At 73.0% G+C, this 226,703-nt stretch carries 206 protein-coding genes, 1 other RNA gene and 4 pseudogenes (1 of these 211 only partly in view); 104 read left to right on the top strand and 107 right to left on the bottom strand.

The genetic code is table 11. The features are described 5' to 3' along the window. Window positions 1-1,514, top strand: partial view of a preprotein translocase subunit SecA gene (gene secA / locus DRB89_RS27615; RefSeq protein WP_112450015.1) — the 3' portion only. 1,261 nt of this gene lie to the left of the window's left edge; only the last 1,514 of its 2,775 coding nucleotides appear in the window; its start codon lies off the left edge, out of view; the stop codon is at window positions 1,512-1,514. Window positions 1,515-1,618: 104 nt separating this feature from the next. Here secA and DRB89_RS27610 read toward each other — a convergent pair whose 3' ends face one another. Next, the gene (locus DRB89_RS27610) at window positions 1,619-2,056 is read right to left on the bottom strand and encodes an Rv3235 family protein (protein ID WP_112450014.1); all 438 of its coding nucleotides are present in this window, start codon (window positions 2,054-2,056) and stop codon (window positions 1,619-1,621) included. A 332-nt stretch (window positions 2,057-2,388) separates the two neighbouring features. On the opposite strand from DRB89_RS27610, the gene DRB89_RS27605 reads away from it, so the two are divergent. The 3 genes from DRB89_RS27605 to DRB89_RS27595 all read left to right on the top strand — a co-directional run bounded on the left by DRB89_RS27605 (window position 2,389) and on the right by DRB89_RS27595 (window position 8,971). After that, window positions 2,389-2,889 (top strand): hypothetical protein, encoded by a 501-nt coding sequence (locus tag DRB89_RS27605; RefSeq protein ID WP_112450013.1) that lies wholly within the window; start codon window positions 2,389-2,391, stop codon window positions 2,887-2,889. Then, window positions 2,886-3,611, top strand: a complete 726-nt coding sequence (locus DRB89_RS27600) for an HAD family hydrolase (RefSeq protein WP_112450012.1) — start codon at window positions 2,886-2,888, stop codon at window positions 3,609-3,611. The genes DRB89_RS27605 and DRB89_RS27600 overlap by 4 nt, the downstream gene beginning before the upstream one ends. Window positions 3,612-3,979: 368 nt before the next feature. Then, window positions 3,980-8,971: an NAD-glutamate dehydrogenase gene (locus DRB89_RS27595; RefSeq protein WP_112450011.1), complete on the top strand. Its 4,992-nt coding sequence runs from the start codon at window positions 3,980-3,982 to the stop codon at window positions 8,969-8,971. Between the two features lie 168 nt (window positions 8,972-9,139). On the opposite strand, the gene DRB89_RS43810 is transcribed toward DRB89_RS27595, so the two are convergent. Then, window positions 9,140-9,766 carry an ABC transporter ATP-binding protein gene (locus tag DRB89_RS43810; protein ID WP_239516871.1) on the bottom strand — a complete coding sequence of 209 codons (627 nt, stop codon included), beginning with the start codon at window positions 9,764-9,766 and terminating at the stop codon, window positions 9,140-9,142. Between the two features lie 165 nt (window positions 9,767-9,931). Further along, window positions 9,932-11,467, bottom strand: a pseudogene (locus DRB89_RS27590) (homocysteine S-methyltransferase family protein); the annotation flags it as partial. 264 nt (window positions 11,468-11,731) lie between these two features. Between DRB89_RS27590 and DRB89_RS27585 the strand changes: the two are divergent. From DRB89_RS27585 to DRB89_RS27565, 5 genes are all read left to right on the top strand, one after another. Further along, window positions 11,732-12,499 (top strand): IclR family transcriptional regulator, encoded by a 768-nt coding sequence (locus tag DRB89_RS27585; protein WP_112450925.1) that lies wholly within the window; start codon window positions 11,732-11,734, stop codon window positions 12,497-12,499. A 331-nt stretch (window positions 12,500-12,830) separates the two neighbouring features. Further along, the gene (locus tag DRB89_RS27580) at window positions 12,831-13,613 is read left to right on the top strand and encodes an MIP/aquaporin family protein (protein WP_112450924.1); all 783 of its coding nucleotides are present in this window, start codon (window positions 12,831-12,833) and stop codon (window positions 13,611-13,613) included. Window positions 13,614-13,690: 77 nt separating this feature from the next. Then, the gene (gene glpK, locus DRB89_RS27575) at window positions 13,691-15,217 is read left to right on the top strand and encodes a glycerol kinase GlpK (RefSeq protein ID WP_112450923.1); all 1,527 of its coding nucleotides are present in this window, start codon (window positions 13,691-13,693) and stop codon (window positions 15,215-15,217) included. 44 nt (window positions 15,218-15,261) lie between these two features. Beyond that, on the top strand, window positions 15,262-16,869 hold the full coding sequence (locus DRB89_RS27570) for a glycerol-3-phosphate dehydrogenase/oxidase (protein ID WP_112450922.1): 1,608 nt from the start codon (window positions 15,262-15,264) through the stop codon (window positions 16,867-16,869). A 127-nt stretch (window positions 16,870-16,996) separates the two neighbouring features. Continuing rightward, a complete protein-coding gene (locus tag DRB89_RS27565) occupies window positions 16,997-18,052 on the top strand; it encodes a PAC2 family protein (protein ID WP_112450921.1) in 1,056 nt (351 codons plus the stop codon). 194 nt (window positions 18,053-18,246) lie between these two features. Here DRB89_RS27565 and mshC read toward each other — a convergent pair whose 3' ends face one another. The 4 genes from mshC to DRB89_RS27545 form a co-directional block, all read right to left on the bottom strand. Further along, a complete protein-coding gene (mshC, locus tag DRB89_RS27560; RefSeq protein ID WP_112450920.1) occupies window positions 18,247-19,476 on the bottom strand; it encodes a cysteine--1-D-myo-inosityl 2-amino-2-deoxy-alpha-D-glucopyranoside ligase in 1,230 nt (409 codons plus the stop codon). A 110-nt stretch (window positions 19,477-19,586) separates the two neighbouring features. Beyond that, window positions 19,587-20,423: an SCO1664 family protein gene (locus DRB89_RS27555; RefSeq protein ID WP_112453749.1), complete on the bottom strand. Its 837-nt coding sequence runs from the start codon at window positions 20,421-20,423 to the stop codon at window positions 19,587-19,589. Beyond that, the gene (locus DRB89_RS27550; protein WP_112450919.1) at window positions 20,387-20,977 is read right to left on the bottom strand and encodes a DUF3090 domain-containing protein; all 591 of its coding nucleotides are present in this window, start codon (window positions 20,975-20,977) and stop codon (window positions 20,387-20,389) included. Before DRB89_RS27550 ends, DRB89_RS27555 begins: the two co-directional genes overlap by 37 nt. A gap of 77 nt (window positions 20,978-21,054) precedes the next feature. Beyond that, entirely contained in the window at window positions 21,055-21,762 is a 708-nt protein-coding gene (locus DRB89_RS27545; RefSeq protein ID WP_112450918.1) for a histidine phosphatase family protein, read from the bottom strand. 80 nt (window positions 21,763-21,842) lie between these two features. On the opposite strand from DRB89_RS27545, the gene corA reads away from it, so the two are divergent. Beyond that, complete coding sequence (gene corA, locus DRB89_RS27540) at window positions 21,843-22,808, top strand: magnesium/cobalt transporter CorA (protein WP_239516358.1); 966 nt, start codon at window positions 21,843-21,845, stop codon at window positions 22,806-22,808. Window positions 22,809-22,847: 39 nt separating this feature from the next. Here corA and DRB89_RS27535 read toward each other — a convergent pair whose 3' ends face one another. Further along, on the bottom strand, window positions 22,848-23,636 hold the full coding sequence (locus DRB89_RS27535) for a ferritin-like domain-containing protein (protein WP_112450916.1): 789 nt from the start codon (window positions 23,634-23,636) through the stop codon (window positions 22,848-22,850). 197 nt (window positions 23,637-23,833) lie between these two features. Then, a complete protein-coding gene (locus DRB89_RS27530) occupies window positions 23,834-24,883 on the bottom strand; it encodes an LLM class F420-dependent oxidoreductase (protein WP_112450915.1) in 1,050 nt (349 codons plus the stop codon). Window positions 24,884-24,983: 100 nt separating this feature from the next. Between DRB89_RS27530 and DRB89_RS27525 the strand changes: the two genes are divergently transcribed. Next, window positions 24,984-25,976 carry an aldo/keto reductase gene (locus tag DRB89_RS27525; protein ID WP_112450914.1) on the top strand — a complete coding sequence of 331 codons (993 nt, stop codon included), beginning with the start codon at window positions 24,984-24,986 and terminating at the stop codon, window positions 25,974-25,976. On the opposite strand, the gene DRB89_RS27520 is transcribed toward DRB89_RS27525, so the two are convergent. The 7 genes from DRB89_RS27520 to DRB89_RS27490 form a co-directional block, all read right to left on the bottom strand. Then, the gene (locus tag DRB89_RS27520; RefSeq protein ID WP_112463455.1) at window positions 25,888-27,612 is read right to left on the bottom strand and encodes a condensation domain-containing protein; all 1,725 of its coding nucleotides are present in this window, start codon (window positions 27,610-27,612) and stop codon (window positions 25,888-25,890) included. The two genes, DRB89_RS27525 and DRB89_RS27520, sit on opposite strands and share 89 nt — an antisense overlap. Continuing rightward, window positions 27,602-29,467, bottom strand: a complete 1,866-nt coding sequence (locus DRB89_RS27515; RefSeq protein ID WP_112448539.1) for a non-ribosomal peptide synthetase — start codon at window positions 29,465-29,467, stop codon at window positions 27,602-27,604. The genes DRB89_RS27520 and DRB89_RS27515 overlap by 11 nt, the downstream gene beginning before the upstream one ends. A gap of 1 nt (window position 29,468) precedes the next feature. Further along, a complete protein-coding gene (locus DRB89_RS27510) occupies window positions 29,469-31,421 on the bottom strand; it encodes a non-ribosomal peptide synthetase (protein ID WP_112448540.1) in 1,953 nt (650 codons plus the stop codon). Further along, entirely contained in the window at window positions 31,421-34,663 is a 3,243-nt protein-coding gene (locus tag DRB89_RS27505; protein ID WP_112463454.1) for a non-ribosomal peptide synthetase, read from the bottom strand. Before DRB89_RS27505 ends, DRB89_RS27510 begins: the two co-directional genes overlap by 1 nt. Before the next feature lie 245 nt (window positions 34,664-34,908). Further along, entirely contained in the window at window positions 34,909-36,243 is a 1,335-nt protein-coding gene (locus DRB89_RS27500) for a non-ribosomal peptide synthetase (protein WP_112453375.1), read from the bottom strand. Window positions 36,244-36,262: 19 nt separating this feature from the next. After that, the gene (locus DRB89_RS27495; RefSeq protein WP_239516357.1) at window positions 36,263-37,576 is read right to left on the bottom strand and encodes an MFS transporter; all 1,314 of its coding nucleotides are present in this window, start codon (window positions 37,574-37,576) and stop codon (window positions 36,263-36,265) included. Window positions 37,577-38,239: 663 nt separating this feature from the next. Further along, entirely contained in the window at window positions 38,240-38,515 is a 276-nt protein-coding gene (locus DRB89_RS27490; protein ID WP_162688744.1) for a hypothetical protein, read from the bottom strand. A 480-nt stretch (window positions 38,516-38,995) separates the two neighbouring features. On the opposite strand from DRB89_RS27490, the gene DRB89_RS27485 reads away from it, so the two are divergent. Further along, window positions 38,996-39,343 (top strand): VOC family protein, encoded by a 348-nt coding sequence (locus DRB89_RS27485; protein WP_112453376.1) that lies wholly within the window; start codon window positions 38,996-38,998, stop codon window positions 39,341-39,343. A 500-nt stretch (window positions 39,344-39,843) separates the two neighbouring features. Then, complete coding sequence (locus DRB89_RS27480; RefSeq protein WP_112448544.1) at window positions 39,844-40,209, top strand: hypothetical protein; 366 nt, start codon at window positions 39,844-39,846, stop codon at window positions 40,207-40,209. Between the two features lie 37 nt (window positions 40,210-40,246). Here DRB89_RS27480 and DRB89_RS27475 read toward each other — a convergent pair. Then, window positions 40,247-41,349: pseudogene (locus tag DRB89_RS27475) on the bottom strand (transposase). A gap of 106 nt (window positions 41,350-41,455) precedes the next feature. Further along, entirely contained in the window at window positions 41,456-42,157 is a 702-nt protein-coding gene (locus DRB89_RS27470; RefSeq protein ID WP_204357704.1) for a hypothetical protein, read from the bottom strand. Between the two features lie 101 nt (window positions 42,158-42,258). Here DRB89_RS27470 and DRB89_RS27465 point away from each other — a divergent pair, with 101 nt between their 5' ends. After that, window positions 42,259-43,278 carry a small ribosomal subunit Rsm22 family protein gene (locus tag DRB89_RS27465; protein WP_112450886.1) on the top strand — a complete coding sequence of 340 codons (1,020 nt, stop codon included), beginning with the start codon at window positions 42,259-42,261 and terminating at the stop codon, window positions 43,276-43,278. Between the two features lie 34 nt (window positions 43,279-43,312). On the opposite strand, the pseudogene ddaH reads toward DRB89_RS27465, so the two are convergent. Beyond that, window positions 43,313-44,134: pseudogene (gene ddaH, locus DRB89_RS27460) on the bottom strand (dimethylargininase); the annotation flags it as partial. Between the two features lie 112 nt (window positions 44,135-44,246). Between ddaH and DRB89_RS27455 the strand changes: the two are divergent. After that, a complete protein-coding gene (locus tag DRB89_RS27455; RefSeq protein ID WP_112450888.1) occupies window positions 44,247-44,879 on the top strand; it encodes a TetR/AcrR family transcriptional regulator in 633 nt (210 codons plus the stop codon). 204 nt (window positions 44,880-45,083) lie between these two features. Further along, window positions 45,084-45,833 (top strand): bifunctional DNA primase/polymerase, encoded by a 750-nt coding sequence (locus tag DRB89_RS27450; RefSeq protein WP_112450889.1) that lies wholly within the window; start codon window positions 45,084-45,086, stop codon window positions 45,831-45,833. Window positions 45,834-45,901: 68 nt separating this feature from the next. Here DRB89_RS27450 and DRB89_RS27445 read toward each other — a convergent pair whose 3' ends face one another. Then, window positions 45,902-46,849: a hypothetical protein gene (locus DRB89_RS27445; RefSeq protein WP_239516870.1), complete on the bottom strand. Its 948-nt coding sequence runs from the start codon at window positions 46,847-46,849 to the stop codon at window positions 45,902-45,904. A gap of 168 nt (window positions 46,850-47,017) precedes the next feature. Here DRB89_RS27445 and DRB89_RS27440 point away from each other — a divergent pair, with 168 nt between their 5' ends. Next, window positions 47,018-47,656 carry a MerR family transcriptional regulator gene (locus DRB89_RS27440; RefSeq protein WP_112450890.1) on the top strand — a complete coding sequence of 213 codons (639 nt, stop codon included), beginning with the start codon at window positions 47,018-47,020 and terminating at the stop codon, window positions 47,654-47,656. Window positions 47,657-47,772: 116 nt separating this feature from the next. Here DRB89_RS27440 and yaaA read toward each other — a convergent pair whose 3' ends face one another. Beyond that, window positions 47,773-48,573, bottom strand: coding sequence for a peroxide stress protein YaaA (yaaA, locus tag DRB89_RS27435; RefSeq protein ID WP_112450891.1), 801 nt, complete (start codon window positions 48,571-48,573; stop codon window positions 47,773-47,775). Between the two features lie 268 nt (window positions 48,574-48,841). On the opposite strand from yaaA, the gene DRB89_RS27430 reads away from it, so the two are divergent. Both DRB89_RS27430 and DRB89_RS27425 read left to right on the top strand, forming a co-directional pair. Next, window positions 48,842-50,287 (top strand): RNB domain-containing ribonuclease, encoded by a 1,446-nt coding sequence (locus DRB89_RS27430; RefSeq protein ID WP_112450892.1) that lies wholly within the window; start codon window positions 48,842-48,844, stop codon window positions 50,285-50,287. 127 nt (window positions 50,288-50,414) lie between these two features. Continuing rightward, complete coding sequence (locus DRB89_RS27425) at window positions 50,415-51,320, top strand: helix-turn-helix domain-containing protein (protein ID WP_112450893.1); 906 nt, start codon at window positions 50,415-50,417, stop codon at window positions 51,318-51,320. 99 nt (window positions 51,321-51,419) lie between these two features. Here DRB89_RS27425 and DRB89_RS27420 read toward each other — a convergent pair whose 3' ends face one another. Continuing rightward, window positions 51,420-52,268, bottom strand: a complete 849-nt coding sequence (locus tag DRB89_RS27420; protein ID WP_112450894.1) for a hypothetical protein — start codon at window positions 52,266-52,268, stop codon at window positions 51,420-51,422. Beyond that, window positions 52,265-53,064 (bottom strand): annotated as a pseudogene (locus DRB89_RS27415) (MerR family transcriptional regulator). Before DRB89_RS27415 ends, DRB89_RS27420 begins: the two are co-directional and overlap by 4 nt. Before the next feature lie 77 nt (window positions 53,065-53,141). Between DRB89_RS27415 and rnpB the strand changes: the two are divergent. From rnpB to DRB89_RS27400, 3 genes are all read left to right on the top strand, one after another. After that, an RNA gene (rnpB, locus tag DRB89_RS27410) (RNase P RNA component class A) lies at window positions 53,142-53,543 on the top strand. A 160-nt stretch (window positions 53,544-53,703) separates the two neighbouring features. After that, window positions 53,704-53,979, top strand: coding sequence for a type II toxin-antitoxin system prevent-host-death family antitoxin (locus tag DRB89_RS27405; protein ID WP_112450895.1), 276 nt, complete (start codon window positions 53,704-53,706; stop codon window positions 53,977-53,979). Further along, the gene (locus DRB89_RS27400) at window positions 53,976-54,230 is read left to right on the top strand and encodes a Txe/YoeB family addiction module toxin (RefSeq protein ID WP_112450896.1); all 255 of its coding nucleotides are present in this window, start codon (window positions 53,976-53,978) and stop codon (window positions 54,228-54,230) included. The genes DRB89_RS27405 and DRB89_RS27400 overlap by 4 nt, the downstream gene beginning before the upstream one ends. A 59-nt stretch (window positions 54,231-54,289) precedes the next feature. On the opposite strand, the gene DRB89_RS27395 is transcribed toward DRB89_RS27400, so the two are convergent. The 3 genes from DRB89_RS27395 to DRB89_RS27385 are packed head-to-tail and all read right to left on the bottom strand — an operon-like array spanning window position 54,290 to window position 57,224. Beyond that, window positions 54,290-55,627 (bottom strand): bifunctional RNase H/acid phosphatase, encoded by a 1,338-nt coding sequence (locus DRB89_RS27395; protein WP_112463453.1) that lies wholly within the window; start codon window positions 55,625-55,627, stop codon window positions 54,290-54,292. Beyond that, window positions 55,627-56,370 carry a C4-type zinc ribbon domain-containing protein gene (locus DRB89_RS27390; protein WP_204358075.1) on the bottom strand — a complete coding sequence of 248 codons (744 nt, stop codon included), beginning with the start codon at window positions 56,368-56,370 and terminating at the stop codon, window positions 55,627-55,629. The genes DRB89_RS27395 and DRB89_RS27390 overlap by 1 nt, the downstream gene beginning before the upstream one ends. Next, complete coding sequence (locus DRB89_RS27385) at window positions 56,367-57,224, bottom strand: Nif3-like dinuclear metal center hexameric protein (protein WP_112450898.1); 858 nt, start codon at window positions 57,222-57,224, stop codon at window positions 56,367-56,369. The genes DRB89_RS27390 and DRB89_RS27385 overlap by 4 nt, the downstream gene beginning before the upstream one ends. A gap of 266 nt (window positions 57,225-57,490) precedes the next feature. On the opposite strand from DRB89_RS27385, the gene DRB89_RS27380 reads away from it, so the two are divergent. After that, window positions 57,491-58,573, top strand: a complete 1,083-nt coding sequence (locus tag DRB89_RS27380; protein WP_112463452.1) for a hypothetical protein — start codon at window positions 57,491-57,493, stop codon at window positions 58,571-58,573. A gap of 63 nt (window positions 58,574-58,636) precedes the next feature. Here DRB89_RS27380 and DRB89_RS27375 read toward each other — a convergent pair whose 3' ends face one another. From DRB89_RS27375 to DRB89_RS27340, 8 genes are all read right to left on the bottom strand, one after another. Then, window positions 58,637-58,903, bottom strand: coding sequence for a hypothetical protein (locus DRB89_RS27375; RefSeq protein WP_112448144.1), 267 nt, complete (start codon window positions 58,901-58,903; stop codon window positions 58,637-58,639). Window positions 58,904-58,940: 37 nt separating this feature from the next. Further along, window positions 58,941-59,144: a hypothetical protein gene (locus tag DRB89_RS27370; protein ID WP_112448145.1), complete on the bottom strand. Its 204-nt coding sequence runs from the start codon at window positions 59,142-59,144 to the stop codon at window positions 58,941-58,943. A gap of 138 nt (window positions 59,145-59,282) precedes the next feature. After that, window positions 59,283-59,609, bottom strand: a complete 327-nt coding sequence (locus DRB89_RS27365; protein WP_112448146.1) for a hypothetical protein — start codon at window positions 59,607-59,609, stop codon at window positions 59,283-59,285. Continuing rightward, window positions 59,606-60,943: a hypothetical protein gene (locus DRB89_RS27360; RefSeq protein ID WP_112448147.1), complete on the bottom strand. Its 1,338-nt coding sequence runs from the start codon at window positions 60,941-60,943 to the stop codon at window positions 59,606-59,608. Before DRB89_RS27360 ends, DRB89_RS27365 begins: the two co-directional genes overlap by 4 nt. Then, complete coding sequence (locus DRB89_RS27355; RefSeq protein WP_112448148.1) at window positions 60,940-61,788, bottom strand: hypothetical protein; 849 nt, start codon at window positions 61,786-61,788, stop codon at window positions 60,940-60,942. The genes DRB89_RS27360 and DRB89_RS27355 overlap by 4 nt, the downstream gene beginning before the upstream one ends. Further along, window positions 61,785-61,967: a hypothetical protein gene (locus DRB89_RS27350; RefSeq protein WP_112448149.1), complete on the bottom strand. Its 183-nt coding sequence runs from the start codon at window positions 61,965-61,967 to the stop codon at window positions 61,785-61,787. The genes DRB89_RS27355 and DRB89_RS27350 overlap by 4 nt, the downstream gene beginning before the upstream one ends. Next, window positions 61,964-62,248 (bottom strand): hypothetical protein, encoded by a 285-nt coding sequence (locus DRB89_RS27345; RefSeq protein WP_162688743.1) that lies wholly within the window; start codon window positions 62,246-62,248, stop codon window positions 61,964-61,966. The genes DRB89_RS27350 and DRB89_RS27345 overlap by 4 nt, the downstream gene beginning before the upstream one ends. Further along, window positions 62,245-62,577 carry a hypothetical protein gene (locus tag DRB89_RS27340; RefSeq protein WP_112448151.1) on the bottom strand — a complete coding sequence of 111 codons (333 nt, stop codon included), beginning with the start codon at window positions 62,575-62,577 and terminating at the stop codon, window positions 62,245-62,247. Before DRB89_RS27340 ends, DRB89_RS27345 begins: the two co-directional genes overlap by 4 nt. Window positions 62,578-63,060: 483 nt before the next feature. On the opposite strand from DRB89_RS27340, the gene DRB89_RS27335 reads away from it, so the two are divergent. From DRB89_RS27335 to DRB89_RS27305, 7 genes are all read left to right on the top strand, one after another. After that, window positions 63,061-63,933 carry a sigma-70 family RNA polymerase sigma factor gene (locus tag DRB89_RS27335; RefSeq protein WP_239516356.1) on the top strand — a complete coding sequence of 291 codons (873 nt, stop codon included), beginning with the start codon at window positions 63,061-63,063 and terminating at the stop codon, window positions 63,931-63,933. A 1-nt stretch (window position 63,934) separates the two neighbouring features. After that, window positions 63,935-64,798 (top strand): protein phosphatase 2C domain-containing protein, encoded by an 864-nt coding sequence (locus tag DRB89_RS27330; RefSeq protein ID WP_112448153.1) that lies wholly within the window; start codon window positions 63,935-63,937, stop codon window positions 64,796-64,798. A gap of 706 nt (window positions 64,799-65,504) precedes the next feature. Further along, entirely contained in the window at window positions 65,505-65,645 is a 141-nt protein-coding gene (locus DRB89_RS43175; RefSeq protein ID WP_162688742.1) for a hypothetical protein, read from the top strand. An 11-nt stretch (window positions 65,646-65,656) separates the two neighbouring features. Beyond that, complete coding sequence (locus DRB89_RS27320) at window positions 65,657-66,760, top strand: hypothetical protein (protein ID WP_112448155.1); 1,104 nt, start codon at window positions 65,657-65,659, stop codon at window positions 66,758-66,760. 86 nt (window positions 66,761-66,846) lie between these two features. Next, window positions 66,847-68,241: a replicative DNA helicase gene (gene dnaB, locus DRB89_RS27315; protein WP_112448156.1), complete on the top strand. Its 1,395-nt coding sequence runs from the start codon at window positions 66,847-66,849 to the stop codon at window positions 68,239-68,241. A gap of 81 nt (window positions 68,242-68,322) precedes the next feature. Beyond that, window positions 68,323-69,201 carry a DnaB-like helicase C-terminal domain-containing protein gene (locus tag DRB89_RS27310; RefSeq protein ID WP_112448157.1) on the top strand — a complete coding sequence of 293 codons (879 nt, stop codon included), beginning with the start codon at window positions 68,323-68,325 and terminating at the stop codon, window positions 69,199-69,201. A 1,121-nt stretch (window positions 69,202-70,322) separates the two neighbouring features. Next, window positions 70,323-71,060: a hypothetical protein gene (locus DRB89_RS27305; RefSeq protein ID WP_112448158.1), complete on the top strand. Its 738-nt coding sequence runs from the start codon at window positions 70,323-70,325 to the stop codon at window positions 71,058-71,060. A gap of 11 nt (window positions 71,061-71,071) precedes the next feature. Here DRB89_RS27305 and DRB89_RS27300 read toward each other — a convergent pair whose 3' ends face one another. Beyond that, on the bottom strand, window positions 71,072-71,530 hold the full coding sequence (locus tag DRB89_RS27300) for a hypothetical protein (RefSeq protein WP_112448159.1): 459 nt from the start codon (window positions 71,528-71,530) through the stop codon (window positions 71,072-71,074). A 394-nt stretch (window positions 71,531-71,924) separates the two neighbouring features. On the opposite strand from DRB89_RS27300, the gene DRB89_RS27295 reads away from it, so the two are divergent. Both DRB89_RS27295 and DRB89_RS27290 read left to right on the top strand, forming a co-directional pair. Further along, the gene (locus tag DRB89_RS27295; RefSeq protein ID WP_112453322.1) at window positions 71,925-72,185 is read left to right on the top strand and encodes a type II toxin-antitoxin system Phd/YefM family antitoxin; all 261 of its coding nucleotides are present in this window, start codon (window positions 71,925-71,927) and stop codon (window positions 72,183-72,185) included. Beyond that, on the top strand, window positions 72,182-72,433 hold the full coding sequence (locus tag DRB89_RS27290) for a type II toxin-antitoxin system RelE/ParE family toxin (protein ID WP_112448160.1): 252 nt from the start codon (window positions 72,182-72,184) through the stop codon (window positions 72,431-72,433). Before DRB89_RS27295 ends, DRB89_RS27290 begins: the two co-directional genes overlap by 4 nt. Window positions 72,434-72,575: 142 nt before the next feature. Here DRB89_RS27290 and DRB89_RS27285 read toward each other — a convergent pair whose 3' ends face one another. Further along, a complete protein-coding gene (locus DRB89_RS27285) occupies window positions 72,576-74,927 on the bottom strand; it encodes an ATP/GTP-binding protein (protein WP_112463451.1) in 2,352 nt (783 codons plus the stop codon). A gap of 360 nt (window positions 74,928-75,287) precedes the next feature. Here DRB89_RS27285 and DRB89_RS27280 point away from each other — a divergent pair, with 360 nt between their 5' ends. Both DRB89_RS27280 and DRB89_RS27275 read left to right on the top strand, forming a co-directional pair. Then, window positions 75,288-76,319, top strand: coding sequence for a LacI family DNA-binding transcriptional regulator (locus DRB89_RS27280; RefSeq protein ID WP_112450841.1), 1,032 nt, complete (start codon window positions 75,288-75,290; stop codon window positions 76,317-76,319). A 106-nt stretch (window positions 76,320-76,425) separates the two neighbouring features. Continuing rightward, entirely contained in the window at window positions 76,426-77,355 is a 930-nt protein-coding gene (locus DRB89_RS27275) for an ROK family protein (protein WP_112453743.1), read from the top strand. 79 nt (window positions 77,356-77,434) lie between these two features. Here the strand turns inward: DRB89_RS27275 and DRB89_RS27270 are convergent, their stop codons facing one another. Then, window positions 77,435-78,430 (bottom strand): TAXI family TRAP transporter solute-binding subunit, encoded by a 996-nt coding sequence (locus DRB89_RS27270; RefSeq protein WP_112450842.1) that lies wholly within the window; start codon window positions 78,428-78,430, stop codon window positions 77,435-77,437. A 140-nt stretch (window positions 78,431-78,570) separates the two neighbouring features. Between DRB89_RS27270 and miaB the strand changes: the two genes are divergently transcribed. Both miaB and DRB89_RS27260 read left to right on the top strand, forming a co-directional pair. Further along, window positions 78,571-80,058, top strand: coding sequence for a tRNA (N6-isopentenyl adenosine(37)-C2)-methylthiotransferase MiaB (gene miaB / locus DRB89_RS27265; protein ID WP_112450843.1), 1,488 nt, complete (start codon window positions 78,571-78,573; stop codon window positions 80,056-80,058). Between the two features lie 115 nt (window positions 80,059-80,173). Further along, a complete protein-coding gene (locus DRB89_RS27260; RefSeq protein WP_112450844.1) occupies window positions 80,174-80,881 on the top strand; it encodes a class III extradiol dioxygenase subunit B-like domain-containing protein in 708 nt (235 codons plus the stop codon). Window positions 80,882-80,991: 110 nt separating this feature from the next. On the opposite strand, the gene DRB89_RS27255 is transcribed toward DRB89_RS27260, so the two are convergent. Beyond that, the gene (locus DRB89_RS27255; RefSeq protein WP_112450845.1) at window positions 80,992-81,237 is read right to left on the bottom strand and encodes an antitoxin; all 246 of its coding nucleotides are present in this window, start codon (window positions 81,235-81,237) and stop codon (window positions 80,992-80,994) included. 25 nt (window positions 81,238-81,262) lie between these two features. Beyond that, window positions 81,263-81,478 (bottom strand): hypothetical protein, encoded by a 216-nt coding sequence (locus tag DRB89_RS27250; RefSeq protein WP_112450846.1) that lies wholly within the window; start codon window positions 81,476-81,478, stop codon window positions 81,263-81,265. Between the two features lie 219 nt (window positions 81,479-81,697). Between DRB89_RS27250 and miaA the strand changes: the two genes are divergently transcribed. The 6 genes from miaA to hflX all read left to right on the top strand — a co-directional run bounded on the left by miaA (window position 81,698) and on the right by hflX (window position 89,744). Next, window positions 81,698-82,636, top strand: coding sequence for a tRNA (adenosine(37)-N6)-dimethylallyltransferase MiaA (miaA, locus tag DRB89_RS27245; RefSeq protein ID WP_112450847.1), 939 nt, complete (start codon window positions 81,698-81,700; stop codon window positions 82,634-82,636). Between the two features lie 130 nt (window positions 82,637-82,766). Then, on the top strand, window positions 82,767-83,345 hold the full coding sequence (locus tag DRB89_RS27240) for a hypothetical protein (RefSeq protein ID WP_112450848.1): 579 nt from the start codon (window positions 82,767-82,769) through the stop codon (window positions 83,343-83,345). Between the two features lie 61 nt (window positions 83,346-83,406). Beyond that, a complete protein-coding gene (dapF, locus tag DRB89_RS27235; protein WP_112450849.1) occupies window positions 83,407-84,282 on the top strand; it encodes a diaminopimelate epimerase in 876 nt (291 codons plus the stop codon). Window positions 84,283-84,422: 140 nt separating this feature from the next. Further along, window positions 84,423-86,504 carry an HD domain-containing protein gene (locus tag DRB89_RS27230; protein ID WP_112450850.1) on the top strand — a complete coding sequence of 694 codons (2,082 nt, stop codon included), beginning with the start codon at window positions 84,423-84,425 and terminating at the stop codon, window positions 86,502-86,504. Between the two features lie 75 nt (window positions 86,505-86,579). After that, entirely contained in the window at window positions 86,580-88,028 is a 1,449-nt protein-coding gene (locus DRB89_RS27225; protein ID WP_112450851.1) for a M1 family metallopeptidase, read from the top strand. Between the two features lie 207 nt (window positions 88,029-88,235). Further along, entirely contained in the window at window positions 88,236-89,744 is a 1,509-nt protein-coding gene (gene hflX / locus DRB89_RS27220; RefSeq protein WP_112450852.1) for a GTPase HflX, read from the top strand. A gap of 133 nt (window positions 89,745-89,877) precedes the next feature. On the opposite strand, the gene DRB89_RS27215 is transcribed toward hflX, so the two are convergent. Together DRB89_RS27215 and DRB89_RS27210 are read right to left on the bottom strand one after the other, a co-directional pair. Next, window positions 89,878-91,047 (bottom strand): hypothetical protein, encoded by a 1,170-nt coding sequence (locus tag DRB89_RS27215; RefSeq protein ID WP_112450853.1) that lies wholly within the window; start codon window positions 91,045-91,047, stop codon window positions 89,878-89,880. Window positions 91,048-91,493: 446 nt separating this feature from the next. Next, window positions 91,494-92,327 carry an MHYT domain-containing protein gene (locus DRB89_RS27210; protein WP_112452619.1) on the bottom strand — a complete coding sequence of 278 codons (834 nt, stop codon included), beginning with the start codon at window positions 92,325-92,327 and terminating at the stop codon, window positions 91,494-91,496. Window positions 92,328-92,495: 168 nt separating this feature from the next. Here DRB89_RS27210 and DRB89_RS27205 point away from each other — a divergent pair, with 168 nt between their 5' ends. The 3 genes from DRB89_RS27205 (at window position 92,496) to DRB89_RS27195 (ending at window position 94,564) form a co-directional block, all read left to right on the top strand. Next, window positions 92,496-93,107 (top strand): methyltransferase domain-containing protein, encoded by a 612-nt coding sequence (locus DRB89_RS27205; RefSeq protein WP_112452618.1) that lies wholly within the window; start codon window positions 92,496-92,498, stop codon window positions 93,105-93,107. 147 nt (window positions 93,108-93,254) lie between these two features. Then, window positions 93,255-94,043: a hypothetical protein gene (locus DRB89_RS27200; RefSeq protein WP_112452617.1), complete on the top strand. Its 789-nt coding sequence runs from the start codon at window positions 93,255-93,257 to the stop codon at window positions 94,041-94,043. A gap of 56 nt (window positions 94,044-94,099) precedes the next feature. Then, window positions 94,100-94,564 carry an SAM-dependent methyltransferase gene (locus tag DRB89_RS27195; protein WP_112452616.1) on the top strand — a complete coding sequence of 155 codons (465 nt, stop codon included), beginning with the start codon at window positions 94,100-94,102 and terminating at the stop codon, window positions 94,562-94,564. 176 nt (window positions 94,565-94,740) lie between these two features. Here DRB89_RS27195 and DRB89_RS27190 read toward each other — a convergent pair whose 3' ends face one another. Together DRB89_RS27190 and DRB89_RS27185 are read right to left on the bottom strand one after the other, a co-directional pair. After that, on the bottom strand, window positions 94,741-95,295 hold the full coding sequence (locus DRB89_RS27190; RefSeq protein WP_112452615.1) for an MOSC domain-containing protein: 555 nt from the start codon (window positions 95,293-95,295) through the stop codon (window positions 94,741-94,743). A 23-nt stretch (window positions 95,296-95,318) separates the two neighbouring features. Then, on the bottom strand, window positions 95,319-95,501 hold the full coding sequence (locus tag DRB89_RS27185; RefSeq protein WP_112452614.1) for a hypothetical protein: 183 nt from the start codon (window positions 95,499-95,501) through the stop codon (window positions 95,319-95,321). Between the two features lie 189 nt (window positions 95,502-95,690). Between DRB89_RS27185 and DRB89_RS27180 the strand changes: the two genes are divergently transcribed. The 5 genes from DRB89_RS27180 to DRB89_RS27160 all read left to right on the top strand — a co-directional run bounded on the left by DRB89_RS27180 (window position 95,691) and on the right by DRB89_RS27160 (window position 103,759). Next, entirely contained in the window at window positions 95,691-98,708 is a 3,018-nt protein-coding gene (locus tag DRB89_RS27180; RefSeq protein WP_112463450.1) for a DEAD/DEAH box helicase, read from the top strand. Continuing rightward, on the top strand, window positions 98,705-100,132 hold the full coding sequence (locus DRB89_RS27175; RefSeq protein WP_112451650.1) for an SWF or SNF family helicase: 1,428 nt from the start codon (window positions 98,705-98,707) through the stop codon (window positions 100,130-100,132). The genes DRB89_RS27180 and DRB89_RS27175 overlap by 4 nt, the downstream gene beginning before the upstream one ends. Before the next feature lie 140 nt (window positions 100,133-100,272). Beyond that, window positions 100,273-101,673, top strand: coding sequence for a GAF domain-containing protein (locus tag DRB89_RS27170; RefSeq protein ID WP_112451649.1), 1,401 nt, complete (start codon window positions 100,273-100,275; stop codon window positions 101,671-101,673). Between the two features lie 55 nt (window positions 101,674-101,728). Beyond that, complete coding sequence (locus DRB89_RS27165) at window positions 101,729-103,252, top strand: aldehyde dehydrogenase family protein (RefSeq protein WP_112451648.1); 1,524 nt, start codon at window positions 101,729-101,731, stop codon at window positions 103,250-103,252. A 129-nt stretch (window positions 103,253-103,381) separates the two neighbouring features. After that, complete coding sequence (locus DRB89_RS27160; RefSeq protein WP_112453964.1) at window positions 103,382-103,759, top strand: FKBP-type peptidyl-prolyl cis-trans isomerase; 378 nt, start codon at window positions 103,382-103,384, stop codon at window positions 103,757-103,759. A gap of 58 nt (window positions 103,760-103,817) precedes the next feature. Here the strand turns inward: DRB89_RS27160 and DRB89_RS27155 are convergent, their stop codons facing one another. Together DRB89_RS27155 and DRB89_RS27150 are read right to left on the bottom strand one after the other, a co-directional pair. After that, complete coding sequence (locus DRB89_RS27155) at window positions 103,818-104,057, bottom strand: hypothetical protein (RefSeq protein ID WP_112451647.1); 240 nt, start codon at window positions 104,055-104,057, stop codon at window positions 103,818-103,820. 116 nt (window positions 104,058-104,173) lie between these two features. Then, window positions 104,174-104,746 (bottom strand): dihydrofolate reductase family protein, encoded by a 573-nt coding sequence (locus DRB89_RS27150; protein WP_112451646.1) that lies wholly within the window; start codon window positions 104,744-104,746, stop codon window positions 104,174-104,176. 321 nt (window positions 104,747-105,067) lie between these two features. Here DRB89_RS27150 and DRB89_RS27145 point away from each other — a divergent pair, with 321 nt between their 5' ends. Together DRB89_RS27145 and lysA are read left to right on the top strand one after the other, a co-directional pair. After that, a complete protein-coding gene (locus DRB89_RS27145) occupies window positions 105,068-105,451 on the top strand; it encodes an SAV_915 family protein (RefSeq protein ID WP_239516354.1) in 384 nt (127 codons plus the stop codon). 13 nt (window positions 105,452-105,464) lie between these two features. Further along, window positions 105,465-106,805 (top strand): diaminopimelate decarboxylase, encoded by a 1,341-nt coding sequence (gene lysA, locus DRB89_RS27140; protein WP_112451645.1) that lies wholly within the window; start codon window positions 105,465-105,467, stop codon window positions 106,803-106,805. Between the two features lie 89 nt (window positions 106,806-106,894). Here the strand turns inward: lysA and DRB89_RS27135 are convergent, their stop codons facing one another. Then, window positions 106,895-107,929 carry a hypothetical protein gene (locus DRB89_RS27135; protein ID WP_112451644.1) on the bottom strand — a complete coding sequence of 345 codons (1,035 nt, stop codon included), beginning with the start codon at window positions 107,927-107,929 and terminating at the stop codon, window positions 106,895-106,897. Window positions 107,930-107,957: 28 nt separating this feature from the next. Here DRB89_RS27135 and DRB89_RS46060 point away from each other — a divergent pair, with 28 nt between their 5' ends. Further along, window positions 107,958-108,083: a hypothetical protein gene (locus DRB89_RS46060; RefSeq protein WP_275435586.1), complete on the top strand. Its 126-nt coding sequence runs from the start codon at window positions 107,958-107,960 to the stop codon at window positions 108,081-108,083. 51 nt (window positions 108,084-108,134) lie between these two features. Here the strand turns inward: DRB89_RS46060 and DRB89_RS27130 are convergent, their stop codons facing one another. The 3 genes from DRB89_RS27130 to DRB89_RS27120 form a co-directional block, all read right to left on the bottom strand. Then, window positions 108,135-110,213 carry an MDR family MFS transporter gene (locus tag DRB89_RS27130; RefSeq protein ID WP_162688740.1) on the bottom strand — a complete coding sequence of 693 codons (2,079 nt, stop codon included), beginning with the start codon at window positions 110,211-110,213 and terminating at the stop codon, window positions 108,135-108,137. Window positions 110,214-110,365: 152 nt separating this feature from the next. Then, the gene (locus DRB89_RS27125; protein WP_112450839.1) at window positions 110,366-111,715 is read right to left on the bottom strand and encodes a 6-phospho-beta-glucosidase; all 1,350 of its coding nucleotides are present in this window, start codon (window positions 111,713-111,715) and stop codon (window positions 110,366-110,368) included. A 55-nt stretch (window positions 111,716-111,770) separates the two neighbouring features. Continuing rightward, entirely contained in the window at window positions 111,771-112,760 is a 990-nt protein-coding gene (locus DRB89_RS27120; RefSeq protein ID WP_239516353.1) for a helix-turn-helix domain-containing protein, read from the bottom strand. A 223-nt stretch (window positions 112,761-112,983) separates the two neighbouring features. On the opposite strand from DRB89_RS27120, the gene DRB89_RS27115 reads away from it, so the two are divergent. The 3 genes from DRB89_RS27115 (at window position 112,984) to DRB89_RS27105 (ending at window position 115,449) form a co-directional block, all read left to right on the top strand. Next, window positions 112,984-113,652 (top strand): helix-turn-helix transcriptional regulator, encoded by a 669-nt coding sequence (locus tag DRB89_RS27115; protein ID WP_112450838.1) that lies wholly within the window; start codon window positions 112,984-112,986, stop codon window positions 113,650-113,652. A gap of 64 nt (window positions 113,653-113,716) precedes the next feature. After that, entirely contained in the window at window positions 113,717-114,274 is a 558-nt protein-coding gene (locus DRB89_RS27110) for a toxin-antitoxin system, toxin component (RefSeq protein WP_204357827.1), read from the top strand. Beyond that, entirely contained in the window at window positions 114,271-115,449 is a 1,179-nt protein-coding gene (locus DRB89_RS27105) for an MAB_1171c family putative transporter (protein ID WP_112450837.1), read from the top strand. The genes DRB89_RS27110 and DRB89_RS27105 overlap by 4 nt, the downstream gene beginning before the upstream one ends. 61 nt (window positions 115,450-115,510) lie before the next feature. Here DRB89_RS27105 and DRB89_RS27100 read toward each other — a convergent pair whose 3' ends face one another. From DRB89_RS27100 to DRB89_RS27090, 3 genes are all read right to left on the bottom strand, one after another. After that, a complete protein-coding gene (locus tag DRB89_RS27100) occupies window positions 115,511-116,287 on the bottom strand; it encodes a DUF4239 domain-containing protein (RefSeq protein WP_112450836.1) in 777 nt (258 codons plus the stop codon). 36 nt (window positions 116,288-116,323) lie between these two features. Further along, entirely contained in the window at window positions 116,324-116,890 is a 567-nt protein-coding gene (locus DRB89_RS43170) for a hypothetical protein (protein WP_162688739.1), read from the bottom strand. A gap of 129 nt (window positions 116,891-117,019) precedes the next feature. Further along, window positions 117,020-117,979 (bottom strand): helix-turn-helix transcriptional regulator, encoded by a 960-nt coding sequence (locus DRB89_RS27090; RefSeq protein WP_112450834.1) that lies wholly within the window; start codon window positions 117,977-117,979, stop codon window positions 117,020-117,022. Window positions 117,980-118,123: 144 nt separating this feature from the next. Here DRB89_RS27090 and DRB89_RS27085 point away from each other — a divergent pair, with 144 nt between their 5' ends. After that, window positions 118,124-119,527, top strand: a complete 1,404-nt coding sequence (locus DRB89_RS27085; protein WP_275432028.1) for a M20/M25/M40 family metallo-hydrolase — start codon at window positions 118,124-118,126, stop codon at window positions 119,525-119,527. Next, a complete protein-coding gene (locus tag DRB89_RS27080; protein ID WP_112450832.1) occupies window positions 119,524-121,062 on the top strand; it encodes a YfcC family protein in 1,539 nt (512 codons plus the stop codon). The genes DRB89_RS27085 and DRB89_RS27080 overlap by 4 nt, the downstream gene beginning before the upstream one ends. A 105-nt stretch (window positions 121,063-121,167) precedes the next feature. Here the strand turns inward: DRB89_RS27080 and metG are convergent, their stop codons facing one another. From metG to DRB89_RS27065, 3 genes are all read right to left on the bottom strand, one after another. Next, window positions 121,168-122,883, bottom strand: coding sequence for a methionine--tRNA ligase (gene metG, locus DRB89_RS27075; protein WP_112450831.1), 1,716 nt, complete (start codon window positions 122,881-122,883; stop codon window positions 121,168-121,170). Between the two features lie 342 nt (window positions 122,884-123,225). After that, window positions 123,226-124,713 (bottom strand): hypothetical protein, encoded by a 1,488-nt coding sequence (locus DRB89_RS27070; protein ID WP_112450830.1) that lies wholly within the window; start codon window positions 124,711-124,713, stop codon window positions 123,226-123,228. A 181-nt stretch (window positions 124,714-124,894) separates the two neighbouring features. Next, the gene (locus DRB89_RS27065) at window positions 124,895-125,614 is read right to left on the bottom strand and encodes a chaplin (protein ID WP_112450766.1); all 720 of its coding nucleotides are present in this window, start codon (window positions 125,612-125,614) and stop codon (window positions 124,895-124,897) included. A 127-nt stretch (window positions 125,615-125,741) separates the two neighbouring features. Between DRB89_RS27065 and DRB89_RS27060 the strand changes: the two genes are divergently transcribed. Then, a complete protein-coding gene (locus tag DRB89_RS27060) occupies window positions 125,742-126,287 on the top strand; it encodes a hypothetical protein (RefSeq protein ID WP_112450767.1) in 546 nt (181 codons plus the stop codon). Here DRB89_RS27060 and DRB89_RS27055 read toward each other — a convergent pair. From DRB89_RS27055 to DRB89_RS27045, 3 genes are all read right to left on the bottom strand, one after another. Beyond that, window positions 126,268-127,473, bottom strand: a complete 1,206-nt coding sequence (locus DRB89_RS27055) for an SWIM zinc finger family protein (protein WP_112450768.1) — start codon at window positions 127,471-127,473, stop codon at window positions 126,268-126,270. The genes DRB89_RS27060 and DRB89_RS27055 overlap by 20 nt on opposite strands. After that, window positions 127,470-130,340, bottom strand: coding sequence for a DEAD/DEAH box helicase (locus tag DRB89_RS27050; RefSeq protein WP_112450769.1), 2,871 nt, complete (start codon window positions 130,338-130,340; stop codon window positions 127,470-127,472). Before DRB89_RS27050 ends, DRB89_RS27055 begins: the two co-directional genes overlap by 4 nt. A 130-nt stretch (window positions 130,341-130,470) precedes the next feature. After that, window positions 130,471-131,694 carry a helix-turn-helix transcriptional regulator gene (locus DRB89_RS27045; RefSeq protein ID WP_162688738.1) on the bottom strand — a complete coding sequence of 408 codons (1,224 nt, stop codon included), beginning with the start codon at window positions 131,692-131,694 and terminating at the stop codon, window positions 130,471-130,473. A 174-nt stretch (window positions 131,695-131,868) separates the two neighbouring features. On the opposite strand from DRB89_RS27045, the gene DRB89_RS27040 reads away from it, so the two are divergent. Both DRB89_RS27040 and DRB89_RS27035 read left to right on the top strand, forming a co-directional pair. After that, a complete protein-coding gene (locus DRB89_RS27040) occupies window positions 131,869-132,486 on the top strand; it encodes a hypothetical protein (RefSeq protein WP_112450771.1) in 618 nt (205 codons plus the stop codon). A gap of 76 nt (window positions 132,487-132,562) precedes the next feature. Further along, window positions 132,563-132,826 (top strand): DUF6343 family protein, encoded by a 264-nt coding sequence (locus DRB89_RS27035; protein ID WP_112453730.1) that lies wholly within the window; start codon window positions 132,563-132,565, stop codon window positions 132,824-132,826. Window positions 132,827-132,849: 23 nt separating this feature from the next. Here DRB89_RS27035 and DRB89_RS27030 read toward each other — a convergent pair whose 3' ends face one another. From DRB89_RS27030 to rpsA, 4 genes are all read right to left on the bottom strand, one after another. Further along, window positions 132,850-133,257, bottom strand: coding sequence for a tetratricopeptide repeat protein (locus DRB89_RS27030; RefSeq protein ID WP_112450772.1), 408 nt, complete (start codon window positions 133,255-133,257; stop codon window positions 132,850-132,852). Window positions 133,258-133,307: 50 nt separating this feature from the next. Further along, window positions 133,308-133,904, bottom strand: a complete 597-nt coding sequence (gene coaE / locus DRB89_RS27025; RefSeq protein WP_112450773.1) for a dephospho-CoA kinase — start codon at window positions 133,902-133,904, stop codon at window positions 133,308-133,310. Window positions 133,905-133,964: 60 nt separating this feature from the next. Then, window positions 133,965-134,903 carry a PAC2 family protein gene (locus DRB89_RS27020; protein WP_112450774.1) on the bottom strand — a complete coding sequence of 313 codons (939 nt, stop codon included), beginning with the start codon at window positions 134,901-134,903 and terminating at the stop codon, window positions 133,965-133,967. 205 nt (window positions 134,904-135,108) lie between these two features. Next, the gene (rpsA, locus tag DRB89_RS27015) at window positions 135,109-136,632 is read right to left on the bottom strand and encodes a 30S ribosomal protein S1 (RefSeq protein ID WP_112450775.1); all 1,524 of its coding nucleotides are present in this window, start codon (window positions 136,630-136,632) and stop codon (window positions 135,109-135,111) included. 358 nt (window positions 136,633-136,990) lie between these two features. Here rpsA and DRB89_RS27010 point away from each other — a divergent pair, with 358 nt between their 5' ends. Next, window positions 136,991-137,851 carry a class I SAM-dependent methyltransferase gene (locus DRB89_RS27010; RefSeq protein ID WP_112463449.1) on the top strand — a complete coding sequence of 287 codons (861 nt, stop codon included), beginning with the start codon at window positions 136,991-136,993 and terminating at the stop codon, window positions 137,849-137,851. A gap of 4 nt (window positions 137,852-137,855) precedes the next feature. After that, window positions 137,856-140,435 carry an ATP-dependent helicase HrpB gene (gene hrpB, locus DRB89_RS27005; RefSeq protein WP_112463448.1) on the top strand — a complete coding sequence of 860 codons (2,580 nt, stop codon included), beginning with the start codon at window positions 137,856-137,858 and terminating at the stop codon, window positions 140,433-140,435. Here the strand turns inward: hrpB and DRB89_RS27000 are convergent. The 3 genes from DRB89_RS27000 to DRB89_RS26990 form a co-directional block, all read right to left on the bottom strand. Continuing rightward, a complete protein-coding gene (locus DRB89_RS27000) occupies window positions 140,425-141,405 on the bottom strand; it encodes a DUF3068 domain-containing protein (protein WP_112450778.1) in 981 nt (326 codons plus the stop codon). The two genes, hrpB and DRB89_RS27000, sit on opposite strands and share 11 nt — an antisense overlap. Before the next feature lie 14 nt (window positions 141,406-141,419). Further along, window positions 141,420-141,560, bottom strand: a complete 141-nt coding sequence (locus DRB89_RS26995) for an SPW_0924 family protein (RefSeq protein WP_112450779.1) — start codon at window positions 141,558-141,560, stop codon at window positions 141,420-141,422. A gap of 164 nt (window positions 141,561-141,724) precedes the next feature. Further along, on the bottom strand, window positions 141,725-141,991 hold the full coding sequence (locus tag DRB89_RS26990; RefSeq protein WP_204358158.1) for a hypothetical protein: 267 nt from the start codon (window positions 141,989-141,991) through the stop codon (window positions 141,725-141,727). A 71-nt stretch (window positions 141,992-142,062) separates the two neighbouring features. Between DRB89_RS26990 and DRB89_RS26985 the strand changes: the two genes are divergently transcribed. Next, window positions 142,063-142,404 carry a hypothetical protein gene (locus DRB89_RS26985; protein WP_112446516.1) on the top strand — a complete coding sequence of 114 codons (342 nt, stop codon included), beginning with the start codon at window positions 142,063-142,065 and terminating at the stop codon, window positions 142,402-142,404. Window position 142,405: 1 nt separating this feature from the next. Next, window positions 142,406-144,592: a DUF4132 domain-containing protein gene (locus DRB89_RS26980; protein ID WP_112446515.1), complete on the top strand. Its 2,187-nt coding sequence runs from the start codon at window positions 142,406-142,408 to the stop codon at window positions 144,590-144,592. A 156-nt stretch (window positions 144,593-144,748) separates the two neighbouring features. Here the strand turns inward: DRB89_RS26980 and DRB89_RS26975 are convergent, their stop codons facing one another. The 5 genes from DRB89_RS26975 to DRB89_RS26955 all read right to left on the bottom strand — a co-directional run bounded on the left by DRB89_RS26975 (window position 144,749) and on the right by DRB89_RS26955 (window position 148,890). Next, window positions 144,749-145,516 carry a succinate dehydrogenase iron-sulfur subunit gene (locus tag DRB89_RS26975; protein ID WP_112446514.1) on the bottom strand — a complete coding sequence of 256 codons (768 nt, stop codon included), beginning with the start codon at window positions 145,514-145,516 and terminating at the stop codon, window positions 144,749-144,751. Beyond that, window positions 145,516-147,270 (bottom strand): succinate dehydrogenase flavoprotein subunit, encoded by a 1,755-nt coding sequence (gene sdhA / locus DRB89_RS26970; protein WP_112446513.1) that lies wholly within the window; start codon window positions 147,268-147,270, stop codon window positions 145,516-145,518. The genes DRB89_RS26975 and sdhA overlap by 1 nt, the downstream gene beginning before the upstream one ends. Before the next feature lie 23 nt (window positions 147,271-147,293). Then, window positions 147,294-147,785 (bottom strand): succinate dehydrogenase hydrophobic membrane anchor subunit, encoded by a 492-nt coding sequence (locus DRB89_RS26965; protein WP_112446512.1) that lies wholly within the window; start codon window positions 147,783-147,785, stop codon window positions 147,294-147,296. Between the two features lie 5 nt (window positions 147,786-147,790). Further along, entirely contained in the window at window positions 147,791-148,171 is a 381-nt protein-coding gene (sdhC, locus tag DRB89_RS26960) for a succinate dehydrogenase, cytochrome b556 subunit (protein ID WP_112446511.1), read from the bottom strand. Window positions 148,172-148,323: 152 nt separating this feature from the next. Then, window positions 148,324-148,890, bottom strand: coding sequence for a 2-oxo-4-hydroxy-4-carboxy-5-ureidoimidazoline decarboxylase (locus tag DRB89_RS26955; RefSeq protein ID WP_239516867.1), 567 nt, complete (start codon window positions 148,888-148,890; stop codon window positions 148,324-148,326). Between the two features lie 476 nt (window positions 148,891-149,366). Here DRB89_RS26955 and DRB89_RS26950 point away from each other — a divergent pair, with 476 nt between their 5' ends. Continuing rightward, window positions 149,367-150,110 carry an RNA polymerase sigma factor gene (locus tag DRB89_RS26950; protein WP_112446510.1) on the top strand — a complete coding sequence of 248 codons (744 nt, stop codon included), beginning with the start codon at window positions 149,367-149,369 and terminating at the stop codon, window positions 150,108-150,110. After that, window positions 150,110-151,180, top strand: coding sequence for a hypothetical protein (locus DRB89_RS26945; protein WP_112446509.1), 1,071 nt, complete (start codon window positions 150,110-150,112; stop codon window positions 151,178-151,180). Before DRB89_RS26950 ends, DRB89_RS26945 begins: the two co-directional genes overlap by 1 nt. Before the next feature lie 274 nt (window positions 151,181-151,454). Here the strand turns inward: DRB89_RS26945 and DRB89_RS26940 are convergent, their stop codons facing one another. Next, window positions 151,455-152,333, bottom strand: a complete 879-nt coding sequence (locus tag DRB89_RS26940) for a L,D-transpeptidase family protein (RefSeq protein ID WP_112446508.1) — start codon at window positions 152,331-152,333, stop codon at window positions 151,455-151,457. Window positions 152,334-152,489: 156 nt separating this feature from the next. On the opposite strand from DRB89_RS26940, the gene DRB89_RS26935 reads away from it, so the two are divergent. Both DRB89_RS26935 and leuE read left to right on the top strand, forming a co-directional pair. Continuing rightward, window positions 152,490-154,085 carry a methylmalonyl-CoA mutase family protein gene (locus DRB89_RS26935; protein ID WP_112446507.1) on the top strand — a complete coding sequence of 532 codons (1,596 nt, stop codon included), beginning with the start codon at window positions 152,490-152,492 and terminating at the stop codon, window positions 154,083-154,085. 98 nt (window positions 154,086-154,183) lie between these two features. Beyond that, window positions 154,184-154,849, top strand: a complete 666-nt coding sequence (gene leuE / locus DRB89_RS26930) for a leucine efflux protein LeuE (protein WP_112446506.1) — start codon at window positions 154,184-154,186, stop codon at window positions 154,847-154,849. Here the strand turns inward: leuE and DRB89_RS26925 are convergent. Together DRB89_RS26925 and DRB89_RS26920 are read right to left on the bottom strand one after the other, a co-directional pair. After that, window positions 154,842-156,176 carry a polysialyltransferase family glycosyltransferase gene (locus DRB89_RS26925; RefSeq protein WP_112446505.1) on the bottom strand — a complete coding sequence of 445 codons (1,335 nt, stop codon included), beginning with the start codon at window positions 156,174-156,176 and terminating at the stop codon, window positions 154,842-154,844. The two genes, leuE and DRB89_RS26925, sit on opposite strands and share 8 nt — an antisense overlap. After that, window positions 156,173-157,198 carry a glycosyltransferase family 2 protein gene (locus DRB89_RS26920; RefSeq protein WP_112446504.1) on the bottom strand — a complete coding sequence of 342 codons (1,026 nt, stop codon included), beginning with the start codon at window positions 157,196-157,198 and terminating at the stop codon, window positions 156,173-156,175. Before DRB89_RS26920 ends, DRB89_RS26925 begins: the two co-directional genes overlap by 4 nt. A gap of 218 nt (window positions 157,199-157,416) precedes the next feature. Between DRB89_RS26920 and DRB89_RS26915 the strand changes: the two genes are divergently transcribed. Continuing rightward, complete coding sequence (locus tag DRB89_RS26915) at window positions 157,417-158,763, top strand: DUF6716 putative glycosyltransferase (protein ID WP_112446503.1); 1,347 nt, start codon at window positions 157,417-157,419, stop codon at window positions 158,761-158,763. A 783-nt stretch (window positions 158,764-159,546) separates the two neighbouring features. Here DRB89_RS26915 and DRB89_RS26910 read toward each other — a convergent pair. After that, a complete protein-coding gene (locus DRB89_RS26910) occupies window positions 159,547-159,999 on the bottom strand; it encodes a MarR family winged helix-turn-helix transcriptional regulator (protein ID WP_343234599.1) in 453 nt (150 codons plus the stop codon). A 79-nt stretch (window positions 160,000-160,078) separates the two neighbouring features. Here DRB89_RS26910 and DRB89_RS26905 point away from each other — a divergent pair, with 79 nt between their 5' ends. Then, on the top strand, window positions 160,079-160,978 hold the full coding sequence (locus DRB89_RS26905; RefSeq protein WP_112450873.1) for an alpha/beta hydrolase: 900 nt from the start codon (window positions 160,079-160,081) through the stop codon (window positions 160,976-160,978). A 76-nt stretch (window positions 160,979-161,054) separates the two neighbouring features. Next, window positions 161,055-161,708 carry a Type 1 glutamine amidotransferase-like domain-containing protein gene (locus DRB89_RS26900; RefSeq protein WP_112450874.1) on the top strand — a complete coding sequence of 218 codons (654 nt, stop codon included), beginning with the start codon at window positions 161,055-161,057 and terminating at the stop codon, window positions 161,706-161,708. Between the two features lie 124 nt (window positions 161,709-161,832). On the opposite strand, the gene DRB89_RS26895 is transcribed toward DRB89_RS26900, so the two are convergent. Beyond that, a complete protein-coding gene (locus tag DRB89_RS26895) occupies window positions 161,833-162,546 on the bottom strand; it encodes a L,D-transpeptidase (protein WP_239516352.1) in 714 nt (237 codons plus the stop codon). A gap of 142 nt (window positions 162,547-162,688) precedes the next feature. Here DRB89_RS26895 and DRB89_RS26890 point away from each other — a divergent pair, with 142 nt between their 5' ends. After that, window positions 162,689-163,432 (top strand): hypothetical protein, encoded by a 744-nt coding sequence (locus DRB89_RS26890; protein WP_162688737.1) that lies wholly within the window; start codon window positions 162,689-162,691, stop codon window positions 163,430-163,432. Here DRB89_RS26890 and DRB89_RS26885 read toward each other — a convergent pair. Further along, a complete protein-coding gene (locus DRB89_RS26885) occupies window positions 163,408-164,721 on the bottom strand; it encodes a right-handed parallel beta-helix repeat-containing protein (RefSeq protein WP_112450877.1) in 1,314 nt (437 codons plus the stop codon). The genes DRB89_RS26890 and DRB89_RS26885 overlap by 25 nt on opposite strands. Window positions 164,722-164,796: 75 nt before the next feature. Here DRB89_RS26885 and DRB89_RS26880 point away from each other — a divergent pair, with 75 nt between their 5' ends. Further along, a complete protein-coding gene (locus DRB89_RS26880; protein ID WP_162689098.1) occupies window positions 164,797-165,936 on the top strand; it encodes a Dyp-type peroxidase in 1,140 nt (379 codons plus the stop codon). Window positions 165,937-166,007: 71 nt separating this feature from the next. On the opposite strand, the gene DRB89_RS26875 is transcribed toward DRB89_RS26880, so the two are convergent. After that, window positions 166,008-168,893 carry a SpaA isopeptide-forming pilin-related protein gene (locus DRB89_RS26875; protein WP_162688735.1) on the bottom strand — a complete coding sequence of 962 codons (2,886 nt, stop codon included), beginning with the start codon at window positions 168,891-168,893 and terminating at the stop codon, window positions 166,008-166,010. A gap of 341 nt (window positions 168,894-169,234) precedes the next feature. Here DRB89_RS26875 and DRB89_RS26870 point away from each other — a divergent pair, with 341 nt between their 5' ends. The 4 genes from DRB89_RS26870 (at window position 169,235) to DRB89_RS43165 (ending at window position 171,180) form a co-directional block, all read left to right on the top strand. Next, a complete protein-coding gene (locus DRB89_RS26870; protein ID WP_112450880.1) occupies window positions 169,235-169,813 on the top strand; it encodes a dienelactone hydrolase family protein in 579 nt (192 codons plus the stop codon). Between the two features lie 95 nt (window positions 169,814-169,908). After that, window positions 169,909-170,403: an MFS transporter gene (locus tag DRB89_RS26865; RefSeq protein ID WP_204358156.1), complete on the top strand. Its 495-nt coding sequence runs from the start codon at window positions 169,909-169,911 to the stop codon at window positions 170,401-170,403. A gap of 110 nt (window positions 170,404-170,513) precedes the next feature. Beyond that, window positions 170,514-170,738: a hypothetical protein gene (locus DRB89_RS26860; protein WP_112450882.1), complete on the top strand. Its 225-nt coding sequence runs from the start codon at window positions 170,514-170,516 to the stop codon at window positions 170,736-170,738. Between the two features lie 265 nt (window positions 170,739-171,003). Then, window positions 171,004-171,180 carry a hypothetical protein gene (locus DRB89_RS43165; protein WP_162688733.1) on the top strand — a complete coding sequence of 59 codons (177 nt, stop codon included), beginning with the start codon at window positions 171,004-171,006 and terminating at the stop codon, window positions 171,178-171,180. 103 nt (window positions 171,181-171,283) lie between these two features. Here DRB89_RS43165 and DRB89_RS26855 read toward each other — a convergent pair whose 3' ends face one another. Continuing rightward, window positions 171,284-172,114: a 2OG-Fe dioxygenase family protein gene (locus DRB89_RS26855; RefSeq protein WP_162688732.1), complete on the bottom strand. Its 831-nt coding sequence runs from the start codon at window positions 172,112-172,114 to the stop codon at window positions 171,284-171,286. A 362-nt stretch (window positions 172,115-172,476) separates the two neighbouring features. Next, window positions 172,477-173,103 (bottom strand): helix-turn-helix transcriptional regulator, encoded by a 627-nt coding sequence (locus DRB89_RS26850; RefSeq protein ID WP_112450884.1) that lies wholly within the window; start codon window positions 173,101-173,103, stop codon window positions 172,477-172,479. A 140-nt stretch (window positions 173,104-173,243) separates the two neighbouring features. Between DRB89_RS26850 and DRB89_RS26845 the strand changes: the two genes are divergently transcribed. Continuing rightward, the gene (locus DRB89_RS26845) at window positions 173,244-174,230 is read left to right on the top strand and encodes an alpha/beta hydrolase (protein ID WP_112450885.1); all 987 of its coding nucleotides are present in this window, start codon (window positions 173,244-173,246) and stop codon (window positions 174,228-174,230) included. Between the two features lie 234 nt (window positions 174,231-174,464). On the opposite strand, the gene DRB89_RS26840 is transcribed toward DRB89_RS26845, so the two are convergent. Continuing rightward, on the bottom strand, window positions 174,465-175,796 hold the full coding sequence (locus tag DRB89_RS26840; protein ID WP_239516351.1) for an amidohydrolase family protein: 1,332 nt from the start codon (window positions 175,794-175,796) through the stop codon (window positions 174,465-174,467). A 103-nt stretch (window positions 175,797-175,899) separates the two neighbouring features. On the opposite strand from DRB89_RS26840, the gene DRB89_RS26835 reads away from it, so the two are divergent. Continuing rightward, window positions 175,900-176,223 carry a nuclear transport factor 2 family protein gene (locus DRB89_RS26835; protein ID WP_112452202.1) on the top strand — a complete coding sequence of 108 codons (324 nt, stop codon included), beginning with the start codon at window positions 175,900-175,902 and terminating at the stop codon, window positions 176,221-176,223. A gap of 4 nt (window positions 176,224-176,227) precedes the next feature. Here DRB89_RS26835 and DRB89_RS26830 read toward each other — a convergent pair whose 3' ends face one another. Further along, entirely contained in the window at window positions 176,228-176,599 is a 372-nt protein-coding gene (locus DRB89_RS26830) for a class I SAM-dependent methyltransferase (protein WP_112452201.1), read from the bottom strand. A gap of 103 nt (window positions 176,600-176,702) precedes the next feature. Continuing rightward, window positions 176,703-177,212 (bottom strand): DUF2199 domain-containing protein, encoded by a 510-nt coding sequence (locus DRB89_RS26825; RefSeq protein WP_112452200.1) that lies wholly within the window; start codon window positions 177,210-177,212, stop codon window positions 176,703-176,705. 261 nt (window positions 177,213-177,473) lie between these two features. Here DRB89_RS26825 and DRB89_RS26820 point away from each other — a divergent pair, with 261 nt between their 5' ends. Then, the gene (locus DRB89_RS26820) at window positions 177,474-178,094 is read left to right on the top strand and encodes a PadR family transcriptional regulator (RefSeq protein ID WP_112452199.1); all 621 of its coding nucleotides are present in this window, start codon (window positions 177,474-177,476) and stop codon (window positions 178,092-178,094) included. Window positions 178,095-178,208: 114 nt separating this feature from the next. Here the strand turns inward: DRB89_RS26820 and DRB89_RS26815 are convergent, their stop codons facing one another. Then, entirely contained in the window at window positions 178,209-178,637 is a 429-nt protein-coding gene (locus tag DRB89_RS26815; protein ID WP_112452198.1) for an SRPBCC family protein, read from the bottom strand. Window positions 178,638-178,817: 180 nt separating this feature from the next. Between DRB89_RS26815 and DRB89_RS26810 the strand changes: the two genes are divergently transcribed. Together DRB89_RS26810 and DRB89_RS26805 are read left to right on the top strand one after the other, a co-directional pair. Continuing rightward, window positions 178,818-179,777, top strand: a complete 960-nt coding sequence (locus DRB89_RS26810; RefSeq protein WP_112452197.1) for a DMT family transporter — start codon at window positions 178,818-178,820, stop codon at window positions 179,775-179,777. Window positions 179,778-179,940: 163 nt separating this feature from the next. Further along, complete coding sequence (locus tag DRB89_RS26805) at window positions 179,941-181,008, top strand: EamA family transporter (protein ID WP_162688731.1); 1,068 nt, start codon at window positions 179,941-179,943, stop codon at window positions 181,006-181,008. On the opposite strand, the gene DRB89_RS26800 is transcribed toward DRB89_RS26805, so the two are convergent. Next, window positions 180,990-181,700 (bottom strand): pyridoxamine 5'-phosphate oxidase family protein, encoded by a 711-nt coding sequence (locus DRB89_RS26800; RefSeq protein ID WP_112452196.1) that lies wholly within the window; start codon window positions 181,698-181,700, stop codon window positions 180,990-180,992. The two genes, DRB89_RS26805 and DRB89_RS26800, sit on opposite strands and share 19 nt — an antisense overlap. 37 nt (window positions 181,701-181,737) lie before the next feature. On the opposite strand from DRB89_RS26800, the gene DRB89_RS26795 reads away from it, so the two are divergent. Further along, window positions 181,738-183,069: an aminotransferase class I/II-fold pyridoxal phosphate-dependent enzyme gene (locus DRB89_RS26795; RefSeq protein ID WP_112463446.1), complete on the top strand. Its 1,332-nt coding sequence runs from the start codon at window positions 181,738-181,740 to the stop codon at window positions 183,067-183,069. Window positions 183,070-183,193: 124 nt separating this feature from the next. Here the strand turns inward: DRB89_RS26795 and DRB89_RS26790 are convergent, their stop codons facing one another. Next, window positions 183,194-184,138: a DMT family transporter gene (locus DRB89_RS26790; RefSeq protein ID WP_204358155.1), complete on the bottom strand. Its 945-nt coding sequence runs from the start codon at window positions 184,136-184,138 to the stop codon at window positions 183,194-183,196. Between the two features lie 74 nt (window positions 184,139-184,212). Between DRB89_RS26790 and DRB89_RS26785 the strand changes: the two genes are divergently transcribed. Continuing rightward, complete coding sequence (locus DRB89_RS26785; RefSeq protein ID WP_112452106.1) at window positions 184,213-185,136, top strand: LysR family transcriptional regulator; 924 nt, start codon at window positions 184,213-184,215, stop codon at window positions 185,134-185,136. 161 nt (window positions 185,137-185,297) lie between these two features. Here the strand turns inward: DRB89_RS26785 and DRB89_RS26780 are convergent, their stop codons facing one another. Beyond that, window positions 185,298-185,756 (bottom strand): pyridoxamine 5'-phosphate oxidase family protein, encoded by a 459-nt coding sequence (locus tag DRB89_RS26780; protein ID WP_112454140.1) that lies wholly within the window; start codon window positions 185,754-185,756, stop codon window positions 185,298-185,300. 91 nt (window positions 185,757-185,847) lie between these two features. On the opposite strand from DRB89_RS26780, the gene DRB89_RS26775 reads away from it, so the two are divergent. From DRB89_RS26775 to DRB89_RS26740, 8 genes are all read left to right on the top strand, one after another. Beyond that, on the top strand, window positions 185,848-186,462 hold the full coding sequence (locus DRB89_RS26775) for a cysteine hydrolase (protein ID WP_112452107.1): 615 nt from the start codon (window positions 185,848-185,850) through the stop codon (window positions 186,460-186,462). A gap of 18 nt (window positions 186,463-186,480) precedes the next feature. Beyond that, window positions 186,481-187,317 (top strand): HipA family kinase, encoded by an 837-nt coding sequence (locus tag DRB89_RS26770; protein WP_112452108.1) that lies wholly within the window; start codon window positions 186,481-186,483, stop codon window positions 187,315-187,317. Further along, entirely contained in the window at window positions 187,314-187,697 is a 384-nt protein-coding gene (locus tag DRB89_RS26765) for a DUF3037 domain-containing protein (protein WP_112452109.1), read from the top strand. The genes DRB89_RS26770 and DRB89_RS26765 overlap by 4 nt, the downstream gene beginning before the upstream one ends. Before the next feature lie 176 nt (window positions 187,698-187,873). Further along, window positions 187,874-188,635 (top strand): 3-oxoacyl-ACP reductase FabG, encoded by a 762-nt coding sequence (gene fabG / locus DRB89_RS26760; RefSeq protein ID WP_112452110.1) that lies wholly within the window; start codon window positions 187,874-187,876, stop codon window positions 188,633-188,635. A 20-nt stretch (window positions 188,636-188,655) separates the two neighbouring features. After that, complete coding sequence (locus tag DRB89_RS26755; RefSeq protein WP_112452111.1) at window positions 188,656-189,438, top strand: SDR family oxidoreductase; 783 nt, start codon at window positions 188,656-188,658, stop codon at window positions 189,436-189,438. A 152-nt stretch (window positions 189,439-189,590) separates the two neighbouring features. Beyond that, window positions 189,591-191,174: an ABC transporter substrate-binding protein gene (locus DRB89_RS26750; RefSeq protein WP_112452112.1), complete on the top strand. Its 1,584-nt coding sequence runs from the start codon at window positions 189,591-189,593 to the stop codon at window positions 191,172-191,174. Window positions 191,175-191,312: 138 nt separating this feature from the next. Next, window positions 191,313-191,981, top strand: a complete 669-nt coding sequence (locus DRB89_RS26745) for a uracil-DNA glycosylase (RefSeq protein ID WP_112454142.1) — start codon at window positions 191,313-191,315, stop codon at window positions 191,979-191,981. 95 nt (window positions 191,982-192,076) lie between these two features. Continuing rightward, entirely contained in the window at window positions 192,077-192,565 is a 489-nt protein-coding gene (locus tag DRB89_RS26740) for a hypothetical protein (RefSeq protein WP_112452113.1), read from the top strand. 123 nt (window positions 192,566-192,688) lie between these two features. Here the strand turns inward: DRB89_RS26740 and DRB89_RS26735 are convergent, their stop codons facing one another. The 7 genes from DRB89_RS26735 to DRB89_RS26705 all read right to left on the bottom strand — a co-directional run bounded on the left by DRB89_RS26735 (window position 192,689) and on the right by DRB89_RS26705 (window position 200,240). Continuing rightward, window positions 192,689-194,332 (bottom strand): cation acetate symporter, encoded by a 1,644-nt coding sequence (locus DRB89_RS26735; protein WP_112463444.1) that lies wholly within the window; start codon window positions 194,330-194,332, stop codon window positions 192,689-192,691. 109 nt (window positions 194,333-194,441) lie between these two features. Beyond that, window positions 194,442-194,717: a hypothetical protein gene (locus tag DRB89_RS26730; RefSeq protein ID WP_112450369.1), complete on the bottom strand. Its 276-nt coding sequence runs from the start codon at window positions 194,715-194,717 to the stop codon at window positions 194,442-194,444. 219 nt (window positions 194,718-194,936) lie between these two features. Next, entirely contained in the window at window positions 194,937-195,806 is an 870-nt protein-coding gene (locus tag DRB89_RS26725; protein WP_112450368.1) for a LytTR family DNA-binding domain-containing protein, read from the bottom strand. A gap of 182 nt (window positions 195,807-195,988) precedes the next feature. Further along, the gene (locus DRB89_RS26720; RefSeq protein WP_112453678.1) at window positions 195,989-196,945 is read right to left on the bottom strand and encodes an SCO0930 family lipoprotein; all 957 of its coding nucleotides are present in this window, start codon (window positions 196,943-196,945) and stop codon (window positions 195,989-195,991) included. 129 nt (window positions 196,946-197,074) lie between these two features. Continuing rightward, the gene (locus DRB89_RS26715) at window positions 197,075-198,058 is read right to left on the bottom strand and encodes a GDSL-type esterase/lipase family protein (RefSeq protein WP_204358064.1); all 984 of its coding nucleotides are present in this window, start codon (window positions 198,056-198,058) and stop codon (window positions 197,075-197,077) included. 116 nt (window positions 198,059-198,174) lie between these two features. Further along, window positions 198,175-199,119, bottom strand: a complete 945-nt coding sequence (locus DRB89_RS26710) for an SDR family oxidoreductase (RefSeq protein WP_275432023.1) — start codon at window positions 199,117-199,119, stop codon at window positions 198,175-198,177. Then, complete coding sequence (locus DRB89_RS26705; RefSeq protein ID WP_112450367.1) at window positions 199,116-200,240, bottom strand: LLM class flavin-dependent oxidoreductase; 1,125 nt, start codon at window positions 200,238-200,240, stop codon at window positions 199,116-199,118. The genes DRB89_RS26710 and DRB89_RS26705 overlap by 4 nt, the downstream gene beginning before the upstream one ends. Window positions 200,241-200,556: 316 nt before the next feature. Here DRB89_RS26705 and DRB89_RS26700 point away from each other — a divergent pair, with 316 nt between their 5' ends. Continuing rightward, complete coding sequence (locus DRB89_RS26700; RefSeq protein ID WP_239516350.1) at window positions 200,557-202,026, top strand: amino acid permease; 1,470 nt, start codon at window positions 200,557-200,559, stop codon at window positions 202,024-202,026. A gap of 10 nt (window positions 202,027-202,036) precedes the next feature. Next, window positions 202,037-202,492, top strand: coding sequence for an Lrp/AsnC family transcriptional regulator (locus DRB89_RS26695; RefSeq protein ID WP_007262967.1), 456 nt, complete (start codon window positions 202,037-202,039; stop codon window positions 202,490-202,492). Here DRB89_RS26695 and DRB89_RS26690 read toward each other — a convergent pair. From DRB89_RS26690 to DRB89_RS26670, 6 genes are all read right to left on the bottom strand, one after another. Further along, entirely contained in the window at window positions 202,470-202,892 is a 423-nt protein-coding gene (locus tag DRB89_RS26690) for a WhiB family transcriptional regulator (RefSeq protein ID WP_112450366.1), read from the bottom strand. The two genes, DRB89_RS26695 and DRB89_RS26690, sit on opposite strands and share 23 nt — an antisense overlap. A gap of 141 nt (window positions 202,893-203,033) precedes the next feature. Then, the gene (locus DRB89_RS26685; RefSeq protein WP_112450365.1) at window positions 203,034-204,167 is read right to left on the bottom strand and encodes an LLM class flavin-dependent oxidoreductase; all 1,134 of its coding nucleotides are present in this window, start codon (window positions 204,165-204,167) and stop codon (window positions 203,034-203,036) included. 106 nt (window positions 204,168-204,273) lie between these two features. Then, entirely contained in the window at window positions 204,274-205,641 is a 1,368-nt protein-coding gene (locus DRB89_RS26680; RefSeq protein WP_112463443.1) for an NtaA/DmoA family FMN-dependent monooxygenase, read from the bottom strand. Between the two features lie 21 nt (window positions 205,642-205,662). Beyond that, a complete protein-coding gene (locus DRB89_RS26675; RefSeq protein ID WP_112450363.1) occupies window positions 205,663-206,874 on the bottom strand; it encodes an LLM class flavin-dependent oxidoreductase in 1,212 nt (403 codons plus the stop codon). A gap of 61 nt (window positions 206,875-206,935) precedes the next feature. Next, on the bottom strand, window positions 206,936-207,106 hold the full coding sequence (locus tag DRB89_RS43160) for a hypothetical protein (protein WP_162688730.1): 171 nt from the start codon (window positions 207,104-207,106) through the stop codon (window positions 206,936-206,938). A gap of 89 nt (window positions 207,107-207,195) precedes the next feature. Continuing rightward, on the bottom strand, window positions 207,196-207,903 hold the full coding sequence (locus DRB89_RS26670) for a GNAT family N-acetyltransferase (RefSeq protein WP_112450362.1): 708 nt from the start codon (window positions 207,901-207,903) through the stop codon (window positions 207,196-207,198). A 266-nt stretch (window positions 207,904-208,169) separates the two neighbouring features. Between DRB89_RS26670 and DRB89_RS43155 the strand changes: the two genes are divergently transcribed. From DRB89_RS43155 to fxsA, 5 genes are all read left to right on the top strand, one after another. Then, window positions 208,170-208,760, top strand: a complete 591-nt coding sequence (locus DRB89_RS43155; protein WP_162688729.1) for a hypothetical protein — start codon at window positions 208,170-208,172, stop codon at window positions 208,758-208,760. Between the two features lie 208 nt (window positions 208,761-208,968). Then, window positions 208,969-209,769 carry a carbon-nitrogen hydrolase family protein gene (locus DRB89_RS26655; RefSeq protein WP_112453035.1) on the top strand — a complete coding sequence of 267 codons (801 nt, stop codon included), beginning with the start codon at window positions 208,969-208,971 and terminating at the stop codon, window positions 209,767-209,769. Window positions 209,770-209,885: 116 nt separating this feature from the next. After that, window positions 209,886-211,532, top strand: a complete 1,647-nt coding sequence (locus tag DRB89_RS26650) for an amidohydrolase (RefSeq protein WP_112450781.1) — start codon at window positions 209,886-209,888, stop codon at window positions 211,530-211,532. Window positions 211,533-211,841: 309 nt separating this feature from the next. Further along, window positions 211,842-212,639, top strand: a complete 798-nt coding sequence (locus DRB89_RS26645) for a polyprenol monophosphomannose synthase (RefSeq protein WP_112450782.1) — start codon at window positions 211,842-211,844, stop codon at window positions 212,637-212,639. Window positions 212,640-212,725: 86 nt separating this feature from the next. Next, window positions 212,726-213,310 (top strand): FxsA family membrane protein, encoded by a 585-nt coding sequence (fxsA, locus tag DRB89_RS26640; RefSeq protein WP_112450783.1) that lies wholly within the window; start codon window positions 212,726-212,728, stop codon window positions 213,308-213,310. 153 nt (window positions 213,311-213,463) lie between these two features. Here fxsA and DRB89_RS26635 read toward each other — a convergent pair whose 3' ends face one another. The 3 genes from DRB89_RS26635 to DRB89_RS26625 all read right to left on the bottom strand — a co-directional run bounded on the left by DRB89_RS26635 (window position 213,464) and on the right by DRB89_RS26625 (window position 216,409). Further along, window positions 213,464-213,838 carry an RNA polymerase-binding protein RbpA gene (locus DRB89_RS26635; protein WP_031146696.1) on the bottom strand — a complete coding sequence of 125 codons (375 nt, stop codon included), beginning with the start codon at window positions 213,836-213,838 and terminating at the stop codon, window positions 213,464-213,466. 342 nt (window positions 213,839-214,180) lie between these two features. Then, window positions 214,181-215,572: an MFS transporter gene (locus DRB89_RS26630; RefSeq protein WP_112450784.1), complete on the bottom strand. Its 1,392-nt coding sequence runs from the start codon at window positions 215,570-215,572 to the stop codon at window positions 214,181-214,183. A gap of 66 nt (window positions 215,573-215,638) precedes the next feature. After that, window positions 215,639-216,409 carry a glycerophosphodiester phosphodiesterase gene (locus DRB89_RS26625; protein WP_112450785.1) on the bottom strand — a complete coding sequence of 257 codons (771 nt, stop codon included), beginning with the start codon at window positions 216,407-216,409 and terminating at the stop codon, window positions 215,639-215,641. 213 nt (window positions 216,410-216,622) lie between these two features. Here DRB89_RS26625 and DRB89_RS26620 point away from each other — a divergent pair, with 213 nt between their 5' ends. Continuing rightward, window positions 216,623-218,125, top strand: coding sequence for a PLP-dependent aminotransferase family protein (locus DRB89_RS26620; RefSeq protein WP_112450786.1), 1,503 nt, complete (start codon window positions 216,623-216,625; stop codon window positions 218,123-218,125). A gap of 52 nt (window positions 218,126-218,177) precedes the next feature. Here the strand turns inward: DRB89_RS26620 and DRB89_RS26615 are convergent, their stop codons facing one another. Together DRB89_RS26615 and DRB89_RS26610 are read right to left on the bottom strand one after the other, a co-directional pair. After that, the gene (locus DRB89_RS26615) at window positions 218,178-219,824 is read right to left on the bottom strand and encodes a hypothetical protein (protein ID WP_112450787.1); all 1,647 of its coding nucleotides are present in this window, start codon (window positions 219,822-219,824) and stop codon (window positions 218,178-218,180) included. A gap of 51 nt (window positions 219,825-219,875) precedes the next feature. Further along, window positions 219,876-220,070 (bottom strand): hypothetical protein, encoded by a 195-nt coding sequence (locus tag DRB89_RS26610; RefSeq protein ID WP_007262923.1) that lies wholly within the window; start codon window positions 220,068-220,070, stop codon window positions 219,876-219,878. Window positions 220,071-220,353: 283 nt separating this feature from the next. Between DRB89_RS26610 and DRB89_RS26605 the strand changes: the two genes are divergently transcribed. Both DRB89_RS26605 and DRB89_RS26600 read left to right on the top strand, forming a co-directional pair. Further along, a complete protein-coding gene (locus tag DRB89_RS26605; protein WP_112450788.1) occupies window positions 220,354-220,776 on the top strand; it encodes an ankyrin repeat domain-containing protein in 423 nt (140 codons plus the stop codon). A gap of 343 nt (window positions 220,777-221,119) precedes the next feature. Then, window positions 221,120-222,526, top strand: a complete 1,407-nt coding sequence (locus DRB89_RS26600) for a HEAT repeat domain-containing protein (RefSeq protein ID WP_112450789.1) — start codon at window positions 221,120-221,122, stop codon at window positions 222,524-222,526. A 214-nt stretch (window positions 222,527-222,740) separates the two neighbouring features. Here DRB89_RS26600 and DRB89_RS26595 read toward each other — a convergent pair whose 3' ends face one another. From DRB89_RS26595 to DRB89_RS26585, 3 genes are read right to left on the bottom strand one after another with little or no spacing between them, the layout of a single operon-like run. After that, entirely contained in the window at window positions 222,741-223,610 is an 870-nt protein-coding gene (locus DRB89_RS26595) for a biotin-dependent carboxyltransferase family protein (protein ID WP_112450790.1), read from the bottom strand. Continuing rightward, window positions 223,607-224,230 carry an allophanate hydrolase subunit 1 gene (locus DRB89_RS26590; RefSeq protein ID WP_112453732.1) on the bottom strand — a complete coding sequence of 208 codons (624 nt, stop codon included), beginning with the start codon at window positions 224,228-224,230 and terminating at the stop codon, window positions 223,607-223,609. The genes DRB89_RS26595 and DRB89_RS26590 overlap by 4 nt, the downstream gene beginning before the upstream one ends. 8 nt (window positions 224,231-224,238) lie before the next feature. Then, window positions 224,239-225,066: a 5-oxoprolinase subunit PxpA gene (locus DRB89_RS26585; protein WP_204358073.1), complete on the bottom strand. Its 828-nt coding sequence runs from the start codon at window positions 225,064-225,066 to the stop codon at window positions 224,239-224,241. A 113-nt stretch (window positions 225,067-225,179) separates the two neighbouring features. Between DRB89_RS26585 and DRB89_RS26580 the strand changes: the two genes are divergently transcribed. Beyond that, the coding region (locus DRB89_RS26580) for a hypothetical protein (protein WP_239516349.1) at window positions 225,180-226,703 on the top strand (1,524 nt) is incomplete at its 3' end.

Here is a 226,703-nt window from a genome sequence, read left to right as displayed (position 1 = left end):
GGACCGAGGTCGCGAAGTTCTCCGCCGTCGTCGACGACATCGCGGAGAAGCACGAGAAGGGCCAGCCGATCCTCGTCGGTACGGTGTCGGTCGAGAAGTCCGAGTACCTCTCCCAGCAGCTCTCCAAGCGCGGCATCCCGCACGAGGTGCTCAACGCCAAGCAGCACGACCGTGAGGCGACGATCGTCGCCCAGGCCGGCCGCCGGGGCGCCGTCACCGTTGCCACGAACATGGCCGGCCGCGGTACCGACATCAAGCTCGGCGGCAACCCGGACGACCTCGCCGAGGCCGAGCTGCGCCAGCGCGGTCTGGACCCGGAGGAGCACATCGAGGAGTGGGCGCACGCCCTTCCCGAGGCGCTCACGCGGGCCGAGGCCGCCGTGAAGGCGGAGTTCGAGGAGGTCAAGGAGCTCGGCGGGCTGTACGTGCTGGGCACCGAGCGCCACGAGTCGCGCCGCATCGACAACCAGCTGCGCGGCCGCTCGGGCCGACAGGGCGACCCGGGCGAGTCCCGCTTCTACCTGTCGCTGGGCGACGACCTGATGCGCCTGTTCAAGGCGCAGATGGTCGAGCGCGTCATGTCGATGGCGAACGTGCCGGACGACGTGCCGATCGAGAACAAGATGGTCACGCGGGCCATCGCCTCGGCCCAGTCGCAGGTCGAGACGCAGAACTTCGAGACGCGCAAGAACGTCCTGAAGTACGACGAGGTCCTGAACAACCAGCGCACGGTCATCTACGCCGAGCGCCGCCGGGTCCTGGAGGGCGAAGACCTCCAGGAGCAGATCCGGCACATGATGGACGACACGATCGACGCGTACATCACGGCCGAGACGGTCGAGGGGTTCGCGGAGGAGTGGGACCTGGACCGGCTGTGGAACGCCTTCGGGCAGCTCTACCCGATCAAGGTCACGGTGGAGGAGCTCGAGGACGCGGCGGGCGACCGCGCGGGCATCACCGCCGAGTTCATCGCGGAGTCCGTCAAGGACGACATCCACGAGCAGTACGAGGCGCGCGAGGCGACGCTCGGCTCCGACATCATGCGCGAGCTGGAGCGGCGCGTGGTGCTGTCGGTGCTGGACCGCAAGTGGCGTGAGCACCTGTACGAGATGGACTACCTGCAGGAGGGCATCGGCCTGCGGGCGATGGCCCAGAAGGACCCGCTGGTCGAGTACCAGCGCGAGGGCTTCGACATGTTCAACGCCATGCAGGAAGGCATCAAGGAGGAGTCCGTCGGCTACCTGTTCAACCTGGAGGTCCAGGTCGAGCAGCAGGTCGAGGAGGTCCCGGTGCAGGACGCGGGTCCGTCGCTGAGCAAGCCGGAGATCCGCGCGAAGGGCCTGGACGCTCCGCAGCGTCCGGACCGGCTGCACTTCTCCGCGCCGACGGTCGACGGTGAGGGCGGCGTCGTCGAGGGCGACTTCGCATCGGAGTCCGGCGAGGACTCCGGGATGACCCGGGCGGAGCGCCGCAAGGCCGCCAAGGCTTCGGGCGGCCGCCGCCGCAAGAAGTAGCGGGCACGGCTCGTACCCTCCCCGCCGGGGCCGGACACCACGTCGTACGTGGGGTCCGGCCCCGGCGTCGTGGGGGGTGCGGGCGCTCCGGGCGCCGCGCGCGGTCACGGCCGCATGCCCTGGAGTTCGACGGCCGCGCAGCGCCAGCGCAGGTCGGTGCCCTGTTCCAGGCGGAAGGCCAGCGCCGTCAGTCGGTCGCCCGTGGCGATGCGGGCGAAGGCCTCGATGACCCCCGGGCCGGGGGTGAAGCGGCCGCACCGGTGGACCACGGGGGTGAGCCGGTCGCACAGGGGGTCCGCGGGGGCCAGGGCGATCAGCTGGTCGTAGGCGGGGCCGACGGTGTGGCCCATCAGGGAGTGGACCGGCCGGCGGCCGCTGAGCACCGCGAGGAGCCGGTCGGCGAACCAGTGGTGCGGGCCGCGGTGGACGGCGGCCCCCGGGCGGCGCTGGTCGTGGCGGCCGGGGGGCCGGGCGGTGTTCCCGGCCCTGGCGGTCCTGGCGGCCCTGGTGGTCTTGGCGGTTTTGGTGGTCCTTGTGGGCATGGTCGTCCTTGTGGTCATGGCGGTCGTCCCCTTGGAAGTCGGGGCCCGGATCGGGTACCGGGCGGTAACTTTTCAGGGCACTTCTACGGGTCCGCGAACACGCTCCGCAACGGCCCCGCGCGGCCGCCGCGGCCGGGGCGGCCTTCACCTATCCGGGTCGGGAGCCCGGGCCCCCGGGCCCCCGACCCGGTGCCGCGCGGACCGGGGTGGACGCCCGCCGGCCGCACCCCGGCACCCCGAAGGGGGACGGGACCCGTCACGGACGGAGTCCGGACCCCGGCGCGGAACGGTCGTATCCTGAGGGCGTTTCCGACTACCGAAAGCAGCCGGCCATGCGCGTGTACGTCCCCCTGACCCTCCCCGGGCTCGCCGCGGCGCACGAGGCGGGTGAGCTGGGTCCGGCTCCGCTGCGGGCCTACGCCGTGACGCCGGAGCTGCGCGAGTGGTTCGTGTCGGACGACATCGAGGAACTGGAGTACGCCGCCCTGGGCCGGGCCGCGGCCGCCTCGCTGCGCCTGATCGCCGAGGACTCCGGCGCGCCCCGCAAGCGGGTCGTCGTCGCCGTCGACGTGGACGACGAGGCCGCCACCGCCGTCCCCGGGGACGAGGAGGCCGCGCTCGGCCGGGTGGCCCTCGCCGGGGCCGTACGGCTCGCCGTGGCCGCCGCCGTGCACGTGGACGCGCAGGACGCCGTGGAGGACGTGACGGCCGCCGCGCTGGCCGTCCCGGCCGCGGACCTGGGGGACGAGGCCGCGGGGTCCGCCGTCGACGGAGCCGAGGACCACGAGCTGCTCTGGTTCGGGGTGCAGGAGATTCCGGGGCTGCTGAAATGAGCCGGGAGAGCCCTCGGAGCCCCGCGTCCGCCCCGCAGGCCCCCGTGTCCCCGGCCGGATCCGCCTCCTCGCACATCGTCTGGGACTGGAACGGCACGCTGCTCCACGACATCGACGCCGTCATCGACGCGACCAACGCCTCCTTCGCCGAGCTGGGCTTCGCGCCGATCACCCTGGAGCGGTACCGCGAGCTGTACGTCGTACCGGTGCCGAAGTTCTACGAACGCCTCATGGGCCGGCTCCCCACGGAGGCCGAGTGGCTGGTCATGGACGAGACCTTCCACCGCCACTACTGGGCCGCCGCCGGGACCGCCGGGCTCGCCGAAGGCGCCCGGGAGCTGCTCCGGGACTGGCAGGCGGACGGGCTCACCCAGTCCCTGCTGTCCCTCGCGCCCCACGACAAGCTCGTCCCGCTCGTCCGGGCGCACGGCATCGACCTGCACTTCCTGCGCGTCGACGGGCGCATCGGCCCCTCCCACACCAGCAAGGCGGGACACCTCGTACGCCACCTGGAGGCCCTGGAGGGGACGGGGGTGACGGCCGTGCGTACGGTACTCATCGGAGACGCCGTGGACGACGCGCTGGCCGCGGCGCACGTGGGAGCGCGGGCCGTCCTCTACACGGGCGGTTCGCACAGCCGCAGCAGTCTGGAATCGGCCGGTGTCCCCGTGGTCGACAGCCTGGCGGAGGCCGTACGCACTGCTCGCGAACTGGCCGGATAGCGACCGGATCGTGACCGGGCACGCCGTCCCGGGCGCGTCGCTGTCCAGAGTGTCAAACTTCCCCCCCTGGATTTGTACACATACAGCTCATGACGAGTCGGGGGTGGAGCGAGATAGCCTGGTACCCGTGATCAGCGCGATAGTCCTCGGAGGCACTGAAGCCTCCGGCAAGCGCCCGGCGCACGACCGTGCCCGGGCCATCGCTGATCCCCGTCGCCGGGACCTCTTGCCGATCATGGCCGATTCCCTCCCAGGCGATTCTCTCGACGGCATAGCGTCGATCCCGACCGGACATCCCGCCTCGCGGTGCTGTGCCATTCCTTCCTTCACCTACGTCACGCAATGGCGCGCGACAGGAGCCAGAGGACATGCAGACCAAGCTGGACGAAGCAAAGGCCGAGCTGCTTTCGCGGGCGGCCCGGGTAGCCGAGAACAGCCCGGCCGGGGGGCTACTTCCGACTGGGTCCGAGCCAGGGGAGCGTGCTGACCGTCCAGACCGGGACGCGATGCTCTCCTACCTCCAGCGCTACTACCTGCACACCGCCCCCGAGGACCTCTTGGACCGGGATCCGGTCGACGTGTTCGGGGCAGCGCTCTCCCACTACCGGATCGCGGAGAAGCGCCCGCAGGGCACCGCGAACGTCCGCGTGCACACCCCCACGGTGGAGGAGAACGGCTGGACCTCCAGCCACTCCGTCGTCGAGGTGGTCACGGACGACATGCCGTTCCTGGTCGACAGCGTCACCAACGAGCTGTCCCGCCAGGGCCGCGGCATCCACGTCGTGATCCACCCGCAGGTCGTCGTCCGCCGCGACGTCACCGGCAAGCTGATCGAGATCCTCGGCCCCGACTGCGACGCGCACGGCCCCCGCACCGCGCGCCCCCACGACTCCCTCGTCGAGTCCTGGATCCACGTCGAGATCGACCGCGAGACCGACAAGGCCGACCTCAAGCAGATCAACGCCGACCTGCTGCGCGTCCTGTCCGACGTCCGCGAGTCCGTCGAGGACTGGGAGAAGATGCGCGACGCCGCGCTGCGCATCGCCGAGGGCCTGCCCGCCGAGCCCACCGCGCCCGACCTGCGCGAGTACGAGCTCGAAGAGGCCCGCGAGCTGCTGCGCTGGCTCGCCGACGACCACTTCACCTTCCTCGGCTACCGCGAGTACAACCTCGTCGACGGCGACTCCCTGTCCGCCGTGCCCGGCACCGGCCTCGGCATCCTGCGCTCCGACCCGCACCACAGCGGCAAGGACGACGGCCACCCCGTCTCGCCGTCCTTCAACCGGCTGCCGGCCGACGCCCGCGCCAAGGCCCGCGAGCACCGCCTGCTGGTGCTGACCAAGGCCAACAGCCGCTCCACCGTGCACCGCCCCTCGTACCTCGACTACGTGGGCGTGAAGAAGTTCGACGCCGAGGGCAACGTCGTCGGCGAGCGCCGCTTCCTCGGACTGTTCTCCTCCGCCGCGTACACCGAGTCGGTGCGCCGCGTCCCCGTCATCCGCCGCAAGGTCGCCGAGGTCCTCGAAGGCGCCGGCTTCGCGGCGTCCAGCCACGACGGCCGCGACCTGCTGCAGATCCTGGAGACCTACCCGCGCGACGAGCTGTTCCAGACCCCGGTCGACCAGCTCCAGGCCATCGCCACTTCCGTGCTCTACCTCCAGGAGCGCCGCCGGCTGCGGCTGTACCTGCGCCAGGACGAGTACGGGCGCTACTACTCCGCGCTCGTCTACCTGCCGCGCGACCGCTACACCACCGGCGTGCGGCTGCGCCTGATCGCGATCCTGCAGGAGGAGCTCGACGGCATCAGCGTCGACTTCACCGCCTGGAACACCGAGTCGATCCTCTCCCGCATCCACTTCGTCGTCCGCGTCCCGCAGGGCACCGAGCTGCCCGTGCTGACCGACGCCGACGTGGAGCGGATCGAGGGCCGGCTGGTCGAGGCCGCCCGCTCCTGGGCCGACGGCTTCGGCGAGGCGCTCGTCGCCGAGCTGGGCGAGGAGCGCGCCGCCGAGCTGCTGCGCAAGTACGGGAACTCCTTCCCCGAGGGCTACAAGGCCGACCACTCGCCGCGCGCGGCCGTGGCCGACCTGTGCCACCTCGAGCGGCTGTCCGCGAGCGACCGCGCGTTCGCGCTGTCGCTGTACGAGCCGGTCGGCGCGGGCCCCGGCGAACGCCGGTTCAAGATCTACCGCACCGGCGAGCAGGTCTCGCTCTCCGCGGTGCTGCCGGTCCTGCAGCGCCTGGGCGTGGAGGTCACCGACGAGCGGCCCTACGAGCTGCGCTGCAGCGACCGCAGCAACGCGTGGATCTACGACTTCGGCCTGCGGATGCCGCTCCCGACGGGCAACGGGGACGGCGCCGCGGCGTCCAACTACCTCGGCGACGACGCCCGCGAGCGGTTCCAGGACGCCTTCTCGGCGGTCTGGCAGGGCGACGCCGAGAACGACAACTTCAACACCCTGGTGCTGGGCGCCGGGCTGACCTGGCGCCAGGCCGTGGTGCTGCGCGCGTACGCCAAGTACCTGCGCCAGGCCGGTGCCACCTTCAGCCAGGACTACATGGAGGACACCCTCCGCAACAACGTCCACACCACCCGGCTGCTGATCTCGCTCTTCGAGGCCCGCATGTCGCCCGGCCGCCAGTCCGCGGGCAGCGAGCTCGTCGACGCGATGCTGGAAGAGCTGGACGGGGCCCTGGACCAGGTCGCCTCGCTGGACGAGGACCGGATCCTGCGGTCCTTCCTCACCCTCATCAAGGCCACCCTGCGCACGAACTTCTTCCAGCTGAACAGCGCGGGCGAGCAGCACTCGTACGTGTCGATGAAGTTCGACCCGCAGGCCATCCCGGAGCTGCCGGCCCCGCGCCCGGCCTTCGAGATCTGGGTGTACTCCCCGCGCGTCGAGGGCGTCCACCTGCGCTTCGGCAAGGTCGCCCGAGGCGGCCTGCGCTGGTCCGACCGGCGCGAGGACTTCCGTACGGAGATCCTCGGCCTGGTCAAGGCGCAGATGGTCAAGAACACCGTCATCGTGCCGGTCGGCGCCAAGGGCGGCTTCGTCGCCAAGAACCTGCCGGACCCCTCGGTGGACCGCGACGCCTGGCTCACCGAGGGCATCGCCTCGTACAAGATCTTCATCTCGGCGCTCCTCGACATCACCGACAACATGGTCGGCGGCGAGGTCGTGCACCCCAAGGCCGTGGTCCGCCACGACGAGGACGACACCTACCTCGTCGTCGCCGCCGACAAGGGCACCGCGACCTTCTCCGACATCGCCAACGGGGTCGCGGAGTCCTACGGCTTCTGGCTGGGCGACGCCTTCGCCTCCGGCGGCAGCGCCGGCTACGACCACAAGGGCATGGGCATCACCGCCCGCGGCGCCTGGGAGTCCGTCAAGCGGCACTTCCGCGAGCTGGGACACGACACCCAGACGCAGGACTTCACGGTCGTCGGCGTCGGCGACATGTCCGGCGACGTCTTCGGCAACGGCATGCTGCTCTCCGAGCACATCCGCCTGGTCGCCGCCTTCGACCACCGGCACATCTTCATCGACCCGAACCCGGACGCGGCCACCTCCTACGCCGAGCGCCGGCGCCTGTTCGACCTGCCGCGCTCCTCGTGGGCGGACTACGACACCTCGCTGCTGTCGCAGGGCGGCGGGATCCACCCGCGCAGCGCGAAGGCCATCCCGGTCAACGCGCAGGTCCGCGCGGCCCTCGGCATCGAGGCGGGCGTCACGAAGATGACCCCGGCCGACCTGATGAAGGCGATCCTGCAGTCCCCGGTGGACCTGCTGTGGAACGGCGGCATCGGTACGTACGTCAAGGCGACGGCCGAGACGCACGCGGACGTCGGCGACAAGGCCAACGACGCCATCCGCGTCAACGGCTCCGACGCGCGGGCCAAGGTCATCGGCGAGGGCGGCAACCTGGGTCTGACCCAGCTCGGCCGCATCGAGTTCGCGCGCAGCGGCGCGGGCGGCGAGGGCGGCAAGATCAACACCGACGCCATCGACAACAGCGCCGGCGTGGACACCTCCGACCACGAGGTGAACATCAAGATCCTGCTGAACTCGGTGGTCGCCGACGGGGACCTGACCGTCAAGCAGCGCAACAAGTTCCTCGCCCAGATGACCGACGAGGTCGGCCGGCTGGTGCTGCGCAACAACTACGCGCAGAACGTGGCGCTGTCCAACGGCGCGGCCCAGGCGCCCAGCCTGCTCCACGCCCAGCAGCGCTTCATGCGCCGCCTGGGCCGGGACGGCCTGCTGGACCGGGCGCTGGAGTTCCTGCCCAACGACCGGCAGATCCGCGAACTGCTGAACAACGGCAAGGGCCTGACCCAGCCGGAGCTGGCCGTCCTGTTCGCCTACACCAAGATCACGGTGGCGGACGAGCTCATCCACACCGGGCTGCCGGACGACCCGTACATGGCCCGCCTGCTGCACGCCTACTTCCCGGGCGCGCTGCGCGCGAAGTTCCCGGAGCAGGTCGACGGGCACGCGCTGCGCCGCGAGATCATCACCACGGTGCTGGTCAACGACACGGTCAACAGCGGCGGCTCGACCTTCCTGCACCGGCTGCGGGAGGAGACCGGGGCCTCCCTGGAGGAGATCGTCCGGGCGCAGCTCGCCGCCCGCGAGATCTTCGGACTGGCCGACGTGTGGGACGCCGTCGAGGCGCTCGACAACGAGGTCGCCGCCAACGTCCAGACCCGGGTGCGGCTGCACTCGCGGCGCCTGGTCGAGCGCGGTACGCGCTGGCTGCTGAACAACCGGCCGCAGCCGCTCCAGATCACCGAGACCATCGAGCTCTTCGCCGAGCGGGTGGCGCGGGTCTGGTCGGACGTGCCGAAGCTCGTTCGCGGCGCGGACCTGGAGTGGTACGAGGCGGTCATGGCCGAGCTGATCGGCGAGGGCGTGCCGGAGGAGCTGGCGGCCAAGGTGGCCGGGTTCTCCTCGGCCTTCCCGACGCTGGACATCGTCGCGATCGCGGACCGCACGGGCGTCGAGCCGCTGGCGGTGGCCGAGGTGTACTACGACCTCGCGGACCGGCTGGAGATCACGAAGCTGATGGACCGGATCATCGAGCTGCCGCGGGCCGACCGCTGGCAGTCGATGGCCCGCGCGTCCATCCGCGAGGACCTGTTCTCGGCGCACGCGGCGCTGACCGCCGACGTGCTGACGGTCGGCAACGGCACGTCGACTCCCGAGGAGCGCTTCAAGGCGTGGGAGGAGAAGAACACGGCGATCATCGGGCGGGCGCGGACGACGCTGGACGAGATCCAGGGGTCGGACGACTTCGACCTGGCGAACCTGTCGGTCGCGATGCGGACGATGCGGTCGCTGCTGCGGGCGCACGTGTAGCCCTGCGGGCCGCTGTACGAGTACGGGCCGGGCCCGGGACCCCTGAGGGTTCCCGGGCCCGGCCCGTTCGGCGTCCCGTCGTGGGCGGGTGCGGCGCCGTTGCCGGGCGCGCTGCCCCCGGACCCCCGCGCCTCAAACGCCGGCGGGGCTGAAAGGTGGCCGGATGTGTCAGCGGCTGTTGGTGAATTCCTCGTACGCGTCGCAGACCTCGTCCGCGGGGCCGTCCATGCGCAGGACGCCCGATTCCAGCCAGATCGCGCGGTCGCAGGTCTCGCGGACGGTGCCGATGCCGTGGCTGACGAGGAAGACGGTGCCGGCCTGTTCGCGGAGCTCCTCGATGCGGGCCTGGCTGCGCCGCTGGAAGGCGGCGTCGCCCGTGGCCAGGGCCTCGTCGATCATCAGGACGTCGTGGTCCTTGGCGGCGGCGATGGAGAAGCGCAGCCGGGCGCCCATGCCGGAGGAGTAGGTCCGCATGGGAAGCGAGATGAAGTCGCCCTTCTCGTTGATCCCGGAGAAGTCGACGATGCCCTGGTAGCGCTCGCGGATCTGCTGCTTGGTCATGCCCATCGCGAGGCCGCCGAGGACGACGTTGCGCTCGCCGGTCAGGTCGTTCATCAGCGCGGCGTTCACGCCGAGCAGGGACGGCTGGCCGTGCGAGAAGATCCGGCCGCGCGCGACCGGCTGGAGGCCGGCGATGGCGGACAGCAGGGTGGACTTGCCGGAGCCGTTGGTGCCGATCAGGCCGATGGCCTCGCCCTTGTACGCGGTGAAGCTGACACCCTTGACGGCGTGCACCTCGCGGATGCCGGGGGCGGGCTTGCGGGAGAAGATCCGACTCAGGGCCGCGGTGGCGCCGCCCTTGCGGCCGCCGGTGCCGTGCACCTTGTAGATCACGTGCACGTCGTCCGCGATGACGGTCGGGACACGGGTGTCCGGGACCTGCGGGACAGGCGTGGGGGGGATGTCCGACTCGTGGATTCCCCAGTTGCCCGTCAGGTCCTCGATGAGGCGCTCGGCGATGGCGACCTTGTGCTCGACGGTGCGGGCCTGGCCCTCCTCGTCGATGGTCAGCGCGATCAGCGCGGCGCCGTGTTCCCGGGCGAGGCGGGTGACCTTGGCGAAGCGGGAGTCGGGCCCGTCGCCGTCCTCGTAGTTCACCGAGTTGAGGACGGCGCGGCCGCCGATCTTCTCCAGGCCGGCCTGGAGGACGGGGAGCTCGGTGGAGTCCAGGACGATCGGCAGGGTGGAGGCGGTCGCGAAGCGGCCGGCGAGCTCGCGCATGTCGGCGACGCCGTCGCGCCCGACGTAGTCCACGCACAGGTCGAGCATGTGCGCGCCCTCGCGGATCTGATCGCGGACCATTTCCACGCAGTCGTCCCAACGGGCCTCCAGCATGGCCTCGCGGAACTTCTTCGACCCGTTGGCGTTCGTGCGTTCGCCGATCGCCATGTACGAGATGTCCTGCCGGAACGGGACCGTCTGATACAGCGAGGAAGCACCCGGCTCGGGGCGGGGGTCGCGGACGGCCGGGGTCAGGTCGCGGACCCGCTCGACGACCTGGCGCAGGTGTTCGGGGGTGGTTCCGCAGCAGCCACCCACCAGGGACAGCCCGTACTCGCGGACGAAGGTCTCCTGGGCGTCGGCCAGCTCGGCTGCGGAGAGCGGGTAGTGCGCGCCGTTCTTGCCCAGGACGGGCAGGCCGGCGTTGGGCATGCAGGAGAGCGGGATGCGTGAGTTCCGGGCGAGGTAGCGAAGGTGCTCGCTCATCTCCGCCGGACCCGTCGCGCAGTTCAGACCGATCATGTCGATGCCGAGCGGCTCCAGCGCCGTGAGCGCCGCACCGATCTCCGAGCCCAGCAGCATCGTGCCGGTCGTCTCCACCGTCACCGAGCAGATCAGCGGAACGGAGACACCCAGCGCCTCCATCGCGCGGCGGGCGCCGACGATCGAGGACTTGGTCTGCAGGAGGTCCTGGGTGGTCTCCACGAGCAGTGCGTCGGCGCCGCCGATGATCAGGCCCTCGGCGTTGATCTGGTAGGCGTCGCGGATGGTCGCGTAGTCGATGTGACCCAGGGTGGGGAGCTTGGTGCCGGGGCCCATGGAGCCCAGGACCCAGCGCTGCTGCCCGGTCGTGGCGGTGAACTCGTCGGCGACCTCGCGGGCGATGCGGGCGCCGGCCACGGACAGCTCGTGGTTGCGCCCGGCGATGTCATATTCGGCGAGGGCCGCGTAGTTCGTGCCGAACGTGTTCGTCTCCACACAGTCGACACCCACCGCGAAGTACTCCCGGTGCACATTCGCCACGATGTCCGGACGCGTCACGTTCAAGATCTCGTTACAGCCCTCGAGCTGCTCGAAATCCTCCATCGTCGGATCCTGCGCCTGCAGCATCGTCCCCATCGCCCCGTCGGCCACCACCACGCGGGTCGCCAGTGCCTGGCGGAGGGCGTCGGCCCGGGTCTGGGTGTCTGCGGGCGGGTTCGGCAACGAGGCCATGGTTGTGCTCCCTGGGATGCGACGGCTGTCGGCTTTGCACCCCCTCTGTGTCAAGGGTGCACGCGGCCAGGGTAACCGCGCGGAACCGGCCCCGGTGAGGCTGTCCCACGTGGCGGACTGCATTCTGTGCGCGAGGGGGACGGCGGCTTTCGGACGGGGGCATCCTGGGCCGACGCGGTCACGGTGAACCTTCCGGCATGCATGAAGTCGGCATCGACCGATAGTGTTCAGCATTGTCGAACTACGTCAGCAGGAGGCTGCGCGATGGCACGGAACATCCAGTCGCTCGAACGAGCCGCTGCGATGCTGCGGCTCCTGGCGGGCGGCGAGCGCCGGCTGGGGCTTTCGGACGTGGCCTCTTCCCTGGGCCTGGCCAAGGGCACGGCGCACGGGATCCTGCGCACGCTGCAGGCCGAGGGCTTCGTCGAGCAGGACCCGGCCTCCGGGCGCTACCAGCTGGGCGCGGAGCTGCTGCGCCTGGGCAACAGCTACCTGGACGTCCACGAGCTGCGGGCGCGCGCCCTGGTCTGGACGGACGACCTGGCCCGCGCCAGCGGGGAGAGCGTGTACGTGGGGGTGCTCCACAAGAGCGGGGTGCTGATCATGCACCACGTGTTCCGGCCGGACGACAGCCGCCAGGTGCTGGAGGTGGGGGCCATGCAGCCGCTGCACTCCACGGCCCTGGGCAAGGTCCTGTCGGCGTACGACCCGGTGGCGCACACGCAGGTGCTGGAAGTGGAGCGGGAGGCGTTCACGCCCCGCACGGTCACCGAGGGGGCCGCCTTCGAGGCGGTCCTGGAGCTGACCCGGGCGCGCGGCTGGGCCGGCGACATCGAGGAGACCTGGGACGGGGTCGCCTCGGTGGCGGCGCCCATCCACGACCGGCGCAGGATGCCGGTCGGCGCGGTGGCCGTCGCGGGGGCCGTGGAGCGGGTGTGCGGGGACTCCGGAGAGCCCCGGGCCACCCTGGTGGCGTCCGTACGGGACTGCGCACGGTCGGTTTCGCGCGACCTCGGGGCGGGCCGGTTCTGAGCTTGCCCTGACCTGCATTGCCCCATCTTGACCACCCAGAGGCCGTTTCCATGCGGCGTTTGGGTGGTTTTTGGCGTTTAGTGATCACCTCATGGCCGGTTTTGGGCGATCACACCGGCTGGTAACGATCCGGCTCATTGGCCTGGCCAACTCTTGACGCCCCGTTCACCTGGGCGGAAAACTGCCGTTCATCGGTCGGCATTGCCGAACACCTACCGGCAATACGCGTTAGGGTGTGGCAAGGCCAAGGACCGGTGCAGCACTCACCGAGTGCGTGGGCCGCCGGAGGGACCCGGCGGTCGACCACCCCTGAACGACAAAGGAGTCGCGGGTGTCCAGCTCCGACATCTTCATCGGCGAGACCATCGGTACCGCCCTGCTCACCCTGCTCGGCGGCGGCGTGTGCGCCGCGCTGACGCTCAAGAGCTCCAAGGCCCGCGGCGCCGGCTGGCTCTCGATCACCTTCGGCTGGGGTTTCGCCGTACTGATCGCCGCCTACGTCTCCGCACCGCTCTCCGGGGCGCACCTCAACCCGGCGGTCACCGTCGGCATCGCCGTCAAGGACGGCGCCTGGGGCGACGTGCCGGTCTACTTCGCCGGCCAGCTGCTCGGCGCGATGATCGGCTCGGTCCTGATGTGGCTGGCCTACTACGGCCAGTTCCAGGCGCACCTGGCCGACCCGGAGCACATCCGCGACGCCAAGCTCGGCCCCGAGGACCCGCACCCGCACGACGTGGCCGGCCCGGTGCTCGGCATCTTCTCCACGGGCCCCGAGATCCGCAACGTCGTCCAGAACCTCACCACCGAGATCATCGGCACCGCCGTCCTGGTCCTGGCGATCCTGACCCAGGGACTGCAGGACGACGGCAAGGGCCTCGGCGTCATCGGCGTCCTGATCACCTCGTTCGTGGTCGTCGGCATCGGCCTCTCGCTGGGCGGCCCGACCGGCTACGCCATCAACCCGGTCCGCGACCTCGGCCCGCGCATCGTCCACTCCCTGCTGCCGCTGCCCAACAAGGGCGGCTCGGACTGGAGCTACTCCTGGATCCCGGTTCTCGGCCCCCTCGCGGGTGCCGCTCTCGCCGGCGGTCTGTACAACATCGCGTTCGCCTGATCAGCATCGGCACCACGGCACCACCCGCACCGCCATTCTGATTCCGCCTACTTCGACACCTGCCAGGAGCAGCCACCATGACCACCAGCACCGGCCCCTTCATCGCCGCGATCGACCAGGGCACCACCTCCTCCCGCTGCATCGTCTTCGACCGCGACGGCCGCATCGTCGCCGTCGACCAGAAGGAGCACGAGCAGATCTTCCCGAAGCCGGGCTGGGTCGAGCACGACGCCGCCGAGATCTGGACCAACGTCCAGGAGGTCGTCGCCGGGGCCATCGCCAAGGCGGAGATCACGGCCGCGGACGTCAAGGCCGTCGGCATCACCAACCAGCGCGAGACCACCCTGCTGTGGGACAAGAACACCGGCGAGCCGGTCCACAACGCGCTGGTCTGGCAGGACACCCGCACCGACGCCCTGTGCAAGGAGCTCGGCCGCAACGTCGGCCAGGACCGCTTCCGCCGCGAGACCGGCCTGCCGCTGGCGAGCTACTTCGCCGGCCCCAAGGTCCGCTGGCTGCTCGACAACGTCGAGGGCCTGCGCGAGCGCGCCGAGGCCGGGGACATCCTCTTCGGCACCATGGACTCCTGGGTCATCTGGAACCTGACCGGCGGCCCCCAGGGCGGTGTGCACGTCACCGACGTCACGAACGCCTCGCGCACCATGCTGATGAACCTGCACACCCTGGCCTGGGACGAGAAGATCGCCGAGTCCATGGGCGTGCCCCTCAACGTCCTCCCGGAGATCAAGTCCTCCGCCGAGGTCTACGGCCACGTCAAGGACGGCGTCCTGGCGGGCGTCCCGGTCGCCTCGGCGCTCGGCGACCAGCAGGCCGCGCTGTTCGGCCAGACCTGTTTCGCCGAGGGCGAGGCGAAGTCCACGTACGGCACCGGAACGTTCATGCTGATGAACACCGGCGACAAGATCATCAACTCCTACAGCGGCCTGCTGACCACGGTCGGCTACCAGATCGGCGACCAGCAGCCGGTCTACGCGCTGGAGGGCTCCATCGCCGTCACCGGCTCGCTCGTCCAGTGGATGCGCGACCAGATGGGCATGATCAAGACCGCGGCCGAGATCGAGACCCTGGCCTCCTCCGTCGAGGACAACGGCGGCGCGTACTTCGTGCCGGCCTTCTCCGGCCTGTTCGCCCCGTACTGGCGCTCCGACGCCCGCGGTGTGATCGCCGGCCTCACCCGGTACGTCACCAAGGCGCACATCGCCCGTGCCGTCCTGGAGGCCACCGCCTGGCAGACCCGCGAGATCACCGACGCCATGACCAAGGACTCGGGCGTCGAGCTCGCGGCCCTGAAGGTCGACGGCGGCATGACCTCCAACAACCTGCTGATGCAGACGCTCTCCGACTTCGTGGACGCCCCCGTGGTGCGCCCGATGGTCGCCGAGACCACCTGCCTCGGCGCCGCCTACGCCGCCGGCCTGGCCGTCGGCTTCTGGCCGGACACCGACGCCCTGCGCGCCAACTGGCGCCGTGCGGCGGAGTGGACCCCGCGGATGCCCGCCGAGCAGCGGGAGCGCGAGTACAAGAGCTGGCTCAAGGCCGTCGAGCGGTCCATGGGCTGGATCGACGACGAAGACGCCAGCTGACCGCACGGCCGGCGCAATCGACGAGTAAGTAGGAGTCAACGGACATGAGCACCCTGCAGAGCGTTCCCACCCTGGGTACGCACCCGACCGCCGGTTCGAACCCGAGCCGCGCCGAGACCCGTGAGCAGCTGGCGAAGGCCACGTACGACCTGCTGGTCATCGGCGGTGGAATCCTGGGCACCTCGGTGGCCTGGCACGCCGCGCAGTCTGGTCTGCGGGTCGCGATGGTGGACGCCGGCGACTTCGCCGGCGCCACTTCCTCCGCCTCTTCCAAGCTCGTCCACGGGGGTCTGCGCTACCTGCAGACCGGTTCGGTCAAGCTGGTCGCGGAGAACCACCACGAGCGCCGGGTGCTGGCCAAGGACGTGGCCCCGCACCTGGTCAACCCGCTCACCTTCTACCTGCCCGTGTACAAGGGCGGGCCGGTCGGCGCGGCGAAGCTGGGCGCGGGCGTGTTCGCGTACTCGGCGCTCTCCGGCTTCGGCGACGGCATGGGCAAGATCATCTCGCCGGCCCGTGCCGCCGCCGACAACCCGGGTCTGAAGACGGACGACCTCAAGGCCGTCGCCGTCTACTACGACCACCAGATGAACGACTCCCGCGTCGCCGTGATGACGGTCCGCGCGGCCGTCGAGTCCGGCGCCGTCGTCCTCAACCACGCCGAGGTCACCGGGCTGCGCATGACGCGCGGCCGGGTCTCCGGCGCCGAGCTCAAGGACCGCCTCGACGGCACCGAGTTCGGCGTGGACGCACGCGTGGTGCTCAACGCCACCGGTCCGTGGGTGGACCACCTGCGGCGCATGGAGGACAAGCACTCGATGCCGTCCATCCGGCTGTCCAAGGGCGCGCACATCGTGATGAAGCGCAAGTCGCCGTGGAAGGCCGCGATGGCCACCCCGATCGACAAGTACCGCATCACGTTCGCCCTGCCGTGGGAGGACCAGCTGCTGCTGGGCACCACGGACGAGGTGTACGAGGGCGATCCGGCGGACGTGCGGGCCACCGAGGCCGACATCCAGCAGATCCTGGACGAGGCGGCCTTCTCGGTGAAGGACGCCGATCTGGACCGCTCGCTGATGACGTACGCCTTCGCGGGCCTGCGGGTGCTGCCCGGCGGCCCCGGCGGCGTGGAGAAGGCCAAGCGCGAGACGGTCGTCTCCGAGGGCGCGGGCGGCATGCTGTCGGTGGCCGGCGGCAAGTGGACCACGTACCGGCACATCGGCCGCGTGGTCATGGACAAGCTGGCCAAGCTCCCCGGCAGCCCGCTGACCGAGGACATGGAGCCGGTGAAGTCCCTCGTACGACGGATCGCGCTGCCCGGTGTCGCCAACCCGAACGCGGTGGCGCACCGGCTGCTCGTGGACCGCGAGCCGGGCTCCCGGATGGACCCGCTGACCGCCCGCCACCTGGCTTCGCACTACGGCTCGCTGGCCTTCGACATCGCGCGGCTCGCGAACGAGGACCCGGCGCTGGCCGAGCGGATCCACCCGGACGGTCCGGAGATCTGGGCGCAGGTGGCCTACGCCCGGGACAACGAGTGGGCCGAGACGGCCGAGGACGTGCTGCGCCGCCGTACGACGGTCACGGTCCGCGGTCTGGACACCGCGGAAGTGCGCGGCCGGGTCGAGGAGATGCTGGCCGATAAGGCTTAACCGCGTCCGCGGGCGGGCAGAGGGGCGGTTCCGAGGGGAACCGCCCCTCTGTCGTGGGCTGTGGCTGGCGTCGCATCAAGGCTTAGGCTGACCCACGTACGCAAGGGAACTTCGGAAGGAGACCTGGGTGATCGAGCTTGAGGGCGTGCCCGAGCTGATCGACCCGGTCATGGTGGCCGCGTTCGAGGGCTGGAACGACGCGGGTGACGCGGCCTCCGGTGCGGTCGCACACTTGGACCGGGAGTGGAAGGGCGAGGTCTTCGCGGCTCTGGACGCCGAGGACTACTACGATTTCCAGGTCAACCGGCCGACGGTGTGGCTGGACAACGGGGTACGGAAGATCACGTGGCCGACGACCCGGCTGTCGGTCGTCAGGATCGGCGGCGCCAAGCCGCGCGACCTGGTGCTCGTGCGGGGGATCGAACCGTCCATGCGGTGGCGGTCGTTCTGCAACGAGATCCTCGGCTTCGCCCATGAGCTGGGCGTGGAGATGGTCGTGATCCTGGGGGCGCTGCTGGGCGACACCCCGCACACCCGGCCGGTGCCGGTCAGCGGGGTGACGTCGGACGCCGATCTGGCGCGGACGATGGACCTGGAGGAGACGAAGTACGAGGGCCCGACCGGGATCGTGGGGATCCTGCAGGAGGCCTGCACCCATGCCGGGGTGCCGGCGGTGTCCTTGTGGGCGGCGGTGCCGCACTACGTGTCCCAGCCGCCGAACCCGAAGGCGACCCTGGCGCTGCTCAACCGGCTGGAGGATCTGATCGACATCCGGATCCCGCTGGGCGAACTCCCCGAGGACGCGCGGGCGTGGCAGGTGGGCGTGGACCAACTGGCGGCCGAGGACAGCGAGGTGGCGGAGTACGTCCAGACGCTGGAGGAGGCCCGTGACACGGCCGATCTGCCGGAGGCCTCGGGCGACGCGATCGCCCGGGAGTTCGAGCGGTACCTGCGGCGCCGCGATCCGGCGGCGGGTCCGTCGCCGGAGCCCGGCGACGGTTCGTACCTCCGCGACACCTCCAGCGGCCTGACCCGCCCGCCGAAGCGCAAGCCCGGGCCGGAGCCCGAACCGCCTTCCGCGGACGGGCCGGCGGCCGCGGAAGGGCCTGCGAACGCGGACGGGCCGGCGACCGCTGACGGAACCTCGGCCGCGGACGGGGACGAAGCCCCGCCGGAGGCCTGAACCACCGCGACCCGGCTGCACCCGAGCCCGGGTTCGCCCACCGTGCACGACAGCTCGGTGGGCGGGCCCCTGCTGTGGCCGGCCGGTGAACCGTGGCCGACGTGCTGCCCACCTGCCCGCACCGAAGCGGTGATGCGCGAAGCGCGCCCCGGCGGGTGCCGGGGCGCGCTTCGGTGCTGTCCGGGCGGCGCGGGCTACAGGGCCACGCCGAGGAGGGCGTCGACCGTGCGGGAGACCAGGCCGGGGGCCGACTCGTCGTCGCCGTCCGTGGCGATCTGGAGCTCGACCCAGCGGTCCACGGCCGCCAGGGCCGCGGGGGCGTCCAGGTCGTTGGCGAGGGCCTCGCGGACCTCCTCGACCAGGGCGTCGGCCGCGATGCCGTCCGGGCGGGAGACGGCGGCGCGCCAGCGCTCCAGGCGGGCGACGGCCTCGGCGAGGACGGCGTCCGTCCACTCCCAGTCGGCGCGGTAGTGGTGGGAGAGCAGGGCCAGGCGGATGGCCGCCGGGTCCACCCCGGCCCGCCGCAGGGCGGACACGAAGACCAGGTTGCCCTTGGACTTCGACATCTTCGCTCCGTGCAGCGCGACCATGCCGGCGTGTACGTACGCCTTGGCCATCGGGAACTCGCCCGTCAGCACCTGGGCGTGCGAGGCGCCCATCTCGTGGTGCGGGAAGGCGAGGTCGGAGCCGCCGCCCTGGATGTCGAAGGTCATCCCGAGGTGGTCGAGGGCGATGGCGACGCACTCGATGTGCCAGCCGGGGCGGCCGCGGCCCAGCGAGCCGCCGTCCCAGCTGGGCTCGCCCGGACGCGCGGCCATCCACAGCATCGGGTCGAGGGGGTTCTTCTTGCCCACGCGCTCGGGGTCGCCGCCCCGCTCGGCGGAGAGCAGGCGCATGGCCTCGGCGTCCAGGTTGGAGACCTTGCCGAAGTTCGGGTCGGACTCGACGGAGAAGTAGACGTCGCCGTCGAGCTCGTAGGCGGCGCCCGCGTCCCGCAGCCGCTCGACCAGCGGCACGATGCCGGGTATGGCCTCGACGGCGCCGATGTAGTGCTGCGGGGGCAGCATCCGCAGGGCGGTCATGTCCTCGCGGAAGAGCGCGGTCTCGCGCTCGGCCAGCTCGGTCCAGTCCTGGTTGTCGCGCAGCGCCCGCTCCAGCAGTGGATCGTCGACGTCCGTGACGTTCTGGACGTAGATGACCTGCCGCTTGGTGTCGAGCCACACGCGCTGCACGAGGTCGAACGCGTTGTAGGTCGCCGCGTGCCCGATGTGGGTCGCGTCGTACGGGGTGATCCCGCACACGTAGATACGGGCGACGGGACCGGGGGCGAGGGTGATCGTCCCTTGGGTCGCGGTGTCGTGGATCTGGAGGTCGCGGCCCTTGCCAGGCAGGGCGGGGACCTCAGAAGCGGGCCAGGCATGCATGCGTCGAGCGTAACCGGACGGGTGTTCCGAAAACGAACCGGACCTGCACTGTTGTCCTGATCGGCACTCTTGCGCCATGGCCGGTTCTATGTGTACGGGGACGGTCGGGATCAGACCGGCGGCCACGGGATCGCGGGCCACTGCCCGGAGGGCTGCGGGTGCGTCCCGGTGCGCAGCAGGAGGTCCACCCGGCCCCGTACGGCGGCCAGCTCGGCCGTGGTGACCAGTTCGGCCAGCCGGGTGGCGAGGGGCTCTCCAGGGGTCAGCGCGGCCTCCAGGTCGCCCAGCACGGAGCGTGCCTCCCCGGTCAGCGGCTCGCCGGCCCAGCCCCACAGCAGGGTGCGCAGCTTGTCCTCGGTGTGGAAGGTCACTCCGTGGTCGATGCCGTAGAGCCGGCCGTCGGGCGCGGGGAGCAGGTGGCCGCCCTTGCGGTCGCCGTTGTTGATCACGGCGTCGAGGACGGAGAGGCGGCGCAGGCGTTCGTCGTCGGCGTGGACGAGGAGCGCGGTGCGGCCCTCCCCGACCTCGGCGAAGGCGACGGGTCGCCAGCCGTCCCCGGCTTCCTCGCCCTCCACGAGCGCGAGCAGGCCGGCCTCCGGGGACTCCCCGGTGTCGATCCACTGCTGGACCATGCCCTCGCCGTACGGTCCCTCGCGCAGCACGGTCGGGGGGACCAGCCCCCAGCCGGTGGCCTCGGAGATCAGGTAGGCGGCGACCTCGCGCCGGGCGAGGTTGCCGTCGGGGAAGTCCCACAGCGGGCGCTCGCCCTTGACCGGTTTGTACACGCAGTCGGCGCTCACGCCCTCGTGGGTGACGGTGCACCGCAGGACGGCGTTGGACGCCTCGCGGATCCGGCCGACGACCGTGAGCTCCCCGTGGGCCAGCAGCGCTTCGAGCTCCCCCGTGGCGTTCACGCCTGGCGCCGGTAGCCGTTCTGGCGGGGGCAGACGTGCCCCTCCGGGTCGAGCGGCAGGCTGCACAGCGGGCACGGCGGCCGGCCGGCGTTGACCACGTCCAGGGCGCGCTTGGTGAACGCCCGGGCCTGGGCGCCGGTGAGCCGCACGCGCAGCATCGGCGGGCCGTTCTCCTCGTCCTGGAGCAGCCGTTCCTCGGCCTCGGCGAGGTCCTCCTCGGAGTCCGCGTCGAGCTCCACGAGGGCCTGCGCTTCGACGATCATGCGCTGGTCCTCGCCGTCCCAGGCCAGGGCCATGGTGCCGACGCGGAACTCCTCGTCGACGGGGACGTCCAGGGGTGCCGTGTCGGTGGCCTCGGCGGGGGCGACGGCCGGGACGGGGGCATTGCCCCCGGTGCGCCGTACGACCTCGTCCAGCAGTTCGTCCATCCGCTCGGCGAGCGCCGCGACCTGGGTCTTCTCCAGGGAGACGCTGGTGACGCGGGGGCCGGTGGAGGCCTGGAGGAAGAAGGTACGGCGGCCAGGCAGACCGACCGTGCCGGCCACGAAGCGGTCCGGCGGGTCGTAGAGGAACACCTGACGGGGCACGTCCAGTCTCCAAGTCTCGGCAGCAGGGGCAGGGCTGCGCCCATGTGTTGGCCCGTCCACCCTACTGCTCCGTTCGATCACACCGCGCCCGCGCCGCCCCCCACGACCGCGTCGCCGCCGTCTTCGGCCCCTTTGTCCGGCGCCGCCGTTTCGCGGGGCGCGAACGAGGCGAAGTCCCCGGTGTCGCCGAGCCGGAGCAGGAACGGCCGGGTGGGCGTGTAGCGGATCGCGGTGACCGAGCAGGGGTCCACGTGGATCCGCTGGAAGAGGTCCAGGTGCATGCCGAGGGCGTCGGCGACGATCGACTTGATGATGTCGCCGTGCGAGCACATCAGGAAGACGGCGTCGCTGCCGTGCTCCTCGTCGATCCGCGCGTTCCACTCGCGCACGCAGTCCACGGCGCGGGTCTGCATGGCCCGCATGGACTCGCCGCCGGGGAAGGCGGCGGCCGAGGGGTGCTGCTGGACGATGCGCATCAGCGGTTCTTCGGACAGCTCGGAGAGTTTGCGGCCCGACCAGTCTCCGTAGTGGCACTCGCCGATCCGCTCGTCGGTGTGGAGCGCGAGTCCGGGCCGGTCGGCGAGGAGCGGGGCCAGGGTTTCGGCGCACCGCTGCAGCGGGCTGGTGACGGCGGCGGCGAGCGGGACGCCGGCGAGGCGGCCGGGCAGCGCCGCGGCCTGCCCGGCGCCGTGTTCGTCCAGGCCCACTCCCGGGGTCCAGCCGGCGAGGAGCCCTGCGGTGTTGGCGGTGGACCGCCCGTGTCGTACGAGGATCAGCGTGGCCATGCGGTCACCCTATGCGGCCCGGCCGGTGTGCGGGCGGGCTCCGGGCAGGGAACAATGCCCGGGTGATAGTGGACTGCGCGATGTACCGGAACGGCCGCCGCTCCGAGGCGCCCGAGGACTTCTCGGATGCCCTGGACCAGGCGCGGGCCACCGGCGACGCCTTCCTCTGGGTCGGCATGCACGAGCCGACGGAGAAGGAATTCGAGCACGTCAGCCAGGAGTTCGGGCTGCACCCGCTGGCGGTGGAGGACGCGCTGACCGCCCACCAGCGGCCGAAGCTGGAGGTCTACGACGATTCGCTCTTCGTGGTCCTCAAGCCGGTGCTGTACGACGACGACGCGGACCGGGTGACCACGGGCGAGCTGATGGTCTTCATCGGCGACTCCTTCGTGGTCACGGTCCGGCACGGCGAGGGGGCCGCGCTGGCCGCGGTGCGCCACCGGCTGGAGCAGGATCCCGAGGTGCTGAGGCACGGTCCGACGGCGGTGCTGTACGCGGTCTCGGACGCGGTGGTGGACCACTACATCGAGGTGGCCGCCGAGCTCCAGGCGGACCTGGAGGAGCTGGAGGCGGAGGTGTTCTCGCCGAACTCCGCGGACACCAAGAACACCGCGGCGCGGATCTACTCCTTCAAGCGGCAGGTCCTGGAGTTCCGCCGGGCCACCAGCCCGCTGCTGCAGCCGATGGACCGGCTCGCCTTCGGGGACGTGCCGTTCGTGCACGAGCACGCCCAGCCGTTCTTCCGTGACGTCGCCGACCACCTGACCAAGGCGAACGAGTACATCGAGGGCCTGGACCGGCTGCTCTCGGACGCGCTGGCCGCGCACCTGGCGCAAATGGGCGTCCGGCAGAACGACGACATGCGCAAGATCTCGGCCTGGGCGGCCATGGCGGCGGTCCCGACCATGGTGGCGGGGATCTACGGGATGAACTTCGACCACATGCCGGAGCTCAGGCACCGGTGGGGCTATCCGGCGGTCGTCGCGGTGATGCTGGGCCTGTGCCTGGGCCTGCACCGGATGTTCAAGCGGCGCGGCTGGCTCTGAGGGGGCCGCCGCGGCGGGGCGGCGGGCCCGTTGCGGGCACTACGCGAACTCGGGCGCGGTCGTGGCGGGACCGCCCAGCGGGTCGCCGCGCTCCGGCCGGCGCAGGTCCACCATCCGGTGCCAGCCGCTGAACCGCTCGTACGCGTACATCCCGCGGATCCCGGCGGCGAGCGCGGCCGCCTTCGGCGCGGGCCAGCCCAGCAGGCGCCCCATGCGGCCCATGACGGCGAGGCTCACGTCCCGGTACACGCCGATCTCGGCGAGCGCGCACTCGCGCAGCACCCGGTGGATGGTGCGGCCGTGGCCGGCGCGGGCGAGGCGGAGCAGTTCCTCGTGGCAGTACGCCAGGTGGTTGTCCTCGTCCGCACCGATCATGCGGATGGCCTTGCCGAGCTCGGGGTGGTCCCCGAAGTACCGGACCAGCATGATCATCTGGTCGGCGGCGCGCTGTTCGGTGACCCGGCTGTGGGAGAGGTAGACGACGATGTCCTCCTCGCTCAGGGCCCGCTCGCCGCGCAGCTTCTCGTGGCTCAGCCCGATGCCGCGGCGCTCCAGCAGCATCGTGTAGTCGGTCTCGGGCGGGACGGGGACGGGGGCCAGGCCGCGCTTGCGGAGCAGCGCGTTGAAGATCCGGCCGTGCTTGTCCTCGTCGGCCCCGTGCCGGGTGATCTTGGGCGCGAGGTCGCGCATGGAGTCGGGGACCAGGGCCGCGATCCGGGCGTTCTCCCAGCCGCCCTGGGACTCGCCGCCGGCGGCGATGGAGCAGAACAGCTGGAAGGACCCGTCGTCCTCGACGATCTCCTGGAACAGGCTGCGCGCAGAGAGCATACGTCGAGTCAAAAGCCGATTCGCGGGCCGGGCAACCGGGTGCGCCCCCGACTCGCCCGAATGAACGACCCCGACCGGTGGGCCCGGGGGCGTAACCCCGCGGGCCCGCCGCGCGTTGTTGGCTGTGTCGGCCGTGGCGGGGAAGACCCCCCGAGCCCCCACCACGGCCGCAGAACCCGTCACCGGAAGGGGACCGGTCAGGCGAGGCCCGCACGCTCCATGGCCTCGGTGCCGGCCCGCAGGGCGGCGATCCGCTCCTCCAGGGTGAATCCGGCGGGGGCGAGCGTCAGGGTGGTGACCCCGGCCTCCGCGTAGGCCCGCATCCCGTCCGCGATGCGCTCGACCGGCCCCAGCAGGGTGGTGGAGTCGATCAGCGAGTGCGGGATCGCGGCGGCCGCGCCCTGCTTGTCGCCCGACAGGTACTTGTCCTGGACCTCGGCGGCTTCCTTCTCGTAGCCCATGCGCCGGGCGAGCTGGTTGTAGAAGTTCTGCTTCCGGCTGCCCATGCCGCCCACGTACAGGGCGGTGTACGGGCGGAACATGTCGGCGAGCGCGTTCACGTCGTCGCCGAGGGCCAGCGGCACGGTCGGGCAGACGTCGAAGCCGTCCATCGTCAGCCCGGCCTTCTCGCGGCCCGCCCGGATGTGCGTGAGCGCGGTGGCCTCCAGGTGCTCGGCGGCCGGGAAGATCAGCAGCGCGCCGTCGGCGATCTCGCCGGTCTGCTCCAGGTTCTTGGGCCCGATGGCGGCGATGTAGAGCGGGATGTGCTCGCGCTCGGGGTGCACGGTCAGCTTCAGCGGCTTGCCCGGGCCGTCGGGCAGCGGCAGGGTCCAGTGCTCGCCCTCGTAGGACAGCCGCTCGCGGCTCATCGCCTTGCGGACGATCTCCACGTACTCGCGGGTCCGGGCGAGCGGCTTGTCGAACTTGACGCCGTACCAGCCCTCGGACACCTGCGGTCCGGAGACGCCGAGGCCGAGCCGGAAGCGGCCCTTGGTGAGGGAGTCGAGGGTGGCGGCCGTCATGGCCGTCATCGCCGGCTGGCGGGCCGGGATCTGGAGGATCGCCGAGCCGACGTCGATCCGCTCGGTCTGGGCGGCGACCCAGGCCAGGACGGTCGGCGCGTCCGAGCCGTAGGCCTCCGCGGCCCAGCAGACGTCGTAGCCGAGCCGGTCGGCCTCCTGCGCGACGGCGAGGTTGTCGGCGTCCATGCCAGCGCCCCAGTAGCCGAGATTGATGCCGAGCCGCATGTGTCGTCCCCTTACCGGTTTACCCATCAGTAACGTAGGTCTGCGGGGACTGTAGCGCGCCCGGGTGCCCCGCGTCAGCGCCCCAGTAGTCTCAGCGCCCATGGAGCAGAGGCATCTCGGCCGCACCGGACTGCGCGTCTCCCGGATCGGTCTCGGCACACTGACCTGGGGCCGGTCGGCGGACGGACCGGACGAGGCGGAAGCGGCCGCGCAGTTGAAGACGTTCTGGAACGCGGGCGGCACGCTCGTCGACACCGCCGACGTGTACGGGGGCGGGGAGGCGGAGTACCTCCTCGGACAATTGATCGGTTCCGTCGTGTCGCGGCGGGACCTGGTGATCGCGACGAAGGCCGGCGGGGTCGCGGACCCGGACCGCCGATTCGACGGCTCGCGCGGCCACCTGCTGGCCGCGCTGGACGACTCCCTGGCCCGCCTGGACACGGACTACGTCGATCTCTGGCAGGTCCACGCCTTCGATCCCTGGACCCCCATGGAGGAGACCCTCCAGGCGCTGGACATCGCGGTGAGCAGCGGGCGGGCGCGGTACGCGGGCGTGTCGAACTTCAGCGGCTGGCAGCTGGCGAAGGCGGCGACCTGGCAGCTCGCGGCGCCGGGAGTACGGACCCGGCTGGCGTCGACGCAAATGGAGTACTCCCTGCTCCAGCGGGGCGTGGAGCGGGAGGTCCTGCCGGCGGCGCTGGACCTCGGCGTCTCCCTCCTCCCCTCCTCCCCCCTCGGCCGGGGCGTCCTGACGGGCAAGTACCGGTCCGGCATCCCGGCGGACTCCCGGGGCGCCTCGGAGACCCTGTCCGCCTTCGTGGAGCCTTACCTGGACGAGGCGGCGCGCCGGATCGTGGACGCGGTGGCGACGGCCGCCCACGGCCTGGCGGTGACCCCGCTCCAGGTGGCCCTGGCGTGGGTGCGCGACCGCCCGGGGGTGGCCGCCCCGGTCATCGGCGCGCGCACGTCGGCGCAGCTCGGGGCGGCCCTGTCGGTGGAGGCCCTTAGTCTTCCGGAGGAGATCCGCCGAGCACTGGACGACGTCTCGGCGCCCGTCCACCGCTACCCCGATCAGGACTGGAGCACCTTGTGAGCGACACCGCCGCCGACGCCGCTGCCGCGGAGGACCCGGCGACCGCCGCTGCCCCCGCCCCGGAGACAGATGTGTATAAGCGCCAGGGCCGGGTGGGCTGCGTGGTGGCCTTGTCGGTGCGGTCCGGGGACCCGGTGCGCGCACCGGGCACGCCCGGGGCGGCGAAGGGCAGCTCGCTCAGGGCGAGTTCCGGGTCGGTTGCCAGCGTATGGAGCAGGGCCGCGTAGTCCCGTACGGCGGCCTCCGCCACGGTGTCGTCCAGCGTGTTGCCGTCGTACTGGACCAATGCGGCGGGCTGTGCGGCGTCGCTGAGCCCCAGGCCGTAGGACAGGGTGAACTTCGCGCCGTCCGTGGGTACGTCCACGTACTCGGCCGACGTACCCGGCACGCGGAGGACCGTCGGTTCGCCGAGGACGTCGGAGGTGACCTGGACCAGCGCGGTGCCGTCAGCGCCGCGTGCTCCCGCGCCGAGGCGTTCGAGGACCAGGTCGAAGGGGAGGTGCCTGCGGCCCTGGGCTTCGACGAGTGCGTCGCGTACCCGTCGCAGAAGGTCGGCGAGGGTCGGGTCGTCCGAGACGTCGACCCGTACGGGCAGGGTGTTGACGCACAGGCCGACCAGCCCGCGCATGGCCGTTCCGCCGCGGTGGGTGGCCGCCACGCCGATGACGAGGTCGTCGTCGCCGGTGAGGCGGTGCAGGGCGGCGAAGGCCGCGGTCAGCGACACCGCGAAGAGCGTGGCGTGCCGCTCTGCACCCAGCGCCCGCAGGGCGCCGGGCACGGTGGGCGCGAGGGGCACGGTGCACACGGCCGCGGGCCGGGCGCCGGTGTGCGGCGCGGCCGCCGCCGGCAGGGGCAGGCGCGGTGGGGCGGCGTCGGCCAACAGGGCGGTCCAGCGGTCCAGTTCAGCCGTGAATCCGGAGAGGCCCTCGTGCTCGTGGCGCGCGTGGTCGGCGTACTGCGGCGGTGCGGCGAGCTCGTGCCGGCCCGCCGCGTCGGTGGCCGCCGCGTAGAAGACGGCGAGTTCGGCGGCCACGGTCTCCAGCGAGGCGCCGTCCACCGCGATGTGATGGAACGTCAGGAGCAGCGTGTGGTCCTGCGGGCCGTGGCGCAGGACGAGCGCCCGTACGGCGTCGCCGGCCGCGAGGTCGAACGGCCGGGCCGACTCCCGCCGCAGCAGCCCCGGGGCGTGCGTCACGTCGGTGTCGATGACGGGTACGGGGACCTCATCCGGTGCCGGGAGCACCTCCTGCAGGGGCTCGCCCTCGCACTCCGTGTAGCGGGTGCGGAGGATGCCGTGCCGGGCCACCAGTGAGGTGACGGCGGTGGCGAACGCGGCCACGTCGAACGGACCGCGCACGCGCGTGGCGAACGGTACGTGGTACGAGTCGCCCGCGCCGCCGAGCCGCTCCATCAGCCACATGCGGCGCTGGGCGCGGGAGAGGGGGGCGCTCGCGGCCCGCGGGTCGGTACCGGATCGGGCGGTGCCGCGTGCTGCGTGATCGTCCTCACGGGAGGCCGCGCCGGTGCCGGTACGGGGCTTCGCGCGCCCGGCGGCTCTGGTGCGGGCCAGGCGCAGCAGTTCCACCTGCCGTTCCTGTTGGCGGTCGCGTGCCGCGGAGTCGGCGTCAGTGGGCATCGCTGTGCTCCGGAAGGTCGAGGTGGAGGTCGCCGTGGGCGGCCAGGAGGGCACGTTCGACCAGCGCGGCCTGCGCGGCGACGGTCGGGGCGGCGAAGAACTCGGCGAGGGAGATTTCCACGCCGAGTTCCTCGCGGAGGTTCTCGGTGGCGGCGAGGGCGAGCAGGGAATGGCCGCCGAGGGCGAAGAACTCGATGTCGGCGCTGGTGACTTCGAGTTCCAGGGCCTGGCTCCACACATCGGCGACGGCCTGCTCCAGCGGTGTCATCTCCGCTGCCGGCACGTCGGTGGGCCGGTTGTCGGCCGCGTGCGGGCGACCGGTGAGCGCCCGCCGGTCGACCTTGCCGGCCGGGGTGAGGGGAAGCCGCCCCAGCAGGGTGATCGCGTCGGGCACCAGGTGGGCGGGCAGGGCAGCGGTGAGACGCTCGCGCAGCGCTCCGCCGGAGGGCACCGGGCCGGGCGCGGCGACGACGAACGCGACGAGGCGCGCCTGGGGGGTGCCGGCGCCGTCGACGGTCACGGCGGCGTCGTCGACGTCCGGCTGCTCGCGCAGGACGTGTTCGACTTCGGCGGGCTCGATGCGGAAGCCGCGGACCTTCACCTGGTCGTCGTTGCGGCCGTGGAACCGGAGGATGCCGTCGGGCCTGAGGGAGACGACGTCGCCCGTACGGTAGAGCCGGCCGGCGGCGGGATGCTCGACGAAGCGCTCGGCGGTGAGTTCGGGCCGGCCCGTGTACCCGAGGGCGAGCCTGCTGCCGCCGATCCACAGTTCGCCCCGGTCGCCGTCGGCCACCGGGCGGCCCTCGGAGTCCAGGACGTGCGCCGTGGCCCCGGAGATGGGCCTGCCGATCGGTATCGGCCCCTCCAGGTCCTGCTCGGTGACCCGGTGGGCGGTGGCGAAGGTGGTCGTCTCGGTCGGTCCGTAGCCGTTGACGAGCTCCAGCCAGGGGAAGGCGGTGAGCACCTCGCGGGCAGGTGCGGTGGCCATCGCCTCGCCGCCGACGAGGACCGAGCGGAGCTGGGTGAAGACGCGGGAGCGGCGCGCGGCGAGCTGGTGGAAGAGGGCGGTGGTGAAGAACGCCACCGTCACGCCGTACCGCTCGACGTGCCGGGCCAGGTCCTCCAGGGAGGGCCGCTGCTCGGTGCAGACGACGACCGCCGCGCCGTTGGCGAGCGCGACCCAGACTTCGAAGGTCGAGGCGTCGAAGGTCATGGGCGAGTGGAACAGGACGCGGTCGCGGCCGGTGAGGGTGACGTAGTCGGGTGCGGTGACCAGCTCGGCAATGGCACGGTGCGGCACGGCGACGCCCTTGGGGCGGCCGGTGGAGCCGGAGGTGAACATGATGAACGCCGGGCTGTCCGGGTCGGAGTCGTCGACCGGCGAGCCGCTCATGAGCGGCTCCTCGGGCAGGGCGAGTACGGGCCCGGGGAGCGTGACCGCGTCCAGCAGCTTGCCGTCGCCGACGGTGAGCGTCACGTCCGCGTCGGCGATCATCGCCTCGGTGCGCGGCCGGGGCTGGGCGGGGTCGAGCGGCACGCACACGGCTCCGGCCAGCCACAGCCCGAGCTGCGCCACGACCGTGCGGGCCGACCGTGTCGTCATCAGCGCGACCCGGTCGCCGCGGGACACCCCGTGGTCGCGCAGGTACGCCGCGAGGGCGTGGCCGGCCTCGAGGAGACCGGCGTAGGTGAGGGTGGTGTCGCCGTCCACGACGGCGAGTGCGTTCGGGGTGAGTGCGGCGTTCCGGGCAAGGAGCGCCGACAGGGTGGTCGCCCGCACCGGCGGCGGTACGGGTGCACCGGTCACCGGGTCGATGGGCTGCGGGGTGGTGGGCTGCGGGGTGGTGGGTGTCATGTCAGGCTCCTTCCGGTCGCGGGGTGCGGCGCTGGTGGACGACGGCGGCGAAGGCGCGCAGGTCGGCGCTGCGCAGCAGCTCGTGGGCGCGCGGGCGTACTCCGGTCTCGCGTTCGACGGCCGCCATCAGCCGTGCGGCGACGACGGAGGTGCCGCCGGCGTCGGTGAAGTTGTCGCCGGGGCCGGTGTCGGGCCGGCCGAGGAGGTCGCGCACGGTCGTCAGCACGAACCGCTCGGTGCCGGTGGCGTCGGCGAGGTCGTTCGGGGCGGCGGTCCGGGGCGTCACGGGGTCCGGGGTCCGGGCCGTCAGGGCGGCCCGGTCCACCTTGCCGTTGGCGTCGAGCGGGTAGCCGTCGACGATCCGTACGGCGCTGGGGACGGCCTGCTCGGGCAGCCAGGCACGGACCGCGGCGAGGAGGTCCCCGGCCGCGGGTTCGGCGCCGTCGACGGGCCGTACGTGCGCGACGAGGCGGCCGTGGCCGGAGCTGTCGCGCAGCACGGTGACGACGGCACTGCGTACCCGGTGGTCCTGCTCGAAGGCGGCTTCCACCTCGGCCGGTTCGATCCGCACCCCGCTGATCTTCACCTGGTCGTCCAGGCGGCCGAGGAAGTCCAGGCCGCCGTCGGCGTTCATCCGTACCCGGTCGCCCGTGCGGTAGAGGCGGTCGACCGCGGGCAGCTCCGGCTCTTGTGGAGGCGCGGCGAACCGGCGTGCGGTCAGTTCGGGGTCAAGGTATCCGAGCGCCAGGCAGTGGCCGCCGATGCGCAGTTCGCCGTCCTGCCCGCGGGCGACGGGCCGGCCCTCGTCGTCCGTGACGACGAGGGTGACGCCCGGCAGCGCGGTGCCGATGGGTGGCGGGGTCGGGTCACCGGCCTCCGGGTCCGTGCCGCGCATGGTGTGGGTGGTGGTGACGACGGTGGCTTCCGCGGGGCCGTAGGCGTTGTGGACGGTGGCGGTGACGTCGGGGCCGGGCCGTCGGCGCATGCGGTCGCCGCCGACGACGAGGTGGCGCAGGTTGAGGTCCTGCGGCCACGGCCGGTCCAGGAGCGGTTCGACGGTGGGAGTGGCCGCCACCACGTGGGTGAGGGCGGTGTCACGCCACCAGTCGGTGAGCACGTCCGAGTCCCAGCGGGTGTCGTCCGGGGCCGGGACGAGGGCGGCACCGGAGGTCAGTGCGGCCCAGAGCTCCAGCAGATGCGGGTCGAACGCGACGCCGATGAGCAGGGACTGGCGGTCACCCGGCGCCAGGCCGGTCTCGGCCCGGTACCAGTCGAGGGCGACGGAGAGCGAGGACTCGGCCACGGCGACCGCCTTGGGGCGGCCGGTGGAGCCGGAGGTGAGGACGGCGTACAGGGCGCCCTCGGGCGCGCGCCGGGTTCCGCGGACGGAGTCGGCGAAGGCCGCCACCGCGGCGGCGGGGGCGTTGACGCCATCGGTGGGCAGCAGCAGCGGCAGCGGGGCGTGCTTCCCGCCGCGGTGTTCCTCGGGCAGGACAGCGGGGTCGCCGATGAGGCAGGCGACGTCGAGGTCCTCGGTGACGGCCTGGATGCGGCGTTCGCCGGGGCGGGGGCCGAGCGGCAGGTAGACGGCGCCGATCCGGGCGAGGGCGACGGCGGTCACCACCAGGGCCGTGGACCGGTCGAGGCAGACGCCGACCAGGTCGCCGGGCCGTACGCGGTCGCCCAGATCGGCGGCGACCAGCTCGGCCGCCGCGTCGAGGTCCTGGTACGTCCAGATCTCGGTGCGGTCGATCACTGCCGGGGCCCGCGGGGTGCGCCGGGCCCAGTCCTCGAAGCGGGCGAGCACACTGGTCGGTTCGGCGGCCGGGCCATGGGCGACGCTCAGCGCGGTGCCGAGGCCGGTGCCGGTGCCGAGGCCGGTGTTGCGGCCCGTGCCGAGGCCGGTGTGGAGAGGCTTGGCGGGGACGACGGGCGCGGTCGGGGACTGGGTCATCACGACTCCGTGGAAGGGGCGGTGGTGGCGAGGGCTTCGGCCTGGTCGGCGAGCACGGGGTTGCGGAAGAGCACCCTCAGCGGCGGGCGCGTGCCCAGCCGGGGCTCCAGCCAGGCGGCCAGCTCGGCGGCCAGCAGGGAATGGCCCCCGCTGTGGAAGAAGTGGGAGCGGGCGTCGAAGCGGCTGTGGCCGAGGACCTGACGCCAGCCTTCGGTGAGCAGAGCCGTCATCGGATCGTCGGACACGGCGGACGCGTCGGACCCGGCGGACCCGGCGGACACGTCGGACCCGGCGGTGGCCTCGGGCCCGGCCTCGCGATCGCCTCCGGGCTCGTACGTCGCCGTGTCGTCGGGGTCGAGCGCCGCCGCTCGGCGGGCCAGGGCCGTACGGTCGGGCTTGCCACCGGCGAGGGTCGGCATGGTGTCCAGCCGTGCCCACCGGGCGGGCACGAGGGGGCCGGGCAGGCGGCGGCTCAACTCGGCGTGCAGCGTCTTGTCGTCGAAGTCCGCGCCGCTCGCGCCGTTCGCGCCGTTCGCGCCCTCGGCGCCCTCGGCGCCGACTTCGAGGAAGCCGACGAGCCTGGGCCCGCCGGGACCCTCCCGGTCCAGTACGACGGCGCATGACCGGCCGCCGAGCACCGCGGACGCCGCCGCCTCGATCTCCTCCAGCTCGATGCGGTGACCCCGGAGCTTGATCTGGTTGTCGCGCCGCCCGAGGAAGTACAGCAGGCCGTCCAGACCGCGGTAGCCGAGGTCGCCGGTGAGGTAGACGCGCTGCCCGTCGAGTGCGTCGACGGTGACGAACCGGGCGGCCGTAGCCTCCGCGTTGCCCGCGTAGCCGTCGGCGAGGCCGGGACCGGCGACGGCGAGTTCCCCGACGGCGCCGGTGGGCAGCGGGCGGTGGTGGGCGTCCAGGACGTGGATCCGCTCGCCCGGAAGCTCGGTGCCCAGGGGGATCTCGGCGCCCTCGGCGAGGGCCTCCCGGGAGACCTCGTGGACGGTCGAGCTGATGGCCGCCTCCGTGACGCCGTACACGTTGAGCACGGTCGCGTCGGTGTCGGTGAGGACTCCGCTCAGTGCCTGGGCGGGAAGGCGCTCGCCGCCGAGGACCAGGAGCCTCGGTGCCCAGCTCTCGTCGCGCAGCGCGGGACGCAGGTCCTCGCGGGTGGCGAGGAAGTAGCTGGTGGGCAGGTTGGCGACGGTCACCCGGGCTGACGCCAGCAGTTCGGCGAGCTCCGCGCCCGTGGGCACCTCGTACTCGGGCAGGACCAGGCACGCACCGGCGTACAGGGTCGGCAGCACCTCCTCGAGCGCCACGTCGAAGGACGGCTGGGCGAACATCAGGACCCGGTCCGAGGTGGTGAGGCCGAACCGGTCGGCGGCCGCCGTCAGATGGTGCGCCAGCGCCTCGTGGCCGACGGCGACCGGCTTCGGCAGCCCGGTGGAGCCGGAGGTGTGGATGACGTACGCGGTGCCGGGAAGCTCCGCGGCCCCGTGCGCGGCGGGCAGTACCGGGGCGTCGATCCGGGCGGTCGGCAGTCCTTCCGGCAGGGCCGGGGTGCCGTCACCGGTGAGGACCAGTGCGGGGGCGAGCCGCTCCAGGAGCACTCCGAGCCGGGCCGGCGGATCGGACGGGGACAGCGGGCAGTAGACGGCGCCGGTCCGCAGGCATGCGAGCAGGGCGACGACGGAGTCGGTCCCCCTGGGCAGGACCACGGCCACCGGCCGGCCGGGCTTCACACCGGCATCGCGCAGTCGCTCGGCGAGGGAGCCGACGCGGTCGTCGAGTTCGCCGTAGGTGAGCCGGCGCGCGCCGCACAGCAGGGCGGGCAGCGACGGGTGGTGCGCGGGTACGGGGTCCAGCGGATCGCGGTCGGCCGGGACGGGCACGGGCTCGGCGGCCGGCTCCACGGCGGTCGGTGCCAGGTCGGCCAGCGCGGTCTCGGGGCTGTCGAGGTAGGCGCGCAGCAGGTCCAGGAAGCGGCCGGAGAGCAGCCGGGCGACGTCTTCGCCGAAGAGGTCCGCGTCGTAGTCCCAGACCAGGGTCATGCCGGGCGAGCCGTGGCGCGGGGTGACGCCGCGCCGGTCGTCCGGGAGCAGCACCACGTCGAGGTCGAAGCGGGTGGTGCCGGTGTTGAAGCCCTCGAAGAGGGTGATGTCGAGACCGGGTACGTCGATCTCGGGCAGCGGTGCGTCGTGGGCGCTGAACATGACGGAGAAGAGCGGGTTGTCGGCGCCGGAGGTGTGCATGCCGAGCGCCCGGGTCAGCTCCTGGACCGGCACGTCCTGGTGCGGCAGGGCCCGGATGAGGGTGTCGGTGACCTCGTCCATGGTGTCCTGGGCGGGGGCGGCGGCGTCCAGGGCGAGCGGCAGCGGGATGGTGTTGACGAACATGCCCACGGCGTCCTCGTAGCCGAGGGGGCGGTTGCCGACGGCGGTGCCGATGACCATCCGGGACCGGCCGCTGTGCCGGCGCAGGAGTTCGGCGAACAGGCCGAGAAGCGTGGCGAACGGGGTGAGACCGCGGGAACGGGTGTGCGTGCGCAGGCGCTCGGCTAGGTCGGCGCCGATCGTCTGGCGCAGCTGTCCGCCGTGGTGCCGGCGGCGGGCACCGGGGCGGGCGAGGCCGGGCAGCGGCAGGTCGTGGGGCTGGTCGCGCAGTTCGGCTCGCCAGAAGTCGAGCGATTCGGGCGTGTACGCGGCCTCGGCCTGGGCCCGGACGTGGTCCGCGTACGAGGACGCGGGCGGGAGCTCCAGGGTCTCGCCGAGGACGTGGGCGCGGTAGACGCGGAAGACGTCGTCGAGCAGGATCGCGAAGGAGTGCCCGTCGTGGATCAGGTGGTGCTCGACGTGGACGAGCCGGTGATGGTTCTCGGCCAGCCGCACGAGCGTCCAGCGGATCAGCGGTGCCTCGAAGGTGTCGAGCGGTGTCTCGGCCTCGGTGCGCAGGAGATCGCCGAAAGCCGCCTCGGGGTCCCCTCCGGTGCTGAGGTCGATCGTGCGCAGCCTCGGCGGACACTGCGCCGCGACCCGCTGCCCGGGTACGGACGGCCCGGTGGGGGCGACGAGTTCGAGCCGCAGACCGGGGTGGCGGGCCAGGGTGGCGGCGAGGCCCCGGCGCAGTGCGTCGGTGTCGAGCGTGCCCCACAGGTCCAGTGAGGCGGTGAAGTTGTAGGCGCGACTGCCGGGCTGCATCTGCTCGTGCAGCCAGACGATCTCCTGCGAGGAGGAGAGGGGAAGCATGGGCGATCCCTGAGGTTGTCGGGTCGGTCTCCGGTGCCGGTCACGGTTGTGCCCGGTGGTCGTGCGGGCGGATTTCGCGGGTCGCGCGGGGCCGCTTTCGGCATGGGTCGATGCCGTGGGGGGAGCTTGGAGTGCGCGCCGCGGCGTGGGAGGTGGTGCCGGGCGGTGTGGGGTGTGCGTGGGTGCTGGTGCCGGTACCGGGTGTGGGTGGGTGCCGGTACGCGGGCTTCCGGGCGGCGGGGCCGTCAGTCCGAGGGGCGCGCCGAGGGACGCGCCGAGGCGCGCAGCGCGTGGGTGAGCGCGTCGAAGGCCCGGTGCGCGGTGTCGTCGTCGATCACCTCGCGGTTCCACCCCATCCGCAGGCGGATCTCCGCTCCCTGGGTGACCGAGACGGCGAAGGGGCCGCGGACGGGTCTGCCGTCGACGTGGACCTCTCGTCCCTCGACACCGGCCAGTTCGAGGGGCGGGCGGCGGCTGTCGTCGTCCACGGTGAGCAGTCCGTCGAGGCCTCCGCTCCAGGGCGAGCCGGCGGCCCGTACGGCGGTCGCGACCGCGTCGAACGGGACGTCGGCCCGATCGAGGTCGTCCCACCACGCGTCGGCAGTCGCCTCCGCGTCAGGTCCGTGGCCGGTGTCGGCCGGGAAGACGAGGGTGTTGAGGAAGCACCCGACGACCGGCTCCGCTCCCGTGGGACGGCCGCCCCACGGGTAGCCGAGCGGGACCACGTTGTCCGGGCCGTACAACTCGCGGGCCGCGGACCGGCAGGCGTCGAGCAGCCCGGGGAAGGGCAGGCCGCCGCCGTGCGCGGGAAGCCGGGCCTGTGCGAAACCGCCGGGTAAGGCGCCGTCGGGCACGCGTGCCGGACGCGGTGGCGGGGCGTGAACGCGCAGCGCGCGCAGCCGGTCCGCCCAGTACTCGGCCGCTTCGGGTGTCTCCGCCCGTTCCTCGGCGGCGAGTTGGCGCAGAACCGTGTCCCGGTAGGCGTCGAGTTCGGCTTCCGTCTCCGCGGGCGCGGGCGCGGGGCTGAGGTCGGTGGCCTCCTCGGTGTACGCGGCGCCGAGTTCCTCGACGATCCGCGTCAGCGAGCGGCCGTCGCAGACGGCGTGGTCCAGGACGATGGCGAGGATGTCCTCGTCGAGGTCTTCGTCGCGGTCCGCCTCGCGGTCTTCGTCGCGTACGAGGAAGAGCCGCAGGGCGGGACCCCCCGCATCCCAGGAGGCCAGCGCGCGACGGAGGGTGTCGGCGGGCCGCTCCCCCGGCACGGGGGCCGGCCGGGTCACGCTGACGTCCGGTTCGGCGACGCGCAGGACGGGAGTGCCGCGGACGACGACGGGCCGCGAGCGCAGGGCGGTGTGCCGTGCGGCGAGCCTGCCGGCTGCTGCGCGCAGGCGTTCGGGGTCGACGGTTCCGCGCGGGAAGGCGAAGAACATCGGCACCAGGTCGGGGCGTCCCGACGGGTCCAGCGAGCGCACCAGGACGAAGCGGCGCTGTGCTCCGGTGACCGGCAGCAGGGTGTCGGACCGGTCGTCGGCGGTGAGACGCCGGTAGCGGGCCAGGTACTGACTCGTGATGCTGAGCACGTGGTCCTCTCTGTCGTAGTCAGCCGATGGGTGCGGGGGCCGGGCGTTCGCCGTCATCGGCGGAGGTCTTCTCCCGCGGTGTCTCCTCGGCGGCGCCGGCGAGGACGTCGTCCTCGGGACCGGGCAGGTCCCGCATCCGGCGCAGCGGGGAGAGCAGCAGCGGCAGCGGTACGGCGAGGATGCCGACGGCGCACCAGGCGAGTGCCGTACGCGACCCGTAGGACTGGGCGAGGGCGCCGCCGAGGAGCGCGCCGAGCGGCAAGGTTCCCCACATCAGGAAGCGCAGGGTGGCGTTCATCCGCCCGAGCAGGCGCGGGGGGCAAAGCCCTTGGCGGAAGCTGACCTGGGCGATGTTGTAGACGACGGCGCCGAAGGAGACGACCGCCGATCCGGCGGCGAAGAGGGCCGCCCCGGGGAGGCCGGGCCCGGACAGGGGCCACAGCAGGGCGAACGGGCCGGTCACCAGGACGGACAGGAAGATCACCCGGGCCTGCCCCAGCCGGGCGGCGAGGCGCCCGGCGCACAGGGCGCCCAGGAGCCCGCCCACGGCCGATGCGGACAGCACCAGCCCGAGCCCGCCGGGCTTCAGTCCGACGACACGGACGAGATGCACGGTCTGGGTCGCCATGAGGACGGCGGTACAGAAATTGGCCAGGCCGGTGGTGAGGGCGATGACGCGGAGCAGCGGATGGCCGAAGACGAAGCGGACACCTTCGCCGATCTCCTTGCGCAGGGAGCGCCCGGGGGCGGGGTCGGACTCCGGTCCTTCCTCGGGCTGTTTGATGCGGAGCAGGAACAGGGCGGAAAGTACGTAGCCGAGTGCGTCGGCGATGACGGCGAAGTGCGCTCCGACGAGCTGGACCAGTCCGCCGCCGACACCGGGGCCGGTCACCTGGGCGGTGGAACGGACCGTCTCCAGGGCGCCGTTGCCGGCCACGAGTTGGTCGCGGGGCAGGATCTGCGGAAGGTAGCTCTGGTGGGCGACGTCGAAGAACACGGTCGCCACGCCGGTCACGAGCGCGACGGCGTAGAGCTGGGCCATGGTCAGGACGTGGGCGAGCGCGGCAACGGGGATGCTCGCCATGGCGACCGCGCGCACCAGGTCCGCGCGGATCATCAGGGTCCGCTTGCGCATGCGGTCGGTGAGTGCCCCGGCGGGCAGCCCGACGACCAAGAAGGCGGCAGTCTCCGCGGCGGTCAGGAGACCCACCTGGAAGGCAGGGGCCTCAAGTTCGAGGACGGCCACGAGGGGCAGCGCCACCAGCGTCACCTGGGCACCGAGCTGTCCGGTGGCGGCTCCCGCGAGCAGCATCCGGAAGTCACGCAAACGCATAGGGCCACGGGTGGCGGCTCGGGATGTTTCGGACATGTGAACGACAGTCGCGGACCCGTCGATCCGAAGTCAAAGCAACCCCGTCAGTTTCGGACTTCTTTTTCGGCACGATGGAGGCACCTCCGCAAATCTTTCGGGCTACCCAGGGTTCGACCACGTGAATTCCTGTTGATCATGCAGTCAGCCAGGGGCGGGTGGGGCAAGGGAGAGCAAGGGAGGACAGGGGCGCACGGACGGGCTGAGCAGCGCCTCGCCATGCTGAGGTTTCGATTCGATCCTGACCGAAAAAGCCCATCCGTGATCATGCCCCTACGGAATCACCCATTCCGTCCGCTACGAACGCCGCGCGGTGCCGGGCCAGTTGACACACGCCAGACCTGACGAGTCGCCCGCCACCAGGGAAACCTCCGGCCGGCGGGTGGGGATAGGACCGGGTGGCTTTGACGGCGCCTTCCGACTCCACCCGGAAGGCGAGTTCTGACTCCGCCCCTGCCCGCGGGAGCAGGCTGACTGATGGGTTCTTCTCGGCAAGCCGGTTCAGCCACGCGTGGCGGGAGGGGATCGATCCGCGCTGCCGGAGCTACGCGGGCCGTCCACGTGCATCCGGCGGATTGCTCTGACCAGCCGACAGCCCTGCCCGTGCAGAGCGGCAGGCGGTGGTTTTCAGCGGTCCCCTGGGGCGATCGCCTTGGCAGCGGGGTTCTGCCAGGTGACGCTACCGCTGATATTCACGCTGCCTTCGAGGTCAGCCGGAAGGTCGGCCTCGATGACACCCTCCTGGGCGGCGCCGGCATCCAGGGCGGGAAAGGTGCACCGGATGGTCTTGGCATCCTGCGCCGGGACCTCGCACCCCGGGGACACACGGGTGACGACCACCGTCGGGGTGATCTTGCTCGTGAACACCACCCGGGAGACGCTGCGGCCGGTGTTGTTCATCACCGTCCAACTCCAAGTGACGTGGTCGCCTTCGTCGCTGATGTCGGGGGCCGAGTACTCAAAGAGCCCTCACCAGCGACGCCGCGCCGCCCAGGAAACCCGCCATCCGGGGCGCCACTGACGGCCCGGCCCTCGCCCCGCGCGGCTGACGGGACAGCGCATGCGCTGCGAATGCCGGGCGGGGCCCCCGCCGCGACCCTGGCGGCCAGGACCGCGCCCCAGGATGGAGTCAGAACCCGCCTTCCGGGTGGAGTCACAAGTGACCGCCAAAGCCAGACCGGGCGGTTCGCGAAGTCCCGCCGTGACGCTTCTCAAAGAGCAGTGGTTGGACGTAGCAGACGAGGTGGAACGTGGAGAAGCGTGGGTCACAGAGGGTGCGGTGGAACGCCCTGACGTCCGTGGCGAACTCCTGTGCCGCGGCGGACGTGCCGCGATACTTCTGGAGAGACGTACAGGCACGCTTTCTCTCACTTGGAGTCGCCGATGGCCGTTCGACGTGTCGTGCCCAATATCCAGTCGGAGGCCGTGGAGGAGAGCCGGGAGTTCTACGGCCTGCTGGGCTTCGAGGAGGTCATGAACCACGGCTGGATCATGACGCTCGCCTCCCCGACCAGCCCGGCAGCGCAAATCAGCGTGGTGACCAGCGACAAGACCGCGCCCGTCACCCCCGACATGAGCATCGAGGTGGACGACGTGGATGCGGCCTACGCGGTCATGCGGGACAGCGGTGCGGAGATCATTCACCCCTTGCAGGACGAGGAATGGGGCGTGCGGCGGTTCTTCGTCCGCGACCCCAGCGGACGGGTGGTCAACGTGCTGGGCCACCGCTGAAGTCCAGCGGGCTCGGGCACTGTCGGCGCAGTGAGTGCTGTGCTCGCTGTACGGCGCCGGTACTGGAAGGACGAAGGAGCCTTCGAAGGCGACCGGTATCAGCGGATCCCAACCGAGCAGCGCCTCATAGCCCTCCTGTCCGCCGGGCTGGAGACGGCACAGATCCTCGAAGGCGCCCGTCCAGCAACCGCAGGGCCGGATGACTCAGCAGTCGTAGCGATGCATGTACGGCATGTCCGGGCAGGTGAGGCAGACGAAAAGGTACATGCCGCCGAGATCCCCCATGTCCATGCCGTGACCGACTGCGTCAGGTTCCTGTCCTTCATGTGCGAACCATCGGCCGTCGACCGGTTCCGTGGCGGTGATGCTCAGCTTGTTCTTTGTCTACGGGCGTCACGCAGAGCTACCAGAGTGTCGAAATGCCTGCCCTGTGTGCCAGCCGTGGCGCGGTAGCTGCAATCCAGTCGACGTGGCACGGACTTGCTGCGGAGAATCAGCGCATGAGCCTCAATGTGGACACCTTCATATACGAAGCCAACGGCAAGTGGACCCTTCTGGAAGATCCCGACGACGACTACAACAAGACCAGGGCCGGATTCGAGAGCGCGCGCCAGAAGCTATGGGGCTCTGCGGCGGTTCAGGCGCTTGGGGCTCACTTCTTTCCCCGGCTCGATGGCGACAACCTCCAGGTCGAGCCGGGGGAGATCGATGACTTCCTGGCCGAGTGCGGAGCGATACGCCCGCACTTGGATCAGCTTGGTGAAGTCAGCGGCTACGGCACGGAGTACGTCACCAAATGCTTCAACAACATCGTTGCCGCCTCCGTACGCGCCAAAGCCGAAGGCGGCGGTGTCATCGTCTGGTGAGCTTGATCTTTACCCTCGGGCGTCGTGGGGTCAGCATCTACCAGGATCTACCGGGTCTGCCGATGGCCTTGAGGGTCTCGGGGCGTTTGACGGTCTTGCCGACGTCGTAGCGGGGTGCGGGGCGACGGTTCTTGCTTCCAGGCGGCCGTCCGGGACCGGCACCACGAGGTTGAGGAACACGGGTGGGGCAGAGAAGGTAGGCTCGGATGTTCCGAAACCCCGGCGGACCCGGGCCGGGGTGAGGCGTTCGGGCTTGGCCGGCTTCTCCCAGGGGCGGCGGAGGTCGGCGGCAAGCGGTCGGGCGAGACGGAGCTGGTCTTCGAGGACCACAGACACACTGGCGGTGCTTCCCGGTCCTTGGAGAGATGCTCGACTTTGAGGCGGACCAGGGTGCCTTCGACGGTGGGAAGTTCACCGTCGTGCTCCAGCCAGGCCGAGCGGTGGGTCAGCCGTGGGTGGACCCGGTCGCCGCGGATCCGCCCGACCAGCTCGACGGGCAGATCCCGCAGGACCCAGGCCAGGCGGGTGACGTCGTAGCCGGCGTCCATGACGATCGTGATGTCCGGGTTGCCAGGCGTCCTGACCAGCCGCGACGAGCCGCTCGACCACGGCCCTCAGCTGGGCGGCGGTGACGGCAGTCGCGTCATCTTCGGGTCCCAGCCGGACCACGTCCAGGACCCCGGTCCACGAGGTGGCCCCGGGCTCCAGCACGGCGACGAAGGAGTACGGCCAGCCCGGGATGAACTGCGACGCGGACTTCGCCCGCCCGTAGACATGACAGAACAGCCGCTGGTCCGAGCACGGCGCGTCCGAGCGCAACCACGGCGACACGTCGACCGCCAGCATCAGGCGCCCGCCCTCAAACCGGGGCAGCGGCAGCCCGGCGAGCATCGTCCGCAGCCGGTCGACGTCGATCCGGCCGCGGTTGCGGGCTCCGTACAACGCTCCGTGGACGCGAGGGTGTTCGGGTACCAGCGTCAACTCCACCGGCGGGGTAACCGGCCCGTCGGCACACAACACCGCATCGGTCAGCTCGAACAACTCATCCCGCCGAGCAGGCAGGCACTCGTAGAAATCTGCCCGGAAGCGTGACGCTTCCGCGAACGCTTCCTGCCGGGCATCGTGATGCAGAAAACTCACCCCTGGCGGCCTTGGGATCTTGCGACGTAGTGAAACTCGCACTCTGGTCAGCACGAAGGATCACGCCAAGGCCGCCCCTGAGTCCGCCGAACTCCCTCCTGAGCAATCAAGTTCGGGACGCATTTCGAAGCCGGAAGAAAAAGAACAAGCTCAGAAGGTGTTCCATGCGTCTGCCGCAGCGGCAGTCCGGCCACTGGGGGCCCTGGGCCCAAGACGGGTAGCCTCCGACCTTGCTCTGGAGGGTGGTGGCTGTTTCGTAGTACGAGAAGCCCGTTTCCACCTCGATCTCCTCGAACCGTCGGCTCAGCTTCCGCGTCAGACTTCCCGGCAGGTCGGCATTCGGGTACTCCACCGCCCGCGTCGGAGCCACCGTGCAGGGCCGGGGCGTGAATTCCTCTTCGTACTCGTACGGTTCCGGCCGCTCCGAGAGCACCGCGCCCGCCGCCAGCTTCTGCTCACTGCGCCAGTACACCTTCGGCAGCGCGGTATCCCCGTGGTCATCGTGGATCAAGGGGCACCACACGACCTGCAGCACGTCCGTGCCCGCCGGGAACGGCAGCTCGGGCACGTCCCGTGCGTAGAGCTGCACGATCGGCACCATCGCCACCGGCTCGGGGCCGACCACCTCGGTGGGAGTCCGCAGGGGCTTCCAGTGGCCCGGCTCGGCACACAGCGGCCACGGTTCACCGGCCGGCCACAGCAGGGGGCCGCCAATGGAGCTGTCGCGCACTCCTGGTTCGCCGCTGCGTGGATACGGCAGGGTCGTTTCCCGCGCCAGACCGGCGAGCTCCGGTATCAGCGATTCCACGTCGAGGGCGGGGGAGGTGCCAGGCGGGGCATGGTGGGTTCCTTCATGGGGGTCCGGGGGTCCGGGGGTCCGGCAACGGCGCCGCGCCGTAAACTCCACGGGTGAACCACGACTCCGCCCCCACCACCACCCCCGAGACCCTGCGCGCGGCGCTCGGCCGGCTGCTCGACGGACTCCCGCAGAAGCAGGCCACGGCCGCGGTGGAACGGCTGATCGCCAACTACCGCGGGCTGACCCCGACCAACACGCCCGTCCTGCGGAACCGCTCGGACGTCGCGGCCTACGCGGCCTACCGGATGCCCGCCACCTTCGAGGCCGTACGGTCCGCCCTCGACGGCCTCGCCGAGGCGGCGCCCCGGTGGTCCCCGGGCTCGCACGTGGACATCGGCGGCGGCACCGGATCCGCGGCCTGGGCGGTGGACGCCACCTGGGGCGGCCCGCGCACGACCACGGTGCTGGACTGGGCGGACCCGGCGCTGGTCCTCGGCAAGGAGCTGGCGGCGGCCTCCGCCTCGCCGGCGCTGCGGGCCGCAGAGTGGCACCGGGCGGTCATCGGCGCCGGGATGAAGGTCCCCGAGGCGGACCTCGTGACGGTGTCGTACGTCCTGGGCGAGCTGACCCCGGAGGCCCGCCGGGCGGTCGTCGCCGAGGCGGCGCGGGCCGGGCAGGCCGTGGTGCTGATCGAGCCGGGCACGCCGGAGGGCTACCTGCGCGTCCGCGAGGCACGCGAGCAGCTGATCGAGGCGGGGATGCGGGTCGCCGCGCCGTGCCCGCACGACGGGACCTGCCCGATCGAGGTCGGGCAGGACTGGTGCCACTTCTCGACGCGGGTCAGCCGCTCCTCCCTGCACCGGCAGGTCAAGGGCGGCTCGCTCCCGTACGAGGACGAGAAGTTCAGCTACGTGGCCGCGACCCGCTTCCCGGTGGAGCCGGCCGCCTCGCGGATCACGCGGAGGCCGCAGATCCGCAAGGGGCTGGTCCTGCTGGAGCTGTGCGGTCCCCTGGAAGGCGAGGGGGCCGGCCTGACCCGGGTCAACGTGACCAAGCGCCACGGCGACCTCTACAAGGCGGCGCGGGACGTCGACTGGGGCCAGGCCTGGCCGCCTCCGCAGGAGGCCTGAAGCAGGACCGGGACCGGGGCCGGGGCCGGGGCCGCTAGGGCCGCAGCTCCTGGGTGCAGCACTTCACGCTGCCTCCGCCCTTGAGCAGCTCCCCCAGGTCCATCGGGACCGGCTCGAACCCCCGCGCCCGCAGGGGGTCGAGCAGTCCCGTGGCCGCCTGCGGGAGCAGGACGTGCCGGCCGTCCGACACGGCGTTGAGCCCCAGGGCCTCCGCGTCGCGGGACTCCGCGATCAGCGCGTCCGGGAAGAGCCTGCGCAGTACCGCCCGGCTGCCCTCGGAGAAGGCGGGCGGGTAGTACATGACCTCGTCGCCGTCGAGCACGCACAGCGCCGTGTCCAGGTGGTAGAAGCGCGGGTCGACCAGGTCCAGGCCGATGACCGGCCGGCCGAAGAACTCCTGGGCCTCGTCGTGCGAGAGCGGGCTGGAGCGGAAGCCCCGGCCGGCCAGGATGTAGGTCGCGGTGACGGCGAAGTCGCCCTCGCCCTCGTTGACGTGGGACGGGTCGTGGACGTCCTGGAAGCCGTTGCTCCGGAACCAGTCCAGATGGATCTCGGCCTCCGCGGCCCGTTCGGGATGGGCGAACCGCGCGCCCAGCACGCGGCCGTCCACGACGAGGGCGCCGTTGGCCGCGAAGACCATGTCGGGCAGCGCGCGGTCGGGGACGAGGGTCTCGACGGTGTGGCCGAGTGCCAGGTAGCGGTCCCGCAGGTCCTCCCACTGGGCCTGGGCCAGCGGCAGGTCCACCGGTTTCGCGGGGTCCATCCACGGGTTGATGGAGTACGTGACCTTGAAGTGCGTGGGCGGGCACATCAGGTAGCGCCGGGGTGTGGCGTCTCTACGCAACGAGGGCTCCTCACGGTGATGAGGAGAGAATCGTCTCTCCTCCGGGGAGACCGCGCAGTGAACTGATCGGGTGGTTTTCGGAACGGCTGAAAGACGTGCGGTTCGGGGTTGATAAATTGCCGAAATGAGCGCCAGCCAGCAGCCCAGCACCTCTCCCAGGCCTCCCGACGCCGCGCGCCGCAGCGACCGCTCCCGGCGGGCCATCCTCGACGCCGCGCTCGCCCTGGTCGGGGAGGTCGGCTACAACAAGCTGACCATCGAGGCCATCGCCGCCCGTGCGGGCGTCGGCAAGCAGACCATCTACCGCTGGTGGCCCTCGAAGGCGGCGGTGCTGCTGGACGCCTCGCTGGCCCTGGCCGGCGAGGCCGGGACCGACTCCGAGTGGACCGGCTTCCCCGACACCGGGGACCTGGCCGCCGACCTGAAGTCCGTACTGCGGGCGACGGTGGACGAGTTCAACGACGAGAAGTACGAGGCCCCCGCCCGCGCCCTGACCGCGGCCGGAGCCACCGATCCGGAGCTCGGCGCGCGATTCACCGAGCAGCTGCTGGGGCCGCAGCTCGCGCTGTACGAGGAGCGGTTGCGGGCGGCCCGCGCGGCCGGGCAGCTCGCACCGGACACGGACCTGCGGCTGGTCGTCGAGATGCTGCTGGGGCCGCTGACGTACCGGTGGCTGCTGCGCACGGCGCCGCTCACGCACGCGTTTGCGGACGCGCTGGTGGACTCGGTCCTGGGCGGGGTCGGCGCGGGGGCGTGAACGGGTCCCGGACCAGGGCGGGAGCCGGTCCGGAAGCGGGTCCGGGACCGGGGTGGGAAAAGTCATGAGCGCCTGGTGGCCGAGAACATACGGCCGAATTCTGTGGTTATGTGGGGGCCCCGGCCGGGGGGCGCGGTCACCCGGTGCCCAGGATGGTGGGACCATGTGAGGGTCTGCCGGGGAAACGGTGAGGTGAGGGGATAGATGGGGTCTGAAGCGGGCCGCGTCAAACGCGGCGAGCAGAGCAGGATTTCCCAGTGGCTGCGCCGCAAGCCGAAACCCGACGCCGAGGACCCCGGACGAGAACGCGAGGCCCTGCTGCTGGCCGTCGCCGCGGCGGGTCTGCCGCTCTCCCCCGCCGCGCATCCCGCGGGCTACCGGTGTTCGTGCGACCGGATCGGCTGTCCGACGCCCGCACGCCACCCCGTCTCCTTCGCCTGGCAGACCCAGTCGACCACCGACCGCGCGCAGATCGAGCGCTGGGCGCGCAACCAGCCCGCGGCCAACTTCATCACCGCGACGGGCATGGTCCACGACGTGCTGGACGTCCCGCTCGAAGCCGGACGCAGCGCGCTGGAGCGCCTGCTGGCCGCCGGCATCGAGGTCGGTCCGGTCGCCGAGTCGGCCGGCACGGGCGACCAGGCCCGGATGCTCTTCTTCACGGCGACCCGCGGGACGCCCGAGGACGAGGACGAGTGGTGGCCCTGCGAACTGGACTGCCACCCCGAGACGATGGACGAGCACCCGGGCCTGCGCTGGCACTGCCGCGGCAGCTACGTGCTGGTTCCGCCGGCCGCGCTGCCGGGTGATCTGGCGGTCAGCTGGCTGCGGGGGATGGAGCACCCGCTCCCGGACCCGCTCACCCTGCTGGAGACCCTGACGGACGCGTGCGCGACGTACGCGGGCGCCTCGGAACACGCCCCGGCAACGGTGGCCTGGCCCCTGGGCCGGTAGGCCGTCAGCTCCGGCGCCCCAGTACCGTGCCGGGCGCCGCGACCCGGTGGACCTTTCCGGTCACAGCACTAGGTCCGCGACCGTTCGCGCGGCGCGGATCCGGGGCCCACCGGAGCGGCGTCCGCGCGCGCTCCGGTCCCCCGGGCCCGGAGCAGGGACAGCAGGATCCCGGCCGCGCCGGCCGCCAGGATCAGCGCGGCCGCGCCCAGCGTCTGCCCGTCCGGGGCGGTCAGCGGCTGGCCGCGCAGGGCCTGCCAGGTCAGCAGGGCGAGTACCGCCCCGTACGAGGCGCCGGCCACGAGCACCAGGCGCAGCCGCACCCGCTCCTCGCGCAGTCCGGCGTACCGCGCGGCGAGTACGGCCAGGACCAGCACGAACAGCGGCAGCAGTTGGAGCGCGTGCATCCCCACGAAGTGCGGGACGCGCAGGTCGCCCCCGGTGGTGGACCAGCCCGTGAGCGGCATGGCGGGGCCGCCGTCGGGCACCCCCACGGCATGCCCGCCCACGATCGGGGCGTCGTCGTCACCGGCCGCGAGCTGGAGGTCCGTGGGGCGGGTCATCAGGAAGCCGATCCCGGCGCCGGCCAGCGCCAGGACCGCCGCGATCCGTATCGCCCAGGTGGTCGCCCGGTCGGCGATCCGGGCCCGGAACAGCAGCACGGCGATCACCAGCGTGGCCGCCCACAGGACCACCACGGTCACGGCCATGGCCTGGTAGACCTGCGCGTCGAAGGGGGTCGCCTGGTTGAAGTGGCTCTGCCGGCCCCGAAAGGCCTGCCCCGTGATGAGCACCATCTCCACGGCGCTCGCCGCCACCACCACCGTGCCCGCCCACCACGCGGGCCGCGCCAGCCGGGGGCGGGCCCTTCCCAGCAGGGAGAGCATCCAGGCCAGGCTCAGCGCGTAGCCGGTGAACGAGACGGCGAACTTGAAGGGTTTGGCCCAGATCGGGGCGCCCAGCAGGGTGCGGCCGTCGACGAGGAGTCCGACGGCGGAGCCGACCGCCCATAAGACCATCGCACCGGCGAACACCGTCAGCGGACGGTGCCAGCCGCGCGGGAACACGAACTGCATCTCTCTGCCCCCCAGAAAGGAATGGATAGCAGCACTTGCCGCTATCCGGTAGTGCCACTATCTATGATGGGGAGGGCACACGCAAGGGACCAGGGACGGACGGACGCGGGCATGCGCATCGGAGAGCTGAGCTCACGGACCGGGGTACCGGTACCGACGATCAAGTACTACGTACGGGAAGGGCTGCTCCCGGCCGGTCTGCTCAGCAGCCCGAACCAGGCGCGCTACGAAGAGGCCCACGAGCGCCGGCTGCGGCTGATCCGCGGCCTCCTGGAGGTGGGCAAGCTCCCCCTGTCGGCGATCGGGGAGGTGCTGCGCGCCATCGACGACCAGGAGCGGTCGGTCCACAAGCTGCTCGGCTCCGTGGCGGACCTCCTGGTGCCCGGGCACGGTGGGGAGGCGGACGCCGAGACGGACCTCGCGCGGGCGAAGGTGGCCCGGATCATCGAGCGGCGCGGCTGGCAGGCGGATGCGGGCTCCGCGGCGGGAGAGGCGCTGGCCGCCGCGCTGGCCGCGCTGGAGCGGGCCGGCCACGGCGGGTTCGCGGAGGTGCTCGACGCCTACGCGGAGGCCGCCGAACTGGTGGCCCGCGCGGACCTGGCGTACGTGGCCCGCGAGGTGGCCCGGGAGGACCTCGTCGAATCGGTGGCGGTCGGCACGGTCCTGGGCGACACGATGTTCGCGGCGCTGCGCAGGCTGGCCCAGACGGACACCTCCTCCCGCGTCTACGGGACCGCGCCGCCGGACTGACCGCGCCCGCGGGTACCGGCCGCACCCGCGGAGCCCGGTCACGCCCGCGGCGCCCGGCCGCGTGGCGCGGCCGGTCGCCGACGGGCGGCGGGCGGCGGGCGGCGGGCGGCGGCGGATCAGTGGATCTGGGTCACGATCACGTCGAGGGACCAAGGCTTGCCCGGCTTCGCGGGCTCCTCGGCCTCCACCGTGAAGCCCAGTTCGCGCAGGGTGGTGACCAGTTCCGCCGGGGTGGCGGGCACCGCGCCCGCCACCAGCAGGTCGCGGACCAGGCGGCCCTTGGTTGCCTTGTTGAAGTGGCTCACCACCGACCGCTTCTCCACGCCGTCGACGAGCTGCGAGTGCAGCACCCGCACCGTGGCCGTGCGCCCCGCGACCTCGCCCTTCGGCTTCCACGCGGAGGCGTACGCCGAGGAGCGCAGGTCCAGGACCAGGCCCTCCCCCGCGGCCCGCGGCATGACCTCGGCCATCGGCGCGCGCCAGAACGCGCCCAGCGCCCCGAGCCCCGGCAGCTTCACGCCCATCGAGCACCGGTAGGAGGGGATGCGGTCCGTGACCCGGACCGCTCCCCACAGGCCGGAGAAGACCAGCAGGGACTCCTCGGCGGCGGACACCGCCGCCGGGGGCAGGGTCGACAGGCCCAGGGCGTCGTACAGGACGCCCGTGTAGATCTCCCCCGCGGGCCGGGCGACCGCCGTCAGCAGCTCCGTGTTCTTGGCGACCTCGCCCCGCAGGCCCTCGCTCAGGCCCAGGACCTCCCGCGCCTTGAGCTCGTCGCCCACGCACAGTTCGACCAGCTCCTCCAGCACCGCCGCCCGTGCCGCGCCCAGCCCCGGCAGCGACAGCGATTCCGGCTTCAGCGGTGCGCCGGAGCCGCCGGCGGCCTTTCCTTCGGACGGCGGCAGCAGGACGAGCACGGTGGTTCTCCTTCGGACGGGCACGGCACAGCGGCGGGGGTGCGGCCCCCGCCCAGGGTAGACGGCTCGCCGCGCCGCCCGGGCCCGGCGGCCATAGGGGGTGTCTTGCCGATCAGGCCGGGCTCGCGGTGTCTGGCACCGCGCCTCGCCGCGTTCTCGTCGGTCGGCGACGCTCCGCGTCGCCTCCCTCCTCGGCCTTGCGATCCACGGCACCAGACACCGCTCCCTGATCCGGCCTGATCGGCAAGACACCCCCTAGGCTCGACCCATGCCACGCCGTCACATGATCATGACCGGCGCAGACGGGGCTGCTCTGCGGGCCGCGCTGCGCGAACTGCGGACGAGGCTCGAGGTGCCCCGGGAGTTCCCGGCGCCCGTGCTCGCCGAGGCCGAGCGGGCGGTCGCACACCCGCTCCTGCCCGACCTCGACTCCACCGACATCCCCCTCTTCACCATCGATCCGCCGACCTCGCGCGACCTCGACCAGGCCATGCACCTGGCGAAGCGCCCCTCCGGCGGCTACCGCGTGCACTACGCCATCGCCGACGTCGCCGCCTACGTCACCCCCGGCGGCGCGCTGGACGCCGAGGCCCACCGCCGGGTCACGACCCTCTACTTCCCCGACGAGAAGGTCCCGCTGCACCCGGCCGTGCTCTCGGAGGGCGCGGCCAGCCTGCTGCCCGACCAGACCTGCCCGGCCCTGCTGTGGCGGCTCGACCTGGACGCGGAGGGACGGGTCGAGCACACCGACGTCCGCCGCGCGCTCGTCCGCAGCCGGGCCAAGCTCGACTACGCGGGCGCTCAGAAGGCCATCGACACCGGCACCGCCGAGGAGCCGCTGGCCCTGCTCGGGGAGATCGGCCGGCTGCGCGAGGCGCTGGAGACGGAGCGCGGCGGGATCTCGCTGAACGTGCCCGAGCAGGAGATCGTCGCGCACGAGGGCTCGTACCGCCTGGCCTACCGGGCCCCGCTGCCGGCCGACGGCTGGAACGCACAGATCTCCCTGATGACCGGCATGGCCGCCGCCGAGCTGATGCTCGCCGCGGGGACCGGCATCCTGCGGACCCTGCCCACCGCTCCCGACGGGGCGGTCGGGCGGCTGCGCCGGGCGGCGAAGGGCCTGCGCATCGAGTGGCCGCACCACGTGCCGTACGCGGAGCTGGTGCGCTCCCTCGATCCGCACCGGCCCGCCGACGCGGCCTTCCTCCAGGAGTGCACCACCCTGCTGCGGGGCGCCGGCTACACGGTCTTCACCGGCGGCGCGACCCCCGATCCGCTCCTGCACGCGGCGGTCGCGGCCCCGTACGCGCACTGCACGGCCCCGCTGCGCCGGCTCGTCGACCGGTACACGGGCGAGCTGTGCGTGGCGGCTTCCGCGGGGGCCGAACCCCCGCGGTGGGCCCTGGACGCGCTGGACGCGCTGCCCAAGGAGATGGCGGGCGGCACCCGGCTGGCCAACGCGGCGGAGCGGGAGGCCGTGGACCTGGTGGAGGCGGCACTGCTCAAGGACCATGTCGGCGAGACCTTCGACGCGACGGTCATCGACGTCAAGGAGCGGGAGCCGCTGGTGGGCACGGTCCAGCTGGAGGACCCGGCGGTGGTCGGCCGCGTCGAGGCCCCGGCCGGGGGGAGCCTGCCGCTCGGCGACCGGATCAGGGTCCGGCTGACGGCGGCGGACCCCGGGACGTCGAAGGTGCTCTTCGCCCCGGTCTAGGAGGCGGGTCGCTCCGGGCGGGTCCGGTCCACGGCCCCGTTTGCTCTGGTCACCTGACCACGCGGCTGCCATCATCGGCCGGAGCCCGGGTCCACCGGCCGCGCGACAGCAGGGGGAGGGCCCGCGGATGGGGTCCGTCGACGTCATCGAGGTACCGGGCGGGGACGCTCCCGCGCCGCACGCCCGCTCGGCACGACGCCGGCGGCCGGCCCCGGCCCTGCGGCCGCTCATCGTCAACTACACGGGGTTCCACACCGAGTTCACCGAGCCGAGGCACCGGCTGGAGCTGCCCACCGGATACGTGACGCTGGTCTTCAACTTCTGCGACGGCCTGTGGGTGACGCGTACGGAGGAACTCGGCGAGGCCCTGCTGCGGCCCGCCTCCCGCGCCATGGTCAGCGGCCCGCGCACGGTGCCGGCCATCGGGGTGCACGCGGGCGTCGTGCACGGGCTGGAGGTGAACATGAGCCCGCTGGGCTGCTACCGGCTGTTCGGCGTCCCCATGTGGCACTTCGAGGACGCGCACGTGGACCTGGCGGACGTGCTCGGCCCGGGCGGCCGGTTCCTGACCGAGCGGCTCCGGTCGCTCGGCTCGTGGACGGAGCGCTTCGCCCTGCTCGACGAGGTGCTCTGTGCCCGCCTGGAGCGCGGCCCGCTGCCCGCGCCCGAAGTCCGCGGCGCGCTCTCCGGGTTGTGGGCGGACAGCCGCTCGCTGACCCGGGTGAGCTCCGAGACCGGGTGGAGCGCGCGCACCCTGCGGGCCCGGTTCCGCGAGCAGGTGGGCCTGTCCCCCAAGGCCGTGGCCCGGGTGTTCCGGCTCCAGCACGCGCTGGGGCTGCTGGCGGCGGGGACGGCGGCCGCGCACGTCGCGGCCGTCTGCGGCTACCACGACCAGGCGCACCTGAGCCGCGAGGTGAAGGCGATGACGGGGCTGCCCCCGTCCCGGTTCGTCCGGCTCCGCGGCGGGCTGGCCCCGGGCTCGGCGCTGGACCGGATGCCGGGCCGGGTCAGCAGCGTGATGCTGTCGGGCTGAACCGCGAACCGGTCCCTCTCCGCGCGGTGTGCCGTTTTTGACAAGACAGGCGCGCGGCGGCTTGTCACGCTCGGCGCACGGCAGCCCTGCGGCAGCCCGTCACGGGGGTGTGGGCTGCCGCAGTGCGGCAAGCAGCGCGTCGACCAGCGCGCGGGGATCGTCCGCGTGGAACCGGACGGCGCGCGCCTCGGCGCGGGCGCCGAGCGGGCGGTGGAAGGCGAGCGGCCGGGTCAGTTCCACGGTCACGGTGGTCTGGCTGCCCACGATCAGGTCGAGCACCCCGTCCTCGGAGAGGGTGACGAGCCGGCCCTCGGGGTAGCGGCGGTCCACCCGCACCGAGGCCACCGCGTCCGGCGGGACGGCCAGGTCGAAGAGGGCGCCGTAGCGGATGAGCAGGGTGCCGTCGGGGCGGACCACGTGCGGTCGGGTGACGCAGGCGGCGTGCAGCGCGAGCACCGCCAGCACCCCGTACACGTCGAGGACGAGCACCACCCGGTGGACGGCCGGCCAGGGGATCAGGAAGGCCAGTGCGACCGTCTCGATCAGCGACACGAAGAGCAGGCCGTACATCATGGCCGTCTGCGGACCGGTGTACGGGGCCGCGTGGTCCGCGGGGCGCACCCCGTGCGGCGGCCGGCGCAGCGCCCACCGGCAGAGCGCGGCGCCCGCGCGCAGCTCGTGCAGGAGGAGGCGGCGTACGGGCGCGGGCACGACGGCCCGGACGGCCTCACGGCGGGCGGCGCCCGGGGCGGTGCCGCGGGTGCGCGCGGCGGCGTACAGGGAGTACAGGACGCCGGCCTCCAGGAGCAGGACCCCGAGCACCAGCACCTCGGCGGCGGCCAGGGCCCAGCCGGGCGGGCGCGGGCCGGCCGCCAGGCACACCACCAGGACCAGTTCCATCGGGATCACGGCCCCCGCCGCGATCCGTGCCGCGCGTAGCGCGCTCATGCCCGTCCCCCCTCGTCCGTGTCCGTGTCCGTGGCGGTGCCCATGTCCGTGAAGGCTTCCATCACCCGGCGGACGACTTCCGCCTGCGCCGGGGCGTACTCGGCGAGCAGGGCCTCCGTGAAGCCCGGCGCCGCCGTCGGCCGCGCGTCGGCCCGGATCGCCGCGAACGCCTCGGCGGGCATCGCGGCCACCAGTTCCGCGGCGAGCGGCCCGATCCGCGGGTCGTCGGCGGGCGCGTCGGCGAGTGCGTCGAGCCGCTCGTACAGCGCGAGCACCGCCGGATCGGCGGCGACCGTTCCGAGCACGGCGTAGAGCTCCTCCCCCACGGCCCCCGACGCGTCCAGCAGGCCCAGGTGCTCGCGGTCGAGCGCGGCGGCCGGCGAGGTCGTCGCGGGCGCCTTGGCGAGCAGCGCGGCGAGCGCGGGCGAGACGGGCTCGACCTCCCCGGGCGGGGCGGCGAGCAGCACGGCCAGGCGGCGCCTGCGCTCGGCCAGTTCGGCCTCCTGGCGGGCGAGGTCGGCGTCGAGCTCCTCGAGTACGTCGGCCAGGTCGCGCCCGGCGTCGTCCGCGAGCACGTCGCGCACCTCGTCGAGGCTCAGCCCGAGCTCGGTCAGCCGGCGCACCCGGGCCAGCCGGACGGCGTCGCGGACGCTGTAGGCGCGGTAACCTCCCCCAGCTACCGCTGGGAGGTGCCCCCTGGGCGCCGGTCCGGCTCCGGGAGCAGGCCGATGTGGTGGTAGTGCCGGATCGCCCGGGTGGTGACCCCGACGAGCGCGGCGATTTCTCCGATGCGCATACGGGCCAGTAGAAACCCTGCCGCTGCGTCAAGGTCAAGCGCCTGTACGGGGCGGGTACCATGGTCGACACGACAGACGAGTCGGCCGGGCGGCCGCGTCGGGGTCCCCGGATCCCGCCGAGGAACGTCCGGGCTCCACAGGGCAGGGTGGTGGCTAACGGCCACCCGGGGTGACCCGCGGGACAGTGCCACAGAAAACAGACCGCCTGGGGCTTCGGCCCCCGGTAAGGGTGAAACGGTGGTGTAAGAGACCACCAGCGCCTGAGGTGACTCAGGCGGCTAGGTAAACCCCACCCGGAGCAAGGTCAAGAGGGGTCGTTTTCGGACGACTCTGCGCGAACGTTCGAGGGCTGCCCGCCCGAGTTCGCGGGTAGACCGCACGAGACCGGCGGCAACGCCGGTCCTAGATGGATGGCCGTCTCCCCGGCGACCGCGAGGTCTCCGGGCGACAGAACCCGGCGTACAGGCCGACTCGTCTGTTGCACCTCTCCGGAGCCACACCTCTCCGACCCGCGGATACGCGGGTCCGGGGAGGTTTTTCTTTGCCCCTGTCGTTCCCTTCACGACGACCCCGCGCCACACGCAGCCGAGACTGGTACGGTAATGCCGTACGACTTGACGTGACAGGGAGGTCAGTCCATGCCGATCTCGGCGAACGAAGCCCGCACACGCTTCTACCCACTGATCCGGCAGGTCAACGAGGACCACGAACCGATAGAGGTCACCTCCCGGGAGCACGGCGACGTGGTCATCATGGCCGCCGAGGACTTCCGGTCCTGGCAGGAGACGGTCTACCTCCTGCGCTCACCCCGTAACGCGCAGATCCTCATGGAGTCCATCGCCGAGCTCGACGCCGGCCACGGGCAGGCGCGCGAGCTCATCGACGACACGGACGACGTCGGGTCCGCCGCGTGAAGGTGATGTTCTCCAGCCGCGCCTGGGATCAGTACACGTACTGGTCGACGGCTGATCCGAAGATCCTCAAGCGGATCAATCGCCTGATCCAGGAGATCCAGCGCACGCCCTTCGAAGGCGCCGGAAAGCCGGAACCGCTCAAGGGCAACCTCTCCGGCTGGTGGTCCAGAAGGATCACCGATGAGCACCGTCTCGTCTACCGCACCAGGGACGGGGCCGTGGAGATCGCCCAGGCCCGCTACCACTACTGAGCGGCGGCGGCCCCGGCCGCGCCACGGGAAGCCCCCGCCGGGCGGGGGCTTCCCGTGGGCTACCGCAGGTGGGACGTGTCGTTCAGGAGGCGGAGCGAGGCGTTGCCGTCCGCGTAGTAGGCCACCGCGGACAGCGAGGCCGCCGACAGCTCCATGCGGAACAGCGCCTCCGGCGGGGCTCCCAGCGCGAGCCGGACCAGGATCTTGACCGGTGTCACGTGCGAGACCAGCAGCACCGTGCGGCCCGCGTGCGCGGCCAGCAGCCGGTCCCGGGTCGCCGAGATGCGGCGGGTGGCGGACGCGAAGCTCTCGCCGCCGCCCGTCGGCGCGGCCTTCGGGGAGTCCAGCCACGCCTGTAGGTCGTCCGGGAAGCGCTCGCGCACCTCGCCGAAGGTCATCCCCTCCCAGGCGCCGAAGTCCACCTCGCGCAGGCCCTCCTCGACGGTGACCTCCAGCCCGAGCCGGTCCGCGACGGCCTGCGCCGTCTCGCGGCAGCGCCGCAGCGGGGAGCTGACCACCGTCTGGATGGTGCCGCGCGCCGCCAGCGACTCCGCGACGGCGGCGGCCTGCCTGCGGCCGGCCGCGGACAGCTCCGGGTCACTGCCGCCGCTGCCGGAGAAGCGCTTCTGCGGAGTGAGCGCGGTCTCGCCGTGGCGCAGCAGCACGAAGGTCGCCGGGGTGCCCATGTCGGGGCCCCAGCCCTGCCCGGCGGCGGGGGCCGCGAGCTCCGGGGCCTCCTGGAGGTCGTCGAGGTCCTCCAGGTCCGCGAAGAGGGTGTCCGCCCCGGCCGGTGCGGATCCGGCGCTCGCGCCCGCAGCCGCGCCCGCACGGGTCCGCGTACCACCGCCGGAGGCCAGGGCGGCCCTGACGGCCGCGGCACCCTTCGCCGCGTCACCCGGAGGGCCCTGCGGGGACGCCGCCGCGCGGGCCGCCGAGGCGTCCAGGGCGGCCGAGGAGTGCGGTGAGTTGACGGGCTCCCACTGCTCGCCGCGCTTGCCCGCGTCCATCGCCTCGTTCGCGAGCCGGTCCGCGTGCTTGTTCCGCTCGCGCGGGATCCACTCGTACGTCACCTGCGCGCGCGGCAGGATCTTCGCGGCCTGCGCCGCGAGCGGCTTCATGTCGGGGTGCTTGATCTTCCAGCGGCCCGACATCTGCTCGACGACGAGCTTGGAGTCCATCCGTACGAGGACCTCCGCGTCCGGGTCCAGCTCACGGGCGGCCTGCAGCCCGGCGACGAGGCCCTTGTACTCGGCCACGTTGTTCGTCGCGACGCCGATGTACTCCGCGCGCTCGGCCAGCGTCTCGCCCGTGGCCGGGTCGAGGACGACGGAGCCGTAGCCGGCGGGCCCCGGGTTGCCCCGGGAGCCGCCGTCGGCTTCCACAACGAACTTCGGCATCAGATGCCCGCGTCGGCCATGCGGACCAGGATGCGGCCGCAGCTCTCGTGGCGGACGATCTGGTCGCGGGCGGCGGCCTTGATCTCGTTGACCTCGGCGAGGTCGAGCTCCAGGCGGCAGCCCTCGCAGCGGCGCTGCGACAGGCGGGCGGCGCCGACGCCGCCCTGCTTGACGCGGATCTTCTCGTACAGGGCGATCAGCGCGGCCGGCATGGCGGTGACGATGATCTCGCGGTCCTTGGCGATGCCCGCGACCTCGGCGTCGATCGCACCGGTGGCGGCGTCGCGGCGCACGGTGGCGTCGGCGAGCTTGGTCTCCAGGGAGGCGACCCGCTCGGTCAGCCCGACGACGGTCTCCTGCGCGGTCTCCAGGCGCTCCATGACCTCGAGGACGACGTCCTCCAGGTCGCCCTGGCGCTTGGCGAGGGAGACGACCTCGCTCTGCAGGTTGGCCAGGTCGCGGGCGGAGATCCCGGCGCCCGAGTCGAGGCGCGCCTGGTCGCGGGCGGCGCGCTGGCGCACCTGGTCCACGTCCTGCTCGGCCTTGGTCTGCTCGCGGGCGGCGTCCGTGGCCTTGGTCTGGGCGGCGACGAGGAAGTCGCGCTGCTGGGCGAGGTCCTTGGTCAGCGAGTCGACCTCGACGTGCTCGGGCAGCATCTTGTGCTTGTGGGTGAGCTGAGACAGCCGGACGTCCAGGGCCTGGACGTCGAGAAGTCGGATCTGGTCGGCGGGCTCGGCGTTCAGTTGGGGGCTCCAGAGATAGAAGGGGGTGTCACGGACGGCGCGTGCGCCGTCCACGGGTCGGTGACCGTGCGCGAGACGTGGGTGCGAAGACCCCAGCCGTTGCGCTCGGAGATGGCGTCGAGCTGGGCCGCCGCCTGCTCGCACCAGGGCCACTCGGTGGCCCAGTGGGCGGCGTCGACGAGGGCGAGCGGGGACTGCTCGCGGGCCTCGGACACCGGGTGGTGGCGCAGGTCGGCGGTGACGTAGGCGTCGACGCCGGCGGCGCGGACCTGCGCGAAGAGGCTGTCGCCGGAGCCGCCGCTGACCGCGACGGTGCGGATCAGCGCGTCGGGGTCGCCGGCCACCCGGATGCCCTGCGCGGTGGGCTGGAGCCAGGCGGCAACGCGCGCCGCGAACTCGCGCAGCGTCTCGGGGCGGTCGAGCTCGCAGAGCCGGCCCAGGCCCCGGCGCCCGTTGGGGTCGCTCGGGTCCGGGACGAGCGGGCCGGTGACGCGCAGGTCGAGGGCGCCGGCGAGGGCGTCGGAGACGCCCGGGTCGGCGGTGTCGGCGTTGGTGTGGGCGACGTGCAGCGCGATGTCGTTCTTGATCAGCGTGTGCACGACGCGGCCCTTGAAGGTGCCCGCCTCGACGGTGGTGGTGCCGCGCAGGTAGAGGGGGTGGTGGGTGACGACCAGGTCGGCGCCCATTTTCACCGCCTCGTCGACGATCTCCTGGACGGGGTCGACGGCGAACAGGACCCGGGAGACCTCGGCGTCGGGGTCGCCGCAGACGGTGCCGACGGCGTCCCACTGCTCGGCCCGCGAGGGGGGCCAGAGAGCGTCCAGCGCGGCGATGACTTCAGAGAGGCGGGGCACAGGCCAAGGCTACCGTCCGCACCGACCGGCCCAGCGCTCCGAGCCCGCCGGATCCGGGCTCCCGGGGCCGGGGCGGGCGGAGCCCGAAAGGGGGTGAGGCGGACCCAACCACCGGCCTCACCCCAAACGCCCCGATATCGCACAGCACAATCTCCACCTCCGCCACAGCCGAACCACCAGCCCGCCACCCGTATGTGTGAAGCGGGGGTTGTCGCGTTGTCCGGCGGGAACCGCGATCACTACGTTCCTCGGCGGAGGTGCCGCAGATGACCATCTGTGCGATCGAGAACACGACGACGGCCCCGTTCACCATCGCCGCGGACGGGTCCTACGCCGCCCGGCTCGCCGGGGTCGGCGAGGCCCGGTACCCGGAGCGCTGGACGCTGACCGGGCCGGAGCCGTACGCGGTGCCGCTGCCGCTCGCGCAGCCCGAGGAGGCCGACAGCGAGCTGCTGCCGCTGGCCGACGGGCGGGTGCTGATCCACCGCCGGGTGGCGGAGCGGCACGCCTTCGCGCTGCTGTACCCGACGGGCGGCGGCGAGCCGGGCGCGGGCCCGCGGACCGGGGAGCTGGCGCTCGGCGCGATCGCCCCGCAGGACGAGCCGGGGGCGGGGGAAGGCGTACGGGTCACCCTGCTGCCGCCGTCCCCGGACGGGCACGGGGCCTTCGCCCTGGCCGTGGGGGCCGCCGCGACCACGGTGTGGCAGGTGGCCGGGACCCCGTTCGGGCCGGAGCGCGTGGCCCGGATCCCGGGGCGCTGCTCGGGCGGGGTCTGGCTGGACCGGACGGGCCGGCTGCTGGCGCTGGACCGGGAGCTGGACGGCCCGCGCGGGCCGGTGGTCAAGGCCGTGGCCGTGGACCTGGGGCGGGCCGGCGAGGTCTCCCCGCTGCTCCAGATCGCCGAGGACAGCGACGACCGGCTGCTGCTGGCCGACCCCGACAGCGGGCTGCTGCTGATCCGCTCGGACGCGCCGGGCGAGCCCCGGCTCGGCTGGGGGGTCCTGGGCAGCGCCCGCCCGGTGCGCTTCCCGGAGTGCCTGCGGGCCGTCGGGGCCACGGCGACGCCGTTCGCGGTGCAGCCGGGGCAGGTGCTGATGCCGGAGAGCTGCGGGGTCGCGCTGCGGGTGGACGAGGCCGGCGACGGCTACGGCGGGAGCGTGGCCGGGCTCGCCCTGTGGCGCCCCGCGGACCGGCACGTCTTCCGGCTCGGCGCCCCGGCGGGCTGGCTCGGCGGGACGGGCCGGTGGAGCGCGGAGGGCCGCCTGCACCTTCCGTACGCGACCCCGGAGGTACCGTGCGGGGTCCTCGGCATGACCCTCCCGGTCGCCCCGCCCCCGCCGAAGGCCTAGCCCCGCCGACTCCACCCCGTCCGGGAGGTGGGGGCCGTCCAGGCCGGGGTGGAGTCGGGGGAGCTAGGGCTTCTTGGCCTTCTCCTCGGCCTTGGCCTTCGCCTGGGCGTGCTTGCGGTTGGCGGCCGCGGCCTTGTTCGCGGCGGCCGCGCCCCGCAGGAGCTGGGGCAAAAACAGGAGGATCACGAACAGCAGGCCGGCGGCCGTGGCGGTGGTCGTGGCGCTCCAGGCGCGCAGGGTCGGTCCGGTGATCGCCACGTAGGCGGCAACGGGGGCTGCGATCACCAGCGTGCGGGGGAGCTTCATGCCGGTCTTGTCGGTGTCGCTCAACGAGCTGTCCTTCCGGATGCGGTGGCGGGCGGGGCGATCAGGCGGGGCTGTTCTCGGCGCGCTTCCAGGCGACGCGGGCGGCGGTGAGGCGGAGCTCGGCGGCGGCGAGCTCCGCGGTCGTGCGGTGGTGGCTGTCGATGACGGCGAGGGCCTGGGCGAAGAGGCGGTCCCCGAGCTGGTTCCAGCCGTGGCGGGAGTGCGGTGCGCTCTCGGCGGTGATGCGGTCGACGGCGATGGTCATGGGCAGGGCGCTCCTGGTCTGAGTCAGTGGTGCGGGGCGGCGGTGAAGACTGTCCGCCCCGCACCTGGTGAGAGGCTGTTAGACCCGTTAGGGCCAATAGGTCTGACGTTGGTAGTGGGTGGAAGGGCTGGGGGCGGGTCAGAGGGTGAAGAGGCTGTTCAGCTCGGAGAACATCGCCGTCGTGTTCGCGCTCTCGCGGGCGCGGCGGACGGCGCCGGTGCGGGCGGTGGCACAGGGCCGGCACATCACGATCAGCTGCCGGTCGCCGAGGCCGACCGCCTGGTGCTCGGCCAGCTCCGGGTCGAGCGGCATGACGACCAGCGGGTTGCCCTGGCGGTCGGGGTTCTGGCAGCGGTGCCCGGTGGACTTGTGCGGCTTCTCGCCGCAGCGGGAGGGCTTGCGGGTATCGCACTCGCAGTGTCGGCCGGAGCGGTCCAGCAGTCGCCGGTACCGGTCCGGGCTCACCTTGCGGACGCCTTCGCCGCGTCGGCCATCACGGACTTCGCGGCGTCCGCGTACGGGACGGTGTCGCCCGGCGTGCGCAGCGGGGGAACGCCCCCGTTGAAGCGGCGCCCGTCGGGTGCGTTCGGGTCCCGCTGCGGGCGCGGGGGCATTTGGGATTCGACCTGCGACAACAGGGCTTCGGCGGCCTCGTCGTAGGCGCCTGCGATGGCCGCCTTCATGTGGGCCTGCGCGGCCCGGGATCCGGCCTCGATCTCCGCCGTGATGCCGACGACCTTGCTGCCGGTGACCCGGAACCAGGCGTCGCCCCAGATCTGGTCGGTGACGAAGGCCGCGCCGCGCGCCGAGCGCATGGCCTCGGCAACCTCCCACACCTCGGTGTGGTGCTGCTGCCGGTCGGCGTCCTTGCGCTTCTGCTCGTCGGCCGCCTTCGCCTCGGCGACGGCCCGCTCGGCGGCCCGGGCCTCGGCCTCAGCCTTCTTCGCGGCGGCCTTCGACTCCGCCTCCTGTTCCAGGGCCTTCGCCTCGGACTCGGCCTGACGCCGCTCCCTTCGTGAGGGGATCCCGTCGCGGCGCTGGGCGACTCCGTGCTCGTAGCACATGAGGACGGCCGGGCCGCCGAGCGAGGCCAGGGCGCCGATGATCCCGGCGTCCAGCCCGATCGTGGGGTCCTTGACCCCGTGCCACAGGTTCACGGCCGCCGCGATCAGCGCGCCGGCCCCGATCCCGATCCGGTACGGGAGAACGTCCCGGCGGTGGGCGACGGCCCAGGCGGCGCCGAAGGCCAGGACCAGCGCGAGGCCTTCGAGGAGTGCGGGCGCGGCGACCATGAACGGCCGGCTCTCGTCCCAGAACGCCATGAACTGCAGGGGCGCCGCGATGATCAGCCCGACCGCGTAGATGCCGCGCGCGGCCCACTTCCACGTGGACTCGCTGCGCCGCTCCTCGACCGCACGGTCGGCGTCGGCCTGCGCCGTGGCGTCCGCTTCCTTCTTCGCCTGGACGGCGGCGGCCTCGGCGGCGATCCGGGCGGCCTCCAGCTTGGCGAGCTTCTCGGCGTGGACCGCCCGGTCGGCTTCGAGCTTCATCGCCGCCCGTTCGTTGGCCAGGCGCTGCTTCTCCGCGTCGGCCTCGGCCTGGACCCGGATCGCGTCGGCTTCGGCGGCCGCCTTGAGTTCGGCGGCCTTGGCCTCGCCGAGGGCTTTCACCTCGGCGGCCTTGGCCTGCGCCTGGGCGGTGACGTAGGCGGCCAGGCCGGGGTCGGTTCCGCTCTCCGGGGCCGGCGGCGTGAGCGGGGTCTCGTCGGGCAGGTCCTTCTCCATCGAGACGGCGGTCATGCGCCGAGCTCCCTTCGGTTGGTGCGGGCGGCCTCGGCGAGGAGGGCCGCGTTTTCGGGGCTGACCAGGGGGCTGATCAGGTTGGCGTTGTCGATCAGGAACTGGCGGGCGACCGCCGGGCTGGACTCCTCGGCGAGCGGGAGCTCCGGGGGGAAGGGGTTCTTGCCGGACCGCTTCTCGCCGATCAGCTCGCCCTTGATGACCGGGCCGGTCGGCTCGGGGACCGGCTGCGGGGCCGGGGCGGCGCGGACGACCGCGTCGAGGAGCATCCCGACCACGACGCCCATGGCGGCGGCCGCCCGCAGGTCGGCCAGCTCGTCCCGCACGATCCGCAGGTCGCCCACGGGTTCGGGGTACAGGGGACGCGGCGTCGACCGGAAGGTCTCGACGGGCTGGCACACGAGCGGTGCGAAGGCCGGCCGGGAGGGGGGAGGGGGAGGGACCGGGATGTAGTTCTCCGGCTCCTGGAACATGCCGATCAGCCAGTTCGGGTGACGGCGGCCGAGCCGGAACAGGCGCTTGCTCATGCGGTCGGTCGCGTCGCACAGCGCGTCGGCGACGTCGGCGGCGATGTCCGCGATCCAGCTGAGGGGCGCGCGGTAGCCCTGCTTCTCGTCCGCCCACATCAGGACGGCGGCGACGGAGCTGGCGGCCAGGGCGAAGATGCCGACGGTGACCTCGGCGGTGATCCAGGCGGCCCGCACCGCGCGGCGGGAGACGCGCCGCGCGGCGGCGGCCTGGTCGGCGAGGGTGGCGTCGAGGTAGAGCTCGTACATCTCGGGGTTCCAGTCGGCCGGGTCGCCCGGGTGGGAGGACCGGAACTCGGCGCAGGCGCTGCTGGTCATCGGTGGTCCTCCGGGGCGGGATCGGCGTGGTTGTCGAGGGCGGCGCGGGCGGAGCGGCGGAGCGTCTGGGCGGCGAGGAGGCGGGCGCAGGCACCCTGTTCGTGGGCCTGGTCGCGGGTGGTGCGGTGGAGGGTGAGGGTCTCCGGGTCGAGCTCGCGGATGATCCGGCAGGCCCTCACGGTGCGGTCACCGGCCTGCGCCCGGAGGAGGCGGACCGGTAGGCCAGGCGCAGGACCAGGACGGCGGCGCCGACGACGGCACCGGCCTGGACGAGGATGACGAGCGCGTGGACCAGGGCGACCAGGGCGGCGCCGACGACCGTCGCCGCGCCCCAGCCGAGCACGATGACCAGGGCGATGAGGGCCAGCAGCGCGACCGGGTGGAGCCGGTCCGCGCGGGTGGTGACTTCCCGGACCGTGTCGCGGGCCGTGTGGAGCAAGGTCTTGGTGGTGGTGATCATGCCGCCCACCCCGTCATGAAGAGGTCGTCGGCGGTGGCCGCGTACTCGTCGTCCTCGAAGCCGCGGCGGTCGTCGTCCTCGGTCATGTCGTCGATCAGGCCGCCGATCAGGTCCAGGTCGGCGTCGCCGACGAACCCGGCGTCCGCCATGTCGACCAGGGCGCAGAGGCGGGTGTACTCGTCGAGCTCGCTCTCGGCGCCAGCGGGGCCGCGGACCAGGTCGACGTCGATGCCGAGGACCGCCGACAACCCGATCCGGTCGATCGCGAAGAGGCGGGACTCGTCCGCCGGCTGCTGCTCGGCGGCGTGGATGTAGGAGATGCTGTCCATCGGTTCAACTCCTGTGTACGAGGGGTTGTCCGTGCAGCGGCCCCGCCCCAGGTGTTCGAGCACCAGGGGATTCACGGGGCCGCTCCCCGTTGGCGGGGAAGGGGTCGTGCGGGCGGCCTGATGGCCACGGCCACGGCACCCCCGTCAGGGCGGGTGCCGGACTGAAGACATAGGGCCTGAGCTTGTGTTTCTTCGCCTTGTCTCACTGTGGAGTTCTTCGCGGTACACCAGCTCGGTACATCTCCGAGGCGGTCCGGTGTCGCCGTTTTCGGCATGGAGGTGCCATCCACAACCGCGTGGTTCTGAGCGGCTGTGCCAGTACAAGAAGTGCTTTGACGTGCAGGTACAGGGCGCTCAACCGATTCGGTTAAGGCCGCTTAACCTGGCGACATCGAAACCATAGGACGACCCCGCCGACGCGTCAAGCACCTTGAACAGTTACGGTTAAGTGCGCTAAACAGGACCCTACGAAGGGAGGCACGAATGGATCAGGAACAGCTTGATGCGGCTCTCGATGCCGCGTTGTCCCAGCTCAAGGAACTGACCGACCCTCTTGAGCGGGCCAAGTCCGCCCACAGCCTTACCGGCCGGGTCCAGGACTACGGCAACGAGCTCCAGGTCGTCCGCAACGAAGCCATGAACGCCGCCCTGCGTACGGGCAACCTGAACAGCACTCAGTTGGCGACGGAGCTCGGCATCAGCAAGGCGCGCGTAAGCCAGCTGGCCAAGGGCTCTCCTCCTGAACGCCTCTTCCTCGGCTCCGGCACGGTCATCGTGGCGTTGGCCGAGAAGCTGGAGGATGGGAAGGAGAAGGCTGTCCAGGGCCCGGTAATCGCAACACCGGACGTCCAGACCTACGGGAAGCTGAGCGAGCTGGCCGAAGAAGTCGGCCTCGCCTGCACCCTGGAGCCGATTCCGGTAGGTGGCAACGTCCGCCTCAACCGGAACAATCTCGTCGTCATCTGCGGCCCCCGGCTGTCTCCGCTCCTGGAACAGATCCTCGAAGGCGACCCGCATCTGCGGTTCGCGAAGGACTCCGAGGGCTGGCACCTGACGGACAGGACCAGTGGGAAGACGTACCGCTCGCCGATGGACAGCGGAGAGAACCGCGACGTCGCGTACTTCAGCCGGCTGCCGCGCCCCGATGGTCAGGGCACTTTCCTGTACGTGGCGGGCATCCACGCCATCGGTTCCGGCGGGGTCATCCACTGGCTGACCAAGGAGCTGGCCAACGTGCACAGCGAGCTCCGAGCCAAGCGGTTCTCCACCCTGATCTCCAGCCGCTTCGATCCGACAACAGGGGAGATCCTCGAGAGCGAGCGCATCACGCCCTTCTACCGCCCAGAAGGGGCCTGACATGCAGATCACCACGGCGTCAGCGAAGGGCGTGGGGGACGAGAACGAGGACGGCGTCTTCACGGGCCCCAGCGGCGTCGTGGTGCTCGATGGGCTGTCCGCACCGAAGGACCTGCCGATGGCTTGTTGCCATGGCACACCGTGGCTCGTCCGGCAGCTCGGCGCACGCCTGGTCGCTCTGATGGGCGACGACGAACAGCCACTCGCAGAGGTTCTCCGGACCGCGATCCAGGACGTCAACTCGATGCACTCCGACACGTGCGCGCTCGACCAGAAGGCAGTCCCTGCTGCAACCGTGGTCATGCTGCGCCAGCGTCAGGACATCATCGACTACCTCGTCCTGTCCGACTCCGTGCTCGTGCTGGACACGGACGGGGTCATCCAGGCCGTGGCAGACACCAGCGTTGAGGACGTCGCGGGGCAAGAAATGGCCGCAGCGCTGGCCGGCCCCGCGGGCACCCCCGAGCGAGCTGCCCGAGTATCCGAACTCGTCGCCGTACAGCGCAGCCTGCGGAACAGCCCCGGCGGCTACTGGGTCGCTTCGACCGACCCTGCCGCTGCGGACCACGCCATCACCGGTAGCGTCCCGGCCACCGCAGTCCGCCGGGCAGCACTGCTGTCGGACGGCGCCAGCCGTCTCGCCGACACCTTCCACCAGTTGTCCTGGGAGGAGCTGCTCGACGTACTGGAGGGTTCCGGGCCAGCCGCGCTCATCTCCAGGACCCGATCCGCCGAGGCCTCCGACAGGGATGGCACCCGCTGGGCCAGGTTCAAGGTGAGCGACGACGCGACCGCGGCGTTCATCGCGTTCGATGACGCCCGACACACCCAGAGTTCGCCCACTGACCACGATCGAGTCGGCTGAGGAGGATGATGGGCCCGCAAAACGCGAACAGGCCCCCGTGGGGGCCTGTCGGTCGCAACGCCGGTGTGTGGAAGCCCGACGTGCGCGGTCAAGCACCTGAATCGGAGGTGCCTGCGGTGGCAGGCTACGCGTACCCGTACGCGAACACGCCCACATTGGGCCCGGCGACACGCCGCGGTCCCGCCCTGCGGGATGCCCTGGCAAGTTCGCGCCCGGCAGACGGGACAGCGGCACCAAAGCCCGGCTCGGCAAGTTACAACAGGTTGACGGCGGTGCATGATCGCGGTCGGACCTGCTTCTACCACGGACTTCCCGGTCAGCCCAACCGGCGAATGGACTCGACGATGGACCCGTAAAACAGACGATGACCGCCGCCCTGTGTCCAGCAGGGTGACGGCCATCGACCTTCCATGCACAAACGACTCGCAACCCGGCCCTAGACAAGCCACAGATCCTCGAGTCGTACGTCGGCGGTAACGCCGGGTACCAAGTCCAAGGGACCCGGCTACCACCAACCAGGATAGCGAGCAATCTCAGGATTGCGCAGCACCACCTCTGGTGTGACCTCTCTGTCCGGGTGATCCCCACCGACGTACGGCTCCTACCCCGAACGGGAGCCGAACACCGCATGCACCGCCCCCTCCGGCCCGCCTCCGCGGAGCCCGCGACACTAACCGTCGCGGCCGCGTACGAAGGCGCCGTGACTATGAAATACACCCTGAATCGAGCGCTGACCTGCTCCGGCGGGCCTGTCCGCTTTGGCGCATACAACGGCCTGGTGACTACGAACCTGCTCGACAGCAACGCCTTCACCTCCGCGCCGGCCGCCGGGGCGGTGGCCCGATGAACGCTCCTGTCATGGACGAGAACGCCGAGAACCTCGAGTTCGAAGGCGACATCACCGACTACTGGTCCTACACCCAGGTCCGTGACTGGGTGCTCCTGGTGCCCGGCATCACCCGGACCGCCCTCCACCTGTACCTGCTGCTGCGGGCGATGGTCTCCGAGACGGCCCGGCGGACCGGTGGCGGCCTGCGCCGGATGTCGGTGGACCAGCTGTGCTACCTGCTGCCCGGCATCAACGACAAGCCGTGCAGTCCCACCATGGTCAAGGACGCCCTGCGCCTGCTCGCGGAGCACGGCCTGGTCGTGAACCCCGACGGCGATGAACGGCTGATCACCTCGACGGGTAAGGGCGGCATCCAGAACTCCTTCCGGAAGTACCAGGTCAACGACCTGCCGCCGGACGTGTACACGGGCTGGCGGAACGTGTGGGACAAGCTCGACGCCTACACGACCGACTGGCGCGAGAACCCGGCCCAGCCTCCGGTCCACACCCGGACCGATGACGGCAAGGTGCGGCGGACCTCCAGTCGGCCGCAGGCCCCTGCCGCGCCGGCGCCTGCGGCCGGGACGGGGAAATCCGCGCCCCCGGCCGGGTCCGGTACCCCCGCTCCCAAGAACAGTCGGTCCGCGCCCGCCGCTAAGGCCACGCCGAAGAAGCCGGTGAAGAAGGCCGTCGCCCCCGGCGCCGGTGCCGACCCCGCGGGTGACGTCTCGGCCGCTGCCCCCGTGGTGGAGGCCTGGGCCAGTGGCATGGCGGCCAGCGGTCACCCGTACCTGCCCAAGCGCGCGGCCACCATCGGCGCCGAGGCCACTGAGCTCCTGGCCGCCGGCGCAAACCTGGACCACCTGTGCCGTCTGGCCGAGTGGATGGGCCGGGTGAAGCCGAGCTGGAAGAGCATCGAGGACGCGATGACCTGGCCCGAGGCCCCACAGGCTTCGCTGCCGAAGCAGCGCTCCGGACCGCCGATGTGCGAGCGGCACCCCGCGTTCGAGGAGGGCGACTGCTCGCCCTGCCGCTTGGCCGAGCGTGAGCGTCGGCAACGCCAGGCGTCCGGACCCGAGTCCGTCAACGGTGCCGACCTGCTGGCCCGGCTCCGCGCCGGTCAGCCCGCGTGACCCGCACCCGCACTTCCGCACATGCCTGTGGCGGCCGCTCCCGCGAAGAACCGGCCGCCACAGAAGACCTCGCCAAGGAGATCCGTATGACCATCGTCGCACCCAACGCCGCTCGTGACGACGAGCAGCAGCGTTCCGGCCGGAACGGCTTCGAACTCGTTCCGCCGCACAACCTCGAAGCCGAGACGGCCACCCTCGGCGGCCAGATGCTGAGCAAGGACGCGATCGGCGAGGTCCTCGACACCCCGATGCAGCAGCGGGACTACTACCGCCCGGCCCACGAGACCATCCAGGCCGCGATCCTGTACCTGTACGGCAAGGGCGAGCCGGTCGACCCGATCACGGTCGGCGCCGAGCTCACGCGGCGCGGTGACATCGCCAAGGTCGGCGGCGTCTCCTACCTGCACACCCTCGTCCAGGCCGTGCCCACCGCCGCGAACGCCGCCTACTACGCGGAGATCGTCCACGAGCACGCCGTCCTGCGCCGGCTGGTCCAGGCCGGAACGAAGATCACGCAGCTCGGCTACTCCAAGGTCGGCGAGCTCGACGAGGTGCGCAGCTCCGTCGAGGCCGAGATCCTCGACGCCCTGGCAACCCGGGAGCAGACTGCCGGCTACGCCTACGTCCGCGAGGACGTGGCCGGTTTCTGGGACGACCTCGACGCCCGGATGAAGGGAACCGCCGAGATCAGCGGGATCCCCACCGGCCTCACCGACCTCGACAGCCTCACCAACGGCTTCCAGCCCGGCCAGTTCATCGTCATCGGCGCCCGCCCGGCGATCGGCAAGTCCACCCTCGCCCTGGACATCGCCCGCTCCGCAGCGGTTCGCTACGGCCACACCGTCGCGTTCTTCTCCCTGGAGATGGGCCGCGCCGAGATCCTGCAGCGGCTCTACAGCGCCGAGGCCCGCGTCGCCCTGCACCACATCCGCGCCGGCACCACCACCGAGGACGACCTGACCCGGCTGGTCCGCCGTACGCCCGACATTGACGCGGCCCCGCTGATCGTGGACGACTCCCCGAACCTGTCGATGACCGAGATCCGCTCGCGGGCCCGGCGGATGAAGCAGAGCAAGGGCGGCCTGGACCTTCTGATCGTGGACTACCTGCAGCTGATGAAGTCCGGCGGCATGGGGCGCCCGGAGAACCGCCAGCAGGAGGTCTCCGACATCTCCCGCAACCTCAAGCTGCTGGCCAAGGAGCTGGAGATCCCGGTCATCGCGCTGTCCCAGCTCAACCGCGGGCCCGAGCAGCGCACCGACAAGAGGCCGCAGATCGGCGAGCTCCGCGAGTCCGGCTCCATCGAGCAGGACGCGGACATGGTGATCCTGCTGCACCGTGAGGACGCGTACGAGAAGGAGTCGCCCCGCGCGGGTGAGGCAGACCTGATCGTGGCCAAGCACCGCAACGGGCCGACGGCGACGATCAGCGTGGCCTTCCAGGGCCACTACAGCCGGTTCGTCGACATGGCGAGCACCTGATCGGCCTGTGACCTGCCTGTTTTCCCACCTTGGGGTGGCCGCATCGGTGCGGCCACCCCTTCGTTGAAAGGACGTCCTCCGATGGAGTCGACCGAGCAGTCGCCCGTGCTCACGCTGGCGGAGCTCCTCGCGAGAAGCGAGGAGGCGCCGGCGCACAGCCTCGGACATCGGCCGGGGCTGCGCACCGGACTCGAGGGGCTGGATACCGCGATGGGCGGGTTGGAGCCGGGCACACTGACGGTCCTTGCGTCTCGGCCTGGCCTGGGCAGGAGCACCCTCCTGCAGAACATCTGCCAGTGGAACGTCGGCGGCAGGTTCCTGGGCGGGCTCCCACAGGCGCAGGAGCGGGAGGCGGTCTCCGCCCTGTTCGCCTCCACGGAGCAGAGCACGGAGCAGATCATGGTCCGCCTGCTGTCCGCGGCTGCTCGGGTGGAGCGTGACCACATCCGGACGGGCGAGCTCACCGACGAGGACCTCCGCCGGCTGGAGCGTGCGCAGTCGGTCCTGGAGGTCGCCCCGCTGTTCGTGATGGCGTCGGCCTCGTTCACGGACGGCCAGCTGACGGAGCACGCCCGGCGCCTGGTGCACGAGCACCAGGTCCAGCTCGTCGGGGTCGACGGCCTGGAGGCGATGGGCCCCGGTCTCTCCCTCGGCCAGGCGGCACGGGCGTTGAAGGCCCTCGCGCGCGAGCTGGCCGTTCCCATCGTTGCCACCGCCCCGTTGTGGGCCGCGTCGAGGCGGCCCCACAGGATGCCGGCCCTGGAGGACCTGCAGGACGAGATTGTCTTCGCCGCGGACACGGTGGTCCTGGTCCACCGCGAGGACGCGTACGACCCGACGTCCCGCCCGTGGGAGGCCGACCTCGTCGTCGCGAAGGCACGGAGCGCGCGCCCCGGCATTGCCGCCAACATCGCCTTCCAGTCCCACTACGCGCGCTTCACGGACTTCGTACCGTCGTGAGCCCGCGACGGTGTCCGCTCTGTCTGCGAGGGTGCGTTCCGTAGTCACACACCGGCCCCGCCCCCGGCGCGCTCCTGCGCCGGGGGCGTCGTCGTTCGCGGGCCCCGGCCGGGCAGCTCCCCAACTGTGCTGGTCGGAAATCCGACCAGACCCGACGGATTTCCGACCAGCCTGGTCGGAAAAAAATCGGCAGCACCTCGCTGACCTGGGGAAACGCTCCCCCCTAATAAGCCCCCCCAAGAAGCTCTTCTCTCTCCTGCACCGCAGGCCGCAGCGGCAGCGCGGCCTCGACCGGGTCAGGCACCGCAAAGCGAGAGAGAGCTCGGCTTCGCCTCCAACAGCAACCCCGCCCCTGCTGCCAGCCGTCTTGGCCCTAGCCGTGAACCTGCCAGGAAGCTGCCGACGGCCGGCCTTGTTCCGAAGCGGAACAGGCACTCCTATTAACAGGCCGTTGCTCCTCCACGCTCCGGGGTGGTGGGTACGGCCCGCGCCGTACCCACCACCCCCGCTCCGGAGACCTCAGCCCGCCATCCGGGCAGAAACGATCTTGACCCCCTCGTGCTGCTGGCAAGGTCTTGACCCGAGCTGAGGACTGCCGACGGCCGGAGAACCTGCCGGTCATGTACCCGATGGAACCGGCGATCTGAGGGCGCAAGGGCCTGTTAATAGTCAGAGGAGGGGGCGCGGCCCGCGTCACCCATTCGGGTGACGCGGGCCGCGCGTGGGGCGCCCCTGGGGAAGTCCGTGCAGGTCAGAACATAGAAAGGAGCCCTACGGGCACGACCTACAAGACCCATCGGCTTCGCCGATGAAGACAGACGCGCTTCGCGCGGCGACCTGGAAGAGCAGGGCGGCGCGTCTCTGAGTGGGCCTGTGCGGCTCTCCGGTGGTAATCGGCACTCCCGGGTGTGCCGTTGGAGATCGGCGCTCCTGACCCCCTCTGCGGGCCGTCTCGGGCCTGCTTCGGGTGATCCACCGGCTCGCTGAAAGCAGGCATCTGCCCAGGTCAGAGACTCCATGGGGTAGATCATCCTGATATGTGATGTTCCCTGAAGGAACACGGCCCGCCGCGCCCGTCCGCGACTCGCGGACACCGCCGGAATAGTGGCAGGCTCCCAGCCATGGCGAAGACGATCGATCCCGAGGCCCGGGAGCAGCTGCTGCAGGACGCCAAGGCCCTGCTGCTGGCGAAGTACAGCGGCGGCCAGACCTGGCTCGACCCCGTCCGCACGATGCACGCGGTGCGCGCGGCCACCGACCGGCACGGCCCCGACGGCCAGGAGCAGCCGGAGGTGCCGGCCGACGACGTCCTGGCCGCGCTCACCCAGCTCGACGAGGCCCGGGCGGCGCTGGACACCCTGGAGCGTGACCTCACGCGGGCCGCCCGAGAGCGCGGGGCCTCCTGGCAGCAGGTGGCCGACTCCCTCGGCCTGGCTTCCCGTACGAGCGCGGAGAGCCGGTCCGTACGCCTGGAGCGCGATGCAGCGTCCTTCCGCGGCGACCGCTACCCCGAGCGGCAGCGTGCCGAGCGGGCCCGTGACCGGGCCGGTGACACCTGGTGCCAAACCAATGCGCCCCGGCTGCGCGCCGCGGTGTGGTCGCTGGCCTGCCTCAACGACGGATGGCCGCAGCTGGCCCGGCGCGCCTCTGCCAAGGAGCTCGACTCCTGGCACCGCGAGCTCGACGGGCCCGCCCTGGGTGCCCGGCTGAGGAAGCTGCGGCCACTGGTCAGGGCCCACGGCGACGAACTGCCCGTCGGCACCAAGGCCGCCGAAGCCCGCGACGAGGTCCTGGGGCTCATGGAGGAACTGATCGCCGCCCGCCACGGCATCGAAACGGGCAAGGAATGGACCCATTGACCCCAACGGGTCTACCCACTGTTGAGCTCGTTGTCCTCTGGGTGGCACACGAGCTCCCAGCGGCCCCAGCGTTTACGCGCGGCGTCCGCGCTGATGCCGAACGGCTCGCCGATCTTCTCCCACGAGGTTCCGGCGGCACGCTCCTCCAGAACGCACACGCGCACCAGGGTCGCCGCGCGGGATTCGACGCCCGCGGCCGCGAGGGCGAACACCCCGGGCCACGCGTCCTCCTGCAGCACGGCCTGGAGCAGGACCTCGCGGACGTTCTGCAGGTGGACGTCGAGGCTGTGCCCTGCGCGGGCGAGGGCGCTGCGGGCAGGCTGGGCCTGCTTCGCGCGTCGCCGCTCGCGATATGCCTGGTCGCGGCACAGCCGCGGCCGCGCGCAGTACCGTCGAAGGGCAGGGCCCTCGTCGAATGGTCGACCGCACCACAGACACCTCGGGCCGGGCTCCGGGCGGCTGTCGTCCATAACCGGACGGTACGGCCACCCTCGTACGACAGCCAGTCCGCCGTCGTACCTCGTTCCCTAAGGGAACACCGCGCCTGTTCCCTGGAGGAACACCGGGCGTGTTCCCTGAAGGAACATGTGGAGCCGCTCCCTGCCGGCCGGAGCCGAGTCCGCCCTCGACGGCTCCCCGCTGGAGCCCGTGATCCTTTGGGAGAACGTGAGGGGGCCCATCGTCACCACGGGCCTCGAGAGGACCCCCGTCCGCGATTCGCGGACGGGGGTCTTCTCGTCTCGGGTCGCCGCCGTGCTTGGTCCTGTTAGACCTAACGGGACCAACCACGGTGGGCAGGGCCTCCCGGTACGGCACCGCCGGGGGCCACTAGCCACGACCGGCGTGAAGTGTACAGTTGTGCACATGAGTGACACTCTGCCGATCACCGAAGCGCGATCGAAGTTCGGGTCGCTGGTCCGCCGCGCGAGCAGCGCCCGGGAACGTATCACCATCACGGATCACGGCCACCCAGCCGCCGTGATCATCAACGCCCAGGAGCTCGCCGACCTGGAGGACTCCCTGGCTCTGGCCCTGTACCGCGTGCGCCAGAGCTCCGGCACGGCCACCGCGCCTGTCCCGCATGACGAGGTCCGTGCGCGGCTCGGGCTGGTGAAGCCGGCTTGACGTACGCGATCACCTGGGACGAAGCCGCGATCGACGCGGCCGCCCGGTTCCTGAAGGACGACCCGGACGGGCTGCGGCAGCTGATGGACGCTGTCGACCTGCTCGCCGACCAGCCCCGCCCCGAGGGCAGTACCCCCTACGGATCCCCAGACCTGCGCCGGATCCACATCGGGCGCTACCGGGTCATGTACGAGATCACCGAGGCCACCATCACCATCGTGGTCATCCACGTCGGCCGCGTCGGCTGACACCCCAGAGCAGACGACGAAGGGCCGGACCAACTCGTGGTCCGGCCCTTCGTCATATCCGTCAGACCTGTTAGCCCCAACAGGTCTGATGGTGCCGGACCTGCTCGCCTCTGAGTAGGGGGGGAGGACAGCTCCAGTGCCCCTACGCCTGTGCGATGAGCTGGTCGCGGCGGGCTTGGACCAGGTTCCGCCAGCGGGCGCGAACAGCGTCGGACCCGTCGAGCCAGGACACGGTCGAGGGTTCGGACATCCGCAGGTCGGCCATGTGGCGGGCGACGTCGACGCAGTACTTGTAGTCGCCGGTCCGGGTGAGTTCGGTGAGGCGGGCGATGGCGGCCTGGGCCTTGTCCTGTTCGCCGGTGACGGCGTGGTGGAAGACGAGCGCGAGTTCGAGGGTGGCCTGGGCGGCGGTGATGCCGGCGGCGTGGATCTCGGTGCGCAGGGCGCGGGCCCCGTCGAGGGTGGTGAGGGTTCCGGCCTGGCGGGCGAGGGCGGCGACCTGGACGGTGAGGGCGGTGGCGCGCTGGTCGAGGCCGGCCAGGAGGTGTTCGGCGAGGGAGATCTCGTCGTCGGCCCGGCTGGGGTCGGTGAAGGAGTAGGTGAGGGCGAGGTTGGCCTGGGCGATGGCCTGCTCGCCTCGGTTGCTGTGCCGCTCGGCGTCGGTGCGGGCGGTGGTGAAGGCTGCGGTGGCCTGGGCCATGTCGCCGTGAGCGAAGTGGATGTCTCCGAGGACGCGGTTGCCCCGGCCGTCCCAGCCGAGGGTGCGGGCGGTGGCGAGCGCGGCGGGGAAGTCGCCGGCCACGCGGGAGAGGTGGGCCAGGCCGCGGGCGGCGTCGGGAGCGAGGCGGCCTCCGCCGTCGGCGACGCGGCGCATTCCGTCACGGGACTCTTCGGCCTGGCCGAGGTCGCGGTACGCCTTGGAGCGGTAGTACAGGGCCAGGTCGGCGAGCTCGGCGGGCAGCAGGTCGCTGTCGAGGACTTCGGTGAGCCGGGAGACGGTGGTGGAGCGGTGTTCGTGCTGGCGTCGGGCGAGCGCGGACAGGAGCTCCGCCAGCGCGTCGGCGGCGGTGGCGATCCCCTCCTCGCCTCCGTCCCTGGCCGGGAGGGTCACCGGCTCCCACACGTAGTCGTCCACGTAGGCCCAGGCCGCCGGGGTGAGCCAGTCGAGGTCGAGGCGGTGGTCACGGGCCAGGGCCAGTCCCTGGCGCAGGCAGCCGACCAGCAGGCGCCGGTCGAGGCCCGGGGCCGCCTGCCACTGTGCGCCGAGCGCGGCCAGGGCGCGGGATGCGGCCTGCTGCCAGTCGGTGTCGGTCCAGCGGTCGTCCGTGGCGTCGTCGGCCGTACGCAGCGTCGAGCGGATCAGCGCGTGCAGGTGGTACGGCCACAGCGCGAAGGCATCCTGGCGGACGAAGGGCCGCTCCACCATCCGTGCGGCTGCCGACAGGTGCGGCAGACCCGCGGCTGCGGTGGCCAGTGGCAGGTCGAAGGCGTCCAGCAGCGAGACGGCGCGCAGTACGTGGCGCTCGTCTGGGGTCAGATCGGCGAGGGTACGGGTGACCAGCGCTGGAAAGTCGGTCCCGAAGTCGCCGGCGGAGGGGGTCCGCCCGGTGCGGTGCAGTTCCAGGAACCGGTGGGCGGCGAGGTCGAGGTAGAGGGGCAGCCCGTGGGACTGCTGGGCGATGGCCTCGCGGAGCTCGGCGGAGATCAGGGGCCGGCCCTCGAAGGTCAGGCGGCGGGCGAGGTAGTCGGTGCAGTCCTCCGGGGCGAAGTCACCGATGAGGACCTGCCGTCCCGACCCTGCCGGGGTACCGGCGGAGCGCGGGCCGGGGACCGCCTGCCCCGCCAGGCCCGGCCATGCGACGGGGCCGGTGTAGTCGAGCTGGCCCTCCAGGCCGGTGTCTCCCCACTGCAGGCGGCCGCGGCCGGTGACGATGAACAGGGCGTTCGGCATCAGCCACACCAGGCGCTGGACCAGGCGTTCGAGGTCGCGGTGGGTGCGGGTGCCCGTGTCCTCGAACGTGTCCAGCATGACCACCGGCACGACGGCCTGGGCGGCGGGGAGCCGGTCGAGCTCGAAGGCCAACAGGTGCGGGTAGTAGGAGAGGCTGTTGGTGTCGGGCTCGGCGTCCAGGAGGTCGGCCAGCCGGTCGCACGCGGCCAGCGCCCGCACGGTCTGCCTGCGCTCGCGCAGTGCGGTGGTCAGGGCGCCGGTGAGGGCGCCGACCGCGGTGCCGACGGTGCCGGGCAGCAGCAGGGCCTGGGCGACGTCCGCGAGGACGGACTGCACCTGCTGAGGCAGTGCCTTGCCGAACCGGTCGGCCAGCCCGCCACGGTTCAGGTACTCCTCCAGGCTCTCGTTCGGGTGCTGGTGGTCCCAGTAGCGCCGCAGGGCGATGTCGAAGGCGGGCAGCGGGCGACCCACGTGTGAGGCAAGGGCCAGGCGCAGGGTCAAGAGGATGCGCTCGTAGTCATTGCCGGCCGACCGGTTCGGCAAGGCACTGCCTCAGCAGGCCGTCTCTTATCCACACCCTTCTCTCCCCCCCATCCGTGCATGAAGGGTCCTGGAGTTCAGGGGGAATTCGCCGGACGCCCCATAACCTGCCGTCCCGAGCCGGGATAAGTCAACAGGTCCGCCGCACCGCTGCTTAAGCGCTTCAGTCCTGTTGACAGAAGGGTTTCAGCCGTCTGAAGCTACGTGCACTAATGCGGTTTAGCTCTGGTTTTGTTGTCGTCGAACGGTGTTGTCGCACAAGGAAGTCCGCGGAAATGGACCGTGGAATTGGTGTCACCGCCGGGACGGGATCGCGTACGGTCCGGCCATTGCCGTCCACGTCAGCGAGGGATGAGACAGGCCATGGCCCGCAGACCCACCATCAAGGACATCGCCCGCCAGGCGGGGGTGTCGGAGAGCGCGGTCTCCTTCGCGCTCAACGACCGGCCGGGAGTCTCCGAGGGCACCCGCGCCCGTGTCCGCAAGGTCGCCGAAGAGCTCGGCTGGCAGCCCAACAGTGCGGCCCGCGCCCTCTCCGGCGAACGGTCCGGCGCCGTCGGGCTGGTCCTCGCCCGGCCGGCGCACACCCTCGGCGTCGAGTCCTTCTTCCTCCAGCTGGTCTCCGGCATCCAGGAGGTGCTGGCCGCCGGCCGGATCGCCCTGCTCTTCCAGGTCGCCCCGGACATCGAGGCCGAATGCGCCGTCTACCGCCGCTGGTGGGCCGAGCGGCGCGTCGACGGGGTCATCGTCGTGGACCCGAGGACCGACGACCCGCGCCCGGCCCTCCTCCAGCAGCTGGCCCTGCCCGCCGTCACCGTGGGGGAGACCGATCCGCCCTCCACGCTGTCCGCGGTCCGGGCGGACGACGCCGGCGCCATGGCCCAGGTCCTCGACCACCTGTGCGGGCTCGGCCACCGCCGGATCGCGCACGTGGCCGGACTGCCCGGGCTCGCCCACACCGAGCGCCGGATCCGCTCGCTGCGCGCCGAGGCGGACCGGCTCGGGCTCGGCCCGGGCGACGTGCGCTCGGTCCCCACCGACTACTCCGACGCCGAGGGCGCGGCGGCCACCCGGCGGATCCTCGCCGGGCCCCGGCCGCCGACCGCGATCGTCTACGACAACGACGTGATGGCGGTGGCGGGCGCCGCCGTCGCCGCCGAACTGGGCATCCCCGTGCCGGACCGGCTCTCCCTCGTGGCCTGGGACGACTCCGCGCTCTGCCGGGTCACCCGCCCGCGGCTCACCGCGCTCGTCCGCGATACGGGGGCCTTCGGTCGGATCGCCGCCGAGGAGCTCCTCGCCGTCCTCGCCGGCAGCCCGCCGAGATCCAGGGAGAGCGAGCGGCCCCGGCTCGAGCCCCGTGAGAGTACGGCTCCGCCACCGGCCGCATACTGAATTCCGAGACCCTTTCTGGAGCGTCACCGTGATCACTCCCGCCCCCACGCCCGCACCCACCTCCGCGTTTCCCGGCCCCCGGGCCGGCGCGGGGGCCGAATCCGGCCTGACGGTCGCGATCGACATCGGCGGTACGAAGATCGCCGGCGCGCTGGTGGACGGCGACGGCACGATGACGGCCACCACCCGGCGCCCGACCCCCGGCGCGGCGGACGGCGACACCGTCTTCGCCGCCGTCGCCGAGGTCGTCGCCGAGCTCGCGAAGTCCCCGCTGTGGCCCTCGGCGGTGCGCTGCGGCATCGGCAGCGCGGGCCCGGTGGACACCGCGCGCGGCACGGTGAGCCCGGTCAACATCGGCGCCTGGCGGGGCTACCCCGTCCAGGCCCGGGTGGAGGCGGAGCTCGCCTCGCACGGGGGGCGGATCCCGACGCTGCTGGCCGGCGACGGGGTGGCGATGACCGCCGCCGAACACTGGCTGGGCGCCGCCCGGGGGCACGCCAACGCGCTGTGCATGGTGGTGTCCACCGGCGTCGGCGGCGGACTGGTCCTGAACAACCGGCTCCACCCCGGACCCACCGGGAACGCGGGCCACATCGGCCACATCAGCGTCGCCTTCGAGGGGGAGCCGTGCGCCTGCGGCGGCCGGGGCTGCGTGGAGTCCCTCGCCTCCGGCACCGCCATCGCACGCTGGGCCCTGGCCCAGGGCTGGACCCCGGCCGGGGACGCCACGGCCGCCGGAGCCGCCGCGGCCGCGGCCGCGGGCGACCCGGTCGCGCTGGCTGCCTTCGACCGGGCCGGCCGGGCGCTGGCCGCGGCCATCGCCGCCACCGCCAGCCTCGTCGAGACCGACATCGCCGTCGTCGGAGGGGGCGTCGCCGCCGCCGGGGACACCCTCTTCGGGCCGATCCGCGCGCACCTCGCCTCGTACGCGACCCTGTCCTTCGTCAAGGACCTCCAGGTCGTCCCGGCGACGCTGGGCACCCACGCGGGCCTGATCGGCGCGGCCGCGGCGGCGATGATGCTGCTGCCGTCCTGAGCACGGCTCCGGCGGAGACCGCGCCGGGGCCCGCGCCGCGGCCCGTGACAGGGCCCGTGACAGGGCCCGCCACAGCGGCCTACGGCTTGACGGAGCGGTAGTACCGGGCCGCGCCCTCGTGCAGTTTCAGCGGATCGGTGTAGATCGCCGTCCGCAGGTCCACCAGCTGCGCCGCGTGCACCTCGTGCCCGATCGTGTCCCGGCTGAGGATCACGGTGCGGGTGAACTGCTCCGTCAGCTCGGCGCCCGTGTCCTCCCGGGTCACCAGCAGGTTCGGCACCGCCACGGTGGACACCGCCGAGGTGTTGCGGGCCCGCGCGTAGGCGTCCTGGGGCATCACCGCCGCCCGGTAGTAGCGGGCCGGGCTGCCGCTCTCCTGCAGCGCCTCCACCAGATCGCCGAGCTGCACGAGCCGGATCTCGAACCGCTCCGACAGCCCGCGCACGGCGTTGGTCGGCAGCCCGCCCGACCAGAAGAAGGCGTCGATCCGGCCCGCCTCCAGCTCCGCCGGCATGGTGTCGATGCCGATCGACACCGGGGTGATGTCGCGGGCCGGGTCCAGCCTCGCCGCCGTGAGCAGCCGCTCCGAGATCAGCCGCACGCCCGAGCCGTCCTGGCCGACCGCGACCCGTTTGCCGCGCAGGTCCCGGGCCGACTGGACCGGGGAACCGGCGGGCACCACGAGCTGTACGTAGTCGTCGTAGAGCCGTACGCAGCCGCGCAGCCGGTCCGCGCCGGGCTTCCGGTCGAGCTGGTACTTGAACACCGCGTCCGCCGTGGCGACTGTGAAGTCCGCCTCGCCGGCGGCCACCCGCTGCAGGTTCTGCTGCGAGCCCTCGCTGGTCTGCAGCCGGACGTTCACGCCGGGCATGTTCTCGGCGAGCGACTGCTCCAGCAGCTGGCCGTAGAGGTGGTAGACACCGGTCTGGACGCCGGTGCTGAAGGTGAGGTCCCCCTTCAGCTCGGGCTCCCCGAAGGGCCTCAGCCACCAGACGAGCGCGCACAGGACGGCCAGTACGGCCACCAGGGCCCGCAGGGCACGGCGCCTGCTGATCCGGGGCGGTACGAGAGGCATGGCCGCGATCCTGCCACCGACCCGCCCTCCTGTCACGGCCCGCCCGGCCCGTCCGGCCGCCCCGCGCCCACCGTCGGGCCCCGGGTGCCCGACCCGACCCTTACCCTTGCTGGGTGAGCACCGAGGGCGAGGCGACTGTTGTGAAAACGTACGAGGTCCGGACGTACGGCTGTCAGATGAATGTGCACGACTCCGAGCGGCTGTCCGGCCTGCTCGAGGACGCCGGGTACGTCCGCGCCCCCGAGGGGTCCGACGGCGACGCCGACGTCGTCGTGTTCAACACGTGCGCCGTCCGCGAGAACGCCGACAACAAGCTCTACGGCAACCTCGGACGCCTCGCCCCCATGAAGACCAAGCGCCCCGGCATGCAGATCGCCGTCGGCGGCTGCCTCGCGCAGAAGGACCGCGACACCATCGTGGACCGCGCCCCCTGGGTCGACGTGGTCTTCGGCACCCACAACATCGGCAAGCTGCCCGTCCTGCTGGAGCGCGCGCGCATCCAGGAGGAGGCGCAGATCGAGATCGCCGAGTCGCTGGAGGCGTTCCCCTCCACGCTGCCGACCCGGCGCGAGTCCGCGTACGCGGCGTGGGTGTCGATTTCCGTCGGCTGCAACAACACCTGCACCTTCTGCATCGTCCCGGCGCTGCGCGGCAAGGAGGAGGACCGCCGTCCCGGCGACATCCTCGCCGAGGTCGAGGCGCTGGTCGCCGAGGGCGTCTCGGAGATCACCCTGCTCGGCCAGAACGTGAACGCCTACGGCTCCGACCTGGGCGACCGCGAGGCCTTCTCCAAGCTGCTGCGGGCCTGCGGCGCCATCGAGGGCCTGGAGCGGGTCCGCTTCACCTCCCCGCACCCGCGCGACTTCACCGACGACGTGATCGCGGCGATGGCCGAGACCCCGAACGTCATGCCGCAGCTGCACATGCCGATGCAGTCCGGATCGGACACGATCCTCAAGGCGATGCGCCGCTCGTACCGCCAGGAGCGCTTCCTCGGCATCATCGAGAAGGTCCGCGCCGCCATCCCGCACGCGGCGATCTCCACCGACATCATCGTGGGCTTCCCCGGTGAGACGGAGGAGGACTTCCAGCAGACGATGCACGCGGTGCGCGAGGCCCGCTTCGCGAACGCGTTCACCTTCCAGTACTCCAAGCGCCCCGGGACCCCCGCCGCCGACATGGACGGGCAGATCCCCAAGGAGGTCGTGCAGGAGCGGTACATGCGCCTGGTCGGCCTCCAGGAGGAGATCTCCTGGGACGAGAACAAGAAGCAGGTCGGCCGCACGCTGGAGGTCATGGTCGCCGAGGGCGAGGGCCGCAAGGACGGCGCCACGCACCGGCTGTCCGGGCGCGCCCCCGACAACCGCCTCGTGCACTTCACGAAGCCGCTCCAGGAGGTCCGCCCGGGCGACGTGGTGACCGTGGAGATCACCTACGCGGCCCCGCACCACCTGCTGGCGGAGGGCCCGACGCAGTCGGTACGCCGTACGCGTGCGGGCGACGCCTGGGAGAAGCGCAACGCGGCTCCGGCGCAGCCGAAGGGCGTCCTGCTGGGGATCCCCACCCTGGGCGTCCCGGCCCCGCTGCCGGTGGCCGCCTCGGGCTGCGCGGTTCCCGCGTCCTCCTGACGGGCGGGGTACGGGGCCCCGGCGAGCGAGGTCCGCGGCGCGGCCCCGGATTCGCGGATCCGGCTTCGCCGGAGAGCCACGCGCGTCCCGGCCGGGTGCGGCTACGCTGCAGATCATGCTCGTAGCCGCTGCCGTCTGCCCCGCCCCGCCGATGCTCGTGCCCGAGATCGCCGCGGGAGCCGCCGCCGAACTCGGTGACGCCCGTACCGCGTGCTCCGACGCGCTGTCCGTGCTCGCCGCCTCCCGGCCCGATCTGCTCGTGGTCGTCGGAGCCTGCGACGAGGAGCACGGGGGTTCCTACCCCCAGGGCGCCCGCGGCACCTTCCGCGGCTTCGGAGCCGCCACCGAGGTACGGCTGGGCGAGGGCGAGGAGGGGCCGCGCCTGCTGCCCGCCCCGCTCGCCGTCGGAGCCTGGCTGCTGGGCCGGGCCGGCTGGGGTGCGGCGCCCCTGGAGGGGCTCGGGGTCGCCGAGGCCCTGGACACCGCCCGCTGCCTGGAAGCCGGCCGGGAGCTCGCCCGGCGCGACGCCCGGGTCGCACTGCTCGTGATGGGTGACGGCAGCGCCTGCCGGTCCCTCAAGGCCCCCGGCTACCTCGACGACCGCGCGGACGCCTTCGACGCCGAGGCCGCCCGCGCGCTGGGCGCCGCCGACACGGCCGCGCTGGCCGCCCTCGACGCGGGGCTCGCCCGCGAACTCCAGGCGGCGGGACGGGCCCCCTGGCAGGTGCTCGCGGGCGCCGCCGAGGGCGCGGGCCTCGAAGCGCGGCTGCTGTACGAGGACGCGCCGTACGGGGTCGGATACTTCGTCGCCGCCTGGTCGTAGCCCGGCAGAGGCGCACGGAAGAGGCCCACGGCAGAGGCCGCCCGGCAGAGGCGCACGGCAGAGGGGCGCGGCACCACGCTCGGTGGTGCCGCGCCCCTCCCGTAACCGCGTCAGGAAGCCGCCGGCGGCGTCGGCCCGCCGGGAGTGTCCTTGTGCGCGATCTTGCCCAGGGCGTCCTTCGCCTTGTCCGCACCGCTAGAGATCTGACCGCTGTACTTGCCCTTGGTCTTGGAGTCGACGGCCTTGGCCACCTTGTCCAGATTCTGGGCGATCTTGCCCTCGTGCTGCTGCGCGAGGTCGCCGACCTTGTCCTTGGCGGGCGCGAGCTTGGCCTTCAGATTGTCCAGCAGGCCCATGGGTCACCTTCCATTGGCGGGATAACTACGTACGGGCGCCCTCGCCGGCCTCGCTGTCCGCGGCGACCTCCGCCGACTGCTGCTTCGGGATCTCGACGGCTTCCGCCGCGCTCTCCTCGGCCACAGCCGGCCCGGTCCCGGCCTCGTCGGCCGTCACGGACTCCGCCGTCAGATCCGCGCCGGCGACCTCTTCGGTCGTGGTCTGGCTCTTGCGGCCGAGAAGCCGGTCCAAAATGCCCATGTCTACTCCTATAACGTTACTCGTGTGAGTGAAGTTCCGCCGTGGACGGACCCGTGTACGGACCATGTACGGACCGGCCCGCGCCGGTCCGGAGCCGGGCGTACGACAGGCGCGCGCCGGGCCGGAACCCCGCCAAGGCAACGACCCCGATCCGCGCCCGTCACGTAGCTCGATCGGGTACATGGCGGTGTCTTGACGGAGGGCTGCGAGACTGGGGCGGTGAGGAAAGCAGCCCCCGCCCCGCGGGTCATCGCCGTCGTCGGACCCACCGCGGCCGGAAAGTCCGATCTGGGCGTAGCCCTGGCCCGCCATTTCGACGGCGAGGTCGTCAACGCCGACTCGATGCAGCTGTATCGGGGGATGGACATCGGCACCGCCAAACTGACGACGGCGGAGCGCGGCGGGGTCCCGCACCGCCTCCTCGACATCTGGGACGTCACCGAGACCGCGAGCGTCGCCGAGTACCAGCGCCTGGCCCGCGCCGAGATCGACGCGCTGCTCGCCCAGGGCCGTACGCCGGTCCTCGTCGGCGGGTCCGGCCTGTACGTGCGCGGCGCGCTCGACGCGATGGACTTCCCCGGGACCGACCCCGAGGTCCGGGCCCGGCTGGAGGCCGAGGCCACCCTGCGCGGCCCCGGCGCCCTGCACGCCCGGCTCGCCGCCGCCGACCCGGCCGCCGCGCAGGCGATCCTGCCCAGCAACGGCCGCCGCATCGTGCGCGCGCTGGAGGTCATCGAGATCACCGGCCGGCCGTTCACCGCCAACCTCCCCGGCCACGAGTCCGTCTACGACACGGTCCAGATCGGCGTGGACGTGGCCCGGCCCGAGCTCGACGAACGGATCGCGCTGCGCGTGGACCGGATGTGGGAGGCCGGGCTGGTGGAGGAGGTCCGCGAGCTGGAGGCCGCGGGACTGCGCGACGGAGTCACCGCCTCCAGGGCCCTCGGCTACCAGCAGGTGCTGACCGCACTCGCCGGGGAGTGCACGATGGAGGAGGCCCGCGCCGAGACGGTGCGCGCCACCAAGCGGTTCGCCCGCAGGCAGGACTCGTGGTTCCGCCGCGACCCGAGGGTGCACTGGCTCAGCGGGGCCGCCGATGACCGGGGGGAACTCGCCGGACTCGCGCAGTCGTTGGTCGAACGAGCGGTCACAGCCTGATCACGTGATGGCATCGGGACGCCCCGGGCGCCCGTTCGGGGCCTGACGGCGTGCCATCATCAAACTTCCGCCGGTGCCTCACCGGCGGTGAACGGCGGCGTACCGAGTCCGAGTGGGAGGGCGCGTGGCGATGGAGGCCGGCCCTCGCGACACCGGTCGGGACGACACCCGACGGGAAACGGACCCGACGCTTCACGGTGCTCTCTCCGGGGCGGCGGACGGGTTCGACGACGACGGCCTCGACGCCGGCGGACTCGACAACCTCGACGGCCCCGGTCCGGACGGCCTCGGACTGCCCGCGGAGCCCGCGCGGCTGACCCCCGACGGCCCGGACGCGCCCGACTCCGCCGAGGCGGAGGCCGCCTCCGCCCCCGCCTTCGAGGTGGAACTGCGGCCGCAGCGCCGGCTGCGTCTGTGGCAGATCGCCCCCATCGTCGTACTGGCCGCCTCCGGATCCCTGATGTTCGCCTTCCCGCTCGCCTTCGAGTTCGGCGACGGCGGAGCGGTCGTCGCCATGCTCGGGTTCCTGATCAGCTGCTGCGCGGGCGGCTGGGGCATGATGGCCGCGCGCCGCGTGGGCTACGCCCTGCCCGGGCTCCCGGCCCGCGGCTCCGGCCGGCGCCCCGACTGGCGGGTGGCCGGGCTGTACGCGCTGGTCGCGCTGGCCGTCGTTGCGCTCGCGGTGTACCGGGTGGCCCGGCTCCGCTAGCCCTCCTCCGCCGGCCTCCTGCGCCCGACCTGCTCCGCGGCCGGCTCGGTACCATGGGCGGGTGACGCAGACGAGCCTCTCCTTCCTCAAGGGCCACGGCACCGAGAACGACTTCGTGATCGTTCCGGACCCGGACAACGCCATCGAGCTGCCGGCGTCCGCCGTCGCCCGGTTGTGCGACCGGCGGGCCGGGATCGGCGCCGACGGCGTGCTGCACGTCGTGCGCTCCGCCGCGCACCCCGAGGCGGCGCACATGGCCGGCGAGGCCGAGTGGTTCATGGACTACCGCAACAGCGACGGCTCCGTCGCCGAGATGTGCGGCAACGGCGTCCGCGTCTTCGCCCGCTACCTGCACCACGCGGGGCACGCCGAGCCCGGCGACCTGGCCGTCGCCACCCGCGGCGGCGTCAAGCGCGTGCACCTCGACAAGGCCGGTGACGTGACCGTCTCCATGGGCCGCGCCGAGCTGCCCGAGGGCGAGGTCACCGTCTCGGTGGGAGAGCGGTCCTGGCCCGCGCGCAACGTCAACATGGGGAACCCGCACGCGGTGGCCTTCGTTGACAGCCTGGACGATGCCGGGAACCTGCTGGACCCGCCCCCGTACAGCCCGGCGTCCGCCTACCCGACGGGTGTCAATGTCGAATTCGTCGTCGACCGCGGCCCCCGGCACGTCGCCATGCGCGTCCACGAGCGCGGCTCCGGCGAGACCCGCTCCTGCGGCACCGGCGCCTGCGCGGTCGCCGTGGCCGCCATCCGCCGCGACGGCGCGGATCCGGCCGTCACCGGCGCGCCCGCCACGTACACGGTCGATCTGCCCGGCGGCACGCTGGTCATCACCGAACACCCCGACGGCCGGATCGAGATGACCGGACCCGCCGTCATCGTGGCCGAGGGGGAGTTCGATCCCGCCTGGCTCACCGAAACGGCTTTCGTCTAAAGCTTCCCTCTAATGGGTGATCCGTTTCACGCTGAGCGAGAGGTGGACTGCGCCACGTGGTGGGGTCGGTAGCATCAGGCACCGGCCCTGAGGGCTCACCCCATGCCCACCACCGCCGGTCGAAGCCGCCGGAGGTGCCCATGAGTGCAGAGGCCACGAACCCCGAAGCACGCCCCGAAGAGCGCCCAGAACTTCGCAGACGGGGCCGGACCAGACTTGACCTGCGACGACTTGGGCGCGCAGCACTGCTCGGCCCCACGTCCCGGGACCGCCTGCCGGACGCGATCGGCCATGTCGCCGAAGCGCACCGCGCCCACCACCCGGACGCGGACCTCTCCGTCCTGCGCCGCGCGTACCTGCTCGCCGAGACCTCGCACCGCGGCCAGATGCGCAAGAGCGGTGAGCCGTACATCACACATCCGCTCGCCGTCACCCTCATCCTGGCCGAACTCGGCGCCGAGACCACCACCTTGACGGCGTCCCTCCTCCACGACACGGTCGAGGACACCGACGTGACCCTCGATCAGGTCCGCGAGGAGTTCGGCCAGGAAGTCTGCTTCATCGTCGACGGCGTCACCAAGGTCGAGAAGATCGACTACGGTGCCGCCGCCGAGCCCGAGACCTTCCGCAAGATGCTCGTCGCCACCGGCAACGACGTCCGCGTGATGTCCATCAAACTCGCCGACCGGCTGCACAACATGCGCACCCTCGGGGTGATGCGCCCCGACAAACAGGCCCGCATCGCCAAGGTCACCCGGGACGTGCTGATCCCGCTCGCCGAACGGCTCGGCGTACAGGCCCTGAAGACCGAGCTCGAAGACCTCGTCTTCGCGATCCTGCACCCCGAGGAGTACGAGCACACCCGCGCCCTCATCGCGGCCCACGCGGGGGACCGCGACCCGCTGCCCGCCATCGCCGACTCCGTACGGGCCGTCCTGCGCGAGGCGGGCATCGCCGCCGAGGTGGTGGTGCGGCCCCGGCACTTCGTCTCCGTGCACCGGATCGCCCTCAAGCGCGGGGAGCTGCGCGGCTCCGACTTCGGCCGCCTGCTGGTCCTCGTGGCCGAGAACGCCGACTGCTACGGGGTGCTCGGGGAGCTGCACACCTGCTTCACCCCGGTCGTCTCGGAGTTCAAGGACTTCATCGCCTCCCCGAAGTTCAACCTCTACCAGTCCCTGCACACCGCCTTCGCCACGCCCGAGGGGTACGTCGCCGAGGTGATCGTGCGGACCCGGCAGATGCACCGGGTCGCGGAGGCGGGCGTGGTCGCGCTCGGGAATCCGTACACGACCCCGCAGGCGGCCGAATCGGCCGACTGCGACGAGGAGCGGGTGGACCCGACGCGGCCGGGCTGGCTGTCGCGGCTGCTCGACTGGCAGCAGTCCGCCCCCGATCCCGACACCTTCTGGAACGTCCTGCGCTCGGAGCTGGCCCAGGACCGCGAGATCACCGTGTTCCGGGCCGACGGGGGCACGCTGGGCCTGCCGGCCGGCGGCAGCTGTATCGACGCCGCCTACGCGCAGTACGGCGAGGCGGCCCACGGCTGTATCGGCGCCCGGGTCAACGGGCGCCTGACCTCCCTGTCCTCCCGGCTCTCGGACGGGGACACCGTCCAGCTGCTGCTCTCGCACGACGCCACCTCGGGACCGTCCGCCGACTGGCTGGAGCACGCGAGGACCCCGGCCGCCCGCATCGCCATCAGCAGCTGGCTGGAGTCCCATCCCGACGGGGCCGGACCCGCCGCGGCCGCGCCGCGGGCGCCGCTGTCCGTGGTGGGGGCCCGGGGCGGCGGCGGCAACGCCGTCGCCGACCTGCCGGACGCCACCGTACGGCTCGCCGGGTGCTGCACCCCGGTCCCGCCGGACGCGGTGGAGGGGTTCGTCGTCCGGGGCGGGGTCGTCACCGTGCACCGAGTCCACTGCGCGACGGTGGCCCAGATGCGGGCGGTGGGGCGCACGCCCGTCGCCGTGCACTGGCGGGCGACCGCCGACTGCCGGGTCACGCTGCTCGCCGAATCGTTCGGCCGCCCGCACCTGCTGGCCGATCTGACCGAGGCCATCGCCCGCGAGGGGGTCGAAGTGGTCTCCGCGACGGTGGAGCCGCCGGTCGAGCAGCGGGTCCGGCACAGCTACACCCTGCAACTGCCCGACGCGGCCGGACTCCCGGGCCTCATGCGGGCGATGCGGGACGTGCCGGGCGTCTACGACGTCAGCCGGGCGTAGCCCGCCCGACCCGTTCGGGTGGAGCCGTCGCGCGCCGGTCGCGGGCGCGCGCCGGTCGCTGATATGCGGTGGGGGATGCAGCTCACCTCCCCGCGCCTGCGCGCCGCCCTGCTGGCCGCGGCCTCCCTCACCCTCGTCGCCGCGGTCGCGCCCCCGCCCACGGCGCTGGGCATCGGCGACCCGTTGTTCCCGGAGCTCGGGAACCCCGGCTACGACGTGCTCTCGTACGACCTGTCCTTCGCGTACAAGGACAACAAGACCCCGCTCGACGCGGTCACCGTCATCGACGCGCGCACCCTGACCCGGCTCGAATCCGTCAACCTGGACTTCACCCACGGGAAGGTGGCGTCCGCCGAGGTCAACGGGGAGCCGGCGCAGTTCGCGAGCATCGGGGAGGACCTCGTGCTGACCCCCGCCCGGCCGCTCCCCGCCGACGCCCCCCTGCACATCGCCATCCGGCACACGAGCGATCCGCGCGGCCGCGGCGACGGCGGCTGGGTGGTCACCGAGGACGGGCTGGCGATGGCCAACCAGGCCGACGCCGCCCACCGGGTCTTCCCGTGCAACGACCACCCCGCCGACAAGGCGTACTTCACCTTCCGCGTCACCGCGCCGGCCGGGCTGACGGCCGTCGCCAACGGGGTGCCGGGCCTGCTCCCGGCCCACCGGGCGGGCACCGCGACCACGTGGACGTACCGGACCCTGCACCCGATGGCCACCGAGCTCGCCCAGGTCTCGGTCGGCGACTCGGCCGTCGTGCACCGCACCGGGCCGCACGGACTGCCGCTGCGCGACGTGGTGCCCGCGGCGGACCGGGAGCGGCTGGAGCCCTGGCTGAAGAAGACCGCCGGGCACGTCGAGTGGATGGAGGCGCGCGTCGGCCGCTACCCCTTCGAGAACTACGGGGTGCTGATCGCGAAGGCCAGGACCGGCTTCGAGCTGGAGACGCAGACGCTGTCGCTCTTCGAGAGCGCGCTCTTCGCCGGCGGCGCCGGGTACCCCGAGTGGTACGTGGAATCCGTGATGGTCCACGAGCTGGCCCACCAGTGGTTCGGCAACAGCGTGTCCCCGCGCGCGTGGTCGGACCTGTGGCTCAACGAGGGCCACGCCACCTGGTACGAGGCCCTGTACGCGGACGGCCTCGGCAAGTACTCCCTGGAGCGGCGGATGCGCGAGGCGTACCAGCGCTCCGACCAGTGGCGTGCGGCGGGCGGGCCCCCCGCCGCACCGAGGCCGGCCCCTCCGGGCGAGAAGATCGGGCTGTTCCGGCCGGCGGTCTACGACGGGGCCGCGCTGATCCTGTACGCCCTGCGCCAGGAGATCGGGGCCGAGGCCTTCGACCGGGTGGAGCGGCGCTGGGTGGGCGAGCACCGGGACGCGGTCGCGGGCACGGCGGACTTCGTACGCCTCGCCTCGCGGGAGGCCGGGCGGGACCTGGGGGCCTTCCTGGAGCCGTGGCTGTACGGGAAGAAGACCCCGGCCATGCCGGGGCACCCCGAGTGGGGCGGCCCGAAAAGCGTGTGACGCGTGCGGAACGGGCATGCCACCATCGACGAGGCCGTTCCACGGGGCCCCCGGTACGGGGGCGCCGCGTCGCGGGGGCACTCCGGGGGAATCTCCGGGGAGTGTCACGCGTTGGACGTGACAGTGTTGTGTCACGCGCGGGAGTAGCTTTGGCCTTGGCTCCGCTTCGCCTGACGCGGACGCATTCGAAAACGACGTAAGGATCCAATGACCTCCTCTTCTTCCCCTTCCCAGGACGCGCGGGACGACGCAGAGACTGCGGCGGACTCGCAGAGCTTCACCGAGAGCCTTCGGGCCGACGCCCTGATGGAAGAGGACGTCGCCTGGAGCCACGAGATCGACGGAGAACGGGACGGCGCCCAGTACGAGCGCTCCGAGCGCGCGGCCCTGCGCCGCGTGGCCGGCCTCTCCACCGAGCTCGAGGACGTCACCGAGGTCGAGTACCGCCAGCTCCGCCTGGAGCGGGTCGTACTCGTGGGCGTGTGGACCTCCGGCACGGCGCAGGACGCGGACAACTCCCTCGCGGAGCTCGCCGCCCTCGCCGAGACGGCGGGCGCGCTCGTGCTCGACGGCGTGATCCAGCGCCGCGACAAGCCCGACCCGGCCACCTTCATCGGGTCCGGCAAGGCGCGAGAGCTGCGCGACATCGTCATGGAGAGCGGCGCCGACACCGTCGTCTGCGACGGCGAGCTCAGCCCCGGCCAGCTCATCGCCCTCGAAGACGTCGTCAAGGTGAAGGTGGTCGACCGGACCGCGCTCATCCTCGACATCTTCGCCCAGCACGCCAAGTCCCGAGAGGGCAAGGCGCAGGTCGCGCTCGCGCAGATGCAGTACATGCTGCCGCGACTGCGCGGCTGGGGTGCCTCGCTGTCCCGGCAGATGGGTGGCGGCGGCGGTGGCGGCATGGCCACCCGCGGCCCCGGTGAGACCAAGATCGAGACCGACCGGCGCCGGATCCGCGAGAAGATGGCGAAGATGCGCCGGGAGATCGCGGAGATGAAGACCGGCCGCGACATCAAGCGGCAGGAACGGCGCCGAAACAAGGTGCCCTCGGTCGCCATCGCCGGATACACCAATGCCGGCAAGTCCTCGCTGCTCAACCGCCTCACGGGCGCGGGCGTACTGGTGGAGAACTCGCTGTTCGCCACCCTCGACCCGACCGTGCGCCGGGCCGAGACGCCGTCCGGCCGGGTCTACACCCTGGCCGACACGGTCGGCTTCGTCCGGCACCTGCCCCACCACCTCGTCGAGGCGTTCCGCTCCACGATGGAGGAGGTCGGCGACTCCGACCTCATCCTGCACATCGTGGACGGCTCGCACCCGGCTCCGGAGGAGCAGCTGGCGGCGGTCCGCGAGGTCATCCGCGAGGTCGGCGCCGTCAAGGTGCCCGAGATCGTGGTGATCAACAAGGCGGACGCGGCCGACCCGCTGGTGCTCCAGCGGCTGCTGCGGATCGAGCGGCGCTCCATCGCCGTCTCGGCGCGCACCGGCCAGGGCATCGAGGAACTCCTCGCGCTCATCGACGCCGAGCTGCCGCGGCCGGCGATCGAGATCGAGGCCGTGGTGCCGTACACGCGCGGCTCGCTGGTCGCCCGTGCGCACGCCGAGGGCGAGGTGATCTCCGAGGAGCACACGGCGGAGGGCACCCTGCTCAAGGCGCGGGTGCACGCGGTACTGGCGGCGGAGTTCGCTCCGTACGTGCTCGCGAAGCACTGACGCGGCCGGCCTGCGGGCCGCACCGCACATGACGAGGGCCCCCGCGGATGCGGGGGCCCTCGGTCATGCGGTGGGTGCGCGGAACCGTGCGCTACCTGCTACCTGCTACCTGCTACCTGCTACTCGCTGCGTGCTACTTGAACTTGCCGCTCACGGCGTCGAAGACGCCCTTGGCCTCAGGGCCCAGCCGGGGTCCGGCCAGCCAGCCCGCCTTCGCGGGGCCGATCGAGGTGTTCGACACCAGCGCCGGCTTGCCGTCGGCGCCCGCCGCGACCCAGCCGCCGCCCGAGGAACCGCCGGTCATCGTGCAGCCGATGCGGTACATCACGGGGTCGGACGCGTTCAGCGACAGCCGGCCGGGCTTGTCGGCGCACTGGAAGGCCTTCTGACCGTCGAACGGGGCAGCCGCCGGGTAGCCGGTGGCCGTCATGCTCGCGATCTTGGGCGCGGCCGCGGTGTTGAACTCCACCGGAAGCGCCGTACCGACCGTCTCCTCCAGGGACTTGGCACCGCCCTTCTCGGGGGTCACGTGCAGCACCGCGAAGTCGTACGGGGCACCCGCGCCGCCGGTCGGACCGCCGGTCGCGATCCACTGGTCGGAGGTCTGCGCCCAATCGCTCCACCACACGCCGTACGGGGCCACCTCCTGGCGCGGCGCGCCCTTGAGCGCGGCCGCCGGCTTGCCCGCGTCGTTGTACGACGGGACGAAGGCGATGTTGCGGTACCAGCCGCCGGACTTGCCCGCGTGCACGCAGTGGCCGGCCGTCCAGACCATGTTGGACTTGCCGGGGTGCGCCGGGTCCTTGACCACGGTCGCCGAGCAGACCATCGAGCCCTCGGGGCCGTCGAAGAAGACCTTGCCGGAGGCGGGGACGCTGGTGTGGTACGGCGCCTTCACGGGCTTGGCGGCCACCGGAGCCGGGACCGGGTCGGTGACCCCCTGGTCCTTGCCCGCGTCGGGGTCGACGGCGGGAGGCTGCGGAGTCTTGTCGGCGTCACGCATCCGGTCCGGGTCCCAGAGGTCCTCGATGATCGGGTTGATGTAGTCGCCGGCCTCGCGGAGCCAGTCCTCCTTCTTCCAGTCCTTCCACGCACCTCCCTTCCACTTCTCCAGGTCGATGCCGTGCTCCTTGAGCTTGTCCTTGAGCGCGTCCGGGATCTTCACCCCGTCCAGGCTGGTGGGCAGGCTCGCCGCCACGGTCGGCTTCGCGTCGGTCTCACCGTCGCCGGGCCCGCACGCCGCGGCGGTCAGCGCGAGCGCGGCCGCGCACAGGATCGCGGTGACCGGTCGGATCGGTCGCATGTCGTGAATCCCCCTGGTGGTTCGGGATGGTGCCTGGGTTGCAGCACCCCACTATGCCGCTGCCGTGGGGGACGGCACAGCCCGGGGCGACGGTTCCCCCGGCGGGGGCCCGATCTCCGGGCGGGGCAAGGATCTTGGGGCCACCCGTGATCCGTCGTCGTCACCGTCGTTGGTACGTACGGGGGATGGGGGAGCAGCGTTGGTGTTCGAGGCGCACTCCGGAAGAGCAACCGTGCGGGAGGAGCGACACTCGTGGCTTTGACGAGCGGGCAGGCCGCGGCCGAGGCGCACGTCCCGCCGCAGGCGAACCGCGGGCCGCAGGTGAACGGCGGGCCGCAGGTGAACGGCGGGCCGCAGGTGAACGGCGGGCCGCAGGAAGGTCCGGCCGCCGGGCCGGGGGCGGGCCGGGAAGGCCGGGCGGCGCTCCGCGGGCCGCCGCCCCGGTCTCAGCGGCCCGGCGGCGACGGGGCGGAAGCGGACACGGTGGGCGGGGCGGCCGCCGCACCGCGCTCCCCCAGGCGGCGGTCGGCCGAAGCGGCGGCGGAGGCCGCGCGTTCGTCGGCGGTCGGGGAGAGCGCGACGAACGCGGAGGTGATGAAGAGGTAGGAGCCGAGGCCGACGGCGAGCGGGAAGATGAACTGCATGGCGGTCGCGCCCGGCAGCGGTGCGTCCGAGGGGACGACGTGGACGGCGACGGCGAGCATGCCGGTGTAATGCATGCTGGTGACGGCGGCGCCCATGATCAGCGAGGCGACCGCGACGGCCACCGGGGACTTGATGTTGAGCGCCGCCCACAGGGCGGCGGTGGCGGCGACCACGGCGATGGCAATGGAGAGCCCGACCATCAGCGGGTCGTAGGAGACCGATCCGTGCAGGCGCAGGGCCGCCATGCCCAGGTAGTGCATGCTCGCGACGCCCAGGCCGGTGGTGAGGCCGCCGAGGACGAGGGCGCGGCCGCGGTCCTTGCCGTAGCCGACGGCGAACACTCCGGCGCCGACCACGACGACGGCGACGAGCAGCCCGAGGATGGTCAGCGGCACGTTGTAGCGGATCTCGGTCCCGGTGACGTGGAAGCCGAGCACCGCGACGAAGTGCATCGTCCAGATGCCCGTCCCGATGGCCGAGGCCGCCGTGAGGAGCCAGTTGCGGCGGGAGGCTCCGGTCGCGGCCTCGAGTGCGCGGACGGTGCAGCGCAGCCCGAGGGCAGCGCCGATGCAGGCCATCACGTATGACAGCGCGGGGGTAAGCCAGCCATAGGCGGCGTGGTCCAGGTGTCCCATGGCCACGGGACGCTAGTCCGGGTGAGGGCGCGAACAAGGGGCGCATTTCGAAAGCCACTGGAACTGCTGGAATATGACAGAGATACGTTCATCTGCGATCACACCGCGTACCACCTTGCACACGTTCCGCAGGCATGTGCCCGGACCGAGGTGGGGGATCATGGGCACATGAGCGAAGACCGCACACAGGATCACACCCGCGTCCAGGAGTTCTTCGGAGCGCGCGCGGCCGACTGGGACCGCAAGTTCCCCGGCGACGGCCCCGCCTTCGAGACGGCGGTGGCCGAGTTCGGTCTGCGGCCCGGGAACCGGGTGCTCGACGCGGGCTGCGGCACCGGCCGGGCGATGACCGCGCTGCGCGCGGCCGTGGGCCCGTCGGGCACCGTGCTCGGCGCCGACCTCACCCCTCAGATGCTGGCCGCCGCGCGGGACGCCGGCCGGGGCGCGCAGGGCGCGCTGCTGCTCGCGGACGTGGCGCAGCTGCCGCTGCGCGACGGGGCGCTCGACGCGGTCTTCGCCGCCGGGCTCATCGCCCACCTGCCCGACCCGGGGGCCAACCTGCGCGAACTCGCCCGCGTGGTTCGCCCCGACGGGCGGCTCGCGCTGTTCCACCCGATCGGGCGCGCGGCCCTGGCGGCGCGCCACGGCCGCGAGCTGACCCCGGACGACATGCGGGCGGAGCACAACCTCGGCCCGCTGCTGGCCGGTTCGGGCTGGCGGATGACCTCGTACGCGGACGAGGACGCCCGGTTCATGGCACTGGCCGTGCGCACCGCCTGAGGGCGGACGTCGCACGTCGCCCTCCCCGCCGCGGGCGCCAAACCCTCCGCGCAGGTGGCGGGCCTGGAAATCTCCTCCCGCCGCCTCTCGACGCGGTGGTTACTCGCTGGTTAGGGTGCGCCGACGAGAGAACGACCGGGAGGCCACGTGTCCGACGAGGAGGACGGCGGTTCGCTGTACGTGCTGACCGCCGTGCTGCTGACCCCCGCGCAGTTCCCGAGCATCCTGGGTGACGACTTCCCCGAGGCCTGCTCGCTGCTGGGCGTGCCGCCGGCGGCATCCGGGTACGGGCTGGTGCTCGGCCAGGACGAGGAGGGCGCGCGCTGGACGGTCGTGGTCGACGACGTCTCGCTCGTGGCCATGGCCATCGCTTCCTGGGACTGCGGGATGGAATACGACCTGTCCCCCGACGAACGGTCCATCGTGGTCTCGCTGGCGGGCTGGCCGCTGGAGCTCGCGGTGTCGACGGCGGGCATACCCGAGCCGCACGATCCGGAGCAGGGCGCCGACGGTACGGGCCGGGTGCCGCTGGCACCGCCTTCGGCCGAGGCCTGGGGGCCGGTGCAGCGGCGGATGGGCGCCGACCAGATCGCCCGCGAGTGGGCGACCTGGAGCGAGCGCGTGGCCTCGGACGGTGGGGCGGCGGCCGCCTCGCACCCGGGGCTGGCGCGGGCGCTGAAGGAGGCGCTGGGCTACACCCGGACCGTGCCGCCGCCGGGCCGGGTCCGGTCGTCCTTCGCCGGCGAGGAGGCGCGCACGCTGCGCGTGGACGGCCCCGGCTGGTCGCTGGTGGCCCGTACCGGCGGGGCGGCCTTCGTCCTGCTGGACGAGGAGCCGAGCGAGGTCCTGGCGGTCCCGCCCGAGGCGGACGGGGAACTCCCGGAGCTGGCGGAGCTGCTGACCGCGCTGGACCGCGTCGCGGTGCGGCCGGTCTGAACACGAAGGGGGAGGCCGTGACGGCAGGTTCGGTGGGTCCGGTGGGTTCGGTGGAGATGGTCCCGGTGGGCGTGGTGGTCGGCGGCCGCGCGGAGGTCGTCGACGACGACTGGGGGCGGGAGGCGGCGGTGATCCGCCTGGACCGGGAGCGGTTCGGCCCCGAGGCGCTGTACGGGCTGGAGGACTTCTCGCACGTCGAGGTGGTCTACCACTTCGACCGGGTGCCGCAGGACAGGATCGAGACGGGCGCGCGTCACCCGCGGGGCAATCCGGACTGGCCGCTCGTCGGTATCTTCGCGCAGCGCGGCAAGAACCGGCCGAACCGGCTGGGCGTCTCGCGCTGCCGCGTCGTGAAGGTGGACGCCGGGGCGGCCGACGGTCCGGAGGTGCACGTGGAGGGCCTGGACGCGGTGTCGGGCACCCCGGTGCTCGATCTCAAGCCGTACATGGCGGAGTTCGGCCCGCGCGGCGACCACCGCCAGCCCGAGTGGGCGACCGTGCTGATGCGGGACTACTACTGACCGGCGCGGCGCCGTACGCCGCCGCCTCCCGGCCTTTCACGATGTGGGACACCCCGAACCCGCCCTCACCGCCCCGGATCTGCACCTGGTGATGTGCTGTGCGACGTGCACCGTCACCTGTACGCGATGCTGAGCCGCACTGTCATCGAGGTCCGGTCCGGGCCGTCGCTTTCGCGTCAGACCCGGTCGAGCGGGACGTGCGGGACCGGCGGGAGCGTGATCTCGATGGTGTCGCCGGGACGGATGGTGCCGCCCCGGTGGACCACGCCCATGATTCCGGCCTTGCGGAGCAGGTTGCCCTCCTCGTCCCGGCTCACCACCTGCTTGAGCAGCCCGTGCTGGAAGGCGTCGATCTGCAGGCACGGGTTGCGCAGGCCGGTCACCTCCACCACGGCGTCCTCGCCCAGGCGCAGCAGGGTGCCGGTCGGCAGGCCGAGCAGGTCGATGCCCTCGGTCGTGACGTTCTCGCCGAGCTGGCCCGGCTCGACCTGGTGACCCGCCTCCGCGACCTCCTCGAAGAGCTCCCGGTGGATGAGGTGGACCTGCCGCAGATTCGGCTGCGTCGGGTCCTGGGCCACGCGCGAACGGTGCTTCACCGTGACGCCCGCGTGAACGTCGCCCTCGACCCCCAGTCCCTCGATGAGCCTGATGCTCTCGCGCGTGGGCTTGGTGAACGAGTAGACGCCGTTGCTGCTGACCGCCGCGACCTGCGCCGCTCTCGCCGTGCTCATGGATCACTGCCCCCGTGGCGGCCTCAGCGGCCGATCTGCTTCCTGGATATTCCCCGCAGCCTACGACGCTGGGAGGAGTCCAACAGCAGGTAGGCGGCCGTCGGCACACCGATCAGGACCAGCAGTCCCGCCCAGAACCCGACCGCCCAGAACAGCACGATGGCTGCCACTACTCCGGCAACCGCGACCTTTCCGCTCGTGGACATCTGCGGACACCTCTTTCTCCGTCGGCCACTACCCCACTCAACGCGTGCTCCCGCTCCCGCGTTCCCACTCGCGCGACCGATCGACGCGGGGAACCCGCAGTGACCTGGGTCACGGCGGCGCCTCGGCCTGCGGGCCTCGCGGGTGGGTTAATCTCGGCCGCCCCGTTTCCGGTCAAGTTTGAGGATTGCGTGCTCTCGACGATCTCCGGCCTCATCAGCTCCCACGCCGTCTTCCTGCCCGCGGAACCTCCCCGTGCCGGCCGGATCGCCTTCTGGCAGCCGGATCCGGACGCGGATGCGGATGCGGATGCGGATGCGGATCTCCAGGGGCTGCGGCACGAGCTGCAGGGGCTCACCGGCCCCGGCACCCTCCAAGAGCTCACCGTCGTCGCCGCGGACCTGCGGACCGTCACCGTCAGCGCACTCGTCCTGCCGGTGGCCGACGCCGTGGCGCTGCTGACCCGGGTCCGGGCCGCCGCGTCGGCCGGGGCAGCGCCCTTCTGGGGCGCCGCCGCCCTGCTGGCCCTGCGCCTCGCCGCGCGCGGGCTGCTGCTGCCCGGGGTGAGCCCCGCCGGGTACGACGCCTGGCGGCTCGGCCCTCTGGAGGCCGCCGACCTGGCGGAGGTCCGGGAGCTGGCGGCCGCCATGCCTCCCGCCGCGCACTGCGTGCCGCTCGGCCCCGGCCTCGACCCCGACGGAGACGGCCCGGCACGGCTGCCCGCGCCGGAGCCGCTGCTGCGCGCCTTCCTCGACGCCGTCGCCGACACCCTGCCCCGCTCCCCCGCGGCGCCCGCCGCCGCCGGCGGGCCCGCCTACGCCGCCGTCGAGCCCGGACTCCACCCCGAGCTGCGCGAATGGGCCGCCGAGGTCGCGGCCGAGCACGAGGCGGGCGTGCGCGTCTCGCTCCGGATCGACCTCGACACCTCCTGCGAGCCCCCCGCCTTCCGGGCCGTGCTGCAGATGCACGGCCTCGCCGACGCCGCGCTCGTCGCGGACGCCGCCGACGTCTGGGCCGGAGCGGGCGCCGCCGCTGCCGGCTTCCCGCCGCGTGCCCGTCTGGACGCGCTCCGGGCCCTGCGCCGCGCCGCCCGCCTCTGGCGTCCGCTCGCGCCGCTGCTCGGCGCGGCCGTCCCCGACTCCGTGGACCTGGCCGACGAGGAGGTCGCGGAGCTGCTCGGGGAGGCCGGTCGCGCCCTGGCCGCCGACGGGGTGCAGGTGCACTGGCCGCGCGGGCTCGCCCGTACGCTCACCGCCCGCGCCGTCGTGGGACGCCCCGCGCCGGCGTCCGCCGCCGCCTCCGGCGACCTCCCCGGCCTGCTCTCCCCCACCGCAGCCCACCCCCTCACCTGGCGCCACGCACTCGGCGGCCAGGGCGATCTGACCGCCGGGGAGCTGGACCTGCTCGCCGAGGCGAGGCGCCCCCTGGTCCGGCTGCGCGACCAGTGGGTCCTGATCGATCCGGCCGAGGCCCGCCGGGCCCGGTCCCGCCTGCGCCAGGGCCGCGAGGTGACGACCGCCGACGCGCTGGCCGCCGTACTCACCGGCTCGGCGGAGCTGGACGGCGTGCGGTACGAAGTGGAGACCGCCGGTCCGCTGGAGGGCCTCCGCGCGCTGCTCGCCGCCGACCCGGAACGCGCCGACGCCCGCGCGGACGCCCGCGCCGACGCTCCGGCCCCCACCGGCGCCGGGCTGCCCGTCGGCGAGCCGGCCGCGCTCCACGCCACCCTGCGCGACTACCAGCTGCGCGGCCTGCGCTGGCTGGCCCGGATGACCGGGCTCGGCCTCGGCGCCTGCCTCGCCGACGACATGGGCCTCGGCAAGACCGTCACCCTCATCGCCCTGCACCTCCACCGGCGGGAGCTGGGGCACAAGGGCCCGACGCTGGTGGTCTGCCCGGCCTCACTGCTGGGCAACTGGCAGCGGGAGATCGAGAGGTTCGCCCCCGGCACCCCGGTGCGCCGCTTCCACGGCCCCGGCCGCAGCCTTGAGGGACTCGCGGGACTCAAGGGACTCGAGGAGCCCGACGCCGGATTCGTCCTCACCACCTACGGCACGATGCGCCTGGACGCGCCGCGACTCGCCTCCGTGCACTGGGACATGGTCGTCGCCGACGAGGCGCAGCACGTCAAGAACCCGCGCTCCGGGACGGCCAGGGCCCTGCGCACCGTCCCGTCCGCCGCCCGCGTGGCCCTCACCGGCACGCCGGTCGAGAACGACCTGTCCGAGCTGTGGGCCGTCCTCGACTGGACCACGCCCGGCCTCCTCGGCCGCCTCGGCACCTTCCGCACCCGCTACGCCGAGCCGATCGAGAGCGGCCGGGACCCGCAGGCGGCGGCCCGACTGGGCATGCTCGTACGGCCGTTCCTGCTGCGGCGCAGGAAATCCGACCCCGGGATCGCGCCCGAGCTGCCGCCCAAGACCGAGACCGACCACGCCGTCCAGCTGACCCGGGAGCAGGCCGGACTGTACGAGGCCGTCGTGCGCGAGACCCTCGCCGCGATCGCCGAGTCGGACGGGATGGAACGGCGCGGCCTCGTCGTCAAACTGCTGACCTCGCTCAAGCAGATCTGCAACCATCCCGCGCAGTATGTGAAAGAGCACAGTTCGCAAGAGCTCAGCCCGAACGGGCCCAGCCCGAAAGAGCGCAGCCCGAAAGAGCGCGGCTCCGGGAAGCTGGAACTGCTCGACGAACTCCTCGACACGATCGTCGCCGAGGGCGGTTCGGTGCTGGTGTTCACGCAGTACGTGGCGATGGCCCGGATCCTGGAGAGACACCTCGCCGCGCGCGGGATCGGCACCCAACTGCTGCACGGGGGGACGCCGGTGGCCCGCCGGCAGGAGCTCGTGGACCGGTTCCAGGCCGGGGAGTCCCCGGTCTTCCTGCTCTCTTTGAAGGCCGCCGGCACCGGGCTCAACCTGACCCGTGCCGGCCACGTCATCCACTACGACCGCTGGTGGAACCCGGCCGTCGAGGAGCAGGCGACCGACCGCGCCTACCGCATCGGCCAGACCCAGCCCGTCCAGGTCCACCGCATCATCGCCGAAGGCACCGTCGAGGACCGGATCGCACAACTCCTGGCGCGCAAGAGGGCCCTGGCCGATTCCGTCCTCGCGGGCGGCGAGGCCGCGCTGACCGAACTTACCGACGCGGAGCTGGCCGAGCTCGTGGCCCTCCGCCCGACGACCGCCGGGGAGCGCCGCGGATGAACGCGCAGCATCGGTACGACCCGTCCACCCCGCACGAGAAGACCTTCCCGGCGCTGCCGCCGCCGACCGGCCGGGGCTTCGCCCGCACCTGGTGGGGTCACGCCTGGCTGCGCGCCCTGGAGGACAGTGCGCTCGACGGGCAGCAGGTCAAGCAGGGGCGGCGGTACGCGCGTTCGGGCGCGGTGGGCGCCGTGTCCGTGCGGCCGGGCGGGCTGACGGCCGTGGTGCGGGACCCGGACGGGACGGCGCACCGGACGGACGTGCTGGTCCAGGAGTTCACGGAAGCGGAATGGGACCGGCTGCTCGGCCTGGCGGCCGCGGAGTCCGGGCACATCGCGGCGCTGCTGGACCGGGAGGTGCCTCCGGAGCTGGCGCAGGACGCGGCGGCGGCCGGGGTGGAGCTGCTGCCCGGTATCGGGGACCTCGACCCGCGCTGCGACTGCGACGAGTGGGACCACTGCCCGCACACGGCGGCGCTCTGCTACCAGGTGGCGCGGCTGCTGGACGAGGATCCCTTCGTCCTGTTGCTGCTGCGCGGGCGCGCGGAGGCCGATCTCGTGGCCGAACTGGAGGGCCGCAGCACGGCGAAGGCGGAGGCGGAGGCGGAAGCGGGACCGGGAGCCCCCGGCAACCCGGCGGACGAGGGGGTCCCCGCCGCCGAGGCCTACGCGGAGGCGGGCGCCCTGCCCCCGCTGCCGCCGCCCGCGCGGCTGCCGGACGCGCCGGGCCAGGCGCCGACGCTGGACACGGAAGCGCAGTCGCAGCCGCCGGGCCTGGACGTGGACGCGGTGGAGTTCCTCGCGCAGGCGGCGGTGACCAGGGCGTACCGGTTGCTCGCGGAAGCCCTCGCTCCGGCCCACGCGGAGCGGGCCCCGCAGCCCGGGCCGACGGCGGCCGAAGACGCCGTACGCCTCACGGCGGAGGCCGATGACCTTCGGGTCCGGTCCCGTCTGGCGGCGGCTACCGACAGGAACCGGGCCGAGATGGACCGGGCCGTTCTCGCCTGGGGCTTCGGCGGGGCCCAGGCCGTCGCGGTACTGGAGCAGGACTGGACCCCGGACCGGGCGTCCCTCGCCCGGGCCCGGGCCGCGCTCGCGTCGGCCTGGTCCGAAGCGGCGGACTCCGGCGAGGACGCGGACTCCGGCCCGGACCCGGACTCCGGCCCGACCCCGACCCCGGACCCGACCCCGGACGCCGACGCCGACTCCGGCACCGACCCGGAATCCACCGACGGCGCCCCCGCCCCCGTGCTGCGCCGGGTCCGCGCCCGCTGGACGGAGCCGGGCGGCGACCGGCAGCTCCGGCTGGGCCGGGAGGGCCGCTGGTGGCCGTACCGCCGCAGCACGGCGGGCCACTGGCTGCCGGCGGGCCCGGGATCCCCCGACCCGGCGTCGGCGCTGGCGGCGCTCGACCCGGAGGAGTAGCGGGGCTCCGGCGGGGACCGGCCGGCCGACGGGCCGGCCCGCGTACTGGCCGACACACTGGCCGACGCACCGCTTGCCGGGGCGCCGGGGCGGTACGACGATGGGGCGCTCCGGGTACCACGCCGCCGCGGGAGGGTGACATGGACGATCCTTCGGTGGCCCTGCCGGGCGGGGCCGATCCCGCCGAGCGCACCCGGGAACTGCGCCGGGCCCACGCCGCGTTCACCCGCGACGGCCGGGTCGAGGCCCCCGTGCGGGCGGTCATCGCGCGGTCCTGGCGCCGCTGCGCCCGGGCCCGGGTCAGCCCCGAGTGCGCGCCCCGGATGGAGCTGTCCGGCGCGGAACTGCGGTCGTACCGCGAGCAGCACCCGCTGGCCCGCGTGCTGCCGCTGTTCCGGGACCTCGTGGGTGCCTTCGCCGCGCGCGGGGCGCACCTGCTGGCGGTGTGCGACGCGCGGGGCAGCCTGCTCTGGGTGGAGGGCGAGCCCGCCACGATGCGGCGCGCCGAGGGCCTCGGCTTCGTACCGGGCGCCCGCTGGGCGGAGACGGCGATGGGCACCAACGCGCCGGGCACGGCGGTGGCGGTCGGCGAGCCGGTCCAGGTCTTCGGCGCGGAGCACTTCAGCCGCCGGGTCCACCCGTGGACCTGCGCGGCGGCTCCGGTCCGCGATCCGCGCACCGGGCGGCTGCTCGGCGCCGTGGACGTCACCGGCGGCGACTGGCTGGCCCATCCGCACTCCCTGGCCTTCGTCCGCGCGGTGGCGCGCGCGGCGGAGGCCCAGCTGGCGCTGCTGGATCCGGGCCCGCGGGCTCACGGCGACTCCCTCACCGCGCTCGGCCGGGACGAGGCCCTGCTGGCGGCGCGGGACGGCCACGGGGACGGCCCCGGGGGCGACGGGCCGCGTGAGATCCGGCTGGGGAGGCGGCACAGCGAGATCATGGCCCTGCTGGCGCACCACCCCGAGGGGTTGTCGGGGGACGAGCTGGCGATCGCGCTGTACGAGGACGAGTCGGTGTCACCCGTGACGCTGCGGGCCGAAATGTCCCGGCTGCGCAGGGTGTTGGGCTCCCGGGCGCCGCTCTCGCGCCCCTACCGCGCGGCCGGGCCGCTGGAGGCCGATTTCACCGCCGTCACCCGGCACCTCGCCTCCGGCGCGGTCTCGGCGGCGCTGGCCCGCTATCCGGGGCCCCTGCTCCCCGCGTCCACCGCGCCCGGGATCGTCCGGCTGCGGCGCCGCATCGAGGAGCAGGCTCGGGCCGCGGTGATCGCGCGGGCCGACGCGGGGCTGCTGGCCGACTGGGTGTGCAGTCCGTGGGGCGCGGACGACCCGGAGGCCTGGCGGGCGCTGGCGGCGGCGCTGCCCGCCGGTGACCGGCCGGCCGCGCTGGCCCGCGTACGGGCCATCGACGCCGAACTCGGATCGGCGCCGGGACCATCTTCACCGGGAGCACCCTCGCCGGGGGTGCCTGCAACGGGGGCGCCCTCGCCGGGCGGTGTGTCGCGCGGCCGTGCAACGTACCGGCAACCTGCCCGCCCCTAGCCTCGCCGCGAGCGCTGTCCGACGGCGGCCGGCGCCCGGCAAGGGGAGGACCACGATGGCCCGTTACGCTGCGCCCGGTACCGAGGGCGCGCTCATGTCGTACGCGTCGCGCTACGGCCACTTCATCGGCGGCGAGTACGTCGAGCCCGTCCTCGGCAGGTACTTCTCCAACCCCTCCCCCGTGACCGGCGAGGCCTTCACCGAGGTCGCGCGCGGCACGGCCGAGGACATCGAGCGCGCACTGGACGCGGCGCACGCCGCCGCCCCGGCGTGGGGACGCACCTCGATCACCGAGCGCTCCACGGTCCTGCTGCGCGTCGCGGACCGGATGGAGCAGCACCTGGAGGCCCTCGCGGTCGCGGAGACCTGGGAGAACGGCAAGCCGATCCGCGAGACCCTGGCCGCCGACATCCCGCTCGCCATCGACCAGTTCCGCTACTTCGCGGGCGCGCTGCGGGCCCAGGAGGGCGCGCTCAGCCAGATCGACGACGATACGGTGGCCTACCACTTCCACGAGCCGCTGGGCGTCGTCGCGCAGATCATCCCGTGGAACTTCCCGATCCTGATGGCGGTGTGGAAGCTGGCTCCGGCCCTGGCCGCGGGCAACACGGTGGTGCTGAAGCCGGCCGAGCAGACCCCGGTGTCGGTGCACTACTGGATGAGCCTGGTCGCGGACCTGCTGCCGCCGGGCGTGGTGAACATCGTCAACGGCTTCGGCGAGGAGGCGGGCAAACCGCTCGCGTCCAGCCCGCGCGTGGCGAAGGTGGCCTTCACCGGGGAGACCTCCACGGGGCGGCTGATCATGCAGTACGCGGCGGAACACCTCAAGCCCGTCACGCTGGAGTTGGGCGGCAAGAGCCCGAACCTCTTCTTCGACGACATCTGGGCCACGGACGACGACCTGCGGGACAAGGCGCTGGAGGGCTTCACCATGTTCGCCCTCAACCAGGGCGAGGTGTGCACGAGCCCGTCGCGCGCGCTGATCGAGCGCGGACGCTACGGGGACTTCCTCGACGCGGCCGTGGCCCGGACGGAACTGATCGTGCCCGGACACCCGTTGGACACGGACACGATGATCGGCGCGCAGGCCTCGGAGGAGCAGTTGAGGAAGGTCCTGTCGTACGTGGAGATCGGGCAGCAGGAGGGCGCGAAGATTCTGACGGGCGGTCAGCGGATTGAACACGGAGGGGAGCTGGCGGGCGGCTTCTACGTCCAGCCGACCATCTTCGAGGGCGACAACCGCATGCGGATCTTCCAGGAGGAGATCTTCGGCCCGGTCGTCTCGGTGACCTCGTTCCAGGACTTCGACGACGCACTGCGCATCGCCAACGACACGGCGTACGGCCTGGGCGCGGGCGTCTGGACCCGCGACATCAACACGGCGTACCGCGCGGGCCGCGCGATCCAGGCGGGCCGGGTCTGGACGAACTGCTACCACGCCTACCCCGCGCACGCGGCCTTCGGCGGCTACAAGCAGTCGGGCATCGGCCGCGAGACCCACAAGATGATGCTGGAGCACTACCAGCAGACCAAGAACCTGCTGGTGAGCTACTCCCCGAAGAAGCTCGGCTTCTTCTGAGCGTCTTCGGAAGCCACATCGACGCGCCCCGTCACGCCGCGCCGTGCCCCGTGGGGTCGTGTACGTCAGTCGAGCGGCGTTCTCGGTAACGTGATCGTCTACGGCACGGCGGAGAGCGATGAGGCTGCGATGAGTGAACTGACGAAGCCCGAGATCGAACTTCCGGGGGGCGATGCTCCCGAGGAGCTGACGATCCGGGACCTCGTCGTCGGGGACGGGGCCGAGGCGAAGCCGGGCAGGGTCGTCCGGGTTCACTACGTCGGGGTCACCTTCGCGTCCGGAATGGAGTTCGACGCTTCCTGGGACCGGGGCGAGCCGTTCAAGTTCGCCGTGGGTGGCGGCAGGGTCATCAAGGGCTGGGACCGGGGAATCAGGGGGATGAAGGTCGGCGGTCGGCGCGAGATCATCGTTCCCCCGCGCCTCGGCTACGGCAACCAGTCCCCCTCGCGGTTGATCCCGGCAGGATCCACGCTCGTCTTCGTGGTGGACCTGCTCTCCGTGGTCTGAGGAAGGCCGGCTCCTCCCCGGCCGCCGGCGCGCAAGCGGTGGCGGCCTTCCCCCCAGGTCACAGGGAGAGTCTCACCTCACCGTTGGGCATGACGGCCGGGTACAGGGCGTCGAGGACCGTGCCGATGGGCGGGAAACGGTCGGGGGTGACGTGTTCGCGTTCATCGGTCAGATTGATGAAGTCGACGAACGCGGGTCTCCCCGACTGCGGGGAGAGCAGTTCCACCTCCACCCCGAACCGGTCCCCATGCCCCGTGACCACGCAGCGCACGGGATGGAGGAACTCCAGCTTTCGCACCTGGGGCAGGACCCCGTGGGCCGCGTCGGCGCACCTGTGGACGCCTCGGATGGTGGCACGCTCGAACTACGCCGCATCTACGCCCAGTTGGAGGAACCAGGGGGTGTCGGTCCGTGTCAGCGGACGACGTCGAAGACGTTCTTCTGCAGGCCGTTGGCGTAGGCCTCGTGCTCGACGAGCTTCAGCTTCTGGGTGTCCTTGTCGGTGGCGCTGAAGAGCCGCTTGCCCGCGCCGAGCAGGAGCGGGAAGACGAGCAGGTGGTAGCGGTCGATCAGGCCCGCGTCGGACAGGGCCTGGTTCAGCGAGGCGCTGCCGTGGACGATGATCGGGCCGCCCTCGGTCTCCTTCAGCGCGGCGACCTCGTCGAGCGAGCGCAGGATCGCCGTCTCGCCCCAGTTCGAGACCAGGTCGTCCTCGGTGAGGGTGGTGGAGACGACGTACTTCGGCATCACCTTGTAGTCCGCGAAGTCCTCCATGTCCGGCCACACCTGGCTGAACGCCTCGTAGCTGGCCCGGCCCAGCAGCATCGCGGAGGCTTCCTTCTGCTCCCGGCCCTTGATTTCGAATGCCTCGGGGAGGAACTCGACGTCCTTGAAGGTCCACCCGGAGTTCCGGTAGCCGGGCTCGCCTCCCGGGCCCTCCACGACGCCGTCGAGCGATACGAAGGCGGTGCTGATCAGAGTGCGCATCTTGGTTCCTCGGTGTCTCGAGTCCGGTTCCCGGCAGATTTGTCGAGTCGTGCGCGGACCGCGCTCGCGGCTGCCGCACACCTCTCATGATCTATGACCGTGGATCATGGGGAAACTCATCGGTCGTCGCGGATCTCGCTCCGGCGCGCGCACCGGGCCGCGTCCGTCAGCGATCCGTATGGACCCGGCCGGTCGCCGTCAAGGTCGTGTCAGGGGTGGTCCCCGGGGCCGGCGGGCGGGGGAAGCTTCGGTGACACGCCCCGGACAGCCTCCCCGCATCCGGGGCCCACCTGCCACTCGTGGTTCCTCTGGGAGGGCCCCATGTGTTTGTTCCTGTACGCCGACGACCCCGAGCCCGAGGAACAGGTCCCGGCCGGACCCTTGTACGTGCCGGCCCGGCCGGGGACCGCCCCCGTGGTGGTGCGCCTGTTCCGCACCCCGCTGGGAGCCCGTACCGCCGTCGGCTTCACCAGTGCGGAGCGGCTGGCCGCCACGCTCGGCGCGGAGCAGCCCTGGATCCGGCTCTCGGAGTCCGCGCTCCGCGCGCTGGCCGGCCCCCTCGGGGTGTCGCTGCTGACCGTCGACCCGGCCCTCACCGCTCCCCCGGTGACCGGGGTCGGCGCGGCGACGGCCGACGGTCCGGTCGCGGCTCCGCCTGCGGCCCCCGTCCCGCGGGCCTCCGGGACAGCGGCCCGGACCGCGTGAAGGGGATCGGGCGATGACCGTCACCGACCTCCCGGAGACTCCGGCGGCCGCCAGTGCCGATGACCTGTCGATCTGGCCGGCGTCCGCGACGCGGCTCCCGCACGGCGGCCTGGCCGTCGGCGGGGTGTCGCTGGCGGAGATCGCGGACCGGTTCGAGACCCCCGTCTACGTCCTGGACGAGGGCGAGGTGCGCGGACGCTGCCGGACCTACCGGGACGCCTTTCCCGAAGCCGAAGTGCTCTACGCCGCCAAGGCGTTCCTCTCCCGCGCGATGGTGCGCTGGGTACGGGAGGAGGGGCTGGGCCTGGACGTGTGCTCGGCCGGGGAGCTGGAGCTCGCCGTGACCGCCGGCTTCCCGCCCGACCGGATCGTGCTGCACGGCAACGCCAAGTCACCCCGCGACCTGGAGGCCGCCCTGCGGCTGGGTGTGGGCCGCATCGTCATCGACGGCCCGTCCGAGATCGCCCGGATCGCGGCCTCGGTCGGCCCCGGGGGACACCAGAAGGTCATGGTGCGGGTGGTGCCGGGCGTCTCGGCGGGCGGCCACGACAAGATCCGCACCGGTACGGACGACCAGAAGTTCGGCCTGTCCCTCACCGACGGGGGCGCGCAGCACGCCATCGCGCGGATCCTGTCCCAGCCGCAGCTCGAACTGACCGGTCTGCACTGCCACATCGGTTCGCAGATCACCGAGGTGAAGCCCTATCTGGTGGCCCTGCGCCGGATGGTGGGGCTGATGGCCCGGATCCGGGACGCGCACGGAACCGTCCTGCCCGAACTGGACATGGGCGGCGGCCACGGCATCGGCTACCGGCCCGGTGAACCCGCCCTTGACCTCACCGCGCTGGCCCGGCGGCTGCGCGCGGAGCTCGTATCGGGCTGCGCCGCCGCCCGGCTGACCGTACCCCGGCTCCTGATCGAGCCCGGCCGGGCCGTCGTCGGACCCGCGGGTGTCGCCGTGTACCGGGTCCTCGCCGTCAAGCACACCGGCGGGAAGGCCTTCGTCGCCGTCGACGGCGGGATGAGCGACAACCCGCGGCCCGCGCTGTACGGGGTGCGCTACGCGCCCCGCCTCATCGGCCGCCGCTCCGCGGCCGGATGCCGGACCACGACGGTCGTCGGACGCCACTGCGAGGCGGGCGACGTCCTCGCGGCCGACGTGGAACTGCCCGGCGACGTCCACCCCGGCGACCTGCTCGCCGTACCGGTGGCCGGCGCCTACCAGCTGTCCATGGCCTCCGGCTACAACCTCGTCGGCCGCCCCGCGGTCGTCGCGGTCCACGGGGGCTCCTCCCGGCTCCTCGTCCGGCGCGAGACGATGGACGATCTCCGCAGCCGCGACATCGGAGGCTAGTGCCGTGGCGCCCCCCTCGGATCGTGCTTGCCGGGACCGCGCGCGCGGTCCCGGCAAGATCCGGAAGAGGCGGCCTACCGCCAGACGGCCTACCGCCAGATGACGGCGCGCCAGCGCACCGGCCGGGGCCTCGAACTGCCCGCGTCGCCCGCGACGCTCCCGGTCGCGTTGATCGCGATCGGCCGGGTCGTGTCGACGCCGGCGGGAAGGGGCAGGGCGGTGACCCGCCCCCGCGCGTCCCAGGTCACGGCGCGCTCGTCCGAGGTGCCGACGGCCGTTCCCGCGTCGTTGACGCCGCTGACGAAGACCCTGCCCGTGCCGGGCAGCACCCCCAGCTCCGTGGTGGTGGCCCCGTCCCACCTGACGGCGTGGTCCTTGACGTTCCCGACCACGACGTCGGCGTTGTTGACGCTCACGGAACGCGCGCCGATCCCCTGCGACGGGAGGGCTTCGAACTTCTTCCCGCGTACGGAGCGGACGGCCTTCCACTCCCCGGCCCGGTCGGTCGCCTGGCCGATCACCGTACCGCGGTCGTTGATCGCGGTCGGCTCGCTGAACGCGCCCCCGAGCGAGCCGAGTTCGTGGACCCGCCCCGCGGTGTCCCAGCGGACGGCCCGGGTCTTCTCGCCCGGCACGAACACATGGCCGGCGATCTCCCCCCGCGCGTTGATCGCGGTGGCCACGCCGCCCACCGCCTTCGCGGGCAGGCGCAGTTCGGTCGCCCGGCCGTCGGCGCCCCAGCGCACGGGGCGCGTACGGTCGGCCGTCGAGAGCCGTCCCACGGCGACGTGGGAGTCGTTGATGTCCTGGGCCTCGCCGTCGACGTAGCCCGACGGTTCCTCGAGCCGGGTGAGGACGCCTGACGCGTCCCATCGCGCGGCATGGCGTACGCCGTCCGGCGTGTCGGTGAAACCGGCCACGGTGCCGTCCTCGGCGATCTTGACCGCCTGGCCGCCCGAACCTCCGCCGACGGCCTGCAGACGGGTGAGGGAGCCGTCGTCGCCCCACCGCACGAGGTAGCCGTCCCCGCTCTCGTCCAGCGAGAGCCCCACGACATCCCCGGCGTCGTTCATCGCCTGGGCCGAACTGCTGGTGTGGCCTGCCAGGAGCGGCAGTTCGTACATCGAGACGCCGGCGTCAAAGGACGCGGACGTGGATGAGGACGTGGATGGGGACGCGGATGCGGACGGCGTCACCATCACGGATAACAACACGGAAAGGACCACGGGTATCAAGAAGATCCCCCCCGTCCTCTCGCGGTCCCTTATCCACATCTGACGCTGCCGCCGATCTGCCCCGTGTAGACCTCGGCTGTCGCGTCACCTGCCCCTACCCCCGGCCCGCCATCGCGCGCGGGGCGAAGTTGCCGTCGCCCAGGTCCTCCGCGAGCAGCCGCTTCGCGATGGCGTCCGCCGCGGCCCGCAGCTCCGCGCTGCGCGGGCGGCCGCGGTCCTTCTCCAACTGGTCGCCCAGCCACTGCGCCCACGCGCCCGAGATCACGCCCGCCTCCCGCTCCCCCGCCGGGGTGTGCGCGTAGAAGCCGTTCTGGCGCGTCAGGTAACCCTCGTCCACCATCCGCTCGAAGACCGGCACCAGCACCTCCGGGGGCAGGTGCCTGCGCGTCGCGATGAATCCGAGGCTCGCGTGGCCGACCGTGCGGGTCATCAGGTCCACCTGCATGACCGCCCACGCGCCCGCCATGTCCAGCCGGGTGTCCGAGGCCTCGACGATCCCGCGCGCGGTGTCCGTTCCCATGCTCCGCACGAGCTTGCCGACAGCCAGCTCCAGCAGCTTCGCCGAGTCCCCGGAGGCCGTGGCGGGCGAGCCGAAGCCGTCGCCCATGTCCGTGGATCCGGCCCTGGCGCTGTCGCGCAGCTTGACCTGCTTGAGGAACAGCGCGACGACGAATCCGACCACCGCCACCGGCACGGTCCACAGGAACACCGTGTGCAGGGTGTCCGCGTACGCGTTGATGATCGGCCCCGCCGCGGCCGGATCGAGCCCGTGCACGCCCTGTGGGCTCTGCGCCGCCGCGGCCAGTTGCTGCGGGTCCTGCCCGGTCGCGCGCGCCGCCTCCGCCACCCCCTTCGCCAGCGCGGGCCCCAGGGTGTTGGCGTAGATCGTGCCGAAGACGGCGGTCCCGAAGGCGCTGCCGAGCGTACGGAAGAAGGTGACGCCCGAGGTCGCGGTGCCGAGGTCGGCGTAGTCCACGGTGTTCTGCACGGCGATGGTCAGCACCTGCATGCTCAGGCCGATGCCGGCACCGAGGACGAACATGTACAGCGATTCCAGCCAGGCGTTGGACTGGGGCCCCATGCGCGACAGCAGGTAGAGCCCGACGCCCATCACGGCGCAGCCCACGATCGGGAAGATCCGGTAGTGCCCGGTCTTGCTCGTGACGTTGCCGCTGAAGACCGACGCGATCAGCAGGCCGATGACCAGCGGCAGCGTCCGTACGCCCGAGACCGTGGCGGAGTCCCCGTCCACGTACTGCAGGTACGTCGGCAGGAAGGTCATCGCGCCGAGCATCGCGAAGCCGACGACGAAGCTGAGGACGGAGCAGACCGAGAAGACGGGGTTGGAAAACAGCCGCATCGGCAGCATCGGCTGCGCGGCCCGGGTCTCCACCAGGCAGAACAGCGCCAGTGCCAGGGCGCCGCCCACGAAGAGCGCGACGATGAGCGCCGAGCTCCAGGCGTACGCGTTCCCGCCCAGGCTCGTGGCCAGGATCAGCGCGCTCGCGCCGATCGCGACCATCGCGATGCCCAGGTAGTCGATGACCGGCTTGCCGGCGGCGCGCACGGAGGGGATCGTCTTCGCGGCCGCCACCACGACCAGGATCGCGATCGGCACGTTCACGTAGAACGCCCAGCGCCAGGTCAGGTGGTCGGTGAAGAGGCCGCCGAGCAACGGACCGATCACCGTCGCGACGCCGAAGACGGCGCCGATGGCGCCCTGGTACTTGCCGCGTTCGCGCAGCGGGACCACGTCGGCGATCAGCGCCATCGCGGTGACCATCAGCCCGCCGGCGCCGATGCCCTGGATGCCCCGCCACACGATGAGCAGGGTCATGTTGCTCGCCAGGCCGCACAGGAACGAGCCGGTGATGAAGACGATGGCGGAGACCTGGAAGACCAGTTTCCGGCCGAAGAGGTCGCCGAACTTGCCCACGAGCACGGTCGCGACCGTCTCCGTGAGGAGGTAGGAGGTCACGACCCACGACATGTGGTCGCCGCCGCCCAGGTCCGCCACGATCGTGGGCAGCGCCGTGCCCACGATCGTCTGGTCCAGGGCAGCCAGCAGCACGCCCAGCATGATCGTGCCGAATACGACGTTGCGCGTGCGCCGGTCGAGCACGGGGGGTCCCGCGGCGGCCATGACGGGGGCTGCACCTTCGGCTGTGGTCACATCTCGCACTCTCACAGTGCCCCCGCCCGGCCGCATGCGGCGTTAGCCCGTCCGGGGCAAGTCCATCGGACGGTCGCGCAGGCCGTCAGCGCGGGCGCACCGGGCCGTCAGAGCGGGCGCACCAGGCCGTCGGCGCAGAGGTGCGGGAGCCGTCAGCGCAGGTAGCCGAGGCCCGGGTGCTCCGCCGCGTACGCCTCCACCAGCCGCCGGGCCACCCCGACCGAGTCCACCAGCGGGTGCAGCGCGAAGGCCTTGACGGCGTCCGCCCGCGATCCGCTCGCCGCGGCCGCCAGGACCTCCCGCTCGGCGGCCTTGACCGAGGTCACCAGGCCGGCCGCGTGCAGCGGCAACGGGTCGACGGCGACCGGGTGGGCCCCGTTGGCGTCGACCAGGCACGGCACCTCGATGACCGCCCGGTCGTCGAGCACGGCGAGGGTGCCGCGGTTGCGGACGTTCAGGATCAGCGTGGCGCGCTCGTCCCGGGCGATGGCCCGCATCAGGGCGAGGGCCACCTTCTCGTACCCGCCCGACTCCAGGTCGCTCTCGTCCCGCGCGCCGACGCCCGCGACCTCGCGGTTCTCGGACATGTACGTGGCCTCGCGCTCGGCCCGCGTCCGGTCCCAGGCGGCCAGCGCCGCCCCGGCCGGCTGCCCCGGCCGCCCGGCCTCGGCGTAGAAGCCGCGCTGCTGGTCGCGCAGGAACGCCCCGCGCGTCTGCTCGGCCCCCTGGTAGGCCCGGACGGTGTCGCGGTTGAAGTAGTAGTAGTGCAGGTACTCGTTGGGGATGGCCCCGAGCGAGCGCAGCCAGTCCGCGCCGAACAGCCGGCCCTCCTCGAAGGACTCCAGCGCCTCGGCGTCGGCCAGCAGCCGGGGCAGCTCGTCCCGGCCGCCGATCCGCAGCCCGCGCACCCAGCCCAGGTGGTTGAGGCCCACGTAGTCGATCCAGGCGTCCTCGGGCCGCGCGCCGAGCAGCCGGGCGATCCGCCGTCCGAGCCCGACGGGCGAGTCGCAGATCCCGATGACCCGGTCGCCGAGCTCCTCGGCCATGGCTTCGGTGACCACCCCGGCCGGGTTGGTGAAGTTGATGACCCACGCCTCGGGGGCGAGGCGCGCCACCCTGCGCGCGATCTCCCGGGCCACCGGAACGGTCCGCAGGCCGTACGCGATCCCGCCCGCGCCCACCGTCTCCTGGCCCAGCACCCCCTCGGCCAGGGCGATCCGCTCGTCCGCGGCGCGCCCCTCCAGGCCGCCGACACGAATGGCCGAAAACACGAAGTCCGCGCCGCGCAGGGCCTCGTCGAGATCGGTGGTGGCCGTGACGGCCGGGGCGTCCGCGATCCCGTCGGCCTGATCCGCGAGCACGCGCGCCATGGTGGTGAGCCGGCCCGCGTCCTCGTCGTAGAGGGTCACGTGCGACACCCTGCCCTCGGCGTGGTCGCCGAGCAGGGCTCCGTAGACGAGCGGTACCCGGAAGCCGCCCCCGCCGAGGATCGTCAGCCGCACGCCCTTACCGCCTTTCGCAGTGCCACGTTTCGTGGCACCAGTCTCCCCCGCCCGGTCAGTCCACCGGCGACGGCACGGCCCGCAGCCGCGGCACCTGGTGCGGCTGCGCACCCGCGCCGCCGCGGACCGGACCGGTCGGCAGACCCTGCGGCGCCGAGAGGACCATGGTCATCCGGGTCAGTCCCATCCCGTCGAGCATCCGGCTGGATTCCGCCACCATCCGGCAGCGCACCAGGCCCCAGCCCGGGTCGGGGTGGCGCACCGTGCGCACCGCCCCGTCCTGTTCCGCCGCCTCGGCCCCGTGCGTGGTCAGCCAGTGCGGCACCCCGTACCGGTAGGCGGCCTCCATGAACGGGTCGCGGGCCACCTCCTGGCGGATGCTGCGCAGCCCCTCGTCCTCCGGGGCCGCGGCCAGCGCGGTCGCGAACCGGGCCAGCAGCGGTACGCACCAGGCCGGTTCGTGGTCCTCCAGCACGGCTGCGGCGTCCGGGTGGAACAGCACGAAGCGCAGGAAGTTGTCGTCCGGCAGGGCGGTCGGGTGCGGGCGGACCGACTGGAAGAGCCGGTCGAACGCCGAGTTGGTCAGGGCCACGTCCCAGCGGTGGTCCACGAGGAAACTCGGGTAGGGCACGGCCTCCATGAGGGCCGCGTAGTCACACAGGTAGTCGCGCTGGGCCGGGTCGGCGGGCAGCCGGTTCTCCTCGGCCGCGCGCCAGGTGGGCGGCGGGTCGCGGTCGACCATGACCCGGAAGAGCCAGAAGCACTGGCGCTCGCTCATCTCCAGGGCCTCGGCCAGGGCGAGCAGCTTGCGGTCCGTCCACTCCTTGACCAGGCCGCGCTCCCAATTCCCGTACGCCCGCACGCTGATGCGCAGCCGCGCCGCCAGGTCTTCCTGGCTCAGCCCCAGTTCCTCCCGGCGCTGGCGCAAAATCTCCTTGCGTCGCTCCGACCGCACGGCGCCGCGTGCGGACTCCTCGCCCGCGAGGCGCTCCCCACCGATGTGGGCGAGGCCGTCGGACGGGCCCACCGCTGCGAGATGTGGCACCGAGAGCTCCCCCTCTTTATTACGGTCTGGATCTTCGTTTCCGTGTGGCGATCCTGCTACCGACTTCATTCGAGTGTCAACTATTGTGGCAATTCCAGCCTCTTGACAGCTCATTCCCGCCACAGCTGTGGCAAGTTCTAGCCCTACAGACAGAGACCGGATAGATTCCAGGAGCCGACCACGTGCCCGCCCCCCGACCTCGCGCGATCTAGGAGAACCACTGGTGACAGACGGCTTCCCGGCTCCCGTCGCGGTGGCCAACGCGCACCTGGCAGCCACCATCACGCGCGTCGCCGAACTCACGGGCAAGATGGGCCGCGACCTGAACCAGGTCTTCGACCTGCGCCGCCTCTCCGAGGCCTCCGGGGTCCCCGCCGACGTGGTGCGGACCCTGCTGGACGGCCGGCCGGCCGGCGAACCCGATCTCCAGACCCGCTTCCTGCAGCGGCTCGACCTCCTGCGGCGCACGCGCGTCAAGCCCAACGGCCGCCGCTACACCCAGCAGGAGATCGCCGACGGCGCCGCCATGTCCCGCCAGCAGGCCGGGGCCCTGATCAACGGCGACCGCCGGCCCACGATGGAGCACTGCGACGCGATCCAGCGCTTCTTCGGAGTGCACGCCGGCTTCCTCACCGCACACGACTCGGACGCCCTCACGGACGCGCTCCAGAGAACCGAGCAGCAACTGCTCCAGGACTTCGCGGGCCGCGCGCGGGAAACCGTACCGGCCCAGGCCGCTTCGACGGGCGATCCACTGGCAAGACTCCTGCAGAACCACGGAGTACGCGGCATCGCCTGGCGGGCCGCCCAACTGCCCAGCGACAAGCACCGGGACAAGGTGACCGAATGGCTGGACATGCTTCTCGAAAGCGTAAAACCGAACGAATCCTGACCCAGTCGAAATTCTGGGTCTGATCCTTGAGTCCTGATCCGGATCCGCGCCGACGGGGAGAACGGTGAGCATAGGCAGAGAGCAGCGGCGGTTGTGCGGGGAGCTGGTGGCCGGCATCACGCTGACCGCGCCCGTGGAGCCCGTAGACCTCTACGCCGCCCTCTGCGAGGGCATGAGCAAGCACCGCGGCCGCCGGGTGGAGTTCCGGATGGCCTCGTTCCCGCCGGGAACGGCAAGCGGCCTGTGGCTCGACATGGCGGACCGCGATCTGGTGGTCATCGAGGAACGCACCGCACCCGACCACCAGCTGGTGATCCTCGGTCACGAGCTGTGGCACATGAAGGCCGGCCACTGCAGCCACCACGTCGACGGCGCCGCCGTCGCCGCCCGGCTGCTCTCGGACGAGGCCGACATCGGCGAGACCGTTCGCCGGGTCGCGGCGCGCACGCGCGCCGACGTCCAGGAGGAGACCGAAGCGGAAACCTTCGGTTTACTGCTGGGCAGCAGGTGCCGGACCTGGCTCGCCGGATCGGCGAGCCACCGGGCGCCCGCGCAGCGTGACCAGTTGGCCGGCCGCATCGAGGCCGCGCTCGGATACCGGGGGCACAGGAACGACCGTTGAAAGGCCAGGACTACTACACACCGGCAGCCGCGATGGCGATCGCTCTCGCCTTCAAGCTGCCGGCCCTGCGCAACAACTGGCGTGACCCGCTTCTGCGATCGGTCTGCGCCCTGCTCACCCTGGCCGGCGCGGTCTTCACCTTCGCCGCCCCGCCCACCATCGAGGCGGTCAACCGCTGGACGGGCATACCCAACTTCTCCGCCCCGCTCGTCTACTGCCTGATCACCGCCTTCAGCGCCGCCTGCCTCGTGCTGATCGTCAACTGGCGGGGCGGGCCGCCGGAGGAGACCCGGCGGGTCTCGCGCCGCTGGATCACCGGCTACTCCGTCGTGATCGTGGCGCTGACCCTGCTGTTCGTGCTGGGCGAGGCCCCGGTCGAACGGCTGCGGGACTTCGACACCTACTACGCCAACACCCCCTTCATCCGGGAGCTGATCGCCCTCTACCTGGTGGCCCACAACGTGGCCGCCTTCGTGATGGTCGCGATGTGCTGGCGCTGGTCCCTCCAGGTGCGCGGCTGGCTCCGGGTCGGCCTGATGATCATCGTCCTGGGATACGTCTTCAACCTCAGCTACGACGCCACCAAGATGACGGCCGTCGTGGCCCGCTGGAGCGGGCACGACCTGGACTGGCTGAGCACGTCCGTGGCCCCGCCCGTGGCCTCCCTCGGAGCCAACATCAGCGCGATCGGCTTCGTGCTCCCGCTGGTCTTCCAGCGGCTTTCGGACAGCTGGCAGAACTGGTCGGCGTACCGGCGCCTGGGCACCCTCTGGCACGAGGTGCGCGTGTCCATCCCGGACGGCACCCCCTGCGTCCGGATGGCCTGGTGGACCGCCGCCGAACTGCGGATGATCCAGCGCGAGTCGGACATCCACGACGGCTTCCTGCACCTCGGCCCGTACTTCGACCACGACCACCGGGACGAGGCCCTCGCGCGGGCCCAGGACGCCGGGGCCGACGAGGAGACCGCCCGGGCCGTCGCCGACGCCGCCATGGTCGCGGCGGCCGTACGGGCCCGGTCGGCCGATCCCGAGGGCAGGGTCATCGGGGCCAGCGAGGAGGGGGCCCCGGCGGCCGCCGACGGTCCGCGCGACCTGCTGCGCATCTCGCACGCCCTGCGGAACTCGCCGGTGGTGGCCGAGTTCCGGCGCCAGGCGTCGCTCTCGGGGGTCTGACCACTGCGGTCAGCTCCCGGCGGCCGGCCCCCGCGGTCAGCCCCCGCGGCCGGCCCCCGCGTCAGCTCCCGGCGGCCAGGGACAGCGCCGGGAACAGGTCCTGGAACGGCGCCGCCGAGTCGATCCCGTCCCGGCCGAAGGGCGCGTCGAAGCTCCACACCATGAACAGCAGGAACACGATCAGCGTGCTGAACAGCCCGGCCAGCAGCAACTCCCGCCCCGACCGCCGGATCTGCAGCGCGAAGATCAGCCCGACCGTGACCAGGCCGCCCACCACCAGCCCCAGCCACACCACGCTGGGCAGCGTCGACGCGTCGCTCTGCGTCCGCTCGTGCCGGGCGTCGTCGGCGGCCGCGATGTGGTCCAGCAGCGGCTGGTAGGCCTGCGCCTGGAGCTCGTTGCCCGGGTTCTGGTGGGTGAGATCACCGCGCAGCTTGCCGAGCAGTTCGCCGCCCTCCGTAGACGCGGCCTCCCCGGAAACCAGCCGCGGCCAGTCCACGCTGACGGTGTGGGAGACGTACGCGTTCACCTCGCCCCGGATCCGGTCGCGGACGGGCGCCGGGTAGACGTCGGCCCGCTGGGTGACCTCGTACAGGGACTGGGCCTCGCGGCGCACGCTGTCCTCGGCGGCGCCGCGCGCCTCCCAGACGCCCGCGATGGCCAGGCCGAGCACGATCGCGTAGACCACGCCGACCATCATCACCATGTACTCGATGACGTCGGGGGTCTCGCTGGTGTCCTCGTCGACGGCGACCCGGCGGTGCCGGAGCGCGGTGAAGGTGAAGACCAGGGCGCAGACGAGCGCCATGGCGATGGCCAGGACCAGCCATTCGGACACGAGGGTTCTCCGTAGGTTGAATGAACGGACGAATCGTCAGCCGCGGCTCTTGGAACGGGGCCGCAGCGCGACGGCCGCGAGCACCGCCGGGGTCGTGACGACGACCATGAGCATCAGGGTGGACATGCCGTCGGGGCCGCGCCTGGCCAGCGCCGAGGAGTGGTACGGGCGCACGTGGAACCGGCTCGCGGGCCCTGCCCCGGCTGCGCGCGCGGCCGGGGCCACCGCTGCGCCCGGCGCCGCCCGCACCGCCCCGGGCCCGGCCGGTGGATCCGCCGGCGGCTGCGCCACCCCGGCCACGGCCTCCGCCGCCGGCCACGGGCCGGGCTCCGGCGCCGCCGGCGGCCAAGGCACCGGGACCGGAGCCGGCCCCCGCCCCGGGTGGCGCACCGTGGGCCGGGCGGCGCCGGGCAGCGTCATGCGCGGCGAAGGCCGTGCGGCGGGCGGAGCGGGCGCGGGCGTCCTCGGCTTCGGCCCGGCCGGAACGCACACGTCGACCCGGGCGCCGCGCCCGTGGCCGTCTCCGGCGACCTCCACGTGACCGTGCAGCGGGCAGAGCGCCGCCACCAGGCCGGCCCCGGCGAAGTACTGCCAAGCGGTCACCGCGCGTTCTCCCGATTCCGCAGCAGGGATGAGGGCTACGTCTGAAGAAACGATCACGGCGGCGCTTCGATACGCGGCAGACAGGTCAAGATCCCCACCCGGGACCCGATTCGGGCCGCCCCGCGCGGTCTAGGCCCTCGGGGCCGCCGGAGCCGCCGGGGCGTCGGCGCTCGCGCCGGTCGAAGTGTGCGCGGCGCTCGCGCCGGTCGCGGCGGCCGACGTGTTCGCGGCGGCGCCCGCCAGGATCCGCAGGGCCGCGTCCGAAGGCGATCCCGCCTCCGCCGTGTAGGTGATCAGCGTCTGGTCCGGATCGTCCGGGAGCACGAGGCTCTCGTAGGCGAGGGCGAGCTCGCCGACCAGCGGGTGGCGCAGGTGGTAGCCGCCGTGGGTCTTCTCCCCCACCTCGCGTTCCTCCCACAGTCGGGTGAACTCCGCGCTGTGCTCCGCCAGTTCGGCGATGAGCTCGGCGAACCGCGGGTCGCCGGGGTGGCGTCCGAGGTCGAAGCGCAGGTAGGCGACCAGATCCCGCGCCTTGGTCTCCCAGTTGACGAACCGTCCGCGCACCTCCGGGTGGAGGAAGACCAGCCACGCCTTGTTGCGCCGCTCCGGCGCCAGCGCCGCGAAGTCGGTGATCAGCGTCGCGAAGAGCGGGTTCCAGGCGAGGATGTCGGTGCGCCGGCCCAGGACGAACGCGGGCGTCCCGGGCATCGACTCCAGCAGCCTGCGCAGCCCCGGCCGCACCTCCTGCGCCTCATCGGCCTCCCGGCCCCGCGCCCGCGCGGCGGCGGCCCCGCCCGGCCCGGCGTTGCGCACCAGCCGGGTCAGGTGCGCCGCCTCGGCCGCGTCCAGGCGCAGGGCGGCGACGACCGCGCCGAGGATCCCGTCGGAGACGTTCTCGGCCCGGCCCTGCTCGAAGCGCGTGTAGTAGTCGGCGCTGACCCCGGCGAGCTGGGCCAGCTCCTCGCGGCGCAGCCCCGGCACCCGGCGGCGGCCCCCGAAGGAGCGCAGGCCCGCGTCCTCCGGCCGGATCCGGGCCCGCCGGGACCGCAGGAAGTCGCCGAGTTCGGCCTTGGGCCCGTGCTGGTTCATGCCGCCGATCCTAGATCGTGCCCCCGGGCCGCTCACCCGTCCGGCCCATTCCCTCACGGCGCGGGCCGTCCCCCGAGCCGATGATCGGAGAACCCGATCCCGCAGCTCAGCGGGGTCACCCGGGGAGCAGAGGGACGGTGGCAGGTGGAAGCGGACGGCTCGCAGACCCTCGGAGAACAGGTCGACGTCCTGATGGACGGCCTGCGGGCCGATCTGGAACGGCTGGCGGCGATCCCCTCGGTCGCCTTCCCCGGCTATCCGACGGAGCCCGTGGAGGAGGCGCACGACCTGGTCGTCTCCCTCCTGCGCGCGGCGGGCGTCCCCACCATCGAGCGGATCGACCTCCCCGACACCGCCCCGGTGATCTACGGGGAGATCCCGCCGCCGCACCCGGACGCCCCGACCGTCCTGCTCTACGCGCACTACGACGTCCAGCCCGCCGGGAACCCCACCCTGTGGCTCTCCCCGCCCTTCGAGCCGACGCCCGTCCCCGGTGTCCCCGGCGCGCTGCGGGCCCGCGGCATCGCCGACGACAAGTCGAACGTGATCGCGCACCTCGGCATGCTGCGGCTCTACGGCGGCCGTCCGCCGGTCGGGATCAAGCTGGTGATCGAGGGGCAGGAGGAGTACGGCAGCCCCTTCGACGACTACCCGCCGAGCGATCCGGACCGGTTCGCGTGCGACGCGATGGTGATCGCCGACCTCGGGAACCTGCGGCCCGGCACCCCGACCCTGACCACCGGCCTGCGCGGGGCCTGCGAGGTCACGGTGGAGGTGCGCACGCTCGCGGAGGCACGCCACAGCGGGGAGTTCGGCGGAGCCGCCCCGGACGCCCTGCTGGCCCTGCTCCGGGCGCTGTCCACCCTGCACGACGAGCACGGCGACGTGGCGGTGCCCGGACTGCGCCGCGATCCCTGGGAGGGAACGACCTACACCGAGGAGGAGTTCCGCGACCTCGCCTCCGTCCAGGACGGCCTGCCGCTGATCGGCACCGGCTCGCTGGGCGAACGGCTGTGGAGCGGGCCCGCCGTCACCGTCATCGGGCTCGACGCCCCCGACGTGGCCGGGGCCGCCTCCGCGGTGGTCCCCTACGCGCGGGCCAAGCTGAACCTCCGCTTCCATCCGCACCAGGATCCGAAGGAGGCCCGTGCCGCCCTGGTGGAACACCTGCGCGCGCAGCGCCCCTTCGGCATCCCGCTCACCGTCACCCCGGGCGACACCGGCCCCGGCTTCGAGGCGCGGACGGGCGGGCCGGCGTACCGGGCGGCGCTGACCGCGCTCAAGGAGGCCTGGGGCACGCAGGCCTCGTACGTCGCCACGGGCGGCTCCATCCCGCTGGTGAACGGCCTCGCGCAGGCCGCTCCGGGCGCGGAGGTGCTCCTCTTCGGCGCGCAGGACAGCATGTGCAACCTGCACGCGCCGAACGAGCGGGTGCTGCTGTCCGAGCTGCGCAACACGGTGGTGGCGATGGCCGCCTTCGTCCGGGAGTACGCGGCCGACTTCCGTGCCGCGCCCCGGGACCCGGTGGACGCCGGAGGCGCACCGTGACCGCGCCGACCCCGGCTCCCGCGGCTCCCGCCCCAGAGGAGGAGCCGCCGCCGGCGCGGAAGTTCTCCTTCCCCAGCGCCCTGACCATCCTGGCCATCGTCACGGTCGCGATCTGGCTGCTGGCCTTCCTCGTCCCGGCCGGCCAGTACGACCGCGACGACAGCGGCGCCCCGGTCGCCGGCACCTACCACCGGGTCGAGGGCACCCAGAGCTTCACCGACCGGCTGAACGACCTGTTCCTGTCCCCGGTGAACGGGCTCTACGGCCTCCAGGACCCCAAGACCGGCCAGGTCGGGCCCACCTTCAGCGGAGACCTCTACGGCAGCGCGGGCGTCTTCCTCTTCGTCCTCGCCATCGGCGCGTTCATCACCGTCGTCTTCGCCACCGGCGCCCTCGACCGCGGCATCGCCCGTCTCGCCCACCGGCTGCGCGACCGCGGGGCGCTGCTGATCGCCGCCGTGATGGTGGTCTTCTCCGTGCTCGGCACCGTGGAGGGCTTCGCCGAGGAGACCCTCGGGTTCTACGGCCTGCTGGTGCCGATGATGCTGGCCCTCGGCTACGACCGGCTCGTCGCCGTCGGCGCCGCCATCCTCGGCGCGGGCATCGGCGTGCTCTGCTCCACCGTGAACCCGTTCGCGACCGGCGTGGCCTCCTCGGCGGCCGGCATCTCGCTCGGCGACGGGATCGGGCTGCGCTTCCTGATGTGGATCGTGCTGACCACGGTGACCGTCCTCTACGTGATCCGCTACGCGCGGCGGGTCCAGAAGGATCCGGCCAAGTCCATCTGCGGGTTCCTGCCCGGCGACCGGGAGCAGAAGGCCACCGGCGACGAGGAGGCGGAGCCGGAGCTGACGGGCCTGCACAAGACGGTGCTGGTGCTGCTGGTCCTCGTCTTCGCCTTCATGATCTTCTCGGTGGTGCCCTGGGCCGGGGCGCTCACCGGCGACGCGGACGCGGCCCCCTACGCCTGGGAGCTGGACTGGTCCTTCGCCCAGCTCGCCGCGCTGTTCATCTGCGCGGCCGTGCTCATCGGGCTGGTGGCCCGGATGGGCGAGGCCAAGCTCAGCTCCACGATCATCCAGGGCGCCGCGGACTTCATCTCCCCGGCCCTGGTCATCATGCTGGCGCGCGGAGTCACGGTCATCATGAACAACTCGAAGATCACCGACACCGTGCTCCACTCCATCGAGGGCGTGGTGAAGGGGACTTCGTCCGGAGTCTTCGCGATCATCGTGTTCCTGGTGAACCTGCCGCTCGCCTTCCTGATCCCCTCCACGTCCGGGCACGCCACCCTCACCATGCCGATCCTGGCCCCGCTCGCCGACTTCGCGGGCGTCTCGCGGGCGCTGATGGTGACGGCCTGGCAGTCGGCGAGCGGCTGGATGAACCTCTGGGTCCCGACCACCGCCGTGACCATCGGCGGTGTCGCGCTGGCCAAGGTCGGCTACGACAAGTACTTGCGCTTCGTCTGGCCGCTGCTCGCCATCCTCTTCGTGCTGATCTGCGGGTTCCTGGCCCTGGGCGCGGCGATGTGAGCGACCCGGGCGCGCGGGCCCCCGGTACGCCGCGGCGCCCGGGTACGCCGCAGGGGCGCGGCCCCGGAGGGTCGCGCCCCTGCTTCGGTTCGCTGTCGGGAGGGCTCAGGCGTCCGGGTTGCCGCCGAACCGCTCCTTGTACGAGTCCAGGTCCTCTTCGGTGATCTTCGCGAAGAGCACCGGCGGCACCGTGAACGGCGTGCCCGCCGGCACCGCGTCGAGGGACGCGGCCTGCTCCGGGGTGATCCACGCCGCCGTGTCGTCGGCGAGCGTGAACGCCGAGCGCATGGCGCGCGCCGAGGCCGGGATGAACGGCTCGGAGACCACCGAGTAGAGGTGGATGAGGTTCATCGCGGTGCGCAGCGTGAGCGCCGCGCCCTCGGGGTCGGTCTTGATCTCCAGCCAGGGGGCCTTCTCCTCCAGGTAGGAGTTGCCGGCCGACCACAGGGCGCGCAGCGCGGCGGCCGCCTTGCGGTACTGGAGGGTGTCCATGTGGCCCTCGTACTCGGCCAGCAGTTCGGCGATCTGCGTGCCGAGCTTGGCCTCGGCCTCGCCGGCGGCGTTGCCCGCCGGGACGTCGTCGCCGAAGCGCTTGCGCGAGAAGGAGAGCACGCGGTTGACGAAGTTGCCGAGGGTGTCGGCGAGGTCCTTGTTCACCGTGGAGGTGAAGTGCTCCCACGTGAAGGACGAGTCGTCGGACTCGGGCGCGTTGGCGATGAGGAAGTAGCGCCAGTAGTCGGCCGGCAGGATCTCCAGGGCCTGGTCGGTGAAGACGCCGCGCTTCTGCGAGGTGGAGAACTTGCCGCCGTAGTACGTGAGCCAGTTGAAGGCCTTGACGTAGTCGACCATCTTCCACGGCTCGCGGATCCCGAGCTCGGTGGCGGGGAACATCACCGTGTGGAACGGGACGTTGTCCTTGGCCATGAACTGGGTGTAGCGGACGTCCTCGGCCTCGTACCACCAGGACTTGTAGTCGCGGTTCGCCGGGTCGGCGTCCGACCACTCCTTGGTGGCCGCGATGTACTCGATCGGGGCGTCGAACCAGACGTAGAAGACCTTGCCGTCGGCGGCCAGCTCGGGCCACGTGTCGGCCGGGACCGGGACGCCCCAGTCGAGGTCGCGCGTGATGGCGCGGTCGTGCAGGCCCTCGGTCAGCCACTTGCGGGCGATGGAGGACGCCAGCTGCGGCCACTCCTCCTCGTGCTCGGCGACCCAGGCCTCGACCTCGTGCTGGAGCGCGGACTGGAGGAGGAAGAGGTGCTTGGTCTCGCGGACCTCGAGCTCGGTGGAGCCGGAGATGGCCGAGCGGGGCTCGATCAGGTCCGTGGGGTCCAGGACGCGGGTGCAGTTCTCGCACTGGTCGCCGCGGGCCTTGTCGTAGCCGCAGTGCGGGCAGGTGCCCTCGACGTAGCGGTCCGGCAGGAAGCGGCCGTCGACCGGCGAGTAGACCTGCCGGATCGCGCGCTCCTCGATGAAGCCGTTCTCCTGGAGGCGGCGCGCGAAGTGCTGGGTGATCTCGGCGTTCTGCGCGGACGAGCTGCGGCCGAAGTAGTCGAAGGACAGCTCGAAGCCGTCGTAGACCGCCTTCTGGGCGTCGTGGGCCTGCGCGCAGAACTCGGAGACCGAGATGCCGGCCGCCTTGGCGGCGAGCTCGGCGGGGGTGCCGTGCTCGTCGGTGGCGCAGATGTAGAGGACGTCGTGGCCGCGCTGGCGGAGGTACCGGGAGTACACATCCGCCGGAAGCATCGACCCGACCATGTTGCCCAGGTGCTTGATCCCGTTGATGTAGGGAAGCGCGCTGGTGATCAGGTGTCGAGCCATCCTCGGATGCTCCATTTCATATATGCCGGTACGACGTGACGTGCGGTTCATCGTATCGAACCGCCCAAACGCCACGCGCCGCATTTCTTCGGGGTGGACGGGCGTGCGTGCAACGCAAAAGCGAGGGCTGTGACCTCTCCGTCACGGCCCTCGCGCTGCGGCCATGGTACAGCGGGGCGAAGAGGCGCCCGACCGCCGTCCACGGCGGGCGGCCGGGGCCGGCGGGTGCGGCGGGGCCGCGGCGCGGCCGCCGGGCCGACCGTTCGTGACCGCCTGGCCGACCGTTCGTGGCGGCCTGGCCGACCGTTCGTGACCGCCGGGCCGGCCGTTCGTGACCGCCGGTCAGTCCCGGCCGCCCGCACCGCCGTCGATGGCGGTGATCTTGACGCCGCTCGCCAGCCTGCCCGTCAGGACGACCGCGCCGCCCTGCGGACCGGCGACGGGCAGGGCCAGGGCGCGGCCGGCCGCCTCGCCCCGGGCGGCCCCGTCCGCGGTGATCGCGGCGACCTCGCGGCTGCCGGCCGCCAGTACGTACCAGCGGCCGGCCGGCGAACGCCACCGGGTGCCCGCGAGCAGGTGCTGCCCGAAGCGTCCGCACGCCGCGGTCCCGCGGGAGCGCGCCACGTCCTGCGGGGGTCCGGCGGGCGGCCGCAGCTGGACCAGGACGTCGCCCGGGCCGGCCCAGCCGGAGGCCCTGGTGCAGGACCAGACCGCCCGGCCCGCGCCGTCGGGGAGTTCGGTGCCGGCGAACTCCCAGATGTTGACGGCCCGCACCCCGCCGCCGCGCAGCTCCCGCAACCGGCAGGCCACCGGCGCCCACGCCGCCCGCGCGGCGGGGCCGGTGGCCTCGCGCGGCTGGCGCGCGGGCACCGCCCCCGGGCCGTCGGGCAGCGGCGTGTACGTCAGGTGCACGGGGGTCAGCGCGCCCAGGTCGGCGAGGACGAAGGCGTGCTCCTCGACGATCCGGGGCGAGGAGGTGAGCTCCAGCGCGGGCCAGGCCCCGCACGCCGCGCCGGAGGCCTCGACGCCGTCGGGGCCGTCGGGGGCGCCGGGCCCGTCGGTGCGCGGTACGGCGGCCTCCTCGGTGACCCCGTCGGCGGCGACGGCCAGCGGCCGGGCCTCCTCACCGGCCCGCAGGAGGTCGCGGGTGGCCGCCTGCGCGATCCAGGGCGCGAGCAGGTAGCGGACCGTGCCCCCGGCTCCGCCGTCGGCGGACCGGCTCAGCGCCAGAGCGGCGGCGGTGGTCACGTTGGCCTCGTCGGTACGGGCGAACGCGAGCTCCCGGCCGCGCGGCCCGTCCGCGGATTCGCCGTAGCGGACCACCCGGTCCCCGTCGAGGAGCACCACCACCGCCCGCCCGGCCACGTTCCCCGCGTACAGGAGCTGCGGCGCGTGCCCCGGCGGACCGGTCGCCGTGCCCGGCGCGGCCGTCACCGCCACCTCGCGGGGCCGGGCGGCCCAGGCCGCCAGGGCGCGGGCGAGCAGGCCCCGGTCGGCGGTGCGCCCGCCGCGCGCGGGCCAGGCGCTGAAGTCGACGCGGGCGGTGTCGGCCCACGCCTCGGCGGGGACGCGGACCAGCCGGGCCGGGTCCAGCGCCCCCGCGGCGGCGGGTCCGGCCGCCGGGGTCGCCTCGGGGCGCGGCGCCGACCCGTCGGCCGCGAGCACCCCGGCCGCCAGGACCAGCGCGGCCGCGGCGGTCCAGCCGGCCCGGGTCCGGCGGCGCCGGCGCAGCAGGTCGGTGGGGCGGGCGCTGACCACGCCGGCGTCGAACCCGGAGCCGCGCAAGGCCCGCAGGAGCGTTTCACCGGCGGAGTCCCCGGCGGTGTCCACGGCAGCGCCCCCGTCGGGGAGGCCCCCGGTGAACCCGCCGGTAAGCGCACCCCCACCGCCCGCTCCGAGCTCCGTCCCCCCGGCCGTATGGCCGTCTCTTATACACATGTGACCCTGGGACCGGCGGCGGGGAACACCGGGGGCTGCCGGCCCTCCCGGCCGGCCCGGGCTTCGCGCGCGGCTAGTTGAGCCGGAAGCGGCGGTAGAGCAGCACGCCGCCGAGCAGCAGGGCTCCGCCGCCGGGCAGCAGGTAGCCGACGCCGTCGGCCCCGGTGTGGGCGAGCGCCGCGGGACCCCGCGGCGGAGCCAGCGGCGCCGGCGGGGTGACGGGCCGCACGGTGACGGGCGGCAGGACGGGCTCCTCGCCGGGGGTTCCGCCGTTGACGGAGGTGTTGCCCGTGGAGGGGTTGCCCACGCCGACGACGCTCACCGCGTTTCCGCTGATGTTCACCGGAACCTCTACCGGGAGCTGGAGCCCGTTGCCGGACAGCAGCCCCGGAGAATCCTTTCCGCGCCCCTGCGCCACCGCTCCCCCGCCGCTCCCCGCACCGTTTCCGGCGCCGGGTTTCGAGGGGTGCGAGGACCGGGACCCCTGATCGGGGGACGGATGCGAGGGCCGCGATCCGGGATGTCCGGAACGGCTGCCGCCCGGCGTCCCGTTGGCGCACCGGTTCCCGGCGGCCGAGTTGAGCAGGCCGACGACGCTCACGGTGTTCCCGCACACGTTGACCGGGGTGTGCACCGGCAGTTGCACCAGGTTCCCCGACAGCACCCCCGGCGAGCGCTCGGCCCGTCCGCCCGCTTCCGCGTCGGCGTGAGCGAGGCCGCCCACTCCCGCGACCGCCAGTCCACCCCCCGCAACCACCGCCGCGATCAAGCCATTCCGACGACTGTGACGCATCAGTTTTCCTGCCTTCCGGAGGAGTCCACGGGTGTTGAACCCGTACCGGAAACAACGCCGTAACCCCATTCGGGTTATAGAGCCGGTAGGCATTTCACTCCATCGTGTACTGGGTAATCCCTACTTCATGACTCGTCCCCTGCTCCTCCTCGACGTCGACGGCCCCCTGAATCCCTTCCGGTCCCCCTTCGCGGGCCTGCGCGGATACACCGGCCACCGGATGTGGCCGGCCGTATGGATGTCCTACCGCGTGCCGGATTCCGTGAAGGCCCGGCGCGGACTGCGGGTGCGCCTGCACCCCGCGCACGGGGCCCGCCTGCTGGCCCTGCCGTACGAACTCGCCTGGGCCACCACCTGGATGCACGAGGCCAACACGATGATCGCCCCGCACATCGGACTTCCCGCTGATCTTCCGGTCATCGAATGGCCGGAACTCTTTGCCCGCGATCCCGACGGGATCTCCTGGAAGACCCGCCACCTCGTCGACTGGGCGGCCGGCCGCCCCTTCGCCTGGGTCGACGACATGATCACGCCCCTCGACCGCGACTGGGTCGCCGCCCACCACCCCGCACCGGCCCTGCTCCTGCGCATCCACCCCGGAAGGGGCCTGCGCGAGCCCGACTTCGCCGCGCTGCGCCGGTGGGCGGCCGAACTCACCCCAGCAGGGCCGTGATCGGGTCCGGTGAGGGCCGGCCCTTGGGCCACCAGTCGGCGGTGTCCGGGCCGGACTCGTAGGCGTACCAGAGGCCGTCACGGCCGAGGCGGAGCTGGTGGATCCGGGACGTGAGGCGGTTGCGCTCGGGGCGGAAGGGGCCCCGGGCGGCGGCGAGGAGAGCGGGCCGGGCCCGGTCGAACGGGCCGGCCGGCGGGTCCCACGGCTCCTCGAGGACGAGCAGGGCGGGCAGGCCTCCCTGCCGCCAGGCGGCCGCGCCCCGGGCGAGGTCGGTCGTGCTGCGGCCCGTGGCGCGGGCCAGGTCCCGGTAGAGGGCGCGGGCCGCCCCGGTGAGCCCGGCCGTGTGGTGCGCCGAGGCCAGCCGGACGGCGTCCTGCCAGCGGGTCAGCCCGGCCATCGGATCCTCGCCGGTGGTCAGCAGGGCCAGGGCCCGGGCGGCCGCGTCCCCGGCGAGCTGGTCCAGGGCGAGCGGGTCCGGGGCGGCCGGATCGGTCGGATAGGCGGGCGGCACGCCGGCGACACCGGGCGCCGCGACCGGGGCGGGCAGCGGCGGCAGGACGGTACGGGCGAGCGCTTCGCGGGCCGGCACACCGGGGAAGTCCGGCGTGGTGTCGGGCTGTTCGCGCGCGGCATGGGCGGCGTTGCGGCGGGTGAGCTCCTCCAGCAGCTCGCGCTCCCCGCGCCCCCGCAGGAGCAGCAGGACGAAGGGGTCGCCGTCCAGGAGGCGGGCCGCGCGGTAGCAGAGGGCGGCGGCGTGCTTGCACGGCGGGCGGGCGACGTCCGGGCAGGAGCACTGCGCCACGAGCTCGCCCGCGCCGGGCAGGACCGTCTCCGCGAGCGACTCCGGCACCTCGCGCTCCAGCAGCGCCGCCAGCGCCGTCGGATCGGCGGCCACGGCCTCCAGGAGCTCGCGCCACTCGGCGTCCCCGAAGGCGGGCAGGGACAGCTCGGTGCGGTACGGGCGCGGCCGGCTGCCCCGTACGTAGGCCACGATCCGGCCCGGTGTGATCGTGACGGCGTCGACGTGGCCCTCGGCCGCATACGTCCGCCCGCGGGCCAGCCGGGCTCCGTCGCGGGCGACCGTTTCGAGCGCCGACACCCAGGCCCGGCCCCACCAGCTGACGGCCTCCGAGCCGGGCGGCACGGTTTCGAAGGTACGGCGGCGGTCGTCCCGCGCGGTGATCACGCGGGCCTGCGCAGGGAGACGAGGTCGGCCAGCTCGCGGTCGGTCAGCTCGGTCAGCGCCGCCTCGCCGGAGCCGAGCACGGCATCGGCCAGGGCCCGCTTCGCCTCCAGCATCTCGGCGATCCGGTCCTCGACGGTGCCTTCGGCGATGATGCGGTGGACCTGGACGGGCTGGGTCTGGCCGATGCGGTAGGCGCGGTCGGTGGCCTGCTCCTCGACGGCCGGGTTCCACCAGCGGTCGTAGTGGATGACGTGGCCGGCGCGGGTCAGGTTGAGCCCGGTGCCGGCGGCCTTCAAGGAGAGCAGGAAGACCGGGGACTCCCCGGCCTGGAACCGGTCCACGAGCTCCTCGCGGCGGGCCACCGGCGTCCCCCCGTGCAGCAGTTGGTGGGAGATCCCGCGCGCCGTCAGATGGCGCTCGATGATGCGGGCCATCGTCACGTACTGCGTGAAGACCAGCACCGAGCCGCCCTCGGCCAAGATCGTGTCGAGCAGCTCGTCCAGCAGGGCCAGCTTCCCGGAGCGGTGCGCGATCCGGGGCTCTTCCTCCTTCAGGTACTGCGCCGGGTGGTTGCAGATCTGCTTGAGCGAGGCCAGCAGCTTCATGATCATGCCGCGCCGCTCGATGCCCTCGCTCGCGCCGATCACGGCCATCGCCTCATCGACCGCGGCCTGGTACAGCGAGACCTGCTCGCGGGTGAGGGACACGGGGTGGTCGGTCTCCGTCTTCGGCGGCAGCTCGGGCGCGATCCCGGGATCCGACTTCTTGCGCCGCAGCAGGAACGGCCGCACCAGCGCGGCGAGCCGGGCGACCGCCGCGTCGTTGCCGCCGTCCTCCTCCGTCTGGTGCTCCACGGGCCGGGCGTGCCGGGCCCGGAACGCGGTCAGCGGACCGAGCAGGCCCGGCGTGGTCCAGTCGAGGAGTGCCCACAGCTCGGAGAGGTTGTTCTCCACCGGGGTGCCGGTCAGCGCCACCCGCGCGGGCGACGGGATCGTGCGCAGCGCCTTCGCCGTCGCCGAGTGCGGGTTCTTGACGTGCTGGGCCTCATCGGCGACGACCATGCCCCAGGACTGTTCGGCCAGCCGGGCCGCTCCCGCGCGCATCGTCCCGTAGGTGGTGAGGACGAATCCGCCCTCGAGTCCCTCCAGGCTGCGGCCCGCGCCGTGGAAGCGGCGCACCGGGGTGCCGGGGGCGAACCTCTCGATCTCCCGCTGCCAGTTGCCCAGCAGTGAGGCCGGGCAGACCACCAGCGTCGGCTCGGGGCGGTCGCGGTGCAGGTGCAGGGCGATCAGGGTGACCGTCTTGCCCAGCCCCATGTCGTCGGCGAGGCAGCCGCCGAGGCCGAGCGAGGTCATCAGGTCCAGCCAGGCCAGACCGCGGGCCTGGTAGTCGCGCAGGGTGGCCTTGAGCCCGGCCGGCTGGGGCAGCGGGGCCAGCTCCGCGGTCAGCCGGTCGCGCAGGGCGGCGAGCGCCCCGACCGGGACCGCCGCCACCGGCTCCCCCTCGATCTCGGTCGTCCCCGACAGGACGGCGGCCAGCGCGTCCACCGGGTCCAGCAGGCCCAGCTCGCGCTTGCGCGCCTTGCGCACCAGCTCCGGATCGACGCGCACCCACTGGTCGCGCAGCCGCACCACGGGGCGGTGGGCCTGCGCGAGCGCGTCCATCTCCCCCGGGGTGAGCCGGTCGCCGCCCAGCGCCAGCTCCCAGGAGAAGGCGAAGAGGTGATCGGCGTCGAAGAAGGCGGTGCCGTCGGTGGCGGAGCCGGGGGCGGTGGACCGCACGGCCGCGGTCGCGGTGAGCGTACGGGCCAGGTCGCGCGGCCAGTGGACCGGGACTCCCGCCTCCGCCAGCCGGGTCGCGGCGCGGCCGAGCAGGTCCTCCAGCTCGGGATCCGAGAGGGCCAGCACATCGGGGACCGGCTGGTCCAGCAGACGCAGCAGCGGCGGCCAGACGCGGGCCGCCCGGCGCAGCGCGAGCACGGCATCGATCCGGGCGCGGGGTCCGAAGCCGGCCGCGGCGGCTCCCGCCCAGAGCATCGAGGCGTCCGTGACCAGGGTCGGGTCGGCGAGGCTGTGCACCTGGACGACGGCGGCCCCGGCGCGGCGCATCTCCTCCCCCTGCCCCGCCCCGTCCTCCTCCTCCGCGTCGAAGAGGCGGAAGGAGGACAGGTCGAGCCGCAGCGAGATCCCGACTCCGGTGTCCGCGCCGGACGCGACCTGCGCCACCCAGTCCCGCATGCCCGGGACGTGCTGCGGCTCCCGGGCGGCGAACGGCCGGCCCGCGGCGAAGGGCGCCGCCGGGGTGCGGGGCAGGCTGTCGGCGACGGCGTCGAGGAACGCCCGGACCAGGGCCGCCGGTTCGGGCAGCTGGAGCGGGCGGCGGCCGGCCAGCGGTGTGGCGTACCCCTCGTGGGGCAGTGCGGCCGCGACCGCGCGCAGGTGCTCGACGTCCCCGGCGTCGAGCGGTCCGGCCCGCCAGGCGTCGATCCCCTCGGGGGTCAGGCCCGGCAGCAGGCGGCCCCGCGCCACGAGGCCGAGCGCCTGGACGGCCGCGGTCCCCCAGGCGCGGGCAGCGGGATGCGCGGCGGGGCTGCGGACCGCGCGGACGAGCAGGGGCAGGGCGGCGGTCACGGTGAGGGTGAGCGCGGGCACGGTCCGGCTGCGGACCCCCTCGCCGTGCGGGCGCACGACGGTGAGCGGGCCCGGGGCGGCGACGTGGCCGCCTTCGCCCTCCCCCGCCGCGGGCAGGGGGTCGCCATCGGGGGCCCAGAAGGCGATGCGGCTCTCGCGGGGAACGGCGGCGGGCAGGAACACGGCGGCATGGCGCAGCAGCGCGGACGGCGCCGCCGGTGCGTGCCCCTGCGTCATGCCGTCCCCCCTTCGCCGTCGTCCGGTCAGACGGATCCCGTCTGCCGCCGAGTCTAGGCGGGGGCACTGACAATCCGGCTGACCTGCACGTTCACCCTGAGTCCGGGACGGTCCGGGACGGTCCGGGGGGTCAGCGGGCCCAGCGCCCCTGTTCGTAGGCGAAGCCGTACACCGGCCGGTCCGGGGCCGCCGCCGAGATGCGCCAGGGGCGGCCGCCGGCGTCGACGCGGAGCGTGCCGGAACCGGTATAGGAGGTCCAGCGCAGGTCGAGGTACCAGTCGCAGTCGCAGCCGGTGGTGGTCGTCTGCACGCGCAGGACGGCCGGTTCGGCGGCCGAGACCCGCAGCGGGAGGGCGGGGGCGGCGACGGCCTCCCCGGCGTCGTTGCCGGCCACCGGGCGGGCGAGCGGGCGCGGGGCGTCCAGGTTGACCTCGAAGCCGGCCGGGGTGAGCGCCCCGCCGCAGCCCTGCGACATCCGGTAGACGTTCCACGGCGGCGGGGTCCGCCGCGCCTCCACCCGTACCTGGAGGTCCTGTAGGACCACGGAGTCCCGGCCCGTGCCGTGCAGGGTCACCTCCACGATCTGCGTGCCCGCGTGCACGGCCCCGCGGGCCGTCGCCCACGCGGGCGCGTCCGCCTCCACCGGCGGCGGGGGCACCGCCGAGGGGCCCGGCTCGGCGAGGTAGGCGTGGTCGCAGCCGGACGCCCACACGTGCGACCGCACGGCCGCGCGCAGCGGCGCAGCGGCCTCCGCCGGCGCCTCCGTACCGGGTGCGGTCGCCGTACCGGGCGCGGTACCGGGTGCGGTCGCCGTCGGCCCCGCCTGGGGCGTGCCGGGGTCCGGACCCGTCCGGCCCGCAGAGCCCGGCGGCTCCGGCGGCCCCGTCAGCAACCAGGCCGCGAAGCCCGCCGCCAGCGCCGCCGCCCCCACGGCCACCGCCGCGCCGGCCGGCAGCCGCCGGCGCCCGCGCCCCGGCTCGCGTACGGCCGAGGCAGCCGGCACCTCCCGTAACTCGGGCGCCTCGGGCACGACCGGCACCACCGGCACCACCGGCACCTCCGAGGAAGCCTCCGGCACCGCCCGCGCCCCCGCCCGGCGCCTGGCATCCGCGAGCAGCCACGCCCGGTGCAGGTCCACCGCCTCCCCCTGAGTGGCCCCGCAGGCCCGCGCGAACCGGTCCACCACCGCGAACTCCGCGGGCACCGCCTCGCCGCTGCAGTACCGGTGCAGGGTCGACGTACTCGTGTGCAGCCGCCGCGCGAGCACCCCGTAGCTCAGCCCGGCACGGTCCTTCAGCTCCCGCATCGCCCGCGCGAACGACTCCGCCTCGGCCGACCTCTCCGCCTCACCCACGCTGTCCCCCGTCCCGCGACCCCGTTCCATGCATGGGGTGTTCCCCCAGGTGACAGCACGTACGGCCGTTCCAGTGTCCCGGTCCATCCACAAACCGTCGCCCGACGCCCCGGGCCGGGTAGAGGCTCTTCGCGGACAGCACCGCACCGATGACCGACACGGGGAGAACCGACCATGTTCCGACGCACGACCCAGACCACCGCAGTCCTCGCGGCAGCCGCGGCGGCCGTCGCCGCCCTCGTCCTCACCGCCTCGACCACGGCCGCGGCCGCCACCGCGCCCGGGTTCATCGGCGGCGCCGACCTGCCCCCGCAGCCGGGCACGCCCTGGTACACCGGAGAGGTCACCAAGGGGCTGCCCGAGACCGCGCCGTTCTGCCTGGACGGCGTGCTCCCGGCGGCCGGGAGCTGGCACCGCACCTTCGGCACCGAGTTCGACACGGGCGCGGTCCAGGTCTCCGTACGCGCCTCCTCCGCCGGCGCGGCCGCCAAGCTGGCCGCCGCCCTCGAACGCAAGGTGGCCGGCTGCGCCGCCGACTGGCTGCGGACCACCCCCGGCGGGACGGCCTCCTGGCAGGACTACGGGAAGCTCTCCGTCGAGGAGGGCGCGCACGTCTACGGGGTGCACACCTCGATCCCGGAATCCGAGCCGGGCGTGCACCTCTACGGGATCGGGCGCGACGGCTCCACCGTGACGGTCGTGAACTGGGGGCAGATGGGCAACCTCTCCCACGCGCCCGTACCGGCCTTCAAGAAGACCACGACCGCGGCCGTGAACAAGCTCAACCCCTGACGCGGGGCGCCGCCGGTGGGACCATGGGGGGGGAGACGGACCGGGCCGATCGGACGAGCGTGTCGAGGCGATGGCCATGCGAACGGGAAACGAGCCGGTGAATGCCCGCAGCCCGCTGCGGCTGCGGTTCTGGCTGAGCCTGTGGGGGCTGCTCTGGGCCGGCGCCGGGGCGGTGGCCTTCGCGTTCGCCGCCCGGCCCGGCTGGGCGGGGGCGTGCGCCGCCGTCGCCGCGCTCGCGGCCGTGGACCTCGTCGTCGTGATCCGCCACATCCGCCAGGGCCCGCACTACCAGCCCGGCCGGGACGTTCCCCCGTACGAGCCGCCCGGACGGGAGCGGTGATCACCGGGGATCCGCGGAGGCGCCTACTCCTCGAAGCGGGCCGCCGCCAGGTAGTCGGGCCGGGGGTCGAGCGCGGCCGCCAGCCGGAAGTGCTTGCGGGCCTGGTCGGGCCGCCCGGCCCGCTCGTGGGTGCGGGCCAGCGCGAAGTGGGCGAAGGCGTTGTCCGGCTCCCGCTCCAGCACGAGCTCGAACTCCAGCTCCGCCGGGCGCAGTTGGGCGGCCGCGAAGAAGGCGCGGGCGCGCAGCAGCCGGGCCGCGGTGTTCTCCGGGTGCGCGGCTATGACCGAGTCGAGGAGTTTCACGGCACCGCGCGGGTCGCGCGCGGCGAGCAGCTGCTCGGCGGCCCGGTAGTCGATGACGTGCGTCTCGGGCGAGGGGGACGAGGACGGCGACGGGGGCGGGGGCGGGAACTGCGGCGGCGTGTCGGACACGATCTCTTCCTTCCCTCTGCGGGCGCGTTCAACGCCCCACGGCTCACGCGCTATTGGGCCCGCGCCGCGAGTTCCTCCCACACCTTGCGCACCTGCGGCTCCAGCGCTTCCAGCGGCCCGTCGTTGTCGATCACGAGGGTGGCCACGGCGAGCCGCTGCTCCCGGGTGGCCTGCGCGGCCATCCGGGCGCGCGCCTCCCCCTCGTCCATGCCGCGCAGCGCGGTGAGCCGGGCCAGCTGGGTCCCGGGCGCCGCGTCCACCACGACGACCAGGTCGTACAGGGGCGCGAGCCCGTTCTCCGCGAGCAGCGGCACGTCGTGCACGACGATCGCGTCGGTTCCCGCGGCGGCTTCCAGCTCGGCGGACCGGGCACCGACGAGCGGGTGCACGATCCCGTTGAGGATCCGCAGCTTGGCCGGGTCGGCGAACACCACCGATCCCAGCCTCGGCCGGTCCAGCTCGCCCGAGGCGGTCAGCACGGACTCGCCGAAGGCCGCCACGACGGCCGCGAGCCCGGGCGTGCCGGGCTCCACGACTTCCCGGGCGATCCGGTCGGCGTCCACGACGACCGCCCCGTACCCCGCCAGCAGCCGGGAGACCTCGCTCTTGCCCGCGCCGATTCCGCCTGTCAGTCCCACTTTCAACATGCCCGGCAGACTAGCCTCCGCGCCCTGGGGCCCGTAAAGCCCCCTGCCGCGGACCGGGCCTCAGCCCTCGCCCTCGCGCTCCGCCAGGAACCGCTCGAACTCGCGCCCGATCTCGTCCGCCGAGGGGATCTCCGCGGGCTCCGCGATCATGTTGCCGCGGGTCTCGGCGCCGGCCGCGGCATCGTACTGGTGCTCCAGCCCCTGGACGAGGCTGACCAGCTCCTCGTCGCCCTCGCGGATCTGCCGGTCGATCTCCGTCTGGGTGCGGTGCGCCTCGGTGCGCAGCGCGTGCGCGACCGCCGGCAGGACCAGCCCGGTCGCGGCGGTGATCGCCTCGAGGGCCGTCAGCGCGGCGTCCGGATACGGCGAGCGCGCCACGTAGTGCGGTACGTGGGCGGCGACGCCCAGCACGTCGTGCCCGGCCTGGCCGAGGCGGAACTCCAGCAGCGACTCGGCGCTGCCCGGCACCTGGGCCTCGTCGAAGGGGCTGCGGTGGCCCGGCATGAGGTCGGTCCGGTTGCCGTGCGGGGTGATCCCGACGGGCCGGGTGTGCGGGACGCCCATGGGGATGCCGTGGAAGTTGACGGAGAGCCGGACGCCGAGGCGTTCGACGATCTGCCGGACGGCGACGGCGAAGCGCTCCCATTCCACGTCCGGCTCGGGGCCGGACAGCAGCAGGAAGGGCGCGCCGGTGGCGTCCTGGACCAGGCGCACCTCGAGCAGGGGCTCCTCGAACTCCGCCCAGTGGTCGCGCTGGAAGGTCAGCAGCGGGCGGCGCGCCCGGTAGTCCACCAGCCGGTCCGCGTCGAACCGGGCCACGACCTGGTGGGGCAGGGTGTCGAGCAGCCACTCGACGATCTGCTCGCCGGCCTCGCCGGCGTCGATGTAGCCCTCGAAGTGGTAGAGCATGACCAGCCCGGCCGAGTCCTGGGCGAGTGCCAGGTCGGCCACCGCCAGGCCCTTGGCGTCCCATTCGTACAAACCCTGTGGATCAAGCACCGTTACCACTCCTCCTCGCCGTGTTCTCTGCCAAGAACGCCCAAGGAGCCGTCACCATTCCCCAGTTGGCGGTATTCGCCGGAACCCGTGCGATCTTCACCCTGGAACGCGGCAAGGCCCGCCCCCCTGAGGGGACGGGCCTTTCCGTTGAACATCAGCTCAGCTCACACCGCTCGCGAGCGGGCGGCGTGTGGCGCTGCTGCGATCAGCTCTGGCCGCCGGCCAGCTTCTCGCGGAGCGCCGCCAGGGCCTCGTCCGACGCCAGGGCGCCGGAGGTCTCGTCCGCACCCTCGGAGGAGTACGAACCACCCGAGATGCCCGCACCGGCGCTGCTGCTGCTGCCGGCGGCGGCCGGAGCGGCCGCACCCTCGGCAGCGGCGGCCTCGTCGGCCTCGCGGCTCTTGATGACCTGGGCCTGGTGCTGCTCGAAGCGCGTCTGCGCCTCGGCGTACTGGCCCTCCCAGGCTTCGCGCTGCTTGTCGAAGCCCTCGAGCCAGTCGTTGGTCTCGGGGTCGAAGCCCTCGGGGTAGATGTAGTTCCCCTGGTCGTCGTAAGACGCGGCCATGCCGTACAGGGTCGGGTCGAACTCGACCGACGCCGGGTCGGCACCGAAGGACTCGTTGGCCTGCTTCAGCGACAGCGAGATCCGGCGACGCTCAAGGTCGATGTCGATGACCTTGACGAAGATCTCGTCGTTGACCTGGACGACCTGCTCCGGGATCTCCACGTGGCGCTCGGCCAGCTCGGAGATGTGGACCAGACCCTCGATGCCCTCGTCCACGCGGACGAACGCACCGAACGGAACCAGCTTGGTGACCTTACCCGGGACGACCTGACCGATCTGGTGCGTCCGGGCGAACTGCTGCCACGGGTCTTCCTGCGTCGCCTTCAGCGACAGGGAGACACGCTCGCGGTCCATGTCGACGTCGAGAACCTCGACGGTGACTTCCTGGCCGACCTCGACAACCTCGGAGGGGTGGTCGATGTGCTTCCAGGACAGCTCGGAGACGTGGACGAGACCGTCGACGCCACCCAGGTCCACGAAGGCACCGAAGTTGACGATCGAGGAAACGACGCCGGAGCGGACCTGACCCTTCTGCAGGGTGGTGAGGAACGTCTGGCGAACCTCGGACTGGGTCTGCTCGAGCCAGGCGCGGCGGGACAGGACCACGTTGTTGCGGTTCTTGTCCAGCTCGATGATCTTCGCCTCGAGCTCCTTGCCCACGTAGGGCTGGAGGTCGCGGACGCGACGCATCTCGACGAGGGAGGCCGGCAGGAAGCCGCGGAGGCCGATGTCGAGGATGAGTCCACCCTTGACGACCTCGATGACGGTACCGGTGACGATGCCGTCTTCTTCCTTGATCTTCTCGATCGTGCCCCAGGCGCGCTCGTACTGCGCGCGCTTCTTGGACAGGATGAGACGGCCTTCCTTGTCCTCCTTCTGGAGAACAAGAGCCTCGATCTCGTCGCCGACCTTGACGACATCGTTCGGGTCGACATCGTGCTTGATCGAGAGCTCGCGGCTCGGGATGACGCCCTCGGTCTTGTAACCGATGTCGAGGAGAACCTCGTCACGGTCGACCTTCACGATGACGCCGTCGACGATGTCGCCGTCGTTGAAGTACTTGATCGTCTCGTCGATCGCGGCGAGGAACGCTGCCTCGTCACCGATGTCGTTGACCGCAACCTGCGGAGTGGTCGTTGCGGTGGTCTCGGTGCTGCTCGTCATGTGGGTAAGGGCTCCGGTTACGGACAGAAAGTCGTAGGTACTGCTACGCCGGGAGCCCTTATCGGCATCTGCCGAAGAAGCCGGACAGCCAAGGAAGCCCCAGTTCCGCGAAGTGCGGGGTGGGGGCCTCGAAAACCGAGGGGACATCGACAGATGCAAGCGCAGCCTGCTAGGTCTGAGGAGCACAGGCTCGCAGCGCAACTTGTAGCATACGGGGGCAGCCGGACAGGGTCAATGCGCGAAGGCGCACACCCCGGGCGGATCGCCACACAACCGGCACAATTAGTGGGCGGGCAGGCGCCGATGGCGCTTCCCGACCGCTTTCCGCAGACATTCGCAGACTACGACGACGGGCCCCATGAACCAAGAGGACTACGCCACCGAAGAAGCGTACGAAGCCGGCCCGGCCGCCGAGGACGACTCCGAGGCCACCCGGCGTGACGCCGGGGAAGCGGAGAGCAGCCGGGCCAGCCGCGGCTGGTGGGACCGCAACGCCGACGAGTACCAGAGCGAGCACGGAGCGTTCCTCGGCGACGACCGCTTCGTCTGGGGCCCCGAGGGCCTGGACGAGGCGGAGGCGGCCCTCCTCGGCCCCACCGCCTCCCTCAAGGGCAAGGACGTCCTGGAGATCGGCGCCGGCGCGGCCCAGTGCTCGCGCTGGCTGGCCGCCCAGGGCGCCCGCCCCGTCGCCCTGGACCTCTCCCACCGCCAGCTCCAGCACGCGCTGCGCATCGGCGGCAGCGATGTGCCGGCGGCCCGGCTGGTCGAGGCCGACGCCGGCCGGCTCCCCTTCCGCGACGGCTCCTTCGACCTCGCCTGCTCCGCCTACGGCGCCGTCCCCTTCGTCGCCGACCCCGTGAACGTCATGCGCGAGGTCCGCCGCGTGCTGCGCCCCGGCGGCCGCTGGGTCTTCTCCGTCACCCACCCGGTCCGCTGGGCCTTCCCCGACGAGCCCGGCCCCGAGGGCCTGTCCGTCTCCGCCTCCTACTTCGACCGCACCCCGTACGTGGAGCAGGACGAGGACGGCAGCGCCGTGTACGTGGAGCACCACCGCACCCTGGGCGACCGGGTACGGGACGTGGTCGCGGGCGGCTTCCGCCTCCTCGACCTGGTCGAGCCGGAGTGGCCCGCCTGGAACAGCCAGGAGTGGGGCGGCTGGTCCCCCCTGCGCGGCAACCTCATCCCCGGCACCGCGATCTTCGTGTGCGAGCGGGACTGAGACCGTGATCCGTACGGCCGACCTCGACTCCCTTCCCGTCCGGGAAGCCGTGCCCGCGCTCGTCTCGGCGCTGGACGCCCACGGCACCGCCGTGCTGTGCGCCCCGCCCGGGACCGGCAAGACCACGCTGGTGCCGCTGGTGCTGGCGGGCCTGACGGGGGGCGGGCCGCGCCGCCGGGTCGTGGTCGCCGAACCCCGCCGGATCGCCGCCCGCGCCGGGGCCCGCCGGATGGCCTGGCTGCTCGGCGAGCCGGTCGGCGCCTCCGTCGGCTTCACCGTGCGCGGCGAGCGGGTCGTCGGCCCCGGGACCGTGGTCGAGGTCGTCACCACCGGGGTCCTGCTCCAGCGGCTCCAGCGGGACCAGGAGCTGTCCGGCACCGACCTGGTGATCCTGGACGAGTGCCACGAGCGGCACCTGGACGCCGACACGGTCGCCGCGTTCCTCCTGGACGTACGGGCGACCCTGCGCCCGGAGCTGCGGCTGGTGGCGGCCTCGGCGACCACCGACGCGGCCGGCTGGGCCCGCGTCCTCGGCGGCGGCGGCCCGGGCGGCGCCCCGGTCGTGGAGGCCGCGGGCGTCTCGTACCCGGTGGAGACCGTGTGGGCCCCGCCGGCCCGCCCGGTCCGGCCTCCGCACGGGATGCGCGTGGACCCGGCGCAGCTCATCCACGTGGCCTCGGTGGTCCGGCGGGCGCTGGCGGAACGTTCCGGCGACGTCCTGTGCTTCCTCCCCGGCGTCGGCGAGATCGCCCGGGTCGCCGGGCAGCTCGGCGCGGTGGGCGCGGAGGTCCTGCAGATACACGGCCGCGCCCCGGCCGCCGTCCAGGACGCCGTGCTGTCTGCGGCACCCCACCGCCGGGTCATCCTCTCCACCGCCGTCGCGGAATCCAGCCTGACCGTCCCCGGGGTACGGATCGTCGTGGACTCCGGGCTGGCGCGCGAACCCCGGGTCGACCACGCGCGGGGCCTGGGCGCGCTGGCGACCGTACGGGCGTCCCGCGCGGCCGGCCGGCAGCGCGCGGGCCGGGCCGGGCGCGAGGCACCGGGCACGGTGTACCGCTGCTGGGCCGAAGCCGAGGACGGGCGGCTGCCCGCCTACCCCTCCCCCGAGATCCGGATCGCGGACCTGGCGCAGTTCGCCCTCCAGGCCGCCTGCTGGGGCGACCCCGACGCGACCGGCCTGGCCCTGCTCGACCCACCGCCGGCCGGAGCGATGGCGGCGGCGCGGGAGGTCCTGCTCGCGGTGGGCGCCGTGACCCCCGCGGGGCAGCCGACACCCCGGGGCGCACGGATGGCCCGCCTCGGCCTGCACCCGCGCCTGGCCCGGGCCCTGCTCGACGGCTCCGCCGCGCTGGGGCCCCGGCGGGCGGCGGAGCTGGTGGCGCTGCTGAGCGAGGAGCCGCCCCGGGAGTACGGGGACGACCTGGCCGCCGCCTGGCGCCGGGCCCGCGCGGGCGGCGACCCGTACGCGGGCCGCTGGCGCACGGAGGCCAAGCGCCTGGAGCGCGCGGCGAGCGACCGGAACCCCGCGGGGCTTTCCGCCGCCCCGCCCCTTCCCGATACCGGGGCCGCACCCCGGACCCCCGCGAGCGGCGCCGCGCCCGATGACTCCGCCGCCGGGCTCGTCGCCGCGCTCGCGTTCCCCGAGCGGGTCGCCAGGGCCAAGGGCGAGGGGGCCTTCCTCATGGCCTCCGGGACGGCCGCCGAGCTCGGCGACGGGTCAGCGCTGCGCAGCGCGCCCTGGCTGGCGGTCGCCGTGGCCGACAGGCCCCCGCACTCCGCGTCCGCCCGCGTCCGGCTCGCCGCCCTCGTCGACGAGGACACCGCGCGCACGGCCGCCGGCCACCTGCTGCGCTCCGGCGAGGAGGTGCACTGGGAGGACGGGGACCTCGTCGCCCGCTCCGTGCGAAGGCTCGGCGCGATCGAGCTGGCCGCCCGGCCCCTGCGCGACCCCGACCGGGCCCTCGTGCGGGCCGCCCTCCTCGACGGGCTGCGCACCGAGGGGCTCGGGCTGCTGCGCTGGACCCAGGACGCGCAAGGGCTCCGGGCCCGGCTCGGCTTCCTGCACCGCACGCTCGGCGCGCCCTGGCCCGACGTGGCCGACGACCGGGAACTGCTGGACCGCGCCGACGACTGGCTCGAGCCCGAGCTGTCGCGGGCCCGCCGCCGCGCCGACCTGGCGCGGATCGACGCCGGGCAGGCGCTGAACCGGCTGCTGCCGTGGGCCACCGGCGAGGCCTCCCGGCTCGACGCGCTGGCTCCGGAGCGGATCGAGGTGCCCAGCGGCTCGCGGATCCGCGTCGACTACGCCGCCGAGCACGGGCAGCCCGTACTCGCCGTCAAGCTCCAGGAGCTGTTCGGGCTGGCCGAGACCCCCCGGGTCGCGGGGGTTCCCGTACTCGTCCACCTGCTGTCGCCCGCCGGACGGCCCGCCGCCGTCACCGCCGACCTCGCGTCCTTCTGGCGGGGCGGCTACCTCGCCGTCCGGGCCGAGCTGCGCGGCCGCTACCCCAAGCACCCGTGGCCGCAGGACCCGGCGACCGCCGAGCCCACCCGGCACACCACCGCCCGGCTCAAGCGGTGAACGGCCCGTCGTCCTCGCGGGGGCGCCGGGCGCGCGCCTCCAGCCACAGCGCGAACCCGAAGAGGACGAGCCCGCCGGCCGCGAGGCCGATCGGCGCGTAGGTGTGCAGCGCCAGCACCTTGGTCCGGTTCGCCTTGACCAGGTCGACGGTGTACTCGCTGTAGTCCTCGCGCATCTTCACGTGCCCGGCGAAGACGGTGAGCTTGCCGTCGGGCCCGCCGGAGGCGATGCCGCCCCGCATCTCCTGCTTGATCTCCTGCTCGGCGTTGACGGGCGCGCCCGTCACCGGGTCGACCCAGAACATCGCCTTGGTCGAGTACCAGAGGCTGGTGCCCGTGGTCTGCTCGAAGGTGGCCGGGTCGATGCCCTCGATCGGCATCTTCTTCGGCAGCGAGACCTTCGTCCAGGGGATGGTCTGCTCGTAGTAGTAGACGTCCATGCCCTTGAACTTGCGCGGGCCGACGTAGTGGATGGGCGAGGAGCTGCGGGTCTGCTGGTCGAAGTAGAGGTAGTCGCGCGGCTCGGTGAAGAACGGCCACTTGAACTCGATGCCCTCGCGCTTGACCGGGTCCCCGTCGACCGCCTCGCCGGTGGCGTGCACCGGGTCCTGGGTGTGGGCGTCGAAGATGTAGCGCTCGGGGATCTGGGAGACCATCTTCCCGTCGGGGCCCATGATGTAGGTGAGCGTGTCCCAGACGACCACGTCCTTGCCGGCGCTCGCCTCGATCTCCTTGGACGCCTCGACGTTGCCCTTCAGGGTCTGGACGATGGTGACCTTGTCGACCTTCTTCGGCTCCATGCCGGTGGTGTAGTCGAGGAGGGTCGCGTCCTTCGCCTCCAGGACCACCTCCTGGTACTGGTTGGGCGGGATCTTCGCGAGCCTGGGGTACGCGTACCAGCGCAGCAGTGGTGCGAGAGCTGCGCAGAACACGGCCAGGGCCAGCAGGACGAGACTTGCTCTGCGTCGCACGGCCGGTCCCTCCTCTACTTTCCGGGCGCGGCGGGCGCGGTGGTGAGCAGGGGCTTCGGTGAGGTCTTGCCTTCCGGCGCCCCCATCGCCGTGATGGCGAGGACGAGGAGCACCGCGAGGACGAGACCGCTGGCGGCGGCGACGATTGCGCGCATGCCGGGCCTCCGGAATCTGATTGGTCGTCAGGGCGGTGGGCACCGTAGCAATGCGGGTGACAGATGAGAACCGTTTGCGCCACTGATCACGCGGTGGCGCCTCCGCGGAGGGTCAGGGGGCCGGGGTCGCGGCCGGCCCCCTCCCCCTCGACGTCCGCGTGACCCTACGTCAACTCGCTGCGCGGGGCACGCATCGCGGGTGGGAATTCACGACATCCCCACGCCATCGGGGCGGGCAGGCCCGCGCCGGCGATCGTCGGCTGGTAGGCCGGGGGCTGCGGGTAGCCGTAGCCGGGCTGGGCCGGGCCGGGGTAGCCGTAGCCGGGCTGCGCCGGATAGCCGTAACCCGGCTGCCCCGGGTTGGTGTGGTGGTCGCCGTGGCCGCCCGGGCCGGGACCGCTCGTGTACGGATTCGGTTGCTGCTCGCTCATGCGGCCGATGATTCCACAGGCGTCCACAGGCCGGTGGGCCGCTTGTCAGTGCCCGGTCCTAGTCTCCGGGCATGGGAAGCGTGATGTTCGTCGACGAGACGACTGCCGGGGGCCGCAGTGGCGGCTGGGGAATGGAGATCGCCGAAGAGCGGCTCGCGCTGCGCGAGTTGATCCGCAGGCGGATATTCCAGGAAGTGGCCGAGGAGGCGGCCGGCCGGCTGGTGCGGCCGGCCAAGGAGGGCGGCCGGGTGGATCCGCAGGCGCAGACCGAAGCGGCGTACGCCGCCTTCGGGCGCAACGGGTTCCTCGTCCTGGTGGGGGACCGTCAGATCACCGACCTCGACGAGGTGATCGACCTCCCGCTCGGCACCGAGGTCACCTTCCTCAAGCTCGTCGCACTGGTGGGTGGCTGACATGGCCGAGCACCTCGACCGGGCGCAGCTGGCCGCCTTCGAGCGGCTGGGGCGGGAGTACCACACCTACGGCAGCGGTTGGTCGTCGCGGGTGCGGGACGCGCTCGCCGCCGGGTTCGCCGTCCCGCCCGCCGCCGTGGCCACGCTGCGGCGCAGCGTCCTGATCTCCTACGGCATCTCCGAACTGCGCGACATCATGGGGCAGCTGACCGGCCCCGTCCTCAACGTCGGCGAGCACTGGGCCGAGGAGGCCATGGCCGGCGGCCGCTGGGACGCGCTGCTCGCGCACGCCGCGACCGCCACCGTCGCCCGGCCCACCGCCAAGTGGGAGAAGACCGCCCGCGCGCTCGTCGAGGAGACCGGCGCGGGCCCCGACGCCGTGCGCGGGGCGGTCCTGGGCTGGCTCGCGCTCGTCGACCGCCCGCGCACCTTCGCCATGACGGACACCTGGCAGGGAGCTCAGCTCGACCCGTACAACGCCAACGCACTGCGCGGACTGGCCTGGCTGCTGGCCCTCCTGCCCGCGCACCCCGCGGTACCGCGCGCACTCGGCAAGCTCGTGGAGACCTGCCTGAAGAAGGTCCCCGGCCTCGGCCCGCTCAACCCCAAGGTGGCCAACGCCGGAGTCGTCGCGCTGTCCCGGACCGAGGGCGAGGCGGCCCTCGCCGAACTGGCGCGGCTGGCGGCCCGGGTGACCTTCAAGGGCACCCTCAAGGTCATCGACACCGCCCTGGGCGCACGGGCCGAGAAGCTCGGGCTGAGCCGGGAGGAGGTCGAGGAGCTGGCCGTGCCGGGCTACGGGCTCACGGAGGTCGGCCGGGCCGCGTTCTCCTTCGGCGCGGCCACCGCCCTGCTGGAGGTGCGCGGTCCCAAGGCGGTGCTGTCCTGGCGCAACGCGGCCGGCAAGGCGGTCAAGACCGTCCCCGCCGCCGTCCGCCAGGACCATGCCGAGGAGCTGGCGGAGCTCAAGGCGGCCGTCAAGGACATCGACAAGATGCTCACGGCCCAAGCGGAGCGCCTCGACCGGCAGTTCCTCGCCCGCCGCAGCTGGACGTACCAGGCCTGGCGCGAGCGCTACCTCGACCACCCGCTGGTCGGCACCCTCGCCCGCCGCCTGGTCTGGACGGTCGCCGGTCTCACGGCGGTCCACGACGGCCACGACATCCGCACCCTCGCGGGCGACCCCCTGTGCGTCACCGCCGAAGCCGAGGTGCTGCTCTGGCACCCGATCGGCCGGGAGCCCGCCGAGGTCGCCGCCGTGCGCGAGCGCCTCGAAGCACTCGCGATCACCCAGCCGTTCAAGCAGGCCCACCGCGAGGTCTACCCGCTCACCGACGCCGAGCGGAACACCGGGACGTACTCCAACCGCTTCGCCGGCCACGTCCTGCGCCAGCACCAGTTCCACGCGCTGGCCGCCGCCCGCGGCTGGCGCAACAAGCTGCGCCTCGCCGTGGACGACAGCGCGCCGCCCGCCGTCCGCGAGCTCCCGCAGTGGGGGCTGCGCGCCGAGTACTGGATCGGGAGCGAGGACAGCGGGGACTACGAGGCCGACACCACCGGGTCCGGCAGCTACCTGCGGCTGACCACCGACCAGGTGCGCTTCTATCCGATCGACGCCCCGGAGAACTGGGCGCACGTCTGCGGCGGCGGGTACACCATGTACCTGCGCGACGGCCGGGACCCCGTCGAGCCGCTCCCGCTGACCGAGGTTCCCGAGCTGGTGCTCAGCGAGGTGCTGCGCGACGTGGACCTGTTCGTCGGGGTCGCCAGCGTGGGCAACGACCCCACCTGGTCCGACGGCGGCCCCGGGGGCCGGTTCCGCGAGTACTGGACCTCGTACGGCTTCGGCGAGCTCGGCCAGAGCGCCGAGACCCGGCGGACGCTGCTGGAGCGGCTGGTGCCGAGGCTGGCGATCGCGGACCGCTGCCGCATCGAGGGCCGGTTCCTGCACGTCCGGGGCGAGCTGCGCACGTACAAGATCCACCTCGGCTCCGGCAACATCCTGATGGAGCCGAACGACCAGTACCTGTGCATCGTGCCGAAGGCCGGCGGCGGCTCACCGGAGACCGGCTACCTGCCCTTCGAGGGCGACAGGACCCTGGCGGTGATCCTGAGCAAGGCGATGCTGCTGGCCGACGACACCGCCATCACGGACCCGACGATCACCAGCCAGATCGGCCGGTCCTGACACGCCGAAGGCCCCGCTCCCTCCGGAAGGAATCCGGAGGGAGCGGGGCCTTCGTCGTCCGCCGGCCTCGGCCGAGACCGACGGACGGAGTCCGGCGCAGCGACTCGAAGCGCGGAGGCCCGCCAGGGCCGAGCGCTGCGAGAGGCGCGTCGAAAACTAGAAGCGGCGCGTGATGAGGGCGCGCTTCACTTCCTGGATCGCCTTCGTGACCTCGATGCCACGCGGGCACGCGTCGGTGCAGTTGAAGGTCGTGCGGCAGCGCCACACGCCGTCCTTGTCGTTCAGGATCTCCAGGCGCTGCTCGCCCGCCTCGTCACGCGAGTCGAAGATGAAGCGGTGCGCGTTGACGATCGCCGCCGGGCCGAAGTACTGGCCGTCGTTCCAGAACACCGGGCACGAGGACGTGCAGGCGGCGCACAGGATGCACTTGGTGGTGTCGTCGAAGCGCTCGCGGTCCTCGGCGGACTGCAGGCGCTCGCGCGTCGGCTCGTTGCCCTTGGTGACCAGGAACGGCATGACGTCCCGGTACGCCTGGAAGAAGGGCTCCATGTCGACGATGAGGTCCTTCATCACCGTCAGGCCCTTGATGGCCTCGACCGTGATCGGCTTCTCCGGGTTGATGTCCTTGATCAGCGTCTTGCAGGCGAGCCTGTTCTTGCCGTTGATCCGCATCGCGTCGGAGCCGCAGATGCCGTGCGCGCACGAGCGACGGAAGGTGAGCGAGCCGTCGAGTTCCCACTTGATCTTGTGGAGACCGTCGAGCACGCGCTCCTTCGGGTCGATCTCGATCTGGAAGTCCTGCCACGTCGACTCGTCCGAGATCTCGGGGTTGAAGCGGCGGATCCGGAACGTCACCGTGATGAACGGCGAGGCGGCGGCCGCCGCCTCCATCTCGTCCGTCTTGGACAGGGTGGGGGTGGCCATCAGTACTTACGCTCCATCGGCTGGTAGCGGGTGACGACGACGGGCTTGTAGTCCAGGCGGATCGAGTCCTGGCCGTTGTCGTCGACCTCGCGGTACGCCATGGTGTGGCGCATGAAGTTGACGTCGTCGCGGTTCGGGTAGTCCTCGCGGTAGTGACCGCCGCGGGACTCCTTGCGCGCCAGCGCGGACACGGCCATGACCTCGGCCAGGTCGAGCAGGTTGCCCAGCTCGATGGCTTCCAGCAGGTCCGTGTTGAAGCGCTTGCCCTTGTCCTGGACGGACACGTTCTTGTAGCGCGCGCGCAGCTCCGCGATCTTCTCGACCGCGGTCTTGATCGTCTGCTCGGTGCGGAACACCATCACGCAGGCGTCCATCGTCTCCTGGAGCTCCAGGCGCAGGTCCGCGACCCGCTCGTTGCCCGTGGAGGCGCGCAGGTGCTCGACCTGGTCGATGACCTGCTGCGCCGGGTTCTCGGGCAGCTCGACGTAGTCGTGGGCGTGGGCGTACGCGGCGGCCGCGATGCCCGAGCGCTTGCCGAAGACGTTGATGTCCAGCAGCGAGTTGGTGCCCAGGCGGTTCGCGCCGTGCACCGACACGCACGCGACCTCGCCGGCCGCGTACAGGCCCGGGACGACGGTGGTGTTGTCCATGAGGACCTCACCCTCGACGTTCGTCGGGATGCCGCCCATGGCGTAGTGCGCGGTGGGCTGGATCGGGATCGGGTCCGTGTACGGCTCGATGCCCAGGTAGGTGCGCGCGAACTCGGTGATGTCCGGGAGCTTCGCGTCGAGCTGCTCCGGCGGCAGGTGCGTCAGGTCCAGGTACACGTGGTCCCCGGCCGGACCGCAGCCGCGGCCCTCGCGGATCTCGGTGTAGATGGAGCGCGAGACGACGTCACGGGACGCGAGGTCCTTCATGACCGGCGCGTACTTCTCCATGAAGCGCTCGCCGTCCTTGTTGCGGAGGATGCCGCCCTCACCGCGGGCGCCCTCCGTCAGCAGGATGCCCATGCGCCAGATGCCCGTCGGGTGGAACTGGAAGAACTCCATGTCCTCGAGCGGCAGGCCGCGGCGGTAGCAGGCCGCCTGGCCGTCACCCGTGAGGGTGTGCGCGTTGGAGGTCACCTTGAAGAACTTGCCGGTGCCGCCGGAGGCGTAGATGACGGACTTCGCCTGGAACACGTGGATCTCGCCGGTGGCGAGCTCGTACGCGACCACGCCGGCCGACTTCTTGACGCCGTCCTCCTCGACCAGGAGCTGGTCCAGGACGTAGAACTCGTTGAAGAACTCCACGCCCTCCTTGACGCAGTTCTGGTACAGCGTCTGGAGGATCATGTGGCCGGTGCGGTCCGCGGCGTAGCAGGACCGGCGGACCGGCGCCTCGCCGTGGTTGCGGGAGTGCCCGCCGAAGCGGCGCTGGTCGATGGTGCCGTCCGGGGTGCGGTTGAACGGCAGGCCCATCTTCTCGAGGTCGAGGACCGCGTCGATGGCCTCCTTCGCCAGGATCTCGGCGGCGTCCTGGTCGACCAGGTAGTCACCGCCCTTGACCGTGTCGAAGGTGTGCCACTCCCAGTTGTCGTCCTCCACGTTGGCGAGCGCGGCGGCCATGCCGCCCTGCGCGGCGCCCGTGTGGGAGCGGGTGGGGTAGAGCTTGGTCAGCACGGCGGTGCGGCTGCGCTTCGTCGACTCGATGGCGGCGCGCATGCCTGCGCCGCCCGCCCCGACGATGACGGTGTCGTACTTGTGGATCTTCATTGGTTTCGCCTCAGCCCCGTTGCCTAGCGGATGTTCGGGTCGAAGGTGAAGATCACCAGCGTGCCCAGAAGAATGGTGAACACCGTGGCGGTGTAGAGCAGGCCCTTGAGCCACAGACGCGTGTTGGCGCGCTCCGCGTAGTCGTTGATGACGGTACGCAGGCCGTTCGAGCCGTGCAGCATCGCGAGCCACAGCATCAGCAGGTCCCAGCCCTGCCAGAACGGGGAGGCCCAGCGGCCCGCCACGAAGGCGAAGCCGATCTTGGAGACGCCGCCGTCGAGGACGAGCTGGATCAGCAGGTGGCCGATGACCAGGACGACGAGCACGATGCCCGAGAGGCGCATGAAGAGCCACGCGACCATCTCGAAGTTGCCGCGGGTCGAGCGCGGGGTCTTGCCGGTCCGCTTGCGCGGGGCCTCGATGTACGGCGCCGGGTTGTCGACGTCGTAGAGGGAGATCGCCTCCACGTCGCCGATGACCTTGTTCAGGTCGGCGGGAGAAGTGTCAGAAGACATGCGTGTCACTTCCCGAACAGTTCGAGGTAGGCGTGGTGCAGCACGGGGTACACGGCCCCGGCCATCAGCACGATCCAGACGCCCACGACGGACCAGAGCATCTGCTTCTGGTAGCGCGGGCCCTTGGACCAGAAGTCCACGGCGATGACACGGAGACCGTTGAGCGCGTGGAACAGGATTGCGGCGACGAGGCCGTACTCCAGCAGCGCGACGATCGGAGTCTTGTAGGTAGCCACGACATCGTCGTACGCCTCGGGAGAGACGCGGACGAGAGCGGTGTCGAGGACGTGTACGAACAGGAAGAAGAAAATGAGGACGCCGGTGACTCGATGAGCCACCCAGGACCACATTCCTTCCCGGCCGCGGTACAACGTTCCAGCCGGCACGGAAAACCCTCCGGAAGCGGGGCGGGGGCCAGCCGGCTTCTTTGTCGGTCGGGCCCGGCCGGGTACGGTCCTCCGGCCCCGGACATCGTAGCGACGCTTTGTCGGTTCCCTCGCGCGGGGGCCATCGGTGTGATCAAACAGGCACGGACGGACTATCCCACAGGGGCGAATAGCCCGAATTCGACGGAGGACATCCCATCTGTCGAGGTCAGCCAGCGTGTCAGATCGGCCAGCCGGGCCTGCGCGACACGACGGAGCTCGTCCGCGGAGATCGCGCGCTCCTCGTCCACCTCCAGCTCCATCCGCCGCCGGATGGCGGCCAGCAGCTGGTCCGCCTGCTCCTCCGGGGTGTGCCCGTCGAGGCAGATCACGAAGGCGTGGCCAAAGGTCCGCTCGTATTCCGCGTGGGCCGCGTCCAGCGCGAGCAGGGCGGCGAACGAGGCCCCTTGCTCCAGCTCCGGCGGGAACTCGCAGGCCAGCGCCTCGGAGAGATCCGCCTGGGAGAGGTCGTACGAGGCTTCGTCCGCGGCGGCGAGTAGCGCGCCGGCGTCGGGGTAGGGGCGGTGGGCGGCCACCCGGTGGGCCCAGCGCCGGCTGCCGCAGCAGTGCAGCAGGGCGGCGTGGGCGGACTCGGGGGACAGGGCGTTGAACCGCGCGAGCCCGGAGCCGTGGAAGGGGTCGGAGCTGCCGCGGGCCTGTGCCGGAAGGTGGCTGGACAGCGGGGGGCTCCTCGTGGCGTGGCGCGGGTGTTCCGCCACGCTATCGACGTGGGGCGGGGAGTGTCGTACGCATCCTGGGTTTTCACCCGGAAGTGAGCCGAAAGGATGACAAGAGCGCATGTGGGCCGGGTGCGGGGCGAGCGGGAGGCCGGGCATCATGGCGGGAGTCGCGGCCGCAGGAGGAGCGGCCAGGAGATCGGCCGCAGGAGCGGCCGGGGGATCGGCCGGCGGGCCGGCCCGGGGAAAGGGGAGGGCGACCGAGGCCGCCACCCCCCACAGGAGAGGCCCCGGCCGCCATCCGTCACGGACTCGTGCGACAAGCCCGTACCCCTGTCAGCGTCTTGGGTGCGTTTTGTGTCACACCTCGCTCCGCGCAGGATTGGTTGCTCGTTGTACAACTCGTGGACGAAGGTGCTTGAAACCCGTAACGTGCTGATTTGCGCCACACGTACAGGACAGTGAACGGGTTGGGGACTTTGCTGGGGGACGACGCGGAGCTGACCACCGCGGTGCTCGCGGCACAAGACGGCGACGAGAACGCGTTCCGTACTGTGTACCGCGCCGTGCACCCACGCCTGCTCGGATACGTCCGCACGCTCGTCGGCGACGGCGACGCGGAGGACGTCACCTCCGAGGCCTGGCTGCAGATCGCCCGCGACATCGACTCCTTCACCGGCGACGCCGACCGCTTCCGCGGCTGGGCCGCCCGGATCGCGCGCAACCGCGCCCTCGACCACATCCGCATGCGCGGCCGGCGCCCCGCCGTCGGCGGCGACGAGACCGAGCTGACGGGCCACGCCGCCGATTCCGACACCGCCGTCGAAGCCATGGAGTCCCTCTCCACCTGCCGCACGATGGCGCTCATAGCCCAGCTCCCGCAGGACCAGGCGGAAGCCGTCGTCCTGCGGGTCGTCGTCGGCCTGGACGCCAAGAGCGCGGCCGAGACCCTGGGCAAGCGGCCCGGCGCGGTACGCACCGCCGCCCACCGGGGACTGAAGAAACTCGCCGAGCTGCTCGGCGCGGAGGGCGGTTTCGAGCCTGACTCCGACATCGACTCCGGACTGGGGCGCGGCCTCGGCGATAATGGCGGTGGCCAGGCGCGGGACGCGGGGGGCGAGAGGGATCTCGACGGCGTTCCGGCGCAGCGGGCCCATGGCGGGGGCCTCGTAGAACAAACCGGTGTGACGCATTCACGTTGGCGGACGCAGAAGGACATGTGATGGCCGACGAGCGCGACAGGTGGCTGGACAAGGCCGCGGCGGACAGACTGCTGCGCGGCGAACCGGCCGTACCTGGCGCCGAGCACCACGCGCGGGCACGGGCCGAGCGGCTGCGTGCCGCCCTCGACGCACTGGCCGAGCCGCCGCCGGCGCTCGGCGCCGAGTTTCCCGGAGAGGCCGCCGCCGTGGCCGCGTTCCGCGCGGCGCGCGGCACGCTGCCCCAGGGCCGGGCCGTCGGCGCCGACGTGTTCGCCGCCGGCGACACGGTGGTCGACCTCAGCCCGCCGCCCGGCTCGGCGTCCGCTGCCCGCCCGGCGGGCCCGGGCTCCGGCTCCGCCGCGGATCGCGCTGCCCGCTCCCGGCCGGCCAGGCCGGCCCGGTTCGCCCTCGCGGCGGCCCTGGCGAGCGTCGCGGTGGGCGGCCTGGCGGCCGCCGCCGGAGCCGGCCTGCTGGACCGGGACACGAACGAGAGCGCGGGCCAGCTCCCGGCCGTCTCGGTGACCGCCGGATTCTCCCCGGAGGCCTCGGGCGGCGCCGACTCCCCGCTCGTCCCGCCGTCCCGGCCGGTCCCGCCGCCGGGTGGCGAGAGCCGGGGGAGCAGCCCGGATCCGGGGCACACCCCGGGCCCGGGCGACCGTATGACGACCGGGCCCGACGGCGACGGCTCCACCGGGGCGGGCGGCGCGACCGCGGCGGAGCCGTCCGCGGGCGTCTCGGCCGGCGGCACCGGCCGGGACACCGACCGGGAGGGCGAGGACCGCTTCCTCCTCGGCGGTACCGAGGGCGCGACCGGCAAGGAGACGGAGACCCGGACCAGGGCGGTGGCGCTGTGCAAGGACTACCGGGCGGGCACGCTCGACGACGACCGCCGGGAGAAGCTCGTACGCCTGGCCAACGGGCTGCTGCGGGTCCCGCGCTACTGCCAGTCGGTGCTCGACGGCGCGGCCGCGGGCGGCACGAGGGGTGACTCTCCGGTCTCGTCGGGGCGCAAGCCCCCGATGGGCTCGGCGACGCTGGAGCCGGCCCGGCCGCTCACGGACGGATCCGTGGGGTCGGGCACCCGCCGCTGAGCGCGGCCGCGGCCGGCGGGAAGCACCGGGGACCGGGTATCGGACATTGTCCTGAAACGGTCGCCCACCCGGCTGTAACACTTTTCGAACCGGCGGCGCAGTACATAACGAGCCGACTGGTCATCGGCGCGCATGAGCCGGGGTTCCCCCCGTACCCCTGGGCTCTGCGCAACCGGCGCGGGCGGGATTCGTTCCCCCGATCCCGCCCGCGCCCTCAACGTCCGACCCCTGGCCGGCAGGCCGGCGGACGACCCGCCGGCACCGGCCCCCGGGCTCACCAGTAGACGACGACCTTGTCGCCGTTCTGGACCGAGCTGAAGAGCGCCGACAGCTTGCCCTTGTCCCGGACGTTCACGCAGCCGTGCGAGGCGCCGGCGTAACCGCGGGCGGCGAAGTCGGCCGAGTAGTGCACGGCCTGGCCGCCGCTGAAGAACATCGCGTACGGCATCGGCGTGTGGTAGATCGTCGACACCCAGTCCTTCTCCTTGCGGTCCACCTTGAACACGCCCTCGCGGGTCGGGGTGTTCTCCGAGCCGAAGCGCACGTCCATCGTGGAGATGACCTTGCCGTCGATCATCCAGGCGAGGGTGCGGCTCTCCTTGCTGATGCACATGACGCGGCCCTCCATGCAGCGCGGGTCGGGCGCGTCGGCCTCGTTGACGGTCGGCGGGCGCAGCTCGTCGGCGGTCGGCTTCTTGGAGAGGCTCTGGACCTTCTTCCAAGTGGGCTCGTCCACGCCGCCGGTGGCGCTCAGGCCGTTCTTCGTCTGGAAGGACTTGACCGCGGCGGTCGTCTTCGAGCCGTAGAACCCGGTCGGCGCGACCGACATCAGCTTCAGCTGCCGCAGCCGGGCCTGGAGCTCGCGGACCTGCTCGCTGTCGTCACCGTTGGCCATGACCTGCTTCACGGTCGGCGAAGGCGAGGCGGAGGCCGACGGGGAGGCGGAAGCGGAAGCCGACGGGGACGGGGAGGCGTCGCCGGGCTTGGCGTCCGAGGACGGCGAGGTCTCGGGAGAGGCGACCGCCGTGGGCGACGCGGGCGCGGAAGAACCGGAGCCCGTGGCCCCCGACTTCTGCGGACCGCAGGCGGTCGCGGCGAGTGCGACGGCGGTGGCCAGGCCGAGTGCGCGGATTATGACTTTCTGGCGGTGCATTGCGGTCCCCCGATTTCTGTCTGTGTACCTAGGTGATGCGCGACGGGCGTGGAGAGTTGCAAGGAAGGCCGCGATGTTGCGCCATTGTGACCAGCGGCCGTCGCGGGGACGTTGTATCAGCCCCGGGGCCCTCGGATCCACGAAGGAGCGCGGCACATGGACCGGCACGCGGAGCGGCACACCGAGAGCGGCGTCCCGATCGAGCCGGTCTACCGGCCGGGCGACTTGGCGGGTTGGGACCCCGTGACCGAACTGGGCGAACCCGGGGCCTTTCCGTACACCCGCGGGGTCTACCCGACGATGTACACCGGACGGCCCTGGACGATGCGCCAGTACGCCGGCTTCGCCACCGCCGCCGAGTCCAACGCCCGCTACCGGCAGCTCATCGGGAGCGGCGCCGCCGGACTGTCCGTGGCCTTCGACCTGCCCACCCAGATGGGCCACGACTCCGACGCCCCGCTCGCGCACGGCGAGGTCGGCAAAGTGGGCGTCGCCATCGACTCGGTCGAGGACATGCGGGTGCTGTTCGACGGGATCCCGCTCGACCGGGTCTCCACCTCGATGACCATCAACGCGCCCGCCGCGCTGCTGCTCCTGCTCTACCAGCTGGTCGCCGAAGAACAGGGGATCGGGGCCGACGCCCTGACCGGCACGGTCCAGAACGACGTGCTGAAGGAGTACATCGCACGGGGGACCTACATCTTCCCGCCCGGACCGTCCCTCAGGTTGACGGCCGACACCTTCCGCTACTGCCGGGCCGAACTGCCCCGGTGGAACACCATCTCCATCTCCGGCTACCACATGGCCGAGGCCGGGGCCTCGCCCGCGCAGGAGATCGCCTTCACCCTCGCCAACGCGATCGCGTACGTGCGCACCGCACTGGCCGCCGGGATGGAGGTCGACGCGTTCGCGCCCCGGCTGTCCTTCTTCTTCGTCGCCCGCACCACCCTCCTGGAGGAGGTCGCGAAGTTCCGCGCGGCCCGGCGGATCTGGGCCCGCGTCATGCGCGAGGAGTTCGGGGCCCGGGACCCGAAGTCGCTGATGCTGCGCTTCCACACCCAGACCGCCGGGGTCCAGCTGACGGCGCAGCAGCCCGAGCTCAACCTCGTACGGGTGGCCGTGCAGGGGCTGGCCGCCGTGCTGGGCGGCACCCAGTCGCTGCACACCAACTCCTTCGACGAGGCGATCGCGCTGCCCACCGAGAAGTCGGCCCGCCTCGCGCTGCGCACCCAGCAGGTGCTGGCGTACGAGACGGACGTGCCGCACACGGTGGACCCCTTCGCGGGGTCGTACGCGGTGGAGCGGATGACGGACGACGTGGAGGCGGCGGCGCTCGCCCTGATGCGGCGGGTCGAGGACATGGGCGGGGCGGTGGCCGCGATCGAGGCGGGCTTCCAGAAGGGGGAGATCGAGCGGAACGCCTACCGGATCGCGCGGGAGACGGAGAGCGGCGAGCGGGTGGTGGTCGGGGTCAACCGGTTCGCGCTGGCCGAGGAGGAGCCGTACGAGCCGCTGCGGGTGGATCCGGCCATCGAGGACCGGCAGCGGGCCGCGCTGGCGGCGCTGCGGGCGGGGCGCGACGGCGCGGCCGTGGCCGCGGCCCTGGCGGCGGTCCGGGAGACGGCCGCGGGGACGGGGAACGTGCTGTACCCGGTGCGGGAGGCGTTGCGGGCGAGGGCCACGGTGGGGGAGGTGTGCGGTGCGCTGCGGGAGGTGTGGGGGACGTACGTGCCGGCCGATTCCACCTGGTGACCCGGCCGCGACCAGCCGTCACCGCCCGGCGGACCCGTGCGTCCGCCCTGTGAAAACGACTGGCGCGACAGGTGCGTCGTCATGGGACACTCCTGCACATGCTGGGTGTCACAGATCTTCCGACGTATCTCGCCGGCCTCGTGCTGATCATTCTGCTGCCGGGCCCGAACTCGCTCTACGTGCTGTCCGTCGCCGCGCGCCGCGGGGTCCGCGTGGGCTACAAGGCCGCCTGCGGCGTCTTCACCGGGGACGCCGTGCTCATGACCCTGGCCGCGGTCGGCGCCGGGGCCCTGCTCCAGACCAGCCCGCTGCTCTTCGGCGTCGTCAAACTGCTCGGCGCCGGATACCTGACCTGGCTCGCCGTCGGCATGCTGCGGGGCGCGTGGACGATGTGGCGCTCGCGGCACGAGCGCGCCGCGGCCAAGGACGCGGCCGAAGCAGCTGCGGCCGCCGGGACCGCCGGCGAGGCGGAGCGGCCCTACCGGCGGGCGCTGCTGATCAGCCTGTTCAACCCGAAGGCCATCCTCTTCCTGATGTCCTTCTTCGTGCAGTTCGTGGACCCCTCCTACGCCTACCCGGCGCTGTCCTTCCTGCTGCTGGGCGGGCTGATGCAGATCGGCAGCTTCCTCTACCTGACCACGCTGATCTTCGGCGGCACCCGGCTGGCGGCGGCCTTCAGCAGCCGCAAGCGGCTCGCCGCCGGGGCCAGCTCGGCGGCGGGCGTCCTGTTCCTGGGCTTCGCCGCCAAGCTCGCCGTCAGCTGACCGCCCTGCGCAGCAGCCGGGCCACGCGGCGGGCCGTGCGGCTGCGGGGCAGGAAGGACAGCTGCGCCGGAATGCCGCCCGGCAGGCCCAGGGCGGTGAGCCGGCGGCGGGTGAAGTAGCGCCAGGTGCGCGGGGTCAGCTGCCCGGCCAGCCACCGCTCGGCCTCGGGCCGGCGCTCCGCCAGGATCTTGGGCTGCATCGTGAAGCCGACCGCCGTGAGCAGGCCGGCCGTCTCGGCCGCGGCCGGGGTCCAGGAGCGCACGGCCGCCGCGTCGTCGAGGTCCGGCAGCAGGGCGTCGGCCAGCGCCAGCGGGATCCGGTTGCTGTTCGGGTACGGGTCCAGCCGCGCGAGCACGGCCCCGGTGCCGGTCCGGGCGACCGGGAGTCCGTACAGCGTGGCCGCGGTCAGCAGTCCCGTGGAGAAGCAGCCGACGACCAGGGCCGGGCGCAGCCGCTCGTACAGGGTCTCGGCGAGCACCGGGGCGTCGAGCACGGTGAGCCGGACACCGAGCCGTGCCGCCTCCTCCTCGGCCCGCCGCGCGTAGGCGGCCGGGGCGCTGGGATGCGGTTTGAAGACCAGCTCGCGGTGGCCCAGCGCGTGGGCGCCCCGGACCATCGCCATGTGCAGCTCCTCCTCCTCGGCGGCGGGCATCAGGTCGAGCGCCGACAGGTACTGGCCGAGCAGGAGCGCCGGCGGCCCGTCCGAGGGGGCCGGGACGAGCGGGGCCTCGAGCTCGGACAGCGCAGCCACGACCTTGAGGAAGGCCGCGGCCGGGATCACCTCGGCCCGTACGCCGAACTCGGTCAGCAGCAGCGGCTCCAGGCCCGGTACGAGGTCCAGGTGCAGCACCCGCCGGACGCGCATCCCGAGCTGCGGGTCGAGGCGGAAGCGGGTGGGCCCGTAGCTCATCAGCCCGTCCGCGTAGACCTCGACGGCCGCCCCGGCGAACAGCCGGCACAGGCTCTGGGCGGGCGGGACCTGCAGCGATTCCACGATCAGCTCGACCCGGTCGGAGCCCAGGCCCCACGAGGCGCGCAACTGCCGCTCCCACAGCGGGACGTCGTCGGAGCGCGGGGCCCAGGTGCTGGGGTGCTGCGGGGCGATGACGGCGTTCCAGTCGACGACTTCGTCGAAGCGGGTGCGCAGGGCGGCGAAGCCGGGCGCGGAGTCCAGGCCCGGCGCGACCTCGGCGGTGGCGGAGTGGTTGCTGGTCAGCAGGATCCGGCGGCCGGCGGGCGGGAAGCACCCCGCGTCGAGGGCGGCGGCGAGGGTGGCCGTCCCGTAGAGGGTGGAGGCCAGGAAGACCTGGGTGACGCCCGCGCTCATGCCCGCACCCCCGCGGGGCTCGGCCCCAGGGCCGCGGCCGCGGCGGAGGCCGCGGAGTCCGCCGTCCGGGCGCGGCGGCGCAGCCGGCGGAGCAGGTCGGCGCGGTCGGAGTCCATCGAGTCCAGGGCCCGGTCCAGGACGTCCTGGGGCATTCGGCCGAGTGCGGCCGCGCTCATCGAGCGGAGTTTCTTGGCCACGGCCGGTTCGAACCTTTCGATGGACCCGATGTGGTGCGCGATGATTGCGCAGTATGTTCGGACGGCTTTGGGAAGGAGAAGATCGAATTCCCGGTCGGCGGCCGTGTCCGCGAGTACTTGATCAAATGATCGGATGAAATCCAGCTGCCGCTCGTCGCCGATTTGTGTCAGCGAGGTGGAAACCCCGCGCCGGTAGAAGATCCCGGGCAGGCCGACCGTCGCGAAGGACTCCGCCTCCCGGTGCAGCCGCCAGATCCACGGCCGGTCCTCCGCCGTCCGCAGGCCGTCCGTGAAGTGCAGCAGCCCGCGGTCCAGCAGCCGCCGGTGGTACATCCCCGCCCAGGCGTACGGATAGTCCACCGAGGTCGTGCGGCCGGCCGGCAGGATCGCGGACCGCGGATCGGCCACGACCGAGTCCGGACCGTAGGGGACGCGCTGCACACTGCGCGCCCGGCCCGTGCACCGGACATGGTCGGTGCGGACGAAATCGCAGCTCAGGGCCTCGATGGCGGCGAGGGTGCGGGCCAAGTGGCCGGGCGCCAGCCAGTCGTCCCCGTCCAGGAAGGCGATGTACTCGCCGCGGGCCGCGTCCAGACCGGTGTTCCGTGCCGTCGCCAGGCCGGCGTTGCGTTCGTGTCTGAGGTGCGAGGCGCCGGGCAGCTCGCGCGCCGCCCGCTCCAGGAGGGCGCTCGTCCCGTCCGTCGAGCGGTCGTCGACGAGCAGGAACTCGAAATCGTCCCGGGCGTTGAGTTCGAGACTTTTCAGGGCATCCGGCGCGTATGTCTGCACGTTGTAGAACGGCACGACAACAGAGAGCTTGAGCACTCGCGAGACATTATGACCTCGCTCGTCATTCACCGTGGCCCGGACGAGGATTCCATGTGAACGACGCACGGCGGGCGCGTTAACCCGCACGGTTTCGCATTTCGTCGACGGGTTGTTAACCCGCTGTTGTGCGCTCGTTGGGCCGATCACGGAAAAGGCGGAATAACTTCTGCCGGGTGCCAGCAAGCAACCGCGCGGCCCCACGAGCCGTCCTCCGTATGGCCGTCCTCGCCGATTCCGACACCCGGTGGAAATGGGGAGCGCTCACCGCGCGCCGCCTCGCCCCGGAGCCCGGCTCCGCCCATCTGACCGGATACCTGCTGCGCGGCCGGGCCACGCCCACCGCGCGCCAGCTCGGCGAGGTCGGGGTCCGGACCGACCGGCTCACCGAGGTGACCTGCGCGGGCTTCCTCGCGGACATCGAGCGGGAGCGCTACGACGTGGTCGTCCTCGCGCTCGTCGGCGGAGCCGCGGCGGCCGTCCTGCACGGAGCCCGCGCCCTGTGGCCCGGCCCCGGCCCCCGCCCCGCCTTCGTCACCGGCTACGTCGGCGTCGTGTACGAGAAGCTCGCCGACGGACTGCTGCTGCGGCACGGCGCCGACCTCGTCCTCGCCAACTCCCGCCACGACGCCGACCGGTTCCGCGCCGTGTACCGGGGCGTCGGGGCGGACGCGGACGCCGTCGTGGAGACGGTGCTGCCCTTCCTCGGCGGGGCCCCGTACTCGCCCGTCGGCGACCGGACCCACCGGGTCGTCTTCGCCGTCCAGCCGTCGGTGCCGCAGTCCCGCGCGGACCGCTCGTACCTGCTGCGGCGGGCCGCGGAACACGCCCGGCTGCACCCGGACCGCGAGGTGCTCGTCAAACTGCGCAGCCGCCCGGGGGAGCACACCACCCACCTGGAGGAGCTCCCCTACCAGCGCCTGGCGCAGCAGCTGCCGGGCGGCCTGCCCTCCAACTGCCGCCTGGTGTACGGGAACATGGGCGAGGTCCTGGACACCGCCGACCTGCTGGTCACCGTCTCCTCCACGGCCGCCCTGGAATCCCTGCACCGGGGCATCCCGACGGCCGTCCTCACCGACCTCGGCGTCCGCGAGACCCTGGGCAACCACCACTTCCTGGGCTCGGGCTGCCTGGCCTCCTGGACCGAGCTCGACGCGGGCCTGCTGCCGAAGGGGGACCCGGACTGGCTGGCGGCGCAGGGCGTGGCCCCCGCAGGCGACGGCACGGGCGTCGACGGGACGGCCGGCGACGGCACGGGCGCGGGCGGCGGTGACGCCTACGCCGCGGCCCGGGCCCGGCTCGCGGAGCTGACGGGGCCCGGCGGACTCCCGCCCCTGGCCCCGTACTACACGCAGGCCACCGCACCCGGCTACCTGCCCGGGATCCTGGCCCGCCACCACCTCGGCCCCGACGGGCACCCGCTGCCCGGGGCGCCGCGGCCGGACCAGGGGGAGTCCCGGCTGCGCCGCCGGCTCCGCGCCCACCTGCGCGACGCCGCCCGGGGGGCCTACCGCCACGGCGTCCAGCGCGTCGCGCCGGCGATCCGCCGCCTGGGGGAGCTGTGAGCCTCCACGTACCGCGCCAGGGCCTCAACTCCTGTCTGGAAAGCCGCTGCACCCCGCCCTGACGTGGTGGTCGCAGGCGTCTTCGCGATGGTCTTGCGGGGCCGTACGGCCTCCTTCACGCCGAGCTTCCCGAGCCGTTCGCGCTGCTCGTAGCCGAGCCGGCCGAGTTCCGGCGTTGGGTGGCGAGCCAGCGACCGATGTCCTCTCCGTGCCGGGGCACCCTGGGGACGGTCGCTCTGAGGCGGGCGCCTTCGGGCGGTGGCATGCCGCGGGGTGGCCGGTGTTCCGTGGAGGTCGTAGGAGGCCCGCGCGGCGGCGAGGTTCTCGGTGCAGGCGGCGTCGGCGGTGTCCCGCACGATCCCCAGCTCTTCCGGCCCGCCCGGGTGTTCCCCGCTCAGCCCGGTGCGGAAGGTGCGGTGCTGGTCGGGGAGCCACCGGCCGGGCGGGTACGGGCTCCCGGTATGGCGGTACGGCGCCTTGAGGCGGCTTCTGCCTGTGCCGGATGTCCGTTGAGTTGTTCGCGCGGTCGGCCGTCCGGCACGTGGTTCCCATGGGGCTCGGCCGGGCTTTGGAGCGGGTGGGGTTCGCGCGTGTTCCTAGTGCTCCGACCGGGAAGGTCCGCCGGGTCGCGGCGCCCGGCACGGCACCTCGCCGCGTTGTCGGACCACGGCGGTACGTCCAGTACGAGCCGCGGCCCTCCGCCCGGGGGCCCCTCCCGGCGGTAGCTGGGGGAGAGGCACCGCACCGAACACCGCGACCCGGCAAACCTTCCCGGCCACAGCACTAGCCGCCAAGTGTGCCTGTGGAGGCGTCCTGCAGCGTGGTGCGGAGCAGGGCGATGGTGGAGGCCAGTTCCTCCAGTGCGTGGGTTGTCAGCGGTGCGGCGAGCCAGGAGCGTAGTCCGCCCTGGAAGGTGGGTGTGGCGGCGGCCAGCAGCTTGCCGCCTTCGGGGGTCAGCTCCAGCAGCGACGAGCGGCGGTTGCTGGGGTTGGGCCGCCGGATCACCCAGCCGGCGGCTTCCAGGCGGTCCACGCCCTTGCTGGTGGCCCCGACGGTGATGGCGGCCTCTTCGGCCAGGTCGTTGACCCGGCAGTCGTCCTGGCTGTCGATGATGCGCAGGAACTCGTACTGGCCCATCGTCAGGCCGTGTTCGGTGCGCAGGCGTTCGCCCAGCGCGTTGTAGAGCCTGGTCTCGTAGCGGACGAGGTCCATGAACACCTGTGGGAGGTCGGTCACGCTCTGCTCCAGATTCGCGGGAATGACATTCCTAGGAATATACTTCCTAGTGAAGAACGATACGCATCCGGAGGATCCCATGAGCAAGGCACAGCGCGCGACGATCGACGCCCTGATGCGGCAGGCCCCGTTCGACGGCAGCCTTCCGCCGGAGCAGACACGCAAGGACTTCGAGGCCCAGATGGCCTCGGGCCCCGCCCCGGCAGGCGTGAGCGTCACCTCCTCCGTGCTCGGCGGGCGCCCCGCCCTGACCGTCGAGCCCGAAGACAGCCCCGCCACCGGGACGATCCTCTACTTCCACGGCGGAGGCTGGGTCTTCGGCTCACCCGCCACCGCTCTGCAGCTCACCGCCGCACTCGTGCGCCGCACCGGGATCCGCGCCGTCTCGCTCGACTACCGGCTCGCCCCCGAACACCCCTTCCCCGCCGCCCTCCAGGACGCCCTCACCGCCTACCGCGACCTGCTCGACCAAGGCGTTCCGGCCGACCAGATCGTCCTGGCCGGGGAGTCGGCAGGCGGCGGCCTCAGCATCACCACCCTGCTCACCGCCCGCGAAGCCGGACTGCCTATGCCGGCCGCCGCGGCCGTCTTCTCCCCGACCCTGGACGCCACCCTCTCGGGCGAGAGCATGACCACCAAGCACGACGCCGACCCGCTCTTCACCCACGCGGACCTGACCACCGTCTTCGCCCACTACCTCGCCGGACAGGACCCCGCCCAGCCGCTGCTGAGCCCGGCCCTCCACGCCGACCCGACCGGGCTGCCCCCGCTGCTGCTCCAGGCAGGCTCCAACGAGATCCTCCTCGACGACTCCACCCGCTTCGCCGTCCGGGCGGCCGCGGCCGGCGTCGACGTCCAGCTCGACATCACCGCCGACGTCCCCCACGTCTTCCAGGCCTTCGAAGGCATGCTCGACGAGGCCGACGCGGCCCTGGACCGCGCCGCCCGCTTCATCGCCACCGCGCTGGCCCGCACCTGAACCGTTCCCCACCACCGCGCGGTGCCGGCCGTTCGCCCGTTGCCGGCTCACGCTCCGCGCGTACTAGGGTCCATGGATGCGGATGTACCTCTCTTCCTTCCGGACGGGCGACCACCCGGGCCGGATGCTGGGGCTTCTGGCCCCTCAAGCCTCCCCTGTTGACGTCGCGGTGATCGCCAACGCGATGGACGCCCTGCCGGACAGCGAGCGCCGGACCGCGGTCGAGCGGGAACTCGGTGCGCTGGCCGAGCTCGGACTGCGGCCAGTCGAAGTCGACTTGCGCGCGTTCTTCGGCAAGCCCGCCGATGAGGTCGCGGCTGTTCTCGCCCGGTGCTCCCTGGTCTGGGTCCGTGGCGGCAACGTATTCGTCCTGCGCCAGGCCCTGGCCCGCAGCGGTGCCGACACCGCCCTGGCCGATCTGGTGCGGCAGGACGCCATCGTCTATGCCGGCTACAGTGCCGGCGCCTGCGTGCTGGCTCCTGACCTGCACGGACTCGAGCAGTGCGACGATCCGCAGGCAGTACGCGCCGCTTACGGCGACCCGGCCCGCTGGGACGGACTGGCCCTCCTCGACTACATCGTCGTACCCCACGTCGACTCGCCCGGACATCCCGAATCCGAAGTCCTCGGCATCGTCGCCGACCGCTACCGCGCCGGAGGCATCGCCCATCGGGCCCTGCGCGACGGCCAGGCCATCGTGATCAACGGCGACTCCACGAGCATCTGGTGACCGAGACCCGTGGGCGTGGTGCCACGCGTGGCGCCACGACGGCCGCCGACTTTCGCGCTCGTGCCGGCCGGGCGTTCCGGAGCCGGGAGGACCGTACGGTCCTCACCGGCAGCCCGGCCTCGTCCTAGGTGGCCGGCTTGCGGCCCCAGACGAACACGGTGTCGCCGGTGCTGGTGGTGTTCCAGAGGCGCTCCGCGTCCGCGAGCTGCAGGTTGATGCAGCCCGCCGACCCGCCGCCGTTGAAGAGGCCGCCGTACACGCCGTGCAGGGCCTGGCCGCCGGAGAAGTACTGGGCGTAGGGCATGGGGGCGTCGTCGTACAGATCGGACGTCTCGTCGATGACGCGGTCGGTGATCTCGTGCCGGCCCTCGCGGGTCTGCTGCCCCCACCTGCCGGTGCGGACCGGGACCGCCCGGTAGACCTGCGTGCCGTCGTACTGCACCCACAACAGCTGCCGGGTGAGGTCCACGCACACGACCCTGCGCTCACCGGCCGGGCACTTGGCGTCCCGGTTGGGGTGGCGGCGTTCCTCGACGACCAGGGTCGTGCGGTACGTTGCCAGGTTCGCGCTGCCGTCGGCGGGCGCGAGCCGTTCGCGCTGCTGGAACGCGCGGATGGCCTCGCAGTCGGCCGTGCTCTGGCGGCCGTCGGCGGGCAGACGCAGGTACTGTTCCATCTCCCACTGGTACGGACCGGTGTCGGCGGTGCAGGCGGCCGGGGGTGCGCCGGGAGTGACGGCATCAGCCCCCGCAGGCGTCGGGAACATCGCCAGCAGCCAGGTGAGGGACGCCGGGAGCAGGACGCCCCTCGGGCGCCGACGGTGCCGTGGTGCGGGCAAGGTGCGGCCTCCAGACGTGTGCCCCCGCGCGGGATCCCGCGCGACGACGGAACGCGGACCCCTTGCCCGCATTCGAGCACGTCCGGCCGTGTCGCGCGCCGTGGTGCGGGGCCATCCGGGTCCGCGGTGGTGGGGTGTCCCTGTGCCCGCACGAGTGAGGTTCCTGCGCGCGCCGCTCGCCGCGGCGCTGGCTCTCCTGGCCGGCTGCGGCGGCGGCGAGGTGAGCGGCGAGGTGAGACGCCCGGTCACCCAGGACGAGGCCCAGCTGCTGGCGCTCGTACGGCTGTCGGCCTACGAGTCGAGTCCCGCGGCCCTGACCGTACGCGTTCCCGGCCCGGCGGGGGTCACCGTCGTCACCGGGGTGGTGGACTACCGCACGCGCCGCGCCTCGGGGACCTTCACGGTCCCCGGACGGCCCGCGGCCGGCGGGGCCCTGGCCTGGGACGCCGGGAGCGTGTCCGTGGACCCGGCCGGAGGCCCCCGGCGCTGGTCGCGGCGGCCCTACACCCGGGACCCGCTGGACCGGGCGCTGCTCCTGACCCTCCAGCTGGGGCAGGACCGTCCGGAGAACGCGCAGCTCCTCGCGCAGTCGGGCGCCCAGTGGCTCGGGCGGCGAAGGCTGCCGGACGCGGACGGGCGGGAAGGCGGGGGGGAAGGTCCGTACGAGGTCTTCGCGGGCCCGAGGCCCCCGGGCCGAGAAGGGGCCCGGGCCTCGCCGCTGACGTACTGGGTCGACGCGAAGGGCGCCGTGCGCCGGGTCGAGGCGCGCCTGACCGGCGAGGGCCCGGCGGCGACGGTGGATTTCACCGGTTCGCACGCCGGGCCCGTGGCCCCTGCCGGGCCCACCGCGACCGCGCCTCCTCAGCCGCGGGACGGCAACGGGTAGCGCGCGGGGTCCGCGGGGGGCATCGCGGCGGCCGGGCTGCCAGGGGCCGTGCCCGGGCCCGGCATCGAGGGCTGCGGCGCGGGCGCGGGCACCCGCCGGAACGACAGCCCCGCGGGGGCGGACGGAGGGGGTGGCCCGGCAGCCGGGGACAGCGGGGCCGCGGGCTGGCCGCACCGGGCCGCGCCGGCCAGGCCGTCGGGCGAGGCCGTCATCTCGCCGTTGCCGGCGAAGCAGTTCCCGGCGGCGCCGGCGGCGGCCAGGATGAGGTCGGTGCCGTTGCTGGTCACCCGGTTGGCCCCGACCCTGTTGCCGGTGACCGGGTAGCCGAGGACATCGGCGAGGAGGACACCGGCGTGCCGGTTGCCGCCGATCAGGTTGCGCTCCAGGACGTTGTCCCGGCCGCCGCCGATGCCGATCCCGATGCCGAAGCCGCCGTCCGCCTGCTCCGGGCTCGCCGCGTCGTTGTTGTCGACGAGCGTGTTCCCGGCGAAGACGGCCCCGCGCTGCGGAGCGAGGGACTCCAGGTCGTTGGAGTTCACGGCCGCCCCGACGCGGTTCAGGCGGGAGAGGTTGCCCAGGAAGTACAGGTCCTGCGAGGCGTTGGTGACCTCCAGCCCGACCGCGTTGTGCTCGACGGTGTTGTCACGGACGACCGTCCGGCAGGGCGAGCACTGGCCCACGTAGATCCCCGAGTCCGCGTGGCCGGAGGCGTAGGAGTGCTCGATGACGCCCTCGCTCGCGTCGAACGCGTAGATCCCGTACAGAGCGTTGTTGTGCGCCGTGACGTACGAGGCGCGAAAGCCGTGCAGCGGAGGGTGGAGGCGGGTGTCCAGGCGCTCGTAGTGCTTGCCGCCGCCCGCGCCCGCCTGACGGGAGGCGTCGGTGACGCCGGTGATCAGCAGGCCGTTCGCCAGGTGGTTGCGCACGGTCAGGTTCTCCACGGCCGACCCCGCGCCGGTGACGGTGATCCCGTTGGCGCGCCGGAACTCCCCGTCGATCACGGTGGAGTTGCGGTCGGCTCCCCGCAGGACGACGCGGGGAGTGGCGAGGGTGACGCTCTCGCGGTAGGTGCCCGGGGCGGCCAGGACCAGGTCGCCGGGGCGGGCCCGGTCCACGGCCTTCTGGAGGGAGGGGAAATCCGCCGGGACGCGCAGGACGAGCGGTCCGCGGGAGGAGCCGGAGGAGCCGGAGGATCCGGAGGAGTCGTCGGTGGGCGGGGCGCAGGAGGCGCTCGCCAGGGCCGCCAGGACGGTGGCGGCGGCGAGCAGGGCGCGGAGGCGGGATCGCATGGAGAGAGGTGTATCGTCCCGGATACCCGGGATGCCATTTTCACCTATTTGTCAGATGAATTCAGGGGCGCAGTCGTGGTCTTGCTCAGTCGTCGCGAGCTGGTCGGTGCGGTCGGTGTCGCGTCCCTCGCGGTCAGCGGATGCGGTCCGGCCGGCTCCCGTACCCGTACCCCTACCGCTACCCCTACCCCGGCTGCCGGCTCCCGTGGCGCGACCCCCGCCCCCGGCACCCGGGCGTCCGGCCGCCAGCGGGGCATCACCGATCCGCAGCCGCGGCACGTGCTGCTGATCTCGTACGACGGCACGGGCGCCCCCGGCGCCGCGGTCCCGTCCACCGTCCGCTCCGCGGCCGCGCGGTGGCCGGAGGTCTTCGCCCGCGAGGGCGTGAACACAGGTCCCGCGCTCACGGCGACCCTCGCGTACGGACCGCGGGCGTTCGGGCCCCCTGGGGACGGTCCCGGCTCCGGCGTCGTGCCGCCCGAGCTGCGCGAGCTGCCCCCCTTCGCGGGCGACCGCCTCGACCCGGACGCGGGCGGCGGCGACCTCCTGGTTCAGATCTGCGCTCCGAGCGCCGAGGCCTGCACCCGACTGGGCCGGGCCCTGGACGAGGCGGCGGGCTCCGGCCTCCGGCCGCGCTGGCGGCAGGCCGGCTCGGTTCCCGCGGCCGCCCCCGGGGAAGCGCCGCGCAACCTCCTCGGATTCAAGGACGGCACCGCGAACCCCGGCCCGCAGGAGACCGAACGCTCGGTGTGGATCGCCGGAGGTCCGTACGCCGGCGGCTGCTACCTCGTCCTGCGCCGGATCCGGGTCGGGGTGGCGGAGTTCCTGGCGCTGCCGGTCGCCCGGCAGGAGCAGGTCATCGGGCGCCGCCGGGACAGCGGGGGACCGCTGGGGGGCGGCCCGGAACGGCAGGAGGTCGACCTGTTCGCGAAGACCCCGGAGGGACGGTACGTACTCCCGGCGAACTCCCACGTCCGGCTGGCGCACTCGCGCTACGACGCGGGGGCCCGGATGCTGCGCCGCGGGTACTCGTACGACAACGGGCCCGCGGACCGCGGCCTGCTGTTCCTGGCCTACCTGAACGACCCGCGGCTGTTCGCACGGGTCCAGCGGCGGCTGGCGGCGGCCGACGCATTGGGCGCGTTCACCGAGACCGTCGGCTCGGGGCTGTACTTCGTGCCCGCGCTCCATGGGCAACGGGGAACGGGGAACTGATATCCGGGGTAGCGGGTGACGCACCGGGCCCCGGCCGCGAGCGGCCGGGGCCCGGTGGAAAGCGGGTGCGCTCAGCGCGGTCCCTTGTGGTCCTTGCCCTTGTCGGGCTCACCCCGCTCGTTCGTCAGCGTGAGCCGGATCCCGGCCTCGGCGTTGTCGACCGTCACGGTGTGCGGTCCGCTGACCGGACGGGCGGGCAGCCGGTACCCCTCGGGCACCGCCGTCTCCCGCAGGTAGTAGGTGCCCAGCGCGAGACCGGCGAAGCCGCAGCGTCCCGCGGTGTCAGTGGCGCAGGCCGGACCGGTCCTGGTGTCCGCGGGCGCACCCGTCGTCTGGAGCCCGGGACGCCCGTTGGTCTCCTGCCACAGTTCGAAGACGGCTCCGCGCAGCGGCCTGCCGGTGGTGGCGTCCTTCTTGAGGACCGCGATCCTGCCGAGCACGGCCTGGTTGGTGAGGGTGACGCGCAGCGCCTGGTCGGAGGCCTGCGCCGTCAGCTCGTGCGGTCCGCTCACGGCCGGGTCCGGCAGCCGGTAGCCGTGCGGGGCGGCGGTCTCCTGCCAGTAGTAGCTGCCCAGGGGCAGGCCCGTACGGGTGCAGATGCCGTCGGCTCCGGTGGTGCAGGCGGCGCCCACACGGACGTCGGCATCCGGGTCCTCGGTCTGGAGGCCGGGACGCCCGTTGGTCTCGTGCCACAGCTGGAACACCGCGCCCGCCAGCGGCCGGTTCGTCCCGGCGGCGTGTTTGACGACGCTCACCGAACCGGTCGGCGGGATGTAGTAGCCGGCGTCGTGCGTGTGGTCGTTCTCGCCCGCGCCGCCGGTGCGAAACGACTCGGTCTGAGTGGCGGGATCCGGGTTGGAGTCCACCGAGCGGTCGGGGCCGCTTTCCTTCGCCGTGGGCACCAGATCGGCCGGGGCGGGCTTCTCCGGGATGGCGCCGGTGTCCGCCGTCTTCACGTCGAACGTGATCTGGTAGTCGGTGCGCGGTTTGACCTGGAAGTAGTACTCACCCCGGTCGTTGGTCGTCGTGGTCTCGAGGACGGTCCCGTCCTTGTCCTTGAGGGTCACCGTGGCGCCCGGGAGGGGCTCCTCACCCGGGCCCTGGATCCCGTCGCGGTCGCGGTCGAACCAGACGCGGTTGCCGATCTGTACCGGTGCCTCGTCGCAGAGCAGTTCCAGGTCTCCGAGCCCGTTCGCCTTGCCGAAGGAGCCCTGGCCGCCGTCGACCTGGTAGTCCTCCGAACCCGCGCCGGTGGTGTTGTCGAACTTGCGCACGCCGCCGGAGAAGATGGTCAGGGGGTCCACGATCGTGGAGACGGTCTTGGTGAACCGCGGCGCGAACGCCAGGCCCCCCTGGAGGGATTCGGCGAGCTGGCCGAGCGTGGAGTCGGCGTAGTAGTACTCCTTGACGCCGTCCTGCTGGGGCGGCGCGCTGCCCGGCGTGAAGTGGTTGGGGCAGGCCTCCGACTCACTGTCCCAGACCCACCCGCCGGCCGTCTTGCAGACGCGGGTGATGTCCCCCATCGCGGGGAAGAGGGACCGCTGCGTGGTGGGGGCGTCGGTGGTGCTGCCTTCGGGCGGCAGGGCCTCGTAGCCCGCCTGGTCGCCGAGCCGGTCCCGGAACCCCAGGACCATCGATCCGTCGCGGTCGAAGACGATGTCGGAGAGGAGCGGCTGCGGGAAGTTGGACTGCTTGAACCAGGCGTACGGGTCCCAGGTCGGGAGCCAGTGCCGCCAGTGGGTGTCGCCCAGGGTGGCCGCGTACCCCATGCCGCGCTCGGCACCGAGGCCGTGGCCGATCACCGTCTCGAAGGCGGTGCCGTTCAGCTTCAGTACGAAGGCCCGCAGGTCCTCGTCCTTCTGCGAGGTCTCCGCACTGCACGTGCCGCCGACGTACACGGCTCCGTCGTGCGCGCCGAGGCCGTACGGGCGCCAGTCCGCGGCGCCGCCGGGACAGCCGGGGTCGGGAATGGGGATGACCTGCGTCGCCGTGGCGGGCGGCTTGCCGGGGCCCGCGCCTTCGGTGTCGTAGACGAACAGGCTCTTGGCCTTGAGGCCGACGGCGTAGAGGGTGCGGCCGTCGTCCGCGAGGTCGAGGTCGCCGAGGCCCTCCTTGCCGACCGCGTTGTTGATCTCCATGGTGTCGCGGGTGAGGTCGCTCGAATGCGTGGCGTCCCCCGCGTCGGGAACGGTCGCGAACAGCGAGGTCGTCCTGCTGCCCCGGTCGACGACGTAGATCCCGCCCGGGCCCGCGGGACCGTAGGGCATCAGCCGCTTGGTCAGCGCACCGGTGAACAGCTGGTCGGTGTCGCGGCGGTGGGCGAGGCCGTAGGTGGCTCCGGTCTCCTCGTACGTGGTCTCGTCGGCCGGGGCCGGACTGTCACCGGTGCGGTCGTACGGCCACGAGACCAGGGCCTTGGTACCCGGCCGGCCCGGCGCGCTCTGGTGGTGGCAGGGGGTGGCGAGGTCCGGGTTGGCCTGGCAGTAGTCGGCCGGGTTGTGGACGCCCGTGACCACCGAGGCGTTCCCGCTCGTGACGTCGACGAACTCCACCAGCGAGGACAGGGACGGCGCGGGGCCGCCGGCCTGCGCGGGCCGCAGGTACGGCTTGGCGGGCGGAATGACGGCTTCCACGCGATAGCGGCCGCCGGTGAGCCCGAGCGCGCCGGGGGCCAGCACCACCGTGCCGTCGGGACCGGTGACGCCCCGGCCGCTCTTGCCCGAGGTGTCGGTGAGCGTCACCGGGATGCCCTGCTCGCCGACCTCCAGGGCCGGGGTCCAGCTGCCGTCGGAGTCGACGTCCCGGACCACGGTCACGGTGACCGAACCGTCGGCACGGAGCCCCGGACCTGCGAAGGCGGGCGGCGGCGCGGCGAGGGCCGGAACGGCCAGCAGCACGGCCAGGCCCCCCAGCCATTGCCGGGCCCCGTGGCCGGGGACTCTTGGGGGAACGCTCATGTGTCTCATTTCCGAGATCCGCTGATTGCAGGCCCAGAATGAGGCTTTATCCGCCGATATCGTGCAACCCCTGCGGAGTCGGACACTCCCTTGCCACACACAAACACCCTGCTGGAGTTCGCCGGCGGACCTCCGGGGCCCTGTCGGCGAAGGACGCTGGCCTGGAACCACGTGCTCGCGCAGGGGGACGATCAGCCGGCGGACCGACCGGGCTGTGCCGAGCGGCGGCCACCGGACGCACGGTGCGCACCGGTGGAGCCACCGGTTCCCGCGGATGTCAGTGCTGCGGGCCATACTCGTGCCGCGGCGCCGCTCGGGCACCGCAGTGCGAGGGGAGCACGATGGCTGAGGTGCTGGTTTTCCACCACGGGCACGGGTTGACCGCCGGTGTTCGCGCGTTCGCCGGGCACTTGCGGCGGGCCGGACACACCGTCCACGTTCCGGACCTGTACGAGGGCCGGGTGTTCGACAGCCTGGATGAAGGCATCGGGTACGCCGAGAAGGCCGGGTTCGCCACGATCACCGCGCGCGGCATCGCCGCGGCCGGGGAACTGCCCGCAGAGCTCGTTTACGTCGGGTTCTCGCTCGGCGTCCTGCCGGCGCAGAAGCTGGCCCAGACCCGCCCCGGCGCAAAGGGCGCGCTGTTGCTCGAGGCGTGCGTCCCGGTATCGGAGTTCGGCGGGGCCTGGCCCCAGGACGTGCCGGTTCAGGTCCACGGCATGGACGCGGATCCGTTCTTCGCGGGGGAGGGCGATGTGGACGCCGCCCGCGCGCTCGTCGGGACGACGGCGGATGCCGAGCTGTTCCTCTACCCCGGCGACAGGCACCTGTTCACCGACAGCAGCCTCCCCTCCTACGAGGAGCAGGCCGCAACGGAGCTCACGCATCGGGTTCTCGGCTTCCTCGGCCGCATCGAGTAGCGGGATCAATGGCCCGCTCCCGTCCGGGCGCTCCCGCCACGGGGCGGCCCTGGCCGCTTGCGTGCCGGACTCCGGCCGCGGTGGTCTGCGACAGCATGTCGATGTCGCTGCTGTACGTGGTCTTCTTCGCGATCGGCACCGCCGAGACCCTGTACGACAGTTCGACAGCCGCGTGGCTGCCGACGCTCGTCGAGCCGAAGGACCTGGCCCGGGCCAACGGCCGACTGCAGACGACGTACGTCATCTGCAACGAATTCGTCGGGCCTCCGGTCGGCGGGTTCATCTTCGCCGCCGCGGCGTTCGCACCCTTCGCCCTGGGCACAGCGGGTTACCTGGCCGCGGTGGGCCTGCTCGCTCTGATCCCCGCAGCAGCCAAGCGCCGCCAGGAGGCGGAGCACAAGCCGCTGACGGTGAGAAGCGTCAAGGAGGACATCGGCGTCGGTGCCCGGTGGTACTGGTCCTCGCCCATGCTCCGGGCGATGAGTCTGGTCGCCGCGGCGGGGAACGCGGCCAGTGCGGCGAGCTACGGAATCCTGTCGTCACACTGCGACAACAGATCGTCCCGAACAACGCGCGGATCGCCCGGGTGAAGGAAGAAGCGGAAACGTCACGGGCTCGCGAGCGGCAGCGCGAAGGCATCTCGCAATAGTGTGATGGGTACGCCGACAAGAGGTCCCAACCCACTTCGTACACTCGTCCGATGGATGGGATGAAGTGCACGTACTGCGGCGCCGTCGGCCTCGAACCCGGCTTCGTCGAGGACGCGGGGGAGGGCGCCCGCGGCTACGCCCGCTGGATCGCCGGGCCGCTGGAGCGAGGCGTGTTCGGGGGCGCCAAACGCCTGGGCCGGCCTCGCCGCCGCATCGAGGCGTACCGCTGCCCCCGCTGCGCCCACCTGGAACTCTTCGCCACCGAACCCGTCTGAGGCCCGGGCGGCGGACCCCACCAGGGCGGTCGAACAGCAGTGGGTCAGTCCGTATCGACGACCTTCACGGTGACCGGCGTTCCGGCTTCCACTGTGCGGCTGACCGTGCAGAGCTTGTCGTGGGAGGGCGCCCGGCTGAGAGACCGGACACAACCACCGGACAGGGCGGGCGGGCCGTGGGACGCTGTGCCGGACGAGAGCACTCCCCGCCAGGAGCCCGCACATGCCATCCTCCCGTACAGACCGTCCTGCCCGGAGTCCGGCTGTGAGCCGCCGATCTCTGTGCTGTCCGGCCTCGCCCCTCTTCGCGGCGGGTGCGGTCCTCACCCTGACCGGCGCCGCGCTTTACGTGACGCCCGGCGACCGGCCGGGCGTCGCCGCCGCCGGAGCCCTCGTCCTGGCAGCCATGGCCGCCTGGTGGTGCGCCTCCAGACAGCGCTGATCACGACCTCTCGGGGTCCGAGACCGCCCCGCCCCTGCCGGTGGATGTCCGGCCCGCGCCCACGGATGCGTGTCGGCGGGCTCGGGAGGCGTCGGTGTCCATGTCACAGCTGGGGTACGTACGGGGCGATGCCGACGATGAGGACGGACCGTTCACCCGGTCCGGGCTCGGAGCCCGCCCGGACCGGGCCGACGTAGTGGCTGACCCTGTGGTCGTGGACGGCGTAGCCATCCAGGGGGTCGGTGAGGGTGAAGCCGGCGTGGATGTCCGTCCACGGATCCTCGGGCTGGAGGCCCGCGCTGCCCGGTGTGGCGATGACGTTCTGGCCGCCGGTGACGTTGGTACGGCTGATCAGGTGGGCGAAAGTGAAGGTGCTGGCCGAACCTCCGTCCTGGTGCAAGCAGTTCGGGGAGGAAACGGCGGCCTGGCCGGGATGGTCGACGCCGAGCCTGATCAGATGGACACCGGCCCACAGCGGCCGTCTCCCCAGATCCTTCAGGGACAGGACCTGTTCGATGTCCCAGCGCAGGAGCCGCAACAGCAGAGCGTTGCCGCGCAGCGCCTCGGGGATGTCGGGAAGCACGCGCCGCGGCCGAGGGGACACGGGGTCGTCCTCGCCCTGGGAGAAGTCGGTGACCGTACCGTGTACGGGGTCCGGGGTCCCGGGAATCCAGGACAGTTCGTCCTTCCACGGCAGGTACACGGCGATCGAGTACCGGCGGTACCGATTCGTTCCCGGTGCGTACGGGTCGGGCGGCAGAGTCGCGAAGACCTCCCGGATACCGGCCAAGTCCCCTGCGGCGGAGCCGTCCGGGACGATACCGAGTTGCTCAGCGCCGTAGCGGGCGAACCCGTGCTCGCGCAGAGCGTCCAGCCCGTCACCCGGCCCACCCCCAGCGGAGTGCGACCGCCGCCGGTGATCAGTCTCTTCCACGTCTTCCTCCCACAGGTCACCACCCGGACCACGGCGCCCGCGGCTCGTGCCGACCTTACGCACGCCCTTTCCGTCGGGCAGACCTCAAGGCGGCCCTGCGCCGGAGGCCACGGCCTTCGCGGCGTGCTCGTCGAACGGCCGAGGCTACGCGCGGTCCGGCTGCTGAGCGTCCACCGGTCTGCGCCGGCACCCTCCTCGTGCCGACCCGTGCGCAGACGGGGGAGGTCCGGGCCCCGGCCGACCCGGAAATGTTCCGGCACCCCTGGGTCCGGCTGCCGCACGTCCGCAGACCGGCGGAACCCCGTGTGGTTCCGCCGGCCTGGGCCGCCCTGTTGCGCCGAGCCGCACCGGGGCTCGATCGGTCACGGAGCTGCGGGCCAATGGCTCCCGCGGCCGGGGTCCGACCTGGTCCGCGGGCGCAGCCGTTCGCCCTGCGGCCCGAACAAGATCAGGTACTCGACCGGCCCGCCGGGTCCGGCGTTCGCCACCCCGTGCGGGGTGCGGGTGTCGAACTCGGCGACGTCCCCGGCGGTCAGGACGAGATCCTGGCTGCCCAGCGCGAGCCACAGTCGCCCGTACAGAACGCACAGCCACTCGTAGCCCTCGTGGGAGACCTGCCGGGGCCGCGCGGGCGGTTCCTCGACGGCGGGCAGTACGTGTTTGTGGGCGTGCAAGCCGCCGACGTACCGGGTGAGCGGCAGCACCGCCTTGCCGGCGCCGGGACTCGGCGGCGCCGAGGTGCGCGGCCCGGACACCGGGGAGGGCGCGGTACCGGCCAGCTCGTCGAGGGAGACGCCGTACTCCTTCGCCAGTTGCAGCACCACCTCCAGCGTGGGTTTGCGTCGGCCGGTCTCGATCCGCGACAGCGTGCTCGGCGAGATGCCGGTCGTACGGCTGATACCGGCGAGCGTGGCGCCGTGCCGCTCGCGCGCGGCCCGCAGCCTGGGCCCCATCGCCGCCGACGTGCCGTCCGGGTCGTCGCCTGTCACCGTTCCCGCTCCTTCCAGCCGTACCACTCCCCGCCCTGTCCTGTGAGTTTGCCAGAATGGCAACGCTGATCGCGTCCGGCGGCCGCCCCGCCGCATGATCGACGGGTACCCGCGTCCGCTCGTGAAACGAGGAGAACCCCATGCAGTCCGAGCCGGCAGCCGAGCTCCGCCATCACACCATCCAGACCCCGGCCGGGCGCCTGCACCTGGTCGAGCAGGGCGCCGGCCCGCTGGTCCTGCTCGTGCACGGCTTCCCCGAGTCCTGGTACTCCTGGCGCCGCCAGCTCCCGGTCCTCGCCGCCGCCGGCTACCGGGCGGTGGCGATCGACGTGCGCGGCTACGGCCGCTCCTCCAAGCCCGCCTCGACCGACGCCTACCGGATGCTCGACCTGGTGGAGGACAACGTCGCCGCGGTGCGCGCCCTGGGCGAGCGGAGCGCGGTGATCGTCGGCCACGACTGGGGATCCAACATCGCCGCCTCCTCCGCCCTGCTCCACCCGGAGGTCTTCCGCGCCGTCGGTCTGCTGAGCGTCCCCTACGCACCGCCCGGCGGCCCCCGTCCCACCGACGTCTTCGGCCGGATCGGCGGCCCTGAGCAGGAGTTCTACGTCTCCTACTTCCAGGAGCCCGGACGCGCCGAGGCGGAGATCGAGCCCGACGTCCGGGGCTGGCTCGCCGGCTTCTACGCGGCGCTGTCCGCCGACACCATGCCCGCCGAGGGCGGGGCCGACCCGCACTTCGTCACCCACGGCGGCCGGCTGCGCGACCGCTTCCCCACGGGCAAGCTCCCCGCCTGGCTGAGCGAGGACGACCTCAGCTTCTACGCCGCGGAGTTCGAGCGCACCGGCCTGACCGGCGCCCTCAACCGCTACCGCAACATGGACCGTGACTGGGAAGACCTCGCCCCCCACCGCGGAGCCCCGATCGTGCAGCCGTCCCTTTTCATCGGCGGCACCCTGGACGCCTCCACCCAATGGATGGCCGACGCCATCGACGCCCACTCCTCCACCCTCCCCGCCCTGTCCGCCTCCCACCTGCTGGAAGGCTGCGGCCACTGGGTCCAGCAGGAACGCCCCGACGAGGTCAACCGCCTGCTCACCGACTGGCTCACCACCCTCCGGGGCTGAACCGGACGGCCCCGAACACCCCGCCCCGGACACCCGCTGCCCCAGGCGTATCGGCCCGCTTCACCGCGGCATGCCGCTGACCGAGGCCGAGGATCTCCGGGGTCCGGGACGCCCGCAACCGCCACCCGGATGAGACCGGACGCCGACGGCTACCCCCACGCTTGGAACGGCTTGGAGCCGGCCATCACCCGACGCGTCGTCAGCGGAATCCCCGGTCCGCCCGGCCGGTGGGGTTCATCCGGCCGCGCGGAGTCGGGTGGCGGCCGCTTCCGCCTCCCGTACGACGCGGTTCGTGTCGATGTCCACGAGCCGGCCGTCGAACTTCAGGGGCCGTCCGTCCACGAACACGGCGTCGACGTTCTCGGGCCGCCCGTTGAAGACGGTCTGGCCGACCCAGTCGAAGCGCGGCGCGAAGTTCAGGGCAGCCGGATCGACGACCACGACGTCGGCACGCTTCCCTGGGGTCAGGGAACCCACCCGGTCGCTGATCCCGAGGGCCTCGGCGCCGCCCAGCGTTGCCATCCGCAGGACGTCGTGCACCTGCGGGAAGATCCCGGCCTCCGTCGCCCGGGCGCGCTGCAGGCCGATGGCCGTCTTCATCAGCGCGTGGAAGTCCGAGCTGTCGTTGGTTCCGCCGTCCAGGCCGAGGCCGACCTTGACGCCCCGCCGGCCGAACTCGGACAGCCGCATGATGCCGGAGGCCAGCCGCATGTTGCTGAGCGGGCAGTGGGCCGCGCGCACGTCGTGCGCGGCGACGGCGGCGATCTCGTCGTCGGTCAGGTGGATCGCGTGGTTGATCAGGAGCCGCGGACCGAGGGCTCCGATGTCGGTGAGGACTCCGATGGGGTCGTCGGCGCGCTGCTCGGGGCGTTCCAGGACGTGGGAGTTGAGCATGACCCCGAGATCCTGGGCGGCTTCCCAGTGGGCGTGGTTGAGGTGTTGGACGGCGCGCGCCGCGTGTGTGGCGACCTGGAAGCCGGCGAGCGGAACGGGGTCGACCAGCTCCTTCTTCACCTTCGTGACCAGCGCGGGGTCGGCTTCGGAAGGGAACATCGCGTAGGTGAACCGCACTCCGGTTCCGGCCAGGGCCCGTACGTAGCTCTCGATGAGGTCAAACGAGAAGATGTCCACCCAGTCCACGAGGGTGGTCACGCCTGACTGGACGGCGTCGAGGGCGGCGAGACGGACGAAGCTGTGCAGGGCCTCGGGGGTGAGCCGGCCCCGCTGGGGGTCGGTACATCGAGCGAACCAGCCGAACAGGTCGCCGTCGGTACAGCCCCCGCGGATCACCGCCTGCCAGAGGTGGGTGTGCGTATCGACGAACCCCGGCATGACCAGCTTGCCCGAAGCGTCCACGATCCAGGTGCCGGGCGGGGTCGGCAGGCCCGTGCCGACGGCGGTGATGGTGCCGTTCCGCATCAGGACGTCGGCGTTCTCGAGGGTGCCGAGGGGGCCTCTGCCGAGGGCCGGGTCCATGGTGAGAGCCAGGGAGGCGCCGCGCAGCAGGACCGTCGGGCCGACCGGGACGCGCGATGCGGGGCGACACGGGGCGATGCGGCGCGACACGGGGCGCGCCGCGCGGTCATTGCGGGGTCGCGGCGGAGGGCGATCGCTAACTTGCTGTCGGTACCCCCCGCCCCCTTCCCCTCAAGCGACTTCGGAGCCGGCAGTGACCGTTGAGATCGATGAGCTGACCGACCCCGCGGTGCGGGCCTTCGTCGGAGCCGTGAACGCCGGCGTACGGCGGGAGTTCACCGCCACCCTCACCCCGGACGCCACGATGTCGGACGACGGCACCGAGCGCGACCTCGCGGAATGGACCGAGAAGGAGATCTTCGGCGCCGGCGGGCACATGGACGTGGAAACCCAGACGCCGGACGGGCTCGGCCTGGTCGCGAGGTTCCGCAACGACACGTGGGGCGAGATGCGCACGGCATGGCGGTTCAGGGTGGAGGGGGGCAAGGTGAGCCGCTTCGAGACCGGGCAGGCATGAGCCGTCAGCGGCGGTGCCAGACCAGCGTGCAGCGCCAGAACGGGCGCCGGCGCAGCCGTGCGCCGGGCAGGTGGTCGCCGGGCGGTACGTCGGCCGGCGCCTCCCCGACGGTGAACCGCACCGGGGCGGTCCCGCCGGTGAGCCCGCGCGCCCGGGCGACGATCGCGGGGTCGGCGTCGAGGCCCTGGACCGACGCGGCACGCGGGGCGAGGAGCCGGGCCGGATCGCCGCTGCCCGAACCGACGTCCAGGGCGCGGTCGAAGCGCCGGGGAAGCTGCCGCATGATCCACGGGTGGTAGTGGGCGTTGTGGTCCCACGGGTGGTCCGTGTGGAACCGGTCGAGAGCCTGGAGGGCGCGCGGAAGCAGTCGCGTCATGGCCTCAGTCGATCACGGCCGTTCCGGGACCCTCGCCGTGTCGGCGCCCTGAGGATCCCGGCGCCGCGGCTCGACCGGCCTCACGGCCGCGGCGGCTTGCCCGTCAGGCCGGATGCAGCACCATCGTGGCGATCTCGCGCACGCGGTCCAGGGTGATCCCGGTGCGCTGTTCGACGGCGAGCGGGTGGTCGGTCGGCTCCAGCTCGATGGAGGGGCGCTTGCCGACCGGTCGCGTGTGGGCGTTGGTCTTCAGGTCGGTGGTGCTCTCGGAGTAGAGCGCGAGCTCGGTGCTGAGCCAGCCGAAGTACGGCTTCTCGGCCTCACGGCCCTCCGCGTCCCACACCTCGACCGCACGGGCGAAGTTGTCCCTGCTCAGAGAGATCCAGACGCCCCAGGAGAAGACGTCCTGGCCGCCGTGTACGGGTATCTCGATCAGGCCCCTGATGAAGAAGTGCTGGCCCTTGATCACGCACTGGTCGGACGACAGCATGCTGTCCGGATCGCTCTCGAAGCTGGGATCCCAGACGTCGGGGGCCATGGCCGAGTAGCTCATGGGGAGCTCTGCGTGGTGTTCGCCGCAGCACGAGCACGTGAAACCGAGATCGTTAGACATGGCGCGAGCTTAGTGCCGTGACCGTCTGGTCCAGAGCCTTCCCGGGCGACCCGACTTCCGCCGGCGGCGCGAACTGTTCCAGCCGGGCCGGAGCCGAGGCAGCAGCGCGTCGGGGTCGGGACAGTGCGCGGCCTGTTCTCGGGTCGGGGGGTTCGTTGAGGAAGTTTCCGATATATCGTTGACGCATCGCGATGGGTCAGAGATAGTGGAGACATCGCAACAGCGACAACGAGATCACCTGATGAGGAAAGGAGCGCAGTCATGCGTTCACACGGACAGCACGGACACGACCACGAGCACGAGCACGGACGGGGTCACGGCCACTGCGGGCCGGACCGTCGGGAGGAGTTCACGGGGCGGCGCGCCGCCTTCGGGCCGTTCGGGCCGCCCTTCGGCGGCGGGCCCTTCGGTGGGCGCGGCGGCCGCGGCGGACCGCGCGGGCGGGCCCGGCGGGGTGACGTGCGCGCCTCCATCCTGGCGCTGCTCGCCGACCGGCCGATGCACGGCTACGAGATGATCCAGGAGATCGGCGAGCGCAGCGGCGGGGCCTGGAAGCCCAGCCCGGGGTCGGTCTACCCGACCCTGCAGATGCTCGAGGACGAGGGGCTCATCACCAGCGAGAGCGAGGGCGGCAAGAAGCTGTTCACGCTCACCGAGGCCGGTCGCGCCGAGGCCGAGTCCGGCCCGGACGCCCCCTGGGCGGAAGTCGGGCGCGGGTTCGACTTCGAGGCGATGAACGAGGTCCGGACGGCCGGATTCGGCCTGATGGAAGCCTTCGGCCAGGTCTTCAAGACCGGTACCCCCGCGCAGCGGGAGAAGGCCCTCGCCGTCATCAACGACACGCGCAAGAAGCTCTACCTGATCCTCGCCGACGAGCACTGAGCCCGTCCGGCGGGACCTCCCGCACGAAAACGGCGCGCCCCGCGAGTCCTCTCGCGGGGCGCGCCGTCGTCGGCTGTCGTGTGCCGTCGTGTGCGCGTACGGGTGGGCCGGCGGTCAGGAGACCAGGCCGGCGAGCTTGCGGAGCGATTCGTTCAGCGCGGCGGTGGCCGAGTCCTTGAGCTTGCCCGCCATCAGGGAGACCGCGGCGCCCGAGAACTCGCCGTCGATGCGCACCGTGGTGGCCCCGCCGTCCGGGACCAGGGTGTACCGGGTCAGGACCGCCACGCCCATCGGGCCCTTGCCGGTGATGGCGATGACGCGCTCCTCCTCCAGCTCCGAGACCGTCCAGAGGATCTCGGCGGGGAAGCCCATCATCTTCATGTTCTCGGCGAAGGTGGATCCGACCGCGAGGGTCTCGGGGCCGCCCTTCGGGAAGTTGGTGTGGGTCATGCTCCACTGGCCGTAAGCGTCCCAGTCGGTCAGCTGGGACCAGAGCTTCGCGGCGGACGCCTCGATGCGTGATTCCGCGGTGACTTCAGCCATGCGACCACCCCTTCTCGTCAGGTACGTGCGGCGGAAGGTAGTCCCGGCAGACTCAACATTCAAGACTGACGACCTGTCAGATATCGGTGGACGGGCCCGCTGTGCCGCGTCCGGTATCGGGTGTGTCTCAACAGGTGTCATGGTCGTGACGCTCCTGACGAGCCCTGTCATGATGTCCGAATGCAAGCGTCAGGGAGACATGCCGGACTGGGCCTCGCCCTCGGTTCGGCGATCGCGTTCGGTGGTTCCGGTGTGGCGGCGAAGCCGCTGATCGAGGCGGGTCTGGACCCGCTGCACATGGTCTGGCTCAGGGTCGCCGGGGCAGCCCTCGTGCTGTCCCCGCTGGCCTGGCGCCATCGCGATCTCGTACGGCGCAAACCCCTGCTGCTCGCCGGCTTCGGGCTCATCGCGGTGGCCGGAGTCCAGGCCTTCTACTTCGCCTCGCTGTCCCGGATCCCGGTCGGGGTGGCCCTCCTGCTGGAGTACTTGGGCCCCGCGCTGCTGCTCGGCTGGATCCGGTTCGTCCAGCGCAAGCCGGTGACCCGGGCCGCCGCGGCCGGCGCCGCCGTGGCCGTCGTGGGGCTCGCCTGCGTGGTCCAGATCTGGGCCGGGCTGAGCCTCGACCTGCTCGGGGTCCTGCTCGGCCTCGCGGCGGCCTGCTGCCAGGCCTTCTACTTCGTCTTCGCGGACCAGGGCAGCGACGGGGACGACGTGCCCGACCCGATGGGCGTGATCGCGTACGGCATGATCGTCGGCACGCTCGTGATGACCGCCATCGCCCGGCCCTGGCGGATCGACTGGCGGGTGCTGGGCGGCGACGCGGCCCTCGGTGAGGTGATGGTGCCCGCGTCGGTGCTGCTGGGCTGGGTGGTGCTGATCGCCACCGTCCTCGCGTACCTGACCGGTGTGGTCTCCGTACGCAAGCTGTCGCCGCAGGTCGCGGGGGTGGTGGCCTGCCTGGAAGCGGTCGTGGCGACCGTACTGGCCTGGGTGCTGCTCGGCGAGCACCTCGCGACCTGGCAGATCGTCGGCGGCGCGCTGGTGCTGGGCGGGGCCTTCATCGCGCAGACCTCCCGGCCGGCCGCGCACCTGGCGGCGGAGCCGGCAGCCACCCTGGACCGCGATCCGAGCAAGGTCTAGGCTGCCGACCATGCCGCTGACTGTGCTTCCGCCTCCCGCCGCCTAGCGCGGGCGGCCCCCTTCGTACGAGAACCCGGCCCGGGCAGTGCCCCGGGCGGGTCCGCGCTGCCCGCGATGCGATGACCTGCACCATTCATCCTTCACGCACGCGCGGAGATCTCACGTGTCGAACCATTCGCCCGCCATCGGGCGCAGTCTGCTGTACCTCGTCGTCGCCGGAGCCGCCTGGGGGACCGCCGGGGCGGCCGCCTCGCTGCTCTTCCTCGCCAGTGATCTCGGCCCGCTCGCCCTGTCGTTCTGGAGGTGCGCGGGCGGACTGGCGGTGCTGCTCGCCGTACTCGCCCTGCGCCGCCTGCGGGGCGGCGGACCCGGGGCGCGCGACGGCCGGGCGGACCGGGCCGGGGCGGGCGCGGCCCGGGCGAAGCCCTCGGTGGGGTCGCTCATCGGGACGGGGCTGCTCTTCACGCTCTTCCAGTCCGCCTACTTCGCCGCGGTGCGCGAGACGGGCCTCGCGGTCGGCACCGTGGTCACCCTCGGGGCCGGGCCCGTGCTCATCGCGCTCGGGGCCCGGCACTGGATGGGCGAGAGGCTCGGCCGGGGCGGGACCGTCGCCGTCGGCGGGGCGCTGGCCGGGCTGGCCGTGCTCGTCCTCGGCAGCGGCGGCGGCGAGGTGCGCCCGCTCGGTGTCGGCTGGGCGCTGCTGTCCGCGGCCGGATACGGGGCGATGACCCTGCGGGCCAGGCTGCTCGGGCAGCGCGGGACCGGCGGGGACCCGCTGCTCACCACCGTCTGGTCGGTCGGCGTGGGCACGGTGTGCCTGCTGCCGGCCGCCCTGGTGGAGGGGCTGCTGCCGCACACCGGCGAGCCCGTACGGGTGCTCTGGCTGCTCGCGTACATGGCCACCGTGCCGACCGCGCTCGCGTACGCCCTCTACTTCAGCGGGGCCGCCGCGGTGCGGGCCGCGACGGTGTCCGTGATCATGCTGATCGAGCCCGTCGGTGCGGCGGCGATCGCCGTCCTGGTGCTCGGGGAGCGGCTGACCGGCGCGGTGGTGCTGGGCACCGTACTGCTGCTCGCGGCGGTGGGGGCGCTGATGGCCGCCGAGTCGCGGCGCCCGGCGGACGGAGCGGCGGACGGGTCGGCCGAGGGGTCGGCGGACGGGCCTGCCGACGGGCCTGCCGACGGGCCGCGGGAGCGGCCCGCCGACCGGGATCAGAGCGCGGTGACGTAGTCCGGGGTCGTCATGCCCGGGGTCAGGTCGGCGGCCGGGACCGGAGTCCCGTACGCCGGCGCGACCGGCACCACACCGGACCAGAACGGCAGCCCCAGGTCCTCGGGGTCGTCGTTCGGCCCGCCGGTGCGGAGCTTGGCGGACACCTCGTTCAGGTCGAGGCGGATCACGGCGGTGGCCGCGAGCTCCTTGTTGTTGGCCGGCCGCGAATCGGCGGAGCGGCCCGGCACGACGTGGTCGACGAGGGCGTCGAGCGCCATCCGGCGCTCGTCCGGGTCGGTCACCTCGTAGGCGGTGCCGTGCACGACCACCGAGCGGTAGTTGATCGAGTGGTGGAAGGCCGAGCGGGCCAGGACCAGGCCGTCGACGTGCGTCACGGTCAGGCAGACCGGCAGCCCCGGATCGGCCTTGCCGGCCGCGAGGAGGGGGCGGGAGCCGGTGGAGCCGTGGATGTAGAGGGTCTCGCCGACCCGGCCGAAGAGGGTCGGCAGGACCACCGGCGCGCCGTCGCGGACGAATCCGAGGTGGCAGACGTAGGCCTCGTCGAGTATGGAGTGGACGGTCTCGCGGTCGTAGCGCGCCCGGTCCCGGGACCGGGTGGGGACGGTGCGGTCGGTCGGGGCGTACCCGGCGGCCGCCTCGGTCTCCGCGGCCGTTTCCGTGGTCGGCGTCGTGGCAGGGTTGGCACTCATCGTGCGATCTCCGTTGTATTAGTGCATACTTGTGTTTGTGCTAGGAGACTATCTGATCAGCGGGCGCCGCGCATCGGACATCGCGGCCAGTGTCGAGGCGGGTGTCGGATCGGGCGCGCTCGCGCCGGGAACTCTGTTGCCCCCGATGCGGGAGCTCGCGGGCGTGCTGGGGGTGAACCCCAACACCGTGGCCGCGGCGTACCGGACGCTGCGCGAGCGCGGTGTCATCGAGACCGACGGGCGGCGCGGCAGCCGGGTGCGGCCCCGGCCGGCGACCGCGCCGCGCGACGGCATGCGGATGGCCGTGCCGGCGGGGGTGCGCGACGTCACCTCCGGCAACCCGGACGTGACGTTGCTGCCCGCGCTGGGCGACGCGCTGGCGGGCGCGGCGCGCCGCTACGCCCTGGAGCCCACCCTCTACGGGCAGGAGCCGGTCGTTCCGGAGCTGGCGCGGCTGGCCAGGGCGGGCCTGGACGCCGACGGGGTGCCGGCCGGTGCGATCGCGGTGACCTCGGGCGCGCTGGACGGCATCGAACGGGTGCTGGCCGCGCACCTGCGGCCCGGGGACGCGGTGGCGGTCGAGGACCCGGGGTGGGGGAGCGTGCTGGACCTGGTCCCGGGACTGGGGCTGCGGGTGCTCCCGGTGGCCGTGGACGACGACGGGCCGGTGCCCGGGTCAGTGGCGCGGGCGCTGGAGGAGGGCGCGCGGGCGCTGCTCGTGACGGCCCGCGCACAGAACCCGACCGGGGCGGCGGTGAGCGCGGAGCGGGCGGCGGAGCTGCGGGCGGTGCTGTCCGCGCACCCGGAGGTGCTCGTCATCGACGATGACCACGGGCACGGCATCGTGGACCTGCCGCTGCACTCGCTGGGCGGGGTGACCCGGCACTGGGCGCTGATCCGCTCCACGGCGAAGGCGTACGGACCGGACCTGCGGCTCGCGGTGCTGACCGGCGACGGCGTGACGCTCGACCGGGTGCGGGGGCGGCAGCGGCTGGGGCCGGGCTGGGTGAGCCGGCTGCTGCAGTACACGGTCGTGGAGCTGTGGAACGCGGGGGCGGTCGACCCCACGGCGGTCGCGCGGTCCTACGGGGCGCGGCGGGACGGCCTGGTCGCGGCGCTGGCGGAGCGGGGGGTGCGGGCCCAGGGGCGGAGCGGGATGAACGTGTGGGTGCCCGTCGCCGACGAGACGGCGGCGGTGGCGAGTCTGCTCGGCGCGGGCTGGGCGGTCTCGCCCGGGGCCCGGTTCCGGGTGGCGTCGGTGCCCGCCGTGCGGATCACGGTGTCGGGGCTGGACCTGTCGGAGGTGCCGGGGCTGGCGGCGGCGGTGGCCGCGGCCGTCCGCCCGGCGGCCGGCGGTCGCTTCGACTGAACGCGCGGGCGCCCGAGGGTGGATGTACCCGGGCGCCCGAGGGCGGATGTACCCGGGCGCCTGAGGGCGCACGTGCCCGCGCGCCCGGGTACGGATGTGCCCGGGCGCTTCCCGCACCGCGGGCTCAGGTGCGGCGGGGCTGGCTCAGGGCGGCGCCCGCCAGGACGACGGCCGCGCCGACCGGGGTGTTCCAGTGGAGCTGCTCGTCCAGCAACAGGACGCCCGCCGTCGTCGCGATGACCGGGATGAAGTAGGTGACCATCTGCGCGGTGGTCGGGCCGACCTCCGCGACCAGGCCGTACTGCATCCGCAGCGCCATCCCCGTGCCCAGCGCGCCGAGCGCGATCACCGACAGGGTCGGCCAGAGCGGGAAGGAGGTCGGGGCGGAGGTGAACAGGGCGCTCACCACGGCCAGTTGGACGGTGGCGATCATGAGCTGGGCGCTCGTCATGGCCAGCGGCGAGCCCGGGGTGGAGGCCATCGTACGGCGGATGTAGATCCAGCCGATCGGATAGCTGAGCGAGGCCAGCAGGGCGAGCACGGTGCCCTTGGCGTCGACGCCCGAGAAGCCCTGCCAGGCGCCGAGGACGGTGAGCACGCCGAGGAAACCGAGGCCCAGGCCCGCGAAGCGGCGGCGCGTCGGGCGGTCCTCGGAGAGGGCGACCAGGGAGAGCGCCATGCCCCACAGCGGCGAGGTGGCGTTGCAGATGCCGGCCAGGCTCGAGGGGATGGTCAGCTCCGCGTACGCGAAGAGCGAGAAAGGCAGGGCGTTGAGCAGCAGCGCCGCCACCGTCAGGTGGGCCCAGGTGCGCCGGCCCCGGGGGAGTCGCTCGCGGCGGATCAGGAGGACGCCGAGCAGGGCGAGCGCGCCGAAGGAGACCCGGCCGAGGGCGACTTGGAAGGGGGCGTACGCCTCCGTGCCCACCTTGATCAGGAGGAAGCTGAAGCCCCAGACCGCGGACAGGACGGCGAAGCGCAGGCGCCAGTCGAGCCGCCCGGCGGCGGGGTTCGGCGGGGAGGGGGCGGCGGCCGGGGCGGATGCCGGGTGCGGGGTGGTGGGTGCGCTCATGACAGCTACTCTCGCCCGCCCGACCTCGTAGGACAAGCGAGAGTTCTTGGGCGTCTCGCCGTAGCATTGCTTATATGTTGAACCTGGAGCGCCTGCGCACCCTCGACGCCCTCGCCCGCCACGGCTCCGTCAGCGGCGCCGCGGACGGCCTCCACGTCACCACCTCCGCCGTGTCCCAGCAGATGGCGAAACTGGAGCGCGAGGTCGGCCAGCCGCTGCTGGCCAAGAACGGGCGCGGGGTCCGGCTCACCGACGCCGGCCGGCTGCTGGCCGACCACGCGGCCCGGATCATCTCCCAGGTGGAGCTGGCCCAGGCCGACGTGGAGGCCCGGCGCGGCTGCGCGGTCGGCGAACTGCGCATCGGCGCCTTCCCGACCGCCATGCGGGGGCTGCTGCCGCGGACCCTGGCCGCGCTGCGCACGGACCACCCCGAACTGCGGCCCCGCGTACGGGAACAGGAGCCGGAGGAGAGCCTGGCCGCCGTGGTGCGGGGCGACCTCGACCTCGCCCTGGCCATCGACTGGCACAACAAGAGGATGCCGGTGCCCGCGGAGCTCGCCCGGCTGCACCTCCTGGACGACTCCGTGGACATCGCGGTGCCCGCCGGGCACCGGCTGGCCGGGCGCACCGGGATCTCCCTCTCCGAGTTCGGCGACGACGACTGGATCTCGTGGAACGAGGGGCAGTTCTGCCACGAGTGGCTCGTGTACACCCTGCGCGGCACCGGCATCGAGCCCCGGATCGCCCACATCGCCGAGGAGCACCACACCCAACTGGCCTTCGTCGAGGCCGGACTGGGCGTCTGTGTGGCCCCGAGGCTGGGGCGCGGGCCGGTGCCGCCCGGTGTCCGGCTGCTGCCGGTGTGCGACAGCGTCCGCCGCCACGTGTACGTCGTCTGGCGGGCCGACGCCGGGCGGCGGCCCTCGATCCGGGCCGCCGTCGAGGCCCTGCGGCGGACGGCGTCCGACGGCGTCGGGCAGCAGGGGGCCGCAGACTAGGCCGTCTCTTTCGGATCTTGCCGGGCCCGCGGCGCCTGGCACCGCGCCTGGCCGCGTTGTCGGGACGCCCGAGTACGTCCAGTACACGCAGCGCCCCTCCGCCTTGCCATGCACGGCACCAGGCGCCGCGGGCTCGGCCGACAAGATCCGAAAGAGACGGCCTAGATCTTGCGGAAGTCCCAGGACACGATCGACTCCGGGGTCAGCCGGATCCAGGCGTGCCGGCCGTCGTGCGGCATCTCCGGGATGCCGAAGTTCTTGACCGGGAAGATCCGCTCCGGCTCCGCCAGCTCCTCGCACGGCTCGCCCGTCCGCGGGGCCTCGCCGACGAAGACGGCGCTGCCGGACAGTTCCACCCCGCGCAGCTCGTCGTAGGCCTCGCCCGAGTCCACGACCACCGATATCCGGGGGTCCTTGCGCAGCTCGGACCAGCGCCGGCTGCGGGTGATCGAGTACAGCCACAGCGAGGTGCCGTCCCAGGCGAACCAGAGCGCGCCCACGTGCGGGCGCCCGTCGGGGGAGACCGTGGCCACCCGGCAGGTGCGCTGCTCGCGCAGGAAGAGGTCCACTTCCCCGTCGGTCATCATGATGCGGCGGCCCCGCCGCTGCCCCTTGTCCACGCCCGTCTCGTCCATCCGACCCGCACCCCTTCACATCTGACTGTGTGTCAGGAATCATGCGTGCTCTTCCGTCACCACGCCAGGGGGAGCCATGGCCGATCTCGATCCCGCCACCACCGCACTGCTCACCGTCGAGTGCCAGAGCGGTGTCGTCGGCGAGGAGAGCGCCCTGCCCGAGCTCGCGAAGGAGGCCAGGGACTCCGGAATGCTGGACCGGGTCGCCGCGCTGGTCGAGGCCGCGCGCGGGGCCGGCGTACAGGTGCTGCACGCGGTCGCCGAACGGCGGCCGGACGGGCTCGGGGCCAACACCAACGCGCGGCTGTTCCGCGCCGCCGGGAGACTGCCGGTGCGCCAACTGACCGGCAGCCCGGCCGTCGAGGTCGCCGCCCCCATCACCGTCGCCGAAGAGGACCTGGTGGTGCGCCGGCTGCACGGGCTCTCCCCGATGGCCGGAACCGACCTGGACGCCCTGCTGCGCAACCTCGGCATCCGCACCCTCGTCGTCACCGGCGTCTCCTCGAACATCGCGATCCCGAACACCGTCTTCGACGCCGTGAACCTCGGCTACGACGTCGTGGTCCCCTCCGACGCCATCGCCGGGGTGCCCGCCGCCTGCACCGCCGAGGTGATCCGCAACTCCCTCTCCCTGGTCGCGGCCATCACCACGGCCGAAGCGCTCATTACCCAGTGGGCTCCCGCGCACTGACCCCCGTAACCTGGGCGGATGCTGTCCGAAGTGATCGCGACCCGCTACGTCACGCCCTTGCGTGAGGGCGGCTCGCTCCCGGGGCTCGTCGAGGCCGACGACCTCGGGACCTACGTCATGAAATTCACCGGAGCCGGCCAGGGCCGCAAGACCCTGGTCGCCGAAGTCATCTGCGGCCGGCTGGCCCAGCGGCTGGGCCTGCGCGTCCCGCGGCTGGTGCAGATGCAGCTCGACCCCGTCATCGGGCTCGGCGAGCCCGACCAGGAGGTCCAGGAGCTGCTCAAGGCCAGCGGCGGGCTGAACCTCGGGATGGACTACCTCCCCGGCTCGATCGGCTTCGACCCCCTCGCGTACCAGGTGGACCCCGCGGAGGCGGGGCGCGTGGTCTGGTTCGACGCCCTGATCAACAACGTCGACCGGTCCTGGCGCAACCCGAACATGCTGGTCTGGCACGGGGACGCGTGGCTCATCGACCACGGCGCCACCATGATCTGGCACCACAACTGGCCCACCGCCGCGAGCGCCGCCGCCAAGCCGTACAACGCCTCGGACCACGTCCTGGCCCCGTTCGGCCCGGACATCGCCGCGGCGGCGGCCGAGCTGGCGCCGCTGGTGACCGAGGAACTGCTCACCGAGGTCGCGGCCGACGTGCCCGACGAGTGGCTCGTCGACGAGCCCGGCTTCGACTCCACCGACGCGCTGCGCCGCGCCTATGTGGAGGCCCTGCTGCCGCGCGCGGCCACGATCCACGAGAGGATCACGACGGAGGCCGAGGTGAAGGTCCGGACGGGTCCGCCCGGCTGGCTCGCCGACCGCCTCGACCCCCGGCCCCGGAAGAAGAGCGACAGCGAGTGACCAAGCGGGACGTGTTCGAGTACGCGCTGGTGCGTGTGGTGCCCCGGATGGAGCGCGGCGAGTGCTTCAACGCCGGCGTGATCGTCTACTGCCGGGCGCATTCGTACGTCGCCGCGCGCATCCACCTCGACGAGGCCAAGCTCCTCGCCCTGGACCCGCAGGCGGACGTGGCCGGGGTGCGGGCCGCCCTGCGCGGGGTCGAGGGAGTGTGCGGCGGGGGAGAGCGGGCGGGCCAGGCGGCCGGCGACGACGCGGGTCGGCGCTTCCGGTGGCTGATCGCACCGCGCAGCACGGTCGTGCAGCCCGGTCCGGTGCACACCGGACTGACGGCCGACCCCGCGGCCGAGGTGGAGCGGCTGCTGGACCTCCTCGTGCGCTGAGCGGCCAAGCGGCCAAGCGGCCGAGCGTCTGAGTGGCTGAGCGGTGGCGGCTTCGGAGCCCTGGAACCTGGTGGCGTTGACACCGGGTGCCAGGGCTCCTAGCGTCTGTCCAGCTGAAGCTACTAAGCGGTTGCTCACCCCTGAGGGGCCGCTTTCCTAGGGCGAGGAGATCCAGCATGTCCACCACCGAGCAGCGCGTCGCGATCGTGACCGGGGCGGCCCGGGGCATCGGCGCGGCCACCGCCGTACGCCTGGCCGCCGAGGGCCGGGCGGTCGCCGTACTCGACCTGGACGAGGCGGCCTGCAAGGACACCGTGGAGACGATCACGGCGGCCGGCGGCAAGGCCGTGGCGATCGGCTGCGACGTCTCGGACGCCGCACAGGTGGAGGCGGCCGTCGAGCGCGTCGCGAGCCTGCTCGGCGCCCCGACCGTCCTGGTCAACAACGCGGGCGTGCTCCGGGACAACCTCCTCTTCAAGATGAGCGAGAACGACTGGGACACCGTCATGAACGTGCACCTGCGCGGCGCGTTCCTGATGTCGAAGGCCTGTCAGAAGCACATGGTCGAGGCCAAGTTCGGCCGCATCGTGAACCTCTCCAGCAGCTCCGCGCTGGGCAACCGCGGCCAGGCCAACTACTCGGCGGCCAAGGCTGGCCTGCAGGGCCTCACCAAGACGCTGGCCATCGAGCTGGGCAAGTTCGGCGTCACCGCGAACGCGGTCGCCCCCGGTTTCATCGTCACCGAGATGACCGCCCAGACGGCCGCTCGCGTGGGCATGGGCTTCGAGGACTTCCAGGCCGCGGCCGCCACCCAGATCCCGGTGCAGCGGGTCGGCCGCCCCGACGACGTGGCCAACGCCATCGCGTTCTTCACGGGCGAGTCCGCGGGCTTCGTATCCGGCCAGGTCATGTACGTGGCCGGCGGCCCGCTCAACTGACGAGAGGCAGGACGCACGACATGACCGACAAGGCGTACGAGGACACGCGCGGCGGCGCGGACAGCGGCAAGGTCGCGCTGATCACCGGGGCGAGCCGGGGCATCGGCTACGGCATCGCCGAGGCGCTGGTGGCGCGCGGCGACCGGCTCTGCATCACCGGGCGCAACGAGGAGGCCCTCAAGGAGGCCGTGGAGCGGCTCGGGGCGGACCGGGTGATCGGGGTCGCGGGCAAGGCGCACGACGAGGCCCACCAGGCCGTCGCCGTGGAGCGGACGATGGAGGCCTTCGGCCGCGTCGACTTCCTGATCAACAACGCGGGCACCAATCCGGTCTTCGGGCCGATCGCGGACCTGGACCTCGGGGTCGCCCGCAAGGTCTTCGAGACCAACGTCATCTCCGCGCTCGGCTTCGCCCAGCGCACCTGGCACGCCTGGCAGAAGGAGAACGGCGGGGCGATCGTGAACATCGCCTCGATCGCCGGCGTCTCGGCCTCGCCCTTCATCGGGGCGTACGGGATGAGCAAGGCGGCGATGGTCAACCTGACCCTCCAGCTCGCCCACGAGATGGCGCCGGGCGTCCGGGTCAACGCGATCGCGCCCGCCGTGGTCAAGACGAAGTTCGCGGCCGCGCTCTACGAGGGCCGGGAGCAGGAAGCCGCGGCGGCTTATCCGCTGGGCCGGCTCGGCCTCCCGCAGGACATCGGAGGGGCGGCGGCCTTTCTCACATCTGCACAAGCGGAATGGATCACCGGGCAAACTCTCGTGGTCGACGGGGGAATGTTCCTCAATGCCGGAGTCCACTGACCGATAATCGGACGCATTTGCCTCCCGAGAGGGGGCAAATGCGTACCGAATATGCACGTATTCGGTCAAGTGCCGCACGAAACCTGCCCATTGGATTTGTGATGCACTGCGGTAGGGTCTGCCGCACCCCTGGCTGATCGAGGAGCGTGCACGTGTTCAACCGGACCAGATGCCTGCAGATCACTGCGGCCCTTGCGTCCATATCCCTGCTCTCCGGATGCGGCCTGTTCTCGGACGACGGCGGCGACGGCGGACAGCGGATTGTCGTCGGAACGACGAGCGCACCCACCACCCTCGATCCGGCGGCGGCCTGGGACGGTTCCTGGGAGCTCTACCGGAACGTCTACCAGACCCTGCTCGCCTTCCCCACGGGTGCCACCAAGCCCCAGCCGGACGCGGCCCAGAGCTGCGAGTTCACGGATTCCGGGAACGAGTCGTACCGCTGCGTGCTCAAGAAGGGCCTGAAGTTCTCCAACGGGGAGACGCTCGACGCCAAGGCCGTCAAGCACTCCCTCGACCGGATCAAGACCATCGACGCCCCGGCCGGCCCCAAGGCCCTCTTCGGCAGCCTGGACAAGATCGAGACGCCGGACGCGCTGACGGTGGTCTTCCACCTGAACACCCCCGATGCCACCTTCCCCTTTGTGCTCGGCTCGCCGGCCGCCTCGCTGGTCGCGCCGAAGGAGTACCCGGCCAACAAGCTGCGCGAAGGCTCCGGGGTCACCGGCTCCGGCCCGTACACCCTCGAGTCCTACAAAGAGGGCGGCGAGGCGGTCCTGAACCGCAACGGCGTCTACACCGGCTTCGCCAACCGCCGCAACAACGGCGTGACCATCCGGTACTTCGCGGACTCCAAGAAGATGATCGCGGCGCTCAAGTCCAAGGAGATCGACGCGACGTACCGAGGCCTGTCCGCCCCGGAGATCAAGGACCTGCAGACCCCCGAATCGCACAACGCGGGCGTCCAGGTCGTCGAGAACGTCGGCGCCGAGATCCGCTACCTGGTCTTCAACCCCAGGGACCCGCAGGCCGCCAAGGCCCCGGTGCGCCAGGCGATCGCCCAGATCGTCGACCGCGGGGCGCTCGTCTCCAAGGTCTACCAGGGCACCGCCGAGCCGTTGTACTCGATGGTCCCCAAGGGGGTCGTGGGCCACAAGACGCCCTTCTACGACACCTACGGCCAGGTCGACGTCGCCAAGGCGAAGAAGATCCTCAAGGACGGCGGGGTCGCCACGCCGGTCGAGATGACCTTCTGGTACACCACCGACCGCTACGGCGCCTCCACCGCCGACGAGTTCACCGAGCTCAAGCGCCAGCTGGACGAGAGCGGCCTGTTCAAGATCACCCTGCGCGGCCAGCCCTGGAAGGTCTTCCAGGAGGGCTACAAGAAGGGCGAGTACCCGGTCTTCGGCCGAGGCTGGTTCCCCGACTTCCCGGACCCGGACAACTTCATCGCCCCGTTCGTCGGCAAGGACAACGCCGTCGGAACGCCGTACGAGGCCAACGAGATCCTGAACGTCATCCTGCCCAAGTCCCGCCGCGAGAGCGACCGGTCGGCCGGCATCCACGAGTTCGAGAAGGCCCAGCAGATCTTCGCCGACGACGTCCGGCTGCTTCCGCTGTGGCAGGGCAAGCTGTACGTCGCCGCCCGCGACGACATCGCGGGTGCCGAGCGCGCCCTCGACCCGCAGACCGTCATGCAGGTCTGGGAGCTGTACCGCAAGACCAGCTGGTAGCGGGGCCGCGGCCGGCCGGGTCCGTACGCGGACGCGGCCGCCGCACTGTCAGTGGTCCCGGGTAAGTTCTGGAGCAGTCGCGCGAAGCAGTTGCCCGCGCGCGAAGAACTTGTACCGGAGGTTGTCGCCGTGACCCAGATGCTGCCCGAGTCCTGGCTCCCCGTCCTCGGCGGGGAGCTGGAGCAGCCCTACTTCAAAGAGCTCACCGAGTTCGTCGAGAAGGAGCGGGCGAACGGGCCGGTCTACCCGCCCCGCGAGCAGGTCTTCGCGGCGCTGGAGGCCACCGACTTCGACAAGGTGAAGGTGCTGGTCCTCGGCCAGGACCCGTACCACGGCGCCGGCCAGGGCCACGGCCTGTGCTTCTCGGTCCAGCCGGGCGTCAAGACCCCGCCCTCGCTGCGCAACATCTACAAGGAGATGCAGAGCGAGCTGGGCACCCCCGTCCCGGACAACGGCTATCTGATGCCGTGGGCCGAGCAGGGCGTGCTCCTGCTCAACGCGGTGCTCACCGTGCGGGAGGCCGAGCCCAACTCGCACAAGGGCAAGGGCTGGGAGAAGTTCACCGACGCGGTGATCCGCGCCGTCGCCGAGCGTCCCGACCCGGCCGTCTTCGTCCTGTGGGGGGCGTACGCGCAGAAGAAGCTCCCGCTGATCGACGAGGAGCGGCACGCGGTCGTCAAGGGAGCCCACCCCTCCCCGCTGTCGGCCAAGAAGTTCTTCGGCTCCCGGCCCTTCACGCAGATCAACGAGGCCGTCGCCGCCCAGGGCCATGCGCCGATCGACTGGCGCATTCCGGACCTGGGCTGATGCCCCACCGCGCCTAGGCGGCATTGCCGGTGCCTGCGGCTAGCGTCTTGACGACCGGACCGGAGCAGGTCCGGCGGAGCAAGCCGGAGGCCGCGTTGACGGAGCAGCAGGAGGCGTCGGAGGACGCCGTCATGACCAGGATCGGCCAAGCGGTCATCCTGCTGCACGCCGGCGACCGCGAGGAGGCCCGCAACCGGCTCGGCGACATCTGGTCCGAGATCGGCGAGGAGGGCGACTCCCTGCACCGCTGCACGCTGGCGCACTACATGGCCGACGCGCAGGACGACCCCGCCGAGGAGCTGGCCTGGGACCTGCGCGCCCTGACGGCCGCCGACGGGCCGGGCCCGCCGCCGGCCGTCCGGGTCTTCTACCCGTCGCTGCACCTGAGCCTGGCCGCCGACTACGTGAAGCTACGGCGCCCCGAGGCGGCCAGGATCCACCTGGCGCGGGCCCGCGCCGCCACCGGGGCGCTGGGCGACGACGGCTACGGGAACGGTGTACGGGCCGCCATCGCCCGGCTGGAGCGGCGGCTCGCGACGGAACCGGACGGGGCGCACCGGCCCTTCCCGGAGCAGCACCAGTAGCCGGACCCGGGGGAAGGGCTCCGCGGCCCCGCCGAGGGAGCCTGAGCGGGTCTGAGAGGGCTTGAGCGGGCCTGAGCCGGCCGGTCCTGGGTCCCCGGGGGCCGGGCGGGGCCGTCGGGGGTCTCAGCCGCCGTGGACGCCCGCGCAGATCCGGGCCTCCGGGCTGTCCGGATGCCAGCGCCCGTGCCGGCGGCCCAGGGCGCACACGCACCCCCCGGGGGGGGGACCGCCACCACGCCCCGCCAACCGCGGGGCGCCGCGGGGTACGACGTCCCCCGGAGGCCCGGCCACCGCCCCCGGCGGGGTCAGCCCGCGCCACCAGATCCCCAGCACCAGCAGCGGACAGAAGGAGGACGCCGACACCGCGAACGCCAGCCCCACCGCGTCCGCCACCGGAACGTCCGTCGCCGCCACGCTCCCGGCCAGCGGCACCAGGATCGCCACCAGCACCGCGACCCGGAAGCTGCCCACCCCGCGCGCGGACAGCACGTCCTGGTGCAGCACCCCGGCCACCGCCATCGTCAGCCCCGACGCCGTCGACAGGAACGCCGCGAACGCGCCCCCGGCCACCAGCGCCCCCAGCAGCTCCCCGGCCGTCCCGCCCACCATCCGGGCCGGCAACACCAGCACCGCCGCGTCGGCCTCGCCGGTCAGGGCCAGTTCGGGGGCGTAGATCCGGCCCAGCACCCCGTACACCGGCGGCAGCAGGTAGAAGGCGCCGACCAGCCCCAGCACCACCAGCGTGGTCCGCCGCGCCGCCCGCCCGTTCGGGCTCGTGTAGAAGCGCACCGCCACGTGCGGCAGCCCCATGGTCCCGAGGAACGTGGCCAGGATCAGCCCGTACGTCGCGTACAGCCGCAGCTCCGGCCGGTCCCCGGACAGCGGCTCCGACCAGCTGGAGGCTCCCGCTCCGGCCTCGGTCCGGGTCTGCGGCACCGGCGAGTCCGGTGCGAAGGCGAGGCGCGCGTGCGCCCGTACGGAATGGTGCCCGGCGCCGAGCGTCACGGGCTCGCCCTCGTAGACGTGCCCGTCGACCCGGCCGGTCACCGTCACCGTCAGCGGCGCGTCCAGGGACAGCCGCACGTCCTCGGCGAGGGTGACGGCGGTGTGCTCGCGGAAGACCGCCGGGGCGTCGAAGGTGGCGCGCGGAGCGCCGTCCCCCACCCAGGCCGCGAGCAGGAAGAACACCGGGACCAGCAGGGCGGTGAGCTTCAGCCAGTACTGGAAGGCCTGCACGAAGGTGATGGACCGCATGCCGCCGGCCGCGACCGCCGCCGTCACCACGACGGCCACGACCACCCCGCCCACCCAGTGCGGGGCCCCGGTCAGGATCCCCAGCGTCAGGCCCGCGCCCTGCAGCTGCGGCAGCAGGTACAGCCAGCCGACCCCGAGGACGAACAGCACCGCGATCCGGCGCACGGCCTGCGATTCGAGGCGGGCCTCGGCGAAATCGGGCAGCGTGTAGGCGCCCGAGCGGCGCAGCGGCGCCGCCACCAGGACCAGCAGGACCAGGTAGCCGGCCGTGTAGCCCACCGGGTACCAGAGCATCTGCGGGCCCTGGAGGAGCACCAGCCCGGCCACGCCGAGGAAGGAGGCGGCGGAGAGGTACTCGCCGCTGATGGCCGCCGCGTTGAGGCGCGGGCCGACCGTGCGCGAAGCCACGTAGAAGTCGGAGGTCGTCCGGGATATCCGCAGGCCCAGCGCGCCGAGCAGCACCGTGACCAGGACGACGACGGCGACCGCGGTCAGCGCGTACGTCTGGTTCACCGGGCGGGTCCTTCGGGCTGGGCGGCGGGGTCACGGGAGTCTACGCAGAGCCCCGGATCCGGCGACAGGCCGTCGCGCACGCTCCGGCGGGCGCCTTGGCCGAGAACCGTCAGAGGGCGGGGTCGCGGTGCTCCGCGCAGTCGCGCAGGGCGATCTCCAGCTCCACGTACGATTCCTCGGCGCGCCGGAAGGCCAGCGTCAGCGCCGCCTCCGCCCGGGGCGGCACCTGCCCGCGCGCGCCCTCGTGGGCCTCGTACAGTACGTCGGCCCAGCGCGCGGCCGCGCTGCGCAGCCGGGCCAGCAGGGCCTCGGCTTCGGCCGGCCCGGCCGGACGGGTGCGGGGCAGTCCGGCCAACGTGTCGAGCAGCGCCTGGATTTCGGACATCTGCTTCCTCCCGGGGCGGAAGATCCACGATACGCGCGGCCGGTCGCCCGCGCGGCCGGCCGGGCCCGCGCTGCGGCCGACGGCCCCGGCGGATCGCCGTACGCCCTTCCCGGCGCGGTGAACGGCCGGCCCGCGCGCCGGGCGGTCGGCGGGGCCCGGCCGGTCCCGTGGCCGGTCCCGTGGGTCCCGTGGCCGGTCCCGTGGGTCCCGTGGCCGGTCTCAGCCCATCGCCTGGCGCATCAGCAGGTCCCGCAGCTCCCGCGCGTGCCGCCGGCTCACCTGGAGTTCGGCCGCTCCGACGCGGACCGTGGTGGTGCCCGCGTCCAGGCGCAGTTCGTCGATGCGGCCCAGCGCCACCAGGTGGCGGCGGTGGATGCGGACGAAACCGCGGGAGGCCCACCGCTCCTCCAGCGTGGACAGCGGGATGCGCACCAGGTGGCTGCCCTCGGCGGTGTGCAGCCGGGCGTAGTCGCCCTGGGCCTCCACGTACGCGATGTCCGCGATCGCCACGAACCGGGTCACGCCGCCCAGCTCCACGGCGATCTGGTCGGGGGCGCGTTCGGGGGTGTGGTCCGGGCCGTGGTCGGCGGGGACCGCGGGGCCGGCATCGGGCACGGGCCGACGCGGCGCCGGCACGACGGGAGGAGCTTCGGCCGGCGCGGCGCCGGCCGCCGCGTCGCCCGGCGGATGTCCGGTCCGGCCGGACTGCGCGCAGGCCCGCCGGACCGCCTCGGCGAGCCGCTCCGGCCGCACGGGCTTGAGCACGTAGTCCACGGCCTTGAGGTCGAAGGCCTGGACGGCGAACCCCTCGTGGGCGGTGACGAACACGATCAGCGGCGGCCGCGCGAACCCGGCCAGCAGCCGGGCTATGTCCAGGCCGGTCAGCCCCGCCATGTGGATGTCGAGGAAGACCACGTCGATGGCGTCGGCCCCGTCCGGCCCGCTCTCCAGCGCCAGGGTGATCCGGCGCAGCGCCTCGGTCGCGTCCGAGGCGCCCTCGGCGCTGAGCACCCGGGGGTCCGAGCGCAACAGGTAGAGGAGCTCCTCGAGCAGGGGCTTCTCGTCGTCGACGGCCAGTACGCGCAGCATGGGACGGAGTGTAGGGGGTGAGTCCCGGGACCCCGAGGCGTCGCGGGCCCCGTCGCGGGCTCCGTCGCGGGCTCCGGCACGGGGCACGCCGGAACGGTGCGCGGCCCCTGCCCCGGGGGGAGGAGGGGCAGGGGCCGCGCGGTCAGATGGTCCGGTGGGCGCGCCGCACCGCGGCGCGGGGCTTACTGGCCGGTGATGAGCTTGCCGTCGGGGGCGACCGCGTACCAGGTGCCGCCGACGCCCTGGCCGTTGGTGTCGCCGGCCTTCTTGTCGCCGGTGAAGGTGTAGACGGGCCAGCAGTTCACCGTCTGCTGCTTCTTGCCGTCGGGGCGGTCCAGGACCAGGTAGTTCTTCTCGATGATCCCCTTGGCGTTGGCCTGGTCCACCGGGGGCACGACCGGCCACTTGGCCACGCAGTCGCCCTCGCACTTGGAGACCATCGGCCACGCGGTGTCGGGCTTGAACCGGTAGACGGTCATGCCGTTGCCGTCGACGATGTGGTCGCCCAGCTTGGGGTCCTTGGCCACGGTCAGCGCGCCCTCGGCCTGGGCCGCGCCGGCCGGCGGGGCGGCCGCGGCCTTCGCCGCCTTCTTGCCGTCGGGCGCGGCCGCGAACCAGGTCCCGCCGACGCCCTGCCCGTTGGTGTCGCCCGCCTTGGTGTCCTTGCTGAACCGGTACACGGGCCAGCCGGCCACCGTCAGCTGCTTGCTGCCGTCGGTGCGGACCACCTCGCCCAGCAGCGCCGGGTCCGTGCCCGCCGCGGCGGTCGCGTCGCCCGCGGCGACCACCGGCCAGGTCTTCGCGCAGTCCCCGTCGCAGTTCGACTTCGGCGGCTTCGCGGTGTCCTTGTCGAAGCGGTACAGGGTGAAGCCCGCGCTGTCGGTGAGGACCGATCCCAGCTGGTCGTTCTGCGCGACGGCCAACTGTCCGCCGGGCTTTGGGGCGCCGTCCGCGCCCGCTTCCGCGCCGGCGCCCGCTCCGTAGCCTTCTCCGTAGCCGTCCCCGGAGGTCTGGGCGGAGGCGACGGCACCGGCGGGCTTGGTGTTGTCGCCGGCCTGGTCGTTCCCGCCGCAGGCGGTCGCGCTGAGTGCGACGACGACCGCCACGGCCGCCAGGGTGGTTCCGCGCTTGATGCCCATCTTGATCTCTCCCACGTGTGCGTCCCGGTGTCCGCCGCTGCGCCCGTCGTGCGGAGCGGCGGCAACTGTGTGCAGGACACGCTGCGTTGGAGCCGTTCTGTTCAACCCGTTCGGTGTGGGCTGTTTCACTCACCCCGCGTCGAACCCGGCCCGCCGCATGGCCGTGGCCACAGCGAGGCCGAGCGTGTGGTGACCGGAGTCGTTGGGGTGCAGGCCGTCCGCCAGGTGCTCGGGGCCCAGTACGTCCCGCCCCGGCAGCAGGGCCAGCCGGTCGTCCCCGGCGGCGATCCGGTCCCGGGTGGCGCGCTCCATCGCGTCGCGCAGGGCGCCCAGGGTGGCGCCCAGCTTGTTCGGGGTGCGCTCCGCGTCGGGCCGCAGCACGGGGGAGAGGAGGAGCAGCGGTGTCCGGGGGTGGCCCTGGCGGACCAGTTCGATGAACGCGCGGGTGGTCTCGTACAGGAGGGGGGCCGAAAAGGGCACGCGGGACCAGCAGTTGGTGCCGAAGGCGAGGGTGAGGACATCGGCGGGCAGTTCGGCGAGCTGCTCGGCGGTGGCCAGTTCCCCGCGCGCGGCGCCCGCGTAGCCGAGGTTGACCGTGTCCCAGCCGAGCGCCCGCCCGGCGATCGCCGGCCAGCCGTGCGCGGGCCGGGTGGACCACCAGCCCTCGGTGATGGAGTCGCCGTGCACCACCCAGCGCGGGGCGGGCGGCGCGGGGTCCACCCGGCCGCCGACCCCGCGCACGCCGAGGATCAGCGGGGACTGCGTCTCGGGCGGATGGATGGTGAACGGGCCGGATCCGCCGGGTAGTTCGAGGCGTATGACGGCCTCGGCCGCCGGCTCGGTGTACAGCTCGCGCACCACCCCGTGCCGGTCCCAGAGGGCGAAGCCGTGCGCGAGGTCGCGCAGCGCGTCGGTGGGGCCGGGCACGGTCGCCCGGTAGCGGATCTCCACCGCCCGCGCGCCCCGGGCGGTGAACTCCAGGCGCACCCCGATGGGCAGGGTGGCCCGCTCGCCGGTGTCCCAGGGCAGCCGCATGGTGTCGGCGGGGTCGGCCCGTACCGGGCGGCCCCGGTCCAGCCAGGACACGCCGCGCAGGAAGGGGCCCGGGTCCAGCCAGGGCCCGGTGCCGGCGACGGCCGCCGCGTCCGTGCCGGCGTCCGTCTCCGTCCGCGTCTCCGTCCCGATCTCCGGGCCGCCGTCCGTGTCCGTGTCTTCGGTCCTGTGCGTGTTCACTGCTCGGCTCCGATCGTCGGGTACGGGAACTTCACGCCGACGCCGCCGTCGACCACGAGCGTCTGCCCGGTGATGTACGAGGACTGCGGCGAGGCCAGGAAATAGAGCGCGGCCGCGATGTCCGCGGTCTCGGCGACCCGGCCCAGCGGGGCGTTCTCCGCGTTGCGCCGCCGCCCCTCGGTGCCCAGCAGGGCGCGGACCCGCGGGGTGGCGACCACGCCCGGTGCCACCGCGTTGACCCGTACCCCGCGCGGGCCCAGCTCGACCGCCGCCGAGCGCACCAGTGACATCAGGCCCGCCTTCGCCGCCCCGTACGCGGCGTGCAGCGGGGCGGCGGTGAGCCCGGAGACGGAGGCGACGAAGACCAGCGGGCCGCCGCCGGCCGCCGCGACGGCCTCGCCGCCGTACTGGACGGCCAGCCACGCGTGCCGCAGGACGAGGTCGAAGTGCCAGTCCCAGCCGGCGTCGTCCAGCTCGGGCAGGGCGGCGTAGCGGGCCATGCCTACGATGTCGACGACCCCGCCGACCGGGCGGCCGAGGAGCCCCGGGGCCTCGGCGAAGAGCTCCCGCATCGGGTCGCGGCGGGTGACGTCGGCGGCGTACGGGAGGCCCCCGGTCTCGACGGCGACCGCCCGGGCCCGTTCCCCGTCCACGTCGACGCACAGCACGCGGGCACCGCCGGCGGCCAGCGCGTGCGCGGTCTGCCGGCCGATGCCGTTGCCCGCGCCGAGCAGGACGAACCCGCGGCCGTCGAGGCGGTGCAGGGCGGCGTAGTCGGGGACGGGGGAGGTGTCGAGGTGAGCGGGCTCCCCGGCGGCGGCCGCGGAACCGGCGGCCGCGGAACCGGCGGAAGCGGAACCGGCCGCGGAACCTGCGGAAGCGGGACCGGCGGCCGCGGCACCGGCGGGAGCCCCGGCCGCGCCCCGGGGCCGCGCGCTCACGCGCGCTCCCGGCGGGGCTCGTAGCGGGCCAGCTCCGGGAGGACTTCCTTGCCGAGGATCTCCAGGGTCCGCAGGATCTCCCGGTGTTCCAGGTACCCCCACTGGACGTAGCAGATGAGCTGGTCGACACCGAGGTCCGCGTACCGCTTGGCCTTGGCGACGATCGTCTCCGCGTCCCCGATGAGGATCATGTCGCCGTCGCTGAACTCCCGTACCGGGACGTTCCCCTCGAGGATCGGCGTGAGCAGCGGGAAGGTCCGCTCGCGCTCCTCGGGGCCCAGGTGCGGCAGCTCCCACTCCAGGGTGAAGCGCGCGAGGTTCGAGTACCACCAGGCGACCGAGTCCCAGACGCGGGCGCCCGGGGCGGTGCCCGGCGGCGTGGCGTGGACCAGGGTGTAGGCGGCGACCCGGTCCGTGGTGACGTCGGTGAGCGGGCTCGGGGCGGCGGCCGCCGCCCGGTAGGCGGCCACCTGGGCGGCCATCGCCTCCAGCGGCTGCATGATCGAGAAGGAGAGCAGTCCCAGGCCGTGCGCACCCGCGACCTCCGCCGAACCGGGGGAGGTGGCCGCCATCCAGGCCGGCGGGTGCGGATCCTGCACCGGCTTGGGGGTGACCATGCGGCGCGGGAAGCGGAAGCGCTCCGACTCGTAGGCGAAGTACTCCTCGCGCCACATCCCCGTCACGATCTCGATGGCCTCGCGCCAGTCCTCCCGGGACCTCTCCCGGTCCACGCCGAAGGCGGTCTGCTCCATGGGCGTGGACCGGCCGGTGCCCCACTCCACCCGACCGCCGGAGAGCACGTCGACGGTGGCGACCTTCTCCGCTATGCGCTGGGGCGGCGTGAAGGCGAAGGGGGTGAGGGTCACGCCGAAGCCGAGCCGGATCCGCTCCGTGAGCCCGGCCAGGTGTCCGAGGAGCACCTCGGGGGCCGGGCAGTGCGAGCGGCCCTCGCGGAAGTGGTGCTCGACCGCCCAGACGGTGCGGAATCCCATCCGGTCGGCGAGCCGGATCTGCTCGACGGCCTCCCGGTAGGCGCGCTGCTCGGCGGCCCGCTGGCCGTGCGGATGGGCTCCCGGCCAAGGCCTGGGCACGTCGATCTCATAGAGCACGTCCAGATCCATGACGGCACGCTGCGGCAGATCTGACGAAGTGTCAAGAACGCCGTTCGGGATGGGTCACGCACTGATCGATCATCCCCGCGCAACAAAGGACCATCCAGGACAGATCCGCGCAACGATCAGTCGCCAATGTGCAAGGATGGTGCATTACGGGCGGTATCACTCAGCTCGTAGGCTCACTCGCTGTACGTGGAGTGGCGAGGACCGCCTGCTCGCGGTCCCCCCATGCCCAGGCAGGTTCTTGCGCTGCCTGCTCCTGCTCCGGACCGCTGCGGTCGACGCCGACACACCCCACCCGCAGTGACAAAGGAGTCCCCTCGTGCTCGATCACGGCCAGGCGCCACCGCTCACCTCGGAGCCCCGCAAGGCGCCCCACCCCCTGATGCGCCGCAAGCCGGTGGAGCAGCTGGTCGCCGAGGGCGGCCAGGGCGAGGGCGGCTCGCTGCGCCGCTCGCTCACCATGTGGCAGCTCACGATGATCAGCATCGGCGCGACCCTGGGCACCGGCATCTTCGTCGTCCTCGGCACCGCGGCCCCCAAGGCCGGTCCCGCCGTCACGATCTCCTTCGTCATCGCGGGCCTGACCGCCCTCTTCTCGGCGCTCTCCTACGCGGAGCTGGCCGGATCGGTGCCGGTCTCCGGCTCCTCGTACTCGTACACCTACGCCACCATGGGCGAGCTCGTCGCATGGGTCTGCGGCTGGTGCCTGATCTTGGAGTACGGGGTCTCCGTCGCGGCGGTCGCCGTCGGCTGGGGCGAGTACCTCAACGAATTCCTCGACGGCACGATAGGGATCACCATCCCGGAGAGTGTCTCCGCCCCGCTGGGCGAGGGCGGCTTCATCAATCTGCCGGCGCTCGTCGTCGTCCTGCTCGCCATGGTCTTCCTCATGCGCGGAGCCAAGGAGAGCGCCCGGATCAACTCGATCATGGTCGGCGTGAAGATCGTCACCCTGCTGCTCTTCATCGGTATCGGTGCCATGGGCATCAAGTCCGGCAACTACTCGAACTTCAACCCGCTCGGCCGGGAGGGCATCACCGCCGCGGCCGGCACCCTCTTCTTCTCCTACATCGGCTTCGACGCCGCTTCCACCGCCGGTGAGGAAGCCAAGAACCCCAAGCGCGACCTGCCCCGCGCGATCATGCTCTCGCTGCTGATCGTCACCGTCCTCTACGTCCTTGTGGCCTTCGTCGCCGTCGGCGCCATGCCCTGGCAGGACTTCGAGGGCACCGAGGCCGCGCTCGCCCAGATCATGACCGACGTCACCGGCCACAGCTTCTGGGGCGTGGTCCTGGCCGCGGGCGCCGTCGTCGCCATCGCCTCCGTGGTCTTCGCCGTGCTCTACGGCCAGACCCGCATCCTGTTCGCGATGTCCCGCGACGGCCTCGTGCCCAAGGCATTCGGCAAGGTCAACGCGCGCACCGGCGTTCCCCGCGCGAACGTGGTGATCGTCGGCCTCTTCTGCGGACTCCTCGCCGCCACCATCCCGCTCGGCAAGCTGGCCGACGCCACCAGCATCGGCACGCTCTTCGCCTTCGGTCTGGTCAACGTCGCCGTCATCATCCTGCGCTTCACCCGCCCGGACATGCCGCGCACCTTCAAGGTGGCCCTGTTCCCGCTCACGCCGATACTCGGCTTCCTCGCCTGCGGTTGGGTGATGTGGAGCCTCGACGCCGTCACCTGGCAGGTCTTCGGTGGCTGGATGGCCGTTGGCCTCGTGGTCTACTTCCTGTACGGCATCCGCCGCTCCCGACTGGCCACAGCAGAACCGGCCGCAGCAGAGAAGTGATCCACGCGCAGTGCGACTGAACGATCTCGACGAACGCATCGTGCACGCCCTCGCCGAGGACGCCCGCCGCTCCTACGCGGACATCGGCTCCGAGGTCGGACTCTCCGCCCCCGCCGTCAAACGGCGCGTGGACCGGCTGCGTGCCGAAGGGGCCATCACCGGCTTCACGGTCCGCGTCGACCCCGCCGCCATGGGCTGGGAGACCGAGGGCTTCATAGAGATCTACTGTCGCCACAACACCTCGCCGGACGACATCCGGCGAGGGCTGGAGCGCTACCCCGAGGTGGTGTCCGCGTCGACCGTCACCGGCGACGCGGACGCCCTCGTCCAGGTCTTCGCCTCCGACATGCGGCACTTCGAGCGGGTCCTGGAACGGATCGCGGGCGAGCCCTTCGTGGAGCGCACCAAATCGGTCCTCGTCCTCTCCCCGCTGCTGCGCCGCTTCACCTCGGGCGCCCCGGCGTAGCGGACCTGTCGGGCCCGCTGGGTCCGCTCTGCCCCTTCGGCGCCGTCATGGCGGCCCTCCTGGCGCGCGAGGGCCGCGCCAGGGCCTTGCGCTCCTCCTCGGTCTTGCCGCCCCACACCCCGAACGGCTCCCGCGTGCGCAGGGCGTGCTCCAGGCACGCCTCCCGCACCGGGCACCCGCCGCAGACGCGCTTCGCGGCCGCGTCGCGCTCCTCCCGTTCCTCGCCCCGCTCGCCCGCGGGATGGAAGAACCGGGACGAGCCGAGCTCGCGGCAGGCCGCGTAGGTCTGCCACTCCCAGTGGTGGACCGCGGAACCGGGCAGCCGGGTCACGTCGGCCTCGGGGATCCGGGGGGACGTGGACGCGGAGGTCAGTGCGGTGGCGGACGTCACGGAGGTCATGGCGGTTCCTTTCGCGAGGCGGTCGTCGGATGCTTCCTCCGCGTGTGACCACACCGCGCCGGGCCAAACCCCCGTCGGCGAAACGCCTTCCTCCGCAAGCCGGTCAAGGCTCCGGCCGCCCCCGGCCGGCAGGGCGGCCCGCTACCCTCGCCGGGCCCACTCCCCGGCCAGCAGCCGGTACGAGCGCACCCGGTCCGCGTGCCCGTGCGTGATCGTGGTGATCAGCAGCTCGTCCGCGCCGGTCGCGTCCCGCAGCCGCTCCAGATGGTCGGCGACGGTCGCGGGGGACCCGACGAACTGGGTCTCCACCCGGTCGGCGACCAGCTCGTGGTCCGCCGCCGACCAGTCCCGGGTCAGCTCGCGCGCCCGGTCCGGGTCGGGGAACGGGATCGCTCCCGCGCCCGAGCGGATGCTGTGCACCCACGGCGCGTACCCGGTGGCCAGCTCCCGCGCCTCCGCGTCGTCCGGGGCCACCACCACGTCGGCGGACACCGTCAGGTGCGGCCGGTCCAGCCCGTCCGGCCCGGCCGAGGGCTTGAAGGCCGCCCGGTACGCCTCGGCCGCCTCCAGGACGCTCGCCGGGCTGACGTGGTAGTTCGCCGCGAACCGCAGCCCGTTCGCGCCGGCCGTCTCGGCGCTCACCCCGGCACTGCTGCCCAGCACCCACACCTGGACCTCGGCGCCCTCGCCGGGCACGGCGTGCCCCTCCACCCCCTCCGGCGAGCGGTACTCCCCGCGCAACAGGGCCAGTACGTCGCCCACTTGCTCGGAGTACTCCTGCGGCGCGGCCCCCGGCAGCTGCAGCAGCCGGTGCTGGAGCGCGATGCGCGGGTGGTCCCGCAGATGGGCGAAGGAGAAGGGCTCCGGGATGAGCAGCCCGTTGTCCGTCGTGTACGCCACCGGCGGCGCCGCGTCGGCCCGGCGCGGCGCCGGGCCGCCCGCCGAACGGCCCAGGCCCAGGTCGATCCGGCCCGGGTGCACCGCGTCCAGCAGGCCGAACTCCTCGACCGTCGACAGCGCCGTGCGGTGTCCCAGCTGGACCGCGCCCGAGCCGATCCGGATCGTGGAGGTGGCCGAGGCGGTCAGCGCCAGCACGACGGCCGGCGAGGTCCCGGCGACCCCCGGGTTGAGGTGGTGCTCGGCGAACCAGTAGCGGGCGTAGCCGAACCGCTCGGCCTGGCGGGCCAGGTCGACACTGGAGCGCAAGGCCTCGGCGGCCGTGGAGCCGGACGGGATCGGGACGAGGTCGAGGACCCCGAGCGGGACGGCGGGCATGGTGTTCCCTCCTGCGGTGACGTGCTTGCGGCGCGGGCCTTCGGGCCTGCTGCGGGATTGCTGCGGGCCTGCTGCGGGCCTTCGCCGAAGGGTCTTCGGCGGGGTTTCAGTGGTGGGCGGGGGCCAGGGCGCGCGGGGCGGCGAGACCGAGGTGGTCGCGCAGCGTCGGGCCGGTGTACTCGCGGCGGAACACCCCGCGCTCCTGGAGCAGCGGTACGACGGTGTCCGCGAAGGCGTCGAGCCCGCCGGGCGTCAGGTGCGGCACCAGGATGAACCCGTCGGCCGCGTCCGCCTGGACCAGGCCGTCGATGGCCCGGGCCACCGTCAGGGGCGAGCCGACGAAGGTCTGCCTGCCGGTCGTCTCGATCACCAGCTCCCGGATCGACAGGCCCCGGGCACCGGCCAGCTCCCGCCACTCGCGCGCGACGTCCGCCGGATCCCGGTGCGTGCGCACGCTCGCCCGGCCCTGCGCGACGGTGTTCTCACCGGGGACCGGATCGACGTCCGGCAGCGGCCCGTCCGGGTCGTAGCCCGACAGGTCCCGGTTCCACACGTGCTCCAGGTACTTGATCGCGGTGGCCCCGCTGACCTGCTTGAGCCGCACCTCGTGGGCCAGCTCCCGCGCCTCGTCGTCGGTGTCGCCGAGCACGAAGGTGGCCGCCGGCAGGATCTTCAGCTCGTCGGGGGTGCGGCCGTACTTGGCCAGCCGCCCCTTCACGTCCGCGTAGAAGGCGCGGCCCGCGTCCAGCGTGCCGTACCGGCCGAAGATGGCGTCCGCGCCGGCCGCCGCGAACTCCCGGCCCTCGTCCGAATCGCCCGCCTGGAAGACGACGGGCCGCCCCTGCGGGCTGCGCGGCACGTTGAAGTGCCCGGAGATGTCGAACTGCTCGCCCCGGTGGGCGAAGGCGCCCGCCCGCGCGTCCCGCAGGAACTCCCCGGACACCGGGTCGGCGAGGAGCTCGCCGCCGTCCCAGGAGTCGAACAGCTCGTGCGCGGTGGCGAGGAACTCCCTGGCCCGCTCGTAGCGCTGCTCGCGCGGCAGGAAGCCGCCGCGCCGGAAGTTCTCCCCGGTGAAGGCGTCCCAGGAGGTGACCACGTTCCAGGCGGCCCGGCCGTCCGAGAGGTGGTCCAGGGAGGCGAACTGGCGGGCCACCTCGTACGGCTCGTTGAAGGTGGAGTTGATGGTGCCCGTCAGCCCGAGGTGGGTGGTGACCGCGGCGAGGGCGGCCACCACGGTGAAGGTGTCGGGCCGCCCCACCACGTCCAAGTCGTAGATCTCCCCGCCCTGTTCGCGCAGGCGCAGCCCCTCGGCGAGGAAGAGGAAGTCGAATTTGGCGCGCTCCGCGGTCCGGGCGAAGTGGGCGAAGGAGTCGAACTCGATGTGGCTGCCCGCGGCGGGGTCGCTCCACACGGTGGTGTTGTTGACCCCGGGGAAATGGGCCGCGAGGTGGATCTGCTTGAGCGGCTTGCTCATGGCTGTCGGTCCTTCCGGGGATCAGGCGGCGACGGTGGCGGGAGCGGAGGCGGCGGCAGCGGCACCGGACCGGGTGGGCCCGGCGCCGCCGGCGGCCGCGTACCGGTTCGCGGGGTGCTCCAGGCCCAGCAGGCCGCGGAGCGTGGCGGCCCCGTAGGAGCGTCGGAACGCCCCGCGCCGCTGCAGCTCCGGGACCAGGCCGCGGGTGATGGCCGGGAGGTCGTGGGCGAGCACGCCCGGCCGCAGCCGGAACCCGGTCAGCCCGGCCCCGTGCCACTCCAGCAGCAGGTCCGCGAGGAGCTGCGGCGTGCCCGCGAAGATGCGGGCGTCGCTCGTGTACGCGGCCCCGTGCGCGGCGTCCAGCCGCTGCAGCCGGCGCTCCGCGTCCTCCGGCCTGTCGTCGAGGAAGACCGTCAGCTCGCCGAACACGTGCGGGGCCCCGGGCAGGGCCAGGGCCGCGGCGCGGGCCTCGTCGGCGTTGCCCGGGGTCACGTGCGCGAGGTCGGCGGACCCGGCGAGGAACGGGTACCCGGCGGCGTCGGAGGCGAGCGCGCTGACCGGGGGCAGCCCTTGCGGCGGCCTGGGGGTGATGGAGGGTCCCTTGACGCTGAAGTGGGGCCCCTCGAAGTCGATGTAGTGCAGTCTGGCGCGGTCGACGAACCGGCCCGTGGCCACGTCGCGGATCTCGGCGCCGTCCTCCCAGCTGTCCCACAGCCGGCGCACCACCTCCACGTGGTCGGCGGCCTCCCCGTACAGCCCGGCGATGTCCCCGCCCGCCGCACGGCGCCCGAAGTGGCCCGCCTCGTCCGGCCGTTCGGAGATCTGGACGCGCAGGCCCGCCCGCCCGCGGCTGACGTAGTCCAGGGTGGCGAGGGCCTTGGAGACGTGGAACGGCTCGGTGTGCGTGGCCACCACGCTCGGCACCAGCCCGATGTGCCGGCTCAGCGGCGCCACCCGGGCGGCGACCAGCACCGCGTCGAGCCGCCCGCGCACCAGGTCGGTGCGGCCGTCGGGCCCGGCCGGATCGGTGGACTGCAGGCCCAGCGAGTCCTCGAAGGTGACGAAGTCCAGCAGCCCGGCCTCGGCCTCGGCCACGAGCGAGGCCCAGTACCCGGCGGTGAACAACCGGGCCGCGTCCGCGCCCGGTTCGCGCCAGGCGGCCGGATGCCAGCCGGCGCCGTCGAGGGCGACGGCGAGATGGACCTCGGGGGAGGGGGAAGGGCGAACGGGCATGGCGGAACTGCCTCCTGATCGGACGGCGCGGCGAAGGACGACTCGGATCGCGGAACGCTGATCAGGAACGACAGAGGGAGGCGGCGACGCGCAGCAGGTCGATGTGCGCGCGGGAGTGCAGACGGACGGCGCGGCGGGGGCTGACGGCGGCGGCGCCGGTGCGGGCGCCGCCGCGGGAGCCGGGCCGGGTGCCGGTCGGGGCGTCGGGTCGGGTGCCGGTTCCTGCGGTCATGCCGGGCCACCCCCCCTCGCTCTTCGATCGTCCTTTCGACGCTAGGTCAGTGGGGGGCCCGCCCGCAACGGATGGAATGTCAATCCGTGTTAAGCCTTCGTGTCGGGCGTGCGAAGCCCGATGAAGAGCGGCTCGCGGCGCAGGGTGAAGCCCATCGACAGGTAGAGACCTATGGCGGAGGTGTTCTGCGCCGCCGCGTGCAGGAACGCGCTGTCGCCGCGCTCCTCCACGGCCGCCACGACCGCCCGGATCAGCCGCCCGGCGAGCCCCGCGCCCCGGTGGTCGGGGTGGGTGCAGACCGCGCTGATCTCCGACCAGCCCGGCGGCCGCATCCGCTCGCCCGCCATCGCGACGAGCCGGCCCCCGCGGCGGATCCCGAGGTACGTGCCCAGCTCGACGGTGCGGTCACCGAACGGCCCGGGCTTCGCCAGCTCGACCAGCTCCAGCATCTCCGGCACGTCGGCGGGGCCCAGGAGCACCGCCTCCGGGTCCTCCTTGCCCCGCACCGCCCGGCCGTCGAGCTGTACGCCGGGCAGTGACAGCAGGGTCTCCCAGCCGGCGGGCGGGGTCGGCAGCCCGGTCACCCAGACCTCCTGCCCGGGACCGAAGAGCTCGGCCAGATCGGCCCAGGCGCGCGGGTCCTCGGGATCGGCGAGCGCGGCGAAGGGCGACACGCCGTCGGGGTAGCGGGCGGCGAGTCCGGCGGGCCCGGTCTCGGCGAACCCGCGGTGCGGGCCGTCGAGCGCCGTCCAGACGGGATTGTCGAGGACCGCGTCGGACCGGGACTCACGGGACATGGGCAGGGGCTTCCTTCCAAGGGGTGCGGGCACTCTTGACGGCCCCCTGCGGGGCCACGAGACTGCGAACGCCAGCCTAACGGGGGTCGCGGACACGAGGGGGAGCCGATGGACCAGCTCACCACACCGCCCGCACCGCTCCGCCGCTCCTGGCTCACCCGCCGGCTGCACATCGACCTCCTCCGCGTCTGCAGCGCCACGGCTCCGGCTCTCTGAAGCCCGCCGAGCACGCGCGTACGTCGTACACGGACAGACCGAGGAGAACCATGTCGCACACCCATGTCCAGACGCCTGCCGATGCCCTGTGTCCCGCCCGGGCCCGAGGCCGGAGCCAGGCCGGAATCCCGACGCAGCAGCGGACCCAGACCCAGGCCCAGTCGCAGGTCCAGGCACCGCCCCAGGCTCCGGCCCAGGCCCCGGCCGCCGTCCCGGCCCGGCCCCTGCCCCCGACCCCGGCTCCGACCAGCCCTCCGACCAGCCCTCCGACCAGCGCTCCGGCCGAGCAGGCCCTGCGGGGGCGGATCGGCACCGGGTTCTCGCCCGTCCCGCACCGCTACCGGGTCTACCTCGCCGACGACGACTGTCCGCGCTGCCTCGGCGTCGCCTCCGCGCTCACCGGCCTCGGGCTCCGCGACGCCGTGGCCGTGACCGTCCTGCCGCCCGGCTCCCGCGGCTCCGCCGCCCACGACGAGCTGCGCCGCGCCTACGAGGCCTCCGGGCACCACCACGACGGCACCCTCACCGTCCCCGCCCTCTGCGACGGCTGGAGCGGCCGGGTGGTGTCCAACCACACGCCCGACATCCTGGAAGACCTGCGCCGGCTCGGCACCGACCCGGAATTCCGTACGGCCGGATAGGGATCCGGAGGGGTCCGGCCGGAGCCCCCCGGGACCGTCGCCGGACCCGCTCGGGGCCTTCGTACGGCCTCCGCGCAACGAATCGCCGCCCGCTGCCGAGAACACGCAACGATTCGATGCGGGGAGCGCAATGGTCGTGGCTTGTCGCCGTCGAACGCGCGAACGTACCGTTTGATGACCCCCTCCCCTCCTGCCACAGAGGTCGCTCATGCCCCCGCTGCGCACCGCCCTCCTCCAGAGTTCCGGACGGCTCGGCGACACCGCCGACAACCTGAAGGCCCTCGACGAGGCCGTGGCTCGCGCCGCACGGGCGGGGGCCGGGCTCCTCGTGACCTCGGAGATGTTCCTGACCGGCTACGCGCTGGAGATCGAGGACATCGCGCGGCTCGCCGAACCGGCCGACGGCATGTCCGCCCGTGCCATCGGCGAGATCGCCCGCCGCCACGGGGTGGCCGTGCTCTACGGCTACCCGGAGCGGGACGGCGAGGCCGTCTACAACGCGGCGCAGCTCATCGGCCCCGGCGGGGACCGGCTGGCGAACTACCGCAAGACCCACCTCTTCGGCTGCTTCGAGCAGGACGCCTTCACCCCCGGCGACATCCCCGTCGTCCAGGCGGACCTGGGCGGCCTCCGGGTCGGCATCATGATCTGCTACGACGTGGAGTTCCCCGAGAACGTCCGGGCGCACGCGCTCGCCGGCACCGATCTCCTCCTGGTGCCGACCGCGCAGATGCACCCGTTCCAGTTCGTCGCCGAACAGCTCGTCCCCGTACGGGCCTTCGAGAACCAGATGTACATCGCGTACGTCAACCGCACCGGCCCCGAGGGCGAGTTCGAGTTCGTCGGACTGAGCTGCCTGGCGAGCCCCGACGGGGTGACCCGCACCCGGGCCGGCCGAGGCGAGGAGCTGGTGTTCGGCGAGGCCGACCCCGAGCTGCTGCGGGCCTCGCGCGAGACCAACCCGTACCTGCGCGACCGCCGCCCCGGTCTGTACGCCTCCCTCGTCTGACCGCGGCCGCGCAGCGGCCTCCCCCTCCCGGTCTGACGTGCCCCCGCGGCGCCCGCCCGCCTGATGCGAGGGGGCCGTGGTCCGGGGGCCGGGGCGGACCCGCGAGACTGGTCCGCATGACAGACCGCACCGCCCGCTCCGCCGAAGCCGCCGGAGCCCCCGCGACCGCCCCGGGACCCGACCGGACCGTCCTCCTGCGCCGCGGAGAGGTCCACAGCCCCGCCGACCCCTTCGCCACGGCGATGGTCGTCGAGCGGGGCCACATCGCCTGGGTCGGCTCCGAGGGCGCGGCCGACGCCTTCGCCCAGGGCGTCGACGAGGTCGTCGACCTCGACGGCGCGCTGGTCACGCCCGCCTTCACCGACGCCCACGTGCACACCACCTCCGCCGGCCTCGCCCTGACCGGGCTGGACCTGTCCGCGGCCGCCTCGCTCCCCGAAGCACTCGCGCACGTGCGCGCGTACGCGGACAGCCGCCCGGCCGACCGGGTGCTCCTCGGCCACGGCTGGGACGCCTCGCGCTGGCCGGAGCGGCGCGCCCCCCTGCGGCGCGAGCTCGACGAGGCCGCCGGCGGCCGGCCGCTCTACCTCAGCCGCATCGACGCCCACTCCGCCGTGGTCACCACCGCCCTGCTGCGGCTCGTACCCGGCGTCGAGGCGGCCGCCGACGAGCCGCTGACCCGCGACGCCCACCACGCGGTGCGCCGGGCCGCGCTCGACGCGCTGACCCCGGCCCAGCGCGCCGAGGCCCAGCGGGCCGCCCTCGACCGGGCCGCCTCCCTCGGGATCGGCTCCGTCCACGAGTGCGGCGGCCCCGAGATCTCCTCCCCGGAGGACTTCACCGCCCTCCTGGAACTGGCGCGCACGCACCCCGGCCCCCGCGTCTTCGGCTATTGGGCCGACCGGGACCTCGACCGGGTCAGGGAGCTCGGCGCCGTCGGGGCCGCCGGAGACCTCTTCGTCGACGGCGCCCTCGGCTCGCACACCGCCTGCCTGCACGCCCCGTACGCCGACGCCGGCCACACCGGCACCGAGTACCTCGACGCGCGCGCCGTCGCCGAGCACGTCGCCGCCTGCACCGAGGCGGGCCTCCAGGCCGGCTTCCACGCCATCGGCGACGCCGCGATCACCGCCGTCGTCGAGGGCGTGCGGGCCGCTGCCGACAAGGTCGGCCTCGACCGCGTCCGCGCCGCCCGCCACCGCGTCGAACACGCCGAGATGATGACCCCGGCCGCCATCGCGGCCTTCGCGGAGCTCGGCCTCACCGCCTCCGTGCAGCCCGCCTTCGACGCGCTGTGGGGCGGTGAGGAGGGCATGTACGCCGACCGGCTCGGCGCCGGGCGCGCCCGCACCCTGAACCCGTACGCGGCCATGCTCAAGGCCGGCGTCCCGCTCGCCTTCGGCTCCGACGCGCCCGTCACCCCGCTCGACCCCTGGGGCGCCGTCCGCGCGGCCGCCTTCCACCGCACGCCCGCCCACCGCATCTCCGTACGGGCCGCCTTCGCCGCCCACACCCGCGGCGGCTGGCGGGCCCTGGGCCGCGACGACGCGGGCACCCTCGTCCCCGGCGCCCCGGCCGACTACGCGCTCTGGCAGACCGCCGAGCTGGTGGTCCAGGCCCCCGACGACCGGGTCGCCCGCTGGTCCACGGACCCGCGCTCCGGCACCCCCGGGCTGCCGGACCTGACCCCCGGCGCGGACCTCCCGGTCTGCCTGGCCACGGTCGTCGGCGGCCGGGAGGTATTCGTACGGCCACAGGGGTGATCCGGGGGGCCGTGGTTCGGTGGGGGCGGCCGGACCCGGATAGGTTCGGCCGGGTCCACCACCGGACGTCCGATCCGGACGGAGCCGTTCGCTCAGCCGCGCCCGCGCCTCGGGGGCGAGGGAAGGTTTCGCCGGACGGGTGTCCCCCCTGCTCCGAAGGAGCTTGGGGGAGGGTGGCCTCAGATCGGGGCCCCGCGGTCCAGTAGACAACGGTCAGGCGGCCCGCAGCCAGCGGGAGCCGGTCCGGCCCGAAGGACCGCGGGCCCCGATCGCTGTTCTAAAATCATCCTCTGCGACACGACGTACAGGATGTACGAGAACGCAAAAGGGGAATCAGTGAGCGACGGCGGACAGCGAAGCTACGGACCGCTCGGCACGGCCTTGGTGATCATTCCGACCTACAACGAGGCGGAGAACATCGGGCTGATCGTCGGCCGCGTCCGCGCGGCTGTGCCCGAGGCCCACATCTTGGTCGCGGACGACAACAGCCCGGACGGCACCGGAAAGCTCGCCGACGAGCTGGCGGCCTCCGACGAGCAGGTGCACGTCCTGCACCGCAAGGGCAAGGAAGGGCTCGGAGCCGCCTACCTGGCCGGCTTCGGCTGGGGCCTGGAGAACGGCTACGGCGTCATCGTGGAGATGGACGCCGACGGATCCCACCAGCCCGAGGAACTGCCCCGGCTGCTCACCGCACTGGAGGGCGCCGACCTGGTGCTGGGCTCCCGGTGGGTGCCGGGCGGTCGGGTGGTCAACTGGCCCAAGAGCCGGGAGTTCCTCTCCCGCGGCGGGTCCACGTACTCCCGGCTGATGCTCGGCGTCCCGATCCGCGACGTCACCGGCGGCTACCGCGCCTTCCGCCGCGAGACCCTCGAAGGCCTGGGCCTCGCGGACGTGGCCTCCGCGGGCTACTGCTTCCAGGTCGACCTGGCCCGCCGGGCCGTCCGCAAGGGCTTCCGCGTGGTCGAGGTGCCCATCACCTTCGTCGAGCGCGAGTTCGGCGACAGCAAGATGAGCAAGGACATCGTGGTGGAGGCCCTGTGGAGGGTCACCCAGTGGGGCATCAAGGAGCACGCGGACAAGCTGACCGGCAAGGTCTTCGGCAAGTAGCGCCGGGCGCGGCCGGCCGTCCCCTAGGGGATGTCCGGTACCTCCGACTGAGGATGCTTTTACGCCGGCCCAGGCACACTGGTGGTATGACGACCGGAGTTCCGACCTCTACGGCCCCCCGGCGGCGTTCGCCCGCCCGTACGATGCTTCCCCTGGCCATCGCGGCCTGGCTGATCCTGGAGATCTGGCTGCTCAGCCTGGTCGGCGGGGCGGTCGGCGGCGGGGCCGTCGCCCTGCTGATCGCGGGCGGCCTGGTGCTGGGCGCCGTGGTCATCAAGCGGGCCGGGCGGCGCGCCTTCAAGAACCTCACGGAGACCTTCCAGCAGGCCCAGGCGGGCCGGCAGCCCGCCGCGCAGCGGCCCGGCACGGGCAACGGCCTGACCATGCTGGCCGGCCTGCTCCTGATGATGCCGGGGCTGCTCTCCGACGCCGCGGGCCTGATCCTCCTGCTCCCGCCCGTCCGGGCCTGGGCGGGCCGCCGGGCCGCCCGCACCCTGGAGCGCAAGATGGCCTCCGCGCCCGCGGGCACCTTCGGTGACGCCTTCCAGCAGGCCCGCATCCACCACCCCGACGGCAAGGTCGTCCAGGGCGAGGTCATCCGCGAGGACCGGTCGGCCGGGGACTCCGGCTCCGGCCCGGAGGCCGGTTACCGCCCGCCGCTCACCCCCTGACCCGCAGACCTGACCCGCAGACCTGACTCGAAAACCTGGCCCGAAAACCTGACCTGAAAAGCCGAGGGCCCCCGCCACACACTGTGTGGCGGGGGCCCTCGGCTTCGGTGCTGTCGTGCAGTCTTGCCGTGGTGCTGTGCTGTCGTCCGGCTGTCAGGCGGACTTGCGGCTGTCCCGCGGATGCACGGCAATGTTCATGGCGCCGGAGCGAAGGACCGCGAGCCTCTCGGCCAGCACTTCCTCCAGCTCCTCGCGGGTGCGCCGCTCCATGAGCATGTCCCAGTGCGTTCGCGCAGGCTTGCCCTTCTTCTCTTCGGGCCCGTCCCCGTCAACCAGGAGTGCCATGGCGCCGCACGCCTTGCACTCCCACTCCGGCGGAATGTCTGCCTCAACCGAGAACGGCATCTCAAATCGATGTCCGTTCTGGCATGCGTACTCCACCGCCTGGCGCGGGGCCAGATCGATGCCGCGGTCCGTCTCGTAGCTGGTAACCACGAGCCGCGTACCGCGGAGAGCTCGCTCACTCATGAATCGTGCCTCCCGGGCTTGTCGCCCACAGGACAGGTGTCGCTGTCGTCGTCATCCGGTCAACGTCCGGTCGGCGGTATAGATTCCCGCTCCGGGTCATGCGTCGCCCGTCGTGCCGCCCCTTGTTGTACCCACCGGTGCCCGTTTTGTCACATCTGGCAGCAGATGTCACCCAACGTCTTCACTTCATCAGCACGCAGTAACGGTCCGCCTGGCAGGCCAAAGGCGTACACTACCGGCCCTTCGCTTGAACGTCGAAATCTGTTCCGAATTCGCGTCCAGGACCTCTGTGAGATCCACCCGGATCCACCCGGATCCGGGCGGATCGCCGCGCGGATCCGCTCAGATCCGCTCGGGTACAGGATTGCCCGCCGCCTCCACCGCGCGCCGCACCGGCACTCTGGCGAGCAGCACGAAACCCAGTGCGAAGAAGACCACCAACGAGATGATCGCGTCCCGGTAGCTCCCCGTGACCTGGTAAGTGAGCCCGAAGACCAGCGGCCCCACCCAGCTCAGCCCGCGGTCGCTCATCTCGTACGCCGAGAAGTACTCGGCCTCCTTGCCCGCCGGGACCAGGTGCGAGAACAGCGAGCGCGACAGCGCCTGGCTGCCGCCCAGCACCAGCCCGATCATCGCGGCGAGCGCGAAGAACCACACGGGCGTCCGGGCCGGCAGGAAGTACCCCGCGCCCAGCGTCACCCCCCAGGCGGCCAGAGATCCGAGAATCGTCCGCTTGGCCCCATAGCGCACGGCCAGCCGGCCCATCCCCAGCGCACCGGCCACCGCGAGGACCTGTACGAGCAGGATCGCCCCGATGAGGGTGGACTGCTCCAGCTCCAGCTCCTCCGACCCGTAGATGGAGGCCTGGGAGATCACCGTCTGCACGCCGTCGTTGTAGATCAGGTACGCCAGCAGGAACGACAGGGTCAGCGGATAGCGCCGCATGTCCTTCAGCGTGGCGACGAGCTGCTTCCACCCGCTGACGGCCGGGGCCGCGCCCGGCTCCCGGACCACGGCGCGGTCCCGCAGCCGGCGCAGCGGGATCAGCGCGAAGGCCCCCCACCACAGGCCGGCGGAGGCCAGGCAGATCCGGATCGCCATGCCCTCGGTGAGCCCGAAGGAATCGTGGCCCATGTAGAGCACCAGGTTCATCACGAGCATCAGCGAGCCCGAGGTGTATCCGAACGCCCAGCCGCGCGAGGAGACCGTGTCGCGCTCGTCCGGCGTGGAGATCTGCGGCAGGTAGGCGTTGTACAGCACCATCGAGACCGACAGTGAGGCGTTCGCGACGATCAGCAGCAGCCCGCCCAGCAGGTAGCGCTCGCCGTCCAGGAAGAACATGCCGGCCGTCGCCGCGGCCCCGGTGTAGGCGGCCACGGCCAGCAGCGGCTTCTTGCGGCCCGTCCGGTCGGCGACCGCCCCCGCCAGCGGCATGAGCAGCACGGCCAGGATCACCGAGGCGGACACCACGTAGGCGAAGAAGGAGCCGGCCCGCACCGGGATGCCCAGCGGGTGCACGAAGCCCTCGGCGTCGGCCGCGGCCTTGGCGATCGAGGTGAGGTACGGCCCGAGGAACACGGTGAGCACGCTCGCGGAGTACACGGACACCGCGAAGTCGTAGAAGTACCAGCCGCGCTGCTCGCGCTTGCGCGCGGCCGCCGCCACCGCTGCGGCGGCCGCGGCTCTGCCGTCCTCGGAACCCGGTTCCGCTTCGTCCGTCGTCTGCGCGCTCATGGCGGCCCCCTCGCTGTTCCCCGTAACGCCCCGGCCCCCGCGGCCGGCGCGGGGCGGCGGGCAGTGTCAGGCCCAGGCCCCGCGCCGGTCCAGCACCGCGCGCAAGATGTCGATCCGGTCGGTCATGATGCCATCGACTCCCAGGTCGAGGAGAGCCTCCATGCGTTCCGGTTCGTTCACGGTCCACACGTGCACCTGCAGGCCCCGCGCGTGGGCGGCCCGCACGAAGCGCCGGTCCACCACCCTGACGCCCGCCTGGGTCTCGGGAACCTGCGCCGCCACCGCGCCCGCGCGCAGGGCCGCCGGGACCGCGAACGAGCGCAGCCGCAGCCCGAGCACCCCGCGGACCCCGTAGGAGGTCGCCAGCCGGGGGCCCGCGATCCGCTGGGCGCGGGCCACCCGGCTCTCCGAGAAGGAGCCCACGCACACCCGGTCCCAGGCCCCGGCCCGCGCGATCAGGTTGACCAGCGGGTGCAGGGCCGACTCGTCCTTGAGGTCCACGTTCCACCGCTTGTCCGGGAACTCCTCCAGCAGGTCCTCGAAGAGCGCCAGCGGCTCGGTCCCGCCCACCCGGGCCTCGCGGATCCGGCTCCACGGCTGCTCCCGGATGCGGCCCCGCCCGTCGGTGACCCGGTCCAGGGTCGCGTCGTGGAAGGCGACCAGCTTCCCGTCGGCGCTGGCGTGCACATCGGTCTCGAAGTACCGGTACCCGGCGTCGGCGGCCCGCCGGAACGCGGCGGCGGTGTTCTCCAGCCCGTCCGCGGCCCCGCCGCGGTGCGCGAAGGCGATCGGAGCCGGGTGGTCGAGATAGGGATGGGGAAGGCGTACGTGCGTCACCGCGGCAGTATGCCCGCTGTTCCCCCCGGGGCGGGAGCGCACCGGTGGCCGCGCGATGAACGCCACATCCCCGCGCCCGCCCCCCGCCGGGGGCCCGGGCGGGGGCCCCTGGCCCGCCCGGCGCGCGCCGTGCCACCCTGTAACCGCAGAACGATCCAATACCGGCGCCCGGCGGGCCGGCAGGGGCCAATTCAACGAAGGTGGACCGCAAGCATGGCGCAGTGGACCTCGGCAGTGGGTGCCGCACAGCTCGGCAGGCTCATCACCTCCCAGCAGGGGCGGCCCGCCGTGCCCGGCGCGCGCAAGCTGCCCGCGTACCGCACGCTCGCCGACGGCATCCGGCTGCTGGTCCTCGAGGGCCGCGTCCCCGTCGCCGCGCGGCTCCCCGCCGAGCGGGAGCTGGCCGTCGCGCTCTCCGTCAGCCGCACCACCGTCGCCGCGGCCTACGAGGCCCTGCGCGGGGAGGGGTTCCTGGAGTCCCGCCGGGGCGCCGGCAGCTGGACCTCCGTACCCGCCGGCAACCCGATGCCGGCCCGCGGCCTGGAGCCCCTGCCCCCCGAGTCCCTGGGTTCGATGATCGACCTCGGCTGCGCCGCCCTCCCGGCCCCGGAACCCTGGCTCACCAAGGCGGTCCAGGGCGCCCTCGAGGAGCTCCCGCCGTACGCGCACACCCACGGGGACTACCCGGCCGGGCTGCCCGCCCTGCGCCGGATGCTCGCCGACCGCTACACCGAGCGCGGCATCCCCACCATGCCCGAGCAGATCATGGTCACCACCGGGGCGATGGGCGCCATCGACGCCATCTGCAGCCTCTTCGCCGGGCGTGGCGAGCGGATCGCCGTCGAGTCCCCTTCCTACGCCAACATCCTCCAGCTGATGCGCGCCGCCGGGGTCCGCCTGGTCCCGGTGGCCATGGGGGAGGGGCTGACCGGCTGGGACATGGACGTCTGGCGCCAGGTGCTGCGCGACTCCGCCCCCCGCCTCGCCTACGTCGTGGCCGACTTCCACAACCCGACCGGGGCGCTCGCCTCCGACGAGCAGCGCCGCGCGATGGTGGAGGCGGCCCGCTCCGCGGGCACGGTGCTCGTCGCCGACGAGACCATGATCGAGCTCCAGCTCGATCCGGCGATGGAGATGCCGCGCCCGGTCTGCTCCTTCGACCCGGGGGGCTCCACCGTCATCACCGTCGGCTCCGCCAGCAAGGCCTTCTGGGCGGGCATGCGCATCGGCTGGGTCCGCGCCGCGCCCGACGTCATCCGCAGCCTCGTCGCCGCCCGCGCCTACGCCGACCTGGGCACGCCCGTGCTGGAACAGCTCGCGGTGAACTGGCTGATGCGCACCGGCGGCTGGGCCCAGGCCGTGGAGATCCGCCGCGACCAGGCCCGCGAGAACCGCGACGCGCTGGTGTCGGCGGTGCGCCGGCAGCTGCCGGACTGGGAGTTCCGGGTCCCGCTGGGCGGCCTGACCCTGTGGGCCCGCGCGGGCGGGCTGTCCGGCTCCCGGCTGGCCGAGGTGGGCGAGCGGGTCGGCGTACGGGTCCCCTCGGGTCCCCGGTTCGGCGTCGACGGCGCCTTCGAGGGGTACGTCCGGCTCCCCTTCACGGTCGGCGGCCCGGTGGCGGAGGAAGCGGCGGCCCGGCTGGCCGCCGCCGCCCGCCTGGTCGGAACCGGCGCGGGCGGCGGCGGCGCGGAGCCGCCGCGCACTTTCGTGGCGTAGGCGGGAACGGGCAGGCTCCGTACGCCCAGTGCCGTGGCCGGGGCGCCGTGCCCTACGGGGCGTCCGCCGGTACCTCGGGGACGTCCGAGGCGTCGTGGGCGCCGCCCGAGGGGCCCTGGGCCTGGGCCGGCGGCTGGACGATGTGCAGCGGCTTGGCCGGCGTGACGCGGTCCGGGGCGGGCGCGGGCGCCGGCTGCCGCTCGGGCAGCAGCTCCACCACCGCCTGCCGGTGCGCCGGATGGGCGGCGTCGTCGTACGGGTCCGGTGTGGCGGGCACCTGCAGCCGGTGCACGGGACCGGTGCCGAGCCGGGCGTAGCCGCGCCCCGGCGGCAGCTGGGCCGTCGGCGTGGTGTGCGGCGGCAGCCCCAGCACGTCGGCGATCTGCTGGATCGCGGCGGATCCGAGCACCACCCTGGCCCTGGTGTGCTGCCAGACGGAGTCGTGCAGCAGCTCGAGGTGGTCGAACTGTTCGGCCACCACCACGGTGGTGTGGGCGGCGCGTCCGTGCCGCAGCGGCACCTGGAGCTGGGCGAGCGGATCGGGGCCGCCCTCGGCGGTGGCCAGGTGGGCCAGCACGCTGGGCCGGTCGAGCAGGATCCACAGCGGGCGCCGGGTGTCCTCGGGGGCCGGCCGGCCCGCCTCGCGGGCGTGGTGGGCGGCGATCAGCCGCCGTTCCGTCTCGCGCGCGGCCCACTCCAGCGTGGCCAGTGCCCCGGCCGGACCGCATTCCACGGCGAGGACGCCGGCGCGGCCGGAGAGGCAGGAGTACTCGCCGCTGCCGCCGCCCTCCACGATCAGCACGTCGCCGCCGTGGCGCAGGGCCTGCAGGGCGATCGAGCGCAGCAGGGTGGACGTTCCGCTGCCGGGCTGGCCGACGGCCAGCAGGTGGGGCTCGGTGGAGCGGGAGCCGGTGCGCCAGATGACCGGCGGCATGTCGCGGGGCTCGCCGCCCTCCAGGACGGGCAGGGTGCGCTGCACGCTGCCGGGGTCGGTGAAACCGAGCACGGTCTCACCGGGCGAGGTCACGAAGGGCTGGGCGGCGATACCTGTCGGCAGCGCCGCCAGCACACTCAGGTCGAGCTGGTTGCCCTCCTCGTCCCAGTCGAAGAGATACTCCCGTCCGCGCCCGGACTTGGCGTGCAGCAGTGCCTCGATCCGGGCCCTCGACGCGGCCTCGCCATCGGTGAAGTAGGCCGGGTAGCGGATGTGGAGCCGGGTGACGCGGCCCGCCTCGTCGAACTCGTAGCCGCTGAAGGCCTTGTCCCAGTCCCCGCCGTGGGCGAAGAGCGGACTCGGATCCTCCGGGATGCTGAAGTACGGCACGAGGGCTTCGTAGAGGGAGCCGAGGCGTTCGGTCTCGGCATCGCTGGGCCCGGTCTTCACCGGGGTGCGGTCGCGTCCCTGCCAGGCCGCCGCCGCCATGAGGGTGACCAGGGCGGTGAGGGGGCCGTAGGGGACGAGCGCGACCACGAGGACGCAGGCGGCTCCCAGGAACAGCGCGGGACCACGCTTGTCCTTGGGGGTGTCGCACCACTTGCGCCGCCCGGCCGAGGCCAGGATGCGCAAGCCCCGTCCGATGGTGAGGAGCGGATGGAGGACGTCCGTGGCGCTGTCGGCGGCCGTGCGAGCGAGGTCGCGGCCCCGGTTCAGCGACACGGTGCCGCTGCTGAGGATGCGGGGAAGTGGGCGCCGGGCCACGGGCGTCTCCTGGAGTTGTCGGGTGCTTCGGGTGGGTGCCGGCGGGGGGCGCTAGAGCTTGATCCCGCCGAGGAGGCTCGCGAGGCTCGCCGTGCTCGCCGTGATGCTGGGGGCGATGGCGGAGCCGGCGAGGAAGAAGCCGAAGAGCGCGCACACGAACGCGTGCGTCAGCTTCATGCCGTCCTTCTTGAAGAAGAGGAAGCAGATGATGCCGAGCAGTACGACACCTGAGATGGACAGGACCATGAGTGGTTCTCCTGGTGGGTGGGGACAGTCACCATCAGTTCTTCCAGGCTCACAGGAAGTATCAATGCGACAAAAGGTGCATACGGGTGAATCCAGGAGTTTTTCACTTGACCGGCCCAGCCCGGCTGGCGTGCCGGGTGCGGTGGGGGCAGGGCGTCGCAGGGTGATCATTGCCTCGGCCCGCCCCGCTCATGTGCAGGTCCGGGCGCTACGCTGGCGATTCACCCGTACGGACGCAGTGCCGTGCGCACCCTGCCCCTGCCCGTGAAAGGCGGTACGACCGATGAGTGAGCACGTCGAGGACAGCTCCCAGGGCTCGGACGTTCCCGACGAGGACGTCATCGAGCTGGCCACCAAGATCTTCGACCTCGCCCGTCAGGGTGACACCGAGACCCTCGCCGCCTACCTCGACGCGGGCGCTCCGGCGAACCTCACCAACGACCGCGGCGACACCCTCGTCATGCTCGCCGCCTACCACGGCCACGCCGACGCCGTCACGGCCCTGCTGGCCCGCGGCGCCGAGGCCGACCGCGCCAACGACCGCGGCCAGACCCCGCTCGCCGGAGCGGTCTTCAAGGGCGAGGAGGCCGTCATCCGCGCGCTGCTCGCCGGCGGCGCCGACCCGAACGCCGGAACGCCCTCCGCCGTGGACACGGCGCGGATGTTCGCCAAGGCCGATCTGCTGGAACTTTTCGGAGCCAAGTAGTCCGCTTTTGGCGGTCCCGGCTCGGTCGTTGGCCGGTCCAGACCTCACGGGTTGGTCACGGCGGCCTTAAATGTGGTCGCGGCGCACAAACCGCCTGGGTCATCATGGCGTCGGATTCGATTCGCGGACTTGGCGGACGGGCAGGAGCGGGCAGGACACAACGGGTGTCCGACCCCCGCCCTTGCCGGGGGACCGCCGCCCTGGACGCGGAGCACCGACGAGAGTGAGAAGGCCATGGTCTACATCGAGCGGAACCTGACGGCGGACGTCCTCACATGCTGTTACGCGGCCCTGTGAATTCCGATTCCCGGTTGCGTCCCCAGCTTGATTTGAGGCCATTCCCATGTTCGAACCAGTCATAGCGCCCAGCGGCACCCTGCTCGGGCTCCTCCAGCGGGGTCGCGGCGACGGCACGCTGCACGCACTCGCGGCGCCCAGGGCCGAGGCCCTCGCGGCGCTCAACCAGTGCGTCGCCGGCGATCCGCGCCAGGACTGGCAGGTCGAGAACCGCTCCCTGTACTACGCCAGGCTCTACCTGGACCTCGACGGCCCCCTGGGCGAGATCGAGAGCCACCTCTTCGGCGTCGACGACCTCGTCGACGAGGACGACCACCGCACCGGCCTCGCCCTGTCCGTCCTCGGACACCTGGCCTCGTACGGTCGTGACGACGCGCTCATGCTGCTGCGCCGCTACGCCGCCACGGGCGCCAACTGGGCCTGGGCCCTCGACGAGCTCGCCCTGCGCGACGACGACGAGGGACTGCGCTCCCTGGCCGACCCCGTCCTGGCCCGCTTCCCCGACACCACCGAGGGCGGGGCGCGGCTGGCCGCCGCCGTCCGCGACGCCTATGAGCCCAGGCCCTGGTGCCTGTGGGAAGAAGCCCCCGGAGCCCCCGCATACGCCGCGCGGTTGCGCGCCGCCCGCCAGCAGGGCTCCTTCGACCGCTGGCAGCGCCAGCTCACCCCGCGCGGCCCCCAGCCCGGCTGGGGCGTCCAGGCCGTCTTCGACTGGGCCGCCGACGGACTGCGCCGCGGCACCCCGCTGCACGTGCCCGCCGCCCGCTGCCTCGCCGCCGTGGCCACCCCCGAGGACCGCTCCGCGATCCTCGCGGCCGCCGCCGGAGCGAGCGGCGAGGCCGCCCGGGCCACCGCACTGCACCACCTGGTCCTCGCCGAGCCGGAGAACCCGGCCGTACTGGACCTCATCGAAGCCGCCGGGGACGAGCCGGCCGTGGCCGCCTACGAGCGCATGTGCGGCCCCGGCGCCGTCGAGCGGGCCCGGCGCTGGGTCCACCGCCCCGACGCCCTGGGAACGGCCGCGGCGACCCTGCTGGCCGCCCGCGGCGGAGCCGAGGACGCAGGCCTGGTCCTGGGCGCCCTGCGCGAGACGGTCCGCGGCGTCGGCCCCGACTCGGTGCCGCTCTTCGCCCTGGTCGACGGAGCGGGACGGCTCGCCATCGGCTGCGCGGCCCCGGTGCTGCGCCACGTCTACCGCGAGACGTCCTCCTCCCACCTGCGCGGCCGGGCCGCCCGGGCCCTGGCGGCCACGGACCCCTCCTTCGCGGCGGGCTTCGCGGTGGAATGCCTCTGGGACTGCGAGGAGACCACCCGCGAGGTGGCCGCCCGCCACGCGGAGACCGCCGACGCCCGCGTCGCCCCCCGCCTGCGCCGCCTGGCGGCGGACCCGGCGGAGGAAGAGGACGTCCAGTCGGCGGTGCGCAGCCGGATCGCCCCGGAGTCCACGGTCTGAGCTCCGGGCGGCTCCCGCCCGGAAACACGGCGCGCCCCCGGTCCGTTCCCGGACCGGGGGCGCGCCGTGCCGGCGGTGGGGCGCCGGTGGCCCGGCCTCCCGTGGTGGGCCCCGCACCCGTTTCCTCCCCGGTGTGCGGGGCCCCGGCGGCCCCGTTCACCCGTACTGGGCACCGGGCGCCCGGAACGTTTCATCGGCCCCCTCCCGCGGGTGCTCACCGGCTCCGGACGAACCGGACGGGCACCCCCGGCCCCGCCTGGGCCGCCGCGTCGAGGGCCGGCCCCGGCGCCACGACACCGACGACCGGATAGCCCCCGGTGACCGGGTGGTCGGCCAGGAAGACCACCGGCAGGCCGTCCGGAGGGACCTGGACCGCGCCGAGCACCATCCCCTCGCTCGGCAGCTCCCCGGACCGGGCCCGGACCAGCGGCGGCCCCTCCGTGCGCAGGCCGATGCGGTTCGAGGCCGCCGAGACGCGGTACGGCGCGCGCAGCAGCAGCCCCGCCACCGATTCCCGTTCGAACCAGTCGGCCCTCGGCCCCAGGCGCAGCGGAAGAACCAGCTCCGAAGGCGGGCCCGGCGCCGCCGAAGCGTCCACCCCGGCCACCGGGTCCGGGCCGGGGGCTCCCACCGCCAGCAGCGCCCCCGCCGACAGGACGGGCGGGCCCAGGCCCGACAAGAGGTCCGTCGAGCGGCTGCCCAGGACCGGCTCCACCGCGAACCCCCCTCGCACCGCGACGTAGCTGCGCACTCCCGACCGGGCCCGGCCCACCTCCAGCTCCGCCCCGGCGCGCAGCAGGACCGGGGCTCCCCAGGCCGCCGCGCGCCCGCAGACCCGTACCCCGCAGGGCGCTCCGGTGACCGCCACGACCAGCGGCCCGCCCAGGGCGCGCAGAGCCACCCCGTCCAGGGTCGTCTCCAGGGCGGCCGCGCCCGGCGGGTTGCCCAGCAGCCGATTCGCCAGCGCGTGCGCCCCCGAGTCGAGCGCCCCCGACCGCGGGACGCCGAGGTGCGCGTAGCCGGGCCGGCCCAGGTCCTGGACGGTGGTCAGCGCGCCCGCCCGTACGACCTCCAGGGCCCTCACGCCGCCACCACCCGTGCGAACCGCACCCGTACCCCGGGCACGAAGAGCGCGGCCGGCTCGCGGGAGGGGTCCCACAGCACCGCGTCGGTGGACCCGATCAGCTGCCAGCCGCCGGGGGAGGAGCGCGGGTAGACCCCCGCGTACTCGCCGGCCAGCGCCAGCGAGCCCGCCGGGACCGCCGTACGGGGCGTCGCGCGCCGGGGCAGCCGCAGCCGCTCGGGCAGGCCCGTGAGATAGCCGAAGCCCGGCGCGAACCCGCAGAACGCGACGCGGAAGACGATCCCGCCGACGATGTCCGGGACCTCCTCGGGGCGCACGCCCCACAGCCCGGCCACCTCCGCCAGGTCCGGCCCGTCGTAGCGCACCGGGACCGTCACCGGCGGCGGCCCCTCGGCCGCCGCGAGCGGGGCGGGCTCCCAGCGGGCGATCCGGGCGGCGAGCGCGCGCGGCTCCCGTACGCCGTCCAGCAGGACGGTGCGGGCGGCGGGCACGATGTCCCGTACGCCGCCCAGCTCACCCGCGTCCCGCCGGCGCAGCAGCTCCGCGTGGAGCGCGGCCGCCTCCTCGGCGGAGTCCACCTCCAGCAGCAGGGCCTCGACCCCCACCGGCAGGACCCGCACCGGACCGCTCACGCGAAGGCCTCCACCCGGACGCCGGCCGCCCCGAGGGCTTCCCGCACCCGCAGGGCCAGCCCCGCCGCCCCGGGAGTGTCCCCGTGCAGGCACAGGGAGCGGGCGGCGACCGCGATGCGCGAGCCGTCGGCGGCCGTCACCGTCCGCCCGGCGGCCATCTCGACCGCGCGGGCGACCACCGCGTCCGGGTCGTGGACCACGGCGCCCGGCTCGCCGCGCGGTACGAGGGTGCCCGCCGGGGTGTAGGCGCGGTCGGCGAAGGCCTCCGGGACGGCCGGCAGCCCGGCGGCCCCGGCGGCGGCCAGCAGGAGCGAACCGGGCAGGCCGAGCACCGGGAGCCCCGCGGGTCCGGCCGCCAGCAGGACCCCGGAGACGACGGCGCCGGCCTGGTCGGCGTCGTGCACGGTGCGGTTGTAGAGCGCGCCGTGCGGTTTCACGTAGGACACCGCGGAGCCGGCCGCCCTCGCGAAGACCTCCAGCGCCCCGATCTGGTAGGCCACCTCGTCCGCCAGCTCACCGGCCGGCACGTCCATGGCGCGGCGCCCGAAGCCCGCCAGGTCCCGGTAGGAGACCTGCGCGCCGATCCGCACCCCGCGCGCGGCCGCCAGCTCGCAGACGCGGCGCATGATGGACGGGTCGCCGGCGTGGAAACCGCAGGCGACGTTGGCGCTCGTGACGACGGACAGCAGGGCCTCGTCGTCGGTCAGCGTCCACCGCCCGAAGCCCTCGCCCAGGTCGGCGTTGAGATCGATCACGGCGGTGGCCGCCGGGGTGTCCGGAGCGGTGTCCGCAGTGGTGTCCGCAGGGGTGTCCGGTGTGATCATGGGAGCCATGCGCTGAGCGTAGAACAGGACGCGCACCCGAATCCCACCCCGGGAGGATCGGGCCGAACCATCCCGTTTGGGATGTTGTCAGGGTCAGCGCCTAGTCTTTGCCCGTGACTCTCCCTGCCCCGGCGAAGACCCTTCCGTCCCCGGCGCCGGGCCCGGCCGCCGACGAGGGCCTGGCCCGGCGGCTGCGCGCCCTCGCCTGCACCGCCCCGCTGCACGACCTCGACGTACGCAAGGCCAATCTGGCCGGCGAGTACGGCGTCTACGCGATGGCGGAGGTCGCGCTCTCCGCGATCGACCTGGTCACCCTCAACATGGACTTCGACACCGGAGCCGACCACGAGCAGATAGTGGCCCGGTTGCTGCCGCGCGTCGCCGCCCAGGCGCCGGCGCGCCCCGCGGCCGAGCACGAGCGGGTGGCCCGCTGGGTGTTGGAGAACCTGATCAACGTCGGCAGCGTCGACCGGGGCTTCCGGGCGATCTACGGCACGTTCGGCCCGGACGGGGTCTACGTCCGCCGGGACTACGACTTCAAGCTGATCGAGGAGGTCCCGGGCCACGGCGGCGCCGTGTACCTGCGCACGACCGACGAAGCCGTCAACGTCCTGGTCGGAGCCCTCGACACGGACGTCACCAGCGCGCAGATCGCCGCCGAGGTCAAGCTGGAGGTCCTGATCAGCCGGGGCCGGCTCGCCGACGCCCAGCTCGCCGCCGAACAGGCCCGCTACCGCACCGTCCAGTACGCCGAGACCCTGCGCCGCACGCTCGACGCGACCCGGCGCAACGTGCGGGCGGTGGACTGGCTGGTGACCGTCCCCGACATGATCGCCGAGGCCCTCGACCACGTCGCCGACCGCTACCGCCACGAGAACGCGATCCTGACCAACATCCGCAAGGCGCGCGACGAGGCGGAAGAGCCGGACAACAAGCGGCGCGCCGCCGAGCTGGTCGACATCGTCAAGGACTGCATCCGCCGCCACACGCAGCTGCAGTCCCGGCTGCTGGACGCCGGCCCGCTCTTCCGCGCCGAACAGGACCGCCAGGCCTTCGCGGCCCCCGCGCCGCGCTCCGGCATCGACCTGTACGGGCAGCTCGTCGCCCCGCTCCTGCCGCTCCCGGTGGCCCAGGCCTCCCGGGTCACCGACGCCTTCTTCGCGGCGGGCGCCGGCCTGCGCACCCCGGTCTCGGTGCGCGTCGCCGACCTGGTCGAGATCCTGCTGACCCCGCCGGTGGAGCGCGAGCACCTGGGCCTGGAAATGCCCGAGCCGGACCTGATCGCCACCCCCGACGACAGCCGCTTCAGCGAGGAGCAGCTGGCCGCCGCGATGGAGCTCCTGGAGCTCCCGCACGACGCCCCCCGCCGGCTGTCCGGGCTGCTGGCGCAGGCCCGCCGCTCCGACCCCGACCTGCCCTACCTGGTCGCCCTGCTCGCCGTCCACGCGGCGAGTCCGGCGGTCGGCACGGCCTACCGCCAGGGCGAGGAGCGCCTCCTCTTCGCGGTCGACGACGGCACGGAACTGCACGACCCGGAATTCGGCGGCGCGGACCTCATCGTCGGCACCGCCCTCCTGGACGCCGCGGCCATGACGGCCGACCGCACGGAGGCGGCATGCTGTCTCTTATACACCTTT

Source organism: Streptomyces sp. ICC4 (assembly GCF_003287915.1).
Lineage (GTDB): Bacteria > Actinomycetota > Actinomycetes > Streptomycetales > Streptomycetaceae > Streptomyces > Streptomyces tritrimontium.
This window is presented reverse-complemented; position numbering and strand designations above follow the sequence as displayed.

Bases quoted from the DNA above. Each gene is read 5' to 3' on its own strand.
- DRB89_RS27610 (WP_112450014.1), bottom strand. From the start codon at position 2,056: ATGCCCACAAGGACCACCAAAACCGCCAAGACCACCAGGGCCGCCAGG.
- DRB89_RS27605 (WP_112450013.1), top strand. From the start codon at position 2,389: ATGCGCGTGTACGTCCCCCTGACCCTCCCCGGGCTCGCCGCGGCGCAC.
- DRB89_RS27600 (WP_112450012.1), top strand. From the start codon at position 2,886: ATGAGCCGGGAGAGCCCTCGGAGCCCCGCGTCCGCCCCGCAGGCCCCC.
- DRB89_RS27595 (WP_112450011.1), top strand. From the start codon at position 3,980: ATGCAGACCAAGCTGGACGAAGCAAAGGCCGAGCTGCTTTCGCGGGCG.
- DRB89_RS27585 (WP_112450925.1), top strand. From the start codon at position 11,732: ATGGCACGGAACATCCAGTCGCTCGAACGAGCCGCTGCGATGCTGCGG.
- glpK (WP_112450923.1), top strand. From the start codon at position 13,691: ATGACCACCAGCACCGGCCCCTTCATCGCCGCGATCGACCAGGGCACC.
- DRB89_RS27570 (WP_112450922.1), top strand. From the start codon at position 15,262: ATGAGCACCCTGCAGAGCGTTCCCACCCTGGGTACGCACCCGACCGCC.
- mshC (WP_112450920.1), bottom strand. From the start codon at position 19,476: ATGCATGCCTGGCCCGCTTCTGAGGTCCCCGCCCTGCCTGGCAAGGGC.
- DRB89_RS27545 (WP_112450918.1), bottom strand. From the start codon at position 21,762: ATGGCCACGCTGATCCTCGTACGACACGGGCGGTCCACCGCCAACACC.
- corA (WP_239516358.1), top strand. From the start codon at position 21,843: ATGTACCGGAACGGCCGCCGCTCCGAGGCGCCCGAGGACTTCTCGGAT.
- DRB89_RS27535 (WP_112450916.1), bottom strand. From the start codon at position 23,636: ATGCTCTCTGCGCGCAGCCTGTTCCAGGAGATCGTCGAGGACGACGGG.
- DRB89_RS27530 (WP_112450915.1), bottom strand. From the start codon at position 24,883: ATGCGGCTCGGCATCAATCTCGGCTACTGGGGCGCTGGCATGGACGCC.
- DRB89_RS27525 (WP_112450914.1), top strand. From the start codon at position 24,984: ATGGAGCAGAGGCATCTCGGCCGCACCGGACTGCGCGTCTCCCGGATC.
- DRB89_RS27520 (WP_112463455.1), bottom strand. From the start codon at position 27,612: ATGCCCACTGACGCCGACTCCGCGGCACGCGACCGCCAACAGGAACGG.
- DRB89_RS27515 (WP_112448539.1), bottom strand. From the start codon at position 29,467: ATGACACCCACCACCCCGCAGCCCACCACCCCGCAGCCCATCGACCCG.
- DRB89_RS27510 (WP_112448540.1), bottom strand. From the start codon at position 31,421: ATGACCCAGTCCCCGACCGCGCCCGTCGTCCCCGCCAAGCCTCTCCAC.
- DRB89_RS27505 (WP_112463454.1), bottom strand. From the start codon at position 34,663: ATGCTTCCCCTCTCCTCCTCGCAGGAGATCGTCTGGCTGCACGAGCAG.
- DRB89_RS27495 (WP_239516357.1), bottom strand. From the start codon at position 37,576: ATGCGTTTGCGTGACTTCCGGATGCTGCTCGCGGGAGCCGCCACCGGA.
- DRB89_RS27485 (WP_112453376.1), top strand. From the start codon at position 38,996: ATGGCCGTTCGACGTGTCGTGCCCAATATCCAGTCGGAGGCCGTGGAG.
- DRB89_RS27480 (WP_112448544.1), top strand. From the start codon at position 39,844: ATGAGCCTCAATGTGGACACCTTCATATACGAAGCCAACGGCAAGTGG.
- DRB89_RS27455 (WP_112450888.1), top strand. From the start codon at position 44,247: ATGAGCGCCAGCCAGCAGCCCAGCACCTCTCCCAGGCCTCCCGACGCC.
- DRB89_RS27450 (WP_112450889.1), top strand. From the start codon at position 45,084: ATGGGGTCTGAAGCGGGCCGCGTCAAACGCGGCGAGCAGAGCAGGATT.
- DRB89_RS27445 (WP_239516870.1), bottom strand. From the start codon at position 46,849: ATGGTCTTATGGGCGGTCGGCTCCGCCGTCGGACTCCTCGTCGACGGC.
- DRB89_RS27440 (WP_112450890.1), top strand. From the start codon at position 47,018: ATGCGCATCGGAGAGCTGAGCTCACGGACCGGGGTACCGGTACCGACG.
- DRB89_RS27430 (WP_112450892.1), top strand. From the start codon at position 48,842: ATGCCACGCCGTCACATGATCATGACCGGCGCAGACGGGGCTGCTCTG.
- DRB89_RS27425 (WP_112450893.1), top strand. From the start codon at position 50,415: ATGGGGTCCGTCGACGTCATCGAGGTACCGGGCGGGGACGCTCCCGCG.
- DRB89_RS27420 (WP_112450894.1), bottom strand. From the start codon at position 52,268: ATGAGCGCGCTACGCGCGGCACGGATCGCGGCGGGGGCCGTGATCCCG.
- DRB89_RS27405 (WP_112450895.1), top strand. From the start codon at position 53,704: ATGCCGATCTCGGCGAACGAAGCCCGCACACGCTTCTACCCACTGATC.
- DRB89_RS27395 (WP_112463453.1), bottom strand. From the start codon at position 55,627: ATGCCGAAGTTCGTTGTGGAAGCCGACGGCGGCTCCCGGGGCAACCCG.
- DRB89_RS27380 (WP_112463452.1), top strand. From the start codon at position 57,491: ATGACCATCTGTGCGATCGAGAACACGACGACGGCCCCGTTCACCATC.
- DRB89_RS27370 (WP_112448145.1), bottom strand. From the start codon at position 59,144: ATGACCATCGCCGTCGACCGCATCACCGCCGAGAGCGCACCGCACTCC.
- DRB89_RS27360 (WP_112448147.1), bottom strand. From the start codon at position 60,943: ATGACCGCCGTCTCGATGGAGAAGGACCTGCCCGACGAGACCCCGCTC.
- DRB89_RS27355 (WP_112448148.1), bottom strand. From the start codon at position 61,788: ATGACCAGCAGCGCCTGCGCCGAGTTCCGGTCCTCCCACCCGGGCGAC.
- DRB89_RS27345 (WP_162688743.1), bottom strand. From the start codon at position 62,248: ATGATCACCACCACCAAGACCTTGCTCCACACGGCCCGCGACACGGTC.
- DRB89_RS27340 (WP_112448151.1), bottom strand. From the start codon at position 62,577: ATGGACAGCATCTCCTACATCCACGCCGCCGAGCAGCAGCCGGCGGAC.
- DRB89_RS27335 (WP_239516356.1), top strand. From the start codon at position 63,061: ATGGATCAGGAACAGCTTGATGCGGCTCTCGATGCCGCGTTGTCCCAG.
- DRB89_RS27330 (WP_112448153.1), top strand. From the start codon at position 63,935: ATGCAGATCACCACGGCGTCAGCGAAGGGCGTGGGGGACGAGAACGAG.
- DRB89_RS43175 (WP_162688742.1), top strand. From the start codon at position 65,505: ATGAAATACACCCTGAATCGAGCGCTGACCTGCTCCGGCGGGCCTGTC.
- DRB89_RS27320 (WP_112448155.1), top strand. From the start codon at position 65,657: ATGGACGAGAACGCCGAGAACCTCGAGTTCGAAGGCGACATCACCGAC.
- dnaB (WP_112448156.1), top strand. From the start codon at position 66,847: ATGACCATCGTCGCACCCAACGCCGCTCGTGACGACGAGCAGCAGCGT.
- DRB89_RS27310 (WP_112448157.1), top strand. From the start codon at position 68,323: ATGGAGTCGACCGAGCAGTCGCCCGTGCTCACGCTGGCGGAGCTCCTC.
- DRB89_RS27305 (WP_112448158.1), top strand. From the start codon at position 70,323: ATGGCGAAGACGATCGATCCCGAGGCCCGGGAGCAGCTGCTGCAGGAC.
- DRB89_RS27300 (WP_112448159.1), bottom strand. From the start codon at position 71,530: ATGGACGACAGCCGCCCGGAGCCCGGCCCGAGGTGTCTGTGGTGCGGT.
- DRB89_RS27295 (WP_112453322.1), top strand. From the start codon at position 71,925: ATGAGTGACACTCTGCCGATCACCGAAGCGCGATCGAAGTTCGGGTCG.
- DRB89_RS27280 (WP_112450841.1), top strand. From the start codon at position 75,288: ATGGCCCGCAGACCCACCATCAAGGACATCGCCCGCCAGGCGGGGGTG.
- DRB89_RS27270 (WP_112450842.1), bottom strand. From the start codon at position 78,430: ATGCCTCTCGTACCGCCCCGGATCAGCAGGCGCCGTGCCCTGCGGGCC.
- DRB89_RS27260 (WP_112450844.1), top strand. From the start codon at position 80,174: ATGCTCGTAGCCGCTGCCGTCTGCCCCGCCCCGCCGATGCTCGTGCCC.
- DRB89_RS27255 (WP_112450845.1), bottom strand. From the start codon at position 81,237: ATGGGCCTGCTGGACAATCTGAAGGCCAAGCTCGCGCCCGCCAAGGAC.
- DRB89_RS27250 (WP_112450846.1), bottom strand. From the start codon at position 81,478: ATGGGCATTTTGGACCGGCTTCTCGGCCGCAAGAGCCAGACCACGACC.
- DRB89_RS27240 (WP_112450848.1), top strand. From the start codon at position 82,767: ATGGAGGCCGGCCCTCGCGACACCGGTCGGGACGACACCCGACGGGAA.
- DRB89_RS27230 (WP_112450850.1), top strand. From the start codon at position 84,423: ATGAGTGCAGAGGCCACGAACCCCGAAGCACGCCCCGAAGAGCGCCCA.
- DRB89_RS27225 (WP_112450851.1), top strand. From the start codon at position 86,580: ATGCAGCTCACCTCCCCGCGCCTGCGCGCCGCCCTGCTGGCCGCGGCC.
- hflX (WP_112450852.1), top strand. From the start codon at position 88,236: ATGACCTCCTCTTCTTCCCCTTCCCAGGACGCGCGGGACGACGCAGAG.
- DRB89_RS27215 (WP_112450853.1), bottom strand. From the start codon at position 91,047: ATGCGACCGATCCGACCGGTCACCGCGATCCTGTGCGCGGCCGCGCTC.
- DRB89_RS27210 (WP_112452619.1), bottom strand. From the start codon at position 92,327: ATGGGACACCTGGACCACGCCGCCTATGGCTGGCTTACCCCCGCGCTG.
- DRB89_RS27205 (WP_112452618.1), top strand. From the start codon at position 92,496: ATGAGCGAAGACCGCACACAGGATCACACCCGCGTCCAGGAGTTCTTC.
- DRB89_RS27195 (WP_112452616.1), top strand. From the start codon at position 94,100: ATGGTCCCGGTGGGCGTGGTGGTCGGCGGCCGCGCGGAGGTCGTCGAC.
- DRB89_RS27190 (WP_112452615.1), bottom strand. From the start codon at position 95,295: ATGAGCACGGCGAGAGCGGCGCAGGTCGCGGCGGTCAGCAGCAACGGC.
- DRB89_RS27185 (WP_112452614.1), bottom strand. From the start codon at position 95,501: ATGTCCACGAGCGGAAAGGTCGCGGTTGCCGGAGTAGTGGCAGCCATC.
- DRB89_RS27175 (WP_112451650.1), top strand. From the start codon at position 98,705: ATGAACGCGCAGCATCGGTACGACCCGTCCACCCCGCACGAGAAGACC.
- DRB89_RS27170 (WP_112451649.1), top strand. From the start codon at position 100,273: ATGGACGATCCTTCGGTGGCCCTGCCGGGCGGGGCCGATCCCGCCGAG.
- DRB89_RS27165 (WP_112451648.1), top strand. From the start codon at position 101,729: ATGGCCCGTTACGCTGCGCCCGGTACCGAGGGCGCGCTCATGTCGTAC.
- DRB89_RS27160 (WP_112453964.1), top strand. From the start codon at position 103,382: ATGAGTGAACTGACGAAGCCCGAGATCGAACTTCCGGGGGGCGATGCT.
- DRB89_RS27150 (WP_112451646.1), bottom strand. From the start codon at position 104,746: ATGCGCACTCTGATCAGCACCGCCTTCGTATCGCTCGACGGCGTCGTG.
- DRB89_RS27145 (WP_239516354.1), top strand. From the start codon at position 105,068: ATGTGTTTGTTCCTGTACGCCGACGACCCCGAGCCCGAGGAACAGGTC.
- lysA (WP_112451645.1), top strand. From the start codon at position 105,465: ATGACCGTCACCGACCTCCCGGAGACTCCGGCGGCCGCCAGTGCCGAT.
- DRB89_RS27135 (WP_112451644.1), bottom strand. From the start codon at position 107,929: ATGTACGAACTGCCGCTCCTGGCAGGCCACACCAGCAGTTCGGCCCAG.
- DRB89_RS27090 (WP_112450834.1), bottom strand. From the start codon at position 117,979: ATGAACCAGCACGGGCCCAAGGCCGAACTCGGCGACTTCCTGCGGTCC.
- metG (WP_112450831.1), bottom strand. From the start codon at position 122,883: ATGGCTCGACACCTGATCACCAGCGCGCTTCCCTACATCAACGGGATC.
- DRB89_RS27065 (WP_112450766.1), bottom strand. From the start codon at position 125,614: ATGCGTCACAGTCGTCGGAATGGCTTGATCGCGGCGGTGGTTGCGGGG.
- DRB89_RS27060 (WP_112450767.1), top strand. From the start codon at position 125,742: ATGACTCGTCCCCTGCTCCTCCTCGACGTCGACGGCCCCCTGAATCCC.
- DRB89_RS27050 (WP_112450769.1), bottom strand. From the start codon at position 130,340: ATGACGCAGGGGCACGCACCGGCGGCGCCGTCCGCGCTGCTGCGCCAT.
- DRB89_RS27040 (WP_112450771.1), top strand. From the start codon at position 131,869: ATGTTCCGACGCACGACCCAGACCACCGCAGTCCTCGCGGCAGCCGCG.
- DRB89_RS27035 (WP_112453730.1), top strand. From the start codon at position 132,563: ATGCGAACGGGAAACGAGCCGGTGAATGCCCGCAGCCCGCTGCGGCTG.
- coaE (WP_112450773.1), bottom strand. From the start codon at position 133,904: ATGTTGAAAGTGGGACTGACAGGCGGAATCGGCGCGGGCAAGAGCGAG.
- rpsA (WP_112450775.1), bottom strand. From the start codon at position 136,632: ATGACGAGCAGCACCGAGACCACCGCAACGACCACTCCGCAGGTTGCG.
- DRB89_RS27010 (WP_112463449.1), top strand. From the start codon at position 136,991: ATGAACCAAGAGGACTACGCCACCGAAGAAGCGTACGAAGCCGGCCCG.
- DRB89_RS26995 (WP_112450779.1), bottom strand. From the start codon at position 141,560: ATGCGCGCAATCGTCGCCGCCGCCAGCGGTCTCGTCCTCGCGGTGCTC.
- DRB89_RS26990 (WP_204358158.1), bottom strand. From the start codon at position 141,991: ATGAGCGAGCAGCAACCGAATCCGTACACGAGCGGTCCCGGCCCGGGC.
- DRB89_RS26985 (WP_112446516.1), top strand. From the start codon at position 142,063: ATGGGAAGCGTGATGTTCGTCGACGAGACGACTGCCGGGGGCCGCAGT.
- DRB89_RS26980 (WP_112446515.1), top strand. From the start codon at position 142,406: ATGGCCGAGCACCTCGACCGGGCGCAGCTGGCCGCCTTCGAGCGGCTG.
- DRB89_RS26975 (WP_112446514.1), bottom strand. From the start codon at position 145,516: ATGGCCACCCCCACCCTGTCCAAGACGGACGAGATGGAGGCGGCGGCC.
- sdhA (WP_112446513.1), bottom strand. From the start codon at position 147,270: ATGAAGATCCACAAGTACGACACCGTCATCGTCGGGGCGGGCGGCGCA.
- DRB89_RS26965 (WP_112446512.1), bottom strand. From the start codon at position 147,785: ATGTCTTCTGACACTTCTCCCGCCGACCTGAACAAGGTCATCGGCGAC.
- DRB89_RS26945 (WP_112446509.1), top strand. From the start codon at position 150,110: ATGGCCGACGAGCGCGACAGGTGGCTGGACAAGGCCGCGGCGGACAGA.
- DRB89_RS26940 (WP_112446508.1), bottom strand. From the start codon at position 152,333: ATGCACCGCCAGAAAGTCATAATCCGCGCACTCGGCCTGGCCACCGCC.
- DRB89_RS26935 (WP_112446507.1), top strand. From the start codon at position 152,490: ATGGACCGGCACGCGGAGCGGCACACCGAGAGCGGCGTCCCGATCGAG.
- leuE (WP_112446506.1), top strand. From the start codon at position 154,184: ATGCTGGGTGTCACAGATCTTCCGACGTATCTCGCCGGCCTCGTGCTG.
- DRB89_RS26925 (WP_112446505.1), bottom strand. From the start codon at position 156,176: ATGAGCGCGGGCGTCACCCAGGTCTTCCTGGCCTCCACCCTCTACGGG.
- DRB89_RS26915 (WP_112446503.1), top strand. From the start codon at position 157,417: ATGGCCGTCCTCGCCGATTCCGACACCCGGTGGAAATGGGGAGCGCTC.
- DRB89_RS26905 (WP_112450873.1), top strand. From the start codon at position 160,079: ATGAGCAAGGCACAGCGCGCGACGATCGACGCCCTGATGCGGCAGGCC.
- DRB89_RS26900 (WP_112450874.1), top strand. From the start codon at position 161,055: ATGCGGATGTACCTCTCTTCCTTCCGGACGGGCGACCACCCGGGCCGG.
- DRB89_RS26885 (WP_112450877.1), bottom strand. From the start codon at position 164,721: ATGCGATCCCGCCTCCGCGCCCTGCTCGCCGCCGCCACCGTCCTGGCG.
- DRB89_RS26875 (WP_162688735.1), bottom strand. From the start codon at position 168,893: ATGAGCGTTCCCCCAAGAGTCCCCGGCCACGGGGCCCGGCAATGGCTG.
- DRB89_RS26870 (WP_112450880.1), top strand. From the start codon at position 169,235: ATGGCTGAGGTGCTGGTTTTCCACCACGGGCACGGGTTGACCGCCGGT.
- DRB89_RS26865 (WP_204358156.1), top strand. From the start codon at position 169,909: ATGTCGATGTCGCTGCTGTACGTGGTCTTCTTCGCGATCGGCACCGCC.
- DRB89_RS26860 (WP_112450882.1), top strand. From the start codon at position 170,514: ATGGATGGGATGAAGTGCACGTACTGCGGCGCCGTCGGCCTCGAACCC.
- DRB89_RS26845 (WP_112450885.1), top strand. From the start codon at position 173,244: ATGCAGTCCGAGCCGGCAGCCGAGCTCCGCCATCACACCATCCAGACC.
- DRB89_RS26830 (WP_112452201.1), bottom strand. From the start codon at position 176,599: ATGACGCGACTGCTTCCGCGCGCCCTCCAGGCTCTCGACCGGTTCCAC.
- DRB89_RS26825 (WP_112452200.1), bottom strand. From the start codon at position 177,212: ATGTCTAACGATCTCGGTTTCACGTGCTCGTGCTGCGGCGAACACCAC.
- DRB89_RS26820 (WP_112452199.1), top strand. From the start codon at position 177,474: ATGCGTTCACACGGACAGCACGGACACGACCACGAGCACGAGCACGGA.
- DRB89_RS26815 (WP_112452198.1), bottom strand. From the start codon at position 178,637: ATGGCTGAAGTCACCGCGGAATCACGCATCGAGGCGTCCGCCGCGAAG.
- DRB89_RS26810 (WP_112452197.1), top strand. From the start codon at position 178,818: ATGCAAGCGTCAGGGAGACATGCCGGACTGGGCCTCGCCCTCGGTTCG.
- DRB89_RS26800 (WP_112452196.1), bottom strand. From the start codon at position 181,700: ATGAGTGCCAACCCTGCCACGACGCCGACCACGGAAACGGCCGCGGAG.
- DRB89_RS26790 (WP_204358155.1), bottom strand. From the start codon at position 184,138: ATGAGCGCACCCACCACCCCGCACCCGGCATCCGCCCCGGCCGCCGCC.
- DRB89_RS26785 (WP_112452106.1), top strand. From the start codon at position 184,213: ATGTTGAACCTGGAGCGCCTGCGCACCCTCGACGCCCTCGCCCGCCAC.
- DRB89_RS26775 (WP_112452107.1), top strand. From the start codon at position 185,848: ATGGCCGATCTCGATCCCGCCACCACCGCACTGCTCACCGTCGAGTGC.
- DRB89_RS26770 (WP_112452108.1), top strand. From the start codon at position 186,481: ATGCTGTCCGAAGTGATCGCGACCCGCTACGTCACGCCCTTGCGTGAG.
- fabG (WP_112452110.1), top strand. From the start codon at position 187,874: ATGTCCACCACCGAGCAGCGCGTCGCGATCGTGACCGGGGCGGCCCGG.
- DRB89_RS26755 (WP_112452111.1), top strand. From the start codon at position 188,656: ATGACCGACAAGGCGTACGAGGACACGCGCGGCGGCGCGGACAGCGGC.
- DRB89_RS26745 (WP_112454142.1), top strand. From the start codon at position 191,313: ATGCTGCCCGAGTCCTGGCTCCCCGTCCTCGGCGGGGAGCTGGAGCAG.
- DRB89_RS26730 (WP_112450369.1), bottom strand. From the start codon at position 194,717: ATGTCCGAAATCCAGGCGCTGCTCGACACGTTGGCCGGACTGCCCCGC.
- DRB89_RS26725 (WP_112450368.1), bottom strand. From the start codon at position 195,806: ATGCTGCGCGTACTGGCCGTCGACGACGAGAAGCCCCTGCTCGAGGAG.
- DRB89_RS26720 (WP_112453678.1), bottom strand. From the start codon at position 196,945: ATGGGCATCAAGCGCGGAACCACCCTGGCGGCCGTGGCGGTCGTCGTC.
- DRB89_RS26705 (WP_112450367.1), bottom strand. From the start codon at position 200,240: ATGGATCTGGACGTGCTCTATGAGATCGACGTGCCCAGGCCTTGGCCG.
- DRB89_RS26690 (WP_112450366.1), bottom strand. From the start codon at position 202,892: ATGACCTCCGTGACGTCCGCCACCGCACTGACCTCCGCGTCCACGTCC.
- DRB89_RS26685 (WP_112450365.1), bottom strand. From the start codon at position 204,167: ATGCCCGCCGTCCCGCTCGGGGTCCTCGACCTCGTCCCGATCCCGTCC.
- DRB89_RS26680 (WP_112463443.1), bottom strand. From the start codon at position 205,641: ATGAGCAAGCCGCTCAAGCAGATCCACCTCGCGGCCCATTTCCCCGGG.
- DRB89_RS26675 (WP_112450363.1), bottom strand. From the start codon at position 206,874: ATGCCCGTTCGCCCTTCCCCCTCCCCCGAGGTCCATCTCGCCGTCGCC.
- DRB89_RS43160 (WP_162688730.1), bottom strand. From the start codon at position 207,106: ATGACCGCAGGAACCGGCACCCGACCCGACGCCCCGACCGGCACCCGG.
- DRB89_RS26670 (WP_112450362.1), bottom strand. From the start codon at position 207,903: ATGTCCCGTGAGTCCCGGTCCGACGCGGTCCTCGACAATCCCGTCTGG.
- DRB89_RS43155 (WP_162688729.1), top strand. From the start codon at position 208,170: ATGTCGCACACCCATGTCCAGACGCCTGCCGATGCCCTGTGTCCCGCC.
- DRB89_RS26655 (WP_112453035.1), top strand. From the start codon at position 208,969: ATGCCCCCGCTGCGCACCGCCCTCCTCCAGAGTTCCGGACGGCTCGGC.
- DRB89_RS26650 (WP_112450781.1), top strand. From the start codon at position 209,886: ATGACAGACCGCACCGCCCGCTCCGCCGAAGCCGCCGGAGCCCCCGCG.
- DRB89_RS26645 (WP_112450782.1), top strand. From the start codon at position 211,842: ATGTACGAGAACGCAAAAGGGGAATCAGTGAGCGACGGCGGACAGCGA.
- fxsA (WP_112450783.1), top strand. From the start codon at position 212,726: ATGACGACCGGAGTTCCGACCTCTACGGCCCCCCGGCGGCGTTCGCCC.
- DRB89_RS26635 (WP_031146696.1), bottom strand. From the start codon at position 213,838: ATGAGTGAGCGAGCTCTCCGCGGTACGCGGCTCGTGGTTACCAGCTAC.
- DRB89_RS26630 (WP_112450784.1), bottom strand. From the start codon at position 215,572: ATGAGCGCGCAGACGACGGACGAAGCGGAACCGGGTTCCGAGGACGGC.
- DRB89_RS26620 (WP_112450786.1), top strand. From the start codon at position 216,623: ATGGCGCAGTGGACCTCGGCAGTGGGTGCCGCACAGCTCGGCAGGCTC.
- DRB89_RS26610 (WP_007262923.1), bottom strand. From the start codon at position 220,070: ATGGTCCTGTCCATCTCAGGTGTCGTACTGCTCGGCATCATCTGCTTC.
- DRB89_RS26605 (WP_112450788.1), top strand. From the start codon at position 220,354: ATGAGTGAGCACGTCGAGGACAGCTCCCAGGGCTCGGACGTTCCCGAC.
- DRB89_RS26600 (WP_112450789.1), top strand. From the start codon at position 221,120: ATGTTCGAACCAGTCATAGCGCCCAGCGGCACCCTGCTCGGGCTCCTC.
- DRB89_RS26585 (WP_204358073.1), bottom strand. From the start codon at position 225,066: ATGATCACACCGGACACCCCTGCGGACACCACTGCGGACACCGCTCCG.